This is a genomic window from Vibrio sp. 1CM24A (assembly GCF_023161725.1).
In the GTDB taxonomy this organism is placed as follows: domain Bacteria; phylum Pseudomonadota; class Gammaproteobacteria; order Enterobacterales; family Vibrionaceae; genus Vibrio; species Vibrio coralliirubri.
This window is the reverse complement of sequence record NZ_JALNTS010000002.1, coordinates 1-230,686: the sequence shown is the minus strand read 5'-3', so window position 1 is coordinate 230,686 and position 230,686 is coordinate 1. Positions and strand designations below refer to the sequence as shown.

General features: G+C 44.1%; 168 protein-coding genes, 1 pseudogene and 1 riboswitch (1 of these 170 cut by a window edge). Of the genes and pseudogenes, 71 read left to right on the top strand and 98 right to left on the bottom strand.

Annotated elements, in window-relative coordinates:
* Positions 1 to 835, top strand: the 3' portion of a protein-coding gene (locus MSG38_RS04965; RefSeq protein ID WP_017059723.1) for an alanine/glycine:cation symporter family protein. It extends 707 nt beyond the left edge of the window; 835 of the gene's 1,542 nt are visible here — the last part of the coding sequence; the start codon falls outside the window, past its left edge; its stop codon occupies positions 833 to 835.
* A 144-nt stretch (positions 836 to 979) separates the two neighbouring features.
* Here MSG38_RS04965 and MSG38_RS04960 read toward each other — a convergent pair whose 3' ends face one another.
* On the bottom strand, positions 980 to 1,207 hold the full coding sequence (locus tag MSG38_RS04960) for a hypothetical protein (protein ID WP_248401468.1): 228 nt from the start codon (positions 1,205 to 1,207) through the stop codon (positions 980 to 982).
* A gap of 322 nt (positions 1,208 to 1,529) precedes the next feature.
* Positions 1,530 to 2,264 carry a chromosome partitioning protein ParA gene (locus tag MSG38_RS04955; RefSeq protein ID WP_048606944.1) on the bottom strand — a complete coding sequence of 245 codons (735 nt, stop codon included), beginning with the start codon at positions 2,262 to 2,264 and terminating at the stop codon, positions 1,530 to 1,532.
* A 609-nt stretch (positions 2,265 to 2,873) separates the two neighbouring features.
* Positions 2,874 to 2,993: riboswitch (glycine riboswitch) on the top strand.
* 128 nt (positions 2,994 to 3,121) lie between these two features.
* Here MSG38_RS04955 and MSG38_RS04950 point away from each other — a divergent pair.
* The 4 genes from MSG38_RS04950 to MSG38_RS04935 all read left to right on the top strand — a co-directional run bounded on the left by MSG38_RS04950 (position 3,122) and on the right by MSG38_RS04935 (position 8,167).
* On the top strand, positions 3,122 to 4,492 hold the full coding sequence (locus MSG38_RS04950) for a sodium:alanine symporter family protein (protein WP_248401192.1): 1,371 nt from the start codon (positions 3,122 to 3,124) through the stop codon (positions 4,490 to 4,492).
* Between the two features lie 384 nt (positions 4,493 to 4,876).
* Complete coding sequence (locus tag MSG38_RS04945; RefSeq protein WP_248401191.1) at positions 4,877 to 5,683, top strand: winged helix-turn-helix domain-containing protein; 807 nt, start codon at positions 4,877 to 4,879, stop codon at positions 5,681 to 5,683.
* The gene (locus MSG38_RS04940) at positions 5,680 to 6,141 is read left to right on the top strand and encodes a hypothetical protein (protein WP_048669389.1); all 462 of its coding nucleotides are present in this window, start codon (positions 5,680 to 5,682) and stop codon (positions 6,139 to 6,141) included. Before MSG38_RS04945 ends, MSG38_RS04940 begins: the two co-directional genes overlap by 4 nt.
* 550 nt (positions 6,142 to 6,691) lie before the next feature.
* Positions 6,692 to 8,167: an aerolysin family beta-barrel pore-forming toxin gene (locus MSG38_RS04935; protein ID WP_248401190.1), complete on the top strand. Its 1,476-nt coding sequence runs from the start codon at positions 6,692 to 6,694 to the stop codon at positions 8,165 to 8,167.
* A gap of 106 nt (positions 8,168 to 8,273) precedes the next feature.
* Here the strand turns inward: MSG38_RS04935 and MSG38_RS04930 are convergent, their stop codons facing one another.
* A complete protein-coding gene (locus MSG38_RS04930) occupies positions 8,274 to 8,909 on the bottom strand; it encodes a LysE family translocator (RefSeq protein WP_017058961.1) in 636 nt (211 codons plus the stop codon).
* A 298-nt stretch (positions 8,910 to 9,207) separates the two neighbouring features.
* On the opposite strand from MSG38_RS04930, the gene MSG38_RS04925 reads away from it, so the two are divergent.
* The gene (locus MSG38_RS04925) at positions 9,208 to 10,686 is read left to right on the top strand and encodes a carboxypeptidase M32 (RefSeq protein ID WP_248401189.1); all 1,479 of its coding nucleotides are present in this window, start codon (positions 9,208 to 9,210) and stop codon (positions 10,684 to 10,686) included.
* A gap of 65 nt (positions 10,687 to 10,751) precedes the next feature.
* Here MSG38_RS04925 and MSG38_RS04920 read toward each other — a convergent pair whose 3' ends face one another.
* The 3 genes from MSG38_RS04920 to MSG38_RS04910 all read right to left on the bottom strand — a co-directional run bounded on the left by MSG38_RS04920 (position 10,752) and on the right by MSG38_RS04910 (position 16,253).
* On the bottom strand, positions 10,752 to 13,889 hold the full coding sequence (locus MSG38_RS04920) for an HD domain-containing phosphohydrolase (RefSeq protein WP_248401188.1): 3,138 nt from the start codon (positions 13,887 to 13,889) through the stop codon (positions 10,752 to 10,754).
* A gap of 322 nt (positions 13,890 to 14,211) precedes the next feature.
* A complete protein-coding gene (locus MSG38_RS04915; RefSeq protein ID WP_248368658.1) occupies positions 14,212 to 15,216 on the bottom strand; it encodes a metal-dependent hydrolase in 1,005 nt (334 codons plus the stop codon).
* A gap of 227 nt (positions 15,217 to 15,443) precedes the next feature.
* The gene (locus MSG38_RS04910) at positions 15,444 to 16,253 is read right to left on the bottom strand and encodes a sulfite exporter TauE/SafE family protein (RefSeq protein ID WP_029235341.1); all 810 of its coding nucleotides are present in this window, start codon (positions 16,251 to 16,253) and stop codon (positions 15,444 to 15,446) included.
* A 343-nt stretch (positions 16,254 to 16,596) separates the two neighbouring features.
* Here MSG38_RS04910 and MSG38_RS04905 point away from each other — a divergent pair, with 343 nt between their 5' ends.
* Both MSG38_RS04905 and MSG38_RS04900 read left to right on the top strand, forming a co-directional pair.
* Entirely contained in the window at positions 16,597 to 17,574 is a 978-nt protein-coding gene (locus MSG38_RS04905; RefSeq protein WP_248401187.1) for a DUF1852 domain-containing protein, read from the top strand.
* A gap of 45 nt (positions 17,575 to 17,619) precedes the next feature.
* Positions 17,620 to 18,648 carry a methionine synthase gene (locus MSG38_RS04900; protein ID WP_248368660.1) on the top strand — a complete coding sequence of 343 codons (1,029 nt, stop codon included), beginning with the start codon at positions 17,620 to 17,622 and terminating at the stop codon, positions 18,646 to 18,648.
* Positions 18,649 to 18,750: 102 nt separating this feature from the next.
* On the opposite strand, the gene MSG38_RS04895 is transcribed toward MSG38_RS04900, so the two are convergent.
* Positions 18,751 to 19,188 carry a MarR family transcriptional regulator gene (locus MSG38_RS04895; RefSeq protein ID WP_048606983.1) on the bottom strand — a complete coding sequence of 146 codons (438 nt, stop codon included), beginning with the start codon at positions 19,186 to 19,188 and terminating at the stop codon, positions 18,751 to 18,753.
* Between the two features lie 84 nt (positions 19,189 to 19,272).
* Here MSG38_RS04895 and MSG38_RS04890 point away from each other — a divergent pair, with 84 nt between their 5' ends.
* A complete protein-coding gene (locus MSG38_RS04890; protein ID WP_248401186.1) occupies positions 19,273 to 19,719 on the top strand; it encodes a hypothetical protein in 447 nt (148 codons plus the stop codon).
* Positions 19,720 to 19,762: 43 nt separating this feature from the next.
* Here MSG38_RS04890 and MSG38_RS04885 read toward each other — a convergent pair whose 3' ends face one another.
* The 14 genes from MSG38_RS04885 to MSG38_RS04815 all read right to left on the bottom strand — a co-directional run bounded on the left by MSG38_RS04885 (position 19,763) and on the right by MSG38_RS04815 (position 30,499).
* On the bottom strand, positions 19,763 to 20,245 hold the full coding sequence (locus MSG38_RS04885; RefSeq protein ID WP_081229657.1) for a tetratricopeptide repeat protein: 483 nt from the start codon (positions 20,243 to 20,245) through the stop codon (positions 19,763 to 19,765).
* A 27-nt stretch (positions 20,246 to 20,272) separates the two neighbouring features.
* Positions 20,273 to 20,824 carry a class IV adenylate cyclase gene (gene cyaB, locus MSG38_RS04880; protein WP_052878512.1) on the bottom strand — a complete coding sequence of 184 codons (552 nt, stop codon included), beginning with the start codon at positions 20,822 to 20,824 and terminating at the stop codon, positions 20,273 to 20,275.
* Between the two features lie 89 nt (positions 20,825 to 20,913).
* Positions 20,914 to 21,306, bottom strand: coding sequence for a hypothetical protein (locus tag MSG38_RS04875; protein ID WP_052878513.1), 393 nt, complete (start codon positions 21,304 to 21,306; stop codon positions 20,914 to 20,916).
* Positions 21,299 to 21,748 (bottom strand): GNAT family N-acetyltransferase, encoded by a 450-nt coding sequence (locus MSG38_RS04870; protein WP_059020457.1) that lies wholly within the window; start codon positions 21,746 to 21,748, stop codon positions 21,299 to 21,301. The genes MSG38_RS04875 and MSG38_RS04870 overlap by 8 nt, the downstream gene beginning before the upstream one ends.
* A 62-nt stretch (positions 21,749 to 21,810) precedes the next feature.
* On the bottom strand, positions 21,811 to 22,485 hold the full coding sequence (locus MSG38_RS04865; RefSeq protein WP_248401185.1) for a hypothetical protein: 675 nt from the start codon (positions 22,483 to 22,485) through the stop codon (positions 21,811 to 21,813).
* A gap of 112 nt (positions 22,486 to 22,597) precedes the next feature.
* Positions 22,598 to 23,053: a hypothetical protein gene (locus tag MSG38_RS04860; protein WP_248401184.1), complete on the bottom strand. Its 456-nt coding sequence runs from the start codon at positions 23,051 to 23,053 to the stop codon at positions 22,598 to 22,600.
* A gap of 200 nt (positions 23,054 to 23,253) precedes the next feature.
* Positions 23,254 to 23,754 (bottom strand): opioid growth factor receptor-related protein, encoded by a 501-nt coding sequence (locus MSG38_RS04855; protein ID WP_248368671.1) that lies wholly within the window; start codon positions 23,752 to 23,754, stop codon positions 23,254 to 23,256.
* A gap of 454 nt (positions 23,755 to 24,208) precedes the next feature.
* Complete coding sequence (locus tag MSG38_RS04850; RefSeq protein ID WP_017070648.1) at positions 24,209 to 24,682, bottom strand: response regulator; 474 nt, start codon at positions 24,680 to 24,682, stop codon at positions 24,209 to 24,211.
* Positions 24,669 to 26,024: an ATP-binding protein gene (locus tag MSG38_RS04845; RefSeq protein ID WP_248401183.1), complete on the bottom strand. Its 1,356-nt coding sequence runs from the start codon at positions 26,022 to 26,024 to the stop codon at positions 24,669 to 24,671. The genes MSG38_RS04850 and MSG38_RS04845 overlap by 14 nt, the downstream gene beginning before the upstream one ends.
* A 6-nt stretch (positions 26,025 to 26,030) precedes the next feature.
* Entirely contained in the window at positions 26,031 to 27,449 is a 1,419-nt protein-coding gene (locus tag MSG38_RS04840) for an SLC13 family permease (RefSeq protein WP_248401182.1), read from the bottom strand.
* A 348-nt stretch (positions 27,450 to 27,797) separates the two neighbouring features.
* Positions 27,798 to 28,688: a hypothetical protein gene (locus tag MSG38_RS04835; RefSeq protein WP_248401181.1), complete on the bottom strand. Its 891-nt coding sequence runs from the start codon at positions 28,686 to 28,688 to the stop codon at positions 27,798 to 27,800.
* 121 nt (positions 28,689 to 28,809) lie between these two features.
* The gene (locus MSG38_RS04830) at positions 28,810 to 29,079 is read right to left on the bottom strand and encodes a hypothetical protein (RefSeq protein ID WP_123283337.1); all 270 of its coding nucleotides are present in this window, start codon (positions 29,077 to 29,079) and stop codon (positions 28,810 to 28,812) included.
* Positions 29,080 to 29,275: 196 nt separating this feature from the next.
* On the bottom strand, positions 29,276 to 29,683 hold the full coding sequence (locus MSG38_RS04825; protein ID WP_248401180.1) for a hypothetical protein: 408 nt from the start codon (positions 29,681 to 29,683) through the stop codon (positions 29,276 to 29,278).
* Positions 29,684 to 29,851: 168 nt separating this feature from the next.
* Positions 29,852 to 30,499, bottom strand: coding sequence for a GNAT family N-acetyltransferase (locus MSG38_RS04815; RefSeq protein ID WP_248371738.1), 648 nt, complete (start codon positions 30,497 to 30,499; stop codon positions 29,852 to 29,854).
* 654 nt (positions 30,500 to 31,153) lie between these two features.
* On the opposite strand from MSG38_RS04815, the pseudogene MSG38_RS04810 reads away from it, so the two are divergent.
* Positions 31,154 to 32,967: pseudogene (locus MSG38_RS04810) on the top strand (M4 family metallopeptidase).
* A gap of 107 nt (positions 32,968 to 33,074) precedes the next feature.
* Here the strand turns inward: MSG38_RS04810 and MSG38_RS04805 are convergent.
* Positions 33,075 to 33,953: a LysR family transcriptional regulator gene (locus MSG38_RS04805; protein ID WP_248401179.1), complete on the bottom strand. Its 879-nt coding sequence runs from the start codon at positions 33,951 to 33,953 to the stop codon at positions 33,075 to 33,077.
* Positions 33,954 to 34,263: 310 nt separating this feature from the next.
* On the opposite strand from MSG38_RS04805, the gene MSG38_RS04800 reads away from it, so the two are divergent.
* Positions 34,264 to 34,806, top strand: a complete 543-nt coding sequence (locus tag MSG38_RS04800; RefSeq protein WP_061017778.1) for a DUF3332 family protein — start codon at positions 34,264 to 34,266, stop codon at positions 34,804 to 34,806.
* A 134-nt stretch (positions 34,807 to 34,940) separates the two neighbouring features.
* Here the strand turns inward: MSG38_RS04800 and MSG38_RS04795 are convergent, their stop codons facing one another.
* Complete coding sequence (locus tag MSG38_RS04795; RefSeq protein WP_248401178.1) at positions 34,941 to 36,410, bottom strand: transporter substrate-binding domain-containing protein; 1,470 nt, start codon at positions 36,408 to 36,410, stop codon at positions 34,941 to 34,943.
* Positions 36,411 to 37,011: 601 nt separating this feature from the next.
* Between MSG38_RS04795 and MSG38_RS04790 the strand changes: the two genes are divergently transcribed.
* Positions 37,012 to 38,223, top strand: a complete 1,212-nt coding sequence (locus MSG38_RS04790) for a DUF3103 domain-containing protein (protein ID WP_248401177.1) — start codon at positions 37,012 to 37,014, stop codon at positions 38,221 to 38,223.
* Between the two features lie 92 nt (positions 38,224 to 38,315).
* On the opposite strand, the gene MSG38_RS04785 is transcribed toward MSG38_RS04790, so the two are convergent.
* Together MSG38_RS04785 and MSG38_RS04780 are read right to left on the bottom strand one after the other, a co-directional pair.
* Positions 38,316 to 38,633: a Dabb family protein gene (locus MSG38_RS04785; protein WP_248401176.1), complete on the bottom strand. Its 318-nt coding sequence runs from the start codon at positions 38,631 to 38,633 to the stop codon at positions 38,316 to 38,318.
* Between the two features lie 213 nt (positions 38,634 to 38,846).
* On the bottom strand, positions 38,847 to 39,086 hold the full coding sequence (locus MSG38_RS04780; protein WP_048616462.1) for a hypothetical protein: 240 nt from the start codon (positions 39,084 to 39,086) through the stop codon (positions 38,847 to 38,849).
* A gap of 254 nt (positions 39,087 to 39,340) precedes the next feature.
* Between MSG38_RS04780 and MSG38_RS04775 the strand changes: the two genes are divergently transcribed.
* Positions 39,341 to 40,225, top strand: a complete 885-nt coding sequence (locus MSG38_RS04775) for a LysR family transcriptional regulator (RefSeq protein WP_248401175.1) — start codon at positions 39,341 to 39,343, stop codon at positions 40,223 to 40,225.
* Between the two features lie 118 nt (positions 40,226 to 40,343).
* On the opposite strand, the gene tnaA is transcribed toward MSG38_RS04775, so the two are convergent.
* From tnaA to MSG38_RS04760, 3 genes are all read right to left on the bottom strand, one after another.
* Positions 40,344 to 41,816, bottom strand: a complete 1,473-nt coding sequence (tnaA, locus tag MSG38_RS04770; protein WP_248401174.1) for a tryptophanase — start codon at positions 41,814 to 41,816, stop codon at positions 40,344 to 40,346.
* A gap of 839 nt (positions 41,817 to 42,655) precedes the next feature.
* Positions 42,656 to 44,356, bottom strand: coding sequence for a GTPase (locus MSG38_RS04765; RefSeq protein ID WP_248401173.1), 1,701 nt, complete (start codon positions 44,354 to 44,356; stop codon positions 42,656 to 42,658).
* A complete protein-coding gene (locus tag MSG38_RS04760; protein WP_248401172.1) occupies positions 44,343 to 45,455 on the bottom strand; it encodes a GTPase in 1,113 nt (370 codons plus the stop codon). The genes MSG38_RS04765 and MSG38_RS04760 overlap by 14 nt, the downstream gene beginning before the upstream one ends.
* Positions 45,456 to 45,693: 238 nt before the next feature.
* Here MSG38_RS04760 and MSG38_RS04755 point away from each other — a divergent pair, with 238 nt between their 5' ends.
* Complete coding sequence (locus tag MSG38_RS04755; RefSeq protein WP_102579483.1) at positions 45,694 to 46,206, top strand: peptide-methionine (S)-S-oxide reductase; 513 nt, start codon at positions 45,694 to 45,696, stop codon at positions 46,204 to 46,206.
* 168 nt (positions 46,207 to 46,374) lie between these two features.
* On the opposite strand, the gene MSG38_RS04750 is transcribed toward MSG38_RS04755, so the two are convergent.
* Together MSG38_RS04750 and MSG38_RS04745 are read right to left on the bottom strand one after the other, a co-directional pair.
* Positions 46,375 to 47,991, bottom strand: a complete 1,617-nt coding sequence (locus tag MSG38_RS04750) for a polysaccharide lyase 6 family protein (protein ID WP_248401171.1) — start codon at positions 47,989 to 47,991, stop codon at positions 46,375 to 46,377.
* Positions 47,992 to 48,076: 85 nt separating this feature from the next.
* Positions 48,077 to 49,849, bottom strand: coding sequence for a transporter (locus tag MSG38_RS04745; protein ID WP_017061461.1), 1,773 nt, complete (start codon positions 49,847 to 49,849; stop codon positions 48,077 to 48,079).
* Positions 49,850 to 50,357: 508 nt separating this feature from the next.
* Between MSG38_RS04745 and MSG38_RS04740 the strand changes: the two genes are divergently transcribed.
* From MSG38_RS04740 to MSG38_RS04730, 3 genes are all read left to right on the top strand, one after another.
* Complete coding sequence (locus tag MSG38_RS04740) at positions 50,358 to 50,969, top strand: toxin-antitoxin system YwqK family antitoxin (protein ID WP_017061462.1); 612 nt, start codon at positions 50,358 to 50,360, stop codon at positions 50,967 to 50,969.
* A 433-nt stretch (positions 50,970 to 51,402) separates the two neighbouring features.
* Positions 51,403 to 52,956, top strand: a complete 1,554-nt coding sequence (locus MSG38_RS04735; RefSeq protein WP_248368695.1) for a methyl-accepting chemotaxis protein — start codon at positions 51,403 to 51,405, stop codon at positions 52,954 to 52,956.
* Between the two features lie 852 nt (positions 52,957 to 53,808).
* Positions 53,809 to 54,534 (top strand): oligogalacturonate-specific porin KdgM family protein, encoded by a 726-nt coding sequence (locus tag MSG38_RS04730; protein WP_048607040.1) that lies wholly within the window; start codon positions 53,809 to 53,811, stop codon positions 54,532 to 54,534.
* Between the two features lie 139 nt (positions 54,535 to 54,673).
* Here the strand turns inward: MSG38_RS04730 and MSG38_RS04725 are convergent, their stop codons facing one another.
* The 3 genes from MSG38_RS04725 to MSG38_RS04715 all read right to left on the bottom strand — a co-directional run bounded on the left by MSG38_RS04725 (position 54,674) and on the right by MSG38_RS04715 (position 58,282).
* Positions 54,674 to 55,417, bottom strand: a complete 744-nt coding sequence (locus MSG38_RS04725) for a 3'-5' exonuclease (RefSeq protein WP_248401170.1) — start codon at positions 55,415 to 55,417, stop codon at positions 54,674 to 54,676.
* Entirely contained in the window at positions 55,417 to 57,279 is a 1,863-nt protein-coding gene (locus MSG38_RS04720) for a DUF294 nucleotidyltransferase-like domain-containing protein (RefSeq protein WP_050621193.1), read from the bottom strand. Before MSG38_RS04720 ends, MSG38_RS04725 begins: the two co-directional genes overlap by 1 nt.
* Before the next feature lie 283 nt (positions 57,280 to 57,562).
* The gene (locus tag MSG38_RS04715; RefSeq protein ID WP_017072471.1) at positions 57,563 to 58,282 is read right to left on the bottom strand and encodes a FadR/GntR family transcriptional regulator; all 720 of its coding nucleotides are present in this window, start codon (positions 58,280 to 58,282) and stop codon (positions 57,563 to 57,565) included.
* 342 nt (positions 58,283 to 58,624) lie between these two features.
* On the opposite strand from MSG38_RS04715, the gene MSG38_RS04710 reads away from it, so the two are divergent.
* The 3 genes from MSG38_RS04710 (at position 58,625) to MSG38_RS04700 (ending at position 61,814) form a co-directional block, all read left to right on the top strand.
* Complete coding sequence (locus MSG38_RS04710; protein ID WP_248401169.1) at positions 58,625 to 59,401, top strand: SDR family NAD(P)-dependent oxidoreductase; 777 nt, start codon at positions 58,625 to 58,627, stop codon at positions 59,399 to 59,401.
* 174 nt (positions 59,402 to 59,575) lie between these two features.
* Positions 59,576 to 60,298, top strand: a complete 723-nt coding sequence (locus MSG38_RS04705) for a FadR/GntR family transcriptional regulator (RefSeq protein WP_048616485.1) — start codon at positions 59,576 to 59,578, stop codon at positions 60,296 to 60,298.
* Positions 60,299 to 60,446: 148 nt separating this feature from the next.
* The gene (locus MSG38_RS04700; protein ID WP_081090258.1) at positions 60,447 to 61,814 is read left to right on the top strand and encodes an MATE family efflux transporter; all 1,368 of its coding nucleotides are present in this window, start codon (positions 60,447 to 60,449) and stop codon (positions 61,812 to 61,814) included.
* A 236-nt stretch (positions 61,815 to 62,050) separates the two neighbouring features.
* Here the strand turns inward: MSG38_RS04700 and MSG38_RS04695 are convergent, their stop codons facing one another.
* Both MSG38_RS04695 and MSG38_RS04690 read right to left on the bottom strand, forming a co-directional pair.
* Positions 62,051 to 63,088, bottom strand: coding sequence for a polysaccharide lyase family 7 protein (locus MSG38_RS04695; RefSeq protein ID WP_052878551.1), 1,038 nt, complete (start codon positions 63,086 to 63,088; stop codon positions 62,051 to 62,053).
* Positions 63,089 to 63,154: 66 nt separating this feature from the next.
* Entirely contained in the window at positions 63,155 to 64,006 is an 852-nt protein-coding gene (locus MSG38_RS04690) for a polysaccharide lyase family 7 protein (RefSeq protein WP_248401167.1), read from the bottom strand.
* Positions 64,007 to 64,512: 506 nt separating this feature from the next.
* Here MSG38_RS04690 and MSG38_RS04685 point away from each other — a divergent pair.
* Together MSG38_RS04685 and MSG38_RS04680 are read left to right on the top strand one after the other, a co-directional pair.
* Entirely contained in the window at positions 64,513 to 65,373 is an 861-nt protein-coding gene (locus tag MSG38_RS04685; protein ID WP_248401467.1) for an oligogalacturonate-specific porin KdgM family protein, read from the top strand.
* 191 nt (positions 65,374 to 65,564) lie between these two features.
* Positions 65,565 to 67,397 carry a hypothetical protein gene (locus MSG38_RS04680; RefSeq protein WP_086969651.1) on the top strand — a complete coding sequence of 611 codons (1,833 nt, stop codon included), beginning with the start codon at positions 65,565 to 65,567 and terminating at the stop codon, positions 67,395 to 67,397.
* Positions 67,398 to 68,342: 945 nt separating this feature from the next.
* On the opposite strand, the gene MSG38_RS04675 is transcribed toward MSG38_RS04680, so the two are convergent.
* The 7 genes from MSG38_RS04675 to MSG38_RS04645 form a co-directional block, all read right to left on the bottom strand.
* Positions 68,343 to 69,911: a polysaccharide lyase family 7 protein gene (locus tag MSG38_RS04675; protein WP_248401166.1), complete on the bottom strand. Its 1,569-nt coding sequence runs from the start codon at positions 69,909 to 69,911 to the stop codon at positions 68,343 to 68,345.
* Positions 69,912 to 70,338: 427 nt separating this feature from the next.
* Positions 70,339 to 72,093 carry a polysaccharide lyase family 7 protein gene (locus MSG38_RS04670; protein ID WP_086969649.1) on the bottom strand — a complete coding sequence of 585 codons (1,755 nt, stop codon included), beginning with the start codon at positions 72,091 to 72,093 and terminating at the stop codon, positions 70,339 to 70,341.
* 237 nt (positions 72,094 to 72,330) lie between these two features.
* On the bottom strand, positions 72,331 to 74,202 hold the full coding sequence (locus tag MSG38_RS04665) for a methyl-accepting chemotaxis protein (protein ID WP_248401164.1): 1,872 nt from the start codon (positions 74,200 to 74,202) through the stop codon (positions 72,331 to 72,333).
* 1,031 nt (positions 74,203 to 75,233) lie between these two features.
* Positions 75,234 to 76,115, bottom strand: coding sequence for an NAD(P)-dependent oxidoreductase (locus MSG38_RS04660; protein WP_048607064.1), 882 nt, complete (start codon positions 76,113 to 76,115; stop codon positions 75,234 to 75,236).
* Between the two features lie 655 nt (positions 76,116 to 76,770).
* A complete protein-coding gene (locus MSG38_RS04655) occupies positions 76,771 to 78,849 on the bottom strand; it encodes a DUF4962 domain-containing protein (protein ID WP_248401162.1) in 2,079 nt (692 codons plus the stop codon).
* 218 nt (positions 78,850 to 79,067) lie between these two features.
* Positions 79,068 to 80,846 carry a transporter gene (locus tag MSG38_RS04650; protein ID WP_248336689.1) on the bottom strand — a complete coding sequence of 593 codons (1,779 nt, stop codon included), beginning with the start codon at positions 80,844 to 80,846 and terminating at the stop codon, positions 79,068 to 79,070.
* 729 nt (positions 80,847 to 81,575) lie between these two features.
* Positions 81,576 to 82,295 carry a FadR/GntR family transcriptional regulator gene (locus MSG38_RS04645; RefSeq protein WP_017061478.1) on the bottom strand — a complete coding sequence of 240 codons (720 nt, stop codon included), beginning with the start codon at positions 82,293 to 82,295 and terminating at the stop codon, positions 81,576 to 81,578.
* A gap of 266 nt (positions 82,296 to 82,561) precedes the next feature.
* Between MSG38_RS04645 and phnD the strand changes: the two genes are divergently transcribed.
* From phnD to phnE (MSG38_RS04625), 4 genes are all read left to right on the top strand, one after another.
* Positions 82,562 to 83,518: a phosphate/phosphite/phosphonate ABC transporter substrate-binding protein gene (phnD, locus tag MSG38_RS04640; RefSeq protein WP_248401160.1), complete on the top strand. Its 957-nt coding sequence runs from the start codon at positions 82,562 to 82,564 to the stop codon at positions 83,516 to 83,518.
* Positions 83,519 to 83,661: 143 nt separating this feature from the next.
* Complete coding sequence (gene phnC, locus MSG38_RS04635) at positions 83,662 to 84,480, top strand: phosphonate ABC transporter ATP-binding protein (RefSeq protein WP_248401158.1); 819 nt, start codon at positions 83,662 to 83,664, stop codon at positions 84,478 to 84,480.
* Positions 84,477 to 85,331: a phosphonate ABC transporter, permease protein PhnE gene (phnE, locus tag MSG38_RS04630; protein WP_052878558.1), complete on the top strand. Its 855-nt coding sequence runs from the start codon at positions 84,477 to 84,479 to the stop codon at positions 85,329 to 85,331. Before phnC ends, phnE (MSG38_RS04630) begins: the two co-directional genes overlap by 4 nt.
* A 10-nt stretch (positions 85,332 to 85,341) precedes the next feature.
* On the top strand, positions 85,342 to 86,172 hold the full coding sequence (phnE, locus tag MSG38_RS04625) for a phosphonate ABC transporter, permease protein PhnE (protein ID WP_048616507.1): 831 nt from the start codon (positions 85,342 to 85,344) through the stop codon (positions 86,170 to 86,172).
* 435 nt (positions 86,173 to 86,607) lie between these two features.
* Here phnE (MSG38_RS04625) and MSG38_RS04620 read toward each other — a convergent pair whose 3' ends face one another.
* Both MSG38_RS04620 and MSG38_RS04615 read right to left on the bottom strand, forming a co-directional pair.
* Positions 86,608 to 88,761, bottom strand: coding sequence for a heparinase II/III family protein (locus MSG38_RS04620; protein WP_248401156.1), 2,154 nt, complete (start codon positions 88,759 to 88,761; stop codon positions 86,608 to 86,610).
* Positions 88,762 to 88,763: 2 nt separating this feature from the next.
* On the bottom strand, positions 88,764 to 90,953 hold the full coding sequence (locus tag MSG38_RS04615; protein ID WP_061040196.1) for a heparinase II/III family protein: 2,190 nt from the start codon (positions 90,951 to 90,953) through the stop codon (positions 88,764 to 88,766).
* A gap of 333 nt (positions 90,954 to 91,286) precedes the next feature.
* Here MSG38_RS04615 and MSG38_RS04610 point away from each other — a divergent pair, with 333 nt between their 5' ends.
* The 5 genes from MSG38_RS04610 to MSG38_RS04590 all read left to right on the top strand — a co-directional run bounded on the left by MSG38_RS04610 (position 91,287) and on the right by MSG38_RS04590 (position 96,930).
* Positions 91,287 to 91,622, top strand: coding sequence for a cupin domain-containing protein (locus tag MSG38_RS04610; RefSeq protein WP_048607082.1), 336 nt, complete (start codon positions 91,287 to 91,289; stop codon positions 91,620 to 91,622).
* A 34-nt stretch (positions 91,623 to 91,656) separates the two neighbouring features.
* A complete protein-coding gene (locus MSG38_RS04605; RefSeq protein ID WP_017061485.1) occupies positions 91,657 to 92,589 on the top strand; it encodes a sugar kinase in 933 nt (310 codons plus the stop codon).
* Between the two features lie 72 nt (positions 92,590 to 92,661).
* A complete protein-coding gene (locus MSG38_RS04600) occupies positions 92,662 to 93,288 on the top strand; it encodes a bifunctional 4-hydroxy-2-oxoglutarate aldolase/2-dehydro-3-deoxy-phosphogluconate aldolase (RefSeq protein WP_017069898.1) in 627 nt (208 codons plus the stop codon).
* Positions 93,289 to 94,135: 847 nt separating this feature from the next.
* A complete protein-coding gene (locus tag MSG38_RS04595; RefSeq protein ID WP_048613936.1) occupies positions 94,136 to 95,902 on the top strand; it encodes a transporter in 1,767 nt (588 codons plus the stop codon).
* Between the two features lie 263 nt (positions 95,903 to 96,165).
* Positions 96,166 to 96,930, top strand: coding sequence for a transporter substrate-binding domain-containing protein (locus MSG38_RS04590; RefSeq protein ID WP_017067326.1), 765 nt, complete (start codon positions 96,166 to 96,168; stop codon positions 96,928 to 96,930).
* A 73-nt stretch (positions 96,931 to 97,003) separates the two neighbouring features.
* On the opposite strand, the gene MSG38_RS04585 is transcribed toward MSG38_RS04590, so the two are convergent.
* The 3 genes from MSG38_RS04585 to speA all read right to left on the bottom strand — a co-directional run bounded on the left by MSG38_RS04585 (position 97,004) and on the right by speA (position 118,454).
* Positions 97,004 to 114,958, bottom strand: coding sequence for a retention module-containing protein (locus MSG38_RS04585; protein WP_248401154.1), 17,955 nt, complete (start codon positions 114,956 to 114,958; stop codon positions 97,004 to 97,006).
* A gap of 662 nt (positions 114,959 to 115,620) precedes the next feature.
* Positions 115,621 to 116,547, bottom strand: coding sequence for an agmatinase (gene speB / locus MSG38_RS04580; RefSeq protein WP_050633387.1), 927 nt, complete (start codon positions 116,545 to 116,547; stop codon positions 115,621 to 115,623).
* Positions 116,547 to 118,454, bottom strand: coding sequence for an arginine decarboxylase (gene speA / locus MSG38_RS04575; protein ID WP_268672760.1), 1,908 nt, complete (start codon positions 118,452 to 118,454; stop codon positions 116,547 to 116,549). The genes speB and speA overlap by 1 nt, the downstream gene beginning before the upstream one ends.
* Before the next feature lie 424 nt (positions 118,455 to 118,878).
* Between speA and MSG38_RS04570 the strand changes: the two genes are divergently transcribed.
* From MSG38_RS04570 to MSG38_RS04550, 5 genes are all read left to right on the top strand, one after another.
* On the top strand, positions 118,879 to 119,583 hold the full coding sequence (locus tag MSG38_RS04570) for a class I SAM-dependent methyltransferase (protein WP_248401152.1): 705 nt from the start codon (positions 118,879 to 118,881) through the stop codon (positions 119,581 to 119,583).
* A 188-nt stretch (positions 119,584 to 119,771) separates the two neighbouring features.
* Positions 119,772 to 121,208, top strand: a complete 1,437-nt coding sequence (locus MSG38_RS04565; protein ID WP_248401150.1) for a coniferyl aldehyde dehydrogenase — start codon at positions 119,772 to 119,774, stop codon at positions 121,206 to 121,208.
* Positions 121,205 to 121,783, top strand: a complete 579-nt coding sequence (locus MSG38_RS04560) for a TetR/AcrR family transcriptional regulator (RefSeq protein WP_048607093.1) — start codon at positions 121,205 to 121,207, stop codon at positions 121,781 to 121,783. The genes MSG38_RS04565 and MSG38_RS04560 overlap by 4 nt, the downstream gene beginning before the upstream one ends.
* Before the next feature lie 512 nt (positions 121,784 to 122,295).
* Complete coding sequence (locus MSG38_RS04555; RefSeq protein ID WP_248401148.1) at positions 122,296 to 123,870, top strand: ATP-binding cassette domain-containing protein; 1,575 nt, start codon at positions 122,296 to 122,298, stop codon at positions 123,868 to 123,870.
* Positions 123,871 to 123,985: 115 nt separating this feature from the next.
* Positions 123,986 to 125,224: a leucine-rich repeat-containing protein kinase family protein gene (locus MSG38_RS04550; protein ID WP_059020557.1), complete on the top strand. Its 1,239-nt coding sequence runs from the start codon at positions 123,986 to 123,988 to the stop codon at positions 125,222 to 125,224.
* 149 nt (positions 125,225 to 125,373) lie between these two features.
* Here the strand turns inward: MSG38_RS04550 and MSG38_RS04545 are convergent, their stop codons facing one another.
* The 6 genes from MSG38_RS04545 to thrS all read right to left on the bottom strand — a co-directional run bounded on the left by MSG38_RS04545 (position 125,374) and on the right by thrS (position 129,650).
* Positions 125,374 to 125,823, bottom strand: a complete 450-nt coding sequence (locus MSG38_RS04545; protein ID WP_248401146.1) for a hypothetical protein — start codon at positions 125,821 to 125,823, stop codon at positions 125,374 to 125,376.
* Positions 125,824 to 125,891: 68 nt separating this feature from the next.
* Entirely contained in the window at positions 125,892 to 126,206 is a 315-nt protein-coding gene (gene yqfB / locus MSG38_RS04540) for a N(4)-acetylcytidine aminohydrolase (protein WP_004733516.1), read from the bottom strand.
* A gap of 266 nt (positions 126,207 to 126,472) precedes the next feature.
* Entirely contained in the window at positions 126,473 to 126,826 is a 354-nt protein-coding gene (gene rplT / locus MSG38_RS04535; RefSeq protein ID WP_004733517.1) for a 50S ribosomal protein L20, read from the bottom strand.
* A gap of 42 nt (positions 126,827 to 126,868) precedes the next feature.
* Positions 126,869 to 127,063, bottom strand: a complete 195-nt coding sequence (rpmI, locus tag MSG38_RS04530) for a 50S ribosomal protein L35 (RefSeq protein ID WP_004738430.1) — start codon at positions 127,061 to 127,063, stop codon at positions 126,869 to 126,871.
* Positions 127,064 to 127,167: 104 nt separating this feature from the next.
* Positions 127,168 to 127,719: a translation initiation factor IF-3 gene (gene infC, locus MSG38_RS04525; RefSeq protein WP_076654893.1), complete on the bottom strand. Its 552-nt coding sequence runs from the start codon at positions 127,717 to 127,719 to the stop codon at positions 127,168 to 127,170.
* A gap of 2 nt (positions 127,720 to 127,721) precedes the next feature.
* Positions 127,722 to 129,650 (bottom strand): threonine--tRNA ligase, encoded by a 1,929-nt coding sequence (gene thrS / locus MSG38_RS04520; RefSeq protein ID WP_016768282.1) that lies wholly within the window; start codon positions 129,648 to 129,650, stop codon positions 127,722 to 127,724.
* 455 nt (positions 129,651 to 130,105) lie between these two features.
* Between thrS and MSG38_RS04515 the strand changes: the two genes are divergently transcribed.
* On the top strand, positions 130,106 to 131,029 hold the full coding sequence (locus MSG38_RS04515; RefSeq protein WP_248401144.1) for a DUF3187 family protein: 924 nt from the start codon (positions 130,106 to 130,108) through the stop codon (positions 131,027 to 131,029).
* A 114-nt stretch (positions 131,030 to 131,143) separates the two neighbouring features.
* On the opposite strand, the gene MSG38_RS04510 is transcribed toward MSG38_RS04515, so the two are convergent.
* Entirely contained in the window at positions 131,144 to 131,887 is a 744-nt protein-coding gene (locus MSG38_RS04510; protein WP_248401142.1) for a sporulation protein, read from the bottom strand.
* Between the two features lie 446 nt (positions 131,888 to 132,333).
* Between MSG38_RS04510 and hutC the strand changes: the two genes are divergently transcribed.
* From hutC to MSG38_RS04480, 6 genes are all read left to right on the top strand, one after another.
* Positions 132,334 to 133,047 (top strand): histidine utilization repressor, encoded by a 714-nt coding sequence (gene hutC / locus MSG38_RS04505; RefSeq protein WP_061038947.1) that lies wholly within the window; start codon positions 132,334 to 132,336, stop codon positions 133,045 to 133,047.
* A gap of 113 nt (positions 133,048 to 133,160) precedes the next feature.
* Complete coding sequence (gene hutI, locus MSG38_RS04500; protein ID WP_248401140.1) at positions 133,161 to 134,411, top strand: imidazolonepropionase; 1,251 nt, start codon at positions 133,161 to 133,163, stop codon at positions 134,409 to 134,411.
* Positions 134,398 to 135,426: a formimidoylglutamase gene (gene hutG / locus MSG38_RS04495; RefSeq protein ID WP_248369251.1), complete on the top strand. Its 1,029-nt coding sequence runs from the start codon at positions 134,398 to 134,400 to the stop codon at positions 135,424 to 135,426. The genes hutI and hutG overlap by 14 nt, the downstream gene beginning before the upstream one ends.
* 90 nt (positions 135,427 to 135,516) lie before the next feature.
* Complete coding sequence (hutU, locus tag MSG38_RS04490; RefSeq protein ID WP_019821879.1) at positions 135,517 to 137,211, top strand: urocanate hydratase; 1,695 nt, start codon at positions 135,517 to 135,519, stop codon at positions 137,209 to 137,211.
* A 14-nt stretch (positions 137,212 to 137,225) separates the two neighbouring features.
* On the top strand, positions 137,226 to 138,758 hold the full coding sequence (gene hutH, locus MSG38_RS04485) for a histidine ammonia-lyase (RefSeq protein WP_060982475.1): 1,533 nt from the start codon (positions 137,226 to 137,228) through the stop codon (positions 138,756 to 138,758).
* A gap of 226 nt (positions 138,759 to 138,984) precedes the next feature.
* Positions 138,985 to 139,710 carry a DUF3581 domain-containing protein gene (locus MSG38_RS04480; RefSeq protein ID WP_081231220.1) on the top strand — a complete coding sequence of 242 codons (726 nt, stop codon included), beginning with the start codon at positions 138,985 to 138,987 and terminating at the stop codon, positions 139,708 to 139,710.
* Positions 139,711 to 139,841: 131 nt separating this feature from the next.
* Here the strand turns inward: MSG38_RS04480 and MSG38_RS04475 are convergent, their stop codons facing one another.
* Both MSG38_RS04475 and MSG38_RS04470 read right to left on the bottom strand, forming a co-directional pair.
* Entirely contained in the window at positions 139,842 to 140,303 is a 462-nt protein-coding gene (locus MSG38_RS04475) for an isoprenylcysteine carboxylmethyltransferase family protein (RefSeq protein ID WP_248369245.1), read from the bottom strand.
* A gap of 66 nt (positions 140,304 to 140,369) precedes the next feature.
* Positions 140,370 to 143,405 carry an FAD-binding and (Fe-S)-binding domain-containing protein gene (locus MSG38_RS04470; RefSeq protein ID WP_248401138.1) on the bottom strand — a complete coding sequence of 1,012 codons (3,036 nt, stop codon included), beginning with the start codon at positions 143,403 to 143,405 and terminating at the stop codon, positions 140,370 to 140,372.
* A 222-nt stretch (positions 143,406 to 143,627) separates the two neighbouring features.
* On the opposite strand from MSG38_RS04470, the gene MSG38_RS04465 reads away from it, so the two are divergent.
* The 7 genes from MSG38_RS04465 (at position 143,628) to MSG38_RS04435 (ending at position 149,791) form a co-directional block, all read left to right on the top strand.
* The gene (locus MSG38_RS04465) at positions 143,628 to 144,311 is read left to right on the top strand and encodes a DUF3334 family protein (RefSeq protein ID WP_248401136.1); all 684 of its coding nucleotides are present in this window, start codon (positions 143,628 to 143,630) and stop codon (positions 144,309 to 144,311) included.
* 209 nt (positions 144,312 to 144,520) lie between these two features.
* Entirely contained in the window at positions 144,521 to 145,210 is a 690-nt protein-coding gene (locus MSG38_RS04460; RefSeq protein ID WP_017059769.1) for a DUF2786 domain-containing protein, read from the top strand.
* Between the two features lie 113 nt (positions 145,211 to 145,323).
* On the top strand, positions 145,324 to 145,989 hold the full coding sequence (locus tag MSG38_RS04455) for an OmpA family protein (protein WP_048607125.1): 666 nt from the start codon (positions 145,324 to 145,326) through the stop codon (positions 145,987 to 145,989).
* A gap of 157 nt (positions 145,990 to 146,146) precedes the next feature.
* On the top strand, positions 146,147 to 147,232 hold the full coding sequence (locus MSG38_RS04450; RefSeq protein ID WP_248401134.1) for a tetratricopeptide repeat protein: 1,086 nt from the start codon (positions 146,147 to 146,149) through the stop codon (positions 147,230 to 147,232).
* A gap of 165 nt (positions 147,233 to 147,397) precedes the next feature.
* The gene (locus MSG38_RS04445) at positions 147,398 to 147,586 is read left to right on the top strand and encodes a hypothetical protein (RefSeq protein WP_004733419.1); all 189 of its coding nucleotides are present in this window, start codon (positions 147,398 to 147,400) and stop codon (positions 147,584 to 147,586) included.
* Between the two features lie 371 nt (positions 147,587 to 147,957).
* Complete coding sequence (locus tag MSG38_RS04440; RefSeq protein ID WP_017055178.1) at positions 147,958 to 148,365, top strand: SulA-like leucine-rich domain-containing protein; 408 nt, start codon at positions 147,958 to 147,960, stop codon at positions 148,363 to 148,365.
* Positions 148,366 to 148,687: 322 nt separating this feature from the next.
* Entirely contained in the window at positions 148,688 to 149,791 is a 1,104-nt protein-coding gene (locus tag MSG38_RS04435; RefSeq protein ID WP_248401132.1) for a phosphoribosylaminoimidazolesuccinocarboxamide synthase, read from the top strand.
* Between the two features lie 174 nt (positions 149,792 to 149,965).
* Here the strand turns inward: MSG38_RS04435 and MSG38_RS04430 are convergent, their stop codons facing one another.
* Both MSG38_RS04430 and MSG38_RS04425 read right to left on the bottom strand, forming a co-directional pair.
* Positions 149,966 to 150,343, bottom strand: a complete 378-nt coding sequence (locus tag MSG38_RS04430; RefSeq protein WP_019821854.1) for a hypothetical protein — start codon at positions 150,341 to 150,343, stop codon at positions 149,966 to 149,968.
* Between the two features lie 203 nt (positions 150,344 to 150,546).
* Complete coding sequence (locus tag MSG38_RS04425; protein ID WP_248401130.1) at positions 150,547 to 152,925, bottom strand: helicase-related protein; 2,379 nt, start codon at positions 152,923 to 152,925, stop codon at positions 150,547 to 150,549.
* Positions 152,926 to 153,109: 184 nt separating this feature from the next.
* Here MSG38_RS04425 and MSG38_RS04420 point away from each other — a divergent pair, with 184 nt between their 5' ends.
* The 3 genes from MSG38_RS04420 to MSG38_RS04410 all read left to right on the top strand — a co-directional run bounded on the left by MSG38_RS04420 (position 153,110) and on the right by MSG38_RS04410 (position 157,328).
* Positions 153,110 to 154,798, top strand: coding sequence for an NAD-dependent malic enzyme (locus MSG38_RS04420; RefSeq protein ID WP_019821850.1), 1,689 nt, complete (start codon positions 153,110 to 153,112; stop codon positions 154,796 to 154,798).
* Between the two features lie 161 nt (positions 154,799 to 154,959).
* Positions 154,960 to 155,760, top strand: a complete 801-nt coding sequence (locus MSG38_RS04415; RefSeq protein ID WP_248401128.1) for an ElyC/SanA/YdcF family protein — start codon at positions 154,960 to 154,962, stop codon at positions 155,758 to 155,760.
* A gap of 197 nt (positions 155,761 to 155,957) precedes the next feature.
* Positions 155,958 to 157,328 carry a DASS family sodium-coupled anion symporter gene (locus MSG38_RS04410; RefSeq protein ID WP_048607137.1) on the top strand — a complete coding sequence of 457 codons (1,371 nt, stop codon included), beginning with the start codon at positions 155,958 to 155,960 and terminating at the stop codon, positions 157,326 to 157,328.
* 227 nt (positions 157,329 to 157,555) lie between these two features.
* Here MSG38_RS04410 and MSG38_RS04405 read toward each other — a convergent pair whose 3' ends face one another.
* Together MSG38_RS04405 and MSG38_RS04400 are read right to left on the bottom strand one after the other, a co-directional pair.
* Entirely contained in the window at positions 157,556 to 157,906 is a 351-nt protein-coding gene (locus tag MSG38_RS04405) for a GlpM family protein (protein ID WP_048607138.1), read from the bottom strand.
* A 124-nt stretch (positions 157,907 to 158,030) separates the two neighbouring features.
* Positions 158,031 to 159,326 (bottom strand): GGDEF domain-containing protein, encoded by a 1,296-nt coding sequence (locus MSG38_RS04400; protein ID WP_248401126.1) that lies wholly within the window; start codon positions 159,324 to 159,326, stop codon positions 158,031 to 158,033.
* Positions 159,327 to 159,627: 301 nt separating this feature from the next.
* On the opposite strand from MSG38_RS04400, the gene MSG38_RS04395 reads away from it, so the two are divergent.
* Positions 159,628 to 160,452 (top strand): DUF2797 domain-containing protein, encoded by an 825-nt coding sequence (locus tag MSG38_RS04395; RefSeq protein ID WP_248401124.1) that lies wholly within the window; start codon positions 159,628 to 159,630, stop codon positions 160,450 to 160,452.
* Between the two features lie 110 nt (positions 160,453 to 160,562).
* On the opposite strand, the gene MSG38_RS04390 is transcribed toward MSG38_RS04395, so the two are convergent.
* Entirely contained in the window at positions 160,563 to 161,813 is a 1,251-nt protein-coding gene (locus MSG38_RS04390; protein WP_248401123.1) for a sensor domain-containing diguanylate cyclase, read from the bottom strand.
* Positions 161,814 to 162,163: 350 nt separating this feature from the next.
* On the bottom strand, positions 162,164 to 163,048 hold the full coding sequence (locus MSG38_RS04385; RefSeq protein ID WP_050052967.1) for a LysR family transcriptional regulator: 885 nt from the start codon (positions 163,046 to 163,048) through the stop codon (positions 162,164 to 162,166).
* Positions 163,049 to 163,282: 234 nt separating this feature from the next.
* Here MSG38_RS04385 and MSG38_RS04380 point away from each other — a divergent pair, with 234 nt between their 5' ends.
* A complete protein-coding gene (locus MSG38_RS04380) occupies positions 163,283 to 163,954 on the top strand; it encodes a type 1 glutamine amidotransferase domain-containing protein (protein ID WP_248401122.1) in 672 nt (223 codons plus the stop codon).
* Positions 163,955 to 164,134: 180 nt separating this feature from the next.
* Here MSG38_RS04380 and MSG38_RS04375 read toward each other — a convergent pair whose 3' ends face one another.
* From MSG38_RS04375 to MSG38_RS04360, 4 genes are all read right to left on the bottom strand, one after another.
* The gene (locus MSG38_RS04375) at positions 164,135 to 165,370 is read right to left on the bottom strand and encodes a cysteine desulfurase-like protein (protein ID WP_248401120.1); all 1,236 of its coding nucleotides are present in this window, start codon (positions 165,368 to 165,370) and stop codon (positions 164,135 to 164,137) included.
* Positions 165,354 to 166,010, bottom strand: coding sequence for a 2OG-Fe dioxygenase family protein (locus MSG38_RS04370; protein ID WP_248401462.1), 657 nt, complete (start codon positions 166,008 to 166,010; stop codon positions 165,354 to 165,356). Before MSG38_RS04370 ends, MSG38_RS04375 begins: the two co-directional genes overlap by 17 nt.
* Before the next feature lie 1,045 nt (positions 166,011 to 167,055).
* A complete protein-coding gene (locus tag MSG38_RS04365; RefSeq protein WP_248401119.1) occupies positions 167,056 to 169,863 on the bottom strand; it encodes an AAA family ATPase in 2,808 nt (935 codons plus the stop codon).
* Positions 169,864 to 169,869: 6 nt separating this feature from the next.
* Entirely contained in the window at positions 169,870 to 170,382 is a 513-nt protein-coding gene (locus MSG38_RS04360) for a hypothetical protein (RefSeq protein ID WP_248401118.1), read from the bottom strand.
* Between the two features lie 461 nt (positions 170,383 to 170,843).
* On the opposite strand from MSG38_RS04360, the gene trxB reads away from it, so the two are divergent.
* The 4 genes from trxB to azu all read left to right on the top strand — a co-directional run bounded on the left by trxB (position 170,844) and on the right by azu (position 176,190).
* Positions 170,844 to 171,803 carry a thioredoxin-disulfide reductase gene (gene trxB / locus MSG38_RS04355; protein WP_004733400.1) on the top strand — a complete coding sequence of 320 codons (960 nt, stop codon included), beginning with the start codon at positions 170,844 to 170,846 and terminating at the stop codon, positions 171,801 to 171,803.
* A gap of 161 nt (positions 171,804 to 171,964) precedes the next feature.
* Positions 171,965 to 173,749: a cysteine/glutathione ABC transporter permease/ATP-binding protein CydD gene (cydD, locus tag MSG38_RS04350; protein ID WP_248401116.1), complete on the top strand. Its 1,785-nt coding sequence runs from the start codon at positions 171,965 to 171,967 to the stop codon at positions 173,747 to 173,749.
* A complete protein-coding gene (gene cydC / locus MSG38_RS04345) occupies positions 173,742 to 175,463 on the top strand; it encodes a cysteine/glutathione ABC transporter ATP-binding protein/permease CydC (RefSeq protein WP_050646072.1) in 1,722 nt (573 codons plus the stop codon). Before cydD ends, cydC begins: the two co-directional genes overlap by 8 nt.
* A 274-nt stretch (positions 175,464 to 175,737) precedes the next feature.
* Positions 175,738 to 176,190 carry an azurin gene (azu, locus tag MSG38_RS04340; RefSeq protein ID WP_017063577.1) on the top strand — a complete coding sequence of 151 codons (453 nt, stop codon included), beginning with the start codon at positions 175,738 to 175,740 and terminating at the stop codon, positions 176,188 to 176,190.
* Positions 176,191 to 176,261: 71 nt separating this feature from the next.
* Here azu and MSG38_RS04335 read toward each other — a convergent pair whose 3' ends face one another.
* From MSG38_RS04335 to MSG38_RS04295, 9 genes are all read right to left on the bottom strand, one after another.
* Positions 176,262 to 178,145, bottom strand: coding sequence for a methyl-accepting chemotaxis protein (locus MSG38_RS04335; RefSeq protein ID WP_048613181.1), 1,884 nt, complete (start codon positions 178,143 to 178,145; stop codon positions 176,262 to 176,264).
* 321 nt (positions 178,146 to 178,466) lie between these two features.
* A complete protein-coding gene (locus tag MSG38_RS04330; RefSeq protein WP_048607163.1) occupies positions 178,467 to 180,038 on the bottom strand; it encodes a BCCT family transporter in 1,572 nt (523 codons plus the stop codon).
* A gap of 271 nt (positions 180,039 to 180,309) precedes the next feature.
* Positions 180,310 to 181,908, bottom strand: a complete 1,599-nt coding sequence (locus MSG38_RS04325; RefSeq protein WP_048613179.1) for a BCCT family transporter — start codon at positions 181,906 to 181,908, stop codon at positions 180,310 to 180,312.
* A 169-nt stretch (positions 181,909 to 182,077) separates the two neighbouring features.
* A complete protein-coding gene (locus tag MSG38_RS04320) occupies positions 182,078 to 182,716 on the bottom strand; it encodes a response regulator transcription factor (protein WP_017060961.1) in 639 nt (212 codons plus the stop codon).
* The gene (locus MSG38_RS04315) at positions 182,709 to 184,064 is read right to left on the bottom strand and encodes a cache domain-containing protein (protein ID WP_248401114.1); all 1,356 of its coding nucleotides are present in this window, start codon (positions 184,062 to 184,064) and stop codon (positions 182,709 to 182,711) included. The genes MSG38_RS04320 and MSG38_RS04315 overlap by 8 nt, the downstream gene beginning before the upstream one ends.
* Positions 184,065 to 184,168: 104 nt before the next feature.
* The gene (locus MSG38_RS04310; protein ID WP_029235146.1) at positions 184,169 to 185,452 is read right to left on the bottom strand and encodes a TRAP transporter large permease subunit; all 1,284 of its coding nucleotides are present in this window, start codon (positions 185,450 to 185,452) and stop codon (positions 184,169 to 184,171) included.
* Between the two features lie 9 nt (positions 185,453 to 185,461).
* Complete coding sequence (locus MSG38_RS04305) at positions 185,462 to 186,007, bottom strand: TRAP transporter small permease subunit (protein WP_029405356.1); 546 nt, start codon at positions 186,005 to 186,007, stop codon at positions 185,462 to 185,464.
* A gap of 228 nt (positions 186,008 to 186,235) precedes the next feature.
* Entirely contained in the window at positions 186,236 to 187,330 is a 1,095-nt protein-coding gene (locus tag MSG38_RS04300) for a TRAP transporter substrate-binding protein (RefSeq protein ID WP_048613174.1), read from the bottom strand.
* A 576-nt stretch (positions 187,331 to 187,906) separates the two neighbouring features.
* Entirely contained in the window at positions 187,907 to 188,299 is a 393-nt protein-coding gene (locus MSG38_RS04295) for a hypothetical protein (RefSeq protein WP_017060956.1), read from the bottom strand.
* A 220-nt stretch (positions 188,300 to 188,519) separates the two neighbouring features.
* Here MSG38_RS04295 and MSG38_RS04290 point away from each other — a divergent pair, with 220 nt between their 5' ends.
* Positions 188,520 to 189,320, top strand: a complete 801-nt coding sequence (locus MSG38_RS04290; RefSeq protein WP_248401111.1) for a DUF2982 domain-containing protein — start codon at positions 188,520 to 188,522, stop codon at positions 189,318 to 189,320.
* Between the two features lie 111 nt (positions 189,321 to 189,431).
* On the opposite strand, the gene MSG38_RS04285 is transcribed toward MSG38_RS04290, so the two are convergent.
* The 15 genes from MSG38_RS04285 to nrfB all read right to left on the bottom strand — a co-directional run bounded on the left by MSG38_RS04285 (position 189,432) and on the right by nrfB (position 204,284).
* Entirely contained in the window at positions 189,432 to 190,085 is a 654-nt protein-coding gene (locus tag MSG38_RS04285; RefSeq protein WP_248401110.1) for an MBL fold metallo-hydrolase, read from the bottom strand.
* A 205-nt stretch (positions 190,086 to 190,290) separates the two neighbouring features.
* Entirely contained in the window at positions 190,291 to 190,839 is a 549-nt protein-coding gene (locus MSG38_RS04280; protein ID WP_048607178.1) for a YcbK family protein, read from the bottom strand.
* 198 nt (positions 190,840 to 191,037) lie between these two features.
* On the bottom strand, positions 191,038 to 192,576 hold the full coding sequence (locus MSG38_RS04275; protein ID WP_050652174.1) for a L,D-transpeptidase family protein: 1,539 nt from the start codon (positions 192,574 to 192,576) through the stop codon (positions 191,038 to 191,040).
* Between the two features lie 80 nt (positions 192,577 to 192,656).
* Positions 192,657 to 193,745, bottom strand: a complete 1,089-nt coding sequence (locus MSG38_RS04270; protein ID WP_048607182.1) for a DUF1513 domain-containing protein — start codon at positions 193,743 to 193,745, stop codon at positions 192,657 to 192,659.
* Positions 193,735 to 194,796: an imelysin family protein gene (locus tag MSG38_RS04265; RefSeq protein WP_050621243.1), complete on the bottom strand. Its 1,062-nt coding sequence runs from the start codon at positions 194,794 to 194,796 to the stop codon at positions 193,735 to 193,737. The genes MSG38_RS04270 and MSG38_RS04265 overlap by 11 nt, the downstream gene beginning before the upstream one ends.
* Before the next feature lie 159 nt (positions 194,797 to 194,955).
* Complete coding sequence (locus MSG38_RS04260; protein WP_248401108.1) at positions 194,956 to 196,344, bottom strand: di-heme oxidoredictase family protein; 1,389 nt, start codon at positions 196,342 to 196,344, stop codon at positions 194,956 to 194,958.
* A 111-nt stretch (positions 196,345 to 196,455) separates the two neighbouring features.
* Positions 196,456 to 197,721: an imelysin family protein gene (locus MSG38_RS04255; RefSeq protein ID WP_248401107.1), complete on the bottom strand. Its 1,266-nt coding sequence runs from the start codon at positions 197,719 to 197,721 to the stop codon at positions 196,456 to 196,458.
* A 176-nt stretch (positions 197,722 to 197,897) separates the two neighbouring features.
* On the bottom strand, positions 197,898 to 198,533 hold the full coding sequence (gene ribA, locus MSG38_RS04250; RefSeq protein WP_012604310.1) for a GTP cyclohydrolase II: 636 nt from the start codon (positions 198,531 to 198,533) through the stop codon (positions 197,898 to 197,900).
* Between the two features lie 210 nt (positions 198,534 to 198,743).
* A complete protein-coding gene (locus tag MSG38_RS04245) occupies positions 198,744 to 198,920 on the bottom strand; it encodes a hypothetical protein (protein WP_248401106.1) in 177 nt (58 codons plus the stop codon).
* Between the two features lie 89 nt (positions 198,921 to 199,009).
* A complete protein-coding gene (gene nrfF / locus MSG38_RS04240; protein WP_248401105.1) occupies positions 199,010 to 199,450 on the bottom strand; it encodes a heme lyase NrfEFG subunit NrfF in 441 nt (146 codons plus the stop codon).
* Entirely contained in the window at positions 199,447 to 200,001 is a 555-nt protein-coding gene (locus MSG38_RS04235; protein WP_248401104.1) for a DsbE family thiol:disulfide interchange protein, read from the bottom strand. Before MSG38_RS04235 ends, nrfF begins: the two co-directional genes overlap by 4 nt.
* Positions 199,982 to 201,904 carry a heme lyase CcmF/NrfE family subunit gene (locus tag MSG38_RS04230; RefSeq protein WP_248401103.1) on the bottom strand — a complete coding sequence of 641 codons (1,923 nt, stop codon included), beginning with the start codon at positions 201,902 to 201,904 and terminating at the stop codon, positions 199,982 to 199,984. Before MSG38_RS04230 ends, MSG38_RS04235 begins: the two co-directional genes overlap by 20 nt.
* A gap of 128 nt (positions 201,905 to 202,032) precedes the next feature.
* Entirely contained in the window at positions 202,033 to 203,007 is a 975-nt protein-coding gene (gene nrfD / locus MSG38_RS04225) for a cytochrome c nitrite reductase subunit NrfD (protein ID WP_019822327.1), read from the bottom strand.
* A 2-nt stretch (positions 203,008 to 203,009) separates the two neighbouring features.
* Positions 203,010 to 203,696: a cytochrome c nitrite reductase Fe-S protein gene (gene nrfC, locus MSG38_RS04220; RefSeq protein WP_050652168.1), complete on the bottom strand. Its 687-nt coding sequence runs from the start codon at positions 203,694 to 203,696 to the stop codon at positions 203,010 to 203,012.
* Between the two features lie 3 nt (positions 203,697 to 203,699).
* A complete protein-coding gene (gene nrfB / locus MSG38_RS04215) occupies positions 203,700 to 204,284 on the bottom strand; it encodes a cytochrome c nitrite reductase pentaheme subunit (RefSeq protein WP_019822323.1) in 585 nt (194 codons plus the stop codon).
* 481 nt (positions 204,285 to 204,765) lie between these two features.
* Here nrfB and nrfA point away from each other — a divergent pair, with 481 nt between their 5' ends.
* Both nrfA and MSG38_RS04205 read left to right on the top strand, forming a co-directional pair.
* The gene (nrfA, locus tag MSG38_RS04210) at positions 204,766 to 206,196 is read left to right on the top strand and encodes an ammonia-forming nitrite reductase cytochrome c552 subunit (RefSeq protein WP_174214341.1); all 1,431 of its coding nucleotides are present in this window, start codon (positions 204,766 to 204,768) and stop codon (positions 206,194 to 206,196) included.
* A gap of 125 nt (positions 206,197 to 206,321) precedes the next feature.
* A complete protein-coding gene (locus MSG38_RS04205) occupies positions 206,322 to 206,666 on the top strand; it encodes a rhodanese-like domain-containing protein (protein WP_050621249.1) in 345 nt (114 codons plus the stop codon).
* Positions 206,667 to 206,705: 39 nt separating this feature from the next.
* Here the strand turns inward: MSG38_RS04205 and MSG38_RS04200 are convergent, their stop codons facing one another.
* Positions 206,706 to 207,335 carry a tetratricopeptide repeat protein gene (locus MSG38_RS04200; protein ID WP_248401101.1) on the bottom strand — a complete coding sequence of 210 codons (630 nt, stop codon included), beginning with the start codon at positions 207,333 to 207,335 and terminating at the stop codon, positions 206,706 to 206,708.
* A 187-nt stretch (positions 207,336 to 207,522) separates the two neighbouring features.
* Positions 207,523 to 210,174: a DNA topoisomerase (ATP-hydrolyzing) subunit A gene (gene gyrA / locus MSG38_RS04195; RefSeq protein WP_048613158.1), complete on the bottom strand. Its 2,652-nt coding sequence runs from the start codon at positions 210,172 to 210,174 to the stop codon at positions 207,523 to 207,525.
* A 258-nt stretch (positions 210,175 to 210,432) separates the two neighbouring features.
* Between gyrA and ubiG the strand changes: the two genes are divergently transcribed.
* The 4 genes from ubiG (at position 210,433) to yfaE (ending at position 215,482) form a co-directional block, all read left to right on the top strand.
* A complete protein-coding gene (gene ubiG / locus MSG38_RS04190) occupies positions 210,433 to 211,176 on the top strand; it encodes a bifunctional 2-polyprenyl-6-hydroxyphenol methylase/3-demethylubiquinol 3-O-methyltransferase UbiG (RefSeq protein WP_248401099.1) in 744 nt (247 codons plus the stop codon).
* Positions 211,177 to 211,684: 508 nt separating this feature from the next.
* Positions 211,685 to 213,967 carry a class 1a ribonucleoside-diphosphate reductase subunit alpha gene (gene nrdA, locus MSG38_RS04185; protein WP_017060992.1) on the top strand — a complete coding sequence of 761 codons (2,283 nt, stop codon included), beginning with the start codon at positions 211,685 to 211,687 and terminating at the stop codon, positions 213,965 to 213,967.
* 103 nt (positions 213,968 to 214,070) lie between these two features.
* Complete coding sequence (nrdB, locus tag MSG38_RS04180) at positions 214,071 to 215,204, top strand: class Ia ribonucleoside-diphosphate reductase subunit beta (RefSeq protein ID WP_048613156.1); 1,134 nt, start codon at positions 214,071 to 214,073, stop codon at positions 215,202 to 215,204.
* The gene (yfaE, locus tag MSG38_RS04175) at positions 215,204 to 215,482 is read left to right on the top strand and encodes a class I ribonucleotide reductase maintenance protein YfaE (protein WP_010438115.1); all 279 of its coding nucleotides are present in this window, start codon (positions 215,204 to 215,206) and stop codon (positions 215,480 to 215,482) included. Before nrdB ends, yfaE begins: the two co-directional genes overlap by 1 nt.
* A gap of 172 nt (positions 215,483 to 215,654) precedes the next feature.
* Here the strand turns inward: yfaE and napF are convergent, their stop codons facing one another.
* Positions 215,655 to 216,170 carry a ferredoxin-type protein NapF gene (gene napF, locus MSG38_RS04170; RefSeq protein WP_248401098.1) on the bottom strand — a complete coding sequence of 172 codons (516 nt, stop codon included), beginning with the start codon at positions 216,168 to 216,170 and terminating at the stop codon, positions 215,655 to 215,657.
* On the bottom strand, positions 216,170 to 216,736 hold the full coding sequence (locus MSG38_RS04165) for a molecular chaperone (protein WP_248401097.1): 567 nt from the start codon (positions 216,734 to 216,736) through the stop codon (positions 216,170 to 216,172). Before MSG38_RS04165 ends, napF begins: the two co-directional genes overlap by 1 nt.
* A gap of 198 nt (positions 216,737 to 216,934) precedes the next feature.
* Between MSG38_RS04165 and MSG38_RS04160 the strand changes: the two genes are divergently transcribed.
* Genes MSG38_RS04160 through MSG38_RS04150 form a run of 3 tightly spaced genes read left to right on the top strand, consistent with a single transcriptional unit; the run spans position 216,935 to position 220,852 of the window.
* Positions 216,935 to 219,373 (top strand): DmsA/YnfE/YnfF family dimethyl sulfoxide reductase, encoded by a 2,439-nt coding sequence (locus MSG38_RS04160; protein WP_076654837.1) that lies wholly within the window; start codon positions 216,935 to 216,937, stop codon positions 219,371 to 219,373.
* 11 nt (positions 219,374 to 219,384) lie between these two features.
* Positions 219,385 to 220,005: a DMSO/selenate family reductase complex B subunit gene (locus MSG38_RS04155; RefSeq protein ID WP_004733360.1), complete on the top strand. Its 621-nt coding sequence runs from the start codon at positions 219,385 to 219,387 to the stop codon at positions 220,003 to 220,005.
* A gap of 1 nt (position 220,006) precedes the next feature.
* A complete protein-coding gene (locus tag MSG38_RS04150; RefSeq protein ID WP_048613147.1) occupies positions 220,007 to 220,852 on the top strand; it encodes a DmsC/YnfH family molybdoenzyme membrane anchor subunit in 846 nt (281 codons plus the stop codon).
* A gap of 174 nt (positions 220,853 to 221,026) precedes the next feature.
* Here MSG38_RS04150 and MSG38_RS04145 read toward each other — a convergent pair whose 3' ends face one another.
* Positions 221,027 to 222,265, bottom strand: a complete 1,239-nt coding sequence (locus tag MSG38_RS04145) for a CinA family nicotinamide mononucleotide deamidase-related protein (protein WP_050621273.1) — start codon at positions 222,263 to 222,265, stop codon at positions 221,027 to 221,029.
* Between the two features lie 210 nt (positions 222,266 to 222,475).
* Between MSG38_RS04145 and MSG38_RS04140 the strand changes: the two genes are divergently transcribed.
* The gene (locus MSG38_RS04140) at positions 222,476 to 223,384 is read left to right on the top strand and encodes a DUF3943 domain-containing protein (RefSeq protein WP_248401096.1); all 909 of its coding nucleotides are present in this window, start codon (positions 222,476 to 222,478) and stop codon (positions 223,382 to 223,384) included.
* Between the two features lie 266 nt (positions 223,385 to 223,650).
* On the top strand, positions 223,651 to 224,163 hold the full coding sequence (locus tag MSG38_RS04135) for an ACT domain-containing protein (protein WP_050646057.1): 513 nt from the start codon (positions 223,651 to 223,653) through the stop codon (positions 224,161 to 224,163).
* A 73-nt stretch (positions 224,164 to 224,236) separates the two neighbouring features.
* Here MSG38_RS04135 and nspC read toward each other — a convergent pair whose 3' ends face one another.
* The 3 genes from nspC to MSG38_RS04120 all read right to left on the bottom strand — a co-directional run bounded on the left by nspC (position 224,237) and on the right by MSG38_RS04120 (position 229,752).
* Positions 224,237 to 225,370, bottom strand: a complete 1,134-nt coding sequence (nspC, locus tag MSG38_RS04130; protein WP_248401095.1) for a carboxynorspermidine decarboxylase — start codon at positions 225,368 to 225,370, stop codon at positions 224,237 to 224,239.
* 171 nt (positions 225,371 to 225,541) lie between these two features.
* Entirely contained in the window at positions 225,542 to 226,792 is a 1,251-nt protein-coding gene (locus MSG38_RS04125; RefSeq protein WP_248401093.1) for a carboxynorspermidine synthase, read from the bottom strand.
* A gap of 8 nt (positions 226,793 to 226,800) precedes the next feature.
* On the bottom strand, positions 226,801 to 229,752 hold the full coding sequence (locus MSG38_RS04120; protein WP_248401092.1) for a pyridoxal phosphate-dependent class III aminotransferase: 2,952 nt from the start codon (positions 229,750 to 229,752) through the stop codon (positions 226,801 to 226,803).
* Between the last annotated feature and the right edge of the window lie 934 nt (positions 229,753 to 230,686).

Genomic DNA, 230,686 nt, shown 5'->3' with positions numbered 1-230,686 from the left:
ACCAAGTGAATACGGTGTGATCACTGGCCTTGTACTTGCCTCTTTAGTTTTCTCTGTGATTGTTGGTGGTATGCCTTCTATCGCATCGGTAACGGAAAAAGTTGTTCCTTGGATGGCTGCTCTGTATATCGGTATGGCTCTGATTGTTATCGGTTCTAACCTTGATCAAGTTGGCCCTGCGTTCAGCGCAATCTTTACAGGTGCATTTACTGGTGAAGGTGTTGTTGGTGGATTCATTGGTGCTTTAATTCAAGGCTTGAAGCGTGCAACGTTCTCGAACGAAGCAGGTGTAGGTTCAGCAGCTATCGCTCACTCAGCGGTTAAAACAAAAGAACCAATCACCGAAGGTCTAGTATCACTATTAGAACCGTTCGTTGATACAGTAATCATTTGTACAATGACAGCATTGGTTATCACTATCGCTGGTTTAAACGTAGGTCCATTCGATGGTTCTGGTTTAACGGGTGTAACGCTGACTGCTGCATCGTTTACTGAAACGGCAGAAGTATTCAAATACACACTCGCTCTCGCAGTAATCATGTTTGCGTTTTCTACCATGATCTCTTGGTCGTACTACGGTCTTAAAGCTTGGACTTACCTATTTGGTGAAGGCAAAACAACGGAGCTGATTTTTAAAGTGATGTTCTGTGTGTTCGTTGTTATTGGTGCCACGATTCAATTTGGTGCGGTAATCGACTTCTCTGATGCGGCTATCTTTGCGATGTCTATCTTCAACATTCTTGGTCTGTACTTCTTGATGCCAGTTGTGAAGAAAGAACTGCAATCGTTCGTTGCTCGTGTGAAATCAGGCGAAATCAAAACATATGAGAAATAACGTTTAGTGGAATGAGGTTTTGCTCTAGTAGCTAACTGGATTCTAAGAAACGACACAGCTCTAATAAACGAAACTGTTCTAAAAATTTTTGTAAGACCCTTTGCTTGAGAAAGCGAGAACAGGACTGCAACTTATCCAAAATCCCTACCAGCTTGGCTTGTGGGGATTTTTTATGTCTGAATGATTAGGCGAGTTGCTATCCTCAATGCCCTGCTCACTCTTTTCACTCTTTTCACTCTTTTCATCATCGTGTTCAACGTCGACACGACGAACTAATTCTTCTATTTCGATCATCTCTTTTTGCGCTATTGGCGAGCGACAATCATCGAAACAATAAGCTACGGTGCAGTTCTCACAAAGATACTCTGGCATCACTCCATCCCTTGTCGTCAAAGCAGTCAAATGCGAGTGAGCAATCGACTGCATGTTCATCCTGAACAACACTATTATGCAGCGACTCTGATCTGAAAATATGTATGCAAAGTCATTTAATAGACAACAAGTAACATATCATTGTGGATATACGTAACTATTCACAAATATCTAAGCAAACAATGAAAACACGCAAATAATCAATAATGAGAAAGCACCGGATCTATGCTCTCGACAAACGCAAAACGCCCACATCACGTGTGTGATGTGGGCGTTTCAATATTTACTGTAAAACTAACGTTAGGCTGGTAAAGCCTGCGGCTTATAGACCCATCTCTTCAGTGAGCGTTTTGATCTGCTTGAGATCCATGGTGTGGACTTCAATCATTTGTCTGATATCGCTCAGTCGAGAGTTAGCGTTATCTTGCTTCTCACACGCGTCAGATTTCGCGTCCCATGATGTGCCATCTAAGTAAACATCACACGCTTTCTTAAGAGAGCCAAGGTTCTGCTCGAGTTGATCTCTTTCTTTCTCAAGCTTTTCAAGTTCTTGGGAAATCTGCAGTTCTTTTCGGAAAACTTCACGCGAACGCTCAAACAAAGTCGATTGCATGTCAGCCTGACGATTAAGTTTCTGGTTGTCTTGCTGAGTTTGCTCTAACGTTTGCTTCTGTTCATTTAGCTGTTGCTCTAACGAGTAGTTAGCCTTCTCTAAAACCGAAGACTGTTTTGCTAATTCTTGGAGTTCTTTTTGATGCTCTTCCGTTTGTTTCACTAGAGCGGCTTCTACTTTCGCATCGATTTCGGTATCAACTTTTGCCACTTTAGTTTCAACGGATGTCATCAACTGTGCTCTGCTGTCATGCAGTTCTTGATAACGAGTTTCGAGTACCTGATAAGTGGACTCCCACTTAGAAGCCGTAACTGTAGAACCAATTAAGCCACCCAGAGCTAAACCTATAACCGCAGCAATGCCGATATAGAGCTGACTGCGCTTATCGCGTTCTTCAATAACAACCACTTCATCTTGTTCGCTTTGTCCAGATTGCTGGTTCACTAGCGGGTACTCCCAAAAATTTGTTTAACGTTACGCGGTCACTGGCACGAGTGCCAATACTGATAGTTTAGGCTCAGTTAAACCTATCGCTCAAGCCAGGAGCACTTAAGCTTTACTAACACATTCATCCCACCTGTTTACAGGCAGGCTTAACGAGTTAACTCCGAAATCATCAAGCTGGCAGTATACAAAAGGAAGCTGCTAACGATAACTATTACTACCCATTTTTGCAGTTTTTCGTTTGTCCGGTAACGAAATAGTACAAATGCCAAAGCCAATAAAAAAACAATCGCTATTAGTCGAGTCATAACTCCTCCTTGTTTCTCTATTTTATACCATTTAAATAAGCAAGTTACGTCAGAGACTCGTTGTTTGATCATTTAGTTGAACAACATTTGTGCAAACAGATATTTTGTAGCTGACATCACATTTTATATGATCTAGGATACGCCTACAGATTACCTAATTATTTAGGTAATTGTTCCGATGAAGACTGCAGGAGAGTGGTTTTTAACTAAATATTAACATTTAGTTAGATTTACCCGCCGAAGAAGTAAATCTTTCAGGTGCTTTATGCTGGAGAAATCCAGAAAAGTGAGGACTGTCGTTGGAGGAACCTCTGGAGAGAACCGTTAGATCGGTCGCCGAAGGAGCAAGCTTAGTGCCCGTTACTTATCTATAAGTGATTCGCTAAGTGAAACTCTCAGGCAAAAGGACAGAGGAGTGGAAAGCAACAGCCTTAATTAACAAAAGAATTCTATCTAGAAATCCGTATGTATTAAGTAGTGCTCCCGATCCCTGCGATCTGCACTGCCTTCCCTCTTCTCCTTAAATTTTTAATTTATTAAGGGGAATCTATGAACCACCTACAAGCTACACTACAAACCATCAACCAATTCGTTTGGGGACCACCACTGCTTATTCTGCTAGTGGGTACAGGTATCTACTTTACTTTTCGCTTAGGCTTACTCCAGTTTAGACACCTCCCAACTGCACTGAAAATGGTATTCAGCAAAGACAAATCTGGTACGGGTGACGTATCGAGTTTCGCAGCTTTGTGTACTGCACTTTCAGCAACCATTGGTACAGGTAACATCGTTGGTGTAGCGACCGCAATCAAGATTGGTGGCCCTGGCGCCCTTTTCTGGATGTGGCTTGCCGCTGTATTTGGTATGGCGACCAAATACGCAGAATGTCTACTTGCCGTTAAATACCGCAGAACCGATAGCAATGGCGAAATGGTTGGCGGCCCAATGTACTACCTGCAATACGGTGTCGGCTCACGAATCTTGGCGGTAATGTTCGCTGTCTTCGCGCTCGGTGTTGCTTGCTTTGGTATCGGTACCTTCCCACAAGTCAACGCTATCTTAGACGCAACTCAAATCTCATTTGGCGCTTCTCGTGAGATGTCTGCTGTCGTTCTTACGACATTGGTTGCAGTAGTTACCCTTGGTGGTATCCAATCTATCGCTAAAGTAGCAGGGAAAGTTGTTCCTACTATGGCGGTTATGTACGTCGTTGCGTGTTTAAGCGTCCTGATTTCAAATGCAGACCAACTACTGAATGCCATTACTCTTGTTGTTACTTCTGCGTTTACCAACACAGCAGCTACCGGTGGTTTCTTTGGCGCGAGCATCATGCTTGCTATCCAATCAGGTATCGCTCGTGGTGTGTTCTCGAACGAATCTGGCCTAGGTAGCGCACCAATGGCTGCAGCAGCGGCTAAAACAGACTCATGTGTGAAACAAGGACTTGTCTCTATGACAGGTACCTTCTTCGACACCATCATCATCTGTACGATGACAGGTTTGGCGCTTATCTTAACGGGTGCTTGGCAGACGGATCTTTCAGGCGCTGCGATGACCACTCACGCATTCGCTGTTGGTCTGAATGCAGATACCCTTGGCCCTATGTTGGTTTCTGTTGGCTTAATCTTCTTTGCGTTTACAACAATTTTAGGTTGGAACTACTACGGTGAGCGCTGTGTTGTGTTCTTGCTGGGTACCAAAGCAGTATTGCCTTACAAGATCATCTTCATTGCGTTGGTGGCTTCTGGTGCATTCTTGAAGCTCGACATGATCTGGATAATAGCTGATATCGTGAACGGCCTAATGGCAATTCCGAACCTAATCGGGCTTATCTTGCTGCGCCACGTTGTTATCGAAGAAACCAAGCTATTCTTCAAACCGTTAACTTCTTCAAAAGATTGTGAAGCAGTTAAAGCGTAACCTGAATTGATTGAATACCAAGCCCGCACTCAACTGCGGGCTTTTTTATTTTCATCACATAGCGAAACGTCTTAAATTATTATGCAGCACATATGCCCTTATAAATAACAAGAATATTAAATCGACTACTATGCGATTTAATAAAGCGAATAGAAGACTACTAAAAAGGACACTAATGAAACCAACACTTAATTAGATATTACTTATATTTAACAGGTTGTGCGTTGGTGTCAGGCGCTTTGTCACAAACATATTAAATTTCTTTTTGTTTCAACAACACAAAAAACCAGAAGAATAAAACATGTGACTTTAATTCATATATTAGTCAGTTTATAGTCATCTACATTGTAGAAAGAATTATAATAAAAATAAAACGTTGGCTATATGATCAGATTCGACCCAATTAAAAACCGTATTTATAACGATGAACGTTCTATTAAAGTAGGATACCGTGAAACTCGAGTTCTGGAGTTATTACATAAAAACTCACCCGATATTGTTAACAAACAAGATATTATTAGCTTCGCATGGGGAAGCGAGTTCATTGGGGATACGTCACTTGCGAAGTGTATCAGCTTACTTCGCCAAGGGTTCGTTAAGCTTGGTATCAGAGAAACCCCCATCGTCACGGTGCCAAAGGTCGGTTACCGCCTAATTGATGAATGCGTCTTTATTGACTCGCAACCACAAAGCGAAACCACTGTTCCTCTCACTCCTGTGAGTGACAAAGTTCCACTCGGTCATAGTAGTATTGCAGCCTCTATTGCGAGCAACGATACACCTGAATCCAAATCGACTTCACTTGCCTATTCTCAGGTCAGCTTATACAAAAACAGACTGTGTTACTTCATAACGGGCTGTTTGCTGTTGTCCTCGGCACTGTTGGCTTTTGCTAAGGTTCACGATAAAAGCCTTGGTGATATCGCCCCCTTTAACCGACTTAATGAACAATGGGTTGGGCAGGTACAAGTTTTTCAAGAAACAGAGATGTCCTTGAGCCCAGAACTCGAGGCTATTCTCTACAAATACCAATGCGATTGCGTAGCCTACATCAGCGATGAGCCAGGCTATTCAGAACTCTCCATGCTCAACAAGACAACACGTCAGTCCATCAATATCTTTTACACAGCCACGCAGTTAGATCGAGCGAGTGAAGAGATAAAATTATTCCTAAAGAGAGGCCAATTATGATGCCATTTGTAGCTCTGTTTTCCTCGCTAGCGTTATTGATTGGCATATGGAGTATCCCTTCTTCTCCGCCCCAAGAAGAGCACCGTTATCAACATAGCGTGGTAGATCTTGTATTAGATGGAAATGTATTACGAACCGATGGGCTCACCAAAATAAGTGATAACAAAGTTCTGCACCTAATGTCCGTCCAAGATGACAACATGCCCGACCCGATTGTTCTACGATTCAGAGGTGAGGCTGGGCCTTCTCAATCCCTATTCTTTTCAATAGCTGGCACTATCGACTTAGTCTCCGTGCAAAAAATAAATAAAACGATGAATGACAACTTATTGTCGCCCTACCTACTTATCAACAATGACCCTTTAACATTGAAGGTTGATATATTAAGTTCAAATGATCTATTTGCCATCATTCGAACATGTAATACAGGAAGAACTCAACTTTTGGCTAAACGATAATTTATCGCCGTTTGGCCACCAGCTGAATTCATTCCATTTTAATTCACACCGTTCTGAATATTACACATAAAAAACGAATGGTTATATTTATTACTGCATCAGTAAACATCTCTTGCATTTTGAGCATTCAATTAATCGAACGTTTAAAACACTGGATTAAATTTAAACATCCAAGTCTCATTTATCGCTTTACTGTTGACATTTACATCAAATAAAAACGATGTGAATAATATATCGCCTCTCGTACTTAACCATTCATTTCGCTCGCGATTGACCACGTCAAAAACTATTTGACGTTAATGTGTCAGTCATAACGCCTCATTTTTCTAAAAACGGTTTGAGCCCTATCAAACATTTTCTTTTTAGTTACAGCCTCTTTCACCGAACAAACAATTGAGACAATACAAACCATTGAATTAAAAGGGTAATTTAATTCAACCCTTTTCAGTATCTATCTATTTATCAACATGAAAAAGTGAACTTGTCTTGTTAACTGCACGGCACAAAAAACATTATCAAAATAGAAAAACTACAAATGAGGGAATTGTTAATGATCCGAATAAACAGAAGTCTCTTAGCAACCGCAGTGTTGTCTGTTCTATCAACCGGTGTAAACGCGAAGATTTACCCAGACCAAATAGTGTTTGACCAACTTGGTGAAGATGTATGTCGCTCTGGTTATCGTCCTATAGACCGTTATGAAGCCGAAGAGCAGAAGAGTGCTTTGGTCGCTCGTATGGGCACTTGGCAGATCACCGGGTTAAAAGGAAACTGGGTAATCATGGGGCCTGGCTATCATGGTGAAATTAAGCAATCAAGCAGTGGGTCAACGTTCTGTTACCCAAACAACGACCAATCTGAAATCCCTAACTATTCCGCCAAATCGGTTCAGGAAGGCAGCGAAATCGATGTGCAGTATGAATTAGTGAACAACCGTAACGATTTTGTTCGCCCATTAAGCTATTTAGCCCACAACCTTGGCTACGCATGGGTTGGCGGTAATAACAGTCAGTACGTGGGCGAAGACATGACGATAAAGCGCTCTGGCGACAGCTGGGTAATACAAGGAAATAACAATGGTTCTTGTAGTGGCTATCGCTGTGATGAAAAAACCAAAATCACCGTCGACAATTTTGCCTACACCGTTAACGATGACAACTTTTGGCATGGTGATGTTGTCGAGTCGGACCGTGAACTAGTGAAGACGGTTTACGCGACGGCAAGAAACAACAGCAATATCGCGCAACAAGTGGTGGTCGACCTAAAAGTAGACGAATCAACAAACTGGTCGAAAACGAACAGTTATGGGTTCTCACAGAGCGTTCAAACAGAGAACACCTTCAAGTGGCCTTTGGTTGGCGAAACTAAGCTCACCGTTAAGTTCGAGGCTAACCAAAGCTTCGCGGAAACAAATGGCAATTCCACTAGCGAGCAAGTAACACTTCAAGCGCGTCCTATGGTTCCAGCAAACTCAGAGCTACCGATTCGAGTTGAGCTGTATCGTTCTAGCATTTCTTACCCGTACCGATTCAACGCCGATATTAGCTACGATGTTGAATTCAACGGCTTCCTTCGTTGGGGTGGCAACGCGTGGCACTCCCATCCAGATAACCGCCCATACAAGGCTCATACTTTCACCATGGGTCGTGGCAGCAGTGAATCTGCCGACATTCGCTACCAATGGGATCACCGTTACATCCCAGGTGAAACAAAATGGTGGGATTGGGGCTGGGCGATTAAAGAAGCTGGTTTATCAAGCATGCAATACGCGACTGGCGGAAGCTTGCGCCCATTCCACTCTTACGTGTCTGGTGATTTCTACGCTGAATCTCAATTTGCAGGAACTATCGAAATTGGACAAGCAACACCAATCACTAACAATCTACGCAGCAAAAGAAGTGTTGATTCGGCTAATGAAACCAGTGAACGCATTGGCGACATCGAAGTTACCACCAACTTTAATGCCGATGAGTTGAGTGACTTAGGTTTCGAAGGTGCTGAGATGAACATTAGCGTCGTTGAATAACTGCGCTGTTGAGTAAGATCGGTACAAAGATCTACCTGTAATAAAGCACAAAGCCCACGACACATCGTGGGCTTTCATATATTCATGTTCAACTGGAAACGGTGAACTACACAGGCTCTTCCATCAGAAGCTTAACACCTAGCCCAACCAGCACCATGCCCGTCACACCTTCCATCCACTTCATAAAACTCGCGTTTTTGAGCAAGTTTTTAGCCGAGTTAAGAGCGCCAGCCAAACCACATTGCCATACCATCGCAATCATAAAGTGTACCGAAGCCATCAACATAGATTGCAATAAAGGTGAACCTTCAGGGTTTACAAATTGAGGTAAAAAGGCCAAATAGAATACTGCTGTTTTTGGGTTAAGAACGTTAGACAGAAAGCCTTCACGCAAAGAACGCTTTGCACTGTAAGCCTGCTGTGCTTGTTCTCCGACCTTCAAACCGCCACCGTTTTTCATCAAAGCTCGTAAACTGCTTAAGCCAAGCCAGATGAGGTAAACCGCACCCACCATCTTAACGGCTTGAAAGAGTTCAGCGGACTGGGCGAGGATTGCAGATATACCCACAGCAGAGAAAAACGCGTGTACATACAAGCCGCTACAAATACCAAAGCTCGTCATACAACCGTCAGCTAAGCCAGAGCGGCTGGTGTTGCGAATCACCAAAGCCGTATCTAAGCCCGGCGTTAGCGTTAAAATAGTGATGGCAATTAGAAATGCCTCAAAGTTCAAAATATCCATATCATTGTCATTCTTGTTCAGCGATCTATCATCAATACCGTGTATCTGAACAATTCGCAAGCAACAATTACCACCAGCTATACAACTCACTGATTTTGTGCACAATAGAACAGTTTAATTTGTTAATAAATAGTAAATTCAAGGCATCGTACCGCCTCATGCTTTTCTCGCTATATCTTCGACTGCGAAGGTCGGCGTCATTAAAAAGCAGAGCCATAATCAAAGTACACGAGAGATGAACCTTAACGCTGACGCAGCCCTAAGGATCATTTAAAGAAACCAAATTAAGAGTAGTCAAATGAGCGCATTCAAAAAACTAGTCGAACACTCTCAAAAATGTTCACGCTTTCAACACCTAGCCTCTATCTGTGGTTGGGACCAAGCTTCAATGATGCCTGCCGGTGGTAACCAAGCTCGTAGTGAAGCGATGGCCGAGCTTTCGGTTCATATTCACGGGTTAATGACGCAACCACAGCTTGGTGACTGGATTGCAGACGCTGAAAACGAAGCGCTAAATAACGAACAACAATCGTCTCTGCGTGAAATAAAACGCCAATGGCAACAAGCTAACCTACTTCCAGAAAAGCTGGTTGAAGCAAAATCTCTAGCAGGTTCAAAATGTGAACATGCATGGCGTAGCCAACGTGGTAACAACGACTGGGTTGGATTCGAAAAGAACTGGCGTGAAGTGGTTGAGCTATCTCGTGAAGAAGCGCAGACCCGCGCCGACGCTGCCAATCTAACGCCTTATGATGCTATGCTGGATATCTATGAACCGGGTACTAGCTCTGCTTCACTGGATGTCTTATTTGCAGACGTTAAAACATGGCTACCAAGCCTGATTGACGAAGTGATCGAAAAGCAATCGAGCGAGCAATTTAGCGCGCCATCCGGTATCTACTCGACTGAGAAACAGAAAGCACTGGGTTTAGAAGTCATGAAGCTGCTTCAGTTCGATTTTGAACACGGCCGATTGGATGAAAGTGTTCACCCATTCTGTGGCGGCGTGCCTTCAGACGTGCGTATCACAACGCGCTACGACGAAGCGGAATTCGTTCAAAGCTTAATGGGCATTGTGCATGAAACAGGGCACGCACGTTACGAACAAGGCTTACCAAAACACCTAGCAGGCCAACCGGCGGGCGAAGCACGCTCTATGGGTATCCATGAGTCTCAATCTTTGTTCTTCGAGATGCAAGTTGGCCGCAGCGATCCATTCATCGGACACTTAGCCAACCTAGCAGGACAACAGTTCTCAGGTTCAGAATTTGAGAAAGATAACTTCCAGAAGATCTACACTCGCGTGAAGAAAGACTTCATCCGTGTTGATGCCGATGAGCTGACCTACCCAGCGCACGTTATCTTACGTTACGAAATTGAACGTGACTTGATCAACGGCAAAATCAAACACACTGATGTCCCAGAACTTTGGAACACTAAGATGCAGTCTTACCTTGGTTTAAGCACTCAAGGCAACTTCACTAACGGTTGTATGCAAGACATCCACTGGACAGACGGCGCATTTGGTTACTTCCCATCTTACACATTAGGTGCGATGTACGCGGCTCAGTTCATGGCTTCAATGAAGAAAACGGTTGATGTGAACTCTGTGATTGAAAGCGGTGACCTATCCCCTATCTTCACTTGGTTAGAGTCGAACATCTGGAGCAAAGGCAGCCTACTAAGCACTGATGATTTGGTGAAAGGCGCAACAGGCGAAACTTTGAATGCGCAATACTTCAAAGATCACTTGAGAAGTCGTTATTTGAAAGGTTAAGCATAGCGACCAGTAGACGTTAGAACGATGTTCTACTGGCTCGTTTCTGGACAAATCTTTTGGGATTATGAAAGCTTGTCTACATACCCCTCGATATCAACATCATCAATTAGTACGTCTGGTAAGTAGCGCTTAGCATAACTTAGATAAGCTCCGCTAGTGAGCAATAATTTAAACACGTCTTTATCAATGTGCCCGCCTAACGCCATTTTCGACATGATGTGGATAGCCTCACTTAGCGATTTGGCTTTCTTATAAGGTCGGTCGGCAGCGGTTAGCGCCTCAAAAATATCAGCTACTGCAAGAATACGTTCAGGAATCGACAACTCTTCCCCAGTCAAGCCTCTCGGATAACCAAAGCCTTCCATCGCCTCATGGTGAGTCGTCGCATAACGAGGAACGCGCTCAAGCTCTGGCGGGAATGGGATGCTCTCCAACATTTTGATTCCACTTATCATGTGTTCATTAATCTTAAAGCGTTCTTCTGTCGATAATGTTCCACGCTGTACAGCTAAGTTATATAACTCACCGTGGTTATAGAGAATATCGGGCACCTTCATATTGATGCCAAACTCAGGGTCGATATAAAACGGCTGTTCACGCTCAATCACATGTTCAGGGCGATCGGTCAGTAATTTCTCTACTGCCGGTGTCGCTTTAGACTGATAACGCGCTTCCTCTAATGGAGATAAACCCAATCCGCGATCGAAGTATCGCACCCACTCTTTTTCAGCCAGTTCATGCAGACGCGCAATATCTTGATCAGACATGAATTCTGCCCCTACGTTAGCGGTGGCAATAAACTTAAACTCTTCGGTGAGTACCGCAAACTCTTGTTGTAATGCTTGTTCTGGCTGCCCATCAATGCCCAATTCTTGCAATTTTTTGAGCAAGTATTGGATTTGTACATCTCGCCAAAGCACCTCAAAGCGCATACGAACTTCGTGGATTCGGTTATAGTTGGTTTCTAGTTTACTGCCTTTATCGACCACAAACTCTGGCGTCGCAATTTTGCCACAATCATGCAGCCAAGCCGCGATACGAAACTCACGTCGTTCTTCGTCATTTTCAAAAGCAAATCCTCTAAACGAACCTTGCTCGGATTTCTCGGCGGCTTCCGACAACATCAGAGCGATCTCTGGCACACGGTTACAATGGCCCGCTGTATAGTGAGATTTTTCATCGATCGCGCGCGCGATAAGTTGAATCACAGACTCAAAAAACTCATTTTGACGCTGCTCAAATTGCTGTAGCGAATGACTACCTCTCATCAGAGATAGACCAAGCTGATGAATTTCTTCAATACGGGAATGAATACGCTGCACTTTTTCGTACTCACGATCTTTAACAAACCTGACCTGTTTTCTTAATGCATTAATTGGCTCCGAGATAGGCTTTGCCATTACCCACGCAATTGGAATTAAAAGAGTAAGCACAAGGAATGATGCACCGACTGAGTAAACTACCGTTTCATTTACGCCTGCCATTAAGTAGGCTTTAGGGATCACAACAGCAAAATAACGTCCCTCTTTATGTGTCAATTTAGCAACATAGACATATTTCTCTACACCATGGACTGGTACCAAGCGCACTGAGTTAACAAATGCTGGCTCTCTTGCGAATTCAAGAAGTTCCTCGTATGGCACAAAAGTATAGGTCGATTGAGCTGTACTACCCTTAAACCATTTTTCACGCAGATATTTTCTCTGCTCTGGCGTAATAGCGCTGACCGCAAGATTAATAATCTCAACTAAAGCTCTTTGATCTTCATTAACTAAATAATAAAAGGCGTTCGGAATGTTGGGCCCTTTAATCAAATTAATTACCAAATTTTGGCGGAACGTTTCGCGTATCTTGTTTCTCAAAATTTGTCGAATATCGAGCACAGCAACAATATCGTCATTCAATACACCATCAATCGCATCGTGCAACGAAGCGTAATTAATGATGCTCATTTGCGGGTAAGCTTCTTTCAAATCATCTTGAATGCTCCACCCTTTAAGCAAACCAATTCGACTTTGCTTTACTTGCTCTAGGGTATTGATGTGTTGATTTGCCTTTTTAGTCAGAAAAGCAAACTTAGCGTGATATAGAGGTTTACCAACCACACCAATACTAGAAAGATCATCTTGAGCGGCAATGGAGTGAAGAATGTCAATATTGCCGCGACCAAAGTCTTTCACTAACTCATCCCAGCTACGGCCATTCACAAACTTAAATTTTAAGCCTGTCATTTCCGATACCATCTTGAATAAATCTATTGCGAATCCATTTGGACGCCCACCCACGGCAAAGTCGACCGGGCCCCAGTTATTTTGGTTTGACACTGTTAGTTCCGGAGCTTGCTCAACTAACATTCGCTGCTCATCGGTCAAATTAACTGGTGAGACTAGCGGTAATCGCCCTTCAATATCCACCATCTTATTCGTTGCAATCAATTGCCCATTTTCTTGATAGATAAAGGCTTCAGCCTCTGAGGTCTTCTTATTCTTAACAAATCGATTAGTCAATTGCGCTTCTAAAGAGGAAAGAAGGATATCCACACCCACCACAGTTTTTGAACCCGGCACTTTGATCGAAAAAGTTTCACCTGAGACTTTTAGCGTATTAAACAAGTAAGGCGATGTGTTGTAAGTTTCATCATATTCAGCATTTTCAAACCAACTGCGCTGGGTGGGGATAAAATTACTGAACTCATTTGAAATATGTCGTGAAATAAAATTCTCATCGTAATAAATACTCACCTTACTACGTTCTCGATTTACTCCGCGGTGAACTATGAGCAACCACTTATCGCCGGGTTTTGCCTGCACACGTGAACGAATTTCCTTAGAAGAAAGATTAATCAGTTGGAAGAAATCGTTATTTTCTTTAGCCACAAAAATACTGTGGATGCTAGGTTCTCTCACTAGCAATTGAGACAAAGGGACAATGACACTCTCTTCCGGTGTATCCACGCCGATCAGAGATACCAATTGCGCGCCTCTCCGCGTTACGTTGTCAGCTAAATTTTGAAGACTAGATAAGTGGCTGGATACGCCAGTTGCAATAGTTTGATATTGAGTAAGGGTGTGTTGTAGCTCTGTTTTTTTCGCAAAATGGTATTGCAAGAGAATAGCAACACTGGCCGTCACGAGAGTGCAAAAGACAAACATACCCCCTAACACTGTCCTTAACGATATGCGTGTGTATTTTTTCTTCATTTTTATTGGCTCAGCTCAGTGCCTTAATATTTCAACTGACTACAGTATCGTTCAAGAACAACTTTGACGCCAATGATGAGTATTCCCATGCATCAACGAAAATTCGTTCGTAATGAGGCACCTATATCCTGACAACCAAGCAAAATTGCCAACAATGGAATCAAGTCTTTCTGCTTCTATTAATTTGAGTATCGTGAATATTGATATTCAAGAACTAATTTTAGGTCGTATTAAGTCTTAAACGCTCGGTAGCTTAGGAATAAACGAATAATAAAGGCTGAGCAGATTATCTGACTCAGCCTTTTTACTTTTTAGACCTAGATCATTTATCGCCAGTAAGCATATCGAAGAAGATCTGTCTCGACTCAGGTGTGTTGTCTCTATGAGTTTCGTATTTTACATGCGTGTTTGCATCAACTGCTTTTGATAGCTTGATGCTCCAAAGTGCTTTCATTTGATTCGGTACAATTGAATATCGGACATCGATAATACGCAGCTCATCCGTTGGGTCCTGAGCAATATAACCATTCGAGAACCAGCGGAAACGTTCAATGTCTTTGGCTTGTTGGGAATCTGGGTCTAGCCAAGGTAAATCCTGACTCACATTCAGTTTCGCAATCGACTCTCCGGGATATACATTTACCGATGTGCCAACCCGCACTGCGTCTACATGATATTGAGCCTCTGTTTCGTACACCACTTTCCACACCAAGATATTAGCGAAGCTTGGTTTTGCCTCTAATCGAATCGGTGTGTATTGCCTTTCTTGCGCTAATTGCCACCCAACCGCCTCTGCCCTGTCTCGTTGAATCATCCCTAATGTTGGATAAATTAGCGCCCAAGCAAACGCGACACGCGCGAGCCAAGGCGCTCGTTTCAACGTTGCACACACAAGTAAAATTAAGATGGGAAGCGTATAAACGGGATCAATGATTGATATGGTGTTCCAAGCAAAGCGCGCGTTGGTGAAAGGCCAAAGTAACTGCGTACCATAAGTGGTACAAGCGTCTAACAGTGCATGAGTGCCATAACCCAGAGCACAAAACAGCCAACTTTGTTTGAAAGTAAGCCCACGTTTTTTTGCAATCAGATGATGCAGAACCAAAGCGCAGATCAAACTGCCAATGGGGATAAAAAAGAGTGAATGGGTAAATTGTCGATGAAATTCCAAAGCCAACAAAGGGTCACTTTGAGACTTAATCAGTGCATCTAAATCTGGAGCCAATCCAGAGAGTAGACCTAATACCCCAGCAACAACCAAATGTTGTTTTTTGCTGGCCGATTGTGACAAAGAAGCGCCTAACACGCCCTGCGTTAAAGGATCCATAAACCACTCATTGATAGCATTCCGTTGAATCAAACAAGGTACATTTAGCTATAGCAGTGAATTGTTCATAACTAAACGGTTTTATCAATATACTCATGTACATAGCTGTATAAGCATAGACCGACAAACAAAAAAAGAGCAGTTATGAAACTGCCCTTTTCTAATTATTGGTGGTTGATCAATTTATTCGTTTTTGTTCTATATATTCACACTTGAACGATCTGTAATTAGCGAGCAACCATGCTTGCTGCGATAACCACCAGCAGTACTGAGAAGATTTTCTTAATCGTTGGAACCGGTAAATGGTTAGTGGCTTTTGCGCCCAACGGAGCCGTGAACCAAGACGTGCACACAATACCCAGCAGCGCAGGCAGATAAACAAAGCCAGCAAAACCGTCTGATAGAGCAAAGTGGCTGCTGCCTGAACTGATATAACCTATCGAGCCAAACAACGCGATCACAATGCCACAAGCCGAGGCACAACCAATGGCCTTTTTCATATCAACAGAGAAGAACGTTAATAACGGAACCAGCAATGCACCACCACCAATCCCTATCATGGCAGACAAGCCACCCGTAATGGTTGTCAATACAGTGAGCACGCCTTTGTTCGGCAGTTTTCGTTCCTTAGGCGCATCATTTTTGCTGCTTAAGAACATCTTGATCGCAATAAGAACCACACTCACGGCAAACACGATACGAACGACCTTTTCCGGTAACAACGCCGCCATAAAACCACTAACCAGAGCTCCCAGAGCAACACCGAGCATGATCCAAGGTGCCAAATCCCAAGGCACATTGCCATTCTTGTGGTGAGCAAGTGCAGAAGACGTAGAGGTGAACAGAATCGATGCCAACGAGGTAGCGATCGCCGCGACAACCACTTGGTCGGACGGAAGAACTTCTAAATACAGTAAAATGCTGCTTAACACGGGAACAATGATCAGCCCTCCGCCAATACCTAACAAACCGGCTAGAAACCCAACACCACTGCCAAGTAACGCACAGTAGAAAATCAACAACAGCAATTCACTCATTTCATCCATCTCTTCATTAAATTAATTGTCTTAAATAACGCACTATTAATATGGTTATATTTCCATCAAGCTAATTAATATAACTGACACCGACTTAAATATTCAAACAGAATAGATCATGAATATTCCTCATGTTGAATGTGAAGTAATACCATTGTTAATGGTCAACCTATCCACGTATAAAAACCTTAAGCGATTAACTTTATACGACATTAATTCTACTAAGCATTAATTTCAGACAGCATAGCCTTCGATTCTTAATCCGGTCACAAGCAAAAAATAAAAGCCGTTTTAATACTAAAGACCGAGAGAGTCAGAAAACAAATTGGGATACCAAATCAGCATGAATAAAGAATTTAATTTTACGATTAAGAGCATTAGCCTCGACGAAAACTACCAGCCTGCAGACAGCACGCGTATCACTACCAACTTTGCTAACCTGGCTCGCGGTGACAGCCGTAAAGCGAACTTACGCAATGCACTACAAATGATCGATAACAGTTTCAACGCGTTAGCACACTGGGACAACCCGAAGGGCGACCGTTACTCTGTTGAGCTTGAAATCATTTCTGTTGATATGGATATTGAAAGCAACGGCGAAGCATTCCCTTCAATTGAAGTGCTGAAAACCAATATTGTAGACCGTAAAACTAACGAGCGTATTGAAGGCATTATCGGAAATAACTTCTCTTCTTATGTTCGAGATTATGACTTTAGCGTACGTCTATTGGATCATAATAAAGGCCAAGATAAATTCAGCATTCCAGAAGATTTTGGTGATTTACACGGCAAGCTATTTAAATATTTCGTTAACTCTGACGCTTACAAAAAGAACTTTAATAAGCCACCTGTTATTTGCTTAAGCGTGTCAGATAATAAAACCTATTACCGCACTGAAAACCAACATCCAGTATTAGGTTTTGAATACCAACCGAATGAGTCTTCTTTAACTGAGCAATATTTTAAGAAGATGGGCTTACAGGTTCGTTATTTCATGCCGCCAAACAGTGTTGCACCTTTGGCTTTCTATTTCTTTGGTGATCTGCTGAACGATTACTCTAACCTAGAGCTTATCAGCACCATCAGTACCATGGGCACATTCCAGAAAATCTACCGCCCTGAGATCTACAACGCGAACGCGGTTGCAGGCAACTGTTACCAACCAAACTTGAAAAACTTGGATCACTCGCTGACTCAAATCGTGTACGACCGTGAAGAACGAAGCCAGCTAGCTGTTGAACAAGGTAAATTCGCAGAAGAGAAGTTCATTAAGCCATACCAATCAGTTCTAGAGAACTGGTCGGCAAATTACGCACTTTAATCGTCTATTGCGCTTTAAAACCACCCAAGGATAGGCAGTATTATTATGAAAACACTATTACCGACTTCAACAGCGGGCAGTTTGCCGAAACCGTCTTGGCTTGCACAACCAGAGACGCTTTGGTCGCCATGGAAACTTCAAGGCGATGAACTCACAGACGGCAAACAAGATGCGCTGCGTGTCTCTCTGCACGAGCAACAGCAAGCAGGCATTGATATTGTGAGTGACGGCGAACAAACACGTCAGCACTTTGTAACGACCTTCATTGAACATCTGAATGGCGTTGATTTTGAAAAGCGTGAAACCGTTAAAATCCGCGACCGCTACGATGCGAGTGTGCCTACAGTGGTTGGCCCAGTTTCTCGTCAGAAATCCGTGTTTGTTGAAGATGCGAAGTTCTTACGTCAGCAAACCGACCAACCGATCAAATGGGCTCTGCCGGGTCCTATGACCATGATTGATACACTTTACGATGCGCATTACCAAAGCCGTGAAAAACTGGCGTGGGAATTTGCGAAGATCCTCAACGAAGAAGCGAAAGAGTTAGAAGCTGCAGGCGTTGATATTATTCAGTTCGATGAACCTGCATTTAACGTGTTTTTTGATGAAGTGAACAATTGGGGCATTGCTTGTTTGGAAAGAGCCATTGAAGGGCTTAAATGCGAAACCGCAGTACATATTTGCTATGGCTACGGCATCAAAGCGAATACGGATTGGAAAAAGACACTAGGCACCGAGTGGCGTCAATACGAAGAAGTATTTCCTAAGCTGCAGCAATCGAATATCGATATTATCTCTTTAGAGTGTCACAACTCTCATGTACCTCTTGAGCTACTTGAACTGGTACGAGGCAAGAAAGTGATGGTTGGTGCGATTGATGTTGCTACAGACTCTATTGAAACACCGGAAGAAGTGGCTAGCACGCTAAGAGAAACACTTAAGTATGTTGATGCAGACAAGCTCTACCCTTGCACCAATTGCGGTATGGCTCCCCTACCTCGCGACATTGCTTCAGCTAAGCTGAATGCGCTAAGTGCTGGCGCAGAGATCGTTCGTAAAGAGCTTTCAGCGTAACGCTTTCCTAAAGAACAAAAGCTATCCCCTGAAGCCTAAGTATCACATCGATGCTTAGGCTTCCGTACTCTTCTCAACTTCCACTCTCTATTTATCTAACCTTTATCTATCTAAGAAGGTAGCCATCTTCTTCAAAGTGATTAGCGCCTTATCAAGCTCGTCTCTTTCAATGCCTTCAGCGCCACTTTCAGCCCATACTTCCTGTTTTTTATCTAATAGCGAATACGCTTCTTTACCCTTTTCAGTCATGTTAACCAACTTTGCTTTTTTGTGATTCGGGTTATCAAGCCAAGTTAGTAATCCATCTTTCACCATAATATCTGTAACACGCTGAGTCGCTTGTCTGCTTTGCCCCATAATACGAGCAATTTGAGAAACCGTGACCAGATCATCGGACTTTTCGATCGCCCCCATCACCTTCCATCTGGCACTGCTTAACCCTAATTCTTCGGTTAATTTATCACCCTCAGCATTCAATAGACCACTGACCTTAAAGATCTCTAGTGCGATCTTTGTAAAAACTTCTCCATTCGTATCCATAACACCCACTTTGACAACATGCTGTCATTAAATTAGACTTAAACCAAATTGACAACATGTTACCAAATTGACAGCGAGAATGATATGAAACCAATAATCCACAAAACAGCAGCATTAACAGCAACACTGTGTATCGCGACATTCTTTACCAGCACATTACTTGTAGAACTGTTTGGCACTTTGGAATCAGTGAAGCTAGTCAAATCGATGATCGTTTTTCCGGGCTTGTTTATTCTTGTCCCTGCCATTGCTATCACTGGTGCGACCGGTGCATCTATGGCAAAACAACGTAAAGGAAAAATAGTTGAGCGCAAGAGTAGACGCATGCCAATTATCGCGCTCAACGGGATCGTTATTTTGATTCCGGCCGCGTACTTTTTGAATCAGTGGGCAAGTTTAGGAGAGTTCGACTCTGTGTTTTATGGTGTTCAGGTTTTAGAACTGATAGCTGGCGCGACCAACCTAACACTGATGTCTTTGAATATTATGGACGGCAGAAAGTTTCGTCCTAAAAAGGCGAAACAAGACTAAGCTCATTGTGTTTAAGCAAACATATGAGCTTTATACGTGGCTGTTACCAGGTTTTATCTAGGTCTTGAGCATACAAAGAGATCGCTCGTTGGTACTCTTTGATTGCTTCGCTATTCGTCGTGGAAACTAAAAGCTCAAGTAACAGCGATGTCGCCTCTTTATGGCGACCTAAATTGTACAAACACATTGCGTAGAAAGGTTTCACTTCTATCGAGTCAGGATACTCAGCCATAGTCTGTTCGAAATAGCCTAAAGCCTCTGCATAGAGACCAAGGCTTCGATAAGTACTCGCCAATCCGAACAACGCATCAAAGCGCTCTACTGAAGAAAGCACGCCAGACAGAGACAACACATAGTGCTCAATCGCCTGTTGCTCTTTGCCTTGGTTGTCGTAAGACCACGCAATCTGTAAATGAGCTTTCGCCGCATAGTTTTCATCAGTGAGTAGCGTTGCCAGTAAGTCACGCGACTCTTGATACTTTTCTTCTTTTCGCAATTCGATGGCTTGTTTGATAATGGTGTCCATAAGTCTCCCTGACGCTTAAGCGCTGTACTAGGCGTTCATTTCCTCGAACATCTGTTTGTAAGACTGAGTTTGCAGTTCCGATTGAGTCAACCCGAATTTATTGGCTAACAACTCAAGCTCACTTTTATACACAGACAACTTAGACTCATCGTCCGTCATGATTGCAAACTCAGCAAAATCACCGATACCCGCAAGAGAATCGACCGTGATGTGGAACTCTCCAACAAAATAGATACTGCGAGTTTTCTGCGCTTCAAGAATCACTTCGTAACCCAAGTTCTCAAGCATACTCTTAGCATTCGACGCATCGGTGATGTTTGTCGCTTCGCATCGGTCAGGCTCTGGGCCTTTTACAATCCATAGCTTAATGCCCGATGGCTCCATTGTGCGAATACACAAGCTTTTATTCTGAGCCTGTAAGCTTCTATCAGGGCTATCGAAATACCAATCACATTCCTGATTGTCTTGCAGCATTACTTCATGAGGAATTAGGTTCAAAGTTTTCAAGAACTCAGACTTAGAGCTAAGTCGATACTTCAGCTCAACCTCATATTTGCCTTTGAAATGGTCGTTGGTCATAAGATAGCTCAGTGCAAAAAAGGCGATACTAGCACACGAACCTAATACGAAATACAAACTGACGCACAACACAAACTAAAGCAGTGGAACTATGTTCGACACGCTAACACACGCTGCCATTCTTCTTGGCTCATAGCGCCTTTAGAAAGGTAAATATTGTGCTTCTGCATTGCGCCTTTCGTGTATGAAAGCTTGATGAATGAGCCAATTTCAAACGGAAGAAAGCTACGCTGTAAAGTCACATCACAAGCAACGCCATTTAAACGTACATGACCGTTCGTGATTTCAAATAAGCTATCGCGAAGCTTCCACCACAACATTAGAATTTTTATTAGTGGAGGAACACAAATTATCAGCCCTATGGTTAGCAGCGATGAACGATCACCGTCTAATATCCAATAGACAAGACCTAGTGCAATAACAATAAACAGCAACTCTGAAAATAAGTATTTAACAAAATTTAATCGGATACGGTTATCCATGACACTCTCTCAATGATGACCCTAAAGGCAGCTCCATTTCAACGAGCCCTTTCACTTCAGACAACTGAGTAAAACCTTTTGATTGATAAAGCTTAATCGCGGGATTCTCACTGAACACACGCAACACTAACTGAGCCGATGATTGATTGTTCGCATGTTCAATAGCTAAATCGAGACACTTAGAACCAAAGCCTCTACCTTGATATTCAGCTAATATCTGCAAGTCCCGAAGAAACGTTGTATCACTGTTGTAACTGAAGCGGATAACACCAATACGGCTATCCCCTACATAAATTTCATAGTTATCCAGCTCATCCCAGCTGCGTAAAAACTGACTATGACCCCAAGCAATTCCACGCGCATCGTAGTAACTCGCCATATTCGTTTTGGTGATCTGCTCTGCGAACTTAGGATCTGAACCTTTGACCAACCTTACTTCCATATTGTGTCCTTTTTTTCAAATCACATCTGAATACGGCATAGAAAAATGCCGCATATGTTGAATCACTTTGAAGGGCTAACTATTGATCTTACCGACCGCATCGCATTTTGGTAACTCACCCGTGGGTTGTTTCCCCAGTACGCCAAGGCGTAAACACCTAGTATCTGTGAAGTCCAAAGCAGTGCCGATATCAGACAAGCGCTATAAACCTCGGGGAGCATAGCGATTGCCTTGTGATATTTTTCATCTGGAATTGTCCCTTGCACTTCCATGATGCTCAGGGTGACGTTAATCGGCGTATAACCTACCCAGAATAAAACCCATGAGCCAGCAGCAACAGGAGATAAGAACAAAAACGGTTTTAACCATCTGTGGGGAAACAAGAAATATAAAAGCATGAACACATACAATACACCAAGAAACAGACTCCAAGAGCGCACGTTAATATTAGCAATCCAATACCTTTCTTCAGCATACATAAACAAAACAACTGCTCCCAAAATACTCGCAAACATAAGTTTGCCGATATTAGTCGTCTTCTTTATCCGAAATAGTACATAACTTAGTATGGTAACCAAGACGGCAAACCACGCCATAATGTGCCAATTCATTAAAAAAAAGCGTGGCGCGTAAGTGTTGTTAAGTATTATAACGCCCAACAACACTCCGATTGATAAGTACGCGATGACTAGCCGTACCATGAACCAACCTAGCTTTTTCATTACTTCATTATTCATCAGCACCGATCATCCCCAATTTAAAACGAAAAGAGATAATGCCTCTAAAGTAATCACCCTCTACAAGTGCGCTTCGAAAGTGCCAAATGTTGGATATCATGAAAATTGTCCTTTACTCATCAACGCCAAAACTATCACCCAGCTTTTCTATAAACCAACTTCCTTGGCACGGTCCATTGGTTAAGTGCCATCGGCCATCAAATCTATTGCCACTGCCATGTGCGGAAAAACGATAATCCCATTGGCGATGTTTAGCATATAAACGTAAGTCGCCGCTTTCCGTAACCCAACCCTCTAACGGTGTTCCATTGTAGGTAAGCCTTAGAGTAGCCTTACCCTCACGAATAGTTCCGGTGATGGTTGTGCGTTCACACATATTATTGCCAGTGGTGTTAATACGGCGGCCTAGCCACTCACCGTCGAAATCGGTAGAGGGAACAAATTGGGGACTATCAGGAAGTTTAGGAAACGACTCGGAATTACTGGACCCGAACCACTGGAGTTCACGACCAACGAGGAAGAAGCCAACAAAGCCGATTGAAATCGCTATCACAAATCCCTTTTTCATGAGCCTCTTCCTAATCCACTGACCTTAAGAAAAGAACCCTAACATAATGAAAAGTAATAACTTACTATCAATTTAATTAATTTTGATATATTCCACAAATTGCATTCAAATGTTGAATATAGAGAAAGCGGCATCGTACAAAAATGCCGCGCATTGAGAATCAATTATGGGCAGTGCCGAAAGCTCTGCACAGAGAAGCCCTAACCTTCCAAGGCATTGCGCCAATACTGAACGGTTTTCTCCGACACCGAGCCTGTCTCGGTCGCCGCTGATACTAGAAACTCACATAAGCGAGTTGCGACTTCTTCATTACCTAACAAGTATAAACTGCGAATGGCTCGCGTTAGCCTCAATTGGTTATGGTCATGATTCTTCAACCATACATGGTTCGCCGGGCTAAGTGGCAACGATGAAGATATTTCATTCCCGTTGCGCTGCATGCCCCAAAACTCAAGCATCAGGTCAAGCACTTGTAGATGAGCTATGCGAAGCGCTTCTGAATTAGCAAAAAGCGCCCTATCTTCTTGAGTAACCAACGGTGCATGTTGATTAAACTTAGTCCCCTCATCAATTGGGAAAAATACTTGAATGTACTTATGGTCATGCTCCAACCAAAAATGATTGTAAGCCAATAACTGTTCTACATTTCTACCAAATTTATCCGGCGCTTCACCAGATATAAAGCGAGCAATCTCACTCATTTTAAAATCCTACTGACTATAAACCCCCACTTGTGGGCGAATGCATTATTACGCAGTAAGCCGTGAAAAGCCTAGTCCTTTACGTTGTAAGTACCGATCTGACTTAGAACTCCAAATACCACGCGTTAGGAATCACATTTGAATACTTTCGACTTACTTTTCCAACAAACGACACTGGTACTCTGCGACACATTTTAGATCTGCTGCATGTTAAGGGAATCGTTCATGAAAAAAACATAATGCATCCGCTAGCGTAGCGTATGGGTTTTAGACTTAAGCCAGCAACCAGTGTGTTAATAACTGAGTACTAAAACCTGAACGATTAAAAAAGATAGGTAATATATGCGCCGAAAGACTAGATCTTTCAAAGAAAAACCCTTCAGAAAGCGTCCTTCGTGCATAGAATTTCAAGCGACTTACACTAGTGAATAATGTAAGTCGCTAACATAAGAAACTAGCGCAAGCGTCTCAACACAACCTGTTGGTCAAGCTCATTCTGATAGTCCGTGTAATCAAGCCCCTGATCAAATATGTACTCAGTGACAAGAGTACGAATGCACTCAACCAATGTGCTTGCTTGCCAAGGCTTTTCAAAGTAACGGTCGATGCCTGCTGCATTAATCGCATTGATGGTATCAGTATGAGTGGCCTGCCCCGTAAGAAGAATTTTCTTTGTATTCGGAAAGCGGCTGTCATGGAACACTTCAGTGAGTAACTCCACACCCGTTTTCCCTGGCATCACATGATCAGACACGATGACGGTAATGTGTTCGCCTTCTGCGTCAAGTTCATCAATGAGATCAAGCACTTCTTGCGCTGATTCACAATCTTCAATATTCAGCCAACTCGCCAGCGGCTCTAAATCTTGTATCACTGCGCTCAGTACTTCTCTCTGGTCATCGACACAGATTAAATTAAGCTTCTCCATGTTCACCCTCTATTGGTAACTTGATTCTAAATACAGTTTTAGAAGCATCACTTTTCACAATGATACTTCCGCCATAACCTGCCACAATCCGCTTAACTACTGATAAACCCAAGCCCAATCCAAACGATAGACCACCTTTTTTAGTGGTGAAGTTGGGCTGAAATATCTTTCTACGAGTCGCCTCATCTATCTCAGGGCCGTTATTCGTGATCGTAACTAATATTCTTTTCTTACTTAATCTGGTTTGAATTTCTATTGTGGCATCGTCTGAATTCGACATTGCATCACAAGCATTCTTTACAATGTTGACCCAAATCTGAACGAGCTCTGTTTTCGAACCTTTAAAAGACGGTAAATCCGCAGGGCTCAATCGCACAGACACTCTACGTAACTCACTTTGTAACAACGATAAGGCATGGTTAATGGAGTCGTTAATATCAACCGCTTCTTCGGTGTCGATATCAGTTCTGCCAAGTTGTTTAACCGATTTTACGATGCCAACGGTGTGTCTAGATGCCAAACGTAAATCATGTAAGTCACAGCCCATCTGCCAAAAGCGAATCGCTTCTTCTGGTTTTTTCAGCCAATGTCTTGAAATAACGTCTGTTGCATATGAAGCGTCAATTGGAATCGCCTTTGCAAGAGAGCGAGCAATGTTCTTGTCTAAACCATATTTTCTTTCAAATTGTCGCCCACGTGTTCGCGCTTCTGACGACGACGTTTTCTGACCATGCATTAACCCAAAATCGAAAAATTGACTGGCTTCTGGATGCACTTCTTCAAGCAGATCCATGATGACCGTTTCAAGTCGGCCAGATTTACTATTTACTACACCAATAGCGTTGTTAAGCTCATGAGCAATCCCTGCAGCTAATTGACCCAAGGTCGTCATTTGCTCAGCAGTATGTAACTTCTCTAGCGCTTTTTGTTTCGCGATCGCTTCTTGTGTTGCGCGGCGTTGACGACGCGACAACTCATTGACAATCACAGGTGTGAACTGTGCGGTAAGAGGACCAAATTTACGTTCATCTTCTGCAGGCGTGTCTTTATCGATCCACGCTAACTCAACATCGGTTTTAGCAACAACCGTTGAAGATGCTGTCCAATTACCTGAAAAGAAGCTATGAACGCCTATAAAAGCCCCACTACCCGCGCTAAACACTCGCACTTGCGGTGTATTCGCTTCGGAATAAAATCCTTCCAGTTCTCCACTAAACACATAATACAAACGAGTGTTTAACGCTGATTGTTCAATAATGGTGTTACCGGCACGGCACGTCACCCGACGCTCTGTCTGATTAAAATAACGATCGATAAGTGCTTCTAGTTTTTGTTGATACACGTATCGTTATCCTATGTGACCAATTGAATGTAGCACCCACACCATAACAAAACTCAGTAGCACACCAACCACACCCAAAATAATACCGATTCTGGCCATTTGATTACTTTGCACATGACCAGTAGCATGAGCCAACGCATTCGGTGGCGTACTGATTGGCAGCGACATACCCAATGAAGCGGCAAAAGTCACAACCAGAATTAACGTTAACTCACCGCCTAGTGGCGTGAGTGAAGCCATAGACGAACCTAATGCAGCCATAATTGGCATTAACAAGTTAGCCGTTGCGGTATGAGACATAAAGTTTGCCATTACCAAACACAAGAACGCCGCTCCGAACAACACCACATAGGGTGAGTAGGAATCAAACGGAATGCTGTGTACCACGAGCCTTGCTAAGCCAGTTTTATCGAGAGCTAAACCAAGCGCGATACCACCTGATACAAGCCACAGTACGTCCCAAGAAATCTTTTTCAGGTCTTCTTTATTGATGATCCCTGTGAGTGAGAACACAGCGACAGGAATCAGAGCGACGGTATAAGAGTTCATGCCATGGCTTGAACCCATTAACCAAAGAATGATAGTCAGCGCAAAAGTGACGTACACCGCAATGGCTTTAGGCGTTTTAAGGAATTTACCTTTAATACTTAGTTCAATTTTCTTTTGGTCAGCTTTGTACATAAAGCCTATTAAAAACCACGCTAACGCCATCATAATAACGACAAACGGCACACCAAATGCCATCCATTCGCCGAACGTAATGAGGTTATCGCCAACTAAATATTTAAGTGCGATAGCATTCGGAGGAGTACCGATCGGGGTACCAATACCACCGATGTTAGCGGCAACAGGGATACAAAGCGCAAACGCTACACGACCGGGGTCTTTCGGACCAAACACAGCCAGTACCGGCGTCAAAATAGATAACATCATTGCCGTTGTTGCCGTGTTAGACATAAACATCGAAAAGATACCAGTGATCAGCATTAAGCCGAGCATCACAAACTTTGGGTCTTGTCCAAATGGCTTCAATAATACACGGGCTAAGTTTACGTCTAATCGATACTTAGTGGCGGCCATCGCTAAGAAAAAACCGCCCAAAAACAGCATGATGATTGGGCTGGCGAATGTCGCCATGATGTCGCTGTATTTTAACAGCTCACCAAAATGTTCTTCCCCATGATCAAACCTTAAAAAGATCAGCCCTTTATCCGACAACATCAACAATTGCAGAACGATAATAACAACAGACGTCGCGTAGATCGGGATGGGCTCGAACACCCAGCACAATGCCGCTAATAAAAAGATCGCGATAACGCGTTGTTGAATAATCGTAAGGCCTTCAAATGGAAACGCTGATAGCGGCATTACGAGGATAATGAAAGGAATTAAAATAGGGATAATGTATTTAATATAGGGGCGCATAACACAAAAACTCTTCCTGAGATAACAACTACTTAGAAATTAGATTTAAAGTTCTAATTTAGATCCGACAACGAATTATCGACCTCTTATCACTATCTCACTATCGGCTAGATCAATGATTCCGTAATCGCGATATCCCCTTTTTCGATTCTGTGCGCTACCTCTACGTTTGTATGTGATTTATTGTTGTAATTAAATTCAAGAGAGTGTTTTCTACGTTTCTAGTCATGTCCATAAATTGAGGGCCACTTCTGATAAAAGCGTTGAACAAGCTCACTGGGTTAGGTATGCCTGAAACTTGTCATACTGACTAAGAAACACCCGAAACGGGTGGCTCTATCTCTAAATTTACTGTCCTAACAAACGACACTGATACTCTGCGACACATTTTAATTCTGCTGCATGTTCAGGGAATCGTTCGTGAAGAAAACACAATGCATCCGCTAGCGTTATCTGGTGCAGGTTCAATGTATACCCAAAAACCAATCTGTGCACATTGTCATAGAGCTCATCTGAATTATCCGAGCTTTGACACTGCGCCAAAATAGCTTGATCAATCTCATCGTCTGGATCTTCCAATGGGCTATTAGCCTGTCGATAGAGATTAGAAAGCATTGCGTCATATTGCTCTTTCGACAGCTCTTCCTTGCAACGCATTATCCACGTAAGCGTAATGAGGTTGTGTCCAAAGAAACCAAACTGCTTTAAGCATGCTTGTAATACGCTATTGAGCTCTACGACTTGGCTTATGTCAGTGCTTAGGTCGCCATCAGAACGAGTCGATGTGCCAAATTCAGTGAAGCGGTTAAGGAATACTGGCACTTGAGACGGCTCTAGCTCACGGTAAACACGGTTCAGCGCCAATAAGATAGTCACATTGTGGGAAAGATATTCACGTGTTTGAGAAGCCTGCGAAACGTAATGCGCGAAGATATCTTGAAAGCCCTTATTCTCATGCCACTGCATTAAAGCAGCATACGCCGCCGGGTATACCCCATTATCCAATATCCTTTTAATACGAAAATCTGAGAACTTTGGCGCTTGCACCATTACAGAGTACTCGCCTAACACTTCAATCTCAGTTTGGTCTATCAGCTCACTCGTTTTAATCCACACATTGTCGGTTGGACTGAAATAATCATTAAGGTGATTTGCAGCCAAATAGGCTTTTAAAGAATGAGGTTGGTGGATGCTGGCACTGCTATAAAGTGCCTTTTCCAATAGTTGGTCGCTTGTCATGTTTCCTCTTTGAAACGTGCTCCTTGTCTCTATGATGAGAGATGGCGCCATGTGGGATGAAAACACAGCCAAAAATTAGTCATTGACGCCATTGTCGTTTGTTATGTGCGTGCTCTTTGAGCTAACTGAGTCTCCAAGGGCCAGATTCTACGACTTGAACCACTACCCCTTCTTGCTCAAGTTGTCGTAACAAAGCGACTAGCCAATATTGTTGGTTCGATGGGGTAGCCTTGCGCTGTTCTCCCCACCCAAATCCACAGCGCCTGAAAATCTCAGCCTGTTTCATGCCACGACTGCTTGCGGAGCAGTCGGGATGACTTTGCATAAACTCAACAACTAGACCTTTGGCGTGATTGCGTAACAACTCACCTTTCGACTCGAAACTATCCATATTGAACACCTTTCCACTTTGACGTTACTTAATCATAGTGAACTTCCTAGTTTCTAGGCAAGAGCACATAACGCCTGCATGACACGTTTGCTACCAAGCAATCATGTTTAAATTTGGCACCGTAAACGAGAAACACTCAGTAAACTGAGATTACCGAGTGCAGTAAATCGTATTGATGCATTATTTGTATGATTAATTATTCACTAACTTTTGTCCATCCAACGACATCTTTATTTGCTAGTTCACTGATTGAGCCAGTCCAGTTACTGTAACTTCCATTTTCAAGTGAAAATTTACCATAGCACTGAGTTGTACCATTTTCAGTTTGCAGTCTTGATTTATGAACGGATACTATCTTACCTTTAGCGTTTTTAGCATTATCATTCCAATATTGGAAACTAGAGATATGATCACTACAGCTTGGACCATAATGAGCATATTGTTCATAAATTGCCTTACCTGCAATAAATGTTGAAATAATTGCCCCTAGTAAAACAACCTTAAGCAAAATTGTTAAGACTGCGTTCAGATTTCTCAGATTTAATTTTTCATTCTCTTTAGTCTCATCACTCCCAGTTTCTTTTGTTTTAATTGTATTTTCCATTTTATCCTCTTATTTTTATACCTAACTAATTTAAAAATCACATGCGCCCACTTAAGGGGTGAGCAACGTAACGCCGAAGTCGCTGCAACCACCTTAAACACTAAAACCAACGCATCGTGACAATGCCACGCATTGCGAATCACTCTTGAACGGCTTGTTATGTAACCTCTACGCGAGCCTTGTCATGGGGATGCTCGAACCATGGGCCATACCATGCTTTCCTGTTGGAGTATCGTCCACAACAAAGCCATATTTTTCAAAAAATGGAACAAGTGAAATATGTGCTGCTGTTAAACAAATTCTGTCTAAATTGTGCTCTTTACAATATGTAACACAACGGTCAACTAACTCACCAAATAAATTGAGTCCACGAAATACTTGAAATTCAGACTGCCTCTCTGATGGCTTCATAGGCTCAAGTGGATTAGAGAACTCAACATCGGATATATGCAGAATATTTTGATGTAATACTGAAATTAACAGTTCACTAAAATCTTTGTAATCTACGCTGCTATCATCCGTATTAGTATGGATATATAAAATATCTTTAATTACGTCAGCACCTACAAAGCTACTAACTTCTTTGTATAAGCAGGGATTACTAGTTTGGAAGTGAATTGCAAGTGACATTGGATCAACATCTGGGTGGGTTTGTATATACTTATCCCAAATAGTTCCTCCCAATTCAAACATACAGTTCTCTTTTAATTCTATGATTTTTTCGATTTCGGAAAACCCATACTCTACAAATGAAACTTGATTTACTGGTACTCTTTCACAAAGCAATTCTTTAGGGTAAATATCTATCAGATTCATAGTTTTTTCTTCCTTGTAATATCAAATGTATAACAATGCGTCACTTTGGTTACATAACAGCTATCAGCCAGAACAATTCTGTATTTAAATGCAGAATTTTTCTGTCTAGTTTCTTATGTAGCCTATCTTAAACGACTGACTTTTTTCATAACAATGACTTATGCTTACTAATTTGTGATTGAACAAGAAAATGTAGATGTTTTCCTATCTAACGAGACTAAGTGTTAAAAAAGTTGAGATCTGTGCTTAGTGGTATTGTTAAGACAAGATTACTATTGATAATAAGGACAATATTTCCACTTCCAAAAACCCGATTATTTACTAATTTGTAATTAAGATAAAAAAGAAAAATATCGAGATTAACTTAGAGAAAAGTATTCTCTAGATTCAAACAAACCGGATTTTAATAACTCTCGCCCCTTCATATGTTTACGATAAATAATAAAATTAGATTTTATAAAAACAATTTGATCAATAAGACTTTTTGTAAACTTTGAATTACATACTCTAAAATTCAATCTCCCTAAAAAACTTGTCATAAGCCGAAATGCTCTTCCAATCTTGATTCGCAACACATGGCATTAGCGTGTTGCATATAGACTTCCTATAAAGCCGTTGGGAAGAAGGAGTTTATATTAAAATCAGGAACGAAAAATGAACCAACAACGTCAACTAAGCTGGAAAATAGCAGCTATTCTAGGTACATCTTTTGGCTTTAATGCACACGCTGCGGAAATGGTTAGGGTCGATGATGATGCATTACTCCAACAGAGCCTCGTCGCGCAGTCGAAGAGTGTTGCCCCACTAGAATTAGGTTTTTCTGAAGTAAAACGGGTGGTACTGCCCAATGGAAAAACCAAAGTCCGCTATCAACAAACTCACCTAGGTTTACCCGTCTTTGACACTTCGGTTGTCGCTACCCTCTCCAAGAACCAACCCACTCAGGTGTTTGGTTCGATGGCACAAGGGATCAGTGGTGACTTATCCAGCATCGCGCCAAAACTGAATCAAGAGCAAGCGATTGAAGCCGCACTGTCTGCTCATCGCACGTTTACCGTCGGCAAAAAGTCGATTGAAAACAAAAATGCAAAACTCATGGTGAGATTGGACGAGAACCAAACCGCCCAAGTCGTGTATCTGGTCGATTTCTTTATCGCTTCGTCTATGCCAGAGCGCCCTTTTTACTTTATTGATGCCATGACTGGTGATGTACTCCAAAAATGGAGTGGGTTGAACCACGCCAAAGCATCCGGCACTGGCCCCGGTGGTAATATCAAAACCACTCGATATGAATATGGCAGCGACTTCCCTAGCTTTCCCATCGACAAGACAGGCACAACTTGTACGTTAGAAAACGATTCAGTTAAGACCGTCGATTTGAGGAACGGAACGTCTGGCAGCGCAGCCTACAGCTACAACTGTGCCGACGGCACCAACTACACCGATCATAAATACATCAACGGGGCTTACTCGCCTCTTAACGATGCGCACTATTTTGGTAATGTCGTATTCGATATGTACAAAGAGTGGATGAACACATCGCCTTTAACTTTCCAGCTGACGATGCGCGTTCATTACGGTACCGATTATGAAAACGCCTTTTGGAATGGCTCATCCATGACGTTTGGGGATGGCAAAAACACCTTTTATCCATTGGTCGATATCAACGTGAGCGCTCACGAAGTCAGCCACGGGTTCACAGAGCAAAACTCCGGTCTTGTGTACCGAAACATGTCGGGCGAGCCTTCTCCGATATTGCGGGCGAAGCGGCTGAATACTACCTGCGTGGCAATGTGGATTGGGTGGTCGGTAGCGATATATTTAAATCAGAAGGCGGCTTGCGTTACTTTGATCAACCTTCAAAGGATGGTCGCTCGATTGACCATGCCTCGCAATACTACGATAGCTTGAACGTTCACCTATCTAGCGGTGTTTATAACCGCGCGTTTTACCTTTTAGCGAACAAGTCTGGCTGGGATGTGCGTAAGGGGTTTGAGATCTTCACGGTCGCCAACCAACTGTATTGGACGGCAAACAGTACCTTTGATGCCGGAGCGTGTGGCGTAGCCAAAGCCGCAGCTGACATGGGTTATGTGGTTGCAGATGTTGAAGATGCTTTTAACACAGTAGGCGTGAATGCGAGTTGTGGTTCAACGCCGCCAAGTGGCAATGTGCTGACGAAAGGCACTCCGATTTCGAACCTAAGCGGGAATCAATACTCTGAAACCTTCTACACGTTCACCGTTGATTCTGTATCCAGCGTGACGGTTTCAATGTCTGGCGGTTCAGGCGATGCCGACCTTTACGTGAAATCAGGCAGCAAGCCAACGACATCGAGTTACGACTGTCGCCCTTATCGCGCTGGAAACAATGAGCAGTGCAGTGTGAGCGCTCAACCGGGTGTCACCTATCATGTGTTACTGCGCGGATACTCGAACTACTCAGGCCTAACATTGCGTTTAGATTGAGTGACGCACACAAGCAGCGAAACTGTATGGCTCGTCTTGAAATAGACAGACCAACACGCCTACTCTTTCATGAGTAGGCTTTTCGTTTCACAACGCTAACTTCATACTTAATTGGTGAAGAGTTCTCGTAGCCACAAGTTCACGATGTCGTCATTGCGGTTGCTGTGCCAATACACGCTCAATGATGGTGTAAGGTATTCAAATGGCACCTCTAACAGCTTTATCTTGTCTTTATCAAAATACGCGTCCGCGACCCCTTTAGGGAAAGTTGCAATCCAATCACTGTTATAAATCGTGTCAGAAAAGTCAGCGATGGAATTGAGCTTTCTCGCCACCTTTCTTTCGGAAAAGATCGGGCTGTGAAGCTCGGTTAGCTGGTTCACTCGATAATTATCATGCGTCAACATCACGTGCTTTTCAGCTAAGTAGCGCTCTAAAGTTATCTGTTCTTCTATCTGCGAGTGGTTTTGGCTGCATACAACGCACAGTTCATCGCCCCAGATCTCTTGGCTCTGCAGTGTCGGGTGAGCATTAGTAAGGTCGACGACAAGGTCGATCTTCTTCTCTCGAATATCCGTTGCCATGTCTTCTTTGATGTTCACCACTTCGATAACACAGTTGGGCGCTTCTCTTTGAATCCTGTCCAAGATACGAGGCAAGATCACGCTGCTTGAAATGCTCATCGCTGCAATTCTGAAGGTGTAATTACACTGTTTCGGGTCGAAATCGTGAGTTTCAGGGAGTGAGTGTGAAACCAGTTTATGTGCTTGCTTGAAGATTGGGTACAGGTCGTTTGCGACTGGCGTAGGCTCAAATGTGTATGATTTTCTAACGAAGAGCAGATCTCGGTATTCGTCTCTAAGCTGCTTTAGGTGAGCGCTGAGACTAGGTTGAGAGATGTTGAGCCTTTCTGCTGCGTACGTCAGGTTTCCTTCTTCATATATCGCGATAAAGTAATATATAAGGTTGAGGTTAAATCGTTTCATTCGAGCTCTTCAGGCAGTCATGTATTTAAATAACCGATAAAAATAATATCGTTTAAATGACTGTGAATTATCGCTTTCCATTCCCATATTTTAGTTATGGTTATGACAGAACATTGTTAAAACGCCAAAATAAAATAACACGAACTAGTACAGTAGTGTTTAAAGCATAAACTTCGAAAATAGGTAACAGACTGGTTTTTATAAAGATATAGGTTTTCCTGATATCTAGTATAGGCATGGCGTTATATTAGAAGACGCTTGAGTTTGACATAATTCCCGATTCCTAAATAGACACATATAGAAATAGAGAATGATGAACCGATTTGTAAAACCGATAATAATCTCAGCGAGCCTAGTGACTTTATTTGGCTGCGTAGGTAGTAACGCAGTAACTGGTAAACTAATGGAATTTAACGTTAAAGCCGTTGATAACCGTTACGCTCGTGGTGGCTTAAACATGTTACTTGCCCCTGCTTACGGTATTACCGTTGCTGCCGATTACATCGTGTTTAACTCACTGGAATTTTGGACGGGTAAGAACCCAATCAACAAGAAGCCACACATCTTCGATTCTAAGGTGGATACTTACATTGATGTTAATGACCAACTGGATGACAGCCTAACAGAAGCGCCTATCGACCCATTGGCAAAGCATGTGATTGACCACAGTGAAATGAAAGTACTTAACCAAGACGAAATCGCAATTGAGCTAACCTACAACGACGGTACTCGCGCGACTCTAACGGGTCAACGTTTCGGCGATGAAGTTCATTACTCTATTGATAACCAAGTGATTGCAAAAACAAGCTTGGAAGAGATGCAGATGTACATAGCTTCGGCTGAGCAGTCTTAAGCAACGCAGAATTAACTGATACACCCCCAATCAATTCAGTTAGTCAGTACCTATAAAAAAGAGAGGTTAGCTTAGTCGCTAGCCTCTCTTTTTTGTTTGTCGTTTTTATTTTGGTTTATGGCGAATAACCGACACTAATAAGCGAAATAAGGTGAGAAACGTTTCACGTTCAGCTGACGAGTCATATTGCTCAGCTGCTCTTCTCGGGTATCTTGAAACTGATCCAATCGCTGGTAAATAGTGAAGTATCGATTGATGTTGGCGACGTATTTTACAGGCTCTTGGCTAATATTTTGTCTTGCGACCACTTCAACATGATTAAACCATTTATTTGGGTCGTAACCTTGCTTGGCGGCAAGCACACGCATTCGTCTGATCTTAGCAGGCCCGGCATTGTAAGCGGCCAAGCTAAAATGAATCTTGTCGATATCCGAGATTTCAGGCAAATCGAAGTATCGGTCATAGATAAAACGCAGATACTTGCTGCCCGCATGAATATTGCTTTCTAGGTCGTAAACATTATCAATATCGACATACCAATCTTTTGCGGTTTTAGGCATCACTTGCATAATACCCACCGCACCACGATGCGATATTTTTGAGTTATCCAAGCCTGATTCTTGAAAAGCCATCGCTAACAAAATGAACCAATCGATCTCGAACTTTTCCCCATAAACCATGAACAGCTTTTCTAGCTTATCCCGCTCTTCATTTTGCATCGGGTTAGAGGCTCTATTCATCCATGACGTGCTTTCGAGATAACGATTGTCGATGACATTACCCAGCAACGTCCCCTGCTTTGAATCTTGCAAATATTGGTCGATTTTGGCTTTCAGCTGCGGGCTATTTTTGCGAATCGCCCAAGCAATATCTGCATTGTGCCTAAAGGCAAGATTGTGATGGATTCTGATGTTTTGCTCTAAGTTTCCCCATAGTTCAAGCTTGTGGCTATCCACGATGGTTGCGGTTATTTGTCCACGTTTAATCAAATCGAGCAATTCAAGATCTTGGAGGTTGTCACTTAACAAGTGGATATAGATGGGTGCTAAACCGTTCTTCTCTAGCTGTTTATTCACTGAGTGAACGCTGCTGATATAACTGGAGTTTTGCTTTAACCAGACCTCTTTACCCTGTAACTGAGTGATGTCGTTAATCAAAGGTGTAGAACGGCTTGTCACTAGTAATTCATCAATGTCGCTACGAATGGGAATGCTGAAATCGACTAATTGCTCACGCTGTTTAGTCACTGTTAGGTTGGCGATGGCAATATCACCTTGCCCCTGATTCAAAGCATTGAGCAATTCGCTCCGCTCTACCGGAATCACCTTAACGCGCAGTAAAGGATCACGCAGCTTTAGCTCTTGATCAAAGTAATAAATCTGCTCGGCAAGAATCCCTTTCGGCTTACCATTTTCAATATGATAGAACCCCATATCACCAGAGACTAAAACACGCACAACGCCTTTTTCACGCAACGCAGAGAAGTCACCCACATAGGATTCGAGTGCGTTGTCGGGTATTTCAAAACCAAGAGTCGATTTGGAAATAAGAGAAAGAAAAACCAACACCTTCGATAAACGTGAAGCGCCATTAAAATTCGTCATATTCAGTATTCCTAATGCGTTTAAGCCAAAACCCTCAATAGTGCTAGGTGTTGCATGTGAGCTATCGGGCTAGAAGCGATTCAACGTAAAGGAACATTTCTTAACGTTGTTCGATTGCAATCTACGTTGATGGACAGAGTACGTTGATGTGTAAAGTGCGTTTGATGTTCAGAGCAATCTGGTGAGCGTTGTGGATCGTTTAGGCGTTGCTTTGATTCGTTACTTTTTATCAAGGGAGGCGAATTATACCGGAAACCATCAAGTCCGAAATAACGCACTGGCTATAGTAGATATAGGGTGCTCCTATAGATCTCCCCCTCTAAAAACGCCATCAGAAGTCACTCTTCGCAGTCTCTAATAAACCCCCAAATAGACCAAATACCACTCAGCAGTTAATAATTTCATCATTAAGTTATTGATTGGTTTATAAATTCAGATATATCAAGCCAGCACTATTTTAATATTTTATAAATTGAGATCCTGTGCTGCACAACGAAGTAAAAATGACTGCCTAACTTTTGAACACATTCACGTTACTGATAGGTTAATCCTTATAGGGCAAATGCTCTATTAATGATAAAAATTAAAATAAGGATTATTTATGAGACCATCTATTTCTATCAGTATGGTGCTTGCAACGACAGTGGTTGGCTTCCAGTCTTTTGCGCAAAATATTGAGACAACTGATTCATTAGGTATTGCAGAAAGTAGCGCAGCGCAAAAGCAATCTCTGGCGTTGCAAATCAGTGCCCGCTACTCCGAACTTGAGCTTTCTTTAAAGGCTCAAATTTCACAAAAGAGTTTATCCGCACCAATAGACAAACTGAGCTCTTCTCAGCCCTACTCTGCATTTGCAAGTAAGATGCAGAAAGCGGATCTTGGTTATCGCAAGATGAAAGGGATCAATAATTTCAGCGACTCTGTGTTAGAGATTCGCATGGCTGATGAAGCGATGATTGAAGCTTGGAAGAACGGCGAAAACCCGCTATTTGCATTTGAACCATCAGGTGATGATTCGAATTGGCAATACATTGAAGCGTATGACGTGTACGGACAGGTTCATGAACTAGATGTGTACCAAATGCCAAACGTTCCAGTGTTTGTGGTTGATAGCAATGGTGCGGAAGAGCTCAAAGCCGGCTTAATGGCAATGCAGGCTGAGATGCAGAAGCTAGGCACCACAACGCAGATCAATACTGATATCGATACCAATGCCGACAAGAGTAAACCTCAAAAACCGTCTTTGATGAGCAAGGCACACCGCTCGATGACCTTGTCGGAACCTGAGCCGTTGAATACCACACAATTAACTAAAATCCGTTTGGCTGTTGACCAAGAACCTTGGATCTCTGGCAAAGCGGAAATCTACGCTATCGTGACGGGTGTCGATTCAAGTCGTTTAGAGCCACAAATAGACCTCGTTGAGATGCCTTATCTGGATTACGACAAACAGACGTATTACCCAAATCAGACCGTTATCTTCTGGCCTCGCTACCGCTGGGGCGCTGCAGATATGATCTTAATGGAGCACGATGATGGCACTGACTATAAAGCACTAGCAAAACTCTTGGTGCAAGCTGCAGAAGAGATACTGAAGATGATTCCTGATCCAGAAGTTCAGGGTTACGCGATCATCCCTCAGATCACAGGCAAGATTATCGATGTGATTCCTGATGGCGTATTAGTGAATGATGATGACTTCGTAGATGTGTACTACACCTTAATGCAGAACACGCCTTATGAAGACCGTCCGGGCGCAGGCGGAAATGCTGTCGCATCGTTTGCACCAGTCACGATTTCGCCAACAGAGTAAGTCATTTCTTATTGAGTTAGGGCTTAATCGCTAGGCCCTAACTCTTCATTATCGAAGCTAAGTCAAACACAAGAGACCTACTCAGAACCTAATTACAGGGAGTAATCAAACACAATGATGTCTTCTAAAAGCGGACGAAACACATCTTTCAGCGCATCATGTTCTGGGTGTGGAAGGTAATTCTGACGGCCTTCTTCATCGGCGAACGTCATTAACACCGAGTGGGTATAACCTTGATTCTTGTTTTCAGGGCTGTCATTTAGCCCCCACTCTACTGAAGTGACCCCTTCAACCTTGTTTGGCATCGCTTCAAACAACATCTTTAGTTTTTGAACCTCAGAAGCCTCTGCTTTCTCTTTAAACTTAATCAGTAAAATATGACGAATCATTCCCGTTTCTTTTCGAGTCATTCCTAGTCCTTTTCGAATCGTTCGCTTGCTCGTTTGTCATGCTCAACCAGCACCGAGTCGCGTTCTTAAGTTAGAGGAGAACAAAATGCCACACGTTACACAACATGCCAAGGCTAGAACACTAGAGTTTATAAAATAACCCAAATCCCCAAACAAAAATGCTGCACCCAAGGGCGCAGCATTTCTTATGACAATGGTAAGCACGTTATAACGTTAATCACGACGACCTGTAAGCTGGATCGTTTGGTCTTGGTCAACGCTCTTGTGGAATTTTATTCCGCCGTTAGTGGCGTCATTTCTTCCTTCAAGTACTGGCTCAGATTCAACACGCTCAGCCTTTACTTGATTACTTTCGCTTCTCGTCATATCGAGAGTACTCGCATAAGTACCGTCAGCCGCGAAAGCCGTGTTCATAGATAAAGCCATCAATCCAAGTGCGATTAACTTGTTCATACATCACCTCGTTGTATTTTTAATTCTTTGTTCGTTTGGTATCTGTGTTTTTGTTGAAGTAACTTTAGCAATCGAACACGAACCATTCGAGGAAAAGCAAGATTTACCAAATGGAAAATCAAGGGATTAGAGAAGTTCTGACGCTGTGCTGTCTTATCCTTTTTGCACTGCCACTATGATATTAGAGTCACATAATTTCTGTACGTCTACCGCACAGAGATTGCTGCCTATAAAAGGAATCATTTGGAGAAACTGTGGACATCAATCTAGATATTCAAAATATCCTCGTCATCAAGCGTATGTATGAACTTCGCAATGTTGGACTGGTTGCAGAGTCGCTTGGAAAAACCTCTGGGGCGATCAGCAAGAACCTCTCGAAGTTAAAATTGCAGCTCGACGATCCACTGTTCATTCAAACCAAAAACGGGTTTGAACCCACGACTTTTGTTGAAACCAACATCGAAAATTTTGAGCAGATACTCAGCAGTATCGAAGCCATAAAGCACCAAGTATTTTCGCCAGAAACTTACCAAGGCAATATCAAAATCTACGCGAATACCCTGTTTTGGGAACGTTTTGGATCGAAACTCTACTTCGCTCTTAGTAAAGAAGCTCCGAATGCTCACTACTCATTCCTACGATGGGGAAGTAATGCCAGAAACCAACTCATAGATGGCGAAGAAGCGATAGCGGTGCACTACTTTGACGAGACCTTGCCGCAGTCGGTTTCTCAAATGGACTTCGGAAAAGGGAAAGTGGTGTTCTTTGTGAGAGACGATCACCCAGCGAAAGACTTTGAGTCGCTCGCCAACTATCCAACGGTTCTATTTAAAACACCTGGATGGAATGACAATAAGTACCCAATTCTGGAGCGTCTCAGAAACATTGGCTTTGAAATAAACCCTAAAGCAGATATCGATCACCCAGCGATGATTCACGATATCATGCTCAATTCAGACTATTTTGGAATTACGCTCAGTGGCAGCGTCCCAGAAGGCTGTCGTAGTATGGAACTACCTGAAAAACTCACTTTCGATGTGAGCTATGTGATGAGCTGTCGTCGTTCACAAAAAGATGCACCATTAAATCAGTGGTTATTCCAAATGTTGAAATCTACCCTAAAAAACAAGCAAGCGTAGTTCAGATTTTAACGGGTTGAAGGCTTAACTGCCTAACTCCCCTACCATCCAAAAAAGAAAAGGCTCCCGAGGGAGCCTTTGATTATGTTTCTAGTGACTATTCGCTTATGTTTTTATTTTAAAATGCTTCTTCGAGCGTTTGTTCATTCTTTTTTTCTGTCTGTTTTTCAACGGTTTCAACCTCTTTTAAGCGCGCGGTAAAGTGTCTCAACACCGGCGGTTCATAGGTAAAGTCGAGCCCTTTCACTTTGCTCGCGTTCTCTTTCACTTTTTCGAATGCTTCGATGATGAAGTCCATGTGAGTTTGTGTGTAGGTCGCGCGAGGAATGGTAAGGCGCAATAACTCTGCTGGGCATTGATGTTGCTCGCCCGTAGCAGGATCGCGACCTTGCAGCAAGGAACCAATTTCAACAGCTCTGATACCTGCCACTTTGTACAACTCGCACGCCAAAGCATGTGCTGGGAACTGACCCGCTGGAATATGAGGAAGCAGTTTACCCGCATCGACAAACGCAGCATGACCACCCGCTTGTTGGCACACGATACCTATCGCTTCTAAGCCATCGACTAAGTACTGAACCTGACCAATACGATACTCCAACCAATCTTGGCGCATGCCGTCATAAAGGCCAACCGCAAGACGCTCCATTGCGCCACCTTCTAAACCACCATAGGTTGGGAAGCCCTCTTGCACAACACACAAGGTTCGACACTCTGTGTACACATCCATGAAAGCGTCGTCTTTAAAGCACAACAAACCGCCCATTTGGACCATGGCATCTTTCTTGGCAGACATGGCTAAGCCATCCGCGTATTTGTATGACTCACGCGTGATCTGTTCGATTGTCCAATCTTGATAACCCGCTTCTCGTTGTTGAATGAAGTAAGCATTTTCAGCGTACCGTGCCGAGTCCATGATCACTGGGATGTCGTATTTCTGAGCGATTTCATAAACAGCTTTTAGGTTGGCGATCGAGACTGGCTGTCCACCAGCAGAGTTACAAGTAATGGTACTCACAATGTAAGGAACATTGGCTGCGCCCGCTTCTAAGATCGCTTCTTCCAGCTTCACCACATCGAAGTTGCCTTTGAAATCCGCGTTCACTGAGGTATCAAACGCTTCTTTGGTATAAACGTTTTTCGCCACACAGCAATTCACTTGGGTGTGACCTTGTGTTGTATCGAAGAAGTAGTTCGACAGAGCGACCATTTTGCTTCGGTCGAGCCCTTTCTCCATTTCACGCTTCTTAATAAGAACCGGAATGTAGATCTGCTCTGCACCGCGTCCTTGGTGTGTTGGAATCGTCAACTCGTAACCGAAGATATCCTTAACCGCATTCGACAATGCATAATAACTGCGACTACCACTGTAAGCTTCATCACCCATTAACATCGCGGCTTGCATGCGCTGAGTAATAGATCCGGTTCCGCTGTCTGTTAGTAAGTCGATAAACACATCATCACTGTCGAGCAAAAATGGGTTCATCCCCGCTTCAACAATGGCTTGTTCACGATAGACGCGAGTTGTTCTTTTTACTGGCTCTACAACACGAATACGAAACGGTTCTGGTAGATGTTTGAAGTTTTCCATAATAGTACCTTTCAATATATTCCGATCAGGTCGAAATCTATTTTCTTTAGATGCCACGAATCCTCACCATTAAATTAATAGTTCCGTATAAAGACACACAGAAAATTAACAGTGAAAATTAACAGTGAAAATAAACAAATTAAATAATGACTTATTAATCAAACCTAAACAGAGGCTAAGATAATTAGCGAGAACGACAAAACAATGAATACCTTGCACGGAATAATAAGCGCGACATTCATGCGTTCAAAGGTTATCAAAGCTGCTGATAGGTAAACAAAGCACGCTGCTTTGCTGGCGCGTGACGCCTAGAGGGTACTACTCTGAAGAAAGGTGGAACGAGAGCTGGTGATCTAAGGTATACCAAGCTAACAAGGTTAGCCAAGTTGTTGATTGCCATTTCAGATACATGTTCACAATATATCCCTACGTTGAAATCAAGATGATCCGAAATTTAAATATAGTGCAATTGTTTTATAAATAAAGCTTAGAAAAGTATAAATGTGATCAATATTTAGAATGGTAATTAAATACGATAGCGTGTTATATAAACTGTGAATCACAGCTGTTTATATACTATTAAACTAGTTCAGCGAGAACCTTAATAATATCGAATCTCTTTTACACTCAATACCTCTCTAATAAGGAGCGAAGATAGCTGTTTTCTAAAAAAGCCATCTTCTAGAGAGCTAAAAAGCTAAGCTCTAAAACTCGCCGATCTAGAAAAGCTAAGCACTAAAGCTCTCAGCCTTAACTAAATAAAGATAAGCTCTCACGCTCCAAAAAACTCAGTTCTGATGAGTCTCAAGCCTCACCAGAACCGTTTTGCAGTGAATGACTTACTTCTTCTTAACAGCTTGCTTGATGGCCATTTCAGCCAGTTTTGGCGTCGCTGCTTTCAATGCACTGGGGGCAACCTTCTTACCCGCCTTGACCGCTTTATTCAGTTGGCCTTTAACCGACGTGCCTCTTTTCATGGCTTCTAAACGTTGGCGGTTTCTCTGCACGTTATTTGCGTCAGCGATACGTTCGATCAACGTCTGCCTTAAAGTATCTAAACCAAACTGTACCTTTTCTGGCGCAATCGCCAGCGGTAACGCGATATCGGTTTGCAGCAATATATGATTGTATTCGAGCGCTTGAGCAATGATCTTCGCTTTGGCCGATGTTGGGTTCTCTAAGTCATACGGTGGTTGCCAGTCGTCTACAGGCTTTAATCGGTCTACCTGATTAACAACCGACACCACAATCGGTTTCTTACGTGAGATGTTCTTAGGATCGTCATAGAAAGCATCAAATCTATCTTTCAACTGCTTATCCAAATCACGTGCAGATTGATTGGCTTTAAGCACCCATAACACTACGTCGGCTTGGGTCATCTCTTTCAGCATTAAGGCTTCGGTTTTAGGATTGCCATCAAGCCCTTGGAGATCAACAACGCGAACATCATTATCGTCGACAAACGCGTTGTAAACCGTTGAAGTGTCCGTTGATGGCAGCACATCCACTTCTGCAACCAACTCTTGTTTGAGTGCATTAATAAGTGAAGATTTACCAGAACTGGTTTGCCCCACCAGCACGATTCGCACGGGCTCTAACTCTGGAGCAAAGCGTTGTTCATCGAGTTCAGAAACATCAGACGCTTTCAGTGCTTCATCTTCAATGCTGAAACGTCCGCTATAGAGGTCAATCGCCACCGCAGCGACTTCATCTAACAAGGCTTGTTTAGCGGCGTATTGCATGTCATCAACCACCCCTCTTGTCATCGATGCCGTCGCTTGTTCTCGACCTAAATCAGAAATCACTTTTAGCGGGTTCAAATAGAGGTTTTTAAGGTGATTCCCCCAAATAGCGGCCTTAACGATCTTCTGCCCTAGCTCGCCATATTTGTCATAGGCTTCGTAGCCCGCTTTGATGTAAGAAACCTTGAGATACTCAATGCCGGGTATATGCTCTCGCACGACCAATTTGTATCGTCGGCTGACCTCTTCGAACAGCTTTAGTCCTTCAGGAATCGAAAAATCGAGCGATTTCTTATCAAACTTTTTCGCAACGAATTCAAGTACCTCTAAACCGGTTTGGTCTAGATTGCCCCACTCTATGTCGACCATTAATTGTTGGCGTACATGGTGTTTTGAATCATTCCAAATCGACAGTTCTTTCTGAGACCAATCAGCCGAAGCCTTAACCAATGCATCGTTGATATCAGCTTTGTTATGTTGTGATTCAGACTCAGAAACATCCTCACCAAGGCCGTCACTCTCTTTGTTTGAGAAGGGCTCCGTACTTGAAGATCGGCGTGAAGAGCAGCTTGAAGAATCGCGTGAAGAACGGCTAGAAATGAATAAAGGAATGGTGAGAACCAAGGTACTCACGGCAATGGCAATCGACATTTCGAGTAGGTAACCGTATTTGATCGCTAAGAAGACACCAAAACCCATCATGATAATGCTTGGGAAGATCGCCGAAATCAGGGCAATGCCCCAGCGGCCGCTCGATAGCACCGCCAGTAATCGAAATAGGTTTCTAATTTTCTTCATAGCCCGACGCCGCCTTTCCTTTTTTCAGGGATTCTTTGTAGATCTTCTGCATCTCTTGTTCAGACACTTCTTCACCTTTGTTCTTATGATAGAAGTAAAAACACGCAGCGCGACCTAAACCATAAGAGGTGCCGAAACTCATTGCCGCTGCAGCCACCGCGCCTACCGTTTGACCATAAACTGGAATCAGCTTTATCAACTGTCGAGTGCCCAGTTTCATTCCGTATTGCAAAGCAAAGCTGCTTCCCAGAGTGCCTATCAACTCACTGAAGACTCTCTTGTTCCATTCGACCCCATATTGGTTCGCCAAGCTATGAAGCATTTTCGCTTGAATCGCAGGTACCGATACCAAACCAACACCCGGAATCAAATCGCTCGCTGCCGCACTTCCTGCATACCAAAGCACTTCGTTTTCTACTTGATCAAAGTTGGCTTCTTCTTGCGTGGAGTGCTCTTTGTCTTGCACCATCATTCCGATCACCGGAAGAATACTGGTCAGCTTTTCTAACAAGATGTCATAGTTGTAAATTGAACCACTGTTATTGCTCGAGTCATCCGTCTCGAAATCGACTGCTACCGATTCAAACTCTTTACCCCAAGTCTTCTCTACTTGGTTAGTGTTGAACTGAATTTGCCTTGCTCGATCTGGTTCACAGGAAGACAACACCGCCGTATGAACCAGCAGCAAGTGTTTAATCTTCTTCTGTTTCTTAATCTGTTTTAGAGCCGTAAGCACAGCGGATTGTTCAGGTTCGTCGGCTTTCATCACAACGACTAACGCATTACCTGCCTGACCAATCTCTTCCAGATCCTCTTTCGCATCGTAATTCGCTTCACTTAAACCTCTGGTATCGAGAAAGCGCATCACGGGTTTGTCTTGTGGGAATTCGTAAGACATCGCCGTCATGGTACAAGGCGCAAAACCATTGCCCACTTCAACAGAAGAGTCGCCAGTCACCGCCTGAATAAACGATGACTTGCCCGCCCCCGTTTTCCCCAACAGCCACAATGTCGGCAGATGCTGACGCTGGTATTCATGGGCCTGAGTCAAGTCTGGGTTCTTGCTCGGATTAATGAAGTCTTTTATTTGGTCAAACATGTTTAGAGTAACGCTCACTTGATGTTGAGATTCGGGTGATGACAAAGCAATACTGACTTATATAATCACAAATCATATTAAACTTATGTTTGTTCAGTCGCACAGGTTTACAATGCCTAAGCGCTTGTTTTTATTTGCGCGCTCATTTTTATAGACGCTTTTTTATACGTGCGGGTATCATCGTATTGATTCACGCATCGAACAAACATCAACAAACACAGAGAAGTAAAAGGTAAGTATGGAACAAATTTATTTAGCTGGCGGTTGCTTATGGGGCGTACAGGAATTTATTAAGTACGTTCCTGGCGTTATCAGCACAGAAGCAGGCCGTGCAAATGGAAGCGCCCAGCCAACAGAGAACAAGACGACTCAAAGCAACGGCACACAAAACGATTACGATGGCTACGCAGAGTGCGTACAAATTGAATTTGATCCAAGCATCACATCAGTCACGATTCTGATGGAACACTTGTTTGAGATTATTGACCCTTACAGCGTGAATAAACAAGGTGTTGATATCGGAGAGAAATACCGCACAGGCGTATACAGCACTAATGCAGAACACTTAACCGAAGCTAAGCACTATATTTCTTCGAGAGATGATGCCGACCGTATCGCTGTTGAGGTGTTGCCATTGACCAATTATGTTGCCAGCGACGACATCCACCAACATCACTTAAGTCACTTCCCTGAAGATCACCACTTATGCCATATCCCTTGGGATCTGCTGCATAAGTATAAATCACAATAGTCACGACGTAAGATTAAAATAGTTACGACGTAAGATTGAGATGGTCACGATCTAAGATCGAGAAAGCCTCAACAGACATTATCCGTTGAGGCTTTTTAAGTGTTATGGTCAGGACTGCTATCGTGAATTGATTTGATAGCTCAAACCATTAAGCCATTAACTAATAACTTACTTAGTCGTATTCTCAAGCACGTAGTCTGGACCCGCTGTTTCAGCCGTCACGACCGCAAGTTTAGACACGTCTGCGCCTTCACCTTGGTAAGCGTTAATGCCATTTTCTACAACGACTTTTGGTAGCTCAACCGAGTAGCCTTCGATCAGTTCAGAATCCGTTACTTGACCTACGTAAGTTTCGTCTTTGTAGGTTGCGCCAACTAATGGGAAATCTTGCGTTGCACGTACACTTACAAACTCAGGTGACTGCGAGTTATCGACCACGTTGTGTTTGAACGCCACATCAACGCCCGCATAAATGCCTTCCACTTCTGCGTTGTCAAACAAACTTACACGGTGGCTTTGGTTGCCGTAAACAATGCCCCACTCAGTGTCGACTAGAGAGTTGTTCTCGATGGTGATGTTTTTCGGCGTCCATTGCTTGTTCAGCTCTTTGCCCTTCACCGATTGATCTAGCTGCTCACCATTCGCTACGTCGATGATGCCCGTGTTAATAACAATACCGCCACGTAGGTCAGCGTTGCCTTCAATCACACCATCACGACCACGAGTGTTTGCAATGTAGTTGTTACGAATCACATGATCTTCATCGTAGATACGAATGCCGCCCGTTAGACGCTTCTCGTTACCCAGAATCATGTTGTTCTCAACTGTGTTGCCTTTACCGTGGCGCAGTGAAATAAGAGCTGCACTTTGGAAGATCGTGTTGCCTGAGATCGTGTTGTCGCCCGACTTAATCGAGATAAGCTCACGCTCACCATCCATATCGATCATTAGGTTGTTCACGAACTTAGAACTTGAATCCCACTGTGAAGATTTAGAATCACCAATACGGATCGCTTCCCAGCTGTTGCCGTTGTAACGAATCGCTTCTTTGATGTCGAATTCGTTGAACTGGTTAGGCTTTTGATCCATGAAGATGTTATTCGCGATCAGGTGGTTGTCAGCTGTGTCATCTTTTTGTACACCAATCAAAGTGCCGCGTTTTTGCTTACCTTCGAAACGGTTGTTGATGACTTTGCCGTCTTTACCCCATAGAGAAACCCAAAGGTACTTTGGATACTCAGAACGACGCTCATCTGGCTCGTACGTGTAATCATGGTTGAAGTAGTAGAATGTTGAGTTTTGAAGCGTATTGCCATTACCCATCATACGAACTGCGCCAAAACGTTCGTTAGGACCGCCCTCAGTAAATACCAAGCCATCAAGCGTGATGTCAGCGCCTTTCAGTTCAAACTGAATCAAACCAGTGATCCACGCAGAACCTGCTTGCTCGGCCTTGATAGTGATGTCATTCGCCGTGATCGTCACTTGACCTAAGTTCGCGTATTTACCGGCAGGGATAACCACTTCGTCGCCATCTTTTAGGTTTTCAAATTGTGCTTTAAGCGCAGCCACTTGCTCTTCCGAAGCAACGGCTAAAGTGTCGCCATCGACCTCAGTTAAGCGGTCACTGCTCAATAGGTAACTACGGTCGATTTCGCTAACAGCAGGCGCAGCTTGTTCAGCGACACTGACTACGGGTGCTGTTTTTTCTTGTGTTGTACAGCCTGTTGCAAAAGCGAGTGTGAACGCGCTAATAATGCTTACCGATAATAGTTTTTTGTTCATCGTACATCTCACATTAAAGTTTGGATTATAAAAATGACGGCCACCCATTTAGGTGGCCGTGATGTTATTTAGGATGCGTATTAAATTAGCCTTCGGCTGGAGTGACTTCGTCTTGTTGCTCGACTTTGTCATCGACTGCTTTAACAAGTAACAGACCAACAGAGAACACAATCAAGCCACACAGAACGAATACCATGCGTCCCCACATTGGGTTTGGCAGTACGAACATAGTCATTACGCCCACACCCGCTACCGCGATAAGTGAACCCAACATACGACGTTGCTTGTTATCCAGTTTCTTCTGTTCATTACTTTCAGCAACTAGTGGTGTCGCTAGGTTGTTGAAGAACTTGTCTACGTCTTTCTCACGGTGCTCAGCAAGAGGCTTGTAGAACAATGTTGAAAGAACAAAGAAGCCAGCAGTAAATATGATGTGACCGATAAGGCCGATAGCCACTTTCAGGTCAGCCCACTCACGGCCTGTTAGTTCATTTAGACCGAACCAGTTTTGGATCATGTCAGCAGTGATAACGAAACCAACGAAGTAAGAAACTACACCACCTACAACTAGCGTACCCCAACCTGCCCAATCCGGTGTTTTACGGATGAAGAAGCCACAGAATGCTGGAATTGTCATTGGGAAGCCGATCAATGCGCCCACGTACATCATGGTGTCGAAAAGGCTCAGACCTTTAAGAGAGTTGATGAACAGAGCAACCAAGATGATCGCGATGCCGAAGAAAGTAGACGTTAGCTTAGAAACAACCATTAGCTCTTTCTCTGTCGCTTTAGGGCGAAGAATCGGCTCGTAGAAGTTCTTAACGAAGATACCTGAGTTACGGTTTAGACCTGAATCCATTGAAGACATAGTCGCAGCAAACATAGCGGCAATCAGAAGACCAACCATACCTGCAGGCATGTATTCTTGAACAAAGTAAAGGTAAGCGAAGTCAGCGGCTTTGCTGCCAGCTTCTGGGTAAGCTGCTGCTAAATCAACACCTTGACCAGCCATGAACCAAGAAGGCATGAACCAGATGATTGGACCAAGCGTCATTAGTACACAAGCAAGCAGTGCTGCTTTACGTGCGTTGTTTGAATCTTTCGCAGCAAGGTAACGGTAAGAGTTAAGCATGTTGTTGGTAATGCTGAACTGCTTTAAGAAGATGAACACAGCCCAGATGCTGAAGATGCTCATGTAGTTCAGGTTATCACCCGTAATGAATGAATCTGTTGGGAAGTCGTTAACGATCTGCGTAACGCCGCCACCGTGGTAAATAGCAACCACAGCACACGTCACCGTTACCGCCATGATGATAACCATCTGCATAAAGTCAGATGCGATTACCGCCCAAGAGCCGCCCGTTACTGACATCACCAGTACAACCAGACCCGTTAGGACAATCGTCGTTGTCATATCAAAGCCGAAGATACCCGATGCGATGATCGCAAGACCGTTCAACCAGATACCAGCAGAGATAACGCTGTTTGGCATGCCAGACCAAGTAAATACTTGCTCATTCACCTTACCAAAACGCATGCGAATCGCTTCAATTACCGTCACAACGCGCAGTTGGCGGAACTTCGGAGCGAAGTAAAGGTAGTTCATTAGGTAACCGAATGCGTTCGCGATGAAGATAATCGCGACGGCAAAGCCATCGGTAAAGGCTTTACCTGCTGCACCAGTAAATGTCCAAGCACTGAACTGGGTCATAAATGCGGTTGCACCTACCATCCACCACAGCATATTACCTCCCCCACGGAAGTAATCACTTGTCGTACTTGTAAACGTTCGGAACATCCACCCTATCGCAATTAAGAATAGGAAGTAGATGCCAACTATCAGGGTATTGAGTTCCATCGTTAGACCTTTTATTTATGTTTTTTGTTGAGGTCACTATAGATAGATGGCAACTACATTTGTACTACAATAATCCAAATGCGTGACAGTGATCTTACAGTCTGACACTCAATTAATCATACAAGTGATCGAGTTCAAAGTTGCACCACCTAGGAGCGCAATTCCTCAAGTCAGTGCAGTTATCCGCACTAAATTTCGACCAAAACCCAGAAAAACATGAACAAAGTCTCTAAAAGTCGAAGAGTCATCGTTAAAAACTATTATTCGTCACGATCAAAGCTCAAAGAAGATCAGCAAAAATATCGTTAGATATAGTTTATAAAAATGAATTAAACCAACACATTTGTAGTACAAATGAGATTAATAATTTGCTTTTAAAAGTTCCCTATATTAGGCAGCCAATAATGAAAACTTGAAAACCACTATTAGATACTGACAGGGATACACGGAAGTGAAATGCTTTTAACACACCCGTTACACTTTCCCCGTCCAATAAAAAGGTGTCATTATGAAGAAATACGTTCCAATCTTAATTGCTCTTAGTACGGTATCTTCTATGAGCTATGCAGCAACACCACGTGAAGATGCTGTTGACTACTTACAGATGCGTAAAGGCGTGGCTTACCAAGTAAACCATTCAAAACCCTTCACTGGTCAATTTGAAGAGAAGTTCGATAACGGCCAAGTCGCGACCCAAGCTCAGTTTGCCGATGGCTTAGAACTTGGGCTAGAAACTAACTGGTATCCGAATGGCCAAGTCGCTTCTAAAGTGAATTACGTAAAAGGTGAACTACAAGGCAAAGCCGAAACCTGGTATCCAAACGGACAGAAAAAAGCAGAACTCAATTATAAAGACAATGAACTATCGGGCACCGCCTCTCGCTGGTATCCCAATGGGGAACAAAGCCTGACAGCTGAATACAGTGACGGACAAAAAGATGGATTGGTAACGGACTACTACCCGAACGGCAATAAGGCCAGCCAAGCGAAGTTTGATGAAGGTGAAGTCGCGAACGGAAAACTTACTCGCTGGAATACTAACGGTGACAAAGTTGAAGAACTGACCTTTAAAGATCACAAAGTCACCTCTAAACAGGTGTGGATGCCAACCGAAAGCTAAGCATCAAAAACAGCTCTCACAGAGCTCTTTGATATAGCTAAACGCCTGGTTAAAGTCTGCTGCTACACGTCTGCAACTAAGCGACAAGAGAAGAGAAGAGAAACGAACATTCATGCTACTAAGCGTGAATGTTCGTGGCTTTTTGACTTGCTCTTTTCACTACCACTTCCCCCATCACTTTCTTCCAACTTTACCTTTCTCCTTTCACTTTTATTTACAGCACCCCATCTAGTGATAAAACAATCATCAATAGTCATTGAAAATAATAAATATTTAACTTGCGCATAACCTATCCATAAAATACTGTAAGCAAACGTTTCCGTTGCGAGTCAGATCTCAGTTATCCGCTCGTAAGCGACTTATCACGCAAATAAGAGAAACGAGATTCCAAAATACGTTGTTGAGTCATATTGTTTTGCTTTGGTGCCCGCCTATGAAAATTAAAACCTCCCTTTTTAGCCTTGCTTGTTTATCCATTGTCTCTTTATTGGTTGTCGTTTCATTTACTGAAATCGCCAATCTAAAGCTGATCAAATTAGAGAAAACTCTGATCAAGGTGAAGTCGCTTGAAGTTTCTATGCTTCAACTGAATCGAACAGAACTAGAGTTTTTGATCAGTCACGACAAAACCCTCAAGCCTGAATTCGCCAAAGAGTATTCACACTTCCAACAGTTGATGAATAGCTTCTCTGTTTTACTTGAAGAGTCAGACATAGCGGTGCCTGAGCTAGATAAGCTCAATCGAGAAGTGAAGCAATACAACAAAGACTTTTCCTTAATGGTAGACGCGATAGACCGCAACCCGGAAAAGGTCAGTGAACTGAAATCAGAAATGAAAATGCTGTTTGAAGATATCATCTCTATATTCACCGGCGTTGAAGTCCGTTTAGAACAACAGGTCGAATCGATTCAACAAACCATTACCACGTTTATTGTGAGCTCAGTACTTGCCGTCACGGTATTACTGATGGCCTTATCTTTTGGGATCTCATCGCGTGTTGCAAAGAAGATAGCCTCATTAAACGCAACTATGTTGCTCGTCTCCCAACAACGTGACTTTACCGTCACAGCGGAAGACAGCGGCTCAGATGAAATTGCTGAGATTGCCAAGTCGTTTAACACCGTACTAGAAGACATTCGCCAACTTGTTGGTCAAGTGCAGGGGTCGATTCAGGAGCTGGGCAACATTTCCAACCAGTTGCAACACGACGGTATCGAAGTGGAAGGCGCGTTGAATAAGCAGCAACAACAAACAGAAAATATTGCGACCGCGATAAACCAGATGGGCAGCAATATCCAAAATGTGGCCAACAACAGTGAAAACGCGTCATCAAATGCGCAAACCAGTTTCGCCACCGCGAATGATGGCCTGAACGATGTAGCCTTCACCAGAGACACAATCAATACTCTTTCAACCGATCTCGTGAGCGCGAGTGAAGAAGTGAATCGTCTTTCTGTTCATTCCGAGAAGATCAATACCGTGCTAGAGGTGATTAAAGACATTGCTGAACAAACCAACCTACTCGCTTTGAATGCCGCCATTGAAGCAGCGCGCGCTGGAGAACAAGGTCGTGGTTTTGCGGTTGTTGCGGATGAGGTAAGAACCTTGGCAGGCAGAACACAACTTTCAACCGAAGAGATCTCAACCATTATTCAAGGGGTTCAAGACCAAACCCAAATGGTGGTTAACACGATTCAAAATTGTTGTGAGAAAGGGAATACCAGTGTCGACTCTTGTGAGAAGGCACATTCTAGAATCACATCGGTTATCGCAGATATGGAAACCATTCTAAATAACAGTTTAGAGGTATCCAATGCCATGAAGGAGCAAAGTGAGGTCACATCAGAGATCATCGAAAACGTAGATGCCATCAAACAGCTGACAATGACCAATGTGAAAAGTGCTTCAAAAAACGCAGCTTCTGCAACTTCAGTCGTAGAGCAAACAGACTCACTTGAACGTGCTGTCATCAACCTAAAAGCCTAGCTATTAAGCCGTGGTTTACACGCTTATTGAGCCTCAAACGACTCTCTACTCAAATTTCAGATAAAAAAACGCTCATGTTGCCTGTATCAACATGAGCGCAAGGGCAGATCTTCGACTACCATCTCCTACCTTTCTAAACGAAAGCAGAAGTTATAATTAGAATAGTTGGGAGCAATAATCAAAATGCTTTCGCAAGCACTTCAACGATTTCTTCTTTGTCGCTGATGAGAACAACGGGTAACTATTCGAACCCTGTTCATTCCTATCAAGTTCGTACTCATATAGCAGGCTATGTCACTGCCTTGCCTACTAAATTTCAAACCTTCTCTGATTGAGCTTTAAATCACCTCAAGTAAATGCCTCATGTTCTTAAAGCGGTGGATTTAATCCATTTAGCTTCAAGACCACTCTTACTAATTCGGCTTTACACAGTCAGTTCATGCAATCAACACAGCAAAGTTATGTGTTGCTACAGAAAGTTAGTAAATAATAATGTATTACAAATAAAAATGATATCTAAAGGTTCAATTTTTTGCTGTAGCGCACATTTATTGACGAACAAAACCCTTAAAAATCATTATCAAAAGACGAATAAACCACTAAAAATCATAAACTTAACGACACACATTGACTTTGTAACCCTTTGTAAATAGTGGTTTTATCCCTACAACACGATCCAATTCACAGATCATACGCCTTCAAATCGTTAGCATATTTGTATTATTTAAATGCAAAACAAATTTGAAATAACCAAGAAATAATTTCAAAAACAAAATGCATTGAAGACAAGAACTACTCTATTTGGCTTGTAATTATGGCCAATACTCAACCTATAAATATGGAACTAATACCATGAATAAAACTAAAATCGTGATTGCTGTGGCATCTGTACTCGCTGCTGGCTCTGTATCTGCTGCGTCTTTCGATATGAGGCACGAATACAAGAGTCATACAGATCAACACGCTACTCGTGTAAAACTTGGCGATAGCATTGGCAACTTCCTTGTAGATATCGAAGCGAAATTCAAGGGAGAAGACGGTAAATTCATGGAAGATCTGAAGAACAATGGTTGGGAGCTTGGTCTAAATTACCGTCATGTGCTAAACGATAACTGGACAATGACTTACGGTATGCCAATTGAAGGTCGTGAATCTGGCGTTACATACAAGCCTCAAGTTCGTGCAACATACAAAGTGGATAGCGTTGATGGCCTAAGCCTAAGTGCTCGTTACCGTTACGATATGAGACAGAACACTAGCACAACTGAGTACGAGCTCGACGGTAATGGTGACATTGTCGGTGTTGAGAAAAACATTGAAAACCAACGTCGTCACCGTCTAACGGCAAACGTTAACTACTCAATGGAAAACTGGCGCTTTGGTCTAGAAGGTAACTACTACAAAGCGGATGGATATGACATCTACGACAACGACGATACCAACTACGAGTTGAACGCAAGTATTCGCCATATCATGGGTCAGTGGGCACCATACGTAGAGTTTGGTGATGTGAGCACTTCATCAACTAAAGCGACTCGTGAACTGCGTAGCCGTGTTGGTCTAACTTACAGCTTCTAATCGATAGCTATATGAATAATCTAAGATAATTACTGTCCTAATTTTCTAAGACCTAAACAAAAGCCAGCTTAATCGCTGGCTTTTTTTCCTTTCAAATCGGTTCAGTAAAATAAGAGCCGCGTACTTGCAGCTCTTTTTCCTAGTGACTGATCCGATAGAGAAAGGCAACGGTCACATCATCGTTAGGGACAACTCGCTTCTGCTGAGCCAAAAACAATTCCGCTGTCGAAACGGCATCGGCCAATGCATTGTGGCTGTTGTACTCAGGAAGCCCGTACCTTTCGCGAGTCCCTGCCAAGGTTAAGTCGACTTCTTCATGATTGCTGATCGCTTTCTCCATGCTTTTCTCAATACACAAGGTATCAAGCCAAAGCAGAGGAATCGCTCTTAAACCGTAGCAGCGAAGAAGGTATTGGCTAATGAACTTCTCTTCGACCACACAAGCGTGTGCGACAATGATCTTGCCTTTAGCTGCTTCGAAAAACGTCAGCATCGCATCATGAATAGACGCGCCCTCTTCCAACATTTGCGGCGTAATATGGTTAATAACAGCGGTTTCAGCGTTGATCTGCGAATCGTTATTCAGATAAATATGCTTGGCTGACGCTAAGTCGATTCTCCCTTTAACCACATCGACCCACCCCATAGATAAGATAAGGTCTTGCTCGCTGTCTAAGCCCGTGGTTTCGAGATCTAAAATGATGTATTCGCTGTCTTTGGCCAAGTCCGTCATTTCAGGACAAGGCTGCTCTACGAGATCATGTAACGCCTCTGGCAACTTAACCGTTCCCAAATATTGCTTACGTTTACGTTTGATTCGCTCAAGCGGGTGAAAATAGTTTAGCATTCGTTTTAAACATTTATTTGTTGAACATAGCTTCATTAACGTGCTCCGAAACGAATTTTCGCCGCTTCTTGAAGGTCAGCAATGATCCTAAAGGCATCTTTCAAGTGTTTACGCTCAAAGCTACCAAAGCTATCTGGGTTGATGTTGTTGTCAGGCACATCCCCGTTCTTCAGTGCTTCAAGTTGATGACCAAAACGGAAAGAGAGAATGAACTGGTAAGCGCCCAGAATGTTCTTGAATGCGTCGTCGCTCAGCATGCCTTTTTCATTGGCAGCAGCGAAACGTTCGTCAGTCGCCGACAAATCGCACTCCACAGCAAGGCCATAAATACGCGCTAAGTCGATAATCAAGTTGATCGCGTACTTCTTCACGTTCAGCGTTTTCTTATTCTCACCTGACTTCTCTAGCACTAAGCTATTGAAGATGCCAAGTGGCGGGTTGGTATTGACCGCGTCTTTCACTAGCGTGCTTAAAAACTCACGGTTACCGCGAATATTGCTGTGCAGCTCATCGCGAAGAATACCTTCGAACTCACTGTTGCCGTAGATAGTACGAATTTCTAGGAACACACTGATGTTAAGCAAGCGTTCATACTCTGGGTTAGCCACCCACTTCTTGTAGTAGTGCTTCCAAACGCTAAGTGGCTGACACCATTTTGGCGTCGCAGCCATGAATTTACCTGGACATAATGGGTAGTGACAGCTTGCTAAGCCGTTGGTCACCATCATCGCTAAGTGTTTGAAGTAAATACGGTCACTGTCTGTTGCATCGTCAGCCAGAACAATCGCGCTATCTTGGTCCGATAGCATGTGCACTTCATTACGCGCGTGCGATCCGGCCACGATCCAAGAGAAATCACACGGTGGTGGGCCTAACTTATCAATCGCTATTTGAATCAATCGACGGGTGTAGGCGTCCATAATCATGGTCATTACCTTGCCGACGGTTTCAGGCGCTACTTTACCTTCCACCAGCGCTTCAAAAATAGCTTGGCGCTCTGAGGTGAACGAAGACATGGTTTTCACGCTGCCTGCGTATTTGATTTTCTCGATCAAGAATATCGCTTGAACACGGTGGTTTTGAACCAAATGAGATGTAGTAAGAAGACCAACGACCTTATTCTCTTTCACTACGGGCAAGTTACGGATATTAAATTGCATCATGATAGAGGCCGCATGCAATACGAGATCATCCGGTTTTACCGTAAGTGGAGAGTGCGTCATGACCTCAGAGATCAGGCTATCAGTACTCACGCCGTGGGCAATCACTCGCTTAGTCATATCTCGGTCGGTGATCAAACCAACAATGGTTTCACCTTCATAGATCACGGCACACGGTGAGCGTTGATGAAGCATTTCAACCGCAACCGACTGGATGGTTTGCTCAGACTTAACAATCGCCACCTGCCCGCTTGCCACTTCTTCGACTTTACGAATGAATAGGCCTTTCTCTTTATTTGACCAAACCACATCCAGTGCCGACTTCAAGCGAACCTGCGCCTGTGAAGCAAAGTGTTCTGCGCAACTTGGAAAGGCTTTGAAAAGCGTTTGAAGTGCCGAGTGTGGAATCACATAAAGCAAGGTGTTCTCGATTGCGACAGCTCTATAGCCTTTTTCGTCGTTGACTTCAGAATCTAAGAACGTAAAGCCGAACAAATCTTCACTGCCTAGACGAGCACGAAGCACACCATCCGATTTTCGTTGCTCCATAGAGCCCGTTCGAATGATATAGAGCGATTTTTCCTTCCCCGACTCACACAAATCAACCACATCTCCCTTACCGAGATAAGTAATTTGAACGTTAGAGGCAAGTTCGCGAAGTGCTTCTTTAGGGATCTTATCGAATGGGTCGATTTGACCTATGAATTGAAGAATATTTGGCAGTAGAGACTGGGGCATAATCACACTCACAATAATTTAATTAGTATTATTATATAACTTAAAATACTGGTTACTAGTGCTTTTAACGAAACAGCAAATAATAGATTAAATATTGGACACCAGTCAGGTTTTCATCAAATTTGGATGCAAAAAAAGCACGTATGAAACGTGCTTTTTAGAGGTCACTGCTGAAATTAGCTTTTGAATAACCGTAATTTTAACTTTGACTACCCTAGTTTTACGAGAATGACCTCTCGTCGATAATGCAAAACGATCAAAGCTAAAATAACAGTGAAAACAATTAACTAGCGGCTGGTAATCTGTGGTTTGTTTCTAACAGGTGACTTGCTGACGCGTGGCGTGCTTTGTCACTATTACCGGCCATGATTGCTTCATAAATCTGGCGGTGTTCGTTAATACAAGTACTTCCCTCTTCAGAAGAGTGAGAAATAAAGTTAACAAACATGGTCGTTAAGATGTTACCAAATGGAAGATAGAAGTCGTTACCTGTTGCATTGAAGATCAGGCTATGGAACTTCATATCGATATCTAGCCAACGCTCTTGATCAAGCGTTTCTTCGCTAGAGATTTCTACCATTTGTTGGAAAATACCAGAGAGCTCAATGCGTTGTTCTGCACTCGCGAACTGAGCAGCTAAAGCACACGCTTCTGGTTCAATCGCGCGGCGTAATCCCAAGAACTGATGACAGAATTGGTCTGTATCGGCCAAACCGTCCATCCATTCGATCAATTGTGGATCTAAGAAGTTCCAGAATGCACGGTCAACAACGCGAGTACCGATCTTAGGACGAGATTCTAATAGGCCTTTTGAAGTCAGAAGCTTAACCGCTTCTCTTAATGCTGTTCTACTGATACCAAATTGCTCACACAGAGCCATTTCACCAGGGATAATAGAACCTTGAGGCAAATTGCCCGACAAAATACCACGAGCGATTTCACGTGCAACTTGCACATGAAGGCTTCGCTTAGAGCCTGAAATAGAATTGAAAGAGCCAGCCATGTGTCTACTTACTTATTAGATATGTATTATTTAACCCGGACTATAGCACTGATTTATATCTTCACCAACACAGCATCAGAATAACGTGAGGTCACTACCAATAAAGGCTGGAGCAATATTTCACAAACCTGCTCATCTTTAGGTTTATAAAACCAATTCAACCCATTAACTCATACAAATAGTTCTCATTTACAATTTCAATGTATGCGTGAACTCACAAAACCACCCTTACTCTCACTATTTATGTCGGTAATAACCCGTTTTTAGGTGAACACCCTTGAATATGGCAAGTGTTATTGTATGATTTATTGGTGTAAATAATCTACAATATAGGCGGCTCTGATGTTTTACGATTTAAAAGGCAAACGCATTCTAATTACTGGCTCTACTGCTGGTATGGGTTTAGCTACCGCACGTGTCTTTGCAAAATACGGCGCAAAAATCGGCATCAATAGTCGTGCTTTCAGCCCAAAAGTCGATGACGTTCTATCTGAACTTACCGCACTGGGTGGCGATGTTGCCTTTTTCCCTGCAAACCTAATGGACACATTAGAGTGCGAAAGGTTAGTCAAAGAGTTTACTGATCATTTTGGTGGCATGGACGTGTTGATTAACAACGCCGGTGGCCTTGGTGGTCGCGCCAATCTAGAAAATATCGATGATGAGTTTTATGAGCGCGTAATGAACCTTAATGTTCGCTCTGCGCTGATGACAACTAAGTTCTCTATCCCGCATTTACGCGCCTCTGCTGCTGAGTCGGGGCAAACATCTTGTGTGATTAGCACAGGATCGATTGCCGCTCGCGAAGGCGGTGGTGTTGGTGCAGGCATCTATGCCGCATCTAAAGCTTGGTTACATGACATTCACCGTAATTGGGTGAAAGAGTTCGCGCAAGACAATATCCGTTTCAACATTGTTTCACCGGGCACTATCGACACCGCATTTCACGATGGCAAGAGCGACGATTTGAAAGCGACCATTGCTAACAACATTCCAATGGGACGCTTTGGCAATATTGATGAAGTTGCTCCTTCATTTGCTTTCTTTGCATCGCACGCTTGCAGCGGTTACATCACAGGTCAAATCCTAGATGTTAATGGCGGACAAATAACGCCTTAGTTAGCTGGTTTTTATAAGCTCACTCAGCGATTTAAGTTCGCCACACTATATAAGGTCAACAGACCCGAGTAGATGAGGGAAAACCTCACACTAAATTAGACGTATACACTGACACTAAACGCCAGATTCGTCTGGCTTTTAGTGTTTTCAAAGTTTCAATTTCAGGTGGTTTAAATGTCAATATTTACATTGGTGGAAGATTCAAGCCGCCGAATTCATGTTCAAGTGGCGAGACAAATTGCTCGCAAGATCTTGTCAGGCGAGTTAGAAGAAAATCAAAAGTTACCCAGCGAAATGGAGCTGTGCGATATCTTTGGAGTAAGCAGAACTGCCCTTCGAGAATCAACCAAGCTACTTTCGGCAAAAGGTTTAATCGAGTCGAAGCCAAAAGTGGGCACTCGTATCAAACCGAGAACACAGTGGCACTTCTTAGACCCGCAATTGCTGTACTGGATTCAAGATTTAGAAGATACCAAGCCGTTCTTGTCTCAATTCTTAGGCTTAAGAAAAGCGATTGACCCGGAAGCGTGTGCACTCGCTGCAACTAATGCAACCGTTGAGCAACGCAAAGAGCTTTCGATTCTTTTCCAGAAGATGACCATCGCGGCAAATAGCTTCGATTATGAAGAGTGGACGACCAACGATCACCTGTTTCACCAAACGATTTTCTTATCGACAGGTAATCAGTTTTACATTCCGTTCGCGAACATTCTGTCGACTATCTTCAAGCAGTTTATCGACCACTCCGCTGAAGGCGGTCGCTTCTGTTTAGAAGAACACAAAGCGATTTACGACGCGATAATGTCAGGCGATGCCAAGCAAGCTCGAATTGCTTCTCAAGTCCTGCTAGACGATGAGAATCAAAAACTCTCTCGGGTTGAATTAGCCATCGCATAACCGAGATTAACCAAACTGACTTGTGTTTCAAAGACACAAGTCAGTCTTGTTTTAACACCCATTTTTTAACCATCAAATACCGTAGTGTTTTCTTCTTTAAACGCTCTACTCCGTCACCTCAGAGAAAGCTTACGGTTATACACATAAGGTGTTGTTTGTGTCTTCGCAATCGTACGTAAGGAAAAATTTCTCTCTCGCCTGGCCCCTCGCCTTAAACGGTATCTTGATGCAGTCGATGTTGATGATCGACACGTTGCTGGTTTCTCCTCTTGGTGAAATCCCTTTAGCTGCAATGGGGATTGCGACGACTATCGTTGCCTTTGTACTGGGAATTCAAATGGCGCTGGCAAACGGTACTCAGTTAGTATTAAGCCGCGCAGTGGGCTCTGGCATCGCCGCGTCATTATCTAAAGCATTTTGGGCAGGGTTATTTATCAACCTTGGCGTAGCAACCCTGTTTTGGCTTCTACTTACTTTTTTCGAACAACCCTTGATTCAAGCATTAACAGACGACGCTTCCCTTCACTTAGAAATCAGCCGCTATCTAGACATCTCGAAATACATCGTTATTTTTACCGCGTTAACGCAGGTGATCATTGCTTTATTTAATGCGCTAGGCAGAACTAAAGTCCCATTCAAAGGTTACTTAATTGAACTGCCTATCAATGCTGTACTCTCGTATGTGCTGATTCATGGCTTCTCTAATTTTGAAGGCATTGGTGTACAAGGTGCCGCATTAGGCAGCATTATTGCAATAACGATCCGCTTGCTGTATTTGGTTTTGTGCGTGTATTTAAGCTCAGCGATTTCACTCAAATTAGACGCTCAGCGATCTGAATTCTTTACCAACGTTCGCCGTCACTTTATCGAAATATTCCCCGTAGCAGCGAACGTGACCATGCTTTTGATTGGTGCAACGATATATCAATTGTTGTATTCGCAACTTAACATCAACGCTTACGTAGCGATTACTTTGGTGATGCCTTGGATCAGGGCTGTCTCTCAATTTATTACCGCTTGGGCTCACTCTTCCGCGATTACTATCAGCCAAGCGATTGGCTCCAAAAAGATGGATGACCTAGTCAAAAACGTCGATACCAGTATCGATATTGCAGTCGTCATTTCTTTCGTTTGTGCACTCTTGTTCGCAGGATTAAGTCTGGTCATTGGTGACATTTACCCGAACTTGGATGAGTCTACCTATCAAGCATTGGCCGTTATCGCCCCACTTTACATCTTCTTGCCAATTGTTCGTGGCTACAACACGGTTCATGGGAATGTATTAAGAGCACTAGGAAAAACGACCGCAGTCTTCAAAATCAACTTTACTGGTCAATGGGTAATTTCAATTCCATTGTGTGCATTGATCATCTTTGGTTTAGATGGCTCTATCTTTTGGGCCTTTGCTATCCAACCATTCGAAGAAGTCGTTAAAGCTTTCCCATTCCGTCACTTAGCTCGAAAGTCTCTAAAAGAGTTTGATGCCGACAAAGCTAAAGAGTTGATGTATGACTAAACTCGATATCGAGTTGCCGTCCTAAAATCTTTCTACGCTTTCTGATTACAACCTTGTCTTTTGACAAGGTTGTATTGTTTCGACTGCACCTTTCATTGGTATGCTTCAATACACTCTCGCTGATACCCAGCTCATCTTAAATCTCATAGAAAACAAAAAGACCACTCAACATTTGGTTAAGTGGTCTTCGAAAACATTCCTTAAGGACAGTGTCGAGCTAGCCTACTGGCTATGTACTATTTACCGTTCAACTTAAGCGCTGAGAAAGTCACACTGTTGTAGTCGCCATTCTTTTTATCGACAGCGAAATCGCCAGTACCGCCACAACCTGGCCCCCATACAGGGTGAGAATCGCTCACGCTACATTGGCCGTATGCGCCCGCTTTGTAATAGAAATCATCTTCAGCATAACCCGTTGGTGAGTCAAGCTCATCAATACCTTTGCTCAGATCGATTTCATACTTAACCGTATCGTGACGTTCTGTTTCAAACGTTAGGTACATCATGGTGCCTTTCACTTCCACTTTGTAACTAAACTCTTCACCAAGAGCAATGCCCGCTTCGCCCGGTTCCGCTGGGTTTTCCCAGGTGTTACCCCAAACAGGGTAAGCGATGTCGGCACGGTTAGGATCTTTCTTCTCTAGATTACGCTCATAGTTCCAGAATACTGAACCCATTTCTTGGCCAGGAAACTTCTTATAGAAGATCTTTAGTGGTTCATTACCATGCCCGTAACCAGTTCCAGCTTTGATTAGCTCATTATGTTTTTTAGCGTGAATCTGACCAACAACCACCGAGTGAGCTGGGTACTTCTCTGGGTACTTAGCGTTAATCGCAACGTGATTCACTTTTAGTGTCGCTTCTAGTGTGCCGCCAACAGCACTGTACTCGCTTGCTGATGGATGGCTAGACAATGCCCATTGATTACCTTTGTCAGCCGTATCGATAGAGAAGTCAGCACCACGTGGCATCTGGCGTAACTCAGAACGCGCGTTTTTCGAATTTTTCGTCGTAATCGCTTGGTTCTGCACTTCAAATACAAGGTTGCCGTCTTTGTCAAGATGGAAGAAATCACTGTGTGAGTAGCTCATCATAGCTACCCCTTCTATTTCATCAACACGACCATCTTCATTAATATCCGAAGGAATCGTTATTTTCCAATTACGCATATCAAACTTATCCGCAGGTACTGGATAAGACACACCATTATTTGCGAACGACACAATAGGTACTGCTGATAGCAAAGCTACCGCAAGCATATTTTTTTTGAACATCCAAATTATCCTTAATAACAAACGAGTATTTGTAGACCCATAAATATTAAATTAGGTAGTACTACCCTAATCTGCAATAACAGGTTTATTTTTTATTGAATAAGCTAACTTGTAGAAATGGGCTTCGCTTTCACCATTTTTAAATTGGTTATAAACGCCAGCCTTATAATAACTCACCATATCTTTCCAATAGCTAATGTCGTGATTAACTACAGTGTTGTCGTTATGGTTGATGATTAATCTTTGGTTACCTACGTAAATATCAAATTTGTCCGAGCCTTTTTCAGCTATCGGGCCAAGCGGTAACTTTATATAAGCTTTCTTACATTCCGCTGAGCCTTTATTGCCACTCTTGGAGCTGCAGTTAACCGCATTATTTTTTATGATTGCCCAATACCAGTCGGTCTTACCGCTTCTATCTGCATCATAAACCACGCGAACCAACGGGTGAGGTATATATCCTTCTCCATGGGAATCTTGTTTGCCATCGTAATACGTACCCTTGTTATGCACTTGCAAATACGTCATTTCATCTCGTTTCTTTTCGCTATTCTGAACCGAATCACGAGGGTTAATAGGCATGAACTCAGCGCTTAAATGGTGGTATTTACTGGGTTCATCAATTTTGAAGTTGTCGTTAACGCGGAGCTCACTGCGGTTTTTATAGCCCGCCATTTTAAAGACTAAGGCTTGAGTCGGTTCATCAAGATAAAAATGTTCAAACACCACCCCATCGAATTCACCTTTACTCGCATAGTCCTTTTTATTCCCGGGCTTCCCCTTAGGATCAGACATTTGCAGCTTAGAAACTTTCAAAATCTCTTTGAATTGAGAGGAATCAGCAGGGACTCCTAAGTCGGACGCATACGCTCCTAACGAAAGTGAAGTTGCTGCGGCTAAGCATATTAAGTTTTTCATTTTTCTGACTCGACCAACCATTTGATAAACGTACAGACCATGGAATCAACGAACAAACTAACCAATGAAATAAAGACTGCTTAATTCCAGTTATCCAGGTCATGTTGTTATGATCACCGATAAAACATTTGTATTATTTTATCACATGCTTTTTGTATTTCTTGGACAAGTGGGGAAATTGAGAGACCAGTCATTATTGAGATTAAACACAGTATTAAAAGTGGGATATTCATAACACTTTGCTATATGACGAGTTAAAAAAGTTAAATTTGTTAACTGCAGCGCCATATTTTAACAATTAAGAGTGTTTTTTGTTCGAATTATAGAAATTTTCGTGACTCACAACTGAATTAACAAACTAGTCAATACTACATTTATTCGCATTGAGTACCAGCTCACGGTTTTTCATAAACTTAACATATAAGATTATTGTATGAGTTATTGGGTGGCTCACTAGGAATACCCTACCTTTACTTAATCTTAAATCTAAAAATACGAGAGTAATGATGAAAAAAATGAATATGGTTGCTATCGCAGTGGCAACAACTTTATTTGCAGGAATGGCATCAGCGACAACACTTGATTACCGCTATGAGTATCGTGCAGCGACTGATTATACAAAAACCAACGGCGATGAAGCTCATGTCGACGCTCGCCACCAGCACCGTGTAAAACTAGGTCATAGCTTCAAACTGTCAGATAAGTGGAAGCACTCAACTGGCCTTGAAGTTAAATTCCATACTGACGATTCTTACTACGACGCAGATTCTGGCGAAGTTAAATCAGCGAACAGTAGAAGCTTCTATGATGGCAACTGGTACATCTACGGCATGGAAGTCGAAAATACCGCAACTTATAAGGTTGATACCAACTGGTACCTACAAGTTGGTATGCCAATCGCTTGGGACTGGGATGAGCCGAACTACAACGACGGCGACTGGAAGATGAAGAAGGTTACGTTCAAGCCTCAGTTCCGTGTTGGCTATAAAGCAGACATGGGTCTAACAACCGCAATTCGTTACCGTCACGAATATGCTGATTTCCGTAACCACACACAATTTGGTGACAAAGACTCTGAAACTGGTGAACGTTTAGAGTCAGCTCAAAAGTCTAAAGTCACACTAACGGGTTCTTACAAAGTAGAATCTCTACCGAAGCTTGGCCTTTCTTACGAAGCAAACTATGTAAAATCTTTGGATAACGTACTTCTTTATAATAGTGATGACTGGGAATGGGATGCTGGCTTAAAGGTAAACTATAAGTTCGGTTCTTGGAAACCTTTTGCTGAGATCTGGTCGTCTGATATCAGTTCATCTTCAAAAGATCGTGAAGCTAAATACCGTGTTGGTATTGCTTACTCATTCTAATAAAAAATAGTCAAAATATAGAATAGCCCTCTCCTCTTGTAACTTATTTGGGCATATTTTAATTACTTTATTTTAAATAATAGGATGTTCTAATCAGAATTAGCTTCATCCTAATAAATATTTAACGACTATTCATTATCTATTTCTTATGTGATTTACATATGGATTTAATATCATAAAGAGAATATTTTATGCAGATTTCTAAAGTCGCTACAGCTGTCGCTCTTTCGACAGGTTTATTATTCGGTTGTAACAGTGATGGTTTACCTATCCCGACCGATGGTTCTACCGATCCAGGTAGCCAACCTTCAGCATTAACTACGGGTTACTGGCAAATCAGTGATGGTAACTCCGCTTCAATATCCGCGTCATCAAACGCAGATCTTCCAAATGTGTATGTTTTCCAAGAAGACGGTAATCATAAGTACTATGACGACGACGACGACTTAGGTACATACACCATTAAAGATGCAAGTGCTTCTACCAATAACTATGATGAAGAAGCTGGCACTGTTTCTTTTACTTATTATGAAACGGGATCATCGACTCTTGAAATCTTAGATGGTGTTTTTTCATTCGATGACGCAGGTGTACTAAGTATTTCTGATGAATCTACCGGTATCAATTATTCAGGTTCAGATCAAACCGCTACCGACAGCGTACAAGACGCGATCAGTCAGGCCAATGAAGCAAGTGGTATCAACGGATATGTTCAGATTTTAGATACAAACAATGGCGGTGTAAAAGATGATGTCGGTGAGTTGCGTTTAAAACTTTCTGACAGCAGCACTGGTGCAACCGTGGACAGCATTGAATCAGGAAAAGTGACCGTTGATTTGATCTATCAAGTCGATGAAGACACGGTACAACCAGAAAACGGCTCAGGTAATAACGCTTATATTAGCCTCTACGCTTCAGGTACATCTAACACGAACCTACACGGCGAGGTTATTTTTAACGCTGGAGACATTTTCTACCGCTCTACAGTTACCGATAGTAGTGGTAAGCCTCAAATTGCTGAGGAACCTGTAGGCACTTACACGTTAGGCGAGGATCTCGCGGTTGAAGTCAGTTGGACCAGCGGCTACTACACATTCAAGGTCAATGACACCGTATACGACAATAGCGGTAACGGCTTTGAAGCTTTCGATAAAACTGCTGTGACTATCGTATCATTAAAGCTTGGTGATACTTCCAACACAACACATTACGAATTGAACGCTGATAACTTTAAAGTTTATTCAAATGACACGACTACTGACGAGTTAGTATTTGAAGATAACTTTAATAACTATCCGAATGGGCAACTTTTGTCAGGCAATCCATATAACAACAATACTGCGGAGGCGACTGTTATTGTGGACGGTGGTAGTACTGAGCCAGAACCTGAACCAGATCCAGAGCCAGATCCAGAGCCCGGCGAAGTAACAGACAACTTCGATTCTTATACTGTAGGTACGCAGATCGATGTGGCTAACCCTGCGTACCAGACAAAAGGTGTTGATGGGTTTTTAAATACAGCAGTGATCAGTAGTGACTTTGCCAAGTCGGGTTCTAACTCTTTACGCATTGAAGATGGTGCGGACTCAACCACTGATAATAACAAAGCTATCGTTGGCCGCGACTTTGCTAGTGGCGCAGCAGAAACTGGCTCTGTTTCTACATCTGTATACATCCCTAGCGATGGCTATGTAAAAGCATCATACATTTTCTTAGGTTCTAATAACGATGCATCATCTAGTGGTCGCTTCACTGAAGTTGTATTTACATCTAGTATGATTAAATTCCGCAACGAAACAGGCAGCCAAGTTGAACTTGCTTCATACTCAAAAGACACATGGGTAGATGTGACCATTTCATGGGTAGATACAGACATTACCGTCAATGTTGATGGAACAGACTACACTGGGTTAAAAGCTGAAAGTGCAGGTGGTTCCCCGACCGCTATTGCGCTATACACTGGTGACAATGGTTCAAAAGGTACATACACCTACTTCGACAACCTAGATTCAGACCTATTCTAGTTCTCATTAGAAAGTCTGTTTGACTTGATTACTAAATAAAACAAATCCCTATCAACGTAATTTGATAGGGATTTTTTATTGTTAGCTCAAGAATAAAAAGCAGACTGGCGATTCAGTTAAGCTCTCTGACTCAGCGGAACTTTGCTTCAGCGTTGAATAAGCACCGATGCTGCTAGTAACGAATGCCCCTTGCCTCTCTAACTTATTTAACCCTCTCAAAGCCCTGTATCTCTCATAGATAAACAAAAACCCTCAGCTCCGCACTCACCCACAAATTATTATTCAACATCACCGTACCATACAATCAAGGTATTTACGGCCTGTAAGCAACTACCCCTCAAGCGCATCCCCTTGAGCATTAGATTCGTTTGATCATCGACTTGAGCCCGCCTGAGTATTTCATGAAGCATTGGCGCTAATAGAGTGATGGCTAACTGCCCTTCTATTTATGCAAGAGTTAGAGCACGATTTATGGCTGTTGCTAAGAGTCTTGCTAAATAACCCAAAAGTGACGGTTTCAAGAACAAAACGGGAGTAATCAGCCGAGCTAACGCTTATTAGTGGACCACGCACAACAATACGTTCATGTGTAGACGTCGCATTGCCACATACCTTGAGAACGAAGTCAAAATTTTTTAGCTATGGCGATTCCAAAATAATATTGGCATTGTTTAGCTTTGAATAAGAGATAATATGAACTGTTATCAGCTGAGATTAATCATGACTGAGGTTAATGGTGATCGGCGATTGGGGGGAGGATAGTGATTGAAACTGATAATGACTGAAGTTAATACTGAATGAGCTTAATGAGAATGTCTTCAACTCTGTGTAACTAATAACTATCCCCTTCTTTTATTAAATTGAATAATACTCTTATGCCAAAACAATAGACAAAAAAAAGCCTCCGAACTCTGGGAGCTGGAGGCTATTGTTTATTGGGTTAGATTACTTTTTGTATTGATCGTGCGATACGTCTAGTTGGTAGAAAGTCGCTTGTGAGTAATCATCTAGGTCACCGCTGATGTTTTGGTTGTAAACACCGGCTTTGAAGTACATGTACTTACCGCCAACGTCGTAGCCGCTGTTGCTCATATCAACCACTTGTACAACGTCGTCTTTGCCTTCACGCATTAGCGTAACCGTCATCGTGTTGCCTTTAACGTCAATGCGGTAGCTGAACACTTCGCCAAGTGCGATACCATCTTCACCCACTTCAGCCGTCATATCACCCACTAGAGGGTAGAAGTCCTCTTTTGTTGCGTCTTGGCTTTCATGTGCGAAGTAAACCGCACCCGTTGCTTGGTTTGGCAATTTACGATAGTACAAACGAATCGGCTCATCGTTTTGATCGTGAATCTGACCAATGATAAAGCGGCCTACTTCGTTCGCATTACCTGTCGTTGTTGCGTGATCGATTTTCAACGTTGCTTCTAAAACGCCATCAATACCAGCAGCAGCTTCTAAGTCAGATTCAGGCGCGCTTGAGAATACCCAGTTGTTCTTGTTAACACCTTTAGTGCTAATAGACTGGTCACCACGGCGCATCATTTCGCGAAGCTCTGTACGCGCATACTTAGTATTTTTAGAGGTACGAACACCTTTCACGTAAGACTTGAAGACTAGACCGCCATCGTCAGCTGTGTAGAAGATCTCTGGGTGTTGGTAACCGTTAGCAAGGTTCCACTCAGAAACGTCATCAGGCTTACCATTTTTGTCATGGTCGAACGGTTGAGATAGGTACCAATGCGTCATGTCAAAGTTTTCGCTTGGCGCGTTACCTGCAACTGGTGTCGCTGGCAGGCCTGTCGGAACTGGCAGTGCACTGCGTGTGTCACATTCAACTGAGGTCTCACAAGGGTAAACCGCTGCTACGCCGAAGTTACCTGAACGAAGATCTTTGCGCGCATCTTTACGTGCTTTTTCCACTGCTTTCATTTCAGCGATCATTGCCGCTTCTGCAGCTACTACGTCTGAAGTAATGATATGGCTAGCAGGACAAGCGTTAATGCTACAGTTAACCGCAGCTAACCCCGTTACACTGTTCCAACCGTTTTTGGTGTTACCGTGACCAACGTATCTTACGTAACGTGCTTGCACTGCTGGCTCGAATTGGAAACGCTCTAGGCCGATCGCTTTACCTGAGCTCAGTTGGTTTTCAAGCACGGTTGTCCAGCTTTCGCCATCGACACTCACTTGAATATCAAATTTAGATTGGCGCTCGTTACCTTTACTGAAAGATGCTTGAACGGCATCAAATTCTTGCACTGAACCATAGTCTAGTGTTGCCCACTCACCGTCACCCGCAGATGACCAACGTGTTGTAAGGTCTTGGTCAACGAGACGATCAGGGCCATTACCATCATGGCTACTAGCGGTAACCGCAACTGGCGTCAGAAGCGCTTCACCAGTTTCTTTGTTATTTGGAAAATCAGCAGTAGGCGTGCTCGTGCTCGCACAACCAACCGCAAGTAGAATAGAAGAAGCGAGTAAGGTTTTTAGAGTGATTTGTTTCATATTTAATCCATTATTATATTACAAAGGCAGCGTTTGTAAGTGAAAACAAAATTGGCAAACATGAGCTATAAGGCGTTTATTCTCTCAGTATTTGCGACAACACAAAAATATTACGTAATCTTATAATACAAATAAAACACTTCGTTGAATAAATGAGACTGGGAACACTTTCCGCATTTTCCATACTTTAACTGGATCACACTTCCTATTGATAAAAGACAATATATAAAAATTTAGAATGCGAAATGGGCTATCAAGGGCGAAAAAACCGAGCGGTAATGGTAAGAATTTGCATCACTCGAGCAGAGTATTTGTCGTTCAGAACACATCATTAAAAAGTGTCGCAGCAGTTAAAAAAAAGACCACATTGTTAGGAATCAATATGGTCTTTAAAGCAGTCATTGTTGTTACTCAAACGTCAGCTAACTCAATAATGTTCGGCTCTAAGAGAACTAAAGCTCACATCAAACACTTCACCCGCATAGTCGCTATCAGGCTTAAACTGTGGATAGATGCCCGCTTTGAAATAGAAAGCGATGTCTGTCGATGTCCAATCTGATGTTAACGAAACCGTGTCCCCATCTTTATCTGTGTAATCTTGTCCCCAAGGGATTAAATGAGAAACGGTGTTAGTTCCATCTAAATCATGAGTCGCCAAGTAGACACCGTTTTGATTGGCACGAATCGTATATCGCCACTCTTCACTTGCCGAATAAGTCCCTAACTCGACACTGAACGGGTCACAATGATCACAGTCTTGGTTGTTGCGCTCAAAATCAGAGTTCAGTATCACTCTTACTGGCTTGCTCTCTCCTTCCCATAATAGTTTCACCAATGCTTGATTGATCTTCCAACCATGGATTTGTCCAAGTACCACTTTTGGATCTTGATTGTTGATGTTCGGGTAATCTTCAACTCGCAAGGTGGCGGTGAGCTGATGGTTAGTTTTATTGGTTCGTGTGTCGTTCAAATACCAACTTGTATCTTCATCGCCGGTGCTGCAGTCAGGTTGAGTACTACTTTGATACAACTCCCTTAACTCAGAACGAATATAGTTAGAGTTTTGCGTACTAGTGCCATAACCCATATCTGCTCTAAAGTGCATTCTCCCTTCATCGGTATTGAAATAAGAAAGCCCAATATCGCTGTCGTAGACATCACTGTCGTTGGCGAGAAGGTCTTTGCTCGATTCACAGCGCTCAGGTTCTAGCTCAGCAGCACTATCGCCGTCACCATTTTCATACCAATCATTCTTGCTCGGCGGAATCGTCAACTTCCAATCGTTAATATCCCAATCGTTTGATCCATTGACCTGTGTGGTGGTGTATCGCAGGGCCTGAAAGTGAGCCGTGGCTTCACCATTTTCAAATTGATTATAGATACCCGCTTTAAAGTAACTCAGTAGGTGCTGCCAGTAGGTAATGTCTTCGTCGACTTTAACTTCATCGTTCACTTTGATCGAAAGGGTGTTTTCATAAACAGAAAGATCAAACTTGGTGAAGCTATCGAGATCCGCCTCTCCCAAATCGTAGCGATTATATGAAGTGGCATAACAATCCGAAGAGTCAGCGGCACTGCTACAGTCAATGGCATTGTTTTTCATGACTGCCCAGTAGTGACCTGTGAGCCCATCTCGTTCTTGCTCCCAAACCACACGTAATAGTGGATGAGGGATATAACCCGTACCACTCTCGTCTGTGCCTTTGTTGTGGATCTGTAGCACGGTCACTTCATCATGATCTGCGGGAGAACTCGCCATGGCATGCTCAATATCAGGCAGGCTTATTTCCGCATGCAGACTACGTCTTACGCCAGCTTCATTGATATCGAAGTTTTCTCCCTCACGAACTTCAGAGCGCATCTTGTAGTTCGCCATTTTGAAGATAAGATTCTCCGTCTCTTCGTCAGCATAAAAATAATCACTGACATAACCATCGAAGTTACCATCTTTGACTTCAGAGGTTTTATTGCCCTCCTCTCCATTAGGATCAGATACCTGAAGATCTGAACTGGAAAGGATGTTTTGATATTTGGCAATATCATAGGGAGCAACAACACCATAAGACGTTCCTGGGCTATTGGTATCAGAAGGATCACTACTGTCACTTGAGTCACCGGAACTGCTTCCACCGCAGCCATACGTAAGCGAAGCGAGTACTACGACGAAGATTGGCTTATTCACATTTATCTCACTTATCCATAAGAGTAGAGTGATAATGTATATTTGTACTATTTTATGTCAATTATCTATTTATCAGAATGTGAGATGCGGCAAATGAAGTGAAATGAACGGAAATTACGTAGAGTTAGAATCAAGAACAACGCAGAAAGGCCACTCTAAACTCGCAAGTTATTGAGTGGCTCTCAGATCAACAACTAAACTTAGTATGTTGATTTTTAAATATAAATATTAGAAAAGTTAAACCTTAAAACTGCTCATCAACTCACTAACGCTACCGTTAAGTGTTTTGATTTCTGCTGATTCAGTCAACTGATCTTGGCTTAGCTTATTAAGCTCCTCAACAAAGCTTTCAATCTTATGCATGTTCTTAGCGATGCTTTGAATTAAAGCGTTTTGCTCAACAGACGAACCCGAAATGTCATTGTTAAAACGACTCACCGTTTCCATCTGTTCCGTTAGCTTCGCCAACATATTTACCGCTTGAACCACTTGAGCACGCGTCATTTCACAGTTGCTTTTGGTCAACTCAATCGATTTAACCAAACCATCTGATTTAGACTGCAAGCCAGACAGCGCTTCATCAATTTCAGAGGTACTGATTTGAGTTCGGTTGGCTAACGCACGGACTTCATCAGCAACTACCGCGAAACCTCGACCATGCTCACCCGCTCTCGCCGCTTCAATTGACGCATTCAATGCCAACAAATTAGTTTGTTCCGCAATGCCGCCAATCACAGACACGATAGACTGGATGCTCTGCGTTTCATTGGCCATTGAGCGAATGTCATCAGAGGTGGTGCAGACTTGCTTCTCAAGATCACTGATATAGGTTTCCGTCACCGTGTTAATCTGTTTCGTCTCATCACTGAACACAGCGGCCTCTCTTGCTGCTTGTGCCGCTGACTGAGAACTCTTCTCGACTTCGTTCGATGCTTCAGATAAGCCGTTAATCGCAGAGACCACTTGAACCGTTTCATCAGTGTGAACTTTCAGTACATCGCTGGTTTCTTTACAACCTTCACGAATACTCAGTACCTTAGTATCGAGATCCGAGTTCTTAAATTTGACGTCCTTAACCATCTCTTGCAGGCCAATGATGAACAAGTTGATGTCTTTGGCAATATGCCCTAAGTCATCATTCCCCTTCTCAGCAAGCCTTTGAGTCAGGTCTCCGTTACCTTGAGATAGATCGTGGACGATTTTTCTCAGTGACACGATTGGGCGGTAGAAGCGATTCAGAAGTAAAATCATCAATATCACCGAGCCAAGTACACATGCCACGATAAGGATACGCGCACTCGACATCACCCCATTCAGCTGATTGAGCGCGAGTTCAGGGTCAATACTGGAGATCATGTACCACTCTTTCTGGCTGCCAATATCCACTTTCTTGGCCATCAAAATTCTCTGGTTGCCATCAATCACACCCTCAATGAATTGATCAGGCTGTTCAATGGCACTGTTGAGTTTCATTTGAGTATCTGCAGAAGATATATTGGTTTGCGGAAGTACGTTTTCGATTGTTGAAGCGACCACCATCCCCTTCTCGTCGATGATAATGCCTTTGGCTTCGTAGATGCTGTCCAGCTGTTCAAGCTGAGTTTCCAAATCATCAAAACGTATGTCGGCCATGATGACACGATCTTGGTATGAATAGGTCATGCCGATCATAGGCACTTGAGTACTCTTAGTGAAAAACAGGTCACTAAAAGATAAGCCTGATTTCAATTTGGCTTGTTGATACCAAGGTCGAGTGGTTGGATTGTACTTTTCTTTTATCCCAACACCGTTAGGGAAAGACTCAGAAGGGCGAGAAGTATAAGAACGGCCGTCGTCAAAACCCACCACAATCTTGTCAATGCCACCGAGCTTTGCCGCATAATGCATCAGTGCTTCATTCGGCACTTGGTATGGGGATTTCATGAACTCTTGTGCAACAGAGTTAACGGTATCGATGGTGCGCTGAACAGTACTTTCTATTTGATTGATTTCTATCGTAAGCGAGTGATCAATCTCGTTATAAATCGTTTGGTTTACCTGTTCAGTGGCCAAGTTAAGCGTAAACCAGTTCGTAAATGCCAAAGCACTAGAACTTACGATCGCTACCATTAAAATCAATTTTCCTTTAAACCCTAGAGACAATTTTGAATTCATAAAACTCATCATCCATATCAACCTATGTCTATTATTTTTATCCGAATGAAATGGTTATTTTTCGCATTTTCGAAGATACGGGAAGTGAAACCTGTTCATGCCGTTCCATCGTCACAACCATCAATTTAATTAATATTGTATGTTTAATTGACCAACCATTCTGTGAGCGATCTTGATATATTAAAACTGGCTAAAATCGCCCTGTGACATAGGTATCATTTATGAGTTTGGATTTTATTCCAAGTTAAACATTGACGCATAACGCATTCAAATAGATCGATTTTTAGATAATTAACTCATCATTTCTCCGATAGCACTTTTTCGGAAACTCTTCTTCTTCCTCTCACCCAGCTGAGTAAAAAATGAGTCTTAACTCACACTTCTACCAACTAACCATTCACTAAAGGCATTCAATCTTAAAATTTATTTGTAATACAATAAGCCTTAAGTTATGGTGTATTTGAATCATAACTTAAGTTCTTTCTGGATGCTTTTGTTCAATTAAAAGTGATAATTGAAGCAGCCGCTTTAAGGTCATTGAACGCGTTTAACGTAGAAACTGTCGGGGGATCTCGTTATTCGTTTTTTCACTTGCTACTGATCATTTGTTTTTCCAGACGGCTCGTCCGAACATGCCCATACAGTCACCAGCTGTATGGGCTTTTTTTTACTTTCTTTTCAGGCCCGATACACGAGCGGTGTTAAGTCATCACCAACAATCCTGTAAGTGCACTGGTTTAAGCTTGCGAGGAAAAGTGAGTGAACGAGTGGGTGCTAGAAGGCTTTGAATTTACAAATAGATATAGAAACAAAAATAGGAATTGAGGCAGTAACAAAGTTGAACAGAGGTTTTGAGTAGGTGTAGCTGAGGAAGTAGAAGAGTTTAACGAGGGAACAAAGGGTTGGGTATGGCAGATAAAAACGAACCTCGCTGAGGTATCGCCGCCTAAAAAGACAGGCAATACCCTAGCGAGGTCGTACGTCGATTACTTCTCTAGTTTAGCGAAGTAGTCGAAGATTACTGGTACGTCGTTGTTACCCATGCCTGCATCAACAGCAGCTTGTAGGCTTGTTGCAGTACCTTGAGCGATTAGAGACTCAGTACCTAGCTCTTCACAAAGAGCAAGGAAGTAACCAAGGTCTTTGTTTGCGTTAGCAACAGAGAAACCTAGCTTCTCTTCGCCGTCTACTGCGTAGAACTTACAGAATTGCATGAACGGAGAGTTAGATGGACCTGCAGACATGATGTCAAACAGTTGTTGGCCATCAACACCAGCGCGTTGAGCAACAGCGAAAGCTTGAGACATAGTCGCAACAGTCGTCATACCCATGAAGTTGTTTACAAGCTTAGTCACGTGACCAGAACCTAGAGCGCCTAGGTGGAATACGTTTTCGCCTTGCTCTTCAAGAACAGGTTTAACTTTGTTGAAAGTTTCCATGTCGCCAGCAGCCATGATGTTCAGAAGACCATCTTTAGCGTGTGCAGGAGTACGACCTAGAGGTGCGTCGATCATGCCCGCGCCTTTTTCAGCAAGAGCTGCGCCGATTTGCTTAGTAGAAGCAGGGATAGAAGTACCGAAGTCTACTAGTACTGCGCCTTCTTTGATGCCCGCTAGAACGCCGTCTTCGCCGTAAACGATTTTTTCAACAACAGCAGAAGTTGTAAGACAAAACTGAACGATATCACTTGCAGCAGCTAGTTCTTTAGCAGAAGTGAATGCAGTTGCGTTGCCGCGATCTGTAACGCGAGCAACAGCTTCAGCGCTTAGATCCATTACGTTTACGTGGTAGCCGCGCTTTTGCAGGTTTTCAACCATGTTGCCGCCCATAAGACCTAGGCCAATGAAACCGATTACAGGTTTAGTCATGTTCAAACTCCAAATATAGTATTGTATGATTATATGCTCATTATAATAACTACGTCTTTCTCGTTACGCAATAGTTTTAGGGCATTGATTTAATGGTTAGACGTAAGTTGTGACGGGGGTTCACTTTACGAGAAAATATGGGTCACGCTTTGTACTTACAGGAACTATTTGCCACTTTAAAAACCGTCCATTGATGAAATAACATACGTTAAATGTCATACGATTAGTAAGCACAAGCTACGCCATTACCTATGTATAGTTCACTATTCCCGTAATCAGCCAGTGATTAGACTATTCACGCAGAAGTAAGTCATATCAGTTTTTAGGAAAAAGGGGTTGGCGCCCTATTCTTTTAACAAAGCGAGACATGCGGGTCTCGTATACCACTCCTGCACATTTCATTGAGCATAGTGGCTAAGTACATACCCAGCCTTTGTGTTTATCAGCTTCCAGGTTTAACCCTCGAGCGACTGACTTGGCATCGAGAAGCGATTGATCTCTTGGCCATTTAGTTTTCTTTCAACTTGATGGGGTTCCCGACGTTGCCAGCTAATACAACTTAACTGACTTATCCAATTTAACTGGCTAGCCAAACAAAAAAACTCCGAGCTTTCACTCGGAGTTTTTAATATCTAGCTTCTGTTACTTCAGCGAATTACAGTTCAATTGAAACCGTTTCACCGTCAACATTGAGCATTAGCGTGTTGCCTTCAAGCTTGTGAGACACTTCAACTTGCTCGCCTTCGTTCTTATTAGGAACAAGAAGCGTCAGGATGTTGTGCTCTTTCGATGGCTTGAATTCCACTTCAACGTGACGGTGGATTTCAAGATCTTTGAACTCGTATGGGTCAACTTCGCCAAAACCTTCAACATTCTTAACTGAAGTGATGTTGTCAGCTGATTCGTTGATGAAGTTTACGTCTAGGTGTGCAACTTCGCCACGGATAGTGAAAGACTTGTCTGCCACTTCGTTTGCGAAAGTTGTGTGCATTAGCCAAGTCATGTCTTTCTCTTCAGAAAACGTTGCCTTGTCTTGCATTACGAAGACTTTACCTTGAACAAACCAGACCTTACGCTTGTAAGATTCAATTTCAGGAACGAAGTACTTGTAAGACGCTGTTGCATCACCTTCAACCATCTTCACATCAGATTCAGTGTCGAAATCAGAGATGTTGCCGCCCGCTTCGATACAGAAGCGATCTTGGTGGTTTTCGTAGCCCGTGTTCTTGTTCTCGCCGTACTGACCTTTACCGCCAAATAGTGGAAGGTTCTTAGAGAACGTTTGACGACGCCATTTAGTGTGCATATCAACACCGAAACCACCGTAGTAGCCAGTGATTGACGCTAGCGTTTCACCGAATGCATGCAAGGTGAATGCGTTTTGGTCACCGTGAGAGTGGCTGATTGAGCCAAACGGAGAACATTTGAATACCATGTGAATATGGTTATCACGCTCAGTCATCTTGTTGTGGAATGCAGCCCAACCCGTGATTGGGAATACTTTCAACAGTGGATCATTCGATGGTGCTTTCTCTTCAGGTGCATCCCAAAGGAAGTTAAAGCGAAGATCGTCGTAACCGAAGTCCCACCAACCGAAGTTGTAGAATTTTGTGTGCGCTTCAGTATCACGGCCTTTCAGTTGGTTGTAGTACCAAACGTACTCAGGCTTCTGGTTAACACCTGCGTAGTGCTTAATGTTGTAAGCCAGTTTTAGACCTGGGAAATCACCGATTGAAGACTGGTCACAGAAGCTCGCGCGCTTAGAGTGAACAGGCATGCAGTAAAGCGGGAAATCACCTGTGTTTTCGTAGAATGTTTTGTTAAACATGTCTACGCCACAGTATGCTTTCAATAGATCGAATGCTTCGCCTAGGAATGCAGTTTGTGTGTTCCAGTAGTCAGGACCTTCAGCCCAACCGCCGTCTACACCGCCCCATGGTGGGTAGTGTACTGCGTAGTATTCTAGTGCGTATGCGATGTACTCGCCTGCTTTCGGGTGATCGTGGTAAAGCGCGATACACGTTGGGATGATAGCAGAAGAGATAGAACGAACACCGTGGCTGTTCAGTGGGTTGTTCAATAGATCAACCGTCACTTTCAGGTGGTGCATGATTTCGTCTAGACGCTCAATCAAAGCATCTTGAACTTGCTGACGTTCTTCATCTGTGAAGTAGCCGTGTAGCCAGTCGTAACCCCAAGCCATAGCCGCGATAACACGGAAAGCTGCTTCATCGTTATAGCCACGAGAAGTCACGCCTTCTGGATCGTACGTAGACAGTTTTAGAGTCCAAGCTTTTGCTTTAGCAATTAGCGCTTCGTCTTCTTTCACAACACCAGCAATTGCTAGGTTACGTGTCGCGTTCAGTGCCATTTGGCAATCAACGTACATTTGACGCCAGTAAGGACGCCATAGAGAAGCCTTACCTACCGTCTCAGCTGGGTACGCTTGAGGCTCTTCGAAAGGAGCAGTCTCAAGGAACTTAACTGTCGAGTTATTGTAGAAATCATCAAACATGCAGTGAGCTTCATCAGCTTTCACTTTCGCTTTGAATTCTTCTAACTGATCTGCTTGAACAAGAAGACGTGGACGTGCTTCGCTCAAGTTGTCTAGGAATGATAGGTCGAAGTCACGTGTTTGAACTTCGATAGGGAGTAGGTCTACAAGATTACCTGCTGAAGTATCATTCTCCAGCTTCATCTTCCTGATTGCATCAAGAGATTTTTGGTCGCTCATTCTAACTCACTTATTTTTCAAGTTGATTGAAAGGAATTAGCAATAATATACGTCTTATTGTAGGACAATTGAATCTATTTCGGTTCGATTGAACCATTTTGTACAGTTTTCGTGATTTAGGTCAGATATCTTCCACCTGACAGTTTTTCCGTTTCGCAGAACAAAAAATGCGACGCCCTTTCGAGTCGTCGCATTCTATTATAAACGTTTTCTCTATATTAGCTTTCGGTTACTGCTTTCGCTTGCTTACCGCCGTCATCGACCGCTTTAACCAATAGCACACCAACACCACCAACAATCACACCACAAAGGATAAAGACTAGACGTCCCCACATTGGGTTAGTAAGTAGAGCCATTAGCATGATACCGACACCCGCTACCGCAATCAGTTTACCAAGCATTTCACGCTGTTTGTTATCCAGTACTTTCTGTTCTGCTGACTCCGCAACTAATGGAGTAGACAGATTGCCGAAGAACTTATCAACGTCTGCTTGACGCTTCTCAGTTAATGGCTTGTAGAACAGAGTTGATAGGATGAAGAAACCACCTGTCAGCGTAATGTGAGCAATCAGACCGATAGCTACCTTAACATCAGACCATTCACGGCTTGTTAGCTCTTCTAGACCAAAGATTGAAGACACCATTTCAGCGTTAACAACGAAACCTACGTAGTAAGAAACAAAACCACCAACTACTAGCGTACCCCAACCAGCCCAGTCCGGTGTTTTCTTAATAAAGAAGCCAAGGAATGCAGGAATTGTCATTGGGAAGCCGATAAGTGCACCTACATACATCATTGTATCGAACAGGCTCAAACCTTTAAGCGAGTTGATGAACTGTGCGATAAGGATGATAGCGATACCAAACACGGCAGAAGTAATCTTAGAAACCGTTACTAGTTCTTTTTCGCTAGCCGCACCCTTACGAACGATTGGTTCATAGAAGTTCTTAACAAAGATACCTGAGTTACGGTTTAGACCAGAATCCATTGAAGACATTGTCGCTGCAAACATCGCCGCAACTAGAAGGCCGACCATACCTGCTGGCATGTATTCTTGTACGAAGTATAGGTAAGCAAAGTCACCCGCTTTTTTACCTGCTTCTGGGTAAGCTGCTGCTAGGTCGACACCTTGACCTGCAATGTACCAAGAAGGCATGAACCAGATAAATACACCACAAAGCATTAGCACACACGCTAGTAACGCCGCTTTCTTCGCGTTCTTTGAGTCTTTAGCCGCTAGGTAACGGTAAGAGTTAAGCATGTTGTTAGTAATAGAGAACTGCTTCACGAAGATGAAGAATGCCCAAATGCTGAAGATGCTTAAGTAGTTAATGTTGTTACCAGAAAGGAAAGAACCGCCTTCCGCTACAGGGAAGTTATTCACGATTTCACCAACACCGCCACCTTGAACAACAGCAACAACAGCACATGTCACGGTTACTGCCATGATGATAACCATCTGCATAAAGTCAGATGCGATTACCGCCCATGAGCCACCCGTTACAGACATTGCCAATACAACCAAACCGGTAATCCAGATAGTTGCTGTCATGTCGAAACCGAAGATACCAGAAGCGATGATTGCTAGTGCGTTTAACCATACACCGGCAGAAACAACACTGTTTGGCATTGAAGACCAAGTGAATACTTGTTCGTTAGTCGCACCGAAACGCATACGAATTGCTTCGATTACCGTTACTACACGTAGTTGACGGAACTTTGGAGCAAAGTATGCGAAGTTCATGAAGTAACCAAATGCGTTAGCTACGAAGATTACCGCTACTGCAAAACCATCGTTATACGCTTTACCTGCCGCACCGGTGAATGTCCATGCACTAAACTGGGTCATAAAGGCGGTTGCACCAACCATCCACCACAACATGTTACCGCCCCCGCGGAAGTAGTCACTGGTGGTACTTGTAAATGTTCTAAACATCCAACCTATCGCAATCAAGAATAGGAAATAAATGCCGACAATAATCGTGTTGAGTTCCATCGTGTATCCTTTGTCCGTTGTATTTTGTTACGAGGACTATAGGAAATCTCAAACTTTATTTGTAGTACAATAATCCAAATAAGTGATGGCGATCTTATTTTGATTGATTAAGTTAATTATATATATGACATAGGATGGAATATGGCCAATCCATTAAGGCAATTACTGGTGTTTGAGGTAAAAACTCAAAAAACCAAGGCCAAAGAACATCACACCCATTAAAATCAAAGACTTATAAAAAAGTGAGACTTTGCACACTTATTAACAAATACAACCAAACACATATAACTATAAAATCCTCAAAAATAATAAAAGCCAAATCAGAGCTAAATCACCCTCATTCATCACACAATAAACCAGTGTTTTTTATCTATTGAGAGTGGGTAATTTCATTAGAATTCAACTTAAATTAATCAATATAGAAGAGGCATATCCAGTTCAAACGATGGTAGATTCAAAGTATACAAAAATGAAAAATCATGGATGACGCATAATTATATGAGGGGAGTTCGAGTGTCTAAAAACGAATATCGAGCGTAATATTATTTTTATTATGATGGTAAAGAGAACGACCGCTAGACGTATACAAGAAGGAATTAACTTAAGAAGGAGTTAAGCGGGCGTGAACCAAAACAGTGCCACACATGGTGCAACACGCTTCCTAAAAACAAAAAAGGCATACACTTGGCATACCTTTTTGACTGGTTCAAATGAAGTTGAAAACCGTGTTTAGCTTGCAGTAGCTAAACGGTGGTTAGCATCTTGCAAGTGAGCAGCTGACATTGTACGAGCTTTTTCACTGTCGCCAGCCATAATCGCTTCATAGATTCTACGGTGTTCATTGATACATGTGCTGCCCTCTTCAGAAGAGTGCACGATGAAGTTAACGAACATCGTAGTCAGAATATTGCCGAATGGCAGGTAGAAATCGTTACCTGTCGCATTAAAGATCAAGCTATGGAAACGAATATCGATGTCTGTCCAACGTTCTTGGTCAAACACTTCTGCGTCATCCACTTCAACCATCTTCTGGAAGATCTCAGAAAGCTCGATACGTTGCTCAGCAGTAGCAAATTTTGCAGCTAATGCACACGCTTCAGGTTCAATCGCACGGCGAAGGCCTAAAAACTGAGAACAGAATTGGTCTATGTCGGTTAGACCATCCATCCATTCAATCAGTTGAGGATCAAGAAAGTTCCAGTATGCGCGATCCACTACACGAGTACCGATTTTCGGGCGGGACTCTAACAGACCTTTAGAAGTCAGTAGTTTAACAGCTTCGCGAAGTGCCGTACGGCTGATACCAAACTGTTCACACAGCGCCATTTCACCAGGAATAATAGAACCTTGTGGCAGTTCACCAGACAAGATTCCACGAGCGATTTCACGCGCTACTTGCACGTGCAGGCTGCGCTTCGAGCCCGAGATTGAATTAAAAGTGCTAACCATAAGTTCACTTATTTTATATGTTATGTTTATGTATTATTTAAGGATCACTATAACAGGATTTCAACCTAGCGCCAATTGAGTAAATTAGCAACGAGTCGTGCTCTATTAATTTATTCAATGAATCAAACACTTATAAAGCATCTAACTCCACACAGCTAGAAACATTATGTTACACCATTCATAAATCCGTCATCAAAATGCATCGGTTCTGTCATCCTCGATTTCTATACTCCCTTCCCAAGAAATCACTCAATTGGACTGAAATAATGAAACCGACAAAAACAAATCTCACGCTTAAGAGCACTATTACTGCTGCGCTGATTTTTTCTGGTTCTGCATTAGCAATGGATACACGATACGAAGATCGCTCTGGCAACTTGGTTGCTGATGTTCCTCAAGATGAATCACAATGGGTTGACCCAAACACGCTAATTTTTGCTTATACGCCAGTTGAAGATCCTGCAGTATACGCTGATGTGTGGAGCGAGTTTTTGAGCCACCTAGAAAAAACAACGGAAAAAACGGTTCGTTTCTTCCCTGTTCAAAATAACGCTGCTCAAATCGAAGCAATGCGTTCAGGTCGCCTACATATCGCAGGTTTCAACACAGGTTCTACACCACTAGCGGTTAACTGTGCAGGCTTTGCCCCATTCACAATGATGGCTGCAGAAGATGGCTCTTTCGGTTATGAAATGGAAATCATCACTTACCCAGGTTCTGGCATTGAGAAAGTGGAAGACCTAAAAGATAAGAACCTGGCGTTCACATCACAAACGTCTAACTCTGGCTTCAAAGCACCTTCTGCGATTTTGGACGCTGAATACCAACTTCAACCTGACCGAGATTTCAAACCAGCATTCTCTGGCGCACACGACAACTCTATTTTGGGTGTGGCGCACAAAGATTACGATGCTGCAGCAGTTGCTAACTCAGTATTGAACCGCATGCTTTCACGCGATGTTGTGAAAGAAGACCAAATCAAGAGCATCTACAAATCTCAAACCTTCCCGACTACCGCTTACGGCACCGCGCACAACCTGACGCCAGAGCTACAAGAGAAGATTCAAAAAGCGTTCTTCACTTTCGATTGGGAAGGCACAAAGCTTCAAGAAGAGTTTGAACGTAACGGCGAAGCGCAGTTCGTTCCTATTACTTACAAAGAGCACTGGGAAGTGATCCGCACTATCGATACGGCAAACAAAGTCTCTTACACGTGTAGCTAAGTTCAACCGAACTAAAAAGCCAATCACACACCGATAAAACTAACTGCAGGTGTAATCGCCTGCAGTTATTCACCACTCTTTCCGGTTTACTTTCCATGCCTGTCTCAGGCGAACTCTTAGTACACCGCTCTTATAGGAATTCTATGTCTACTCTTACCCTTAAAGGGCTTACCAAGCACTACTCCAGTTCTGATAAAGCCCTTACCAACGTTAGCTTGTCGGTCAATGCCGGTGAAGTGGTTGGTTTAATTGGTCCATCTGGTGCGGGTAAATCAACGCTTATCCGTTGTATTAATCGGCTCACCGAGCCCACCAGCGGCGAAGTGATCTTTTCCAATACCAATCTAGAGACGCTGTCTAAGCGACAACTGAGACAATCACGCCGTGAAATCGGGATGATTTTCCAAGAGTACGCGCTGATTGAGCGTTTGACGGTGATGGAAAACGTACTTTCAGGACGTTTGGGTTACGTGAATTTCTGGCAAAGCTTTACTCGTCGTTTCCCGGAGTCGGATATCCAAGCCGCTTATGCGCTACTCGACCGTGTTGGATTGTTAGAACACGCCAATAAAAGGGCCGATGCTCTGTCGGGTGGTCAGCGTCAACGTGTTGGTATTGCACGTGCACTTGCTCAGAAACCGAAATTACTGTTGATTGATGAACCAACGGCCGCACTTGATCCACGTACAGCGCGCCAAATCATGCGACTGATCAGTGAGATTTGTTCAGAGCAACAGCTCCCTGCCATCATCAATATTCACGATGTTCAATTAGCAAAGCAGTTTGTTGACCGTGTTGTCGGCTTAAATGCAGGTTGTGTCGTATTTGATGACAAACCAAACCTGCTCACTGACGATGTTTTAACGCAAATCTACGGTGAAGAAGACTGGAGTCAACAAGCAGAAGAAGAGGCCGATGACCTCATCATCACGAGCCCTCGCCTGTCTGAGGCAACAATATGACTCAACCATATCCAAATCAAGTTCAGCAGCATTTAAAGTCAGGAAAACAGAATTCCAAACAATACCCGACACAGTGGACAAAGCCGCCACTGATTTCTAGCCCATGGCTACGCTGGAGCTTAATCATCATTGTCGCGGTTTACTTGTACCTTGCGACTCAATCGGTACACGTCAACTGGACTCGAATTTACGAAGGCAGCGAACGCGGCTGGCAGTTCATTTTGGCTTTCATGAACCCAGATTTTGGTGGCCGATGGAACAACATCTCACAAGGTTTGATTGAAAGTTTAACCATGACCCTGACATCGACCGTGGCGGGTGTCCTTCTTTCTATCCCATTCGGATTAGGCGCAGCGAAAAACCTTGCCCCTACTCCCGTTTACCTATTCTGTCGTGCGTTTATTTCGGTTGCTCGTAGCTTACAAGAAATCATCGTAGCGATTCTGTGTGTTGCTCTATTTGGCTTTGGTACGTTTGCGGGTTTTGTCACGCTCACCTTCGCGACCATCGGCTTTCTCGCAAAACTGTTTGCCGATGAAATTGAAGCCATTGACCCAGCACCACTGACCGCAATGCGCGCAACGGGCGCGAGTTGGTTACAACAGGTGAATTACGCGATTCAAGCGCAGGTAATGCCGCGCTTTATCGGACTTTCGATGTACCGACTCGACATCAACTTTCGTGAGTCAGCCGTGATTGGCATTGTTGGCGCAGGTGGTATCGGCGCAACGTTAAACACAGCAATGGACCGTTACGAATACAGCGCAGCAGCCGCTATTCTATTGATTATTATCGTGATTGTGATGCTGTGTGAATACCTATCAACCATCATCCGTAAGCATGTGCAGTAAGGAACGACCAATGAGCACGCTAAATGAAACACCGACAAGCGCCATCAATCGTACCCAATGGCAGCGTTACGACAGTAAACAGAGCCTCATGCTTTGGCTAGGCTGGCTTTGCTTTGTTGCTTTGACAGTATTCGCATGGCAAGTCATGAACAAAGATACGATTTGGTACTTTGTGACTGACTCACCCAACCAATTTGCTGATATCTCTTCACGTATGTGGCCACCAAGATGGAGCTACTTAGAGTCTCTTTGGAGTCCGTTGTGGGACACCATTAACATCGCGACACTTGGCACACTGTTAGGGATCGTACTCGCCTTTCCAGTAGCGTTCTTAGCTGCACGCAACACAACGCCAAGCATGACGTTTATCAGACCTATCGCGCTGTTCATCATCGCGGCAAGTCGCTCAATCAACTCGTTAATTTGGGCGTTGTTGTTGGTAGCAATCATCGGCCCAGGTTTGTTGGCTGGTATCATTGCGATAGCACTACGTTCAATTGGCTTCGTGGCGAAGTTAATGTACGAAGCGATTGAAGAAGTGAACGCAACACAGATGTCAGCAATCCAATCGACCGGAGCTTCTCCGCTGCAAGTGTTGAACTACGGCATTCTTCCGCAGGTGATGCCAAGCTTCATCGGCACGAGCTTGTTCCGTTGGGATATCAATATTCGTGAGTCTACGGTTTTAGGCTTGGTCGGCGCTGGCGGTATCGGCTTAAAACTGCAAGAGTCGATGGCGATGCTGGCATGGCCTCAAGTGACTGTGATCTTCTGCGCGATTCTCGTGACAGTTATCTTCTCGGAATGGTTAGCTGCCAAAGCACGCAAAGCCTTAATCTAAATAATAAAACAACGTCATATAGACGGTTAGCTAAGATCAAAGCCTACTTATTGAGTAGGCTTTTTTTGAGGTGTTACGGACAAACCCACGCTTAGAACCGCACTTCATGATTTACTCTTTCTCCGTTTTTCCCATCCGTTACAGTAATATAAGTAAAAACAAGCTTTGACTGCTCTCGACATATTTGAAGTTATCTTCTGCTTCCTTTCTTCATTAATGTTCCTTATTTCTAACTCCCAACGCGCATAAAAAAACCGAGCAACTCGCTACGAGTTACTCGGTTTGACTTATTTCCGATATTCTTTGTCATCGACTTTAGTTTCGTTCAGTTACTTAGATGCGAACACCCTTACAACCGAACATGACATGGCGCTTCGTTCCCGCAAAGCACCACATCAGCACACGCCATCGTTAAATGGTATGTGTGTTGATCATTTACAGTTGAGCAAATGATCCTTCCCACGAGTATGTCTCGCCCGCGAACTCAACAGTGTGAGTTTCTTGCTGCGTGTCTTCAGCTTGGTTTGAAATACCGTAGTGGTAAGTGTTACCAGAAGTAGTCTGAATACGAACAACAGTCCCGACACTGTTATGGCCCACAACAGATACTGATTTAACCAGACCACGAGCGCCTACAGAGGCTTCGATAGACTCGTTAAAGTAACCATGCGTTTCTAGTACAGAAGCAAACACGTGGTTTTGACCAGACTGACGTAAGATGAACGCAGGCTCACTCTTAAGGTTGAAGTCTGGATCGTTAGCACCAGTGCGAGCAAAAATCACTTCACTGCCCGCATTCGCGCTGGTTACTAGGCTGTAGTAGCTGCTGTCATGTAGCCAGCTTACTAAAGAACCTTCTTCGTTTACTTTGCCTGAAGCCACGTTCCATAGATGTTGGTAACCGTTATCTTCACCTAGCGGCTTAAGCGTTTTTTCCATGTTGTAATCAAAGTCAGTACGGATGATCTGGCCAGAGTGGTGAACTGGTAGGTCGTACTGGTGCTCAGCGTCAGCTTCGATGCGGTACACATCAATCACTAGCGGTTTTTCGAACTCAGGAAGTTCAGCAAGAATCACGCTGCGTTGCATGTCTACGCCAGTGTAGTACTCAGAAATAGTGCCGCTCATGCCTTGTAGAGACTGGTCGTCTGCTACGAAGAAGTGCTTCTGACCAAACTTAGACTCAGCCAATGCTGTGTTGAAGTTGTTCTGCGTTTTCTGATCAACCGTTACTGTGTTGTGAGCAACCGTCTGCTTACAGTAAGACTTGTTCTCTGGGATGTAACGACCGCCAAACTTAGGCTCAACGTTTACCCAACGACCGAAGCCGTAATCGTGCAGCACTTCGTGGCCACGGTTGAATACGCTTAGGTGTAAGCCATCGTAGTGACCGTGGTCTAGCGCAGAGTGGTACTGGTGATCAGAGCCGTGCTGACCAAACCAGATCAACGCCATTGTGTCGTCGTCTTGCTCATCACGGTGACGAAGGATGCTTACGCCGCCTTTTTCGCCTTCAGGGCCGTCCGTTACAAACAGGCTACCCCAGTTGAATGCTTTGATGTCATCTGCTGCGTCAACAGCGTCAGACAATGTTTTACCCGAAGCATGAACCCAAACGTTTTGTTGGTGATCAGCCATGCCAAGCAGAGTTTCTGTCTGCTCGTAACGGTGGTAACACACAGACGTTGCCATGATAACGCCTTCATCGTTGATAGAGATTGTCTTCGATGAATCGTTCAGAGCTGGCAATGTACCGTCTGGGAATGCTGTTTTGAATACAGAGTAAGACGTTGTCTTGATCACTGAATCGTTGAATTCATAGATACCAACTTCAGGCTGACGACGTTCAATCGCTTCTGCAAACAGGTAGATTGGACGTAGCGAGAAACGGTGGTAGTAAGGACCTTCCATGTAGTAGCCGTCTGGCGAAAACAGTTGGTCAAGTTGTGCTAAGAAACCGCCGCTTACTTTGTCTAGTTTCAGGCCGTAAAGCGCTTTGTCTACAGACTCTTGATCGTTGATCGCGTAACCACAGATACCTACCGCTGCCACTGCCCATAAGCCGTGGTTGTGTACGATATCGAAGTCGTGTGCGTAAGTCACAACGAACATTTCGATCATTTGCTTAAGAAGATCGTCTTCGATCAGACGCTTTTGCTCTTCAGAGATGGTGTGGTAAATACAGCTGTACGCACAAGAAGCGTAAAGCATCCACATGTTCTCGTTCAACGTTTGGTGGAACAGCTTACCCGGAGGGTTAGAGTCACGGCTCACATTGCTTTCAAGTGTTGGGTATACCGTCGCGTACGCTGTTAGCATATCAACGATGTAATCACGGTACTTTGTTTCCTCAGTGATAAGGAACAAACGACCCGCTAGATCCATATGGATGTAGTTTTGCTTGTGACGGTTGTGCTCGTAACCGCCGCCTTCACCGTGACCAGGTACTTCAATGCCAACTTCCGCCATGTAAGCGTCAGTTTGTTTAATGTCGCGAGTCAGTGCGTTACCTAAAAGGCTATCCTTGCCAAGTTCTTTACGAAGCTCTGCTGCTTCATCAAAGTTAAGTAAAAGTGGTTGATAGCTCATTATTATTTCCCCTGCTCTGCTAATTCTGGGTTTAAAGTTGTTTCTACTGAGTAGAAGCCTGTCCAGCTGTATACTTTGCCGTTCAGTTCTACTTTGTGTTCAGTGCTGTCAGTCGCGCCAAGTTGGTTGCTGATCATCACTGTCACGTTTGATTTCTCTGTGGTGATCTCAACTACCGAACCGATATTCGTGTGAGCCACTACTTTGATGTCTTTCACAACACCACGTGCATTAACTGATTGCTCGAACTCTTCGTTGAAGTAACCGTGCGTTTCAACAACAGAAGCAAACAATGTTGTTTCGCCTTTGCTGCGTAGAATGAACGCAGGCTCTGAACGTAGGTTGAAGCTTGGGTCGTTAGCGCCAGTGCGAGTAAAGATAACTTCAGCATTGTCGTTAGACGTTGCACCTAGCCACGTGTAGTAGGTGTTGTTTTGCAGCCAGCTTACCTGTGCTGTGCCCTTCACTTCACCGCTTGCCACGTTCCATAGGTGTTGGTAACCGAAGTCTTCACCTAGCGTGTTCAGCTCTTTGTTTGCTTGGTATTCAAAGTTAGTGCGAACAATCTGACCTTGATATTGGTGCGAGTAGTCGTACTGATGCTCACCTTCGCCGCCTTTCTCAGAATCTAAACGGTAAAGGTCTAATAGTAGTGGAGATTCCAATTCTTCAAGGCTTAGCATGAACACGCTGCGTTGCATGTCAAAACCTTCGTAATGATCGTTAGCAAATGCGCTCATGCCATTGATTTGCTCGTCTTCTACTTTGAAGAAGTGTGGCAAGCCGTGTACTGCATCTGCGCGCTCAACGTCAAAGTTGTTCTGACATTTTTCATCAATCGTTACTGCGTTGTGAGCAATCGTTTGACGAGCGTAAGATTTGTTTTCGTCTAGGTAACGGCCGCCGAATTTAGGCTCAACGTTCACCCAACGACAGAAGCCGTATTCACGCAGTACTTCTTGACCACGGTTGAAGAAAGAAATACCCAGCGTATCAAAGTTGCCGTGACCCATGCCGTGTTGGCCGTAGTTCATAACAAGTTGAGAAACGTCGCCTTTCTTATCCTGCATACGGATAAAGCCTTGCGCGCCGTTGTGACCTTGAGGGCCTTCGTTCAATTCAACACTTGGCCAGAAAGGCATGCCGATTTCTTTCTCAGCAGACGCTGCTTCATAAGCTTTAGATAGCTCAAGACCACATGGATGCATCCATACCGCATCTTGAATCTTCGCCATACCTAGAATGTTTTGGTCTACACCGTTTTCAGAAGAGTAATGCTTGCTGTAAACACTTACCGCAACCTGAACACCCATGTCTGTGATACCCATAGTACGAGAAGCATCATTCAGAGCCGGGAACTCACCGTTCGGGTAAGCCGTCGCTAGCATGGCTTGTACTGTGTTACCAATCACGCCGCCCTTGTAGTTATAAATATCAACTTCAGGCATATGACGGTGAATCACTTCAGCGAACACACACGTTGGGCGAATCGCGTAGCGGTGGTAGTAAGGACCTTCCATGTAGTAGCCAGACGGTGCAAACAGCTGAGAAACTTGCGCTAGGAAGCCGCCAGTGTCGTTACGGTCAATGCCGTACACCGACATTTCAAGGTACTCACGCTTGCCAAGAGCAAGACCACAGATACCCACAGCGGCTACAGCCCAAATACCGTGGTTGTGGATACGGTCGAAGTCGTGTGCGTATTTAACTGTGAACATTTCTAGCATTGGTTCGAAAATGCGAGACTCAATGTTGTCACGCTGCTCTTGTGTCAAGGTTGAAGCAACACAAGAGTATGCCAAGCTTGAGAACATTAACCAGCAGTGTTCGTTCAAGATTTGGTGGAACAAACGACCAGTAGGGTTAGTGTTTTTCTGTACGTGAAAATCAAACGTTAGGTATTTGTCTGCGTATTCTTCTAGTAATTCTGTAACAAAGTCAGCGTACTTTTGCTCTTTAGTGATCAAGAACATGCGACCAGCTAGATTCATGTACGTGTAATTTTGCTTATGGCGGTTATGTTCGTAACCCCCAGCTTCACCATGACCTGGGACATCAATAGGTAAACGCATGAATGCTTCTAGATCTTTCGCGTTCGCTGCAATGGTTTTGCCCATTAAGCTAGAACGGCCCACTTCAAGATGAAGCTGCTCGATTTCTGCTTCAGTCAACAATACTGGTTTAGTCGTCATATTCTTTGTCACCCTCAATAAAGAGTTTATCTGCTTAAACTTTGATTAAATTTTCAAACTCCATATAAAGTAATACAATATGAGCTTTAATTATACCTATTCGTCGCCAAATGATGAGTAGAGTCACACAATTAGCTATAAGTCATTGATGTAGCTAACTAATGGTAAATATCAGCCATTTATTAAGTTGTTGATTTATTTACGCTATATAAAGTATCGCTTGATCAATATCACACAAATTTAGATATATTGTATTACAATTAGGCCCATTCCCTTATGATGGATGCAAGTTAAGTAACACTTAAAAGATTTAAACAGATTAGGAGATACACAATGAACTCTTTCTTTATCCTAGATGAAAACCCATGGGAAGAACTTGGTGGCGGCATTAAGCGTAAAATCGTTGCTTACACTGACGATCTAATGGCAGTACACCTATGTTTTGATAAGGGCGCGATTGGCCACCCTCATACTCACGAAATCCATGACCAAATCGGTTACGTAGTTCGTGGCAGCTTCGAAGCTGAGATTGAAGGCGAAAAGAGAGTCCTTAAAGAAGGCGATGCTTACTTCGCTCGTAAACACATGATGCACGGTGCCGTTGCACTAGAGCAAGACAGCATCCTTCTTGATATCTTCAACCCTGCGCGTGAAGATTTCCTAAAATAATAACTAGCGCAACCTCAGTTGCTAAGGTAAGCATATGAAATCATTAAACATCGCGGTCATTGGCGAGTGCATGGTTGAGCTACAAAAGAAACAAGACGGGCTTAAGCAAAGTTTCGGTGGCGATACACTAAATACTGCACTTTACTTGTCTCGCTTAACAAAAGAGCAAGATATCAACACGAGCTACGTAACAGCACTAGGCACTGACCCATTCAGTACCGACATGTTAGAAAAGTGGCAAGCGGAAGGTATCGACACTAGCTTAATTGCTCAGCTTGATCACAAACAACCAGGGCTTTACTACATCGAGACCGATGAAACTGGTGAACGCAGTTTCCACTACTGGCGTAATGATGCTGCAGCAAAGTTCATGTTTGACCAGGAAGACACGCCTGCTCTACTTGATAAGTTATTCTCTTTTGATGCGGTTTACCTAAGTGGTATTACGCTTGCTATCTTGACAGAGAATGGACGCACGCAGCTATTCAACTTCTTAGACAAATTTAAAGCGCAAGGCGGCCAAGTATTCTTCGACAATAACTTCCGTCCAAAACTTTGGGAAAGCCAACAAGAAGCGATTTCTTGGTACTTGAAGATGCTTAAGTACACAGACACGGCTCTACTGACGTTTGATGACGAGCAAGAGTTGTATGGCGACGAAAGCATTGAACAGTGTATTGCACGTACGTCTGAATCTGGTGTGAAAGAGATCATCATTAAACGTGGTGCTAAAGACTGCCTAGTGGTTGAGAGCCAAAGCGCTCAGTACGTTGCTCCAAACCCAGTAGACAACATTGTTGATACTACAGCGGCTGGCGACTCGTTCAGCGCGGGCTTCCTAGCTAAGCGCTTAAGCGGTGGCAATGCACGTGATGCAGCGTTAGCTGGTCATATTGTGGCAGGGACTGTGATTCAGCATCCAGGTGCTATCATTCCTCTAGAAGCGACGCCTGATCTGTCTCTATAATTACGCACTTTAACTATAATCAAGGGTTTGCTTAGTTGAAAGCAAGCCCACATTTAACGTGAGAAAGAATTCATGACTACATTAAATGAACAACTAGCAAACCTAAAAGTAATTCCTGTAATCGCTATCAACCGTGCTGAAGACGCTATCCCTCTAGGTAAAGCACTTGTTGAAAACGGCATGCCATGTGCAGAAATCACGCTACGTACAGAATGTGCAATCGAAGCGATTCGTATCATGCGTAAAGAATTCCCAGACATGCTAATCGGTTCAGGTACTGTACTGACTAACGAGCAAGTTGACGCATCTATCGAAGCTGGCGTTGATTTCATCGTAAGCCCAGGTTTCAACCCGCGCACAGTTCAATACTGTATCGATAAGGGTGTTGCAATCGTACCGGGTGTTAACAACCCAAGCCTAGTTGAGCAAGCAATGGAAATGGGCCTTCGCACGTTGAAGTTCTTCCCTGCTGAGCCTTCTGGTGGTACTGGCATGCTTAAAGCACTAACAGCGGTTTACCCTGTTAAATTTATGCCTACTGGTGGCGTAAGCTTGAAGAATGTTGATGAATACCTATCGATCCCTTCTGTACTTGCGTGTGGCGGTACTTGGATGGTTCCAACTAACCTTATCGACGAAGGTAAGTGGGACGAGCTAGGCAAGCTGGTTCGTGACGCAGTTGATCACGTTAACGCTTAATCTATTTTAGATTTAGTGATGAAGCCTCACCTCGGTGGGGCTTTTTGTTATCTGGCGTTTATTGCGCTGACTAACCGTAAAACACGCTCAATCAACGTTCTGTTTCCCCACACCTTATCGCCTTTCTCTCTATGGGCTCGCACAGCTCCGCGACTAAGACAGGCAATAACAAGTAATGTAAACTTTCAATCGACTTCAGCACGCATCTAACGAAGCGTTACTGGTGCCCCCTATCGCCTATCCAGCTTCTTACCCAGCAACGTTCCTTTTCGATACGTCGTCAAACATCTCTCATAGCATGCACTGAAGACCACAATAGACAAAGTGAGCCGAAAGTGTGTTCCGCCCGTCCAGTTTAACGCCCACTCAGTGACAAAAATTCCAAATACGCACCTCTATGGCACGAAAAAATGAATAAATAGCATAGAAAGGCTTCATAGCCGCAGATAAACAGAAAATAGCGAAGTGAAAACAATGAGCTACACTTGAAATCTCAATACCAAAATTTTCAGTATAGAGTTCCAAATTAACGTGAATGTCGTCGCACAACACACCAATTTGTAGCACATTTGTTACGGTTATAATTAAAATCTTATAGATACGGCAAAGTAAGCGCCTTTGCTTATATTGTAATACATATAAACATTTAACCCTCAATTTATTTTAGATCTCAAACAAAATACACACACATTTAAATTCAATTAAAACAATTACTTATATGGTGGTGCACTAGAGACCAAAAAATCAATGCGACCTAGATCATACTAAAGACATATTGTAGTACAAATAAATCTTGGGACGCGTTAATCTAAGCCCAGTTAATTATGATATTTAAAAGGCTGAAAAGATGACTATTGATACTTTTGTTGTTCTCGCCTACTTCTTCTTTTTAATCGCGATTGGTTGGATGTTCCGTAAGTTCACCACCTCTACAAGTGATTACTTCAGAGGGGGCGGCAAAATGTTGTGGTGGATGGTTGGTGCAACTGCCTTCATGACACAGTTTTCAGCATGGACGTTTACAGGTGCCGCAGGACGCGCGTTCAATGACGGTTTCGTTATTGTAATCCTATTCTTAGCCAATGCTTTTGGCTACTTCATGAACTATATGTACTTCGCTCCAAAGTTCCGCCAACTTCGTGTGGTAACGGCGATCGAAGCTATTCGTCAGCGCTTTGGTAAAACGTCTGAACAGTTCTTCACATGGGCAGGTATGCCGGACAGCCTTATCTCTGCAGGTATCTGGCTAAACGGTCTAGCGATCTTTGTAGCAGCGGTATTCAATATCCCAATGGAAGCTACCATTGTGGTAACGGGTATGGTTCTAGTATTGATGGCAGTAACGGGCGGCTCTTGGGCGGTTGTTGCTTCTGACTTCATGCAAATGCTTGTAATCATGGCCGTGACAATCACTTGTGCGGTAGCAGCTTACTTCCACGGTGGCGGCTTAACTAACATCGTTGCTAACTTCGACGGCGACTTCATGTTAGGTAACAACCTAAACTACATGAGCATCTTCATCCTTTGGGTTGTATTCATCTTCGTGAAGCAGTTCGGTGTAATGAACAACAGCATCAACGCTTACCGTTACCTATGTGCAAAAGACAGTGAAAACGCACGTAAAGCGGCAGGCCTAGCATGTATCCTTATGGTTGTTGGTCCACTAATTTGGTTCCTACCACCTTGGTACGTTAGTGCATTCATGCCTGAGTTCGCTGAGCAATACACATCAATGGGCGACAAAGCCGGTGATGCTGCTTACCTAGCATTCGTACAAAACGTAATGCCAGCAGGTATGGTTGGTCTTCTTATGTCAGCAATGTTCGCTGCAACGATGTCTTCTATGGATTCAGGTTTGAACCGTAACGCTGGTATCTTTGTAATGAACTTCTACAGCCCGATTCTTCGTCAAAATGCGACTCAGAAAGAGCTGGTTATTGTAAGTAAGCTAACGACTATCATGATGGGTATTATCATCATCGCGATTGGTCTATTCATTAACTCTCTGCGTCACTTAAGCTTGTTCGATATCGTAATGAACGTAGGTGCGTTGATTGGCTTCCCAATGCTTATCCCTGTGCTACTAGGTATGTGGATTCGTAAGACACCTGACTGGGCTGGTTGGTCTACTCTAGTGGTTGGTGGTTTTGTTTCTTACATCTTCGGTATCTCTCTGCAAGCAGAAGACATCGAGAACCTATTTGGTCTAGAAACAGCGCTTACAGGCCGTGAATGGAGCGACTTGAAAGTCGGTCTTAGCTTAGCGGCTCACGTAGTGTTCACAGGTGGTTACTTCATCATGACTTCTCGCTTCTACAAAGGCCTATCGCCAGAGCGTGAGAAAGAAGTTGACCAACTATTCACTAACTGGAACACGCCGCTTGTAGCGGAAGGTGAAGAGCAACAAAACCTAGATACTAAACAGCGTTCAATGCTTGGTAAGCTTATCAGCACAGCAGGTTTCGGTATCCTAGCAATGGCTCTGATTCCAAACGAACCAACAGGACGCTTGTTGTTCCTACTATGTGGTTCGATGGTACTCACCGTTGGTATCCTACTGGTTAACGCATCTAAAGCTCCGGCTAAGATGAACAACGAGTCAGTTGCTAAATAACTAAATCGTTAAATAGCTAAATAAGCAGCTAACAAGTTAAACCAAAATGAAGCCCATGTTATTCGATAACATGGGCTTTTTGTTTGTCTTCGGCTTATCAAAATGGAATATGAAACGCATCTCGATTAATGCGCATAAAGCGTAGAAATACCTATCTCCTGCCCTCGTTTTATCTTCTTTTCCAACCTTTCCAATGGTTTGATCTCTTTCTCTGATTGTTTCTGTTACTTTGAATGACAACACAAACACAACAGACAATTACAATGAAAAAAACATCACTATTACTTGCTTCCATTGCTCTGGCACTTTCTGGTGTCGCACACGCTGACCAGCTAGAAGACATTCAAAAATCAGGCACGCTTCGTGTGGGCACGACTGGCGACTACAAGCCTTTCTCTTACTTCGATGGTAAAAGCTACTCTGGCTACGATATCGATGTTGCACAGCACATCGCGGAGCAATTAGGCGTCGAATTGAAGATTGTTCGTACCACATGGAAAGATCTACTGGCCGATCTAGACGACGATAAGTACGATATCGCGATGGGCGGCATTACGCGTAAAATGCAGCGTCAGTTAAACGCGGAACAAACTCAAGGTTACATGACCTTTGGTAAGTGCTTCTTGGTTGCGAAAGGCACCGCAGAACAGTACGACAGCATTGAGAAAGTGAACCTCTCTTCTGTTCGTGTGGGCGTGAACATTGGCGGTACTAACGAGATTTTTGCCGACGCAAACTTGCAAAATGCAAGCTTCACACGCTACGAGAACAACCTCGACGTACCAAAAGCAGTAGCAGAAGGCAAAGTTGATGTGATGGTGACAGAAACCCCTGAAGGTCTATTCTATCAAGTAACTGACGAACGTCTTGAAGCGGCACGCTGCGAAACTCCATTCACCAACAGTCAGTTCGGCTATCTGATTCCTAAAGGTGAACAACGTTTGTTGAACACGGTGAACTTCATTATGGATGAAATGAAATTGAAAGGTGTTGAAGAAGAGTTCCTGATCCACAACTCCCTTAAGTAACTCTTTTCGATTACATAGTGACAAAAAAGAGGCCAGCAATGCTGGCCTCTTTCGTTATGGTTTAATGGTTCGCTTAACCGTGAGTTATCACATTTTGCTGTACTAGCGCATCTAGGATGTCTGAAGGCATGGTGCCACTTAAGGTTAGCTGTGGCGCAAGATCTTCAACCACAATCACCTGTTCCGTAGTACCTAAGCCATCCGGGTTGATCGTAAGCTCAATGTCATCCCCGTCCACTTTCGCGTCTATCTGTTGTAGCAACGCGGTCATGTCTGGAGATGTGTTTTTAAGCTCTGGCAACACTTCTCTCAAGTCAATACTGTCCCCTTCCGACAAATCAAAGTCGGTAATCGTATCTTCAACACCATCTTCTATGTTAAGCCATACGAACGAGTCCATACCATCGCCACCAGTCAGAATGTCTGAGCCTCCACCGCCAATCAGGGTGTCGTTACCGTCACCGCCAACCAGCGTATCGTCACCAGCTCCACCTACAAGTCGGTCATTTCCTGATCCGCCAGTGAGGTTAGTATCAAAGTTACTCGCTAAAAGTTGCACATCGTCTGTTTCAGAAGACAAATCGAGATCTATTGGGTTCGCAACTATATTGAGGTTTAGATCAATGTTTTGAGATATCGCAATATCGTTATTGTCCGTTTCTTCAGATACCGCCTCAACCTTCAACGTGTAATTACCCGGAGTTAACGGCTTACCAGCTGATGGTTGCTCGACAAGTCTGAGACTATCAATCGCATCAGCCGTCGCTATCCAAGTATCACCCACCAGCGAAACCGTACCCGCATCACTGGTTACGTCAACTCCGTCCGGAATATCACTGAGCTTCAACGTCAACTCTTCAGTAATATCCGTCAATGCAGCGACAATTCCGACTAAAGCGACTCCACTATTAGCGACCACAGATGAGCTGGTCGTAATGTTTCTCACATAGTTGAATGCCGGGTCAATAGACAAGGTTGGCGTATTCGCCACAGGTGTCACCGCGATGTTATACACCACTGGCGCAGTTTCAATCGCGATACCTGAAGGGTTTCCGCTGTCTTTAGCGATGACTTCTAATCCAATACTATTGGTTGGAGACAAGCTCGCATCGAGGTAAACACCATTTGGACTGGTTGGCGTATCAATCAGTGCGTTCAAATCGCTCAGAGTACCGACTAAGATGACTGAACCGGTGTTGTTGCCGTTAACCATCACCGTCGTCCCAGCCGGGAGTGCTACGTTCAATGTGCCGTAATCCACCGTCAGCGTGACTGTCATTAGGTCATTCGAAAATGCATCCACATAATCTGGGTCACTGACATTGATACCACTCAATAGCTGACCGGCATCCTCGTCGACAAGCGAAGTGACACCGTCACCATTAACAACAGGCGTATCGTTGACACCTTGCACCACAGCACTGATTTCAGCGCTATCCGTCAAGAAGTTATTGGCACCATTGGTGGTGCCATCATCCTCTACGGTATAGGTGAACTTAACATCACCGTTATATTCATCCGCTGCGGTAAATACCCAGTATGGTCCATTGATCGAGTTGTCATCCGCACCAGCCACGTTTTCAAAGCGTTGTAATGTGCCTTGCCCTTGATCGAGCACCAAGTTCGTCACGGTAATCGTGTCGTTCTCTGGGTCACTCGTTGCGCCAATCAGATCTTCCTCTTTGATGATTAGCTGACCTTCTTCAAGGATGGTGCCCAAGTCGATGTCCGTTGCCACTGGCTGATCATTCACTTCCGTTACCACAACGCTTATTTCAGCGGTATCCGTTAGGAAATCATTTACGCCGTTGGTTGTACCATCGTCTTCTACGGTATAAGTGAACTTAACGTCTCCGTTATAGCCATCTGCAGCCGTAAATACCCAGTATGGACCATTGATCGAGTTGTCATCCGCACCACCGACATTTTCGAACTTCTGAAGCTGTCCCAGACCTTGGTCGATAACGACTCCAGTCACGGTAATAGCATCGCCCTCAGGATCGGTCGTCGCTGCAATCAGGTCTTCAGCTTTGATGATCAACTGACCTTCTTCAAGCATGGTACCCAAGTCAACATTGGTTGCTACCGGTTGGTCATTGATTTCTGTTACTACAAGGCTGATTTCCGCATTGTCTGTTAGGAAGTCATCCACGCCGTTGGTTGTACCATCATCGATGATGCTGTAATCGAATTTAACGTCACCGTTGAAATCATCAGCGGCCGCAAATATCCAGAATGGCCCCGTAATCCCAGCGTCATCAGCACCACCAGCATTTTCAAAGCGCGTTAACTGACCTTGCCCTTGAGTAAGAGTTACGCCGGTTACCGTGAGGTTATGGTTTTCAAGATCAGAGCTTGCTGCAATTAAGTCACTTTCAACGATAACAAGTTGGCCTTCCTCGGCAATCGAACCGAAATCAACGTCTGTCGCAACAGGAGCATCGTTCACTTCCGTCACCTTAATGGTAAAGGTGGTTTGATTGGTTTGAGCGGTATTCGGATCTCCAGCATCAATCAGACCGTTATTACCGCCATCATCGAGCGTTGCATTGATCGTGACTAAACCACTCTGGTTGAGGTAGTTCTGGTCTGGATCTGGCTTGAACGTCACTGCTCCATTGGTCAATGCAGTATTGATGTCCGCTTCTTTACCCGTAATCACCAATGAGCCGTCAGGTTGCAATACAAACGTCACGTCAGGAGAGCTGGTAAACTCAAACACACCCTGTGCTCCCGGCAGTGTTTGATCGACTTGCAACGTAAGAACATACGGAGCATCTGGATTATCAAAGTTAGCATCAACGTCGTAGATACTAAAATTGTCGATGGCAACACTAATGTCTTCAGATGTTTCAATATTCGTTACGTTTACAAAGATAGGTTGATCGTTAATAGGATCGATCACCAAATCAACATCGAAGCTGGTTGGCGTACCCAAATACTCGGTGTTATCTGCGTCAGTATCAACAGAGCGAACGGTAATCTGCAGCGGGCCATTGATGCCTAATACATTACCCGTATCGCTATTGTGCTCACCTGAATTGAATACGATCTTATCAAGTGACTGCGCAGCAACATCCAGTGTCCAGATCTGCGTAACTGGATCGTAACTAGCCAAGGTTGTGCCGTCTGGATAGTAGATAGAGGCATCTTGAGGCACACCAGCCACTTCGACTCGAAGTGTCTCTGGCGCATTCTCGGTATAAGTGCCGCTGCCCGTTGCCGATAGCTCTTTATCCAAAATCGTCGCATTGATTTCGATATCAATGTTTTGTCCTTCGTTACCTGTCACAGAATCTGTTGGGTTAGTATCAACATCATCACCCACAGGTACCACATGCAGCTTAAAGCTTGGCAGATTTGATGCTGCGGTAGGCACACCTAATAAGGACTCTTGCGTAAATACAGCAACACCAAATTCAGCCGTACCACTGAAATCCTTAGGCGGTAAAATCGAAATCTCACTCAGATCGAACGACAACCCTGATGCTTGAGGCAGCTGAACACTCCACTCACCATTACCGTTGTTCTTGACGGTATATGCTGAGGTTGCGTCTGCACGCATTTGGAAGCCATCAGGGACATCTGTAAACTTAATCGACACAAACTGTTCTGATCCATCAAGGTCAGTCAGTGCAATCGATACAGGCCCTGTGCCCGACAAAGAAATGAGCTGGTCTTCAGTACCCGTAATCTCGATAACATCAGGATCGCTACCCGGTCCTGTTACGAGCACATCGTCCACGACTGGAACCACTTCAAAGCTAACATTGGTAGAGAAAGTATCGGTATCGGTCGCGCTGCCAGCTGGCGAAGCTGCATCATCGTAAGTAGCCGTATCGGTAATCGTCCCGCTGACATTCACTTGCACCTGATTTACGTCATTATCTGTTGGGTAATTTAACGCAGGTCGGAATAGTACGTTATCCAACGCGCCTGCATTAATTTCAGCTTCATTAAAGGTCACCGATGTGCCAAGCGATACACCTGCGCTGGTATAAAAAGCCCCAACACTCGTGTCATTCAAAGTCAGTGTGATAGAGGTAAATTTTTCGTCACCACCTTCATCTCCGCTTACTTGATCAGTAATGGTCGAGCTGAAATCCAGTTGGATATAGGTATCTTCATAGCCCACCGGATCTTGCCCTGCTTGACCGTCGGTATCGACAGGGTTAAACGAATCGTCAAGCGAACCAACGACAGTCACGTCAATATCGGGATTACCTTCAACATCTGGCGCAACTTTAATGACTACTTCTGTCACTAGAGTTTTCTCATCACCCGACAATACGTCTTTAGTTACTATCGTCAACGGCAACTTAAAGTCGCCGGAGTAGTCGGCTGGTAAGTTAAGTAGTAGTCCAGAAAAGTCAGTCGAGACCCCTTGATCAACGGTAGTCTGGAATACATATTTCCCGTTAACAAAGTCGAGGTCGCTGCTTCCCGATAAACTAATTGGGAAGGTGACTTCGTTCGCCGCTCCCGGGTTAATGGTCACACTGTCATCAATAATGATGGTCACTTGATCAGTTGAGTCGTCTTCGCCCGAGAACGTAATTAAACCATTCAATGCCGTCCCCAGATCTAACTGGTTGTCCTCAATCGCATCAACAACACTGTTTGGCGTAATATCAATATCGGCTGCGACCTTAGTGCTCCCAACCACCACTTGAGGGAATGACAGGGTGACTTCTCCGTCCCTACGAGCGGCCGTAGATGACTCAACCTCAACACCATCACCTCGGTCTATCACCGTGCTAAAGATGTCCATCTTGATGTCATTGAACCCTCCTGCCCCACTGTTTCCTGAAGGAAGAACAAGGCCGTTCGGTGCACTTATGCTAAATATGTCTTCATTCGTTACAACCCAGCGCCCATTGCCTTCATAAGCAGCGCCAATAACGAGCAGTTGATTGAGTACAGCATCTGATAGAGCTGAGTCGTCCACATTTGTTAATTGAATAACTAACTGATCCACTTCTTCGATAGCGGACGAAGCATCTGTTTCTTGATATCGAATGACGAACTCATCCGTAACCGATGTATTATCGCTGTTGGTTGTGAACTTAAGCACGCCAGTGTTTGCATCAGCAACTACGGTTGCTAGTGCTCCAGTACCCAGCACATCATCGACGATAAGCTTGTTGCTGGCGTCTTGCGGTTCAACGACTGGCGTTACCACAACATTAATCGTACCTGTAATCGTTGCGGTAGCGATGCCCTGACCAGGATCAGTCGCATCAACATACTCATGATCTCGCTCTTCAATCATGACAACCGTATTAAGCGTAAAGTCGGTGCTCGAATCTTGTTCAGGTGTGATCTGAATAAAATTATTGTTCAGCGAAATTTGAGTCAACTCTTCTGCCGTCTGTCCACTCTTCGGCGTAATGGTTAAAGTGCCTGCTGAAGCATCGTAAACCCAAGTTACATCGCCATTAACCACAACACTTTCAACATCTGTCGGAATGGCACTGATCACAATAGAAGTGAAATGCTCATCATCATCAATATAATCAGTACCCTCTGGGTGCCAATCAATACTGATCGCCGTATCTTCATCGCCATTAGTGACTGTGCTGTACGTCGCCGAGGTATCGATTCTAGGTTCGACTAGCACTCGCACTTCTTGGTCAAACGTAAGCGTATGACCGTCATTCTCAGTCACGATCACTTTACCCTGAATGTGAATGTTCTCGGTTGAAGAATCGACGGGTCTGATGCGGATTCCTGAGGTTTTACCCGCGTCAGTGATGTTCGCTTCGTAGATAGGTTTAGACAGATCAGGGCTACCACCCGGACCAGTTTCGTAACCGACAAAGTTAAGGTCAATAATGGTACCGTCACCGTCTTCCAGAATAACGCCATCAGGAATACCCGAGAGGATAACGGTTATGGATTCTGAACCGTCGTCAGGTAATGGGGTTTGATCTATAGCTGCAGGATCAGGTCTTCTCTCTCCCGACAACACGGTGAAATCAAGCTCGGCGTAGCTGTCTCCATTCTGGCTCTCTTGGATCGTGGTTTGCACACCACTTGCAGGGTTAGGATCGGTATCAGGTATTGCAGTCCATGCCGTTCCGCTAGTACCGCCGTAAGGAATATCTGCGACACCTTTAACTTCAACGTTAACCGTTTTAGTCCCTAGGATTTCTTCATCAACTTGAGCACCACTAGAGAGGTTCGCGGTGTCTTTAACCACACCGGTTACATCAAAAGTAAAATCGACATTACTGTGTTTAGTCGGAACGATCTCTACATTGGCTAAGTCGGAATACGCCACTTCCTGATAATCAATACCGTTAATAGTGATTGTAGGAACTGGGGTCGTAGTTCCAAGGAAATAAAGCACCGCACCTTCGGTTATATTACTGATGCGAACAAACAGCTCTTCGGAACCATCAGTATCCACTGAGCCGTTCATTGTGATGACTTCGTCTAGCGTGAAGTCATCTTTGTTAGCCAGAGGACCTAGGTAGTTAGGGTCATCAATATTGTCTTCGTTAATACGAATCCGGTTAACACTGAACGACCCAGGGTCCGCATCGGCAGTCACATCAATGATAATGTTTTGCTCAACAGAGCGAGCGGTCGTTTTGTCTAACCCGCCGTTAGCTGAATCATCGTATGGGTTAAGCGTCTCTTCAGTAATTGCCGTCGCTTTGAACTCAATTTGTCCAGAGAAGTTGTCGATTGGGTTAACGACTGTGCTATTGATATCAGCAGATGCGATGATATAAACACCATTAACGGGCGTTAACACATTGCCATTTTGATCAAGTAACTCAAACTTCCCATCACCCTGAATCGCTTCAAGTTCATAGGTAATCGTCTCAGTATTACTGTTATCTTGCAATTCAGCATTCAGCTGCAACGTAACATTGTCTTCATCTTCATTCACTTGATACTGATAAGTACTGTTGGCGTCATCCCACGTTGCAATATCCGCTACCGCTTCAATCTCGATTCTGAAATTTGAGTTAACGGTGTGATCCGTATTGCCATTTTTCTCAATTTCTAGCTCATAACGAACTCGCCCACCAGTTTCATCCGAACTAGCGTGTTGGTCCGGAACAAAGAACAAGTTGTCTATCGTCGCAATAGTTTGTCTTGGTTCATTAGGATTTGGAGCAAAGCTTTGCTCGAGTTGAGGAGGACCAAATATAATGCTCCCATTTGGTTCAGGCATTAGCTCATGGTAAGAGGTACCGTCAAAGTAATAGAACGTACCTTGGTGACTATCACCTCCATTCGGGCTTTTTATCGTTAACTGACCTATAGATTCATTGTTATCTTGGTCGTATAGGTTAACTTGCAGTGCAACTTGTGCAGGCGCATTAGGCAGACCACTTTGGTTATCTTGAACATTCTCAAGATCTGGTTCATCACCCGTTGCATAAGGTATTGTTGAGTCTCTACCCGCATCCTCGAAGGTCGTCACTTTCAGAGCGATTCTTGTAGAGTCCCTATCAGTAATCGTTATATCTAACGGTGTTTCAGAGGTATCTAAATCGCCATCCGTCGCAATCACATTAATCGAGAAATCGATGGTGTCTAGGCCGTCATGATCGAGATAGCCGTTAGCTCTAAATTCAACCTCGCCATTTGAGTTGATACGCAAGCGCCCTAGCTCACGGGTGTCCACGCCACCACTACCATCATCGGTTTGTTCGTAAACTCGTACCTGTTGGCTACCGCTATTTAAATCGAAACTGCTGCTGTACGGCCCGCTGTTTCCTGTACGGAAAACAATATCTGCACCATTACTGGTAATGCCCTCAATTCGACTCAGTACCGCGCCATCCGCGCCGACATCCGTGGCATTAGCAAACATGTCAACTTTGGAATTACCATAGCCCTGGCCTTCAATTCGTGTGATCGATTGAGTTGTCACCAATGGAACATCATCAGTCACCGTGATTTTCAGATCGATCGCGTTTGATTGGTCTTGATCAAAATCTTCTGCAACAACAGAAAAGTTAAGGTCAATCGCGTTTTCATCCGCACCATCAGGGTGCTTAAGGGGTTTAAACAATTCAAACTGATAGCTGTTATCAGAGGTATCGAAAATAATCTCAAACACCGCTTCATTACTCGTTGTTGTTTGAGCAACGTAAGTAAATGTTGTGCCGCTTTGTGAAACAGGTAGCCACTCTAAACTTTCTCCGTCGGAGGTTAAGCCAGCCAGGACCAAATCTTCATCAACCAGTTCATACTTCACAACACCATCGGCACCTTCATCAACCGTAAACAGTCCATTAATAATGGTGTCTTCAGATTGATCGGAACCAATACCAGTAAGATCGTCTTCATCGACAACCGTTTCACCGGTTGACGCACTCATTACTGGCGCATCGTCTAGCACCTCGATTGGTAATACGTATTGGTTAGAATCATCGCCATCACCGTCAACGGCAACAACATCAAACGGTATTGTGAGTGTATCGAGGTTGCTCGGTGTCGTGGCGTGATTGAGAGGGCCAAGCAAGGTAAACGTGTAAGCACCATCATCAGTCAGCACTAATGTGAAAATTGGCGTTCCGCCTGGGTCAGTTGCACCTTGGTAGGTGGTCGTGTTAGCAGCACCTGTGATCTCAGTGATCTTAATACCTTCATTGCCAGACGATAGCGTCGCTTCTAGAGTTGAGATATTGCGTAGTTCGTAAACCTCAACTTGGTCTGCACCTTCAGTGGTAACAAACGAACCTGTCGCCTGAGCAACAACAGAGCCTAAATCGTCTTCATCAACGACAAACGTACTTGCAACCGTCGTATCAGTGATGGTTGGCACATCATCAGTAATGGTCACTGTTAGCGGTTTCACAGCTGAGTCAGTGTTGTCTTTGTCGACAGCGATCACTGGCAAGGTGAATATTTGATCGTTATTACCCTGTACTGGCAGGTGATCTAACTCTTCCAGTAAGGTAAATGTGTACTCTCCTAGAACCAGACTGCCAAAGGTGATGGTGAAAATATCCGTTTGGACACCCCCACTTTCCACGAAACCAATATAGTTCCCACTGTTGGCAGGATCTTCTTTTAGCTGAACCACCAAACCATCGGCCTTCAGATCGCCAGACGTGTTGAATTGAGTGGTATCAATACGGAAGTGGCTCACATCGTCACTTCCAGCTGTGAAAGTAATGGTTTCAGTTTGGCTAACAGGTAAACCCGGTGAAGAACCATCAATCAGATTTGCTTCTTCCAACGCGACAGTCGGTACGGTGTCGATAGTTGGTGGCGCGCCATCGGCAATAGTTAACGTCACGGTAGACGTCACGATATCGCCATCTTTATCTTCAGATGTCACCGTTATGGTCTTGACGATATCGCCACCAGAGTGGTCTAGATTGCGATTAGGTTCAAAACGCACATCACCTTCAAGCGTGATAAACAAAGAACCTTCTGCAAATACAAACTTTTGCTCTCCTGTATTGCTTTGTACCAGAGAGGATTCTGGCTGGCTGCCATAGGTAAACTTAGTGATTGTGGCACCATCTGCACTTTGTGCTGGCATCACATCAAACGTTGTTGTGGTCGGCGTCCCAGAGCTTGGTTCAGTGATGCTAAGCGCACCAGACTGCATTAACTGGACATCATCGGTGATGGTTACTGAAAGCGGTTTAGACGCTGAAATATCGCCATCAGTGTCTTGCGCGTAAACGGAAAGATCAAAACTCAGATCGTTGTTTCCTAAGCCATCAACGTGATCCAAACGCTCAAGCAAAGTAAACGTGTACTGGCTAGGATTAGTATCATCAAAATCTAGGGTGAATATGATTTTCTCACCACCCGAACCATCCGTCGTAAACGCAATGTAGTCGCCAGAACCCGCAGGCTCCTCACGTAAACTCAATTCAAGGCCATCAGACTTCAACACGCCGTTGGTATTGAACAGCCCAACTTCGACGACTATTTTTCCTATGTCATCACTGCTCGCTAGCGAGGTGATAGTCTGAGTCACACTGACAGGCGTTCCGCTAGGTGTCGAACCATCCGCAAGTAAGCTTTCCGACAAGCTGACACTTGGCACAACGTTGATTGTTGGTCCATCGCCATCAACAATCGTAAGCGTGACTGTTGATGAAAAGGTATCTTTATCAAAGTCAGAAGACGTAAACACAATCGACTTAACAATGTCACCCGCTGAATGGTCTAGATTTCGGTTTGGTTCGAACCTTACATCACCATCCAAAGTGACAAACAGCGAGCCTTCAGTGAAAACAAATTCCTGCTCACCGCTGATGTTTTGATTCAAAGTAATCGCAGATCCACCGTCATAGGTGAACTGTGTAATGGTTGCCCCGTCAGCACTTGGCGTAGGCAATACGTCAACGGTCAACGTAGTTGGTGTGCCAGTATTTGGCTCTGTGATGGTTAACGTGCCATCTTGCATCTGTTGAAGGTCATCTTGAATGGTGACAACAACATCACGCTTAACTGAGTCATCACCATCAGTATCAACGGCGTAAACAGGCAAGTTGAAGTTAAGATTGTTATTAAGCGCGCCATCAAGGTGATCTAACGCCTCAATCAGCGTGAAGGTGAACTGCCCTTTATTAACGCTATCAAAGCTAATCGTGAAGACATCGGTTACATTACCTGCCCCATCATCGGTATAGCCAATGTAGTCACCTGGAGAAGACGGATCTTCTTTTAACTGAACAACAAGACCATTTGATTTGAGTAGATCGCCAGGATTGAACTCGTTGGTTGCAATTCTAAAGTGGCTTAAATCATCACTACCCACGGTATAAGTGATCGTTTGTGTCGAGCTAACCGCTGAACCACTCGGCATAGACCCATCAGCAAGACCAACTTCCGATAGGTTTATATCTGGCACTACATCGATAACCGGATCAATTCCGTCTTTGATCGTCAAAGTGACATCCGCGGTATCGGTATCGTTATCAAAATCACTGGTCGTCACGACTATCGTTCTCACGATATCGCCAGATGAATGGTCTAGATTTCTGCTTGGTTCAAAGCGCACCTCACCTTCAATCGTGATGTACAGTAAGCCATCGGTTACGGTAAAAACTTGTTCTGTAGACACAGTTGGGTCTAGCGTAACAGCCGTGCCGCCATCGTAGATAAACTGAGTCACTTTCGCGCCATCAGCACTCTGTGTCGGCATAACGTCGATTGTTGGCGTGGTTGGCGTACCTGCTGCTATATCAGCAAGTGAAGGCTCAGTGATACTTAACGCCCCATCTTGAACGCCTTGTACATCATCGGTGATCACCACGGTCATTGGCGACATTGCAGAATCATCACCATCGGTATCAACCGCTAAAACAGGGACATCAAAACTTAGAGTATTGTTTTGTAATCCATCTGCATGGTCTAACGCTTCAAGCAGTGTGAACGTGTATTGCCCTAGATTGGTTGCCGAGAAACTGATCGTGAAGACGTTGGTTTCTACGTTAGAACCGTCCTTGACGAAGCCAATGTAATTACCAGAATTCGCTGGCTGCTCTTTTATCTCAACCTCTAAGCCATTGGACTTTAAAGCTCCAGACGTGTTGAACTGTGCTGGGTCAATTCTGAAGTGACTCACATCGTCACTACCCTCTGAGTAGGTAATAACTTGAGTCATCGTCACTGAATTACCGGTTGGCGAAGAACCGTCAGCGAGATCCACTTCTGAGAGCGTAATTCCAGGGACTAAATCGATCGTTGGAAGATCACCATCGGTAATCTTCAATGTCACGGTAGATGAGACGATATCACCATCAAGGTCAGTAGATGTAACAACAATCGTCTTGGTAATATCACCACTCGTGTGATCTTGATTTCGCACAGGCTCGAATCGTATCTCACCTTCTGTGGTAATAAATACAGAACCTTCAGTGAACACAAACTCTTGCTCGCCATTCACATTGAGATCAAGGCTTTCTGCACTGTTTCCATCAAACACAAATGAAGTGATTTTTGCTCCATCTGCGCTCTGATTTGGCATCACGTCCAGAGTATTCGATGTTTCGACTACTCCAGCAGGCTCACGACTGGTTATTGTGCCGCCTTGCATCAACTGCACATCATCACCAATAGTCACGCCAAGCTGAGAGACTAACGAATCGTCACCGTCACTATCCACCGCATACACAGGCAGATCAAAACTCAGGTCGTTGTTGCCACGTGCATCTTGATGATCCAAGGCTTCGATTAAGGTAAAGGTGTATTCACCTAAGGTTGTCCCAGAAAAACTCAACGTAAATACTGTGGTTACCGCATTCGACGAGCTGGTTGTAAATCCGATGTAGTTGCCCGACCCTTGCGGATCTTCACGTAATTCAACAGCTAAACCATTCGATGTAAGTGCATCATTGATATTGAATTCTGCTGGTTCAAGGCGGAAACGAACCACATCATCACTTTGATTGGTGAAGGTGATGGTTTCGGTTTGACTTACCGCACTGCCACTTGGGGCTGAACCATCCGTCAGGTTCGTTTCAGATAAGCTAACCGTTGGAATAACATCAATGGTTGGAATATCACCATCGGTGATCGTTAACGTAACGGTTGACGTGACTGAGTCTTTGTCGAAATCGCTTGAGGTCACCACTATCGACTTAACAATGTCGCCGGCCGTATGGTCAAGATCTCGATTAGGCTCAAAGCGAACTTCACCTTCGAGGGTAATGTACAGTTTGCCTTCTGAGAAAATAAACTGCTGTTCGCCTGCAATGTTTTGATCGAGGGTGTTTACGACGCCATCATAAGTGAACTGAGTGATGGTCGCGCCGTCAGCACTTTGGTCTGGCATGACATCAAAAGTGGCCGTGGTCGGTGTACCAGCCGCTAAATCAGCGACGGTCGGCTCGGTAATATTGAGCGAACCACCTTGCATGATTTGAACATCATCACCAATCGTTACATTAAGCTGCGATACCAGTGAATCATCACCATCACTGTCTACCGCATAAACAGGCAGATCAAAGCTCAAATCGTTTTTATCTAGGCCATCAACATGGTCTAGCGCTTCAAGTAGAGTGAAAGTGTATTCACCTAACGTGGTTGAAGAGAAGCTAATGGTAAACACGGGGACTTCAGCGCTCGAACCGTTGGTAATAAAACCTATGTAAGTGCCCGGATTAGCAGAATCTTCTTTTATCTCGACCGCAAACCCATTCGATTTCAGTGCACCACCGACATTAAACTCAGTTGGTTCAATGCGGAAACTCGTCACATCATCACTTTGGTTAGTGAAAGTAATCGTCTCAGTTTGACTTACTGCGCTACCGCTCGGGCTAGAGCCATCGCTAAGGTTAGTTTCAGATAGAGCAACGCTTGGCACTGCATCGATGGTTGGGATATCACCATCGGTAATCGTCAGCGTAACCGTTGCTGTCACTGGATCGTTATCGAAGTCACTTGAAGTCACCACAATCGACTTCACGATGTCTTCGCTCGTTGTGTGGTCTAAATTACGATTTGGCTCAAAACGCACTTCACCTTGAAGAGTGATGAATAACTCACCTTCCGTGAAGCTAAACTGTTGCTCGCCATTATCAGTTTGATCAAGTGTTCGAAGTTGACCATCGTAGGTGAACTGAGTGATTGTCGCACCGTCAGCACTTTGCGTTGGCATCACATCGATCGTATTGGTCGTTACAGTACCACCAGCCAAATCAGCAACATTCGGTTCAACGATATCTAATGTGCCGTTTTGCATGATTTGGACATCATCACCAATAGTCACATTGAGTTGAGACACCAGTGAATCATCACCATCTTTATCAACAGCGTAAACCGGCAGGTCAAAGCTTAGGTTATTATTTCCAAGCCCATCAACGTGATCTAACGCTTCCAACAGTGTGAAGGTGTATTGACCAATATTGGTATCCGAGAAACTAATCGTGAACACGTTCGTTTCAACATTAGGCGCCGTCGTCACAAAGCCGATGTAGCCACCCGGCGTACTTGGGTCGACTTTCAACTCAACCGTCAGTCCATTCGATTTTAGAAGGCCACCAATATTGAACTCAGTAGGTTCAATACGGAAACTCGTCACGTCATCACTTTGGTTGGTGAAGGTAATCGTCTCAGTTTGACTGACCGCACTGCCGCTTGAAGCAGAGCCATCACTCAGGTTGGATTCAGATAGCGTAACACTTGGTACATTATCAATGGTTGGAATATCGCCATCGGTAATGGTCAGCGTAACCGCAGAGGAAACACGATCGTTATCAGAATCACTTGAGGTCACCACTATCGATTTAACAATGTCTCCACCAGTGTGGTCGAGGTTGCGATTAGGCTCGAAACGCACGTCGCCTTGTAGGGTGATATACAGCGAACCCTCAGCAACATCAAACTTCTGTTCACCCGTATCGCTTTGGTCAAGTGTTAGTACCGCTCCACCATCATAGGTAAACTGAGTAATGGTCGTTCCATCAGCGCCTTCTTCATCGAGAACATTAACCGTTGTCGTGGTCGGCGTGCCTGCAGCTAAATCCGCAACCGTTGGCTCTTCAATATTGAGTGAGCTATTGACCATCACTTGAACGTCATCGGTGATCGTCACCGCCAACGGAGACATCAGAGAATCGTCACCGTCGCTATCGACGGCGTAAACTGGCAAGTTGAATGTTAGGTCGTTATTGCCTTGAATCGGCGTGTGGTCAATCGCTTCGAGAAGCGTAAAGGTGTATTCACCCAAATTGGTACTGCTGAAATCAAGAGTGAAAATGGTAGTTTCAGTATTCGAAATATCAGTCGTGAAACCGATATAATTACCCGACCCCGCAGGTTCTTCTCTAAGCTCAATCACCAGACCATCGGACGTAAGAGAATCGCCAACGTTAAATTCACTAGGCTCTAAACGGAATTTCTCAACATCGTCACTTTGGTTGGTGAAAGTGATCGTCTCGGTTTGACTAACCGCGCTACCACTCGGGTTCGAACCATCACTCAGATTAGTTTCAGATAAGCTAACCGTTGGAATAACATCAATGGTAGGGATATCACCATCAGTGATCGTCAATGTAACCGTTGAAGTCACCGAATCTTTATCGAAGTCGCTTGAGGTCACCACAATCGACTTCACGATATCTTCGCTCATGGTATGGTCGAGATCGCGTTTTGGCTCGAAACGCATTTCACCTTCAAGGGTGATGAACAAGCTACCTTCTGCGAAGTTAAACTGCTGCTCGCCTGAAATACGTTGATCCAGTGTGTTTACGACACCGTCATAAGTGAACTGAGTGATGGTCGCGCCATCTGCACTTTGATCAGGCATCACATCAATGGTGTTGGTTGTTACAGTGCCGTCAGCAAGATTAGGCTCAACGATATCTAACGTACCGTCTTGCATGATTTGAACGTCATCACCGATAGTCACATTAAGCTGAGACACCAATGAGTCATCGCCATCGTTGTCTACCACATAAACTGGAAGATCAAAGCTTAGATCGTTTTTATCTAGGCCATCCACATGGTCTAGCGCTTCAAGTAAGGTAAAGGTGTATTCACCTAACGTAGTAGCAGAGAAACTAATGGTGAATACTGGGACTTCAGAGCCAGAACCGTTGGTAATAAAACCGATGTAAGTGCCCGGGTTAACTGAATCTTCTTTTATCTCGACCGCAAACCCATTCGATTCCAGTGCCCCGCCGACATTGAATTCAGTTGGTTCAATACGAAATTTAGCTACATCATCACTGCCAGCGGTAAAGGTAATCGTCTCGGTAGCGCTGACCGCACTTCCGCTTGGAGAAGATCCATCAGCAAGGTTGGTTTCTGAGAGAGTAACAGGCGGGATCAAATCAATGATTGGATCTTGGCCGTCAGTGATACGTAGCTCAAGCGTTGAGGTGTCAGTGTCTCCATCACCATCTTCAGCTAAAAATGAGAATTGTTTGACAATGGTTTCACTGTTTGTGTGGTCAATATCGCGCGCAACTTCAAAGCTAAAATCACCATTCAGTGAGATGGTTACGACACCCTCAGTAAAACTGAATGTTTGAGCAGCATCTGGAAGCAAGCTCTGATCTAGTGAGTAATCAACACCATCATAGTTAAACGATTGAATTGTCGAACCATCTGCTCCTTCGAAATTAAATAGGTTATACGAAACAATGGTATCGCCCGCTAAAGTCGGTTCCGTGACTGACTCAACTTTATCAACGAGCTCAACAACATCATCTGTGACATTGACGAGAATATCTGCTGCTTCTGGTGTGTTCGAGCCTCCAGACAGTGCAGAGCGATCTCCATCCGCATCAACAGCATAAATTGGCAGTGCAAAGGTCAACAACGCGTCTTCAGCGCCTTGGTGAGAAAGCTCTTCATACAAAGTGAATTCGTAGTTACCCAGTGAAGGGCTATCAATTTTAACATCAAAGACCGTAATTCTCGATCCATTGACCTCTACATAACCTTCGTAAGTTCTTACACCATTAGTTTCTTCAACCAACTCGAGTAGCACCGCCGCACCATTAGAAACCAAGGTGCCACCCGTATTAAATTCCGTCGGCTCCAGTTCATAATGATCGATGATGTCGCTTTCGAAAATATCGGCAGTGATACTTCCGTTCCCCGCTACGGGAGCGGTTCCCTCTTGTGAACCACCAATGATGCCGGCTTCATCGACACTAATACTGTCGACATTGGTAATAACTGGGCTATCGCCATCAGAGATAACAATGTTGATGTTATTGGTTACAACATCTTGGTCGAAATCGGTAATCGTGATCGGTAAATCGAACGTCAGTGAATCGGTACCCACTTGTTCGATTGGATTAAATTGCTCGAATTTATAAGTACCATCGGTATCTAGTGAGATAGTAAGAACAACCTCACCTCGGCCTTGAATGGACAAAGTGATCGTTGTCCCATCATCAGATAGCCTTGCAAGCGTATTTTGATTATCGCTGAGTATTCCATCAAATTGGTCCAACGCACTCGCATCAAAAACGGCTGATTGAAGGTTATCACTGCCAATATTGGAGAATGTCCCTTCGATTGGAACATTGCTTGTTTCTACGTTAGTGATATTGACACTTTCAGCAGACGGATCGACACCATCAACCATGGCAACTTGTGCATTGATTGGTGTTGCTAATGGGTTTCCCGCGGTGTCTTCACCTTGAATATCAAAAGTGATGTTAATTTGATCGCCTGTATAGGAGACCTGACCACCACCAACAGACGTTACGTGATCAATTGGTTGAGAAATCGTTGTGGTCAGTGAAAGCTCAGCGTTGTTTCCAACACTAACAACATCGATGTCGATGCTTAATACTTCATCTGTGCCTTGAACACCAATGATAGAGTTCGTCGCCGCATCATAAGTAAACGTAACGGGCTGACCACTTGAGGTAATATCACTGTTTAGCTCTGTGAGTAGCGAAGCGAGAGACAGTGCTTCTGGAGCGAAAGAATCAGGGGAGAGCGCTAAACTACCAGCAATAATCGTTTCGGTAGTTGTAATAGATTGGGGGTAGGTATTGCCAGAAATGGAGCCTTCAGTGAGCACTTCATTGATTGATTGACCGCCCGATGAACGGGTTATTGTTCTGAACTCTTCTCGGTCTTCATCAACCGTTTGTTCTGCTAGACCTGCGGTCTCAAAAAATGTCGACGGATGAGTTTCGGTGTAGTTGTAGTCAATCGTCACAAAGCCAGCGTTTGCAGAACCTAATCCGCCACCCGCAGCCGTTGCTTCTAAGATTTGGGTCGGATCGGCACCACCTAAAATGGCTTCTTGGATGGCAGCAAATTCATCATCATCAAAATCTCCTGCATCGGCTTGCTGTAAGTCAAAATTAACTTCTCCAGCGATAGGAGCATCAGTCCACGCTAAGTCTTGATCAACACAGCCAACACAATTACTTGCCACCTCAGTGACACCGTTTGGGGTACCTAATAAAAGCTCTGCTTGGTTTGCAGTGATAACAATCTCGTTTTCACGAATAATATCGCCAACTGAAATTTTTCGTGCGCTTCCGTCAGACTTAACCGCAATGACTTCTCCACTCACTGCCTCTACAACTGCAGCTTGGCGCGAAACTTCAATACCCATATATCCCCCGAGGTCACAAAATGCTGTATTGCTCAACATCGTGAAAATGATAGTAATAACGGTTTCAGGCTTAAATTATATTCAGAACTTATTCTCTGCATTAACAATCAATTACGTAGACTGATGTATGTGATGAGTCAGTTCCGTTTCGCCTGTTTTTTTTATAGTTTACTTAACCTTAAGCCTAGTCTTCCTTATCCGAAATGTCATGTCTGTGCGAAGTGACTTCTTTTCACAAATCTAGGCATTCACTTTAGTTTGTTCATGGACTAAGCAAAAGTTTATAGGGTGTTGATTAATGTGCAATAAAATGCACATCTTAATTACACCTCAAATTTTTATAAATATATACAGTAATAAAGTTGATAAATCATTAGGATTTATAGGTAATTAATAAGGTCGAGATATACCTAAACCCCAAAGAAGAGCTAAATCCCATATTTGAGACAAGGTCCAGCACAAAGCTGATGAGAAACCGTTCAAACACCATATATGGCGTCAATTACATATACAACTGCTTGAGTATTGAATGGGTATGCAGGGACAATGAGTAGAAGTTGCAAATGGATATTTCGAGGAATCCAAAAAAAAGCCCACTAAGTTAAACCTTAGTGGGCTTTAAAATCAGTATATAGCGTTATGCTGTTAGCAATGACACACTATTATTTAGCAAGGCGATTTGCAGTCCAGACGTAAAGCAGCTCGAGAGCAATCGTCGCACCAGCCAATGCTGTAATCTCGCTTTGGTCATAAGCTGGAGAAACTTCTACAACGTCCATACCAACCATGTTGATACCTTGCAAGCCACGGATAATTTTCAGAACTTTATCTGAGTTCAAACCGCCGCATACCGGAGTACCTGTACCCGGAGCAAAAGCAGGATCCAGACAATCGATATCAAACGTTAGGTAAACTGGCTTATCACCGACAATGCCTTTCACTTGAGCAATGATCTCGTCCACGCTCATGTCGTTCGCTTGCATAGCGTTAATAACGTTAAAGCCGTGTCCTTCCTGCTTGTACTCTGTACGAATACCAATTTGCACTGAATGTTCAGGCGAAATTAAGCCTTCATTTGGCGCATGGTAGAACATAGTACCGTGATCATAACGACTACCCTGACTGTAAGTGTCAGTGTGCGCGTCGAAATGAATCAGAGCCATCTCACCGTACTTCTTGCCGTATGCTCTAAGCAAAGGCAGTGTAATGAAGTGATCACCACCTAAACCTAACAGAGTTTTACCACTGCTTAGAATCGCATCAGCAGCCGCTTCTAAACGTTGAGTTAAGTCTTCTGCATCACCGCAATCAAACACAAGGTCGCCAGCATCAATCACTGAGGTGTGTTCAAATACATTGAAGTCCCAAGGGAATTTTTTACCTTCCCACGCCAAGTTAACTGACGCACGGCGAATCGCATCCGGTCCCATACGCGCACCCGGTCGACCAGACGTCGCCATATCTAACGGCGCGCCCAACACAACCACATCAGCATCGTTGTCGATTGGGTTTTGCACCAATGGACGACGCATAAACGTCATCGCATTGGAGTACAGCGAGTAATCTGGTTTCGTAAATAGATCGTTCATTAAAAATCCTCAAGATAGGTGTAACCCATCAAGCCTTGCTCTAACTCTTCAAGTACGCTTTGCTGCTCTTGCGCTGGTACTTTCGCCGTTACCAATTCTTTGTAGTTCTGACGAATTAGATCCATATCGATATGAACATAACGCATCATGTCTTCAACCGTATCGCCTTCGTTGATGTAATCGATATTCGCTTCACCACTTTCATCAACGTTGACCACCACACTGTGCGTGTCACCAAATAGGTTATGCATATCACCCAAGATCTCTTGGTATGCGCCTACTAAGAAGAAGCCCATCAGGTAGGGTTCATCTGGGTTCCATGCAGGAACTGGCAACGTTGTTTCAATGCCTTGGCCGTCAACATACTGATCAATCGTACCGTCAGAATCACATGTGATATCCAGTACAACAGCGCGTCGCTCATCCGCATTGTCCAAACCACTTAAAGGCAATACAGGGAACACCTGATCGATACCCCAAGCATCTGGCAACGATTGGAACAACGAGAAGTTCACGAAAAACTTATCAGCCAAACGCTCGCTCAACTCATCCAAAATAGGACGGTGGTAACGGTTCTTAGTACTCATACGAGAGCTAAGTTCGTAGTTAATACGCAAAGACATCTGTTCTGCCCAAGCACGGTGCTGAAGGTTCAGCATGCCTGTCGCAAATTGGTTGTGTGCTTCTGCGATATCACTTTGCGTGTCGTTGTAGATCTCAATCAGCGCGCGGTCATCATTACCTGCATCTAACTCCAAGAAGTTCTTCCACATGTTGTTTAGCAACAGTGGTGCGTCTGCTTCTGGCGCCGCCATGTCTTCTGGCGAGTAGCTTTCGGTACCAATCACGTTAGTCACTAGTACAGCATGGTGCGCAGTCAGTGAACGACCAGATTCCGAAATAATCACAGGCTGTGGTTGATTGTAGAGCTTACAAATATCCCCTACTGTCATCACGATGTTGCGAGCGTACTCAAGCAAGCCGTAGTTCATTGAGTTTGAAGATTGGCTGCGTGTGCCGTCGTAATCGACCGCCAAACCGCCACCAACATCTAGGAACTTCAGTTGAGCACCGATATCACGCAGTTCACAGTAAAAACGAGCCGCCTCACTCACACCATTTCGCACATCACGAATATTCGCCATTTGCGAGCCAAGGTGGAAATGCACTAGCTCTAGAACATCCAGTTGCTCTTCTGCTTTCAAGCGTTCAATAACGGTCAATACTTGTGATGCAGACAAACCGAATTTCGACTTCTCACCACCACTTGCTTGCCATTTACCTGCACCTTGAGATGCAAGACGAATGCGTAAACCTAAACGAGGTTTCACGCCAAGCGCTTTTGCTTCAGAAAGGACAAGATCAAGCTCTGACAACTTCTCTAAAACGATGAATACTTTGTGGCCTAGCTTTTCGCCAATAAGCGCAAGGCGGATGTATTCTCTGTCTTTATAACCATTACACACGATCACTGAGCTCGCTTTTTGAGCCAGCGCCAATACCGCTAATAGTTCAGGTTTACTGCCCGCCTCTAGACCTAGTTGCTTCTGCTCTAATTGAGCTTGGCTTGCTAAGATCTCGTCAACCACTTCTTTCTGTTGGTTAACTTTAATCGGGTAAACAAGTAGGTAACGGTTATCGTACTGATATTCGTCGATCGCTTGGTTGAATGCGTTACAGATATTGTGCACACGTTGATGCACTATTTGAGGAAAACGCACAAGAGCAGGCAAACCAATATTTCGCTGCTCTAACTGTTTTACGATCTGACTTAGCGGAACTTGATGATCGGTTTCGCTCGGTGAAACATACACCTCACCGTTATCATCAATTCCATAAAAACCTTGGCTCCAGTGCTTTACATTATACTCAGCACGGATGCGTTCCAAATTAACCGAATTTTCCAATTCTAGAGACCTCACACTATAGGGCCATCGACAGAAGATACCTCTTTGGAATAGCGAGGTATAACCCAACAAAAAGCGTTCAAAAACGATTTGTTGGCTGCATTAACCGATATTATTAAGAGCGAGTCCAACCATTGATATTTGTGGTGACGATTACGTTTTTTTATCGACAGATCGACTTAAAGTGACAGGTAAGGAATTACAAGGTTTTAGGGTAAAAAACAGGCTGAAGCGCATTAAATATAAAGCAATTTCTCACATTAAATTAGGGAGAAAAAATGTGCAGGAACCATAAGATTTTTAGTAAATTGAGTGAGGTTAAGTCAGAGTTGTGACAAATATAAGCACTTCACAATCTGAACTCTCGCTATCACCAACACAGCTTGTATCCTGTTACCTCATACCTATTGATGAGTGTTAAATCATGTCTGAAATGTACACGACCTACGCAAAGCAATACGACTCTGCTGCTCGCGATAATATTTATAATGCCCTATTAGAACGCCCATCAACCATAGCCTTACTAGACGATGTTCAAGGGCTCGACATTGTCGACCTTGGCTGTGGCTCAGGTATTTACGCGCAATGGTTTATTGACCAAGGTGCAAACAAAGTCACGTGTACCGACCTGTCTCAAGATATGGTTGACCTAGTGAACGGAAAACAAATTCCCAATGTGACCGCATACGCACAAAATGCAGCTCTGGGTTTACCCAAAGAGGCCGATAACAGCGCTGATGTCATCGTATGCCCGTTGGTGCTGCATTACATTGAAGATCTAAAACCTGTCTTTGATGATGTGTATCGTGTTTTGAAACCAGGCGGCTACATCGTGTTTTCCACTCACCACCCTTTTGCGGATTTTGAATGCACTCTTTCAGGTAACTACTTTGAGCGCGAATTCATTCAAGAAGAGTGGAACACGGTCGGCACACCCGTTCAGGTAAGCTTCTACCGCCGTTCATTAACCGAGCTTTGCCAAGCTGTCAGCCAATCGGGCTTGCTGATTTCACAAATCACTGAAGGCACAATCGACGAGAAGGCCAAGGCCATCTCTGAAGAAACGTACGAGCGCCTATCGAAAAACGTTAACTTCATCTTTATGCGTTGCGAAAAAGTGTCTGCCTAGCCCGCAAGCAAATCGCGTGTGTCTTTGATTGCGTCAAAGGCACTTTTATCTTCCTAATTATCTCAACTCAGTATCCGCTTAACTGAACAAAAAATAAACTTTTCTCGCACATATCTTGTATTCGGTTCGATCTTCTTGTAATTTTAACTGACCAACCAATCGGTCAGCCTTCGAATTTAGGGGATACTATGAGCCATAATCTAGACCTTGAACCAAACACGTCGAGCACCAACGACATGGATCACATGTTCAACCGACAAAAAGATCACTACCGCAATAATGTTAATCCTACGCTTGAGCAGAGAAAAAAAGATCTCTCAGTACTAAAAGCGTTGTTAATGCGCTATCAAGAGCAGTTGATTGAGGCAGTATCTGAAGATTATGGCCATCGAGCAAAGCACGACAGCTTGATTGCTGATATCACCCCTTCTCTTCATCAAATAAATTACAGTGTGAAGAACCTTAAGAAGTGGTTGAAGCCATCACGCCGCAAAGCTGGTTTGATGCTAACGCCAGCAAAGATCACGGTTCATTATCAGCCAGTGGGCGTTGTGGGTATCATTGTTCCATGGAACTTCCCAGTCATGCTCTCTTTAGGCCCTCTGATCACAGCGTTAGCAGCGGGCAACACGGCGATGCTCAAGATGTCGGAGTTTACTCCAGCGACCAACCAAGTTTTAAAAGCGATGTTGGCTGAAGGCTTTAGTGAAGATCAGGTCGCTATTATCGAAGGCGAAGCTGACGTTTCCGCTAAATTTAGCCAACTGCCGTTTGACCATATCCTTTTCACAGGCTCAACCGCTGTGGGTAAACACGTCATGAGAGCAGCGGCTAACAACTTAACGCCAGTAACTTTGGAATTAGGCGGCAAATCTCCAACGATTATTGCTCCCGACTTTGATGTGGCGGACGCTGTTGAACGTATCCTGTTTGCCAAGAGCTTAAACGCTGGCCAAATATGTGTAGCGCCTGATTACATCTTATTGCCGCGAGAAAAAACGGACGAGTTCATCACAGCTTATAAGCGTTATTTCAAGAAGCTTTATAAAGCCGGTATTGAGAGCAAAGACTTAACCTCAGTGATCAACATGCGCCAATACAATCGCTTGAAAGGTGTCATTGAAGACGCACAAGCCAAAGGCGCGGTTATTCACACCGTCACCGAACAAGCACAAGACGATGTAAACCACAGAATGACGCCACACCTTCTAACTGAAGTGAACGACGACATGGTTGCAATGCAAGAAGAGCTGTTTGGTCCTGTTCTGCCTATCGTGCCTTATGATTCCATCGAAGAAGCAATCAGCTACATCACAGAGAGAGAACGCCCACTGGCTCTGTACCTAATGAGCCATAATAAAGAAACCCAAGACAAGTTTTTATCAGACACGCACTCTGGCGGCGTGTGTATTAATGATTCTTTGGTTCATGTGGCTGCAGAAGACGCGCCGTTCGGTGGCATCGGCCCTTCAGGCATGGGACACTATCATGGCATTGAAGGCTTCAAGACCTTTAGCCATGCCAAAACCGTTCTAAGAAGAGGAAAAATCAACTTCACCAAGTTGATGCATCCTCCTTACAACAACCCAATCAAGAAACTGATGTTCAAAGTACTCAATAGATGATCACCAAAAGACAAAAAATCCTAGATGCTGCACTCCTGCTTTTCTCTCAACAAGGGCTAGAGGGCACATCTACCGGACAAATAGCGAAAACAGCCGGTGTGGCAAAAGCGACGTTGTTTCACCACTTCGAGAACAAATCTCTATTGATTGATGAGCTGTTTCGCGAGCTGAAGCTAGAGCTATTCTCGACCCTTCAACCGCACACTGATGTGGCAGTAGAAGATCGCTACCAAGCCTTTAAGTTCATGTGGATCACAGGAATTGAATGGGCATTAGAGAATCCGGTTGCGATGAAGTTCTTTACCAATGTTCATTTCGACCCAACGACTCAAACTCGAGAAGTGATTGTTTCACAGATGTTCGCATCGCTAGACGAGATCATTTTGAAAGGGCAAGAAGATGGTGAATTGATGGTGTTGGACATTAACCTTGTTAGACACTTCATCCATAGCCACTTTCTAATTTGTGCAAACTGGCTGATTGAACAAAGCGAGTCTCCACCAGAGCAAACATCGAAGTACATCAACGATAGCTTTGATATGTGTTGGCGCGCCGTTGGTGGGCAAACCAAGTAGCTTTAGCTTTAAGCCCAAGGCTCTAAGCTCTAAACCCAAAGATATAAGTTCTAGACTCAACTTATTTCCAATAATGATCACTAAAGCGCCACACAGGCGCTTTAATTATTTGAACACAATTTAATCACCTCAGCATATTGACTCAGAGTACGTTCTTTCAGTACCATCCCACCATCATTTCAAAAGAGAATAACGCCATAATGAAGTACTAACATCCTGACATCCGATTTATTTTTTAAAAATCATTTGGACACTCGGGGTTAGTGGGCGTTACTTCGTCATCTATTTTCGCGACAAATCAAGCTCTTAAAGATCCGTTTTTTGACAAGCTACATCTTTAAGATCAGCACCTTAAAGACAGAAATCAGATCAGCACTCTATTTCCTATCTTTGATTGGTACGCTACCTAAGTAACGTCTTTGGCGATCTATACATAGAATTCTGTGTAGGGTTCTATATAGAAAAAGCGCCTCACCCCTTTTACTCGTTTACACGTAAAGGGAGGTATTTCTATGCCTACTATATTAGCCAATAATCTCTCATTCCAACTCGATACTGGTGAGTGGTTATTCAAAGAGATCACCTTTAATTTGAGCACTCGCCTCACCGGCCTAGTCGGAAGAAATGGGGCTGGAAAATCATTGTTGCTTTCATTGCTCGTTGGACAAATACAGCCCACAACAGGCAGTGTTTCGCGCCAAGGTTCAATCGGCTTTTACTCTCAGTTACCATCAAAGCTACTGGATGCCAACATCACCATCGCTGACTTCTTAGGGCTCACCGAAAAGTTGGAAGCATTAAGCGCCATAGAACAAGGTAGCTGTGAATTGCAGCACTTCAATATCATTGGCGATGATTGGGATCTAGAGACACGTACCCAGCAGTTGCTAGGTGCATTAAAGATCACTAGTGATTTGAACACGCCCTGTTGCTCTTTGAGTGGTGGACAACTCGCCTTGCTACAGCTTCATCAGCTGTTCGTATCAAATAACGACATACTGATCCTCGATGAGCCTTCGAACCATTTAGATAACGATGGACGCAATTGGCTACTAGAACAATGCCAGTTGTTTGAAGGTAAGGTACTTGTCGTCAGCCATGATCGAAGCTTATTGAGACAAATGGAGGGGATCTACCACCTCAACAGCTTGGGTGTGCGTTTCTATAAAGGAAATTATGATGATTACTTCAAACAAGTGTCTAGCCAAAGCGAAGCGCTAGAGAAACAGGTTGCGCATCATAAGTCTGAAAAGAAACGACTCGAGCGTCAAGCTCAAGCCAACAAGGAAAAGGCACAGCAGCGAGAATCTCAGGGAAACCGACTCAGAAAGTCAGGTAGCCAACCCAAGATCTTATTGGATGCGATGAAAGATAAAGCAGGACAAAGCCAAGCCGCGTCTGCGACAAGCCAAAGGAATCTCATTGACCAAAACCAACATAAACTTCAGTCGCTTAAAGAACAAAAAGAACGGCTGAAACCACAAGCTTTGTATCTACAACAAAGTAAAAGCAGTAAAAAGAGCTCTTTGTTAACCGTTGAAAACTGCCGCCTTATTTACGGCTCTCGTGCGCCAATCAGTTTCTCTTTATCACAAGGGGAACGGTGTTATCTAACCGGTGCTAACGGGTGTGGAAAGTCGACACTGTTAAAAGCGATTCACGGTCAACACGCCAATTATAAAGGCTCGATTAAGCGCTTGGGGGCGACCGTCTATTTAGATCAACACTTTGGACTGTTAGACACCAACGATACGATGTTCGATAGCTTAATGACGCACAGCTTTGGATTAGCAGAGAGCGACGCGCGAACCCTGCTAGCGGGAATTGGATTCAGGCGAGACTCGGTATATCGAAAAGTCGCTCACCTCAGTGGTGGCGAGAAAATGAAGCTAGCGATGTTGATCGTCAGCCATAAACAGGATGCCCCACTTCTTCTACTTGATGAACCAGACAATCACTTGGACATAGACTCAAAGCAAATATTGGCTTCGGCTCTGCGTGAATACCAGGGTGCATTCATCTTGGTCAGTCATGATAGCGATTTTGTTGAGGAGGTCGGCGTTAACCAAAACCATATACAGCTTTAACCTTCGTAAATTCGTTCACTTAGTTTAGTTAGGCGAGTATTCTTCCGGATACTCGCCTTTCTTGATTGAGACAAGTAAACTACGCGCCTCGAACATCTATTCATAAGGCTAAGGTTTGCATACTCTAGAACAATTAAAATCAGGGCAACTCAAAGGTATTAAACGCTTAAAGCTGTCAGAAGGTCTCACCGAGTTTCCTCTAGAAATCATAGAGCTTGCAGATTCTCTTGAGATCCTAGACCTTTCAGGCAATCAGCTGTCAGACCTACCAGCCGAGTTATCACAGCTTACCAATCTGCGTATTATCTTTGCGTCGAATAACCTGTTTACGCACCTGCCTGATGTTCTGGGGTCACTTCCTAAGCTCGAAATGGTTGGCTTCAAAACCAACCAAATCAAAACCGTTAGCGAGCAGTCTCTGCCGACTCAACTACGTTGGTTAATCCTGACCGACAATGAGATTGAGGCTCTGCCTAGCTCACTAGGTGAAAGACCACGACTACAGAAACTGGCATTGGCGGGTAACAAGATTCGCGTGTTACCAGAAAGCATGGAAAACCTATCCAACCTTGAACTGGTTCGCCTGTCTGCAAACCAACTTACTGAATTCCCTGAGTTCCTTATTAAGCTACCAAAACTTGCTTGGTTAGCATTTGCGGGTAACCCGTTTTGCAAACACCCTAGCAGCTTAGATAGCGTGTCTGCTGTAAGCTCGCAATGCTACTCACTAAATCAAGTACTTGGTCAGGGTGCGTCTGGCGTAATTTCACATGCTAACTGGTTGAACGGCGATTTTGATTTCCCGCAGGAAGTCGCTGTAAAAGTATTTAAAGGCGAGGTAACAAGCGACGGTTACCCACACGATGAGCTCGAAGCTTGTTTGCAGGCTGGTCATCATAGCAACCTAGTGAAGTCGATAGCTCAAGTAGATGAACAAGACTATCTCGCGCTGGTGATGGAGCTTATCCCAAGCAACTATTACAACCTAGGCTTACCTCCTACTCTTGAAAGCTGTACTCGCGATACGTTCAATGAAGGCTTCGAGCTTTCAATTGCTCAGATCAATAGCATTACAGAACAGATGATTGATGTGTTTGAACACCTTCATGCCAACAAGGTCTGTCATGGTGATCTATACGCTCACAACACTTTGGTTAATGAACAAGGTCAGATGATCTTTGGTGACTTTGGCGCTGCGACTATCTACGGCTACCTAACTGAAGAGCAGCAACAAGGCATTCGTCGAATTGAAGCACGTGCATTGAAGTACTTTATTGAAGACCTACTAACGATTTGTACAAAACAAGATCAAGACAGCGAGCTTTATACTCAACTAGCGAACTTCAAAGCTTAATGGCTTAACTTAATAGCTTAATAGCTTAATAGCGCGTTGATTAGAAGTACTCGGTCGAATTGAAAACAACAAAGCCAACATCACTGTTGGCTTTGTTGTTCTTGGAACATCACTGATTTTAATGGACAAGCAAGGTTGGCTAAAAGGGATTAACGCTCAGCCTGCACCAATTTCAAATACGAATGCAGCTCACCATTTTTATATTCCACCGCAGAGTGAATGTTGAGATCAGCACGAGCCACAACAGCAAACTGGTAGCGATTCTCGCCCTTCAAAATCTCGACGTGTAACAACCCATCTTTTAGTTGCCACTGCCCTGTCGTTTCAAATCGGTCGAACAAACGATATTCAATCAAAGAACCGTCAGCATTGAAGTGCACTTCAGTGATGTAACCGCCGGGGCAGCTCTTCACCCAAACTCGATTCTCGATATCACTGACAGTAAAGTTACGCTTTGTGTCACGCCACGCTAGAAAGCCTTCGCTATCATAAAGAGCAATGTCGAGATCAGTTCTAGAGATTAACGGCTGCTCATTTTGCTCACGACAATAAAGTTGAAGCAGAATTTGCTGAACTGTTTCGCTCTGTAATTCACTCATTGTGACTTCCCTTTCTCATTGCTCTGCGTTAGACGCGGTATTGATCAACCAATTCTATTTAAAGCGGGCTACACAAGCTCGTAAGAAACAACATACAGCTGAGAGATACCTGGATAGATATCTTGAATCACGTCTTTCAGTACTTGCAGCGTCATGTTCTCTTGCTGAGCATGGAACTCACCTAAGTCATCAAATAGGATTGGTTCAACGCTGATGATCTTAAGATTACAGAACACACGGCCTTGCTCTAGCGTCGATACTTCCACAACACTACCTGGCTGGTAGTCACGTTCAGATTCATCGCGAATAGTAATCGTCTTCTTGCCAGAAAGGATGTCAGTTTCAAAACGTTCGAAGAACGTCATAGTGGTCGGTGCGGTCATTTATTTCGGTCGCTTAACATTTAAAGGTTAGGTAGATGTTTATATACCAGAATGCGTGTCCAAGCGAATAAAAATTAGGTGCGAGAGGCGAGATGCGAGAGGCGAGATGCGAGAGGCGAGAGGCGAGAGGCGAGAGGCGAGAGGCGAGAGGCGAGAGGCGAGAGGCGAGAGGCGAGAGGCGAGAGAATATGGCAAAGCCAAATTACAGGCAATAAAAAAGGAGAACCGAAGTTCTCCTTTTCTTAAACCTTTAAGCTAACTCTAAATTATAGAGATGCTTTCGCTTTTTCAACTAGAACAGCAAATGCTGCTTTGTCGAATACTGCGATGTCAGCAAGAATCTTACGGTCGATCTCGATAGATGCTTTCTTAAGGCCATTGATGAAACGGCTGTAAGATAGACCATTTTGACGAGATGCCGCGTTGATACGTGCAATCCAAAGTTGACGGAATTGACGTTTCTTGTTGCGACGGTCACGGTAAGCGTATTGACCAGCTTTGGTAACTGCTTGGAAAGCTACGCGGTAAACACGTGAACGTGCTCCGTAGTAACCTTTAGCTTGTTTTAGAACTTTCTTATGACGTGCACGAGCTTGTACACCACGTTTTACGCGAGGCATTATGCTTCTCCTAAACTAAACGAATTTATAAACTAAAAAGAATTAAGCGTATGGCATCATACGTAGAACTTGAGCAACTTCACATTTAGGAAGGATCGAGTTCGGACGTAGCTGACGCTTGTTCTTAGTAGTACGCTTAGTCAGGATGTGACGTTTACCAGCGTGCTTAAACTTAATACCACCAGCAGTTTTCTGGAAACGCTTAGCAGCACCTTTGTTGGTTTTCATCTTAGGCATGATGAATAACTCCGCATTGTTGAGTTGTTAATAACATAGTAATTAGGGCGAATAAAACCCCGCAACCTGAGGCTGCAGGGTTCAATTACTTGCAAAGCCGTTAATTACTTCTTTTTAGGGGCCAACACCATGATCATCTGGCGACCTTCAATTCTCGTTGGGAAAGATTCGACTACTGCAAATTCTTCAGTATCCGCTTTCAAACGATTAAGAACGTCAACACCGATTTCTTGGTGAGCCATTTCGCGGCCACGGAAGCGAATTGTTACCTTCACTTTGTTGCCGTCTTCTAGGAAACCAGTCAGGTTGCGTAGTTTTACCTGATAGTCTCCAATATCAGTTCCAGGTCGGAATTTAATTTCCTTGATCTGAACCTGCTTTTGCTTCTTCTTCTGCTCTTTCGCAGCTTTGCTCTTCTCGAAGAGGAACTTACCGTAGTCCATCACACGACAAACTGGCGGCTCGGCGTTAGGGCTGATCTCTACAAGATCCATACCAGCTTCATTTGCAGCTTCCATCGCTTCAGCGATTGATACTACACCAACAGCTTCGCCGTCTGCGCCAGTTAGACGCACTTCACGAACGCCACGAATGTCACCGTTTAAACGGTGCTGGTTTTGTTTGGCCGGTTGTTGGCCACGTCTTCCGCCTTTAATAGCTATTCCTCCAGATTGAGCTTACGGCTTGAAACCTCGGCTTGGATGTATGAAATAAAGTCATCCACTTTAAATTTGCCAAGGTCCTTACCTTTACGTGTACGTACTGCAATTTCGCCGGCTTCCATTTCTTGGTCACCACACACAAGCATGAACGGTACACGTTTCAAAGTATGTTCGCGGATTTTAAAGCCAATCTTCTCATTTCTCAAGTCTGCTTTGACTCTAAATCCACTTTTTTGCAGTTTTTTCGTAATTTCTTGTACATATTCAGACTGTTTGTCTGTAATGCCCATAACAACTGCTTGTTCTGGCGCCAACCACGTTGGGAAGAAGCCAGCGTATTCTTCAATAAGAATACCGATGAAGCGTTCTAGTGAACCTAAAATCGCGCGGTGGATCATAACTGGCGTGTGACGCTCGTTATCTTCACCTACGTAAGTAGCACCTAAACGTTCTGGTAATGCAAAATCGAGCTGCACTGTACCACATTGCCAAGCGCGGTCCAAACAATCATGCAAAGTAAATTCAATCTTAGGTCCGTAGAACGCACCCTCGCCTTCTTGAATCTCGTATGCAATGTCCATTGCCTCTAGCGCTTGCTTAAGGTCAGCCTCTGCACGGTCCCACATTTCGTCTGAACCTACACGCTGTTCTGGACGAGTAGATAGCTTAACAACGATGCTTTCGAAGCCGAAAGTTGTGTAAGTATCGTAAACCATTTCTATACAAGCTTTAACTTCTTGTTGAACTTGGTCTTCAGTACAGAATACGTGAGCATCATCTTGAGTGAAGCCACGAACACGCATAATGCCGTGAAGTGCGCCAGACGGCTCGTTACGGTGACATGAGCCGAACTCAGCCATACGTAGCGGTAGATCACGGTAAGATTTCAAACCTTGGTTGAAGATTTGAACGTGACCAGGACAGTTCATTGGCTTGATAGCGTATTCACGGTTCTCTGAAGAAGTAGTGAACATCGCTTCAGCGTACTTATCCCAGTGACCAGAGCGTTCCCAAAGAACACGGTCCATCATTAATGGGCCTTTAACTTCTTGGTAATCGTACTCAGTCAGTTTTTGACGAATAAATACTTCTAGCTCACGGAAGATAGTCCAACCGTTGTGGTGCCAGAACACCATGCCTGGTGCTTCTTGCTGCATGTGGAATAGGTCAAGCGCTTTACCGATTTTACGGTGGTCACGTTTAGCCGCTTCTTCTAGACGCACAAGGTGAGCTTTAAGTGCCTTCTTGTCGTGGAATGCAGTGCCGTAGATACGTTGAAGCATCTTGTTGTCACTGTTACCACGCCAGTATGCACCCGCTACGTTAAGTAGAGTGAAGTGCTGGCAGAAGCTCATGTTAGGCACGTGTGGACCACGACACATATCGATGTATTCTTCGTGATGGTACAGGCCTGGACGATCGTCTTTAGAAACGTTCTCGTCCAAGATTTCAATCTTGTAAGTCTCGCCGCGAGCTTCGAATGCGTCGCGCGCTTCCTGCCAGCTAACTTTCTTCTTAACAACCTGGTACTTGGTCTTCGCTAGCTCTTTCATACGCTTTTCGATCTTTTCTAGATCTTCTTGCGTTAGAGAATGCTCAAGGTCGATATCGTAGTAGAAACCGTTATCGATAGTAGGACCGATCGCCATTTTCGCTTCTGGAAAAAGCTGCTTAACCGCGTGGCCTAAAAGGTGAGCACAAGAGTGACGAACGATCTCAAGGCCATCAACTTCATCTTTAGCTGTGATGATTTCAAGGCTTGCATCGTTTTCGATAAGATCACAAGCATCAACACGCTCGCCGTCTACACGACCAGCAATGGTTGCTTTCGCAAGACCAGGACCGATTGATAGGGCAACATCTAGAGTTGATACAGGGTTGTCAAATTGACGCTGACTACCGTCAGGAAGAGTAATAATTGGCATTATTTGTCCTTTACAGTGGTGTTGCACACCAAGCAACACATGAAAATGTTTAATATATGTCTTTCAATCAACGAGTACGCTGATTGGGGATATATGCATAATAAATATACCCACATAGAAGCAAATACAGATGCCCCACTTGTGAGTAGCCGAACATTGTAACGAAATTATATGAAATGACAATGACAGAGCGAACCCGCAAGCTCTCGAACGGCTTCATTGAATAAGGTTAACTATGCTTGTGATGACTTACCTGCTCTCCAGTAATTACCAAGCTGCATCAACTAAACAACTGCACCCTACTTGTTCCGAGTTCGCTCATGCAACTTATCTCTTACAAACTAGTTATTTAGAACTAAGCTATATAGAAGCAATGGAATGCAGATGAGGTGCATATGGAGAAACGGGCTACTTGTATATCGCTCATACGACCTTTACCGCTAATAATAGCCGCCATGTTTTCTGCGCCAAACGCATGGGCCAACAAAGATTACGGCCCCTTAATCAGTTATACCCAAGCACCACTGCAGTCGGTTCGTCTCACCCCATCGCTCCGTTCAGGCTTCCCTCTTGAAGAGAATAAGGTTGAAGTGTTTACAGCCTTAACTGCCGCGAGTATCTGGGCCCACGCCCACGACTATCACTTAGATTATTATCAAAACCAACTTCAAACAGGCCTCCGATGGCAATTGACCACAGCTTGGCAAGTAGAGCTCAATTACCGCTGGTTATACGCCGCCAATAATCATCTCGACAAAATCACCATTAACTTTCACGACCTATTTAGCATCGACCAAGCAGGTCGAGACCAGAAAGATAGACACCAATTCGACATCTATGCACCAGACCATGGCGTCAATAATCGAGACTTCTCCGGCGACACATTGACTAGCGCTTTCACGCTCTACACCCAATATCAGATCATAGATAAAGAGAACCATGGATTATCTTTTGGTGTATCCCTTTATCACAACAACGTCAGCCACGGTGCATTTAAGGGAAACAGCACCGAACAAAGCGCTCAACTCAATTATGCATACCAACTCGACATCAATACCTTCTATACAAGCTTAGGGTTAGCGAATCAGTCCAGTAGAGAAGCGGAGAATAGCTTTTCACATAAGAAGACAACATGGTCATGGATGGGCGGCTATCAACTCACACTATTTGAAAACCATGAGTTACACCTCGAATACCGTTGGTATGAAGGCGCAGAAGATGGTGACACTGAGTTTTCAGAAGCCGCGAATGAAATGATGTTTGGCTATCGCTATCTCATGCAACGCTCAGCAGTTGAGATCTCCATAATCGAGAACATCTTCAACTTGGATAACTCCACCGATGTTGCTTTTCAATTGGCCTATCGGCACCAGTGGTAAACCCATTTCAGGACTGGACAGAGAATAGAATCAAAAAAGCCGAACGGTTAAGTTCGACTTTAGAAATCGAATTGTCTCTATTAATAGACAGAGCAGCTACTAACAGAGAGGTAACTACGCACTCATGATTCTTGATACAGCGTTGCGGATGTCTGAGTCGGCAGCGTTAGCTGGCAAGCTGAATGAGATGTATTGGTCGCCACGGAAGCTCATTGAGCGGTCGATTTCTGCTAGGCAGTGAACCATTGAACCTTCAACGATGAATGACAGCTCGATCTCTTTGTTATTCATAAAGCCGCCGCTGCGAAATTCAATCTCTTGGTAACAGCCAGAGCGAGAAGCAAAGCTGCTGCCTTTTAAGAAGCCCTTCTCTACGTCCGCTTTCACCATTGCCATACCCGATGCTTCCACACCTTGGATAATTTTAGCGACTGTTGGCAGTGGATGAACGGAAATGAAATCACGGTCTTTAGGATCAATCGCGAAGCCGATGTCTAGGTTAGTTTCGACCCATACATGGCATTGGTTCATTTGTGCGTTCAACGCGGTGACTGGCGTTTCATCATTTAACTTGAGACGGAATGGCACCAATTTGGTTTCACCCGGTTGGATCACAAAAGGCTCTACGGCTTGAATACGACCCAGTGAAAAAGTTTCGTAGCTGGTGCTGTCTTCCGTTTCGACTTTTACTTCTGTGTTGAGAACCAAGTTAATCAGGTCGATTTGTTGCTCAACGTCGCCACCAACAATGTGAACATTGCCAGACAACTCTCCACCTTGGAAAACTTCAATATTATCTAAGACGGTATCAACCTTTGCTGCACCAATGCCCAACGAGGCCTTTAATTTCTTAAACATATTATTTCCCTTTCTAATTATTTGATTAACTAGGGCGTGTTGACCTTTCGTGGTTGAATTTTGTTCGAGATAAAAGCGTTTTAATCGCGGCGAGGGAGAAGTAGCCTAGCATTCTAAGCAAATCTCCCTCAACAAAGAGTAAAACGCTTTTAGCCGAACCCTTCGGGCAGCGTTTGCTGGTCATTTCTACTACGTTATCGGCTTCTCATGTAGGCTAGCTACACATCAAAGCCTCTGCCTTGTATAAATACCCAGCAACTCGCTGCAAAAACCAGCTCGAAAGATCAACATGCCCTAACCATTACTGCGTGACAATTTGCGACACTTACCTCACAGAATCAAGCAATTTGCCCCATCTATGTTGAATAAAATCACATTGCCCGAGGAAATGTTGAAATCGTTAAAAAATCCGTTACTCTATTTGTATAGTCAAATAAGGTTTCATTATGTCGAAAGCGCCGCTCTACCTTCAGATAAAACAGTTCATAGATGACAAAATTACCAATGGTCACTGGCCGGTGGGTTATCAAATCACCACCGAACTTGAACTCACCGAGCAGTTCAATGTGAGTAGAATGACAGTCAATAAAGCCATTCGCGATCTTGTGTCTGAAGGTAAGCTCATTAGGAAGCCAAGGCTGGGCACTTTTGTTTGTGAACCCGACGAAAAAGCGCAATCTCCGCTGCTTGATATCAACAACATCGCGCAAGAGATCAAAGACCGAGACCAAACGTATACTAGCCAAGTTATCAAGCACGATAGCATCAAGGCTGATGAAAGCACGGCTACACGGTTAGGTGTGATGATTAACGCAGAGGTGTTCTATAGTGAAATCATCCACTTTGCTGACAACACGCCAATACAATTGGAAGCGCGTTGGGTGAATTCTCAAGCCGCTCCAAAATACCTAGAGCAAGATTTTTCAACTTCCACCCCTAATGAATACCTTTCAAAAAGCTGCCCGTTAAGTGCTATCGAGCACACGGTTGAAGCCATTATTCCAGACTCTCAAATCAGAACGTCACTAAAGCTATCTGAATCAGAGCCTTGCCTTCTTTTGAATAGAAGAACATGGAGCAAAGAACGCCTCATCAGCTTTGCATTGCTCTACCATCCTGGCTCTAAGTACAAATTAAGCTCCAAGATACTTCTAGATTAAAGAACATCATCCCGATCGCCGATCACATTTTTGCAACATCAACTTGATTCGGGTCAGCGTTTAGCCTATTTATTTGTATATACATTTAATGTTTAGCAAAGATCTAGGTTATTATGAATTTGATCCTCAAAAACGCACGAGTGGTCTCCATGAGCTCGGGAGCCGACGGTTATCAGCCCTCTTCCCCTCAAGATATCGTTATCGAAGACGGTAAGATCGTGTCTATCTCTTGTTCAAACCACGAAGTACATACTTCTGAGGTAGAACTACCGAGCACTGATAGCTCTGCGGATTACATTACCTATGATTGCAAGAACAAACTTGTTACCCCGGGGCTGATTGATTGCCACACACATCTCGTATTTGCAGGTAATCGCGCCAACGAGTTTGAGCAGCGTTTGAATGGTGTCTCTTACACCGACATCGCCAAGCAAGGCGGTGGTATTTTAGCGACAGTAACCGCGACCCGCGCAGCGAAAGAATCTGAGCTGGTTGAAATGGCACTACCTAGACTTGATGGCCTACTAAGAAGTGGCGTAACCAGCATCGAAGTAAAATCTGGCTATGGTTTAACGCTTGAAGATGAGCTCAAGATGTTACGTGCAGCCAAAGCGTTAGAGAATCATCGCCGAATTAAGATCACCACCACTCTCCTTGCAGCACACGCAGTACCGCCAGAATACAAAGAACAACCAGATCGTTACATAGATCTGGTTTGCCAAGAGATCATTCCTAAAGCTGCAGAGCAAGGGCTCGCCGATGCCGTTGACGTGTTTTGCGAATCTATCGGCTTCAACCTAGAACAAACCGAACATGTCTTTGCAGCTGCCAAAGCACATGGGCTAGCGATTAAAGGCCACACTGAACAACTTTCAAATATGGGTGGCAGCACACTTGCAGCTAAATACGGTGCACTCTCTGTCGACCATGTTGAATATCTTGATGAGACCGGAGTAAAAGCACTGGCAGAATCAGGCACAGTCGCCACCTTATTACCCGGTGCTTTCTACTTCTTGAAAGAGACTCAACAGCCACCTGTTGCTTTACTTCGTGAACACAAAATCCCAATGGCGATCGCGACCGACCTAAACCCCGGCACCTCCCCTTTTGCTGACTTAACGCTGATGATGAACATGAGCTGCACCCTGTTTGGTACGACGCCTGAAGAAGCGCTACGCGGTGTAACTTGTAACGCTGCCGCTGCCATTGGTGAGTCACAAACCAAAGGCAAAGTCGAAATCGGTTATGCCGCAGATTTGGCTATCTGGAACATCGACCACCCTGCCGATCTAAGCTATCAAGTCGGTGTTCCTCATCTGCATAAACGCATTGTTAATGGCGAGGTGTGTCATGACTCAATCTAAATCCAACGGTATCCAAGAGAACGCAACAACCATGCATAACTTTGTGTGGACAGGGCGTAATGATCTTGAAGATGGCGCACTCGGTACTCGCGTTCATCACATTACCAAGCAAGTACAAAGTAGTGGCTTAAGTGACGAGCTGACTGACAGCGCTATCGCCTTGGTTGGCTTTGCCAGCGATGCCGGTGTTGCAAGAAACAAAGGACGCGTAGGCGCGAAACAAGCACCTAACTTGATACGCCAAGCGTTGGCGAATATGGCTTGGCATAGTGACGCACGCATCGCCGATCTCGGTGATATCGAATGCAATGACGATCAATTAGAAGTAAGCCAAAAACAGTGTGCATCTGTGATTGCCAATGCTCTATCAACTAACAAAGTGATTACCCTTGGCGGTGGTCACGAAGTGGCTTGGGCATCTTTTCAAGGTCTCGCTGAGCACCTAGATAACATTCAATCAGAACACAAACCTAAGATCGGCATCGTCAACTTTGATGCTCACTTTGATCTTCGTGAATTTGAAAGCGACATCGCCGATGTTAAACCGAGCTCAGGCACGCCTTTTAACCAGATAAGTGATTACTGCCACATACATCAATGGCCGTTTCATTACGCTTGTCTTGGCGTTAGCGCGGCTAGTAATACCAAAGCGCTGTTTCACAAAGCTGACCAACTGGGCGTGTGGTATGAACACGACCGCAACATGACTCAAGTGAATCAAGTCGATCAACTGGTTAAGTTGCAACAATTCATCGCTGAGTGTGATTACCTCTATCTTACTATCGACCTCGATGTTTTCCCCGCAACTACTGCGCCGGGCGTCAGTGCACCAGCGGCAAGAGGCGTGAGCTATGAAGCGCTCGCTCCTTTTCTAGAACAGATTTTCCAACACAGTGAAAAACTCATTATCGCGGACATTGCGGAATACAACCCAGACTATGACGTTGATGGCCAAACGGCTCGATTGGCAGCTCGTTTATGTTGGGATATAGCCAGTGCAATGGCCAGCGACTAATCCAGCTATACCGATAACTACAACTACAACTACAACTACAACTACAACTACAACTACAACGATATAACGTGAAACAGAAGGAATTCCAAAATGACGGAACACCACAACAGTGACCCTCGTCTCGACACGACTCGCGAAATTCGCGCACCTCATGGCACCACTTTGCGCGCTAAATCTTGGTTAACAGAAGCACCGCTGCGTATGCTGATGAACAACCTAGACCCTGATGTGGCAGAACACCCGCATGCACTGGTTGTTTATGGCGGTATTGGTCGCGCTGCGCGTGATTGGAAATGTTATGACAAGATTGTGGAAGTATTGGAGCGTTTAGAGGACGACCAAACGTTACTTGTTCAATCAGGTAAACCTGTAGGCGTGTTCCCGACTCATAAAAACGCACCTCGCGTTCTGATCGCTAACTCGAACCTTGTTCCACATTGGGCGAACTGGGAACACTTCAACGAGCTCGATAAAGAAGGCTTGATGATGTACGGCCAAATGACAGCAGGCAGCTGGATTTACATTGGCTCTCAAGGCATCGTTCAAGGTACTTACGAAACCTTTGTCGCGATTGCGAAGAAGCACTTCCAAGGTGAAGCGAACGGTAAATGGGTTCTAACGGGTGGTCTTGGTGGCATGGGCGGTGCTCAACCTCTTGCTGCAACGATGGCTGGCTTCTCAATGATCGCCGTGGAGTGTGATGAATCACGAATCGACTACCGCTTACGTACTGGCTATGTAGACAAAAAAGCCACCAGCTTAGATGAAGCGATGGCAATGATTAAAGAGTCAGGCACGCCAATCTCTGTTGGCTTATTAGGTAACGCCGCAGACGTATTCCCAGAGCTTGTTGAACGTAATATCACGCCTGACGTGGTGACCGACCAAACATCTGCCCACGATCCTCTGAACGGCTACTTGCCGCAAGGTTGGACGATGGAGAAAGCCGCACAAGAGCGCACCATTGATGAAGCAAAAGTGGTGAAAGCCGCTAAACAATCGATGGCGATTCAAGTTCAAGCAATGCTAGATCTTCAGTACCGTGGTGCTGCAACCGTAGATTACGGCAACAACATTCGCCAAATGGCACTGGAAGAAGGTGTGGAAAACGCATTTGATTTCCCAGGCTTCGTTCCCGCATATATACGACCTTTATTTTGTGAAGGCGTCGGTCCGTTCCGTTGGGCTGCCCTATCTGGCGACCCAGAAGACATCTACAAAACAGACCAAAAAGTAAAAGAACTGATTCCAGATAACCCACATCTACACAACTGGCTAGATATGGCGCGTGAACGCATTCAGTTCCAAGGCTTACCCGCTCGTATTTGTTGGGTTGGCTTGAAAGATCGCGAACGTTTAGGCCAAGCATTCAATGAAATGGTTAAAAATGGCGAACTGAAAGCTCCGGTTGTTATCGGTCGAGACCACCTAGATTCAGGCTCAGTAGCAAGCCCGAACCGCGAAACAGAAGGCATGATGGATGGATCAGATGCTGTATCAGATTGGCCTCTATTGAATGCCCTTCTGAACACAGCTGGCGGCGCAACTTGGGTTTCTTTGCACCACGGTGGTGGCGTTGGCATGGGCTTCTCGCAACACTCAGGCATGGTGATTTGTTGTGACGGTAGTGAAGATGCATCACAGCGTATTGCTCGTGTACTTCACAATGATCCAGCAACCGGCGTAATGCGTCATGCTGATGCAGGTTACGATATTGCCAAGCAGTGTGCTAAAGAGCAAAAGCTTGATTTACCTATGCTAAACGAAGAACTTCGTCGCCTTTAATGTCTGGAGAGAACATGTTGAATTTATTACTTAAGCCAGGACTACTAGGCTTATCTGAACTGCGTAAAATCAGCCGTAGCCCTGTGAACCTATCGCTGGATCCTGCAGCAATCCCTGATATTGAAGCGAGCATGCAGGTTGTCGAGCAAGTGATTGCTGAAGACCGCACTGTGTATGGCATCAACACGGGTTTTGGCTTACTAGCAAATACCAAAATCGCCCCTGAAGACCTCGAAGTTCTACAGAAAAGTATCGTACTTTCTCACGCAGCGGGCATTGGCAAATTTATGTCTGATGAAACCGTGCGTTTGATGATGGTATTGAAGATTAACAGCTTGTCTCGCGGTTACTCGGGTATCCGCCTCAAAGTGATTAATGCTCTTATCGATCTTGTGAACGCACAGGTTTACCCGTGTGTTCCACAAAAAGGATCAGTAGGCGCATCTGGAGATCTTGCTCCCCTCGCCCACATGAGTACCGTTTTGCTAGGTGAAGGCCAAGCACGCCACAACGGCAAGCTCATCACTGGCTTAGAAGCAATGCAGATCGCAGGTCTTGAACCAATCACACTTGCGCCGAAAGAAGGCTTAGCGCTGTTAAACGGCACACAAGCATCGACTGCCTTTGCATTAGAAGGTCTGTTCGCAGCAGAAGACTTGTTCGCGTCTGCGACTGTGTGTGGTGCAATGTCTGTTGAAGCCGCACTGGGTAGTCGTCGCCCGTTTGACCCTCGAATTCACCGCGTTCGTGGTCATCGTGGTCAAATGGATGCCGCGCTTGCTTATCGCCATATGCTTGATCAAAAGAGTGAGATTGGTGAATCACACACTTGCTGTGAAAAGGTTCAAGACCCTTACTCGCTACGTTGTCAGCCTCAAGTGATGGGTGCCTGTTTACAGCAAATTCGTAATTCAGCAGAAACATTAAACGTTGAAGCGAACTCGGTATCGGACAACCCATTGGTATTTGCTGAAGACGGCGACATTATTTCAGGTGGTAACTTCCACGCAGAACCTGTGGCAATGGCAGCGGATAACCTAGCACTTGCGATTGCAGAAATTGGTAGCCTTTCTGAACGAAGAATGGCACTACTGATTGATAGCGCACTAAGCAAACTTCCACCTTTCTTGGTCGATAACGGCGGCGTTAACTCAGGCTTTATGATTGCTCAAGTAACGTCTGCTGCTCTGGCAAGCGAGAATAAAACACTGGCACACCCAGCATCAGTAGACAGCCTTCCAACATCGGCAAACCAAGAAGATCATGTATCTATGGCAACCTTTGCGGGTCGTCGACTGCGTGACATGGCAGAAAACACCCGTGGCATCTTGGCCGTTGAATACTTAGCAGCAGCACAAGGCCTGGACTTCCGAGCGCCAAACCTATCGTCACCTCGAGTAGAAGAAGCAAAACAAATTCTGCGTGAAAAAGTGAGCTTCTACGACAAAGACCGTTACTTCTCACCAGATATCGAGCAAGCGAACCTATTGCTCAAATTATCAGTGCACAATCACCTAATGCCAGAAGGTATTCTGTGTAGCTTTTAAGAGAGAAACAATCTGAACAACACCCATTAGAGTGTTATATAAACAAGGGCTATTGGTTAGCCCTTGTTGCATTGAGCCAAAGACCATATTCCCCTTAAAATCGTCACATACCATCCAACGTATTCATCTAATCGATTGATATATAAGCAAAGTTAACTGGATAGACCATTAGAGCGAAGTTAGTTAGCTATAATCCACCCCAGATTTGATGACTAATAGCGATACTATGTTTCTGACACCTTACTTTTCTACTGAAGACAATCAATTTCAATTCACTCGTGAACAAGCTAGCCACTTTGCTAAAAAAGTAGCCGCTGACTTCAACCCAATTCACGATGAAGACAACAAGCGCTTCTGCGTGCCTGGCGACCTTTTGTTTGCAGTTCTTCTGCAGAAAGAAGGCATCAGCCAAAAAATGCGTTTTGATTTTTCAGGTATGGTGGGTAACGGTATTGCACTAAGCGTTGACAACAAATGTGAGAAAGAAAGCTCACTGGTTGACGAAAAAGGCAAAGAGTACCTACACATGTCTTGTGAAGGTGAAAAGAGCCACGACCAAGCATTCATCGAGCACGTAGTAACAAACTACGTTAAGTTCTCTGGCATGAACTTCCCGCACATCATGGTTCCTCTTATGGAAGAACAAAAAATGATGATCAACTGCCAACGTCCTCTTGTGATTTACGAGAGCATGGAAGTTGAATTTACTCGCCTAGACCTGTCTCACCCAGAAGTTGAATTCTCTGGCGCGACTTTTGATGTTGAAGGCAAACGTGGCATCGTGACCCTGAACTTCGATTTCAAAGAAGACGGCGAAGTAGTAGGTAAAGGCGTGAAGCGCATGGTAGCAAGTGGCCTTAAGCCATATGACCAAGCTTCTGTAGACGACCTAGTAAACCGCTTCAACGAGCGCAAAGAAATGTTTCTAGCTCAGTTCGCAGCCGCTGCTTAATCAGCATTATGATTTACACCACTTGATGTAAATAGCTCTAGAATAAGATCAATAAAGCCCAGCTTGATATCCTCAAGCTGGGCTTTTTTATTTCGGTTACTAAGCCACTAAAGCCTGCACTCAAATCATCACTAAATCCAGCGTCTAACCTTTTGTTTGTAATCAACATATTCCGCACCGAATAATTGTTCTAGTGCTCGCTCTTCGGGTTTGATTTGGAAGTAATTCATGTAGATTACGAAGCCAAAGCTAAGTAGTACACTGAAGATATTCTGGAAAAAGTAGCCAAAGCAAAATAGCAGGATGAACAACCCTAGGTACATTGGGTTTCGCGTGTAGCCAAAAATTCCACTGTCCACGACGGCTGAAGCGGTTTCGACTTTGATCGGGTTAACGGTGGTTTTCTGTTTTCGAAATTCCAATATGCCGGATATTCCAATCACACCACTCAATGCGACTCCGATACCTAACACAACCACTCCATAAGGTAATGCCAGTGTCCCTTGGCTCAACTGCTGAGCGCAGAAGTATGATGCTACAAATACAATAATGAACAGTGCAACGGGTGGTACTTTTAATTCTAGAAATTTCATACTTTTCCTTATTAACATTCCTTTGTTAGTTTAGAAAAAAGCCCAGCAATTGCTGGGCTAAATGTATTAGAGAATTTTTGCTAGCGCCTGTAATGGGTGAGCAAGCTTCTCACCTTCAAAACGCTTCACTTGGCTACGGCAAGAATAGCCCGTCACCAAGCAACGATCTTTTGGTAAGTCCTGCATTTGAGGCTTCCAGCTTAAACCGTATATATCTTTCGACATTTGCAGCTTATCGACTTCGTGGCCGAAAGTACCCGCCATACCACAACAACCGACAGGAACGCTGGTTAACGCCGCACCAAAGTGTTTGAAGATAGTGCCCCACTCTTTTTCAGCGTTCGGCATTTTGGTCTTCTCAGTACAGTGAGCAAACAAGTACCACATTTCTTCACTTGCTGAACGCGCTTCGAACTCACCTAACAATGGCATTAACCATTCATGCACGGTAAGCACATCAAAGTCGCCGCGCTTGTCACCTAAGATCTCGACATATTCATCGCGGTAACAAAGCACAAGAGCAGGATCAACACCCACCAAAGGAATACCGATATCCGCCACCATCGACAAGAAATCAGACGTCGATTTCGCCTCACGTGCAAATCGATTTAAGAAGCCCTTGATGTGTAGCGCTTTACCATTCGGTTTGAACGGCAGCAGTACCGGTGTTTTGCCAAGCTTTTGAGCCAGAGTGACGAAGTCTTCAATCACCTCAGCATCATAGAAGCTGGTAAACGGGTCTTGAACGATCAGCACATGCTGTTTCTTCTGCTCAGAAGACAAGCCTTCTAAGTACTGTAAGTCGAAGAGTTGCAGCTCTTTACTCGCTAGACGATTTTTTAGCGTCGGCACCGACATCAACGGTGCATCAACATAACCGACCGTTTTAGCTGTTGCCGTTTGGATCCACTTTTGACCCAATGCAGCGTTCACTACTTTTGGCGCTTTCGCCATCAGCGGCAGCATGGTTTCAATGTTGGCAACTAAATAGTCTTTTGCTGGGCGCTGGTAACGCGAGTAGTAGATGTTTAAGAATCGAGAACGGAAACTTGGTACATCGACTTTAATCGGACATTGACTCGCACACGCTTTACACGCCAAACAACCGTTCATCGCTTCATGAACTTCATGCGAGAAATCGTACTCATGGCGTTTGTTCATCGTATTTCGAACACGCTCAATCATAGTCTTAACGGGTGTGTTGTCTTTCAACGCTTCTTGCTCAAGGTCGAGAATATCAACGCCTTGTTCAGTCAGTTGACGCAACCACTCTCTTACCAAGCCTGCGCGGCCTTTTGGTGAGTGACGTCGGTCAGCCGTAACTTTCATTGAAGGACACATTGGCGAGCTCGTGTCGTAGTTGAAACACAAGCCGTTGCCGTTACATTCCATTGCTTGCTTGAAGCTGTCACGAACTTGTACGTCGATCTGACGGTCGTAAAAACCACGCTTGGTATCGGTGACTTTCACCAATTCAGCGTCACTTTCTAAAGGCGTACAGATCTTGCCGGGGTTCATCTTGTTGTGCGGGTCGAATGCCGCTTTCACACGTCTTAATTCGGTAAACAGCTCTTCACCAAAGAAGTCAGGACCATACTCAGAACGGAAGCCTTTACCGTGTTCACCCCACATCAAGCCGCCGTATTTCGCCACCAGCTTAACCACTTCATCAGAGACTTCATGCATCAATGCTTCTTGCATAGGGTCACACAGATCCAATGCTGGACGAACGTGCAGTACGCCTGCATCCACGTGACCAAACATGCCGTAATTCAACTCTTTTGAATCGAGTAACACTCTAAATTCAGAGATAAAGTCCGCGAGGTTTTCTGGTGGTACACAAGTATCTTCAGCAAAAGCGACGGGCTTAGCTCGGCCTTTCGCCGCACCCAATAAACCCACCGCTTTCTTACGCATGTTGTAGATTCGGCCAATGCTCGCCAAATCGCTACAAACTTGGAAACCAATCACGCCGGCTTCTTCGCTTTCAACCATGGTTTCAAGGCGTGCAGTCAGCGCTTGAACTTGCTGTTCAACTTCCGCTTCATCTTGGCCTGCAAACTCAACCATGTTGATGCCAAGCATCTCTTTGTTAGGAACATCGGTCAGCAGGTCGCTCACGGTGTGCCAAACGATGTCTTGCTTCGCTAGGTTCAATACTCTTGAATCCACCGTTTCAACAGACAGAGCTTTCGCTTCCACCATGAACGGCGCATTACGCAGCGCAGAATCAAACGTGTTGTATTTGACGTTAACCAGTGTCCGCGCTTTTGGAATCTTGGTTAGGTTTAACTTTGCTTCCGTGATGAATGCTAAAGAACCTTCAGCACCACATAGAACGCGAGTTAGGTCAAAGCTGTCATCTTGTTCGTTGATTGCATTCTTTAGGTCATAGCCTGTTAAGAAGCGATTCAGCGGAGGGAATTTATCTAAGATTTGAGCGCGCTTGTCTCGACAAACCGCCTCAGTCACAGCAAGTGCATGGTGAGCGAATTCACCCTCAACGGGTAAGCCGTGTGATAAATCAGATTCTAGACATGAACCATCTGCGAACACCGCTTGCAGCGACAATACATGGTCTGAGGTTTTACCGTACTTCAATGACCCTTGACCCGAAGCATCGGTATTGATCATGCCACCTAAAGTTGCTCGGTTACTGGTAGAAAGGTCTGGAGAGAAAAAGTAACCATAAGGGCGAACAGCGTCGTTCAATTGATCTTTAACGACACCAGACTGAACTCTTACCCAGCCTTCTTTCTCATTAATCTCAAGAACCTTATTCATGTATCGTGATAGGTCAACCACAACACCTTTTGTTAAAGATTGTCCGTTGGTACCGGTACCACCGCCACGAGGGGAAAAAGTCACGCGTTCGTAAGCGGATTTAGAAACCACTTTACCGATAAGCACAACGTCTTGCGTTGTTTTAGGAAGGATGACCGCCTGCGGCAATTGCTGATAGACACTGTTATCAGTCGCCACAGCCAAACGGCTAGAATATTGAGATTCAATGTCGCCAGTAAAGCCCGCTGTTTTTAGTTCATCTAAAAAGCGTACGACAACTGGATCGACATCAGCATTGAGTTGAAGTCTTGGTAACATTTGCTTCCTGCCCCTACTTCGCTGATCCTATCAGCATTGGGTTATCTGAGATTTTTAATAATTTTCTTTGAATTTCGTCACTTTACTACTATTAAGATCATATAAAAAGGTGATCAAATCAGAATCTCAGTGCAAGAATGGAGAAATAGTCACTTTCGTCTTAATTCAGTAGCAATATACTGAATAACATTTTGTTTAAGACATCTCCACGAGCACATCACAATGAAAAAAAACAAAACAGTCACAACTGAAGATATCCTTCTTAAACTATGCCAATCAGTCTCAAGCGTACTGACTTCAGCGACGGCTTCTCAGGTGTCCTATTCAGCCATGGTTCAAAAGATCAACAAGACAAGCCTAAAGCCAGACTTTGGTTGCTTCGTTCTGTTTGACGGCGGCTTTTCTGGTCTTGTTGTTATCAATTTTACGTCCAAAGCAGCGCTAGAGATCTACACCAATTACATGCGTAATATGGGCATGCCTGAAAACGAGCTTGCTGTGCTTCATACTTCAGACGAAGTGGGCGATGTATTAGGTGAGTTGATGAACCAATTGGTTGGCGATTTCACCAATAAAATCCGCAAAGAGCTGCAAACCAACATCACACAAAACCAACCGAAAATGCTAGCTCTGAACAAGCAAGTGAACCTTTCTGTTGATACTAATCTCGATCGTCCACAAGCTCGTCGTGTGACCTTCTCTACCGCTAATAACAACATCTTCTACCTTGAGCTTGCGATGGATAAGACCGAATTCATTCAATTGGAAGAATTTGAAATCGCAGAAGACGAATGTCCAGATAGCATTCTTGAGGCGACTCAGAAAAAAATGCAAGAAGCGCACAAGCCAGCTCAAAGCTCAGGCAATGATTCTGCAGCAGATCTACTCGATGAACTGGGTATCTAGATTACTAATACTCTAGTTAATCAGGAAAATCGTGTCACTAACGCCATCAATACGCTTGATGGCGTTTTTGTTTTTGTCGCAAACTGGGCTCATGCAGTCCAATGTTCACCGCCTCACATATTCATCAAACCAGTTTTGCCTTTCTGTTACCCGCGAAAACATGTAAAATGTTGGACTTTTAAAAATTTGCGGTACTGATTAAATTGTCGATGGATAAGAAAAAAGCCCTAAAGAAAATTGCCAAGTGTCTTGAGCTTGGAAATTCTGCGAACGTCAATGAAGCGGCCAATGCGATAAAAATGGCGCATAACTTGATGCTGAAATATGGTCTCGAAAAAGACGATATTGAATTTATCAAGATGGGGAAAACTCAGTCCAGTCACCTGTTACCTGCAAATATCAGTTCTACACTGCTGCGTGTTATTCGCGGTATCAACACCAAATTTGGCGTAGAAGCAGTCTTGCTGAATCACAAAGGCCTCAAGCGTGTTGAGTTCATTGGTGAAGCCGACCGCGCGATCTTCGCAGCCTTCGCTTTCGATATCATTTATCGTGAACTGAATGAACACACCGGCCAATTCAGAAATAGCTTTGCTGGTTCTGGCACAGGGTCATTAGAAGTGACACGCCGCGTGAACTCGTTTGTTTCAGGCTGGGTTGAAGGTGCACTTGAAAAGCTACCAACCATTACCCCAGACGACGAATCAAACAACAAAATCAATAACTACATTGATAAAGAATTCAAAAATATCGACCGTGAAACGTTCAAGCAGCAACTGAGAGAAGCGATGAAAAACCTCACCGCCGATTATGAAGTTGGTTTGAAGAAAGGTCGTAAATTGTCTGTTAATCGACCAGTTGGCGGTACCCAGGCAGCTAAAAAGATAACTAAATCATAGAGCCACTTTACATTACTTCGACGTATTGATAAAAACCATCAATAAGATTTACAGGACTATGTTTGTCATTCGGATTCATTCGTTTGACAGAAGTACATGATGGAGAAAATACGTTGAAAAAAATCACACTAGCCCTAGCGCTTACTATCGCTTTAACGGGTTGTCAGGCAACTCAACGCCAAAACGCGACAACTGGCGAATCTGAGACTAACTCTGCAACTCAAGGCGCTCTAATTGGTGCACTCGCTGGTGCCGTTGCTGGTGCTGCAACTGGTGACTCTAAAGATCGTGGTAAACGTGCACTTATCGGCGCAGCAGGTGGTGCGGCTGTTGGTGGTGGTATTGGTTACTACTTTGACCGACAAGAAGCAGCCCTTCGTGAAGAGCTAATGAATTCAGGCGTTCAAGTTGAACGCGTTGGCGAAAACCAACTTCTACTTCGCCTAGAAAACGGCATCGGTTTTGATTCTGGCTCTTACGCTTTAGAATCAAGCATTCACAATACCCTTCGCGGCGTTGCTCGCATCCTCGTTGAATACCCAGACACTAGCCTAGTGATTGAAGGTCATACTGACAGCACTGGCAGCGAATCAACCAATCAAATCCTTTCTGAGCGTCGTGCTGAATCTGTTCGTGCATTCTTGATCTCTCAAGACGTTGCTGCAGGTCGTGCTATTGCTCGTGGTAACGGTGAGCGTTACCCTTTATGTGACAACAACACCTCTCAAGGTCGTGCTTGTAACCGTCGCGTAGAAATTCAAATCTTGCCGCTTAAGTAGCACGATTAAAGCCCAGTCCGTCTTTATCTCTTGAATTAACCTCTATATAGTTGTTTATCAGTTATGTTACTCATTTAACGTGATAATAATAACCAACAACCATAAAGCGTATTCATACTGACATATCGATTCTGGGCTTTTTTACGAGACTTATCTTTTGCTGATCCTATCCAACATTCTGTCATCATCACTTCTTAGAGCTCTATTTCTAGCCCTCATCTTTTCCACGATACAGCTGTCCACCACACGTTTCGTGCACGCAGCAAGCAGTGATGAATTTTCACTAGAATCACAACCTCAAGATCCAGTTTCTCAATACCAATTAGCTCAAGCTTATGAATCGGGTGTCGACGTTCCTGTTAGCACCAGTGATGCATTGTATTGGTACACGCAGTCAGCAGAGAATGGCAACCCAAACGCGCAATTTAGACTGGGTGAATGGTACTTGGCAGGAACAGGTGTTGAACAAAGTAACAAGCTTGCTTTAGAGTGGTTTATTAAAGCAGCGTTGCAAGGTAATCAGCGCGCGCCTATTGAGGTCGCAAAACTCTACGAATCCTCGCTAGAACAAGACCTCCTTCAACCGTTAGATAAAGCGCAGCTATGGTATGAAGCAGCCTTAAAAAACAACCCGAATGCAGAAGATGGCTACAACCGCATTTTGGAAGCGCAATTCAACCAGCAACGTGCAAAGCAGATCTCTTCAATAGAACAGCTCGATGACAGCATCGACTCTGAAATAGACACCAGTCAGGGGTTATCTCAGCACGTTCAATCTAACCAAGCATCACGCTCTAACCTCTCCAGTTCTAACCTAACTAGCTCTGACTATATGATTGGTGCTGCGTTGGCCGTGTTGATTTCAATGGTCATCATTATTGCGACGCTCGTTATCTCAAGAAGAAGACAAGCTCTGGAGTCGGGTGATTCGCGACAGCAACAACAATCACTTGAAGCGCAGCTTAGCTCGAAGGACCTGACGATTAAGCAGCAAAAACGTCAGTTGCACACTATGTTCCACGAATTGAAGAAGCAGAAAAGCAGCAAAGGTCTAAGTCATCTTCAGGTGGCTTGCGCGCTATTTGGCTACACGCCCAGCTCAATCCCTGACCAAAAAATCATCAAGATCCGATACAAACAGCTATCAAAGATCTACCATCCAGATGGTCACGGATGTGACGAAGAAATGAAACGTTTGAACAATGCGCTAAAAACCATTTTACAAAATGTTACAAAACCGTAAACAAACACACATCTTCATTTTTCAAGATCTCAAAGATATCGATTTTATTGGTGTTGCAATCGATCCCCCTCTCAAAAACGGGTAACAAACTATTAACTAATAGGTCTTACTTGTGTCATAATTTGCGCCGAAAATACACCTGACTTAAACAGGTGAGGAGAGAATATGTTCACAATAGAAGGCGTTTGTGATTGGTGCAAAAAGCCAAGCCTAGTTAAAAAGCACGACTACCTAGATGGTAAGTGTCATCATGCATGTAAAGAGTGCAATGATATTGCAACCATTGATGTTCGCCAGTTCAATATTGGTGAAATGGAAATGAGAGCAAAACTCTCCCAAGCGACATTGAGATAAGCAACACCGTGAAATATAAGAAAGCGCCTAAGGCGCTTTTTTTGTGCCTGCGGTTTTAGATCTTCTCTCTTCTCTCTTCTCTCTTCTCTCTTCTCTCTTCTCTCTTCTCTCTTCTCTCTTCTATACAGGTGTATACAGTACTTTTCTGTCAAAACCACTGTATACACCTGTATAAAGCTCACATTTTTTCAACTTATGAGACAAAACAGCAAATTCATTCAAATTTAATTTATCTAATAATTTCAATGATTTAATTGTTTTCCATCCATAATTACAAACGAAATCGTCCAATAATCCCCCAAAAAACGCTTGATCTTATAAGCAACTAAAACTACTGTATACACATACAGCATGTATATAAGGACAGCAAAATGATTCAAGCACACGTTAAAGCACAACACTCTAGCCCGCTAGTTCACTGCGCATTTACATCAGTTTCTCGTAAAAGCAAAAATTCAAACGAGGAAGCGTTGTTTGCAAGAATGGCGTTGCTGTCCAATCAACATCAGTGGTTACTGTTTACGGCTCAAACACCAAGACCATCAGCTAAGCAGCTTAAGCAACATAATGTTTGCTGCGACCGCGTTATTCATATGAAAGCCTCTCATCAAATGACTGAGGTAGAGACTGTCGAGAAAGCAATCCGCTCTAAGAATGCGAGTGCGATTGTAGCAAGTGCATCGATTGATCAGTTTAGTCAACAGTACCTAAGAACATTAGGGTTACGCTTTCAATGTGAAGTCTTCTTTATGGATGCAAATTCAGAGCGTATTCACTAGGCCACCTTGCTTAGTAACATGTTGGCTTAATAACATTTTGGCTCAAAAACATGATCCACAAACATAGCTTAATCTTTTAGCTAACAAACTTAAGTTAACAAACAATTCGCCAAAACACAGTCCAAACATACTGCCTTCCCCTGCCCTACAATTCGCCAATTTTTTAGCGGATTGTTAGGCGGGGGTTTTTATTTAAACAATAGATTTAGCAATCGTTTGCTTTTTCTCTGGAAGCAAATAGTAGATTGGGTATAATGCCCGTCTAATCATGTGCACACCGCACTTCTCTGTATGACGTTTGATAAAAGATAGGAATGTCTAAATGAGCCTTGCTGATCAAGTTCTTGCCGTAAATGATGACCTACCAATCCGTACTGATAAACCTGTCCACAGTGGCAAGGTTCGTTCGGTCTACTGGTTAACTGAAGAAGATAGCCAACGACTAATTAAAGAGAAAGGCTACGATGTAGCACCAGATGCGCCTTTAGCAATCATGGTGATCAGTGACCGTATCTCTGCATTTGATTGTATCTGGCGTGGTGAAGGGAATCTTAAAGGTGTTCCAGGTAAGGGAGCGGCTCTGAATGCTATCTCTAACCACTGGTTCAAATTGTTTAAAGACAACGGACTTGCTGACAGTCATATTCTTGATATCCCTCACCCGTTCGTATGGATTGTACAAAAAGCTCGCCCAGTCATGATCGAGGCGATTTGTCGTCAATACATCACAGGTTCAATGTGGCGCGCATACGCAAACGGCGAACGTGAATTCTGTGGTATCGAGATGCCTGAAGGCCTTGAGAAAGACAAGAAGTTGCCTGAGCTACTGATCACGCCTTCAACAAAAGGGATTCTGAAAGGTATTCCTGGTGTTCCAGAAGCTGACGATGTGAACATCACACGTAACAACATCGAAGATAACTTCGCAGCATTCAACTTTACTCAAGCAAGCGACATCGCGCATTACGAAAAACTTCTTAAAGAAGGCTTCAACGTAATCAGCCAAGCGCTAGCAAAAGTAGACCAAACCTTTGTTGATACCAAATTTGAGTTTGGCTACGTCAACGATGTTCAAGGCAAAGAAAAACTTATCTACATGGACGAAGTCGGTACTCCAGATTCATCTCGCATTTGGGATACTCAGGAATACAACAACGGCAACATCGTTGAGAATTCAAAAGAAGGCTTCCGTCAGTTCTTGCTTAACTATTTCCCTGATGCCGACATTCTTTTGAACAAAGAACGTATGCCAGAGCGTGAAGCACTAGCTCGTGACAATGAACTTCCACTTGATTCACTAATGTCTTTGTCTCGCACTTACCTTGATATCGCAGCGAAAATCACAGGTGCGGAGATCGTACTGAGCGAAAATCCTAAGCAAGAGATCATCGACGTACTACGCGCTGACTATGGTCTAATCGACTAGTCGCTTAATTGCTTAATTGCTTAATTGCTTAATTGCTTAATATCAAAATAAAAAGCTAGAAAGCTAATAAGCTCGTAAACACAGATTTTAGATACTAAAAGGGCCTCAATATTTGAGGCCCTTTTTACGTGTACGTTTTACTATTCTTTGAGAGAGGTTATCGGCGAACTGAAGTTACAGCCTAATCGTGAACTCTTCTCCAGAATTACCCGCAATCACTAAATGACTGCGCGATTCAATATACTCGATCTGCTCTTCTTCAAGCGAATATGGCATCACTACTTTGAGCTCATTGATCCCTTCCAGCTTAGCGAGCTTGAGTAAGGTAACAATGTTCGACTCATCACTTTTACGCGTCGACATTGATTTCAACGCCATCTGCCATAAACGATCTTCAGGGCTTGCTAGCTCTTTAATGCTATCTCGCCAGACGGTACTGAACACTGGCGCAATTGTGGTAAGTGCTTCCAGAAAAGTCCATTTTTTACTGCATGAGGCGCCAAGAAATGTTGTGTAATCGAACTCTACACGCGTCTCTTCCTGTTTATCCATGATGTCCCCCGACACTTTGGCAACACAATATACTCAATATCTATCAACTCTTTCTTTATAGCAATAGGATATAGAAGAATAGTCTTTTATGACCTTTTGATTGGTTAAAAAGGCATATAAAAATCAAACTTGTAACAAAATAAGCACTGAAAAATCATATATGCACCTATTTGATTAATATTTTAGAGATAAAACTTATCCATCTATTTGATATCAATTATTCGGCTCGCTTTTTTGTACTGAATACGCCAGCCAGACCATGTCGGTAGCTCCCAACGTTTTGGCGATAACTTTCGACTACCCGATTGATAGTGGACGTAAATCAGCTTTCTTGAGGGCATATATTCTACGTCGAGTTGCAAGTCAGCAAGGCTCAATGCAAACGGGTATTTTTCCGAAAACTCTGAATAGAGCCAAGTTGGAATGCCATCAAACGGTATGTCTGCATGCTCGAACATTTCCAATTCGCTGACATCAGTAACACCCAAAACTTCAAGCTGCTCTATAAACCATAGCTCAAAGTTAATACTCTCAATTTCTGGGGTGTATTGTGTTTGTTCATCGAGACCAAGTTTCACATACAGCTGCCAGTGTTTGATTTCTTGAGTGCGAGCCTTTGCAAAACCCGGAAGCTGGTCTCCATTTAACACAAGGTCGACGATAGGTTTTAACGATAATTGCCCTTCAGCCGCGACGAGCTTGGTTGTAATCGTTCGACTTGCGTACACCAACGCCATCTCGGTAAAAACGCCACCGTCATTTACTACTGTTTCGCCTTGCACCCACTCTCCTAGTTCAGCATCAATGAGAAGCTCAAGAGGAATGGGTGCCGTGACCGTCGCTAAGGTTAGTGTCTGCTTAACGCCTCTTCCCGGCAAGCTGTGAGTATCCAACACCAACATCGCTTGTGCATTGTCCGGGAAACGGTTCTGACGACCGAGTACCACTTCTAACGCTCCATTAGCAAACGCTTCTTTCCTCTTCAGCCTGCGCACAAACACCAGTTCAGGATGCAGATTCACAATGGTCTTGAGCAGTTCAATGCGTTGGAAACGTGACGCGACTTCTAGCTGAGGAAGTTCAAACACCTCACGCATTTGCTTAGCCAAACCTTGGGCTTCATTCAGTGCTTGCTGGTCGATGTCTAAATGCGGATATTCTCGACCACGCACAATCTGAATCAACAGGCTTAAATCACACCCTTCTTTCTCTTGTTGCGCGAGCGCTTCTAGATGTTCTGCATTGTTTGGTAACTGATACAAGCGAGCAGGAACGGACAACGCCGCAGTGAGATCGACCATCGCCTCTTTTAATGCTTTGGTTTTGATTCGAGTAACGATATCGGCATACAAAGCATCAATCGGCAGCGGGTAAAGCTTTTTGCCATGCTCGGTAATTTGATGGTTGGCGTTAATCGCTTCCATCGTCAGCAAGGTTTGAGTTGCACTGTTGAGTGACTTTTCAGGAATAGGATCAAGGAAGGGTAAGCTCTCGAGCGGAGCACCACAACATGCCGCGGCCAACATAGGCTCGGTCAGCTCTTCACGCTGTAATTCAGGCGGTGTGACTAACTCTAACGCCGCGTGCTCACCATATAGGCGAACGCAAACGCCGTCCATTACCCTACCCGCGCGGCCAGCTCGCTGTTTGGCACTCGCTCGTGATATAGATTTAAGCATCAGTGTGGTTCTGCCATTACGTTGAACGGTGCGTCTCTCTAATCCTGAATCTATCACCACGCCAATGTCAGGAATGGTTAATGAGGTTTCGGCAACGTTGGTCGCAAGGATGACCTTTCTCAAATCATTACCTTCAGTATTGATATTCCGACCCGATAACGCTGAATCTCGCTCTTTATCACTGACCGACGCATGCAATTTAATAACTTGGATATCTGGATTTTTCGCTAAGGCTTGTTCACATTGCGCGATCTCTTTTTTACCCGGCAGAAAAACCAACATATCGCCAGAAGAAGCGATCAACTGATGATTCACTTCTTCCGCAATGCGTTGCTCTAGATGTCGAATATCAGGCAGTGTTCTGGATTCGTTCGCTCTGTGCTCAATCTCAACTTGATAAGTTCGTCCTTCACAGCTTATTCGATTGGCATCCAAATACTGAGCAAGGCGCTCACCCTCAATGGTTGCTGATGTAATCACCAAACGATGACTCGCTTTTTGCTTCAGAATCGCCACCAGCAGATCAATGTCCCAGCGCCTCTCATGAAACTCATCCACCACGATCACATCAAAGTTAGCTAATCCATCTTCTGATAACCAACGCAGCGCGATACCGGGTGTCACAAAAACGACGCTAGTTTGCTCGTTGTACTCCGATTCAAGCTTAATCGCGTAGCCCACTTTGTTCCCAAGCTTCTCGCCGGATTGCTGTGCGAGATATTTAGACAATGATGTACACGCGATGCGTCTTGGCTCCACCACTAACACTCGCCCATGTTGAGAGGCCCAAAGTGGCAGGCGCGTTGACTTACCCGATCCAGTTTCCGCCTCTACGACAAGGTGAGAATTAGCGATTTGTTCGTGGAATACATTTTGATAAGCATCGATGGGAAGTAATGACATAAAAAGGGAGCGTCGCGAAAAAGTGTGAGCAAAGTATAACGAATTATCGTGTTGAAATTCGATAAGTGTGGGACAGAGGTAAGAATATCATTTTGTTTGCTCAGATCGCGGAGAAACTATTTACAATTGAATAACTAAACCGTTATCATTTTTCAGTTACCCTTTCTCCCATATTAGGCATCCAATGAACAACGATAAACGCCCTCTATATATCCCTTATGCTGGTCCTGCTCTACTAAGTACACCTCTTCTAAACAAAGGCAGCGCATTCTCTGCTGAAGAGCGCAGTTCTTTCAACCTTGAAGGTTTGTTACCGGAAACAACCGAAACAATCCAAGAGCAAGTAGGACGTGCATACAAACAATATTGTAACTTCGAAAGTGATATGGATAAGCATATCTACCTTCGTAACATCCAAGACACTAATGAAACGCTTTTTTATCGTTTAGTTCAAAACCACATCTCTGAAATGATGCCTATCATTTACACGCCAACGGTTGGCGCAGCATGTGAGAACTTCTCAAATATTTACCGTCGTGGCCGTGGTCTGTTTATCTCATACCCGAACCGCGATCGTATCGATGACCTACTGAATAATGCGACAAACCACAACGTTAAAGTTATCGTGGTTACGGATGGTGAGCGTATTCTTGGTTTGGGAGACCAAGGCATCGGTGGTATGGGTATTCCAATTGGTAAGCTAGCACTTTACACAGCGTGTGGCGGTATTAGCCCAGCTTACATGCTACCAATCGTGCTCGATGTGGGTACTAACAACCCTCAACGTCTTGCTGACCCAATGTACATGGGCTGGCGTCATCCTCGTATTACGGGTGCTGACTACGATGCATTCGTTGAAGAGTTCATCCAAGCGGTTCAACGCCGTTGGCCTGATGCATTAGTTCAGTTCGAAGATTTCGCACAAAAGAACGCAATGCCACTGCTTGAGCGCTACAAAGATCGCATCTGTTGTTTCAACGATGACATCCAAGGTACAGCTGCCGTAACGGTTGGTTCTCTACTTGCAGCATGTAAAGCAGCAAACAGCAAACTGTCAGATCAGCGTATTACCTTCTTAGGTGCGGGTTCTGCAGGTTGTGGTATTGCTGAAGCTATCATTGCTCAAATGGTGTCTGAAGGTATCAGCGATGCACAAGCTCGCTCTCAAGTTTACATGGTTGACCGTTGGGGTCTGCTACAAGAAGGCATGCAAAACTTGCTTGATTTCCAACAGCGTCTGGTTCAAACCAACGAAAACACCAAAGACTGGGAAAGCGACGGCACTGGTTTCTCTCTACTAGACGTTGTTCGCCACGCGAAACCAACCGTATTGGTTGGTGTATCTGGTGCTCCAGGTCTATTCAGTAAAGAAGTCATCAAAGAGATGAACCTACACTGTGAACGCCCTATCGTGTTCCCACTGTCAAACCCAACAAGCCGTGTTGAAGCAACACCAAACGACATCATTCGCTGGACTGATGGCCAAGCACTTGTTGCAACAGGTAGCCCATTTGAGCCAGTCGTTCACAACGGCACAACTTACCCAATTGCTCAGTGTAACAACAGCTACATCTTCCCAGGTATTGGCCTTGGTGTGTTGGCTGTAAATGCTTCACGCATCACTGACGAAATGCTAATGGAATCAAGCCGTGCACTTGCAACGTGTTCTCCACTAGCAATCAATGGCACAGGCGCTCTACTTCCACCATTGGAAGAGATCCACACGGTATCTAAGAAGATTGCTCTTGCTGTAGGTAAGAAGGCGATTGAACAGGGCGTTGCTCTAGAGATCACTGAAGAAGCACTTCAACAAGCAATTGACCAGCACTTCTGGCAGCCAGTTTACCGTCGCTACAAGCGTACTGCATTCTAATAGAGCGTACTTGTTCTCAAATACTACTCTTACAAGAGCCTCTGCAATCGCAGGGGCTTTTTTCTTTACACTGTCTTGTCTTTTTAACTGATTTTTCTCATTTTTATTTGGTATTATCGAGCACTCAAAAATTAATGCTCAGTCAAAGGACCATACCGAGAGTGAAATTTGATTCTCACATTATCCGTAGCTACATAAAAAAAGCTTACAAAAAACTGCAAGGTTTTCTGTTTGGCGCTTTCCTCGTGTTCTTAGTTGGCAGCGCTGCGGTTATTGCGATCGATTATTGGGTTTCATGGCAAGCGGAAGATCGCATCATCTACGATATTGATGACGTGCCCGAGCTTGAGGTCGCAGTTGTGCTTGGCACGAGCAAATATTTGGGTAGAACACTCAACGACTATTATAAGCATCGAATCGAAGCCGCGATTGAGCTGTTCGATCGTGAAAAAGTGGATCAATTTCTACTGAGTGGCGATAACGCTCATCGCTCTTACAATGAACCGTGGACAATGAAACGCGACTTGTTGAAAGCGGGTGTCCCCGATGAACGCATCAATCTAGATTACGCAGGTTTTAGAACCTTGGACTCGATTGTTCGCGCTAAAAAGATATTCGATACTGATAATTTTCTGATCATCACTCAGAAATTCCACTGTGAAAGAGCGCTCTTCATCGCCAATTCTTACGATATTCACGCGCAGTGTTTGGCCGTTTCAGGACCAACTCATCACTCGGGAAGCTCAATACGTTTACGTGAAGTGTTTGCACGTACCAAAGCATTCCTTGATCTGTATATTATGGGGACAACGCCAAAGTTCCTTGGACCTAAAGAGCCCATTCAACCGAGTCCAAAACCGGAATCATTTCCGATCCCAAACCCTATCACTGACCCCACTGTAAATCCTGTTGTAGACCCTGCAACAAGCCCGATTGCAGACCCAGCAGAGACCGATGTGTAGAAAACTACACATTTTGAATTTGTTGCCTCACACTTCCCCATTGTTAAGCAAAAACACACCAACACTCCTTTATTAACTTGAGTAACATTCTTCCAACAAAGTCTGACCCTACATCAAGCTATATACCTCGAAAATAATAAGCACAACTCAATGAAGTCGTGCACCAATACAACGAGGATAAACAAAAGGAGCGTCTTATGACGGCACTTGTTACTACACTGAAACACTGGTTGTTTACCCGCAACAGCATGATATTAATTGGTAATTTCACGCTATTTGCAGTTTTGCTCAATACCCTGCCATTCGAAGCGCAAGTGAATACAGGTTTAAGTATTCTCGTGTTCGTTGCCATTCTATGGTTAACAGAAGCTATCCACGTCAGCATCACCGCTTTGCTCGTTCCCCTATTGGCTGTCTTGTTTGGTGTATTCAACACGCCCGCAGCGCTGGCTAACTTTTCGAACCCAATCATCTTCTTATTCATGGGTGGCTTTGCGTTGGCAGCCGCACTGAACAAGCAAGAGCTAGATAAAGCGATAGCTGACAAGGTACTACTGATAGCAAAAGGCAGAATGTCGGTCGCTGTGTTCATGTTGTTCGGTGTGAGTGCGGGTCTATCCATGTGGATCTCAAACACAGCCACCACAGCAATGATGCTTCCTCTTGTTCTTGGCATCATGAACAAAGTTGACCAAAGTGAAGACCGCAACACCTACGTTTTCGTACTGTTGGGTATCGCTTACTGTGCTTCAATCGGTGGTATCGCAACCTTGGTTGGTAGCCCTCCAAACGCAATTGCGGCGGCAGAAGTTGGCTTGAGCTTCACAGAGTGGATGGCACTTGGCCTACCTATCTCAATGATCTTACTGCCAATCGCGATGATTATTCTTTACGTGATGACTAAGCCAAAACTTGACCACAAATTCGAGCTAGACCACGCTCCCGTTGAGTGGACAAACAGCAAGAAAATCACACTGTCTATCTTCCTTTTAACAGTAACGCTTTGGATATTCGGTAAACCAATCAACGCAATGATTGGCGGATTCTCTAAATTTGATAGCTTGGTCGCGATTGGCGCAATTGTACTGCTTGGCGCTTCTAGAGCGGTAGAATGGAAAGATGTTGAGAAGACAACGGACTGGGGTGTACTTATCCTGTTCGGCGGCGGTATCTGTTTAAGTAACATTCTGAAAGCGACAGGAACCAGCGTATTCCTAGCACACTCTCTAAGCGGATTTTTAGAAACAGCTGGCGTACTGCTTACGATTCTAGCCGTGGTAGCGTTTGTGGTATTCCTAACGGAATTTGCGAGTAACACAGCGAGTGCGGCATTGCTTGTCCCTGTATTTGCGACCATTGCTGAAGCGCTGGGTATGTCTCCGGTTATCTTGTCTGCACTGATTGCGGTTGCTGCATCTTGTGCCTTCATGCTACCGGTAGCGACACCACCTAACGCAATTGTGTTTGGCTCGGGTCACATCAAGCAGAAAGAGATGATGCGAATCGGTATGGTGTTGAACCTAGTTTGTATCCTAGTTCTGACTCTGTTCGCTTGGATCTTCTGGTAAACACTAACGTTCTATAAGCGCATGCTTACAGGAATGCTCCCCTAAACTGGTTGAACTTCCCCCGGTTCAACCAGTACAAAAATGCCCGATCAGTTTGAATCTATCAGTCAACTGAACGGGCACATAAAAACAAGAAACGCTTTTCCCTTTTGGTGGCCCCGCGCCACCTTTTTTGTTTTTGGCTATTCGCTAAAGCAAACAACTCATCGCTCCTCAGAACAACAGCGTTAAATTGCGCTTGGCACCAAACGCGTCCAACCTAGCAACAACATAGAAGCACACAATACCCACACTAAAGTCGCTAACGAGAGCGTCGATACCAAGTTATAGCGATAACTGAACACGTACACTGCACCAAGATAAGCGGCGTATGGCACAAGCGAAAACAGACCAAACAGCGCTGTGGTGCGCAACTCCACCATGGTTTGTTCCGTGCCAACAATGTAGTGAGCAATCAGAGCAAAGGTCGGAAACAGCGGCACTAAACCAGAGATGTAAAAACTCTTACTCTTCGACAATAGTGCAATCAACAAAACCGCCGCGGCACCCAGCAGACATTTAAAGAACAGTGAGATCATTTTTTATACGTTATCCAAGCAAACCAACAAAGGCTCTAAAGGGTAAACTCATCGAGCAGCCATAAAAACGCCACACGTCACATATGCACGTGTGGCTTATAAACTCATCAAAACAATTTTCAGATTAGTGACTCAAGATCACCTGATTTCGACCTGAATGCTTTGCTTGATATAAAGCTTCATCAGCGCGAGCAATGGTCTCTGTCACTCGCTCTTGCTTCATCTCGGCAACACCAATACTGCATGTCAGTGGATCGCCATGAACCCAGAGGTGTTGGCTGACTAAAAGTCGGATTTTCTCGGCCTTTCTTTGTGCTTCGCCAAGATCAGTCTCAGGGCAAAAAACAATGAACTCTTCACCACCCCACCTCACCAACTTGTCAGTAGCGCTGATCGAACTGCCCACCACCATGCTGAACTCACGTAGAATATGGTCACCCATTTGGTGTCCGTACTTGTCATTTACGCTCTTGAAGTAGTCGATATCGAGATACAACATGCTCAGCTTGCCATGCCCTTGCTTCACATGTTGTGACTGCATTTTCAACCAATCACGAATCGCGTGGCGGTTTAGTATTCCGGTTAATTCATCGCGATGGGCCTTTTCAGAGAACTCAAAATTTTGTTCTCTCAATGCTCGGTTGACGTTCTTTAGATGGTTGTGTCTCTTTTCAACAATCACCATGCGTTTCCTAGAACGGTGCAATTCTGAAATCAAGAACACGGTGCCCGTCCCCACCCAAACAAACAGTAAAATAAGGAACAAGCTCTCGCCTGTGATGTAAGAGCCTTCAAACTCGATGCTACGGATAACGATTCTATGATGGCCAAGCTTCGCACCAGATGCGGTAGCAAACTCAACCATATTCACATTCGAATACTCGGGTGCTGAGTGCTCTAGCGCAATGTCGTTATCAGCTAACCACCATGTCATTACTTGCAGGTTTTTGATCGGAATCTCAATCACACCACCATCAACGCCCGGAGAAAACTCCATCCCGTTGTACTTATGTGTGTACTCGTTATCCGGAACTGAATAAGCAGGGTTATAGTTACGTAGGTAGGTTCTCAAACGGCCGCTTGAGTCAGCCTCAGCATGGTAATCGATGTTCACTCTAAAAGTGTGATACTGGGAAAGGTCAAGACCTGTGGTTATATCTGGATCGATACGAATCGATAAGCCGCAGTAAGGCCAAGGATACTCTGATTCCTTTAGCTCACAGTTAAGAACATATTGGCCATTTTCATAGGATAATTGAGAGGTACTGACACCCCTGTCAACTTGATCGCTGGTCGCGATAAACTCATATTTATCTGGCGTAATTGCCGTTATCACACGATTTCCGCTCACACGGTAATACTGCACAATGGCAAGTGTTGCGATAACTAGAAAGATAACAATCTTATGGATCCACTTCACGTCTAAGCTTCCGGCTTATATCCCTAGAGTTGGGATTTCATGATAAAAAATAACCTGAGTGGATTAGTGATATTGATACCAATAATCCACTAAAAAGCGTTATATCACGCCCGGACAAAATGTCATACCATAATTTAAACTGAGTGTTTACCATCAATTATCCATCGCAATAATCGAGCAATATTGCGTATAAATGCAGACTCTATTTGTTATACTCATCGCAAATCATCGTTAACCGTATCGCCTGTTCACAAGGCGAGCGAGTGGACGAAATAATAATCAAAATACAACGAGTAATGTCATGTCTTTATTAGCAAAAGGAACACTCAAGAAAATGAGTGCTTCCCTTGATGGTGCGGTTACTTACCGTTTACCTGTAGGTGAAGAGTTTGTAGAGCTAAACCCTCTGATTGGTAAAACCATCAACCTCACCCATACCGGCAATATTTTTTGTTGTTCGTGTGGTAAGAAAACTAAGAAAAGCTACTCTCAAGGCCACTGCTTTGTGTGCATGAAAAAGCTAGCAAGCTGCGACATGTGCATCATGAAACCAGAGACGTGCCATTACGATGAAGGCACTTGTCGTGAGCCTCAATGGGGCGAAGAGAACTGCATGGTTGATCACTTCGTTTACCTATCGAACACATCAAGCCTAAAAGTAGGTATCACTCGTCATACTCAAATCCCTACCCGTTGGATTGACCAAGGCGCGACTCAAGGTTTGCCTATATTGAAGGTAAAAACACGTCAGATTTCTGGCCTGATCGAAGTTGAATTAGCAAAGCACATTGCTGACAAAACCAACTGGCGCACGCTGCTAAAAGGCGACGGCGACGACATCGAGTTGGTAGAAAAAGCCAAAGAACTGTTGCCATTGGTTGAGGATAAAATCCAAGAGATCAGAGCAAAATTTGGTGACGATGCGATCGAAATTCTAAGTGAGAACATCACTTCATTGAGCTACCCCGTTGAACAGCACCCTGTGAAGATTGTATCGCACAACTTTGATAAGAACCCTGAGGTGACCGGTGTACTTCAAGGCATTAAAGGCCAATACCTTATCTTGGATACTGGTGTGATTAACATCCGTAAATTCGGTTCTTACGAAGTTGAGGTTTCTGCTTAATCAGCTGAGCGCCATCACAAGTGAGATACAAAAATGCCCTGACGCTTTAGCTTCAGGGCATCTTTCATTTCAGATGAGACGATCAGCTTTAATAAAGCAACGTACAAATACTAGAGCGCAACCACATCTCCGTCGACACAATTCTTGCCATTGGCTTTCGCGCGATAGAGAGACTGATCGGTTAAATTCACGAGTGCGTCAATAGTGACACCGTCTTCACAAGCTCGACTATCACTGATTCCGATACTGACACTCGAATTAAATCGAACCTGTTCATCAATTTTGAACTCAACGTGATGGAACTGTTGGCGAATCTCTTCTGACACCTCGTATGCTAGTTCAAGAGACGCATTTGGGATAAAGATAATGAACTCTTCACCACCCCAACGGCCTGCGACTCCACCCACTCTATCGGCATTGCGCTTGGCAATATTAGCCAAAGCACAAATGACCTCATCACCGACCATATGACCGTAAGTGTCATTAATCGACTTAAAATCATCGATATCCAACAACATACACACAAGGTAATTTTCAGAGATAATATGCTCTCTTAGCCATTCATAAATAGCCCTACGATTGAGCAAATCCGTCATTTCATCGTAATTAGCTTGGTGAACCAACTGCTTTTCCAACATCACCTTTTGCGTCACATCTTCGAGCACAACCTGAACCGCAGGCTGACCTTTCCACGTAATCGCATTGTCGTAAATATTGAAAAATCGATGCACACCGTCAAACCCAATGTTTTCGACCACAGTGCTCGTTCCAGACAACTCACCAGACATAAGCGCATGATAGTGCTTGCTGATGCCATCGGTATTCTGTTTTGGTACCAATTCAAGGATAGAGTCCAACTCTAATACTTGCTCGATGGAAGCCGCGCCTTGCATGTTGACCCAAGATTGATTGACCATCAGCGGTTTGAAATCTCGGTGAACCAAGATGCCCTGCCCAGATTGCATGATCATGTCGTGATACATCTTATCTTGCTCACGCACCGCATTTTGCAGCTGAATCGCAGGGGAAAGATCGATCACCGTGACTTGCAGTGCAGGCCTTCCCTGCCACTCCGTCACATGGTCGATAGAAAACACGGTGAACTCTCTGCCATTACGATCAACATTGGTATAGGTGTGAACCTGAGGGTCGCGTTGACCACTGACCGTTTCAAGGTAATTTTGATAGGCGAGAACATGATAATCTTCTGAGATTAGATCTAGAAAGCTATCGATATTAGAAAGTAGTTCTTCGGGCGATTGGTATCCATAGATGCGAGCATAGTTAGCGTCAACACTAACTACATTCATATCTTGAATAGTTATTACACCGTACGTGGATTCGAAATTTATTGAAGACATTGCCAACTCCGCACTCTAGCTACACTTCATAAACTGGAGCATAACAACACATCCTGCCAACGCTTCCACAGAATCTATCACGCGTTAGGGACATTAATATAGTATCTAGTATATCGTACTGTTGCGGGCTTCTCTACAATTCAATCGCTAACACCAGTTATCAAAAGTAGACAAGTATCTCAATCCTATTACGCGCGTCAAAAAACAAAAAAAGATAACGTATATCTATGTAAGTATTAGCTTTTCTTTTTTCGACCTTAAAGTAGGGAGCTAGCGCTAATCACGACTCTTTTCAAACCCGTTCATTATTCACTTCTATCTTGTTGGCTGTTCGCTTGAAAGCTAGTCGATTATTCATTCCAATCCGAAAAATAAGCGACTAAGAAGTCAATTGCTAGCCGTGCTCTCTGGGGTAAAAAACGACGATTTTGATATACGACCCAACTGCTGGTTCCTGCTCCCCAATACTCTTCAAGCACCGGGACAAGCTTTCCATTAGTCAGACCGCCATTGAAACTGCTTTTGGGAAGGTAGACAACACCAAGTCCCTCTTCACATGCTTTCAGTACTGCGCTCGAATTGTTACTGCGCCAGCGCCCATGCACTCGCACTGCATTTAACGGTTTGCCCTCTTTCTCAAATAGCCACTGATCACTGTTTGCGATAATACAGCTGTGCATTTTCAACTGCTCTGGATGAGTTGGCGTACCAAATTGTTCTATGTAGTCCTTACTGGCTGCGGCCGCCATTGGGCGATCGACGAGCTTTCTTGCCACCAAACCCGAATCGTCCAATCGGCCGTAACGAATGGCGAAGTCGATACCATCTTCGATGAAGTTAACCATCTTGGTATTGAAGTTCATCTCGATGGTGAGCTCAGGATGATCTTTGGCAAATTCCATCAACGCCGCAGCGACATGATTCTCAGCAAAAGCGCCCGCAGCACTGACGCGTAATGTACCGCTAAGTTGAGTTTGTTGAGAAGTCACTTGTTCGTTCGCTTGCTGAAGCCCAATAACCAAGTCTTTGCACTGCTGATAATAGGTGTGACCCGATTCAGTTAGGCTTACCATTCGTGTAGAGCGTGCAAGCAACGCCACACCCACTCTCTCTTCTAACCTTGAAACTTGGCGGCTGACATGGCTGGTACTGCAACCCAGTTGTTTTGCTGCTGCAGAAAAGCCATGACACTCAGCTACCGCAACAAACTCATTAATCCCTTCAAAGCTGTCCATACTTCACCTGTTTACATCTAACGAATTCACACCCGACTAATTCTCATTCGATTATTGCTATATAGCAATAATGTTTTGTCTATTCGGCATATTATCACTCAAATGGTTTACTCCTAGTATTACAGGTAACGAAACAGCGGCATCTCTATTAAAAAAAACTGATGTCTGTATTAAGAACGCGGATGTCTAAACAACGACGCTGAAACCAAGCAAACATGCTCAAAGGGACGAATCATGAAAAAAATACTAATACCTGTAACTAACCACGCAACACTAGGCGATACAGACCAAGCGAACGGGACTTACGCGCCTGAACTGACTCATGCTCTGAAAGAGATCTTGGCTGCGGGTTTTGAGTACGACATCGCTTCTATCAAGGGTGGTAAAGGCCCGTTGTACGGAACCGATATTGAAGGGGATTCAGTAAACGCGGAGATCTTGGCTGATGATGATTTCCAAAACCGCATCAACAATACGATTCCTGTAAGCCAAATTAATGCAGAAAGCTACGATGCTATCTTCTACCCAGGCGGGTTCGGCTTGCTTTCAGACCTAGCAACTAACGAGCAATTCGCTGCTATTGCGGCTAAGCATTATGAAGATGGTGGTGTGATTGCATCAGTATGTCACGGCCCTGCGGCGCTGCTTCCGATTGTTTTAAGCAACGGCGAGAAGCTACTAAGCTCTAAATCGGTGACTGGCTTTACACGTGAAGAAGAGATCGACTTTGGCACCATCAATGACATTCCATTCTTATTGGAAGAATCTCTTGCTCGTAGCGCAGCGCGTTTCAACAAGGTTCAACCTTGGCATGAGCTTGTAATTGTTGATGAGCGAGTGATTACCGGTCAGAACCCAACCAGTGCGCACGCAGTAGGTGCAGCTCTCGTTAAGCAATTGTCTTAGTTAAATCACGGACTTTTTCGATTAGCGATTAGCGGCTTTAGTCTTAGTAGACTTTGCTAAACAGATATAAGTTCATGGAACAAAAAGAGCATACTTCCTACTCAATATTATTGAGAGAAGTATGCTCTTTTCTAATTCTGTCGCTATTAAGTGCCTGTGACTTCTTGCTAATTACTTCTGCTAGCGGCTTCGTAAGATCCCTTCAAGCACATTGAACAACAAGTCTATCTCTTCAATCGAGTTGTAATGCATACAACCAATACGAACCACGCCCTGCTCTTCAATACCCAACTGCTTCACCAAACCTAATGCGTAGAAATGTCCATTCCACACACAGATATTATGTTCACCCAGCTTCTTAGCGATGAACTCTGGAGAATGGTCATCGAAGGTAATCGCAAAGGTTGGAGTTCTTAGATTCGAATCAAACTCGGTTTTTCCGTAAAGCTTTGCCCCTTCAAGATCGGACAAGCGTTTAAGAAAGTACTCACTGAGTTGGCTCTCGTGCTTGTTATACAGCGCGTAGCTTTGCTCTAAACGAGAACGCAATGAATCGGCGGGATCACCTAACTGCGCCAAGTAATCTACCGCCGCAATCACACCGGCAAGGCCTTCAAAACTTTGCGTACCTGTCTCAAAACGACCTGGGCCGATATTGGTTGCAGGCTCTACCTTGTAAGGCTTTAAAGTATGCAGCCATTGAGGCGCAACATAAGCAATACCCACATGCGGGCCGAAAAACTTATAAGCTGAACACACTAAGAAATCGCAATTCAGTTGCTGTACATCAATCAAGTGGTGTGGCGCGTAATGCACGGCATCGACATAAACCTGAGCACCATGCTGATGTGCAAGTTCGATCACTTTTGCCATGTCGACAATCGAGCCTGTGGTGTTCGAAGCAAATGTCACCGCAACAAGCTTGGTTTTCTCGTTAAGCAGCGACTCAAAATGCGCCATATCCAAACTGCAATCCGACTCGTCTACTCGAACTTGGCGAACAATCGCGCCTTTGTCGTCTGCCGCTTGCTGCCAGCTCGATACATTCGAATAATGATCTAAAGCCGTGACGATAACTTCATCGCCCTCTTTCCAATCACGGCTGATCGCTCGGCTCAGTTGGAAGGTCAACGATGTCATGTTCGCGCCGAACACAACATTGCCAGAAGACTCCGCATTAAGCAGGGCTTGCGCCGCTTCTCGCGCTTGCTGCATTAAGCTTGTGGTCTTTTGGCTAGAAAAATAGTGTCCGCCTAGGTTTGAATTGAAATGCCCTAAGTATTCGGTCATTGAAGCTAAAACATTCTCAGGTACCTGAGAGCCACCCGGACCATCAAAGAAAGTGACCGGCTTGCCATTATGATATTGGCCTAACGCGCTAAACTGTTGGCGCACATCATTAAGAGTGAAGGACATTACGCGCATCCTTAGCCGTTAGAACAAACACATCCATATAGCCCATCTCATCGTGGTCTATGGTACGAATCGGTTGTGCATTGTGCCAAAGCTTACTATCAGCAAGCATTGCCACTTCGCCATCGCCTAGCACTTTTCTAAAGAATGGCGCTTCATGTGAGTCTTGATACAGCATAATTTCACCACCCACAATGTTATGTCGGTTCACTCCGATCAAAGCGATGTGGTCAAAACCGTCTTGGTGAACACCTTCTGGTGCAACCTGAGTTTCTTCAAAAATTGCGGCGATGCGGATTTGATGGATTTCGATTTCTTGTCCGTCTTCAAGCCCATTGGTTTCAATAAACAGTTCACACATCTCTTGCATGCCTTCGCTGCTTAGAATTTGTGCTTCAATCGGCTCGAACTGACGAACAACGTCACCTTGAAAGTGATTAATGTCTTCAGACTGAACAAAGTTATGTTTGTCTAGCTCAACGACTTGTCCATTACTGAATTCAACCACTGAGTACCTTCTCAATCGGAACTGGCCATCTGCATGCTCTGTACTTGGTAGCTTAGAGAATGATGGTGACAACTCCTTAACCGCGTGGTTACTGAGGTGGGTAATATGTAGGGTATTTTCGTGAGCATGTAACATCATCGACTCCTTAATGATTGTTAATTAACTTTCGACATTTAACGTTTTGTTTACATAAAGGATACTTGAAGATCTTGCCAAATCAACATTAAACAATCATTTATCCCGTCAAATTTAATAATTCAGACACTAAATCCAACCGAGAAATAAAAAGCAGTGTATAACACCAGAATAAAAGATGACCAACTCTTAAAACTAGCACACTCCACTAGCTAGTTATAAATCCCTACAAATTTAAATTTAACGATATTATTAACTAGCAAGCCAGATTTCATATTGTGTCAGCCCTTTCCCTTTAATACGCCAGCCTTCTTGCCTGAGTTCAGGCATTACACTCGCCATCATTCATTTCTATGCTTTTGCATAACGAAATACGACCTACCTATCAATTGGCAAGCTATTGATTATTTACACAACAAACTGAAATTGGTTAATTTATGAGTACGCCAGAAACCAAACGCCTTTGCTTGCGCGTCTGGAACAGGTCGAGTTCGGGGGGAACTCGGCCGCCCTCAAAGGTTTGCTTCTTTTTAAAGTAACGACTTTACCGACCTTTTAGTCACGCGAATACTTAACTTTGAATGATGTGGACCTAATTCGAATTGATGATGCGTTTTATGTAGATTGCTTGAAATGAAATATTACGCAGTGGATTTACTTAGTATTTTCTGTAACCTAAACGACGTCTGTGATACCGGTTACAACAACGAACATGGCTTTAAGATCATCGGTGAAACTATAACGCCTGTATTTAATTGCGGCTCTTCCATAATTAACAACTCATGGTTATGTAAAGGGAACGCAAAGAAATCGCTTATTAACCAAAAAGATTATACGCTTTTTGCTAACACGTTATAGCATCATTATTACGCAGCACTTTTAGATCTTTCGCACTAAGAGTTGACCGTTTTTTAACACTGATAGCAGCAAATCCCCGTGATATATCACAGGGATTAATTCGAACAAGTTCCCGTGCCTAAGTAGCTAAACCATAGATTCAGATAACACTGTAAAATGAACAAAAAGCTTGAGTGCTAGTTCATAATTAGTGATTTCTGCTGTTCCTTAGCTTGTTTGCTTTTGCCATCGCCTTTGGAGAAATTAAATCCAAATAGTACTTGTAGAGATATGCGAACGAATACTTCTTACGATGCCCAGCAATATAAGTAACGAAGATAATCCCATTCAACTTTAAATCTTCTTCGAACTCTGTCACTGAAGTCGAGCTTAACTCAGGATGATTTCGACGAACACACTCAACTAACTCTTCAAAGTCATGCTGTTCAAGAGATGAACACTTTAACCACGTTGGAACAAGATTATTTCGGATATCGCCAACAAAATGTCTAATGAGTTCATTACCCGTTTCTTTAGCTAAATCATTAAAGTAGTTATCGACAGCTTGTGAACGAACGAATTTATTATCACAATACTTAACACTTAAAATTGAACCAGCTCTCTTCTTGCCGCCATCTTTTTTCTGCTCCTCTATTGCGAGTCGAATCAAATCCAAGAAGGGTCTTAAACTAACTGTTTTATCTGCGTTCTTAAGATTGTTATAGAGTTCATCATATGCGTTTGTATAGCTGTAGGAAGATGCCCCAAAGAAAGATTCAACTAATGGCTTCAACGTAAACTCATCCGCTGGCAATTGATTAAATTGATTTGCTCGCTTAAGCTTTTTGACTACATTTTGTTCAATGAAATTATGGGGTAGGTTTTTCCTCAAATATTCAATAAAATCATCATTAGAAACTGAGAAAATAACTTTAAACAGGAACGCATACATCTCACCTTGAGACCACTCAAGATTAATTATTTGATTAGAAAGAGAGTTTTTATTTGTTATATTACCAAGCTTATTAAATAGATCACGTCTTAAAAACAGTTTTGGCTGAATTCTACTCCACGTATTAGACTGGCAGAGCCTAATTAGAGGTGATATACCATTATCCCAATCAATAGGTTTAACAACAAAGTCAAGCTGGTCAAACGTAATAATTAACCGCTCGTCTTTCGACTTCAACATATTATCAATATTAGTTAAAGATGCCTCTATTTCATTGAACTTCTCTCTTGACTCAATAATATCAATAAATTTCTGAGCTGAGCTCGAATCATCCTTAATTTCAAAATAGAGCTGGTGATCTGCCATATTGTATTTGTTAGCGATAGATAACCAAATGTAAGTAACCCACAGTTTCCTGACGCGACTCTCATTTTCAAGAATATCATCAAAGCTTGTACTGAAATTTATGAAACCAGATTTAACATTTGAATTCGGCTCAGAAATTATATTTTGAACAGAAAATTTTAGGTGTTTTTTCTCTGCTCTTTTAGTTAAAACTTCAAAAAAACTTTTCTCTTGCAGGGCCTTATAAAACGCAGTTTTACCCGTACCTTTACCACCTAAAAGGATTTTATACTCAGGTAAAAATAAGTCCTGCATACATTGTCTAATAAAGAACTTGTTTCTGTAAAACTCTTCAGTATACTTTTCTTGTTCGGCATACTGCTGAGGGAAATTATCCACTAACTTGCCTAGAATTCTATTTTGTAATAAATAGTCATCGTTAGTATCAGTGTCACTTAAGACAACTTGATTTTTTAGCGTTTCTTTTTGTTCAACTGGTGGTAATTCTTCAATGACCTCTTCAACTTCAATCTCTTTTTCAGATTCGATGCTATTTTTCATTAACTCAGTAGATAAATAGTCAAAAAATGGGAAATAGAAGGAAGAACGATCAGAAGTGAAAAATTGTACATCATCTAAACTTTCAGAATCCGTACCAATTAACTCCAGTTCACTAGCTCTTTGAAAGTGAAATATTGGAATATTAAGTTCCGACTCTAACAGATTTTCTACCTTTGTTCTAAATGCGCTGACACGCCTTGGTATAGATGAAGATACGATAGAAAAAACTAAACATAACTTAGCTTGTAAATTCTCATCGTTAAGTTGATCGAGCAACATACTCAACCCAGGCTCATTTTGGTGGTCATCTCCAGCTATACCAACAATAGTGTGTGACAGTTGGGACAAAGCACCGAATACGTTGTTAAAACCAGTCCTAGAGTCTACTAATATTACATCTGGTTCATAGTTCTTTTCTATGTCTTGAAAAATATTATTAAATTCATTTAATAATGCGTTGGGGCCGTTCATATCAACCCTAGCAAGCCCTTCCAGATAGTGAGATATGTCAGCCCCAAAAACATTGCCTGCAGGCATCATATTTATGCGACCCTCACCACTATAAGCTGAAGACACTTCATACACATAGTCTTCATTTAAGTTAATACTAGAGTCAAACTTCTTATCATTGATATACTCGACAATACCATTTTTAGGGTTATCAAACTGAGAGACACCAAAAAAATTAATTAAACCGGGCGCTTCAAAGTCACAATCAAGAACAAATACTTTTTTTCCCAAGTTTGCATAGTATCTAGCAAATAAAGCAATAGATGTCGTTCTGCCAACACCGCCTTTATAACTATAAAATGTAACCACATTAGGTCTTAATTCTTGGCATTGTTTTTTAGGCTCTATCAAATTGTGTAACGAACGCCTAACGCCGTAATTAATTTTAACACCATCTTCGAATAAATATGAATAGTCTTCACTATTCTTTTCTAAATTTGATATAAATTCAAACCTAACATCATATTTATCTATGTATTCTGAACCTATTCCCATATCAGATACAGATTTAATTGTATCACTAACAATATACGCATTAATTCTTTGACTTAACGTTAGTTCAACTTTAAAATCGGAAATTGAGCTTGTTGAAATCAGTAACTCTAATTCCATAGCTAACTTATCAATTATCGAGAAAGACTTTAACATATCAACCTATCTTAGATCTCTTCGGATTATAGAGAATATTTGTTTTGCATAATTGTAAAATTCAATAACATGCTCTTTATTGTCACTGTGTCTAAATTGTTGCGGGATGTCATCACAACAATATCGAACAGTAGCATCCCAATTGCTATATAAATTTTTTACCGGTTGTGCGATACCCGATTTGTTATCGATAAGAACGATACTACCGGCATATAACATTTTAAAGACATCTTCATATTTATCGTATCTATGGTGCTTAATCTCTCTTCCAAACTTTACCGTATCGGTATTGAGCTGTTTGACACAAGCTGTTTTATCGTACCCTAGTGATACATAGATACCATACTTAATGGAACATTCAATTACATAACCTGAAATATAGTACAAATTCAATGTGAGTAACTTTATACTGCTTTGATTTTCTACCAATGAATCATCAAGCGCAGCTAAAGAATCGTTGATCACTTCACATGTCTTTAAATGCTTTCCCGCACTCTTTAAAAATTCTTCGTATACCAACCTGAGACTCCATTATTGACATAACAGTTTAACCAACTTCATAGTATCACTATTCTCGATGTATTAATATGCACAACATGCTGATTTAATGACACTTTTATCAACATCAACAAGCCAAATATTATCATTTTAGCCTTGCATAGGTATTGCCAAATCGCTTTGCAGATGCCAAAACGTACAGTCTCCGTCAAAGTCAATTTCAACATCATTTAGCGGCAGACATAGCTAACAGAATATAATTTCACCTACATGCAATACCCGTTATCGTTACCCCATGCTCTCCCCCAAAGCCTTTACGTGTTTTCACTGATCTTCCAGCCACGAAAACGTTTGTCTCCATTAAGTTCTAAACTATAACGATTAATTACACTTCAGCCCTTGTTTAACCTTTTATTGCCTCCATATTTTCCATACAATCCTAAGCGATTATAAATAAAAACAATTTCAATTTCGGAGTCCTCATGAGCGACGTAAAGCACTGTAATTTATTGATTCTTGGTTCTGGCCCTGCTGGCTATACAGCTGCAGTTTACGCTGCTCGTGCAAACCTAAACCCAGTACTGGTTACCGGTATGCAGCAAGGTGGTCAGCTTACAACCACGACAGAAGTGGAAAACTGGCCGGGTGATGCTGAAGGTTTAACGGGTCCAGCACTGATGGATCGCATGAAAGAGCACGCTGAGCGCTTTGAAACAGAGATCCTGTTCGACCACATTAACGAAGTCGACCTTTCTAACCGCCCTTTCCGTCTTAAAGGCGATTCTGGCGAGTACACGTGTGATGCGTTGATCATCTCAACGGGTGCATCAGCTAAGTACCTAGGTTTAGATTCTGAAGAAGCATTCAAAGGCCGTGGCGTTTCTGCTTGTGCTACATGTGATGGTTTCTTCTACCGCAACCAGAAAGTCGCGGTTGTGGGTGGTGGTAACACGGCGGTTGAAGAAGCACTTTACCTATCTAACATCGCGTCTGAAGTTCATCTAGTTCACCGTCGTGACACGTTCCGCGCTGAAAAGATTCTAGTGAAGCGTTTAATGGACAAAGTAGAGAACGGCAACATTGTTCTTCACACTGATCGCACGCTAGACGAAGTTCTGGGCGACGACATGGGCGTAACTGGCGTTCGTATTAAAGATACTCAGTCTGACAAGACAGAAGACATCGAAGTAATGGGCGCATTCATTGCTATCGGTCACCAACCAAACACTGAAATCTTCAAAGGCCAAGTGGATATGAAAGATGACTACATCATCGTTCAGTCGGGCCTTGAAGGTAACGCAACACAAACCAGCATCCCAGGCGTATTCGCTGCAGGTGATGTAATGGACCACAACTACCGCCAAGCAATTACTTCTGCAGGCACAGGTTGTATGGCTGCATTGGATGCTGAACGCTTCCTAGATGGTCTTAACGATAAGTAAATCTGAGATTGCAGATTTGATTATCGGGGCTCTCGCCTCAGTAGATGCAGGGCATCATCACAATTTGTTGTAAATCCCTAGAGCCCAGCGGTATATCCACTGGGCTTTCTTTTGTATACTACCCGCCCTCAACAAATAATAATTATCATTAAGCCTTCATAATGGATAAGAAAAAACAACGCAGCTTGAACAAGTGGCTTAAGCAACAGAGTAAGTTAGCGAAACGCTGGCTTATGATTGCGATTAGCCTTGGCGTACTTTCAAGCGTGTTTTTAATTGCTCAAGCAGCTCTTCTCGCCTCTATTCTTCACCAGCTGATCATCGAAAATGTCGATAAATCTGAACTGGTTGGTCATTTCGCAGGCTTGGCATTATCGGTCGTTGGCCGTGCTGGCTGTACATGGGGACGTGAAATCGCAGGTTATCGCTGTGGTGAACAGATCCGTGTCTACATCAGGCAGCTCATCCTTGATAAGTTACGTGAGTTAGGCCCTGCTTATATCAAAGGCAAACCTGCGGGTACGTGGGCAACCCTGTTGCTAGAACAAGTAGAAGACATGCAAGACTTCTTCTCTCGTTACTTACCTCAAATGTCTTTATCGGTAATGATTCCATTCATTATTTTGGTTGTGGTGTTCCCAGTTAACTGGGCAGCAGGACTGATCTTCTTGATTACTGCTCCACTGGTACCGATGTTCATGGCACTTGTTGGTATGAAAGCAGCCGATGCAAACCGTAAAAACTTCAAAGCACTGCAACGTCTTTCTGGTCACTTTTACGACCGTTTGCAGTCAATGACAACCATCCGTCTATTTGACCGCACAAACGCTGAAACAGAGGTACTTAAAGGTGCATCTGAAGTGTTCAGAACGCGTACCATGGATGTGTTGAAAATCGCTTTCTTGTCTTCTGCTGTACTTGAGTTCTTCACGTCGATCTCTATCGCAATGACAGCGGTTTACTTTGGTTTCACCTACATCGGTGAGCTTAACTTCGGCCACTACGGCGCTGGCATTACGCTATTCGCAGGTTTGTTTATCCTTATCTTGGCGCCAGAGTTTTACCAACCTCTGCGTGATTTAGGTACTTTCTACCATGCGAAGCAACAAGCGGTTGGCGCAGCCGAAAGTATTGTCGAGTTCCTAGAAACAGATATCACTAAGGTTAAATCAGGCGACACTCAGCTCGACCCGGCTCAAGGCATCAATATTGAAGCTCAAGATCTCAAAGTGTTAAGCCCTGAGGGTGTTCAATTAGTTGGCCCTATCTCGTTTGCACTGAACACTCGCCAATCGACTGCGTTAGTTGGCCCAAGTGGTGCGGGTAAAACGAGTTTGATCAACGCTATTCTTGGTTTCATGCCTTATGAAGGAAGCTTGAAAATCAATGGAATTGAACTGCGTGACCTAGACTTAGCCTCTTGGCGTAAAACGATTAGCTGGGTTGGTCAAAACCCGTTGCTACTGCACGGTACGATTCGTGACAACGTCACTCTAGGTAAGCACGATATCACTGACCAAGTTGTCGAGAATGCACTTGAGCAGTCTTTTGCTAACGAATTCGTAACTGAGCACGGCTTGGATTACATGATTTCTGATCGCTCTGGCGGTCTGTCTGTTGGTCAATCTCAGCGTTTGGCTCTGGCTCGCGCAATGATTCAAGACGGCCAGTTCTGGTTGCTCGATGAACCAACAGCTAGCCTAGATACTCGTAGCGAACAGTTGGTAATGAAAGGCATCAATAGCAACATCGAAAGCCGCACTGCCCTACTTGTGACGCACCAACTTGCCCCGCTTAAATCGGTCGATAACATTCTGGTTATGCGCGATGGTGGTCTGGTTGAACAAGGTCATTACTCTCAGCTTTCGACTGCGGGTGGTTTATTCGAAGAGATGCTTAACGCGAACTTAGCTCAACAAGATAATAAGGGTAATTTAGATGCGTGATTTACTGCCTTACCTGAAACTCTATAAAAAGCATTGGTTTGGCCTATCGCTAGGCATGCTATTGGCTTTTGCTACTCTGTCGGCTTCTATCGGCTTGTTAACGCTATCAGGTTGGTTCATTTCAGCTTCTGCGGTTGCTGGCCTTACGATTGCGCGTGAAACCTTCAACTACATGCTACCGGGTGGTGGTGTACGTGGTTTGGCAATGAGCCGAACAGCGGGTCGTTGGGGTGAACGTGTTGTTAGCCACAATGCGACATTCAAACTGTTAACTGATCTGCGTATCTTCTTCTTCAAGAAGCTGGCTCCGCTCATCCCAGGTCGTATCTCAAACCTTCGTGACGCTGACCTACTGAACCGTTTGGTTGCTGATGTCGATGCCATGGACCACGTGTACTTGCGCTTAGTAAGCCCAGTGACGGTGGGTGTGTTCGGGATCTTCTTCCTGACTCTGTTCTTGATGTGGTTCGATAGCTCACTAGGTTTAATCTTAGGTTCTATCCTTCTTATCATGCTGTTGGTTTGGCCAATCTTGTTCTACAAATTGGGTAAACGTAACGGTGGTGAACTGACACAAAACAAAGCGGATCTTCGTGTAACGACGCTAGATTGGATTGAAGGCTACAGCGAACTGACTCTGTTTGGTGCTGAAGAGCGTTACCGTAATGCGATTCTAGAAACGCAACGCAAGCTGATGGCGAATCAGTTTGTGAACGCTAACCTAACCGGTATGGCTTCAGCAGCGCTAATGCTGTTCAACGGTTTGACGCTTGTTCTTATGCTTTGGCTTGCGGCTGACGGCGTGGGTGGTAATGCACCAGACCCGTTCATCGCGCTAATGGCATTCGCAACCATGGCAAGTTTTGAACTGTTGATGCCTATCGCAGGCGCGTTCCAGCATTTGGGTCAAACTCTGTCTTCTGCTCGTCGCTTGAACGAAGTGATTCTGTCGGAGCCTGAAGTTCAGTTTGCTGAAGAGAAGCTCGACATCAACAAGCCACTTGATATTACGTTCTCAAACGTGACGTTCAACTACCCTGACTCTGAGCGCAATGTTCTGAACGCTGTCGACCTGACAATCCCTGCAACGAACAAGGTTGCGATTGTGGGTCAAACGGGTTCTGGTAAATCAACTCTGATTCAACTTCTGACTCGCTACTGGGATCCTAAGAAGGGTTACATCTCAATCGCGGGCATTGAACTGACGCAGTGGAATGAATCACAGCTTCGTGAATCAATCAGTGTGGTAAGCCAACGTGTCGACATTCTAAATGGTACTTTGCGTGACAACTTGTTGATTGCAAGACCAGAAGCAACCGATGATCACTTAGCGAATATCCTAAGAGATGTTGGCCTTGAAAAGCTGCTTGAGAATAACGCACTTGATAGCTGGTTAGGTGACGGTGGTCGTCAACTGTCTGGTGGTGAGAAGCGCCGTATTGGTATCGCACGTGCGATTCTTCATGATGCTCCTATCCTGCTTCTAGATGAGCCAACAGAAGGCTTAGATAAGCAAACCGAGCAGAGCATCATGACGCTGTTCGAGAAGCACTTCGAAGGCAAGACGGTTATCTTCATTACACACCGTTTGATTGGTCTGGAATCGATGGATTCTATCGTTCTGATTGAACAAGGCGAGATTGTTGAAAACGGCTCTCATGAGAAGCTGTTAAACGAAGAAGGACGTTACTTCCAACTTCGTCAGGCAATCTAGCTCCTTCATAAGTTATAAAGAAAACCATTCAAAGCCCGAGTTTATGCTCGGGCTTTTTGTTTGTCTGTGATTCTAGTATCGAGCAACCATTCCCCCTAAACAGTTGTTCATGTGCTGATTAGTTTTGCCCTTTCCTAAAAAAACTTACCATTTAAAAAGCAACTAGTTGCGCATAATTCAAGTCGTAGCACATTACTATGATCATCTTTCTATGATAATACGTATCGATCAACCTCATGGAATAACCTCCCCCTACAATAATGGAGAACAGTGTATGTCTTTACGATTAATCGCAACAACGATAGCGCTTGTAGGTGCTAGTTTTACCGCTCAAGCGAGCTCGGAATGTGAAGTATCGATTGATGCTAGTGATCAAATGAAATTTTCAACTGACACATTAAGCGTTCCAGCGAGCTGTAAAGAAGTGAAGCTGACGCTAAACCATACTGGTTCTATGCCAGCCCAATCAATGGGTCACAACGTCGTTATAACAGACACTGCGTCGCTACAAGCGGTGGGGATCGATGGTATGTCGGCAGGTATCGACAATAACTACGTAAAACCTGACGACAGCCGCGTTTACGCCTTCACTCGTGTTATCGGTGGTGGCGAGTCAACCTCAATCACTTTCAGCACAGAGAAAATGACAGCCGGTGGCGATTACTCTTTCCTATGTTCATTCCCGGGCCACTGGGCAATCATGAAGGGCAAGTTTGAGTTTAAATAACTCGTTAGTCTAGATTGTACAGATACATCAAAGCCCCAACCAAGGTCGGGGCTTTGTTATATTGGCTTCGCTTACAGCTTAAAGCGGCTGATTTCGCTTTCCAGCTCGTGAGACAGCTCAGAAAGTTGTGCAGCTTGCTCTGCAGCTTGGTGTGCTTCGTCTGCTAGCTCGTTAGATACGTCACGGATTCCTTCAGTGTTACGAGTAATCTCAGACGTTACTGACGCTTGCTCTTCTGCAGCAGAAGCAATCTGTGTTGCCATGTCGCTGATGCGTTCAACAGCAGCATGGATTTGCGTTAGGCTTGCAGCCGCTGAGTTCGCGTCATCAACACTGGTTTCAGCAAGAGTACGGCTATCGTTCATGATGTTAACCGCTTTGCCTGTTGTACCTTGTAGCAACTCAATCGTTTGTTGAATTTCTTGCGTTGAACCGTGTGTTCGTTGACTCAGAACTCGAACTTCATCCGCTACTACTGCGAAACCACGACCTTGCTCACCGGCACGTGCAGCTTCAATAGCGGCGTTAAGTGCAAGTAGGTTCGTTTGTTCTGCAATACCTTGAATGTTAGACAAGATAGCGTTGATGCTGTTGCCGTGCTCTTCAAGCTCTAGAATCACGTTGGTTGCGATTTGAACTTCTTGAGCAAGGTTTTGGATAGAGCTTTGAGTCTGTGTTACTTGACCAGTACCGTGCTCACACGCGCCAACCGCTTCAGATGAGTTCTGTGCAGTGTGGTCTGCGTTACCTGCGATCTCTTGTGTTGCTGCAGCCATTTCGTTAACGGCTGTTGCTACCATGTTGATCTCGTCTTGTTGCATTTGGATACGAGCACTACGTTCTTCAGCTTGAGAAGCCGTTTGACGTGCTTGGTTGCCCAGCGCAGCAGATACTTCGCTTAGCTTGATCACCATGGTGTGCATGTTGCCCACAAAACGGTTGAAGTTTGCAGCAAGCTGACCAATTTCGTCATCGCTCTTAGGCTCAAGACGTTGAGTAAGGTCGCCCTCACCTGAAGCAATTTCTTCAAGTGCTGCTGAAACGCGGTTTAGGTCGCGGAATAGGAAGCTTACTAACCAAGACACAAGTACGATTACGATGAGCGTAATAATGACAGCAGTGATGATCAGCTGAGTAAGTAGCGTTGAGTGGTTCGCTTCTTCTGTTGCTTTGTCCATCTGAACCGCGAAGATCCAGTTAGTGTTAGGCACCTTCGTGAAGTAAAGCAGCTTGTCAGCGCCACGTTCTTTGATGATCTCGATGCTACCCGTACGCACTGCGTTTTCGATGATAGGCATAGAAATATCGTTTGAAAGCTGGCTTACAGGCTTCAAGCTTAGTGCTGAATCTGGGTGTGCTAGGAATGTGCCGTCAGAGGCATCAATTAGCATTGCGTAAGCGTTGTCACCAACATCAAGGCTGATTACATCGTTAACCAATTGGTCGATAAGTACGTCTGCACCAACAACACCAACAAGTTGGCCGTTGTGGCGAACAGGTTCTGCGATCGTTACTAGCAGTGCTTTGGTGATTGCATCTTGGTAAGCCGTAGTAATGATTTGCTTACCTGCAGCGTTTGCTTCTTGGTACCAAGGACGTTGACGAGGATCGTAATCTGCACGATTACGTTCAGGATGTGAACGGTACATTCCACCTTCTGGAGTACCTAAAAAGATATCGTCAAAGCCACCCGCTACACGAGCTTGTCTAAGGAAAGGGACAACATCACCTTCTCGTGAAAACTCATTAAATGCTGATGCGATATCAGTACGGATATCAATCCAGTTTTTTATACCTTCAGATGCTGCTTCAGATACGCTTTCAGCTCGTAGGTATACGCCATTACGAGTCTGTTCAAATAATTGGTTTGCTGATAACCAAGTCAACGCTGTAGCCATAACGACAACAGCAGATAGGCTAGCACCTATCAACTTCTGCTTTAATGTTAGTTTCATGTCAAAGTTTCACGAGTGGTGGGAAATCCCGCGCATACTACCCAATATCAGTATTAAATTCGAGCGATTTCACAATTTAATATCGGAATATAATTTTAATCAAACCATAAGCTTACCTAATGTCAATTCCTTGGCTTGTCGCCAAATTTAAGGCGGCATTATCTCTACGGTTATTAGTATTTTTATCGCACTTTACACGATAAAAACAGACAAAGAACACGGTAAAGAAGAAACAAAAAAGGCAGAAGAGTTTCCTCTTCTGCCTTCATATTATTTACCGTTCTACTGCGTATAAATTGCGGTAGATTTCAGCTTAAAAGACTAGCGTTTTTCTGTACGCATACCCATTAGCAAGCTCACACACATCAGTAGTAGAATGATGGTGAATGGCAATGCCGTCGAGATTGCACCCGCTTGTAGAGCTTGTACTGCTTCAGTACCACCAACCCACAATAGAGCAACAGCAATAGCACCTTCTAGGAACGCCCAGAACACACGTTGAGGCACAGGCGTATCAACTTTACCACCCGCGGTGATGCTGTCGATTACTAGAGAGCCTGAGTCAGACGATGTAATGAAGAATACTAGAACCAATACAACCGCAATGATTGAAAGCAGAGTACCGAACGGCAGTGCATCAAACATTTGGAACATTGCTAGTGATACATCCGTTAGGCCGTCTTGACCAAGAATACCAACGTTATTCACGATTTGGTCAATCGCCATGCCACCGAATACTGACATCCAAATGATAGTCACTGTAGTCGGTACAATCAGTACTGCTGTGATGAACTCACGAACGGTACGACCTTTAGAAACACGTGCGATAAACATACCTACGAATGGAGACCATGAGATCCACCAAGCCCAGTAGAATACAGTCCAACCGTGCATCCATGTTTCATCTTCACGACCGTGAGGGTTACTTAGCGGAATGATGTTTTCAATGTATGCCATCAATGTTGTTGGGATAGAGCCTAGAGTCACCGCGTAGCCGATTAGAGCCACTAAGATAAGCAGTAGGAAAGCAACCAACATGTTGATGTTACTGATAACTTTAACGCCACCATCAATACCACGAAGTACTGATACTACCGCCAATAAAGTCACCGCTGTAATCACAATAACTTGCAGACCTAGGCCCGCTTCAATGCCGAATACATGCTGAATACCACTTGCCGCTTGTTGCGCACCAAGACCTAACGATGTCGCCAGACCAAATAGCGTTGCAAGTACAGCAAGAATATCAACAATGTGACCTGCCCAGCCCCAAGCTCTATCACCTAAAATTGGGTAAAAGATAGAACGGATAGAAAGAGGCAATCCCTTGTTGTAAGAGAAAAACGCAAGTGACAGTGCTACTACGCCATAAATCGCCCAAGGGTGTAGACCCCAGTGATACATGGTTGCACCCAATGCCAGTTTTGCAGCTTCTGGTGTGTTTGGTTCAACACCTAACGGAGTTTCAAACCAACCCGTGAAGTAAGCAGCGGGCTCAGCCACACTCCAGAACATCAAGCCGATACCCATACCTGCGGCAAACAGCATCGATAGCCAAGAGATGAATGAGTAATCTGCCGTCGCATCAACACCACCAAGGCGGATTTTGCCGTATGGAGAAACAATCAAGCCCAAGCAGAAAATTACGAAAATATTACCCGACCAGATGAAAAGCCAATCAAACGAATTGATAATCTGGCCTTTAACGCCATCTAGTGCAGCCTTTGCTGAAGCGGTATCTGTAATAAGAACACCGATCAGGAACAAAGCGATAAGTCCCGCACTGATACCAAATACTGGGTTATGAACATCAAAACCCCATTTTTGGACGTTATCTTGACCGACAGTGTAATCCGTACTGTCGATACTGTATTTATCTATACCTTTAGTCATTATCCCTCTCTACGGAATACTATTAGGGTCTATTGACCTCGTATTCCTTACTTACCTGCGACTTAATCACAAACTCGAACCTACGATCCAAGTAGTACAAGCTGTTGTCACAATAATTCAAATACTTGGATGTCTGAAGTTTAGCAGGTTAACTTGTTGTTTTCAGTAAACCAGAATCGGTTCGATGGAATTTCAAACAATATTCACGTAATTACTCAAGTTTATGACGAAAAAAAGGTCGACCCTGTCGACCTTTTTATCAAAAATACTTTTAACTCAAAGCATTTTGGTGCTTAACCAATTGATTTTCAGTTCGTAAACCTAGCAATAAGCTTAGGCACATAAGCAATAATATGAAGGCAAATGGTAGCGCCATTGATACCGTTCCAGCTTGCAGTGCTTGAATTGATTCCGTACCACCAACCCATAGTAGAACCGCTGCAATCGCGCCGCCCATCAACGCCCAAAATACACGTTGTGGAACCGGGGCATCCACTTTACCGCCAGAGGTAATGCTATCGATAACCAATGAGCCTGAATCAGACGAGGTGATAAAGAACACCATAATCAAACCAATCGATACCACTGAAAGCACAGAGCTCATTGGCAGTGCATCGTAAGTATGGAAAAGAGAAAGTGTAATATCTTGCAGACCATTCACACCAATCTCGCCCACCTTGTTCGCCACTTGATCAATCGCGATGCCACCGAAAATAGCCATCCAGATGATGATTACTGTCGTTGGGATGAACAATACAGCAACGATGAATTCACGAATCGTACGACCTTTAGAGATACGAGCGATGAACATGCCTACGAATGGAGACCAAGACATCCACCACGCCCAGTAGAATACTGTCCAACCTTGCATCCACGTTTCATCATCACGACCATGAGGATTACTTAAAGGAATGAAATTTTCAATGTAGCCCATTAGCGCGGTTGGGATTGCTTTAATACCCGCCATGCCACCAGCGATGGTAACGAAGATAAGCAAGCCCAAAGCAACCAGCATGTTGACATTACTCAGAAGCTTTACACCACCGTTAATGCCGCGAACCACTGACATTGTCGCTAAGAAAGTAACCACTGCGATAACAACCAACTGCATGCCAATACCGCCATCGGTACCAAATACATGGTTAATACCACTGGTTGCTTGTTGAGCACCTAAGCCCAATGAAGTTGCAAGGCCAAATAGTGTTGCAAGTACAGCGACGATATCAACGATATGACCAAACCAACCCCAAGTTCTATCACCCAAGATAGGGTAGAAAATAGAGCGGATTGATAGAGGTAAACCTTTATTGAAGGTGAAGAAGGCAAGCGCTAGAGCGACAACAGCGTAAATCGCCCAACCGTGAAGCCCCCAGTTGTAGATGGTTGCACCAAGCGCCAACTTAGCCGCTTCAGGAGAGTAAGCTTCAACACCTAATGGCGTTTCATACCAGCCAGTGAAGTAAGCCACTGGCTCAGCCACACCCCAGAACATTAAGCCAATACCCATTCCTGCGGCGAATAACATCGACATCCAAGATAGGTTTGAGTGCTCTGCTTTGGCATCATTGCCACCAATACGTATCTTGCCATACGGGGAGACAATGAGGGCAAAACAGAAAATTACGAAGATGTTTGCTGCCCACATGAAGAAACCATCGAAGTTACCAATGACTTTCCATTTGATTCCATCAAGCGCCGCTTTTGCAGTTTCAGGGTCTGCGACTAGAAGTGCCAACAGGAAGATAATGATCGCCCCTGCACTGATTCCAAATACTGGGTTATGAACATCAAAACCCCATTTCTGAACGTTATCTTGTCCTACTGTATAATCGGTATTTTCAATACTATACCTATCTTTTACAGGCTCCATGCTTCCTCTCTAATTTGCAGCGCACAGTTTGCAACATTGCATTCGGCGCTTAAATTTCGAAAAGAAGAATATCAACCTGTCGCAAAAATACTAAAAAAACCTCCATAAAGGAGGCGTAAACTACACATTTAGTAATTAAATTACACATTTAACGTTATTTAGCGTAAAATCAGTCCACAAGCCCGGAGCTGACCGCATATTTTGCAAGCTCTGCCGTAGAGTGAATATCGAGCTTATGCTTAATATTTTGCCTATGGGTTTCTACCGTTCGATAGCTGATATTCAGCGCCTTCGCGACCTCTTTACTGCTCTCCCCTTTTGCGACTAATTTCAGCACAGCCTCTTCACGTCTGCTCAATGGATTCTTGACCGATGGCGTGGGAGTAATCGGCTGAGTAAACAAATTCTGCGTGACTTTTTCACAGAAATAGGTCGAACCTTGATTGACCGTTTTGATTGCCTGCACCATTTTTTCAGCCGAAATCTCTTTCAACATGTAGCCGACAGCACCCGACTGCATCACCTTCATGATGTATTCACGGTTGTTATGCATGGTCAACATCAATACCTTGGCTTCTGGGTCTTCTTCTTTAATCAGATGGGTGGCATCAATGCCATTCATGATAGGCATGCTGATATCCATCAACACCACATCAGGACGCAAAGACTTAACCACCTCTACCGCTTCTAGTCCATTGCTGGCCGTACCTATCACGCTAATATCTGGCTCGAGTTCCAATCTCGCCATAAAGCCATCCAGTACCACTTGGTGATCATCAGCAATCACAACTCGAATAACTTCACTCATTCATTAATCCCTCTAGTGTCAGTAACACTGTAATTTCCGTTCCGAGGCCAATCTCACTCATCAATTCAAAGTCACCACCGATGAACTCCACTCGCTCTCTCATGTTACGCAGCCCGATCCCTCGTTTTTCCATCGCTTTATAGGTGTTGAAACCGACACCGTCATCTTGAATCAGTAGCTGCAGCACATTACCAATTTGCTGCGCGATAACCGTCACTTTGGTCGCTTGCGCGTGTTTCTCGATATTATTCAGCGACTCTTGCACCACGCGATACAAGGTTGTCGCAGCCTCAGATTTCAGCTTGCCCTGTTGAGTGCTAAACAAGGTTTCTACTTCAATACCCGAGTGCGCCTGAAAATCTAATAACAGCGAAGACAACGCCGCTTCTAAGCCTATATCATCCAACGAACTTGGACGAAGTTGATGCGAAATATGCCTCACTTCCTCGATCGCTCGCATCAGTGAATGCTGCGACTTATTCAAATGTGCTTTGAGGTCTTCATTTTGTAGCTTATTACCGAGCAGTTCTAAGTGGCAACGACTCGACACTAATAATTGGTTAATACCATCATGCAACTCACGCGCTAGATGCTTCTTCTCGTCTTCTTGGAACATCACCGTCTTGTGCGCCAGTTCCTTTAGGTTGTTATCGGCAATGCGATGTTCATGCATGTTAATGGCCAAGGTCAGTACGATGATGACCGCGACCGTTACGCTCAAAATCACCACAATCGAAAAGAACGTGGTTTCAATATTATTGTTAATCGCAGCCTGCATCGAAGCTACTTCTTGGTGTACATCTTCAATATACAAGCCGGTGCCAATCATCCAGTCCCAACGCTCTAACCAAGCAGCGTAGCTCAACTTAGACACCACCTCACCCGTCGACGGTTTTTGCCACAAATACTGGTGAAACCCGCCTCCGGTTTGCGCTTCTCTTAATAGAGCTTCTATCAGAAAATCGCCATCTTCATCTTGCAGTTGGAGTAGGTTTTGGCCTATCAATTCTGGCTGAATTGGATGAACCAAATTGGTTCCGTGGCGGTCGTATGCGAAGAAATACCCATCAGAGCCATATCTAAGTTTAGACAATATGGTTCGAACTTTTTTTTGGGCTTGGGCTTCTTGGATATTTGGATCGTTATAGACGTGTTCTATGGCGTCGAAAGCGAGGTCAACCGTGTCTTTGAGGGCGTTTTCACGCGACTTGATTAGGCTATCTCTAAAGATCTCGACTTCTTTAGCGCCTAACGTCTTAGTCTGGTGCAGCGAGATCCAACTAATACTCGCCGTTACCAGTAGCAACGGGAGCAGCGTCAGCAAAATCAGCTTGGCTTTTAGAGGCATTCCTTTCCCTCACAAAAAACGGCTTACTGAACATCAATAAGCCGTTTTACTTTAGCAATTTATAGATAGCCGTTGAAACATATCATTCACATTCTTGGCTTCACTCACATTCCATAGAAAGAAGGGAAAGCGAGAAGTGATCCAAGTACGAGGATTTGAATCAGAATGAACGGCATTACGCCTCGGTAGATGTCCTTAGTTGTCACACCTTTAGGTGCTACGCCTTTTAAATAAAACAAACTAAAACCAAATGGCGGAGTTAAGAAGGAGGTTTGTAGGTTCATCGCAATAAGGATAGCGAACCATGTCATGTTGATGCCCATCAGTTCAGCAACTGGCGCAATGATCGGTACGATGATGAAACAGATCTCTACGAAGTCGATGAAGAAACCCAGAATCAGAATCACCAGCATGGTAATGATCAGAAAGCCCCATTTCTCACCAGGCAGTTGTAGCATCCACTCTTCAACCAGATAGTCACCACCAGTGTAAGTAAACGCCATTGAGAATGCCGTTGCACCCAACAAGATAGCAAATACCATCGCCGTTACTTTCACCGTCTCTTTCGACGCCTCGTACACCATCGACCAACTAAACTGACCGTAAAGCAGTGCAAGTATCATCGCACCCGCGCCACCTAATGCCGCTGACTCTGTTGGCGTTGCAACACCTGCGAAGATAGAGCCCAGTACAACAATGATGAGCGCCAAAGGCGGAAGAATCGCTTTCAGTGCATTAAACACTTCTTGCTTACGGCTGATGGAGTCATCACGTTCAATCGGTTGAGCCGCTTCAGGGTGTAGCTTCGCGTATATCAAGATATAAACGATATACGCGCCGACCAGCATCACACCCGGCCAAATCGCCGCTTGGAACAAGTCGCCTACTGGAACACCTAGTACGTCACCCAATAGAATCAATACGATGGAGGGTGGAATGATCTGCCCTAGCGTACCAGACGCACAAATAGTGCCGCAGGCTAAGCCTTTGTCGTAATTGTACTTGAGCATTACGGGTAACGAGATAAGACCCATCGCCACTACCGAAGCCCCTACTACGCCAGTTGAAGCGGCAAGCAGTGAACCTACCAGTACTGTCGAGATTGCGATACCACCACGCACACCACCAAACAGTCGCCCCATAGACTCAAGCAACTGCTCAGCAAGCTTGGTCTTTTGCAAAACAAGCCCCATGAAAACAAACAATGGAACGGCCATCAGCACCGTGTTTTCCATGATTGATTGAATTCGATATGGCATGAAGGCAAACATTTCGATGCCCTCAGCCCAAACACCAAAGATTAACGCGATACCACCAAAGGTGAACGCCACTGGGAAGCCAAGTAAAAGTGCAAACAAGGCTACGAAAAACATTACTATTCCAATCATGTTCAGCCTCTACTTATTCTTTGTATGAGTATTGTTTGCATGGATAAGGTGCGGATTAAAAATCTTATTAAGTGAATGCAGGATTAAACCCACGCCACTGAGTGCCATTAGGAAGAATGACAGCGGGATCATGGCTTTGATGATCCAGCGATATGGCAAGCCACCCGGATCCCCTGAGGTTTCGCCAAGGTTATAACTCTCTTTGGCTACATCAATACCAAACCAAGCAACCAGCAAACAGAAAGGCATCAGAAAGATCAGTGTGCCGAGCAGGTCAATAATGGCTTGTGCCTTGAAGCTCAGTTGCTCGTAGAACACATCCACTCGCACATGACCACCAGCCTTGATGGCATAAGGAACACCTAATAGGAAAACGGCTGAGAAGAGGTGCCACTCCATCTCTTGGAAGGCGATAGAGACATCGTTGAAGGCATATCTCATGACAACGTCATATACAACGTTGGCGATAAGTAGAATAAACAACATACTGGAAAGCCATCCCAGTGCATCACCGATACGATTAAACACGCGTTCAATATAAATTAGACTTCGCATTCCCGACTCCATGGAATTTGAAAAGACATCGCGCAGTACAGCTAACCCAACTAAAAACAATTCAGTGTATAGCTAGCAATAGGCACGACGTAGAAAGGGTTCTTGAGCGTAATACAGGATTTATCCTGCTTAGTTATTATGTTTAAAATGAACCCGCCGCTTAATCACTCTTAGTTACCTAACAAGAAAAGCTTTGGGTTCATTTAACTTCAGTTCAACAACAGTCGATTATTTCGCTTGGCTATTTAGATAAGCTCTGTGTGAAATATCCGTCCATGAGCGCACTTGCTCTAGGTAGCTTGCTTGTGAAGCTTGGATCTCTTTTGCCAATGCATCTTTCTCAGCGTGCTCAGCAAGAAGACGATCGTTCGCTTCTTTCAGTGCAGACATTACCTCCGGCGGGAAATCTTTCACTTGTACATCTGGGTATTCTGTTTTCATTGAAACCCAGTTCTTACCACTTTCGTGCGTTGCTTGTGTGTACATGTCGTAAGCCGCTGTACGCATTGCAACACGCAAGATCTCTTGTAGGTCTTCAGGAAGCTTGTTCCATGTACGCTTATTCACTAGGAATTGAAGCTCTGAACCCGGCTCATGCCAACCTGTGTAGTAGTAAGGCGCGATTTTGTGGAAACCCATACGTAGATCAAGTGATGGACCTACCCACTCCAGTGCATCGATTGTGCGACGCTCCAAAGAGGTGTAAAGCTCACCCGGGGCAATGTTTGTCGGTTTAGCACCTAGCTCTGCAAGAATCTCACCCGCAAAGCCTGGGATTCGCATTTTCAGACCTTGTAGATCTTCAACGCTGTTGATCTCTTTTTGAAACCAACCACCCATCTGAATATCCGTGTTACCGCCCGGGAACGACATCAAGTTATGTGGAGAGTAAACCTGCTCCATCAACTCCATACCGCCACCGTGATAGAACCACGCGTATTGTTCTGCTGGCGTCATACCGAAAGGCATAGAAGTGAAGTAAAGAGTGTTTGGAACTTTACCTTTCCAGTAGTAAGAGCCTGAGTGACCCATGTCGTATTGACCAGACTTAACCATGTCAAAAACGCCAAGAGGTGCTTTGTGTTTGTTTGCTGAATCGATTCTGATTTGCAGTCGACCATTCGACATCTTCTCAGCCATCGCCGCCATGTTTTTGGTTGCATCACCGAAAACGGGGAAGTTTGGTCCCCAAGTTTCCGCAAGTTTTAAACGGTAAACCTTATCAGCAGCTGTAGCACCAGTAGCGACCAAAGCTAAGCAAGCCGCAGCAGTTACTGCAACGTTTTTAAAAACTCGTGTGAGGGAGTTAGAAATGAGACTCATGTTCACGTCCTTTGTTGGGTTAACACTCTTTCTATGAGCATTTTTTATGATTCAACATAAGAGTGCACCGTGATGAGGCAACAAGATATCAGGGAGAGCACGCATGACGGGCGCACACAAACTGCGTATTAGACCAAAGGATTACGTAGAACTACGTAGGAGATGATTGGGTAATGTCGATTTTAAAGGATTGAGCTCATTCATCAGAGGAATGCTTATTGATAAATACCTAAGTATTAATAATTAAATACTATTAACAATTAATTGCCATTTCGTGATGAAGCTCTATTCATTACTGTATTTTAGGGAAAATAATCAAGGCTTTGCTCTCTTAATCTACCTAGCTAACGCCCTACTTTAGTGCTTGCTGATTCGAAGCTCAAACACGAGACAAGAGTAACCAGTTAAGCCGTATATCGAATTGGAATTGAGATTATAGAGCCTAGGTTTAGGCTTGAGTTTAGATTTAGGCTTGGGCTTGGGCTTGGGCTTGGGCTTGGCATAATGTGCCAGATACAAAAAAGCCTCGAAAATCGAGGCTTAAAAACTTAACGAAGCGAATGTAATCCCACAGGATTAGATAGCTTTGTAGATAACCTTGTTACCTGCTAGCTGCTCTTTCGCTACTAGGTTTTCTTCAAGAAGTTTTTTCAATGCGCCTGTTGCCCATGAAGCTGCTTTCGCGTCTTCTTGACCAGCTTCTAGGCCGATACCTTTAGGGTTAATGCCTTCAGCATTGCTAACAACGATGTCTAGAACTTGTTGTTGCTTAGGAGTCAGTGCTACTGCAACTTCTTTAGTTGCTGCTACTGCTTTCTCTACCGCTGGTTTTGCTGCTACAGTTTTTTCTGCTACAACTTTCTCTGCGACAGGCTTCGCTTTTTTCGGCGTTGCCACTGCTTTAACTACAGCCGCTTTAGTGCGTTTCTGCAGTTTAGCCTGCACCTTACGCTTATGAGCAAGTCTCATTGAATATTTCTCCAGTTCACTGCTCTTTTCGCAGTGGTGAAAATTTGAAGCGCGATTTATACCAAAAAACAGGAGCTATTTGTAGAGTGAAGCGTCGAAAGTCGACGAAAAATACCGATATTGTCTACTAGCGTCTATTATTTAAACATCGACTTATCAATTCAGGGTCATATACACTGGTTATCCATCCAGACAAAAATATGAAAACTTGGTGTTGCCTATGGACACTCGTCACCTTAGTAATTTCTCTTTGCCTTCATTCACTCGCTCGTACCGTATCCTCGCGGTTATTTTAGGCTTCATTTGCTTGATCGTTGCGCTTTACAGTGACAATCCAAAGCTACTGATCGTGGGTGCTTTTTGTAGCATTGCTCTTCTGGGAACCGGCTACTATTTGATGCTGCGCAGCCGAGTGATGTTCACACTTACCCCTACTCATTTTCAGCAGCACTTTTACAAAGGGGGTTGGGTTTTAAAATGGAGTAACATCCAAAAGATTGGTCTTTGTACCTATGAACAAGATGGTTGGCATCAGCCTCTGCCGTGGGTCGGAGTTAAGGTAAAAGACTACTCGCCCTACCTCGATTCGATTTGTCCTAAAATCACGTGTGAATTATTACTCAGCCAACGAGCACTTTTGTACTTAGGAGCCAAACAAGCAGGCAAAGAGTCCAACTTTGAGGATATGGTTCTCGACTCCTCGCATTACCATGCGCGTTGCACTGAAAGTGGCTGTGTCGAACTAAGCCAATACAAAGAGTCGCAGAATACCGACGACGTTAATTTCAACGATAACCAATCACAAAACAACATTGATTCACCGAGTGAGACAAACAGTCAAAACGCGGTGATTAAAGACTATTCTGGATTACAGGCGATGCTTGCCAACAGAATGAAGTATCAAAGGGGCTTCCACGGTTATGACATTTTCATATCAACCCATGATTTGAATATGAGTGGAGAAGAGTTTGTGGGGCTGGCTCGACGCTACTTGGCTGCCGCTGAACGTCTTTCTGATTAAGATTTACCAGTAAGTTCACACGCAATAAAAAAGCTTAGCTTTCAGAACAAAAGCTAAGCTTCATTTTCAATCAATCGACACAAATAATTGGTCAGTTAATCAAAGATTTAATTAGTACAGAGGCATTTCATCTGCGACGAACGGGTTTGATGCGCGCTCGCGACCGAATGTCGATTCAGGACCATGGCCCGGAACGAATGTCACGTCACTGCCTAGTGGCCAAAGCTTAGTCTTGATTGAAGCGATCAGAGTATTGAAGTCACCTTGTGGGAAGTCAGTACGGCCGATTGCGCCATTGAACAACACATCACCCACAAACGCTAAACGAGCTTGCTCGCTGAAAAGGACAACGTGACCTGGCGTGTGACCCGGCGTGTGAATCACATCGATAACTTGATTACCAAAAGTGACTTTGTCGCCCTCTTCTAACCAAGTGTTTGGTTCAAAAGCTTTACACAGTGGGAAACCAAACATCTGGCTTTGATTCTCTAGACCTTGTAGCCAGAAGTTATCAGCCTTATGTGGGCCCACAATTTCAACCTTCAAGATCTCAGCAAGTGGTACCGTGCCGCCAACATGATCTAAGTGACCGTGCGTCAGTACCAAGTTCACAACCTTAACACCGAGTTCTTCAATGATAGCCGAGAGTTGTTGAACGTCACCGCCTGGATCGACAACGATGCCTTCCATGGTTTCATCACACCACACAATCGAGCAGTTCTGAGAGAAAGAGGTAACAGGTACAACTTGATACTTAAAAGACATATACAAACCTTAAAGAGCGAATCTGGTGAACAACTCGAATATCGCTATGTTATTGGTAACAAGCCCAACAATAACAAACTAAACAGCAACAAACTGAGCAGCAATAAACCGAGTTATTAGAACAAACTGAAATTTGGGCAAACTATGACATTGGATGTCTACTTTGACAAGTGCCTACCGTATCACTCAATAACTCAACTTAGCTCTACCAACTGCGGACTGGACCAGTATCGATATGGATAAAGTTGCTACGCGCATAATAACCGACACCACCCGCGTTCAAGCTTTTCGCTACGTCTCTCAGCTCTTTTAGGTCAACACCATCGATACGGAAATCGATCGCTTTACCTAGCATGTGGTAACTCTTTTTAGCCACACCACTCGACTTTGAGCGAAGCGCTTCATTGGTCGCTGGAGAGCGATAACCTGAGATCACCTGAACTTCTTTTTGAATACCTAAGATATTCTGAATCTGAGTAATCTGATCGAACAGGTTCTTGTCCATAGGGTGAATTTCATTGCGGCGGAAATCACGGCATAGTTTGCTAAGGCGTGCCATCTCGTCACCAACATAGTTAGTGCCATCGAAATAACAAGTCTCTAATCGTTCACCAGTGTGAAGATTGTTCATGCTAATCGTTCTTGGTTGATCAGGGTATGAAGCAAAAGCGATAGAAGGAGTAAGAGAGGCGACAACAGCAGTACCACCAGCGTAAGTCAGAAACTGACGGCGTGAAAATAAACTTTGAGACATACAGCAAAAAAACCAATTAGATCGAACGAAAAACGCACGATACATAATGGTGTTTGCTGCGTCAACGTACAAAAACCGCGCAAAACGTTAGTATTTGTAACCTTTGCGCGGTTAGTTATTGATACTCATTATAATTTTATCAATAGAAGCTTGGTTGTCATTTTTTGGTCAAGATCACCTTTATTGGTCGTATTTTAATCAGCCACCCTCTTTATCATATTGGTAGATGTCACCGCGGTACTGTATACCGCCCTCTTCAAACAGCACGGTTTGATAGATGATATGCACGGGAATTCGCTTCTTGAGGCGAACCTTAGTATTAGGAGCAAGGTCGTCATTCTGATTCGGGACCTTCCTTACCTTGGTAGCGAACAACAACTCAGCCAATTCTTCTGCATGCTCAACACGTATGCAACCTGAGCTATAGGCACGGAAGTCGTCATTAAACAGACCTTTACTTGGTGTATCGTGCAAGTAGATTGCTCGCTTATTGGGTGTATTGAACTTATACAAACCTAATGCGTTGCGCGAGCCCGCCTGTTGACGCATTCGATATGGGAACGAATTGAAGTTGATGGTCTGCCAATCGATCTCTGTGGTGTCGACCGTTTCCATTGAACGCCAACCGTCAATCACTTGGAAGTTGTTCGTTTCAAGGTAACTTTCGTCGGCTTTGACCTTAGGCAAGATGTCTTTCACCATGATTTTCCACGGCACGTTCCAAGTCGGATTTAAGATGACTGAATCTAGGTTTATCTCTAGAAGCGGCGTTTTTCTCGATTTTCTACCGACCACAACTTTGGACTCAAAAACCTCTTCGCCACCTTCCCAATACTTCATGTCGAAACTCGGCACGTTAACAACAATGAGAGAGTCTCTGTCTCTTGGCCACAAACGAACACGTTCGGCATTCAGGGCCAATGAGGTTAATCGATCGTCAAAACCCATGTTGATCCACTTGATCGTGTCAGGGCCGATGATCCCATCGTCTGTAAGACCGTGCATACGCTGGAAGGACTTAATCGCCGTTTGCAGATCTCGATCGAACTTAGGGAAGTCGACCGCGATCATAGAGGTATCAACGCCGACCAATGCAATACGCTCAACCAAAGTCGCTTTGTCCGAGAGCGAGTCTCCCAAGCGTTTCAATCCTTTCTGTCTGTATCGTTCAATATTGAGTTCAGACGCGGTTTCCAACACGGAATAGGTTGCTTTGAATTGATCAAAATCCCCAACAGGAGGCGCGTAAGACAACACCATCTCCAATAAGTAATCATTGGCGACACTGCTTTTCAATCTCATCAAAATATGGGGCGAAGGCGCAGGCAATTTGGAATGCAGCTTACCCGAGAAGTACCACTCCTTACCGGCAAATGGCGCATTCTCAACGTAGCTTAAGTAATAGATAAAGGTATCAGTGAGTAAGATGTCTAACTCTTGCCATTGACGACGAGATTGATACTGGCGGATTTGCTTGAGTTGTCGTTCAAAAAGCGGTGCCATTTGCGCTTGTTCAAGAAGCGACAATTGGAACTCAAACGCTTTAACCAGCTCAGGAGAATCCCAAAGGATAGGCAGAGAAGTGTCTTGATAGATACTCTGTGTCAGCTCTGGATATATAAGCATGAAAGAGAGTTCTGAATCAGCCGGAATGAAGCGGCTCTCGTCAGAACTCGTATAGCTCCATGCATGCACAGAGACTAAAACTAGTAATCCACAGAAGTATTTCGCGAACATGCTTAACTCCATCATCAATCATCCCATAAGTATGGCAAAGATATAGGAGTAAGCATGTTATTTTTAAGCGGCTTTATAAATCAGATAGAACTCCAATGGTTATCCCACTGGACCGATGATTGCTGAGTTGATTTCTCATAAGGCTTGCGTTGGCTGACCACACTACCCGCCCCAGAGCTGAGTCGAAACTCTCCATCAAGTAACACGGCACCAGAGGCATCTGACAGCGCAGAAAGCTCGACTAATTCTTTGCTCTCTTTAGACCAAATACCGTAGCAACTCCCTCTTGGCGAGGTCGCGATAATCCAATCATCTGACGCCGCAATGCTTGCGATATAGTGATTAAATCTTGCCCATTGCTCAGGCTCAGCGTTCAGTGATTCAAACTGCCCGCCTTTGGTATGCATCGCCAAAAGCGAAGGATACTCGTCTGGCTCACCACGATATTGCTGACCACAAAGCACGGTTTCAGCACCATCATGGGCTAAGTGTCGAATACTCAGCTTCTTGTCTAGCAATTCAACCTGATCAAGCAACACACCTTCAGGAGAAACATAACTCAAACTCGGTTGCATGGAGTCCAAATTTTTCGGTGTTCTGCCATCAGTATGAACGCCACCAACGCCAATCGCGAGATTACCATCAGGCATGATGATCACTTCATGTGGGCCGATACCGAAACCAGTGAACTCCTCAACCTTACGATAGCCTTGCGCGACATCGTACACGCCAATCACGCCTTGGCTGCTGTCCGTTTTCCCTTCGGTGGCATACAGTAACTTACCATCCAATGAGTAAACGCCATGACCATAGAAGTGGCGGTTGTTACCTTTGACGACCATTTTGATCTGCTGACCACTTTTATAGTCAAACACCATAAAATAGTCACCAGGACGACGAGCAAAAACCACCGCATGTGATGATGTTGGGCAAATTGCTACGCCATGACCACGATCGGGGATCGGAAGTTGGCTCAGTGGCATACCAAATTCGTCAGCCACAACCGCTGAATATTGACCACGACCATTAAGAGCACAACCAATCAACTGGGGATCATTAGATGTGCTCATGCCATCCTTTTGACTTGCACACCCAAATGGAAGAACCGGAACAGCTGCGCAACCCAGTACGGCCTTGAGTAACGTTCTTCGTGTAGTATCAGTCACCATCGGTAGCATTAAATCCTATTACCACGCCAAGCTCTATCGCTACTTCTTCATGAATCAGGTACTTCAAACGTTCTAGTTTGTTGTATTGAGTCAGCACGTCTCGGTAGCCTTCTTTGCTCTGCAGTAACTCAAACAAGCTTGAGTCTGTAGGCCAAGTATCTAAAGTTAGCGTGAACTGGGCTGCAACACGATCGGCAAGGTCATTTAAGCCCTTCTCTCTCAATAAACCATCAAGACCATTACCTTCAGCTAGGTACAATTTCTCTAGCGCCGCTACGTTCGCTTTCAACTGAGTCATTGAGGTTTGAGCGCGCCAAGATTCCGAGAAATATGGGCGTGGATGACCAATTTTAGCCATTGGGCGACTCAGCTTTTTCATGCTGTAATCAAGTTGATTAGTCAACAAGGCGATGTATTCAGATTCCCAACGCATCTCGTCCAGTGCTAACCAAGGGTTAACCTGCCAAGCTTCAGCAATAGAGGCCGATTTCATCGCCAAGTTTTGTGCAATAGCTTGTGAAGACAGACAGCCAGACGCTTTATCTTGCAGTAGTGGAGATTGCTCGTCGTACAGAGACCACTCGAGCGCACCTAGTCCTTGAACCGTCACACTCTGTTGAGCAATTTCATCTTGCGACCAAGCTTTATCTTGCTGAGTCAACTGGCGCATTTTTAGGCCGGTGGTGTTCTTTTTGTCTGGCCAGAATTGAACATTCCAGCTCTCTTCAAGTGCCGCCGTTGGGCCTCTTTCTTGTCCTTGCAGTGCCATCCAACTGTTCATGGTGAGCTGCCACTGATTTTTCAAAGCATCTAACTCAACATCATTAGTTTGGCAGTACCCTTGCATCAAGACTTCCAGCTCGTTGGCTTGCTTGGCGAATAGGACTGCAGAATCAAACTCCTGCTGATAAACACTGCGACTAATATGATTGGTTGTGTCTGCTTGGTAAGAGACACCGTTAACCTCAGATGAAGCGGCTTGCTCACCCGATGATTGACAGCCTGCTATGACTAATACCGATAAAGGCATTAACAAAAATTTATGTGCCATGCTGTTACCTTACTTCCTAGTTTTTCTTTTAATTATATGAGTTCAATAAATATGAAACGACCGCTGACCTCGTATTACTACAAGTTCAGCGGCAGTCAGTCTTTTGTTAGCGGCTTTCTTAAGTAACTAAGCCGTTGGCTTAACTGAATTCAAGACAGCCTATAATGAGTCCAAAAACGCTAGTAGTGCTTCGCGTTCACTGCTACTCAAAGCTAATACTTTTTGTTTTGCCATTTCTGCTTCGCCACCATGCCAAAGTACCGCTTCCATAACGTTTCTCGCGCGACCGTCATGAAGTAAGAAGGTGTGACCATTCACTTCTTTGGTATAACCTACTCCCCAAAGTGGTGTGGTACGCCACTCTTGGCCATTGGCAAGATATTCTGGGCGATTGTCGGCTAAACCTTCACCCATATCATGCAAAAGCATATCGGTGTATGGGCTAATCAACTGTTTCGAAAGAGCAGGCAGACCCTCACGTTCTGCTGTACGAATTTCAGCTTGGTGACAGCTTTGACAACCAATCTCTTTGAACAGTTTTTTACCTTGAACAACCGTTGGGTTATCGACATTACGACGAATAGGTACCGCGAGATGCTGCGAATAGAACTCAACAAAATCTAAGATGTTGTCACTGACTTCTGGCTCGCCACCATTTGGAAAATCATCACAGGTTGATTGCGCTGATGTGCAGTTTTCATTTGGGAATAAGCGGCTTGTCAGGCCTAGGTCACCGTTAAATGCCGCCGCGTTTTGCTGCATTAAGTTTGGCTGCCCAGCTTTCCAACCAAAACGACCTAGCGCCATTTCATTGGTTTGAACATCAAGAACATAGTTAGCTTTACCCGACACGCCTTGCTTGTCAGCCAATTGCTGCTCTGCAAATCCTAGAATCGTTTCCTGTGGGATACTTTCAAGCAGACCAAGGCCAATCATTGGCGGCGCGACTCGAGCTGAGAATTCTGTTTTTGGGTGCATTTCACCGAAAGCAAGTTCAGTAATCTTTAAAATGGGTTTACGCAGAGTAACGACAGTGCCGTCTTTGAACTCAACAGGAACATCCGTGTAGCTAATATTCACTTTGCCCTCTGGTTTTACACCTTGAAGCGCAAAATCTTGTAGCTGGCCACCGTAGGTCGGTTCTGGAATACCGCCATCACGAATGAAGGCTTGTCTCTGCTCTGGCGTTTCTGCTGGAATGCTTAAGCGAACCAGCATTGAAACCGCATTCTCATCGCCTTTTTCTGGCGCGTGACCCCGACCATCTTTGATGTGGCAGTTTTGACAGCCGTTAGTATTAAATAGTGGCCCTAATCCATCACGAGCATCAGTTGATGACGGTGCAGGAACCCAAGGGTTTCTAAAGAAGCTATTACCTACGCTGAAATCTAAGCGTTTGCTCATGGGTAGGTTGGCAGCAGGAAGAGAAAAAGCGTTCGCTCCCTCTTTCTTCACGGTCGTTTTGCCACCAGAGTAGGTTTCATGGGCGTGTAGCGGAGATAAGAAAAACAGTGCGGTTAATAGTGAGGCTGAGAGATACGACTTCATACATTGCCTTGCTGTGTTTTTGATTTTAGTTTTATGTGGAAATGACTTTCTGAATTAGCAAACAATTAAGGGCCCATTGAGAGCCCTTATATTGATGTTTGGCTCGGGTTCTTAGAACTCGTGATCCGCTGTGTCTGGGTTTAGGCTATCAATGCCAATCACACCCGCAGCACGCTCAATAGCAGCTGTTTGAGATACTAGCGCAACAATTGTTTTGTTAACTAGTGCGTTACCCGCAGCGTTGTCAGCAGCGATTAGCTGATCGAAGTGCTGGTTGTTTTTCTCTGCAGACGTTACTAGTTCGCCTACTTGTGCACGCGCTAAGTCAAACTGCTTTTGAATCTCTTTCGCAGCTTGTTCATCTTTTTGCTCTACTAGGTCAAACAAGCTTGGACCTGAAAGCAGAGTGCCGTCTTCACGCTTGTATAGACCTGTGTAAACGTTGTAGATGCCTTGCTCGTTGTAGTAGTGAGAGTTGTGCGTGTTATCAGAGAAACAATCGTGCTCGTCTTCAGTAGAGTTTGCTTCTAGTGCAACCTTCATACGCTCACCCGCTAGCTCACCTAGAGACAGTGAACCCATGCCGAACAGCATTTTACGAAGACCATTCTCGCTAGATTCAGAAAGAAGCTCTTGACGGTAGTTGCCTTTCTCGCCTTCAGCCCACTGCTTTTCCATCCACTCTAGATCTTGGATAAGTAGCTCTGCTGATGCTTTTAGGTATGCGCCACGACGGTCACAGTTGCCGTTAGTACACTCAGCACCAACAACGAAATCAGTGTAAGCACGCTCACCTGCACCGCTGTTTGTGCCGTTTAAATCTTGGCCCCAAAGTAGGAATTCAATCGCGTGGTAGCCAGACGCTACGTTTGCTTCAGAACCGCCGATCTCGTTCAAGTCTGCGATTAGCTCAGGGGTGATGTTAGTTGCATCAACGGTAGTCTGACCAATTTGGAAAGTCTTGTTAGCCACTATGTTTGCGCTCGCGCCTTCGTTACCAAGTTCATATTGGTAATCAGTCGAAACGTAATCAATCAGGCCTTCATCTAATGGCCATGCGTTTAGTTGGCCTTCCCAATCATCAACAACAGCGTTGCCGAAGCGGAATACTTCTGACTGTTGGTATGGTACGCGAGACTCAAGCCAAGCTTGTTTTACTTGTTCGAAGTTGCCAGCAGAAGGAGAAGCTAAAAAGGTATCAATAGAAGAGTTCAACGCTTTTGCTGTAATTACTGAATCTGCAAACACTGCATGAGCAATATCTGCGTAATGTTCTACAACTTGATCTTGAGTTACTGCAGCGAAAGAAGAAGCAGAAGCAGAAGCAAAAAGGAGTGACGAAGTTACGGCTTTTGTCACTAAAGATTTAATGGTCATGAAGCATCCTTGTTGAGCTTTAAATTATTATTCGTAGTAATAGTGCAAACCATTATCATTTGCACTACGGATTGGAATAATACAAACTTACAATTTTATTGCAAGATAAATACAAAAAAACCTCACATATGTGAGGTCTTTAAACATTTTTATGTTAAGCGTAACAAAGAGGCTAATCAGATATCCAGATTATGCTTACCGTGTGAGACTTTTGCCTTCAGGTAGCTTTCATTACCCGATTTGATATGAGCAGAGGTATTCACCACTTCTTCAATCTCAATACCAAAAGATTTTAGCTCATTGATCTTCTTTGGGTTGTTGGTGACTAAGCGGATTTTTGTAGTACCTAAGGCGCGTAGCATTTCAGCAGCTTCAGTAAAATCGCGTAGGTCATCGCCAAAACCTAGGTGGTTGTTGGCTTCATAGGTGTTCATGCCTTCGCTTTGCAGACGGTACGCATCGATTTTGTTGTACAAGCCAATACCACGACCTTCTTGGCGAAGATAAAGGATCACGCCACCCGTCTCACCCATAATTCTAATGGTTTCGTCTAACTGCTCGCCACAGTCACAGCGAGAAGAATGGAAAACATCACCCGTCAGGCACTCAGAGTGCATACGAACAAGAGGTATGTCTTGTGTCTTGTCTGCTGATTTAAATATCACAGCAACATGCTCTTTATCTGTTTTCAATCCATGAAAAGACAGAAGTTCAGCATCTATACTGCTTGTTACCCCTACTTTGAAATCTATTCTGGCACGCACTTCCGCCATAGCTATACTCACTTGAAAATTCGATGTATTTAACAACACTACATTATATGTCTAGGCAATATTTTGTAGCTAACTATCTAATGATAGACACTATGAGGCTGTTAACAATTTTTTTCAAGGTCGACCTCGTACAAATTGTTATAATATAACAATTATTTTTCACATAAGAAAAAACCCCACATTGGGATGACCAACATGGGGTTATAAATTAATCAGTTGCGGCTAAGACTACGATTTTTTACAGAACGATCAACTTACTTGAGTTTGCTTCCAGATGACAAGCTGAACCCAAGCGTTCTCTAATTCGGTTAACTCTTCTTGAGTAAGCGTAGAAATGCTCGACTTTGCACTGTATTTTTCTGCCCATTTATCTGACTGGACACGAGTATGGAACTCTTTCTTTAAATTTGAGATTACGTTATCCACAGATACATCCTTATATAGCAGTACTTAGCCTTTATAATCGGTTAATGTTACAAAATACAGGTCAATTGGTAAACAGTAATACACAATTTTTATGAGCTCTTCCCAATACTTTTTACTGATAAATATATAAATAAGAGAAGTAATAGGCTTGGTAGCAACCAAAGTAATAGATTTGAAACCTTCATCGCCGGTTTATAAAGTACAAATTCACCAAATCTTTCCGTCATATATTGAGTGATTTCACTATTGCTCTTCCCTGCTTTCACCATATTGAACACGACAAGGCGTAAGTCTTTTGCTATCGGTGAGTTGGATTCAATCAGATTTTGGTTTTGACATTGTGGGCAGCGTAACGTTTTCGCCAAGCTAATAGCGCGTTGCTGTTGCGCTGGGTTTTCAAACTCAAACAGTTCAACTTGAATACTCGTCTCTTTATTACTGGCAGTAAAAAGATCTTCAGCCATAGTCGGAAGGCTAATCACTAAAAGAGCTGACAGCATAAACAACGTTTGTATTAGAGACTTCATCATCCATTCACACCATCAAAATACATCGCAAGCTCATCTTTCCATACCATTTCATTAATCACGCCCAATAGCTTCTTAATGATCTGGCCATTGGCATCGACTAAATACGTTTCAGGTGTGCCGATTACGCCCAACTCTAACGCTAACTTACCTTGCGGGTCACTGATCACGGTTAAGTACGGGTTGCCGTCGCTCGATAACACGTTAATTGCTGCCGCAGAATTATCTCGATAATTGAGCCCAACGATGGGAATGCCTTTATCGTGAAGTTGAAGCAAAAAGGCGTGTTCGGTTTTACAGATCCCGCACCAAGAAGCCCACACATTAACCAGTTGATAAGGGTGCTGTGTGACATCAGCGAGCGTAATTTTCTGCTGACCACTGACGCCCTCACTATTTACTAACGCACTCGATGTAAATTCTGGAAATGCCCTTTGTTGTTCAGACACAATGGTCGACTGCTGCTTATTATCAAGCGCAAAGACAAACCCCAGCACCACAATCAATGCTAAGGCAATTAGACAAATTAGCTTGTTACGAACGCTGGTATGCATACTGTGACGCCTTAACAGTTTTATTTTTACGATGAGTCAATGAGAGCAAAGCGCCGATAATAGAGAACAACCCACCAAACCAGATCCAGCGCGCATACGCCTTGTACTGAACACGAAACGCGTAAGCGGTGGAATCGACTTTCTCGCCCATGGTGATATAAACATCACCATGCCAGAACCATTTCATTGCGGGCTCACTCATGTTCATGACTCGAACTTGGTAATGTCTTCTTTCCGGAGAAATAGAAAAACTTTGCTCGCCAGACTCTAGGCTGAGTATCGCTTTTTCTGCGGTAAAGTTTGAAGCGACATACAGCCCAGTATCACGATGAGAAAGCGTCCAATCCATGAATTCGACTTCTACGCCCGGGCTCAACTTATAGCTGCGCTCAAACGAGTGGTAGCTATTCATGGCCGCACCTACCGCTAATACCGCAACTCCGATATGAGCAAAGGTCATCACCCATACTTTACGTTGGAACTTGGATCTTCGCGTAACCACTAAACCATAAACGTGCGTCAATAAAACCCAGAATGCCAGCCCCCAAGTCAGCAGCACCATCACTTGTAGATGTCCCTGTTCCACTTGCCAAGAATAACAAATGTACCCAAGCACAAATGACACCACAGCTAACGAGGCAATCACGCCTTTAGTTGCTTGAGGTTTGATACTCAGCAATGGAACAAGGCCGACGACAGCCAACGCAAGCAAAGCCAAAGGTGCAATCAAGAGATTAAAGTAAGGCGCACCGACCGAGATATTTCCCAGGCCAAGCAACTCAAAGACCATAGGATAAAACGTGCCGAACACCACGACAGCAGTCGCGAGAACAAAAATAAGCACCGCAACTAAGCTCAAAAAGCTTTTGCTGGCGAAGCTAGTAATCGGATTAGATTCAAAAGACTCTCCTCTGACGATAAGCAGAGAAAATGAACTCACCAGTACCAGAACTAATATAAGAAGCAGTGCGATACCTTTGGTTGGGTCGACGGCAAAAGCGTGTACCGATGTGAGTACGCCAGAACGCACAATAAAGGTGCCTAAGATACTCAAACAAAACGTAATGAAAGCGAGACTGAGAGACCATTTCAGTAGCTGTTGTTTTCCCTTTGCAACGCCTAGGCTGTGGAGCAAAGCGGTCGAAGTAAGCCACGGCAACAAACTGGCATTTTCAACCGGGTCCCAGAACCACCAGCCGCCCCAACCTAATTCGTAATACGCCCACCAAGAACCAAGAATGATCCCTGCAGTTAAAAAGATCCAAGCGACTAAGCACCAACTGCGACAATGGACAACCCAATCAAACTCAATAGGATCAACCAGCAAAGCGGCAACGGCAAATGCCAGCACCACAGAAAAACCGACATAGCCAAGGTAAAGCAATGGAGGATGAAAAATCAGACCGACATCTTGCAGCATTGGGTTAAGGTCACGCCCTTCTAGCGGCAATGTCGAGTTCATTTCAAACGGATTTGATGCGAACAAGGTGAACCAAGCAAATATCGCGAGCAGTAGATTCATCACCCATAGCACTCGGCTTTGGTATTCATTCGAATAGTGTTTTTGTAAGGCGATAACGCCAGACCAGACGCTGATCGTCAGTACCCAAAACAGCAATGAACCTTCATGGCCTGCCCATACGGCTGCGAGCTTAAAAAATGAGGGTAATTGAGTATTTGAATGTTCAGCGACGTATAAGATAGAGAAATCATCACTGACAAAGGCATAGCCAAGCAACGCGACAGAAGTGAGAGAAAACAGCGTGCTTGAAAGAGAGAAACTGCGGATTAAACCTAGATTTTGCGTCCGTTTATTTAGCATTTGGTAAAACGAATGCACACCAATAACGCTGCTGAGTACAGCAACCAAAACCAAACTAAACAGCCCCAAAGAACCGACCATATCACCTCAATAAGGCTCTACCTGAGCAGAGCCGATCTAAACACGCATCTCATGTTTATTAAGAACATGTTCATTAATAAGCAGATATTTAGTATCCAACATCTGCTCACTAACAAACTTGAGCGAAATTAAGCTATCGTTAACTGCCCTGCATAAAGGACAAAAGTTCGCAGCATTAATACGCCCATTAGGCTTAGTGAAGTCACCGAGAAAATATACACCGAGCTATGGCGGATTGAGGTTGGTGTAACGGCATTCAGCAACAACGGTAGAACCATGCCAACACCGATGACGCCATACCAGAACCAACTCGCCCAGAAACCACTGCCTATTGCGTTCCATACTGCTTGCTCACTTTGACCACCAGCGAAGATAAGCCCAGTAAAGAAAGTAATAAGAACAAACAATTCAAACATCACGACCGGACGTTCGAACCCATGGATCCATGAAATACTCGGACTATGAGGTGACTCTTTAAAGACCAACACACCAAATAAAATACACGCCGCCGCTCCCGAAGATAAGCTCGAGAATAAGAACAAAATCGGCAGCACTGGGTTATTCAACAGTGGGAAGGTATTTAAAGCTGAAAGCAAGAACCCGGTATAAGCGGCAAGCATTAGAGCAAGAACAGCTAAGAATATTTCCAGAGCGTTCTCAAACACTTCTAATTTGCCAATCCAGTTACCGACGAAATCGAGTCGTCCTTTTAACCATGTTTGGTCATTTAAAAATACGACGATTTGATCTCTAAATATAATGCCGATCCAAAGAAATAAGATCACCATATACACTTGGAATAAGATCACACCCATTGACATCACAGACGTTGGATTATAGAAGATCATGATCTTCCAAAAAGATAACGGTTTTGTCAGGTGGAAAACCAAGATCAGCAGACCTGAAATGATCCCAAATGGCGCAAGAAAAGCGGTCGCCTTTAACACACCATTATGAGCAGGATCGCCTTCAATAACCTTACGTTTTAGATAAATGGAGATCATTACGGCACCCGCCGACATCCCCGCGAGAAATAGATAGATAGCTATAATCCAGTCCCATACCACGGTACCAGACTGAAAAGCTGTGTCCCATGCACTCATAATCAGATCTCCCCTTTTTGGTGTGGCACTTTATAGAGTTTTGGCTGAGTACCGAGATAAGCTTTATCTCTGTAAACCACCTCAGATTTAAGCACCTGATTTATCTCACTCTTAGGGTCATTTAGATCGCCAAACACTAGCGCATTGGTCGGGCAAGATTCGACACAAGCCGGTAACTTCCCTTGTGCAAGATTGGTATCACGGCAGAAGTTACATTTATCTGCGGATTTGTTCTCTGGATGGAAAAAGCGCACTTGATACGGGCAAGCTAATAAGCAGTAGCCACAACCGACACACTTCTCTTGATGAACATCGACAATGCCGGTTTTTTCATCTTTGTAGGCCGCCCCTGTTGGGCAAACCATCACGCAGGGCGCGTTATCACAATGTTGGCAAGAGTTACGAGTAAAACGGTAATCAACATCGGGATATTCGCCTTGAGGTTCGCTCTTAATAATTTCTAAGCGCGACACACCTTCAGGCACTTTGTTTACTTCACGACATGCTTCTGTACAAGCGGTGCAACCAATACACGCGGTCTCGTCATGAATCATTCCATAACGTTTAGCCCCATCCTCTTGAACATTGGCCAACGTTTTACGACTTGTCACCGCTGCGGTTCCCGCAACACCTGTGGTAAAAATAACGGCACCTGCGCCAGCTAAAAAGTTTCTTCTTGAGCAGCTCATAGATTACTCCCCTTCTTTCTTCTGGTTGAAGTCTGAATGGCAATCCACACACAGCTTGATGGTTTGCTTCTTATCTAAGCCCAACACCTTTGCTTCTGTTGCATGAACATCATGGCAGTTTGAACACGTTAAGTTTTGCGCATGAACGTCGTGGGTCCAGCTCGCTTCGCGCAGATCATCAGGCTTGTGACAATCGATACACTGGCTATTGGCATCTAAAATTAAGCTAGGATCTAGGTAAACCTTGTCGGTCCCTGGTTGTGATTGAGCCTCACGATACTTCACCACTTTAGGCGCGCCTTCGCGGTGGTCGGGGCTAATAGAACTATGACAGTCGGTACAATTTACTTCACGGCCAAGCAAAGCGTGTGCACTTTCACCATGTGAACCCAATACCGTTTCTTTTGAATCTTTATGGCACTGAACACACTTGTAGTCTTTGTCACGGATTAATTCGACTTCATGTCTTGTTGATTCACCTACTGGCGTAACAGCAGGCTCAGCAACAGCATGAATGGAATAACCATAGAGGCAGAATGCTAGAAGGGATTTAAGCATTATGACTATGGCCAATTTAATATTGCCCATTTTATCCTTTCCTTATACCGGCATTATTTAACTCTCAACTAAATAATATTCCGGTTAAACAAAAGTACCCTTAAACGATATTATTACCGTTTAAATGATATCAATTCTTATTTTGGATAAGCCACAACGCTTTCTATAGTTAGAATATACCTCTAATTGGGTAATACGAAATTTCGATAGGTTAATCTGTGAACGCAATCACCCTATTTATATCATGGTCAATTTAGGTAATTGATTGTTATATATGATAATAATTCTCAGTTAAATTCTAATTAATCTAACCACCAATACCACTTTAGGGTTATATAAACTTCAACGTGATTAAGGTCACTGCCATTAATTGATCTGGGACAAACTATACCCAACACGTAACAAAATGTGTTTGTTTATGAATTAATATAAACAGGAATTCTCCAGTTCTTAATTTGAATAGCAAACTCACAACGCTTGGTATAAGAATCAGTATATTGGAGATATCACTGTGAAAAAGCATTGGATACGTAATTCGGTCACAGCACTATTAATGGTTAGCGCGTCATTAGCAAGCGCGACCAGTTTTGCTGCGTCTGAACAAAAAGAAATTGGCGATCCTCGTAACGATCAGTTCGAGCAAAACCACCCAGATCAATATCATTCATGGAGACAAACTTCAGAAAGCGAAACGATTGAGGACGCACTAAAAGAAGATCCAAACATGGTTATCATGTGGGCTGGCTACGGCTTCGCAAAAGATTACAACAAAGCACGTGGTCACTTTTATGCGATTGACGATGTAAGACAAACGCTCCGTACTGGCGGCCCAACGGACGAAAGCTCAGGCCCTATGCCAATGGCGTGTTGGAGTTGTAAAAGCCCAGACGTAGCACGTGTTATCGAAGAGCGTGGTGAAGACGGTTATTTTGAAGGTAAATGGGCACGTCTTGGCAACGAGATTGTGAATCCTATTGGCTGTGCAGATTGTCACGATACCCAAAGCGAAGGCTTTAAAAATGGTGAGCCAGCACTGAAGGTGACACGTCCTTATGTTGAACGTGCATTTGAAGCGATTGGTAAAAAGTTTGATGAGCAAAGCCGTTTAGACCAGCAAGCTTCTGTTTGTGCTCAGTGCCACGTGGAATATTACTTCACCGGCCCAACCAAAGGCGTGAAGTTCCCTTGGGATCAAGGCACAACGGTTGGCGATATGGAACGCTACTATGATGCAATCAACTTTAAAGATTGGACGCACAAAGTATCGAAAGCACCCATGCTGAAAGCGCAGCACCCAGGTTTCGAAACATGGCGTGAAGGCATCCACGGTAAGAACAAAGTCGTTTGTGCTGACTGTCATATGCCGAAAGTAACCAAAGAAGATGGCACCGTTTATACCGACCATAAAGTGGGTAACCCATTCGACCGCTTCGAAGATACGTGTGCAAACTGTCACACTCAATCTAAAGAAACCATGCGTAACATCGTTTCAAGCCGTAAAGCTCAAGTGCTAAACATGAAGCTGACCGCTGAGAAACAAATCGTTGCCGCTCACTTTGAAGCAGGCGCGGCATGGGAAGCAGGTGCGACAGAGCAAGAGATGGAGCCTATCCTACTGGATATCCGTCATGCTCAATGGCGCTGGGACTACGCTATTGCATCTCATGGCGTTCATATGCACGCTCCTGAAATCGCTCTAGAAGTGCTAGGTACTGCCGTTGACCGCGCAGCCGATGCTCGTACTAAGATTGTTCGCCTACTGGCAAAGAAAGGCATCACTGATCCAATCGAGATTCCAGACATCTCGACCAAAGAAGCGGCTCAAAAAGCGCTTGGAATGGACATGGATAAGATGAACGCTGAGAAACAACACTTCTTAGACACAGTTGTTCCTAAATGGGAAGAGCAAGCTGAAAAGCGTGAAGCCAACTACGAATACTAGTTTCTTCAATTAGACCACTAGGTAAAAACCAGTCACACTATTATTGTGTGGCTGGTTTTTTAGGTTTGGGGCAATACACATCAATATCTCCTCCCCAATCCACTCGCCAATTCAAGGAATAGACAATGAAAACCTTACTTTCACTTTCAGCATTATGTATCGCACTGCTCAGTTCAGGCGTTCACGCTTCTGAGCGTGCTGAGACAGGGTGGGAATTAATAGAGAAAGGCGCATTAGTGGTTGATGTCAGAACACCAGCAGAGTTCGAACAAGGGCATCTAAACAACGCCATCAACTACCCTCTTTCTGAAGTGGCTACTCACTTCGCTGGGATAGATAAAGACCAACCGATCGTTTTGTATTGCCGCAGTGGCAATCGATCAGGACAAGCCTATCAATTCTTGCGAGCTCAAGGGTTTACTCAAATCCATAACGCAGGTGGGTTGATTGAAATGCAGGAAAGTAAATAACTAAAAACAAACGATTAACGACTAGCGATTATGCCAAGCTTAACGGATCATCTGTTTGGCTTGGTTGATCGAATGAATAATCGAAACGCGATCAATCCCCTTTTGATTGGAATCGAGGATTTGAGTCCATGCATCAATCGCTTGTTGATAGCGCATGCTAATGAAGTGATCGGTCGCAATCAGCATCAATGCCGTACGATCATTGGGATCAAGCTGCATAGAGTGATCCAATAACGCATTCACATCATCGCTCATCGCTTGTGAACTAAGATAGTAAAGTGCGGTTGCTTTGGCTGCATAGAGCCCGGAAGGTGCTTGAGGATCTAATCGAATCGCGTAGTCGTAGCAGGTGAACGCTGCATCAAATTCCCCTTTCTGCATATACACACCACCAAGCTTAAACCACAAATCGGATTGATTCGGATCTTGTTTGAGGCTTTGCTGAAGCTCATCTTCGAAATCTGTTGCCGTGTAACTATTGTTATCATCTAAAGGAAGTTGAGGCATCTCTTGTTTCAATTGGGACCAAACAAGCACGCTTAAAGCTACCGCAGTAAGCGAAATCACCACATTCCCTTTTAGATGACCGCTGTTTTTGTTCGCCGCAATGACGACCACAATCAAAAACAGGCTCATTAGTACCAACGCAACCAACAACCAGATGTCCATTTCACACTCCTTTCTATTCACTCCCTACTCTATCGTTTTCATCTCTCCTCTATATTGATCAAGGTTTAGCTATTGAGATTTTAGCGATCACGGCTCTGTTATAAAGTCACACCAAACTCCACAAATAACAGGTAATAAAAAACCGAGCACTTAGGCTCGGTTTTTTCAATGGTAAGCTTAATCGAGATTACTCAGTGTCTTGCTCGCTATCACTTTCAGAGTCAGAAGCATCTGATGCTTGCTCTTCACTTGATTCAGCGTTGATAGTTTCAGCACCAGCTTCTTCAGCTTCGCCTTCTACAATCTCAGCTTCTTCTACTTCGTCGATACGTTGTAGACCTACAACATTCTCGTCTTCAGCAGTACGAATCAGTGTTACACCTTGAGTGTTACGACCAACTTGGCTAACTTCCGCTACGCGAGTACGTACTAGCGTACCTGCGTCGGTGATCATCATCATTTCATCGCCTTCTTCAACTTGAACAGCGCCAACAACTGGGCCATTACGTTCAGAGACTTTGATAGATACTACACCTTGCGTTGCACGGCCTTTCGTTGGGTATTCAGCTAGCTCAGTACGCTTACCGTAACCGTTTTCAGTCACAGTTAGGATATCGCCTTCGTTAGAAGGAACAATCAGTGAAACCACTTGATCGTCTTCTGGAAGCTTCATACCACGAACACCAGAGGCAGTACGGCCCATTGCACGTACTTTGTCCTCGTTAAAGCGAACAACTTTGCCCGATTTAGAGAACAGCATGATGTCGCTATCACCGTTAGTGATATCAACGCCAATCAGTGAATCGTCGTCACGTAGGTTAACTGCGATTAGGCCGTTAGCACGTACGTTTGCGAATTGATCCAGTGATGTCTTCTTAACTGTACCGTCACCCGTTGCCATGAAGATGAATTTCTCGTTAGAGAACTCAGAAACAGGCAGGATAGCCGTAATACGCTCACCTTCTTCTAGAGGAAGAATGTTAACGATAGGCTTACCACGAGCAGTACGGCTTGCTAATGGTAGTTGGTAAACTTTCAGACGGTATGTCTTACCACGAGTAGAGAAACATAGGATGTTATCGTGAGTATTAGCAACAAGCAGACGCTCAATGTAATCCTCATCTTTCATCTTAGTTGCACTCTTACCTTTACCACCACGACGTTGAGATTCGTAGTCGCTTAGGATTTGGTACTTAACGTAACCTGCGTTAGAAAGCGTTACTACAACGTCTTCTTGAGCAATCAGCTCTTCCATGTCGATGTCATGAACTGCCGCTGTGATTTCTGTACGACGCTCGTCGCCATAGATTTCACGTACCGCTTCAAGTTCTTCACGGATAACTTCCATCAAACGCTCAGTGCTTGCAAGAATGTGCATTAGCTCAGCGATTTCTTCTAGAAGTGCTTTGTACTCGTCTAGAATCTTCTCGTGCTCAAGGCCAGTTAGGCGGTGAAGACGAAGTTCTAGAATAGCTTGTGCTTGTGTTTCCGTTAGGAAGTATTGGCCATCGCGGATGCCGTATTGGTCTTCCAACCAATCAGGACGAGCCGCATCAGTACCAGCACGCTCAAGCATTGAAGCAACGTTACCAAGATCCCAACCGCGTGCAACTAAGCCAGCTTTTGCTTCAGCTGGTGTTGGAGCGTTACGGATAAGCTCAATAATTTCGTCGATGTTAGCAAGTGCTAGAGACAGTGCTTCAAGGATGTGTGCACGATCGCGCGCTTTCTTCAGTTCGAAGATAGTACGACGTGTCACAACTTCGCGACGGTGGTCTACGAAGCACTTAAGCATGTCTTTGATGTTGAACAACTGGGGTTGACCGTTGTTCAACGCAACCATGTTGATACCGAAAGTCGTTTGCAGTTGAGTTTGAGCGTATAGGTTGTTTAGAACCACTTCGCCTACTGCATCACGCTTACATTCAATAACAATACGCATACCATCTTTATCAGATTCGTCACGCAGTGCACTGATGCCTTCTACTTTCTTATCTTTAACCAGTTCAGCAATCTTCTCGATCAAACGAGCTTTGTTTACTTGGTAAGGGATCTCAGTAACGATAATGGTTTCTTTACCATTCTTCTCTACTTCGATATCCGCTTTTGAACGCATGTAAACCTTACCGCGGCCAGTCTTATAAGCATCAACGATGCCTTTACGACCACTGATAAGTGCTGCTGTTGGGAAGTCAGGACCAGGAATGTAGTCCATTAGCTCATCAATAGTGATCTCTTCATTATTGATGTAAGCCAAACAGCCATCAACAACTTCACCAAGGTTATGTGGTGGAATGTTGGTAGCCATACCTACTGCGATACCAGAAGCACCGTTTACCAATAGGTTAGGAATTTTTGTAGGAAGTACTGCTGGAATTTGTTCTGTACCATCGTAGTTCGGTACGTAATCCACAGTTTCCTTATCAAGGTCAGCCAGTAGCTCGTGAGCAATTTTCGCCATACGAACTTCGGTATAACGCATTGCAGCCGCGGAGTCGCCATCGATAGAACCAAAGTTACCTTGGCCATCAACTAGCATGTAACGCAGTGAGAACGGTTGAGCCATACGAACAATTGTATCGTATACAGCACTATCACCATGCGGGTGGTATTTACCGATTACATCACCTACTACACGAGCAGACTTTTTATATGGTTTGTTCCAATCATTACCTAGTACATTCATCGCGAACAAAACGCGGCGGTGTACTGGTTTTAGGCCATCACGCACATCTGGAAGGGCACGACCAACGATGACGGACATCGCGTAGTCTAGGTATGAACCTCTAAGCTCATCTTCAATATTTACGGGCGTGATCTCTTTCGCTAGATCGCTCATAGAGCCATTTTCCCTCTATAGTCAGATCGTATTTTTGAATACGTATAAGACCGAAAAATATAACACAAATTTACCTACGGAGGCATCACTTTCCCTCTCCTTTTACCATCTTGTGACCCTTGTAGCCAATCAATTGATGAGAAATTGCACCTCCGCATCATATCTTGCTGAAACATGGTCACTTTACATCCAATAAACTAGCAAAATTGTAGATCTTCTGGTCAGCACGAAAAGGCAAGTTATAATGCCTGCAATTTCATGGATGCATTATTTAACTTGGAAATGCCGATTATGACTAAATCACAGAACGTAGACCCAGCAGAAATCAAGAAATTCGAAGACATGGCGTCACGCTGGTGGGATCTAGAAGGCGAATTTAAGCCGCTACATCAAATCAACCCACTGCGCCTAAATTACGTATTAGAGAAGACAGAAGGCCTGTTTGGCAAGAAAGTCCTCGATGTTGGCTGCGGCGGCGGTATTCTTGCAGAAAGCATGGCGGTTGAAGGTGCGATAGTGACTGGCCTAGACATGGGTAAAGAGCCACTAGAAGTTGCGCGCCTTCACGCATTGGAAACTGGCACCAAGCTCGATTACATCCAGAGCACTATCGAAGACCACGCAGAACAGAACCCACAGACGTACGATGTGGTGACGTGCATGGAAATGCTTGAACACGTTCCTGACCCGCAATCTGTTATCACTGCCTGTTCAAAATTGGTGAAACCGGGCGGTCACGTGTTCTTTTCTACATTGAACCGTAATTTCAAATCTTACATATTTGCGATTGTTGGTGCAGAGAAGCTATTGAAGATCGTTCCAGAAGGCACTCATGAACACGAGAAGTTCATTCGCCCTGCTGAACTTATCAAGATGGTCGATAACACTCCGCTGCAAGAATTAGGCATTACAGGCCTGCACTATAACCCGTTGACGAACACTTACCGTTTAGGCCAAAAAGTCGATGTGAACTACATCGTTCACACACAAAACTTTGGCTAAAAAATATCGGTAGCCCTACCGTAAAACCTTTTGTAAAAAAGACGAATGAAAAGAGTTGCAATTACCATAACTTTGCGACTTTTTTCAGTCTAAATTTCGTGCGCTAGCTTCCATTTTGACCACCTCGATTTAAATTTAATCGCCCAAAATCCGCCGCCCATTTTGCTCAAAGATCAAGGGATTTTTTTTTATGGGCGTGCAAAAATAAAGCATCATTAAAAGCCGACTTTTATACAATCAAGTCACATCTAACCTCATCAGTTAGTGGTCACTTACAGTTTTTTTTCAATCCACCACTTATCCACAAGCAACCCCATTTCTTTACCTTGAAAAATATCAGTTGTAGCACTATCTTGTAACCCAACAAACAAATGACCCCTATATGTTGTGTTTGAACTACAATGTATGGGTAGACCAAGATCACAAAGCCGAAACGTAATTTACAAAAATTACACAGAAATACACAAAAACACGGCCTTGTTCAGTTTTGTTAGGGAAATTAAGCAGAATGAACCAACAACTTACTGTTACCAAGCGTAACGGGCGCAAAGAAACGATCGATTTAGAGAAGATCCATCGCGTGATTACATGGGCAGCTGAAGGCTTGCACAATGTTTCTGTATCACAAGTAGAATTGAAAGCTCACATTCAGTTTTACGATGGCATCACCACTACTGACATTCATGAAACTATCATCAAGTCAGCAGCGGATTTAATCTCTGAAGAGACTCCTGATTACCAATATCTAGCAGCACGTCTGTCTGTATTCCACCTACGTAAAAAAGCGTACGGCGAATACGAGCCGCCTGCACTGTATGACCACGTTGCAAAACTGGTTGATATGGGTAAATACGATAGCCACCTTATGGAAGACTACACGAAAGCTGAATTCGAAGAGCTTGACGAGTACATCGACCACAAACGTGACTTAGACTTCTCTTACGCAGCGGTTAAGCAGCTCGAAGGTAAATACTTCGTGCAAAACCGTGTAACGAAAGAAATCTACGAGAGTGCTCAGTTCCTTTACATTTTAGTTGCTGCGTGTCTATTCGCTAAATACCCGAAATCGACTCGTCTTGACTACATCAAACGTTTTTACGACGCATCGTCTACGTTTAAGATTTCTCTACCTACACCGATCATGTCTGGTGTACGTACGCCTACTCGTCAATTCAGTTCTTGTGTACTGATCGAGTGTGGTGACAGCCTTGATTCAATCAACGCAACAGCAAGCTCAATTGTTCGTTACGTATCTCAACGTGCTGGTATTGGTATCAACGCAGGTCGTATCCGTGCACTTGGTTCTGAAATCCGTAATGGTGAAGCGTTCCACACCGGCTGTATCCCTTTCTACAAATACTTCCAAACAGCAGTAAAATGTTGTTCTCAAGGTGGTGTTCGTGGCGGTGCAGCAACTGTGTTCTACCCACTATGGCACGGTGAAGTTCAGTCTCTATTAGTACTGAAAAACAACCGCGGCGTTGAAGAGAACCGTGTTCGTCACATGGATTACGGCGTACAGCTGAACAAGCTTATGTACTCTCGCCTAGTTCAAGGTGGCAACATCAGCCTGTTCTCGCCTTCAGACGTACCTGGCCTTTACGATGCGTTCTTCGAAAACCAAGACCGTTTTGAAGAGCTATACGTTAAGTACGAAAACGATCCTTCAGTGAAGCGTGAAACGGTTAAAGCCGTTGAGCTGTTCTCTCTGCTAATGCAAGAGCGTGCTTCTACTGGTCGTATCTACATTCAGAACGTTGACCACTGTAATACACACAGCCCGTTTGATTCTGAAGTAGCACCTGTTCGTCAATCGAACCTATGTCTAGAAATCGCGCTTCCTACTAAGCCACTTTCTAACGTAGAAGATGACGAAGGCGAAATTGCACTATGTACACTTTCAGCGTTCAACCTTGGCGCAATCAATGAACTGGACGACCTAGCAGAGCTTTCTGAGCTGGTTGTTCGTGCTCTAGATGCACTGCTTGATTACCAAGACTACCCGCTTCCAGCAGCATACAAGTCGACAATGAACCGTCGTACTTTAGGTGTGGGTGTAATCAACTACGCGTACTACCTAGCGAAGAATGGTGTTAAGTACTCTGATGGCAGCGCGAATGGCCTGACTCACCGTACTTTTGAAGCAATTCAATACCACTTGCTAAAAGCATCTGTTGAACTAGCGAAAGAGCAAGGTCGTTGCCCATCTTTCCACGAGACCAACTACGCGAAAGGCCTACTGCCAATCGATACTTACAAAAAAGATATCGACTTAGTATGTGAAGAGCCACTGCACTACGATTGGGATTCTCTACGTGAAGAGATCATGGAGCACGGTCTGCGTAACTCTACGCTAACAGCGCTTATGCCTTCTGAGACATCGTCTCAAATCTCGAACGCGACTAACGGTATCGAGCCACCACGTGGTTACGTATCAGTGAAAGCATCGAAAGACGGCATCCTTAAGCAAGTGGTTCCAGATTTCCTAAATCTTAAAGAGAACTACGAGCTACTTTGGAACATTGGTTCTAACGACGGTTACCTACACCTAGTGGGTATCATGCAAAAATTCGTTGACCAAGCTATCTCTGCAAACACTAACTATGATCCAAGTGTTTACGACAGCGGTAAAGTACCAATGAAGAAGCTGCTTCAAGACCTACTAACAGCGTACAAGTACGGTGTTAAGACGCTTTACTACCATAACACTCGTGATGGTGCTAAAGACGACCAAGGCGATGCAGTTCAAGTGCCGGAAGAAGATTGTGAAGGCGGCGGTTGTAAGATCTAAACCGCAATAAACATTAAGACCCCAGAGAAGAGTTATCTTCTCTGGGTTTAAAGCATTAACAGGGTCCGTTTTATTACGGGTCTTTAAAGGATTTGAGGCATTTATGGCTTACAGTACTTTTTCTCAGCAAAAAAATGACCAACTAAAAGAACCAATGTTCTTGGGTCAGTCGGTAAACGTTGCACGTTACGACCAACAGAAATTCGAAATCTTCGAAAAGCTTATCGAGAAACAGCTTTCTTTCTTCTGGCGTCCAGAAGAAGTAGACGTGTCTAGCGACCGTATCGACTACAACAAGCTTCCTGAGCATGAAAAGCACATCTTCATCTCTAACTTGAAGTACCAAACGCTTCTAGATTCAATCCAAGGCCGCAGCCCTAACGTTGCCCTACTTCCATTGGTATCTCTACCAGAAGTTGAAACTTGGATTGAGACTTGGTCTTTCTCTGAAACGATTCACTCTCGTTCTTACACGCACATCATCCGTAACATCGTGAATGATCCAGGCGTAGTATTCGACGACATCGTTGAAAACGAAGAGATCCTGAAGCGTGCTAAAGACATCGCTTTCTACTACGACGACCTAATCAAGCTAACGGCTGACTACCACCGCTACGGTGAAGGCAACCACAGCATCAACGGCGAAGATGTTAAGGTTTCACTTCACGACCTGAAGAAGAAACTTTACCTATGTCTAATGTCTGTAAACGCACTAGAAGCGATTCGTTTCTACGTAAGTTTCGCATGTTCATTTGCATTCGCTGAGCGTGAGCTAATGGAAGGTAACGCGAAGATCATCAAGCTAATCGCTCGTGATGAAGCACTTCACCTTACTGGTACACAGCACATGATCAACTTGCTACGTAACGGTCAAGATGATTTCGAATTCATGCAGATCGCTGAAGAGTGTAAGCAAGAGTGTTTCGACCTATTCAAAGAAGCGGCTGAGCAAGAAAAAGAGTGGGCAGAATACCTATTCAAAGACGGCTCTATGATTGGTCTAAACAAAGACATTCTTTGCCAATACGTTGAGTACATCACTAACATCCGTATGCAGGCTGTTGGCCTAGGTACGGCTTACCCAGCAGCAACGTCGAACCCAATTCCATGGATCAACGCTTGGTTGTCTTCAGATAACGTTCAAGTTGCTCCACAAGAAGCAGAAATCAGTTCTTACCTAGTTGGTCAAATCGACAACGAAGTAAAAGCTGACGACTTTGAAGGATTTGAGCTGTAATGCCAACAATCAAAATCAACAAGCTGACTTCAATTGAATCTAACCCTTCAAACACTCTATTGGAAACAATGGAACAGGCTGGGTTAGAGCCAGAATACAACTGCCGAGATGGTCACTGTGGCGCTTGCCGTTGTACGTTGGATTCTGGTGAGGTCGAGTACGTTGGTTTTGCTATGGCTTACACGCAAGGTAATGAAATATTACCTTGTATCTGTAAAGCAAAGACTGAGCTATCGCTGAGTAACGTTATTCATAGAAACAAGCAAAAACGCGCATAAGCCAACTGGCTTTAGGTGGCTTTGTTCGAATAACTTAAATAAGAATTAAAAAGGGTCCGCTTCCTTAGGAATGCGGACCCTTTTCTATTTATGTCTTTAGGTATCGTAAGACGACTCGTCTATCGCTCAACCAAAGTCTTCCTGTTGATTTGTGCCATACAAGGCCAAACGTTTATTGCTGAGTCAGGTTAAGAGTCACAGAGCCAATATAACAAGCGCTTCGGCACTCTCCACAGCCGTTACACTTATCTTTGTCCACTGTAGGCAACTCAGCCACTTCGATGTGTATCGCACCTGATGAACACGCAGCTTGGCATGCTGAACAATCCATTTGCATGTAATTGTTACAGCTATCAGCAAAGCTCGGCTTGAGGTCGATATAAGGTGTGACCGTTGGATGAAGTGCGCCAGTCGGACACACTTCACTGCATTTGTTACACATAGAACAACTGTTGTAATCCAAATTCAGCAACGCACTGCCCTCTAGCATCTCAATAACGCTATTCGGACACGCTTGCTCACACAGCCCACAACCGTCACAAAGACGCTCAAACAGCACCTCATCAACCGCTCTTGGCGGCCTTGCGTGCAAGCGCTGCGATATCTCTTCATAATTCGCGGCTGCTTTAACCGGTTTAGAAAGTCGAGTTAAGAAGCCGCGTCTATTTGAATTTATTTGTTCAGACATTAGTCGATATATAACTTTTTAGTAGCAACGTTTAAATTATATTCAGATGTTAAGTACTTAAACCAATCTATTACATCAACCGATAGCTTTTTATAAAAAGATAGCTCTGATGCTTTATTTAGTTTTTCTAAATAAACAGAAGACCAAGTTAGTAAGTGACCTTCGAGTAATTCACTGGCTGAATTGATGTTATTATTTTCTAACAAATACGCATGAGCGAATAACATTAAACCAAATTGATCTTCCGGCTCTCTTAACCCAGTATCTAATTCAATCTGATTCAATTCTAAAAATTGGCGATACTCAACCGTAGAAGCACCGAACACAACGCGGTCTTTATCTAGGTACACAGAACCCCAAGGCGGAGCTGGCATGTCTCCAACGCCTTCAAACAGGCGGCTGAACTCTGCTGCGAGCGCCTCTTCGTCTTCACTTCTCAATGCCTGCAAGCATTCTTCAGAGAGCACTTCGCTCTCAACCAAAGCTTCAACAATGGTGATTAACTGTTCTTTACTTGTCGCTTGATAAAATAGCGAACCCAATAATTTATGCGTATCGATAATCATTATTATTTATACCGTTATAGGTTTAAAGATAATTATATTAATTAAATCATTTCATTCTTTGATCTATTTTATACATTCGATTCATAAGATTTAAATTTCGCTCTTATTTGATGCCAATCAATCAACAATCCGAAATAAAAACATAAAGAACAAACTACCTATAAAGTGCTAGCCATCAATAGCAAAAGGCATCTTAGAATGACGAATAAGAAAGAATCTGGGGTAATGAATCTTACTCGAAGAGGCTTCATGAAGGCTTCTTCGGCGGTAGGTAGTGCAGCCGCACTCGCGGGCGGTATCGCTTTACCTTTCAAATCCAAACCAGTAGCGGCTGCGGTTGCTGAGAATGTGGACGAGAAAATCGTATGGAGTGCATGTACAGTAAACTGTGGCTCTCGCTGCCCGTTACGTATGCATGTACAAAACGGTGAAATCAAATACGTAGAAACAGACAACACAGGTACTGACGAATACGGTCATCACCAAGTTCGTGCGTGTCTACGTGGTCGCTCTATGCGTCGCCGTGTTTACAACCCAGATCGCCTGAAATACCCAATGAAACGTGTGGGTAAACGTGGTGAAGGTAAATTCAAACGTATTAGCTGGGAAGAGGCTTACGATGAAGTCGCTGGCACCATGCAACGCCTTATCAAAGACTACGGTAACGACACTATTTACCTAAACTACGGTACAGGTACGCTTGGCGGTACGGTTACTAAATCTTGGCCACCAGCACAAACGCTGATTGCTCGCCTAATGAACCTAAGTGGTGGTTACCTAAACCATTACGGTGACTACTCAACAGCACAAATCGCGAAAGGCTTGAGCTACACCTACGGTGGTTGGGCAAACAACAACTCTTTCTCAGACCTAGAGAACACTAAGCTTAACATTCAATTTGGTAACAACCCTGCCGAGACACGTATGTCTGGCGGCGGTCTGATCCACCACTATGTAGAAAGTAAAAACAAATCGAACGCAAGAACGATCATCATCGATCCACGCTACACCGATACGGCCGGTGGCCGTGAAGATCAGTGGATCCCAATTCGTCCTTCTACGGATGCTGCATTGGTAGCGGGTCTTGCACACGTGATGATCACTGAAGACCTAGTCGACCAACCGTTCCTAGACAAATACTGTGTTGGTTACGACGAGAAAACTCTGCCTGCATCAGCGCCTAAAAACAGCGACTACAAATCTTACATCCTAGGTTTAGGTGAAGATGGCGTAGAGAAAACACCAGAGTGGGCTTCTAAGATTACGGGTATTCCAGTTGATACCATCGTTAAGCTTGGCCGTGAGATGGGCACCGCGAAACCGTGTGCAATTCACCAAGGTTGGGGCTTACAACGCACAGCGAACGGCGAATTAGCCTGTCGTGCAATCGCGATGCTGTCGCTACTCACCGGTTCTGTCGGTGTATCAGGCGGTTCAACAGGTGCTCGTGAAAGTGACATCAACATTCCGTTTGTTCGCTTCCCTACTGTGCCAAACCCAGTTGAAACGTCTATTTCAATGTTCATGTGGACAGATGCTATTTACCGTCACCATGAAATGACCGACATCACTGATGGTGTTCGCGGTGCAGAGCGCCTCAAGAACCCTATCAAGATGATCTGGAACTACGCAGGTAACTGCATCATCAACCAACATTCAGACATCAACAAGACTCACGCGATTCTTCAAGATGAAAGTGCGTGTGAAATGATTGTCGTGGTTGATAACCATATGACTTCTTCAGCGAAATACGCCGATATCATCCTGCCAGACTTAACAACGTCTGAGCAAGACGACTGGTGTATGGATGGTAAAGCATCGAACATGCCTTACTTCATCTACGCACAGAAAGCGATTGAGCCTCAGTTTGAAGCGAAATCTATCTACGAAATGTGTACTCAGCTTGCGAAGCGCATGGGCGTAGAAAAAGAGTTCACCGAAGGCCGTACTCAAGAGCAATGGATTGAGCACCTTTACGCAGAAACTCGTAAGAACGATCCAACACTGCCAACCTTCGAAGAGATGAAAGAGCTGGGTATCTACAAACGTAGCTACGACCACCACTACATCGCTTACGAAGACTTCCGCAAAGATCCTGAAGCGAACCCACTGACCACACCAAGTGGCAAGATTGAGATCTACTCAGAGCAACTGGCTGATATCGCGAAGACTTGGAAGCTGAAAGAAGACGAAGTGATTCACCCACTTCCGATTTACGCGGACTCTTTTGAAGGTCATAACGATCCACTAGCAGAGAAGTACCCACTTCAGCTAACCGGTTTCCACTACAAGGCTCGTACTCACTCAACTTACGGCAACGTTGCAGAAATCAAAGCAGCCGCACCGCAAGAGTTGTGGATCAACCCAATCGATGCAAAAGAACGTGGTATTGAAAGCGGCGACATGGTGAGTATTTTCAACGACCGTGGCGAAGTACACATTCCAGCGAAAGTGACACCAAGGATTCTTCCTCGAGTTGTCGCACTAGGCGAAGGTGCATGGTACGCACCGGATGGTCAGAAGATCGACCATGCAGGCTCCATCAACGTGCTGACCACTCAGCGTCCGAGCCCACTTGCTAAGGGTAACCCTCAGCATACAAACCTAGTTCAAATCAAAGCGCTAAAGAAAGCATAAGGTAGGTTGGAATGAAACAATACGGCTTTTACATTGATTCAAGTAAATGCACGGGTTGTAAAACCTGTCAGCTTGCTTGTAAAGATTATAACGATCTCGACATCAAAACGAACTACCGTCGCGTATACGAATACGCAGGTGGTGGCTTCACTCAAGATGGTGATACCTGGGTTCAGAAAGATGTCTTTTCTTACTACCTATCTATTGCTTGTAACCACTGTACTAACCCAGCGTGTGTGAAAGTGTGTCCTTCGGGCGCGATGCACAAACGTGATGAAGACGGTTTGGTTGTGGTTGACGAGAGCGTATGTATTGGTTGTCAGCACTGTAGCAATGCGTGTCCTTACGGCGCACCACAATACAATGCTAAAAAAGGTCACATGACTAAATGCGATGGTTGTTACCAACGTGTTTCTGAAGGCAAACAGCCTATCTGTGTTGAGTCTTGCCCACTTCGTGCATTGGAGTTTGGTGAAATCAATACACTTCGCGAGAAGTACGGCTCTGGTGCGGATGTGGCTCCACTGCCATCTTCAACAGAAACGCTACCAAACATCGTGATTAAGCTGAACAAAAACGCGAAGCCGACTGGCGATACCAGTGGTCACTTAGCAAACCCGAAGGAGGTGTAAGATGATTTTTCATGAGTGGTCTTTAATCTTCTTTACGGTGCTAGCGCAAACTGCGGTTGGTGGTTACTTACTAATTGGCGCACGTGCACTGGTACTTGGTCATGACGAAGAGAAGCTGAACAGCTACAAGGTTCCAATGTTTATCCTATGGGCACTGATGGGGCTTGGCTTCATGTTCTCGACAACGCACCTTGGCTCTCCACTGCGCGCGTTTAACGCTTTTAATCAACTAGGCTCGGCTTGGTTGTCTAACGAAGTGTTCTTCGGTGCGGCATTCTTCGCTGTCGGTGGCCTGCAATGGCTATTGTCTGTGCTTAAGAAAGGTGGCGTAGCTATCCAGAAAGCACTGATGGTTGGCGCAATGGTACTGGGTGTTATCTTCATGTACGCGATGATCAACGTATACATGATCAACACCGTACCGACGTGGGACAACATCTACACACCACTGAGCTTCATCATGACGATGGTTGTGGGTGGCTTGCTGTTATCTCAGTTCGTGATTGTATTCGCAAACGACAGCCGCTTTACGGTTGACCGTAACATCACCATGCTGGCTGTTATCGCTGTTGCTATCAGCTTACTTGTGACAGTAGGAAAACTGAACCTAATCGGTGACATCCAAACTTCAGCGGCAAAAGCATCTGAGTTAGTCGATGGTTTAGGTAGCTATGTGATTCTTCAAGTGGCACTGCTAATGGCAAGCTTGTTGATTTGGATTCTACCTATGCTGAACAAAGCAAAAGTGAACCCAGTTAACCTTGGATTAGCACTAGTATTGTTCTTGGCTTCAGAGTTAATCGGCCGTGGTTTGTTCTACAGCCTACATATGACAAGCGGTTTGTAATCGAGTTCTTACAGACATGAGTTGCGTGTAAACATCGCTGCTTGTTTGTTTATCTAGAAGGCTAGATAAACAAAAGGCCCAACACCTATTTAGATGTTGGGCCTTTTTATTTCGTTTTTTCTAGCGTTTTTAGTACAGACTTAGCGAATTCGCTTACATCGTTAGCTTACATAGCTACTTAATGATAGCCGCTGGAATAAACATATCTTTCAATCGCTTAACCGAAGAGTAAGTACCAAACATCGGTTTATTGTCTAGATGCCTTCTCAGCATATCGGCGGCAACGGTCTTAATCACGTTACGTTGGTCTTCACGCGAGTACTGACGATAAAACTCAAGTACCTGCCCCCACTCGCCTGCTTCAGTCGACAATGCAACGCTGAATGTGTTGCCTTCCAGCTTACCAGTCACCAAAGCCAATTCAGTTCCGCACTTCTCTCTTGTTGCTCCAGCCAGCGCAAAGGTCGCGGCTAATGGATCGCTTTTTTCCAGCTCGCTCTCTTTTGGCTCAGCCATCACCCACGAGTGTCCAAAGCAATCTTCTATCTGTTCATTCAATTGCAGCCACGCTGACAATGAACCTTTGGTCGACACTTCAGACACAGATAACGTCTTCTTTTTTTCCGCCATGATGTGTCCGATATGATCAATCATCGGCTCATCGACACTCACGACATTACTCTCTAGCAGCTTGTAAACCATCTGCAGAAGCTTAACGCGAGTTTCTAAGTCTGCCTTAGGACCAAACAGTTTGACCTCAATGAACGGCAGATAAGAGCGGTAACCAAGTTCATAACCTTCTGGCAGCTTTAATTGGTCCAAAACATCAGAGATACCGGATTCAGACAAACCAAACGTAAACAGTCGACTGCATTCAGAGGCAACCACTTGAGGGTAGGTACGCGACAAGTCAGGAAGAATCTCAAACGTAACCATGCGTTTGAATTCACTTGGTACACCCGGCGTGAAATAGAACGTTGCATCGTTGATTTTCAGTTTGAAGCCACAAGCCGTCCCCACAGGGTTATCGACAATCTCTGAGCTCGCAGGTAACAAAGCTTGTTTAAGGTTGCTGTCTGGCATTGGCATGCCACGTCCAGAGAACATCTCTTCCATACGAGCAAGCCATTCAGGGAACATGACGAGTTTCTGCTCGGAAGCAGCTGCAGCGGCTGCAGCACTCATATCATCGGTTGTCGGGCCTAAACCACCATTAACGATAACCACATCATAGTTAAAGCTCAGCATCAGCAGTTCTTCAACAAGAGCATTCATTTGATCACCCACAGTTGAGCGCTTAGCAAGCGCAAAACCATGCTGATAAAACTCAGCAGACATCCAAGCTGCGTTTGTATCTACAATGTCTCCATGAAGAACTTCTTCACCTGTGCTTAACATTGCGATTTTCGTCATATTTCTATCCCTTGTTGTCATAAAAAGACACTGCATTATTTACAAACTGGTCTATGGTTGAATTTGGAGCAATTCGCCTTTTCACTAATATTAATAATGTTAAACCTAAGGTTTTCTTAGGAAAAGCTATAAATTATTAGTTCCCTAAATCAGGCATTTAATAGATAATTGTGACCCTGATCAATTCCAAACTTTCTCATGGAGACCCTTGTGGCCAAATCACCGTTACTAACAAAGGTTACTGCTGCATTTTCAATGCTAATGTCAGTTAACTCGGTTGCAAGCCAATACGACTTCGACCAGCCAATCAACCTTTCTTACTCGGATGAATGTGCTCAAGATTACTGTTTTAATGACAACTTGTATACCTACAAGCCTAGTACCAATTACGCACTGAGCGAATCGAGTGACGAGTACGACTTCTCAATCCAACAACCAAAACACATGTTGGTGAGCCAGGAGAAAGATTGGGATTACCTAATGGGTCAAACCTACACCATTCTTGGCTTAAGTGTCGCGACAGTGGGTCTAATGACTCTGCTCCCTGAAAGTATTACTAAGTGGGATGATGACCAACGTGATATCAGCTCATTAGGTAAAAAGTGGAAAGATAACGTTTCTGAAGGCCCAGTATGGGACCGTGACGAACACTTCCTAAACTACGTAATGCACCCATATTTTGGTGGTGTTTACTACACCGCAGCTCGACACGCAGGTTACGACGAGTTTGAGTCATTCTTATACTCTTGGACTATGTCGACGTTCTTCTGGGAATACGGCGTAGAAGCGTTTGCTGAAGTACCTTCATGGCAAGATCTCTTCATCACACCTTTCTTCGGTGCGGTTGTCGGTGAAATGATGCTAGAAGCAGAGCAAGATATCATTGCTTCAGGTGGCGAAGTGATGGGCTCTCAAACCATGGGTGATGTGTCGCTATTCTTCCTTAACCCTGTTGGACACATTCACTACTGGGTAAGTGACGCATGGGGCGGTGATGCAGAAGTGAACCTGAATACTAACCCTTGGTGGGATAACCAAGACGCTGCGCGTTTTGCTTACGATGCTGGCGCACCATACGACTCTCAGTTTGTTGGTATGAACTTCAAAGTAACGTTCTAATTCGTCTCTAGTATTACTCAATATAAGTTATTGAATATAAGTTGCTGGATCATCAATCACAGTGACAATTCTTCTAAAAAGCGGCTCTCTAGCCGCTTTTTTTGTGCCCTACTCTTCATTCTCTTTTTTTGCATCGAAGCTTAGTTTCAAAAATTGACCTAGGTCAAACATTGTTCGATGTAACCTTCTACACTGAAATTAAAGAACTTATCGCGTGATATCAAACATTTAATTAGCAAAGAATAATTGAAACCTTGGGGGCTGATATGAACAGTACATTTATCGTAAACTTTATCGGAAAAGCATCACCAGCAACAATCAAACAGCTTGCTGCGGTTACTCACGAAAACGACGGCAAATGGCTCATCAGTAAAGTGAACTTTATTGAAGACCAAGTCGCTGGCGTACTAAAGGTTCAACTTCCAGCCATCAACGAATCGATTGTCAAAGAAGCGTTTAGCGCCAATCCGGATCTCATCGTGCAGTTTGTCGATTCCGATCATACGCACAATGCTCAAGACACAATCCATCACCTAAGACTCGATTCTAACGACCGAGCAGGTATCGTCAACGAAGTGACTCATGTATTGGATAGACAAGGGATCAGCATTCTCGATATGGACTGTCACCGCGTCTTTATCGCTGGTGGCGGCGGTGTTAGCTCAAGCCTATTCACATCAAAAATCGCCGTTAAACTGCCAATCGAAGTACAGATCGATGATGTGGTCAATGAACTCGAAACGCTCAGTGAAGATACTCGAGTGATGATTGAAAGCTAAATAAACAAAATTGAAGAACAAAAAAGAGCAGCTCATTGGCTGCTCTTTTTATTGTTCTGAAGATATGACTCAGTTACTTAACTGACCACTGTGACAAAGAACGTTTGAAGTCTTCATAGCCAAATTCATTTAGCTTCTGAACTTCGCCACTGCTACGTTCGCAGTAGATTGATGGCATTTTAAGGCCATTGAACCAGTTCAGTTTCACCATGGTGTAGCCGGCACTGTCTAACAGGTGTAGCTTTTGACCAATCTTAAGTGGCTCATCAAAGCTCGCTTCGCAGAACTGATCGCCCGCAAGACATGAACATGAACCAATCACATAGTCGTGACTGCCTGTTTCTGAGGCTTCCAATACTGATGCTGGCTCATTGTAGATAAGCGTGTCAAGGCGGTGCGCCTCAGTCGCTGAATCCACAATCGCTGTTTTCTTCACGTTCTCAACAATATCGACCACTGTCACAACTAGGTCGGTTGTTTTAGTGATGATCGCTTCACCCGGCTCAAGATACATCTGCACACCGTGCTTTTCAGAGAAGGCTTTCAGCGCAAGACCGAGTTTTTCGATGTCATAGCCAGGCCATGTGAAGAACACACCTCCGCCCATGCTCACCCAGTCCAACTTATCTAAGTGCTCACCAAACTGTTCTGAGATTGAATCAAGCAGGCCGATAAACGCATCGACGTCTTTGTTCTCACAGTTCATGTGGAACATCACACCATTAATCTCATCGAAAATTTCTGGTTTGATGTGGTCAGCTTGCACGCCCAAACGCGAGAATTGACGCGCAGGGTTTGCTAAGTCTTGTCCTGCGTAGCTTACGCCCGGATTTAGACGTAAACCCAGCGAGGCTTTACCTTCAACAATATGACGGTAAGCTTCGAATTGGCTTTGCGAGTTGAAGATCATCTTGTCGCAAATATCCGCAACTTCTCTCACGTCATCTTGGCTGTAACCCACACTGTAAGCGTGCGTTTCACCGCCAAAGGTTTCATGACCAAGTTTTACTTCGTACGGGCCAGAGCTTGTCGTGCCATCGAGGTAAGGCTTGATGATGTCAAACACACCCCATGTAGAGAAACACTTCAGTGCCAATACTAGCTTCACACCTGAAATCTCTTTCAGCTGCTTCGCTTTCTCTAGATTCGCAATCAACTTGTCTTCGTTGATCATGAAATAAGGCGTTTTTAGTTCGTTGTTTTGCATGTTAATACCTTGCGGCCCTCGAGTTCACGAAGGCACATGATAATCGAACAAAGCCGACGCTAATGCATCGGCTTGTAGTTATACGTTCTCGTCATTCATATGACTTTGAATTGAATTCGCAGAGCTTTGACCTTGTCGCTAGGGCAACGCAACGAGGGCAAAGAGCCAAAATTACTTCAAAGTATGGATTAGAGGTAGACCTTGCCCAGGTTCTAGCTCTTGAACGTGCCAGTCTAGACCGATTTCAGGCATGGTTGCTAGGAACGGGTCTGGGTTTAGCTGTTCCATATTGAACACGCCTTTATCAGCCCATTCACCACGGAAGAACTGAAGTGCAGCAGTAATTGCTGGAACACCGGTTGTGTAAGAGATCGCTTGGTGTTCTACGTCTTCGTAAGCCACTTCGTGGTCTGCGTTATTGTAGATGAATACGCTGCGCTCTTTGCCATCTTTCTTACCTTGAACCCAAGTACCGATACACGTTAAACCTGTGTAACCCGGAGCTAGAGATGTTGGATCTGGCAGTAGTGCTTTAAGAACATGCAGAGGCTGAACCACAGTACCATCGTGCAGTGTTAGCGGATCTGGGCTAAGAAGACCGATATCACGCATGCAGTTGAAGTAGTTCAAGTATGCATCACCAAAGCCCATCCAAAATTCGATACGCTTAGCTGGGATGAACTCTTTCATTGAACGAACTTCATCGTGCGCCATTGAGTAAACTTTGTGAGAACCACAGTTCGGGAATTCAAACTCAAGCATACGAGAGTGACAAGGTACTTGTTTCCACTCTTCATTTTCCCAGTAGAAAGAATCGCCTTGGATCTCAAGCATGTTGGTTTCTGGGTCAAAGTTTGTCGCAAACTTCTTGCCGTGGTCACCAGCATTCACATCCATTACATCAATTGAGTCAATCTCATCGAACAAGTGCTTAACCGCGTATGCAGCAAAGATTGATACCACACCTGGATCGAAACCAGCACCAAGAATACCTGTGATGCCTGCTTCAGCGAACTTCTCACGGTAGCCCCACTGCCAGTCGTAAGCTTGTGGTACTTGTTGACCTTCAGAACATAGGTCAACCGCAACCGATGTATCTAGGTAAGAGACTTTAGTTTGGTAACATGCATCCATGATTGCCATGTTTACCCAAGGAGGACCAGCGTTGATCACTAGATCCGGCTGAACTTCTTTAATCAAAGCAACAAGCGCATCAACATCATCAGCGTCTACTGAACGTGCTTCTAGTTTCTTAGTTGAATCTTTAAGGTTGTTTTTGCCCTTGATAGATTCGATGATTTTTTCACACTTCGCGATTGTGCGAGAAGCGATTGTGATATCACCCAGTACTTCGTTATTTTGTGCTGCTTTGTGTGCAACAACCCAACCAACGCCGCCTGCACCAATTTGTAGAATAGCCATAGTTTTAATTACCCTTGTTGTTCTGCTAGCTCAATAGCTAAAGTTTGAATTTTGTTAATTAGAGATTTGAAATCTGATGTCGTTAAGCACGGATTTAAGATAGTAAATTTCAGCGCGCTTTTACCGTCGACGACCGTTTCGCCAAGCACGGCAACACCACGAGTCAGTGCTTCCAGTCTTAACGTTTGATTCAGTTTGTCTAAATCTAGCTCACCGTTTGCTGATTGCCCATTGCGAGGCACCGATCGAAATAGCACAGTAGACAGTGACGGCTCTGCAAGCAGTTCAAAATCGTCATGCTTCTGAATCAGGTCTGCAACTTGAAGCGTCTGCTCTAGGAGATGATCGTACATATCACCCAGCTGCTTTGGCCCAACATTTTGCATCGTCATGAAGACTTTCAGTGCATCAAAACGCTTGGTGGTCGCAATAGACTTATCGACTAGATTTGGCAGTTCATCGTGTTCGCGGTTCAAGTAGTCTGCGTGATGCAGTAGGTACTTAAAGTTCGCTTTGTCTTTCAGCAGCACAGCACCACAGCTGATTGTTTGAAAGAACAACTTGTGGAAATCAACACTCACTGAATCCGCTTTCTCGATGCCTTTCAGGCGAGCTTTATGGCTACTTAAAATAAGCGCACCACCGTAAGCACTGTCGACATGGAACCAAAGATCTTGTTGGTTGGCGATGTCAGCAATCGCTTCAAGGTTATCAATAGCACCGTGATCGGTTGTACCCGCAGTACCGACAACCGCAAAAGGAATCAACCCTTGTGCTTTAAGCGCTTTCACTTCTGCATCTAACAAGTCAGGCTTGATAGTGCCGTTTGCATTGGTGTCAACACAGCACACTGCCGCTTCGCCTAACCCTAGTAGAGAGGCTGACTTTTGAACCGTGAAGTGCGATTTCTTTGAACATAAGATACGCAGCTTGCTCGCGTATTCTGGTAAGCCAAGCTTTTGGATAGAATGACCATTGTGCTTATCCGCGACCCAGTCTCTCGCAAGCAATAAACCCATTAGGTTACTTTGCGTGCCGCCGCTGGTGAAAACACCGTCAGCTTGTGCGCCAAGTTGGTATTTGTCACACATCCAATCCACAACGCGCTGCTCAACATAAGTCGCAGCCGATGCTTGGTCCCATGAATCCATTGATTGATTCAACGCCGCGATAATCGATTCCGCAGCTACCGAAGCCATGAGAGGTGGAGTGTGAAGGTGTGCAATACAGTCAGGGTGTTGCACGAAGATGGAGTTTGCAGCGACAAGGTCCGCAGTGCTATCTACAACATCAACCAAAGCGTGTTGATTGTTATCAAGGTCGACAGCATTGATGGATGCTTCTAACACTTTTGGATCTAAACCCGAATAAGGGGTTTCAACCTGTTCAAAAACCGCTTTCATCGCTTGAGTGGTTTGGTTCATCACGTTAGCAAATTCGTCGCTACCGCCTAAACCTGTCTGAATGAAATACTTGTTCCATTCTTGGTTTGCTTGTTCGCTTGAAGCTGGGTCTTGTTGTAGACCACCACCAGCTGCGATGATCGCTTCTTCCATGACGCGCAATGCAAAGTCGATCTGCTCAAAAGAGATAATCATTGGTGGAAGGAAGCGAATAACCGAACCATCACGGCCGCCCTTTTCGACCATCAAGCCGCGCTCTAATGCTGCTCGTTGAATCGCAAGAGTCAGTTCGCCGTCTGATTGTGGTTCACCAAACTTGTTAAGCTCACCATTTGGTTGCTTGATCTCAGCGCCGAGCATCAGGCCTTTACCGCGAACTTCAGCGATACAGTTCACACGAGATTGAATCTTCTCAAGCCCGTGACGTAAGTATTGACCTGCGATGTTCGCGTGCTCAACCAAACCATCTCGCTCAATGATTTCCAACGCCTTAGCGCCAGACACCATTGCTAACTGATTACCACGGAATGTACCGGTGTGCTCACCCGCTTTCCATGTATCAATGCTCTTATCGAACACAAGCAGCGACATAGGCAGTCCGCCACCAATTGCTTTAGACAAGCATAAGATATCAGGGTTAACGCCTGACTCTTCAAACGCAAATCGATGACCCGTTTTACCCACACCACACTGAATTTCATCAAAAATCAGTAGGATACCGTGCTCGTCACAGATGCGACGTAGGCCTTGTAACCAAGATGCTGGAGCAGGAATCACACCGCCCTCACCTTGCACTGGTTCAACGATCATCGCGGCTGGTTTCATGATGCCAGACTCGTCATCGTTCAACATACGCTCGATGTAACGAATGCTCGCGTTGGCACCCGCTTCACCACCAATGCCAAACGGGCAGCGGAGGTTGTATGGGAAAGGCATGAAATGTACGTCAGACATCAAACCGCTACGACGTTCTTTAGTGCCGAGGTTACCCATCATGCCCATAGTGCCGTTGGTCATACCATGGTAAGCACCACGGAAAGCAAACATCGTGTTGCGACCTGTCGTTTGCTTAGCGAGCTTGATCGCCGCTTCCACAGCGTCAGCGCCAGATGGGCCACAGAATTGAAGAACCGAGTTATTTGAAAAGTCTTGAGGAAGAAAAGCTTTAACTCGCTTGATAAACGTCTCTTTTGCTTGAGTCGTGATATCAAGTGTTTGGTATGGCAAACCAGAATCGAGCTGGTCTTTCAGTGCTTGGTTAATCTCAGGGTGGTTATAACCCAGAGAAAGTGTACCTGCACCGGCTAAGCAATCGAGAAAGAGTTGGCCACGAGTATCTTCAACTAAAGCGCCACATGCTCGTTTAATAGCAATAGGTAAGCGTCTTGGGTAAGAGCGAACATCCGACTCATGCTGTTCTTGCTCTAGCAAAATAGCGTCAGGTGTTAGGTCGTACGTTCCCTCTAAGATAGGAACCATAGTTGAAAATGAATTTGCGATAGTATTAATATCGACTTCAAAGGCGGTAGTCATAAAAGTCCCCTTGAATGTGTTCATACTCACCTCCATCAGACGCAATTACCCACCAACTCTCGTTAAATTTGGAGAGAGTTCATAGTAAAGTAAACGTATTGTCTAGAAATGAGATATAGCTGTACGCTCGCATAAGTCAAATGACAAATACGAAATTAAGCCGTCTTAAGACAGCGATAAATTGTTAGCGTGAGCTCAAGGTTCAGTAATGCTACTGTTTTGAAGAATTGGACATTTTTGCAGGATCGGGCAGCTATGAGGAGCTGGTCCCTTTGGAAATGCAGAGCTGATTAGCAATGTTGTAATTAGTGTGTTCAATGTTGGGTTTCCCATTAACATGGCGAACTGCGCCATAAGTATCCCGTCTATCAGCTAAAGGACTAGCCAATACCTACCCTACGTAATGTCCCAATCAGCAAGAATGGTCACTACGCGTATCCCCCAGAAGCAATCGTTGCTCTTCTTGAACATTGTTCATTCCGAGATTGCGCGGGAAAATAACATAAAGTGAAATGAACGACCAATAGTTTTTAATAATAGCTTCATAAATAGCAGCGGTGGCTAAAGAATTGCTGCAAATATCGTCAACACTATCGTTTGGGAAAGAGATCCCCGGTTCATTCGTTCCTCATACCCGAGGATGACGACACGGATATATAGGCAGTGTTAGTGATGGCTTTGAGGCTGTGGCGCCTTTACGTCATTCCCTAGCACGAGGAACGAGTTCATAGGGAATCTCGCTTTTAAAACGAACTTGATTGCGAAATTTTGAGGCAAAATAGAAATGAATTTTTAGCGCGGATTCGAACAACAAGAGTTCTTAAACGTAAAAGCTAAACGCCAGAAACCAAAAAGCCCGAACATTTCTGTTCGGGCTTCTTAATTTGGAGCGATACATCGGGTTCGAACCGATGACCTCAACCTTGGCAAGGTTGCGCTCTACCAACTGAGCTAGTAT

What these genes read in the sequence shown, in the direction of transcription:
- MSG38_RS04960 (WP_248401468.1), bottom strand. Translation starts at nt 1,207, where the DNA reads ATGCCAGAGTATCTTTGTGAGAACTGCACCGTAGCTTATTGTTTCGAT.
- MSG38_RS04950 (WP_248401192.1), top strand. Translation starts at nt 3,122, where the DNA reads ATGAACCACCTACAAGCTACACTACAAACCATCAACCAATTCGTTTGG.
- MSG38_RS04945 (WP_248401191.1), top strand. Translation starts at nt 4,877, where the DNA reads ATGATCAGATTCGACCCAATTAAAAACCGTATTTATAACGATGAACGT.
- MSG38_RS04940 (WP_048669389.1), top strand. Translation starts at nt 5,680, where the DNA reads ATGATGCCATTTGTAGCTCTGTTTTCCTCGCTAGCGTTATTGATTGGC.
- MSG38_RS04935 (WP_248401190.1), top strand. Translation starts at nt 6,692, where the DNA reads ATGATCCGAATAAACAGAAGTCTCTTAGCAACCGCAGTGTTGTCTGTT.
- MSG38_RS04930 (WP_017058961.1), bottom strand. Translation starts at nt 8,909, where the DNA reads ATGGATATTTTGAACTTTGAGGCATTTCTAATTGCCATCACTATTTTA.
- MSG38_RS04925 (WP_248401189.1), top strand. Translation starts at nt 9,208, where the DNA reads ATGAGCGCATTCAAAAAACTAGTCGAACACTCTCAAAAATGTTCACGC.
- MSG38_RS04920 (WP_248401188.1), bottom strand. Translation starts at nt 13,889, where the DNA reads ATGAAGAAAAAATACACACGCATATCGTTAAGGACAGTGTTAGGGGGT.
- MSG38_RS04915 (WP_248368658.1), bottom strand. Translation starts at nt 15,216, where the DNA reads ATGGATCCTTTAACGCAGGGCGTGTTAGGCGCTTCTTTGTCACAATCG.
- MSG38_RS04910 (WP_029235341.1), bottom strand. Translation starts at nt 16,253, where the DNA reads ATGAGTGAATTGCTGTTGTTGATTTTCTACTGTGCGTTACTTGGCAGT.
- MSG38_RS04905 (WP_248401187.1), top strand. Translation starts at nt 16,597, where the DNA reads ATGAATAAAGAATTTAATTTTACGATTAAGAGCATTAGCCTCGACGAA.
- MSG38_RS04900 (WP_248368660.1), top strand. Translation starts at nt 17,620, where the DNA reads ATGAAAACACTATTACCGACTTCAACAGCGGGCAGTTTGCCGAAACCG.
- MSG38_RS04895 (WP_048606983.1), bottom strand. Translation starts at nt 19,188, where the DNA reads ATGGATACGAATGGAGAAGTTTTTACAAAGATCGCACTAGAGATCTTT.
- MSG38_RS04890 (WP_248401186.1), top strand. Translation starts at nt 19,273, where the DNA reads ATGAAACCAATAATCCACAAAACAGCAGCATTAACAGCAACACTGTGT.
- MSG38_RS04885 (WP_081229657.1), bottom strand. Translation starts at nt 20,245, where the DNA reads ATGGACACCATTATCAAACAAGCCATCGAATTGCGAAAAGAAGAAAAG.
- cyaB (WP_052878512.1), bottom strand. Translation starts at nt 20,824, where the DNA reads ATGACCAACGACCATTTCAAAGGCAAATATGAGGTTGAGCTGAAGTAT.
- MSG38_RS04875 (WP_052878513.1), bottom strand. Translation starts at nt 21,306, where the DNA reads ATGGATAACCGTATCCGATTAAATTTTGTTAAATACTTATTTTCAGAG.
- MSG38_RS04870 (WP_059020457.1), bottom strand. Translation starts at nt 21,748, where the DNA reads ATGGAAGTAAGGTTGGTCAAAGGTTCAGATCCTAAGTTCGCAGAGCAG.
- MSG38_RS04865 (WP_248401185.1), bottom strand. Translation starts at nt 22,485, where the DNA reads ATGAATAATGAAGTAATGAAAAAGCTAGGTTGGTTCATGGTACGGCTA.
- MSG38_RS04860 (WP_248401184.1), bottom strand. Translation starts at nt 23,053, where the DNA reads ATGAAAAAGGGATTTGTGATAGCGATTTCAATCGGCTTTGTTGGCTTC.
- MSG38_RS04855 (WP_248368671.1), bottom strand. Translation starts at nt 23,754, where the DNA reads ATGAGTGAGATTGCTCGCTTTATATCTGGTGAAGCGCCGGATAAATTT.
- MSG38_RS04850 (WP_017070648.1), bottom strand. Translation starts at nt 24,682, where the DNA reads ATGGAGAAGCTTAATTTAATCTGTGTCGATGACCAGAGAGAAGTACTG.
- MSG38_RS04840 (WP_248401182.1), bottom strand. Translation starts at nt 27,449, where the DNA reads ATGCGCCCCTATATTAAATACATTATCCCTATTTTAATTCCTTTCATT.
- MSG38_RS04835 (WP_248401181.1), bottom strand. Translation starts at nt 28,688, where the DNA reads ATGACAAGCGACCAACTATTGGAAAAGGCACTTTATAGCAGTGCCAGC.
- MSG38_RS04830 (WP_123283337.1), bottom strand. Translation starts at nt 29,079, where the DNA reads ATGGATAGTTTCGAGTCGAAAGGTGAGTTGTTACGCAATCACGCCAAA.
- MSG38_RS04825 (WP_248401180.1), bottom strand. Translation starts at nt 29,683, where the DNA reads ATGGAAAATACAATTAAAACAAAAGAAACTGGGAGTGATGAGACTAAA.
- MSG38_RS04815 (WP_248371738.1), bottom strand. Translation starts at nt 30,499, where the DNA reads ATGAATCTGATAGATATTTACCCTAAAGAATTGCTTTGTGAAAGAGTA.
- MSG38_RS04805 (WP_248401179.1), bottom strand. Translation starts at nt 33,953, where the DNA reads ATGAAACGATTTAACCTCAACCTTATATATTACTTTATCGCGATATAT.
- MSG38_RS04800 (WP_061017778.1), top strand. Translation starts at nt 34,264, where the DNA reads ATGATGAACCGATTTGTAAAACCGATAATAATCTCAGCGAGCCTAGTG.
- MSG38_RS04795 (WP_248401178.1), bottom strand. Translation starts at nt 36,410, where the DNA reads ATGACGAATTTTAATGGCGCTTCACGTTTATCGAAGGTGTTGGTTTTT.
- MSG38_RS04790 (WP_248401177.1), top strand. Translation starts at nt 37,012, where the DNA reads ATGAGACCATCTATTTCTATCAGTATGGTGCTTGCAACGACAGTGGTT.
- MSG38_RS04785 (WP_248401176.1), bottom strand. Translation starts at nt 38,633, where the DNA reads ATGACTCGAAAAGAAACGGGAATGATTCGTCATATTTTACTGATTAAG.
- MSG38_RS04780 (WP_048616462.1), bottom strand. Translation starts at nt 39,086, where the DNA reads ATGAACAAGTTAATCGCACTTGGATTGATGGCTTTATCTATGAACACG.
- tnaA (WP_248401174.1), bottom strand. Translation starts at nt 41,816, where the DNA reads ATGGAAAACTTCAAACATCTACCAGAACCGTTTCGTATTCGTGTTGTA.
- MSG38_RS04765 (WP_248401173.1), bottom strand. Translation starts at nt 44,356, where the DNA reads ATGAAGAAAATTAGAAACCTATTTCGATTACTGGCGGTGCTATCGAGC.
- MSG38_RS04760 (WP_248401172.1), bottom strand. Translation starts at nt 45,455, where the DNA reads ATGTTTGACCAAATAAAAGACTTCATTAATCCGAGCAAGAACCCAGAC.
- MSG38_RS04755 (WP_102579483.1), top strand. Translation starts at nt 45,694, where the DNA reads ATGGAACAAATTTATTTAGCTGGCGGTTGCTTATGGGGCGTACAGGAA.
- MSG38_RS04750 (WP_248401171.1), bottom strand. Translation starts at nt 47,991, where the DNA reads ATGAACAAAAAACTATTATCGGTAAGCATTATTAGCGCGTTCACACTC.
- MSG38_RS04745 (WP_017061461.1), bottom strand. Translation starts at nt 49,849, where the DNA reads ATGGAACTCAATACCCTGATAGTTGGCATCTACTTCCTATTCTTAATT.
- MSG38_RS04740 (WP_017061462.1), top strand. Translation starts at nt 50,358, where the DNA reads ATGAAGAAATACGTTCCAATCTTAATTGCTCTTAGTACGGTATCTTCT.
- MSG38_RS04735 (WP_248368695.1), top strand. Translation starts at nt 51,403, where the DNA reads ATGAAAATTAAAACCTCCCTTTTTAGCCTTGCTTGTTTATCCATTGTC.
- MSG38_RS04730 (WP_048607040.1), top strand. Translation starts at nt 53,809, where the DNA reads ATGAATAAAACTAAAATCGTGATTGCTGTGGCATCTGTACTCGCTGCT.
- MSG38_RS04725 (WP_248401170.1), bottom strand. Translation starts at nt 55,417, where the DNA reads ATGAAGCTATGTTCAACAAATAAATGTTTAAAACGAATGCTAAACTAT.
- MSG38_RS04720 (WP_050621193.1), bottom strand. Translation starts at nt 57,279, where the DNA reads ATGCCCCAGTCTCTACTGCCAAATATTCTTCAATTCATAGGTCAAATC.
- MSG38_RS04715 (WP_017072471.1), bottom strand. Translation starts at nt 58,282, where the DNA reads ATGGCTGGCTCTTTCAATTCTATTTCAGGCTCTAAGCGAAGCCTTCAT.
- MSG38_RS04710 (WP_248401169.1), top strand. Translation starts at nt 58,625, where the DNA reads ATGTTTTACGATTTAAAAGGCAAACGCATTCTAATTACTGGCTCTACT.
- MSG38_RS04705 (WP_048616485.1), top strand. Translation starts at nt 59,576, where the DNA reads ATGTCAATATTTACATTGGTGGAAGATTCAAGCCGCCGAATTCATGTT.
- MSG38_RS04695 (WP_052878551.1), bottom strand. Translation starts at nt 63,088, where the DNA reads ATGTTCAAAAAAAATATGCTTGCGGTAGCTTTGCTATCAGCAGTACCT.
- MSG38_RS04690 (WP_248401167.1), bottom strand. Translation starts at nt 64,006, where the DNA reads ATGAAAAACTTAATATGCTTAGCCGCAGCAACTTCACTTTCGTTAGGA.
- MSG38_RS04685 (WP_248401467.1), top strand. Translation starts at nt 64,513, where the DNA reads ATGAAAAAAATGAATATGGTTGCTATCGCAGTGGCAACAACTTTATTT.
- MSG38_RS04680 (WP_086969651.1), top strand. Translation starts at nt 65,565, where the DNA reads ATGCAGATTTCTAAAGTCGCTACAGCTGTCGCTCTTTCGACAGGTTTA.
- MSG38_RS04675 (WP_248401166.1), bottom strand. Translation starts at nt 69,911, where the DNA reads ATGAAACAAATCACTCTAAAAACCTTACTCGCTTCTTCTATTCTACTT.
- MSG38_RS04665 (WP_248401164.1), bottom strand. Translation starts at nt 74,202, where the DNA reads ATGGTAGCGATCGTAAGTTCTAGTGCTTTGGCATTTACGAACTGGTTT.
- MSG38_RS04660 (WP_048607064.1), bottom strand. Translation starts at nt 76,115, where the DNA reads ATGACTAAACCTGTAATCGGTTTCATTGGCCTAGGTCTTATGGGCGGC.
- MSG38_RS04655 (WP_248401162.1), bottom strand. Translation starts at nt 78,849, where the DNA reads ATGAGCGACCAAAAATCTCTTGATGCAATCAGGAAGATGAAGCTGGAG.
- MSG38_RS04650 (WP_248336689.1), bottom strand. Translation starts at nt 80,846, where the DNA reads ATGGAACTCAACACGATTATTGTCGGCATTTATTTCCTATTCTTGATT.
- MSG38_RS04645 (WP_017061478.1), bottom strand. Translation starts at nt 82,295, where the DNA reads ATGGTTAGCACTTTTAATTCAATCTCGGGCTCGAAGCGCAGCCTGCAC.
- phnD (WP_248401160.1), top strand. Translation starts at nt 82,562, where the DNA reads ATGAAACCGACAAAAACAAATCTCACGCTTAAGAGCACTATTACTGCT.
- phnC (WP_248401158.1), top strand. Translation starts at nt 83,662, where the DNA reads ATGTCTACTCTTACCCTTAAAGGGCTTACCAAGCACTACTCCAGTTCT.
- phnE (WP_052878558.1), top strand. Translation starts at nt 84,477, where the DNA reads ATGACTCAACCATATCCAAATCAAGTTCAGCAGCATTTAAAGTCAGGA.
- phnE (WP_048616507.1), top strand. Translation starts at nt 85,342, where the DNA reads ATGAGCACGCTAAATGAAACACCGACAAGCGCCATCAATCGTACCCAA.
- MSG38_RS04620 (WP_248401156.1), bottom strand. Translation starts at nt 88,761, where the DNA reads ATGAGCTATCAACCACTTTTACTTAACTTTGATGAAGCAGCAGAGCTT.
- MSG38_RS04615 (WP_061040196.1), bottom strand. Translation starts at nt 90,953, where the DNA reads ATGACGACTAAACCAGTATTGTTGACTGAAGCAGAAATCGAGCAGCTT.
- MSG38_RS04610 (WP_048607082.1), top strand. Translation starts at nt 91,287, where the DNA reads ATGAACTCTTTCTTTATCCTAGATGAAAACCCATGGGAAGAACTTGGT.
- MSG38_RS04605 (WP_017061485.1), top strand. Translation starts at nt 91,657, where the DNA reads ATGAAATCATTAAACATCGCGGTCATTGGCGAGTGCATGGTTGAGCTA.
- MSG38_RS04600 (WP_017069898.1), top strand. Translation starts at nt 92,662, where the DNA reads ATGACTACATTAAATGAACAACTAGCAAACCTAAAAGTAATTCCTGTA.
- MSG38_RS04595 (WP_048613936.1), top strand. Translation starts at nt 94,136, where the DNA reads ATGACTATTGATACTTTTGTTGTTCTCGCCTACTTCTTCTTTTTAATC.
- MSG38_RS04590 (WP_017067326.1), top strand. Translation starts at nt 96,166, where the DNA reads ATGAAAAAAACATCACTATTACTTGCTTCCATTGCTCTGGCACTTTCT.
- MSG38_RS04585 (WP_248401154.1), bottom strand. Translation starts at nt 114,958, where the DNA reads ATGGGTATTGAAGTTTCGCGCCAAGCTGCAGTTGTAGAGGCAGTGAGT.
- speB (WP_050633387.1), bottom strand. Translation starts at nt 116,547, where the DNA reads ATGAACGATCTATTTACGAAACCAGATTACTCGCTGTACTCCAATGCG.
- MSG38_RS04570 (WP_248401152.1), top strand. Translation starts at nt 118,879, where the DNA reads ATGTCTGAAATGTACACGACCTACGCAAAGCAATACGACTCTGCTGCT.
- MSG38_RS04565 (WP_248401150.1), top strand. Translation starts at nt 119,772, where the DNA reads ATGAGCCATAATCTAGACCTTGAACCAAACACGTCGAGCACCAACGAC.
- MSG38_RS04560 (WP_048607093.1), top strand. Translation starts at nt 121,205, where the DNA reads ATGATCACCAAAAGACAAAAAATCCTAGATGCTGCACTCCTGCTTTTC.
- MSG38_RS04555 (WP_248401148.1), top strand. Translation starts at nt 122,296, where the DNA reads ATGCCTACTATATTAGCCAATAATCTCTCATTCCAACTCGATACTGGT.
- MSG38_RS04545 (WP_248401146.1), bottom strand. Translation starts at nt 125,823, where the DNA reads ATGAGTGAATTACAGAGCGAAACAGTTCAGCAAATTCTGCTTCAACTT.
- yqfB (WP_004733516.1), bottom strand. Translation starts at nt 126,206, where the DNA reads ATGACCGCACCGACCACTATGACGTTCTTCGAACGTTTTGAAACTGAC.
- rplT (WP_004733517.1), bottom strand. Translation starts at nt 126,826, where the DNA reads ATGCCTCGCGTAAAACGTGGTGTACAAGCTCGTGCACGTCATAAGAAA.
- rpmI (WP_004738430.1), bottom strand. Translation starts at nt 127,063, where the DNA reads ATGCCTAAGATGAAAACCAACAAAGGTGCTGCTAAGCGTTTCCAGAAA.
- thrS (WP_016768282.1), bottom strand. Translation starts at nt 129,650, where the DNA reads ATGCCAATTATTACTCTTCCTGACGGTAGTCAGCGTCAATTTGACAAC.
- MSG38_RS04515 (WP_248401144.1), top strand. Translation starts at nt 130,106, where the DNA reads ATGTTTTCTGCGCCAAACGCATGGGCCAACAAAGATTACGGCCCCTTA.
- MSG38_RS04510 (WP_248401142.1), bottom strand. Translation starts at nt 131,887, where the DNA reads ATGTTTAAGAAATTAAAGGCCTCGTTGGGCATTGGTGCAGCAAAGGTT.
- hutC (WP_061038947.1), top strand. Translation starts at nt 132,334, where the DNA reads ATGTCGAAAGCGCCGCTCTACCTTCAGATAAAACAGTTCATAGATGAC.
- hutI (WP_248401140.1), top strand. Translation starts at nt 133,161, where the DNA reads ATGAATTTGATCCTCAAAAACGCACGAGTGGTCTCCATGAGCTCGGGA.
- hutG (WP_248369251.1), top strand. Translation starts at nt 134,398, where the DNA reads ATGACTCAATCTAAATCCAACGGTATCCAAGAGAACGCAACAACCATG.
- hutU (WP_019821879.1), top strand. Translation starts at nt 135,517, where the DNA reads ATGACGGAACACCACAACAGTGACCCTCGTCTCGACACGACTCGCGAA.
- hutH (WP_060982475.1), top strand. Translation starts at nt 137,226, where the DNA reads ATGTTGAATTTATTACTTAAGCCAGGACTACTAGGCTTATCTGAACTG.
- MSG38_RS04480 (WP_081231220.1), top strand. Translation starts at nt 138,985, where the DNA reads ATGTTTCTGACACCTTACTTTTCTACTGAAGACAATCAATTTCAATTC.
- MSG38_RS04475 (WP_248369245.1), bottom strand. Translation starts at nt 140,303, where the DNA reads ATGAAATTTCTAGAATTAAAAGTACCACCCGTTGCACTGTTCATTATT.
- MSG38_RS04470 (WP_248401138.1), bottom strand. Translation starts at nt 143,405, where the DNA reads ATGTTACCAAGACTTCAACTCAATGCTGATGTCGATCCAGTTGTCGTA.
- MSG38_RS04465 (WP_248401136.1), top strand. Translation starts at nt 143,628, where the DNA reads ATGAAAAAAAACAAAACAGTCACAACTGAAGATATCCTTCTTAAACTA.
- MSG38_RS04460 (WP_017059769.1), top strand. Translation starts at nt 144,521, where the DNA reads ATGGATAAGAAAAAAGCCCTAAAGAAAATTGCCAAGTGTCTTGAGCTT.
- MSG38_RS04445 (WP_004733419.1), top strand. Translation starts at nt 147,398, where the DNA reads ATGTTCACAATAGAAGGCGTTTGTGATTGGTGCAAAAAGCCAAGCCTA.
- MSG38_RS04440 (WP_017055178.1), top strand. Translation starts at nt 147,958, where the DNA reads ATGATTCAAGCACACGTTAAAGCACAACACTCTAGCCCGCTAGTTCAC.
- MSG38_RS04435 (WP_248401132.1), top strand. Translation starts at nt 148,688, where the DNA reads ATGAGCCTTGCTGATCAAGTTCTTGCCGTAAATGATGACCTACCAATC.
- MSG38_RS04430 (WP_019821854.1), bottom strand. Translation starts at nt 150,343, where the DNA reads ATGGATAAACAGGAAGAGACGCGTGTAGAGTTCGATTACACAACATTT.
- MSG38_RS04425 (WP_248401130.1), bottom strand. Translation starts at nt 152,925, where the DNA reads ATGTCATTACTTCCCATCGATGCTTATCAAAATGTATTCCACGAACAA.
- MSG38_RS04420 (WP_019821850.1), top strand. Translation starts at nt 153,110, where the DNA reads ATGAACAACGATAAACGCCCTCTATATATCCCTTATGCTGGTCCTGCT.
- MSG38_RS04410 (WP_048607137.1), top strand. Translation starts at nt 155,958, where the DNA reads ATGACGGCACTTGTTACTACACTGAAACACTGGTTGTTTACCCGCAAC.
- MSG38_RS04405 (WP_048607138.1), bottom strand. Translation starts at nt 157,906, where the DNA reads ATGATCTCACTGTTCTTTAAATGTCTGCTGGGTGCCGCGGCGGTTTTG.
- MSG38_RS04395 (WP_248401124.1), top strand. Translation starts at nt 159,628, where the DNA reads ATGTCTTTATTAGCAAAAGGAACACTCAAGAAAATGAGTGCTTCCCTT.
- MSG38_RS04390 (WP_248401123.1), bottom strand. Translation starts at nt 161,813, where the DNA reads ATGTCTTCAATAAATTTCGAATCCACGTACGGTGTAATAACTATTCAA.
- MSG38_RS04385 (WP_050052967.1), bottom strand. Translation starts at nt 163,048, where the DNA reads ATGGACAGCTTTGAAGGGATTAATGAGTTTGTTGCGGTAGCTGAGTGT.
- MSG38_RS04380 (WP_248401122.1), top strand. Translation starts at nt 163,283, where the DNA reads ATGAAAAAAATACTAATACCTGTAACTAACCACGCAACACTAGGCGAT.
- MSG38_RS04375 (WP_248401120.1), bottom strand. Translation starts at nt 165,370, where the DNA reads ATGTCCTTCACTCTTAATGATGTGCGCCAACAGTTTAGCGCGTTAGGC.
- MSG38_RS04370 (WP_248401462.1), bottom strand. Translation starts at nt 166,010, where the DNA reads ATGTTACATGCTCACGAAAATACCCTACATATTACCCACCTCAGTAAC.
- MSG38_RS04365 (WP_248401119.1), bottom strand. Translation starts at nt 169,863, where the DNA reads ATGTTAAAGTCTTTCTCGATAATTGATAAGTTAGCTATGGAATTAGAG.
- trxB (WP_004733400.1), top strand. Translation starts at nt 170,844, where the DNA reads ATGAGCGACGTAAAGCACTGTAATTTATTGATTCTTGGTTCTGGCCCT.
- cydD (WP_248401116.1), top strand. Translation starts at nt 171,965, where the DNA reads ATGGATAAGAAAAAACAACGCAGCTTGAACAAGTGGCTTAAGCAACAG.
- cydC (WP_050646072.1), top strand. Translation starts at nt 173,742, where the DNA reads ATGCGTGATTTACTGCCTTACCTGAAACTCTATAAAAAGCATTGGTTT.
- azu (WP_017063577.1), top strand. Translation starts at nt 175,738, where the DNA reads ATGTCTTTACGATTAATCGCAACAACGATAGCGCTTGTAGGTGCTAGT.
- MSG38_RS04335 (WP_048613181.1), bottom strand. Translation starts at nt 178,145, where the DNA reads ATGAAACTAACATTAAAGCAGAAGTTGATAGGTGCTAGCCTATCTGCT.
- MSG38_RS04330 (WP_048607163.1), bottom strand. Translation starts at nt 180,038, where the DNA reads ATGACTAAAGGTATAGATAAATACAGTATCGACAGTACGGATTACACT.
- MSG38_RS04325 (WP_048613179.1), bottom strand. Translation starts at nt 181,908, where the DNA reads ATGGAGCCTGTAAAAGATAGGTATAGTATTGAAAATACCGATTATACA.
- MSG38_RS04320 (WP_017060961.1), bottom strand. Translation starts at nt 182,716, where the DNA reads ATGAGTGAAGTTATTCGAGTTGTGATTGCTGATGATCACCAAGTGGTA.
- MSG38_RS04315 (WP_248401114.1), bottom strand. Translation starts at nt 184,064, where the DNA reads ATGCCTCTAAAAGCCAAGCTGATTTTGCTGACGCTGCTCCCGTTGCTA.
- MSG38_RS04310 (WP_029235146.1), bottom strand. Translation starts at nt 185,452, where the DNA reads ATGATTGGAATAGTAATGTTTTTCGTAGCCTTGTTTGCACTTTTACTT.
- MSG38_RS04305 (WP_029405356.1), bottom strand. Translation starts at nt 186,007, where the DNA reads ATGCGAAGTCTAATTTATATTGAACGCGTGTTTAATCGTATCGGTGAT.
- MSG38_RS04300 (WP_048613174.1), bottom strand. Translation starts at nt 187,330, where the DNA reads ATGAGTCTCATTTCTAACTCCCTCACACGAGTTTTTAAAAACGTTGCA.
- MSG38_RS04295 (WP_017060956.1), bottom strand. Translation starts at nt 188,299, where the DNA reads ATGAGACTTGCTCATAAGCGTAAGGTGCAGGCTAAACTGCAGAAACGC.
- MSG38_RS04290 (WP_248401111.1), top strand. Translation starts at nt 188,520, where the DNA reads ATGGACACTCGTCACCTTAGTAATTTCTCTTTGCCTTCATTCACTCGC.
- MSG38_RS04285 (WP_248401110.1), bottom strand. Translation starts at nt 190,085, where the DNA reads ATGTCTTTTAAGTATCAAGTTGTACCTGTTACCTCTTTCTCTCAGAAC.
- MSG38_RS04280 (WP_048607178.1), bottom strand. Translation starts at nt 190,839, where the DNA reads ATGTCTCAAAGTTTATTTTCACGCCGTCAGTTTCTGACTTACGCTGGT.
- MSG38_RS04275 (WP_050652174.1), bottom strand. Translation starts at nt 192,576, where the DNA reads ATGTTCGCGAAATACTTCTGTGGATTACTAGTTTTAGTCTCTGTGCAT.
- MSG38_RS04270 (WP_048607182.1), bottom strand. Translation starts at nt 193,745, where the DNA reads ATGGTGACTGATACTACACGAAGAACGTTACTCAAGGCCGTACTGGGT.
- MSG38_RS04265 (WP_050621243.1), bottom strand. Translation starts at nt 194,796, where the DNA reads ATGGCACATAAATTTTTGTTAATGCCTTTATCGGTATTAGTCATAGCA.
- MSG38_RS04260 (WP_248401108.1), bottom strand. Translation starts at nt 196,344, where the DNA reads ATGAAGTCGTATCTCTCAGCCTCACTATTAACCGCACTGTTTTTCTTA.
- MSG38_RS04255 (WP_248401107.1), bottom strand. Translation starts at nt 197,721, where the DNA reads ATGACCATTAAATCTTTAGTGACAAAAGCCGTAACTTCGTCACTCCTT.
- nrfF (WP_248401105.1), bottom strand. Translation starts at nt 199,450, where the DNA reads ATGATGAAGTCTCTAATACAAACGTTGTTTATGCTGTCAGCTCTTTTA.
- MSG38_RS04235 (WP_248401104.1), bottom strand. Translation starts at nt 200,001, where the DNA reads ATGCATACCAGCGTTCGTAACAAGCTAATTTGTCTAATTGCCTTAGCA.
- MSG38_RS04230 (WP_248401103.1), bottom strand. Translation starts at nt 201,904, where the DNA reads ATGGTCGGTTCTTTGGGGCTGTTTAGTTTGGTTTTGGTTGCTGTACTC.
- nrfD (WP_019822327.1), bottom strand. Translation starts at nt 203,007, where the DNA reads ATGAGTGCATGGGACACAGCTTTTCAGTCTGGTACCGTGGTATGGGAC.
- nrfC (WP_050652168.1), bottom strand. Translation starts at nt 203,696, where the DNA reads ATGAGCTGCTCAAGAAGAAACTTTTTAGCTGGCGCAGGTGCCGTTATT.
- nrfB (WP_019822323.1), bottom strand. Translation starts at nt 204,284, where the DNA reads ATGGGCAATATTAAATTGGCCATAGTCATAATGCTTAAATCCCTTCTA.
- MSG38_RS04205 (WP_050621249.1), top strand. Translation starts at nt 206,322, where the DNA reads ATGAAAACCTTACTTTCACTTTCAGCATTATGTATCGCACTGCTCAGT.
- MSG38_RS04200 (WP_248401101.1), bottom strand. Translation starts at nt 207,335, where the DNA reads ATGGACATCTGGTTGTTGGTTGCGTTGGTACTAATGAGCCTGTTTTTG.
- gyrA (WP_048613158.1), bottom strand. Translation starts at nt 210,174, where the DNA reads ATGAGCGATCTAGCGAAAGAGATCACGCCCGTAAATATTGAAGATGAG.
- ubiG (WP_248401099.1), top strand. Translation starts at nt 210,433, where the DNA reads ATGGATGCATTATTTAACTTGGAAATGCCGATTATGACTAAATCACAG.
- nrdA (WP_017060992.1), top strand. Translation starts at nt 211,685, where the DNA reads ATGAACCAACAACTTACTGTTACCAAGCGTAACGGGCGCAAAGAAACG.
- nrdB (WP_048613156.1), top strand. Translation starts at nt 214,071, where the DNA reads ATGGCTTACAGTACTTTTTCTCAGCAAAAAAATGACCAACTAAAAGAA.
- yfaE (WP_010438115.1), top strand. Translation starts at nt 215,204, where the DNA reads ATGCCAACAATCAAAATCAACAAGCTGACTTCAATTGAATCTAACCCT.
- napF (WP_248401098.1), bottom strand. Translation starts at nt 216,170, where the DNA reads ATGTCTGAACAAATAAATTCAAATAGACGCGGCTTCTTAACTCGACTT.
- MSG38_RS04165 (WP_248401097.1), bottom strand. Translation starts at nt 216,736, where the DNA reads ATGATTATCGATACGCATAAATTATTGGGTTCGCTATTTTATCAAGCG.
- MSG38_RS04160 (WP_076654837.1), top strand. Translation starts at nt 216,935, where the DNA reads ATGACGAATAAGAAAGAATCTGGGGTAATGAATCTTACTCGAAGAGGC.
- MSG38_RS04155 (WP_004733360.1), top strand. Translation starts at nt 219,385, where the DNA reads ATGAAACAATACGGCTTTTACATTGATTCAAGTAAATGCACGGGTTGT.
- MSG38_RS04150 (WP_048613147.1), top strand. Translation starts at nt 220,007, where the DNA reads ATGATTTTTCATGAGTGGTCTTTAATCTTCTTTACGGTGCTAGCGCAA.
- MSG38_RS04145 (WP_050621273.1), bottom strand. Translation starts at nt 222,265, where the DNA reads ATGACGAAAATCGCAATGTTAAGCACAGGTGAAGAAGTTCTTCATGGA.
- MSG38_RS04135 (WP_050646057.1), top strand. Translation starts at nt 223,651, where the DNA reads ATGAACAGTACATTTATCGTAAACTTTATCGGAAAAGCATCACCAGCA.
- nspC (WP_248401095.1), bottom strand. Translation starts at nt 225,370, where the DNA reads ATGCAAAACAACGAACTAAAAACGCCTTATTTCATGATCAACGAAGAC.
- MSG38_RS04125 (WP_248401093.1), bottom strand. Translation starts at nt 226,792, where the DNA reads ATGGCTATTCTACAAATTGGTGCAGGCGGCGTTGGTTGGGTTGTTGCA.
- MSG38_RS04120 (WP_248401092.1), bottom strand. Translation starts at nt 229,752, where the DNA reads ATGAACACATTCAAGGGGACTTTTATGACTACCGCCTTTGAAGTCGAT.